This is a genomic window from Edaphobacter lichenicola (assembly GCF_014201315.1).
Classification (GTDB): domain Bacteria; phylum Acidobacteriota; class Terriglobia; order Terriglobales; family Acidobacteriaceae; genus Edaphobacter; species Edaphobacter lichenicola_B.
Genome location: NZ_JACHDY010000002.1, coordinates 457,430 through 688,115, shown reverse-complemented (window position 1 = coordinate 688,115; position 230,686 = coordinate 457,430). Strand labels below are relative to the sequence as shown.

Genomic DNA, 230,686 nt, shown 5'->3' with positions numbered 1-230,686 from the left:
GATACAAACGAACATGTGGAAACCGAATCAGACTGGAAGCAACACTCCCTCGACTCCTGAACCGGTGCGTCCGTCGACTCCAGCGACGAACTTCGAGGCGAGCCCAACCCGTCCCGCGACCGTCGGCGCTGGCAATGCGGCAGCCGCTGTACCAACGGGCGAACAGGCCACCATCGGCAAGTCTCTCATCGTCAAGGGAGAGCTGACAGGTTCTGAGTCTCTTTACATCGATGGCAAAGTCGAAGGCGCAATCAACCTACCCGGCAACCGCGTCACCGTAGGCCGCAACGGCCAGGTCGCGGCGAACATCGTGGCACGCGAGATCGTTGTGCTGGGTAAGGTCCGCGGCAACTGCCAGGCCAGCGACCGCGTTGATATTCGCAGCGAAGGCTCGCTCACCGGCGACGTCATCGCAGCGCGTATCTCGATTGAAGATGGCGCGTTCTTCAAGGGCGGCATCGACATTCGCAAGCCCGGCGGAACCGATCTGAAGGGTGGCAGCGCTACCCCAGCTTCGACCGAGCCGGTCGCCGTAGAGGCGTAACGCTTCGTTGACATCGTACCTTATCGAGTTGAGCGGTCCCTGCTAATCACAGGGATCGTTTTGCTTTTTATTGGAATAGCCGAAGCGGAAGATTGCGAACAACTGTAAATATCGAAGCCGCAGCAAGCGCGGCATACACAGCCTCCTGCGGAACAGGCAGCCCGCGGTAGACTCCGCGCCGCACAAAGCGCCAATACCAATAAAAACCATAAGCTGCGGCGACAGGGAGCAGGAGCATCGCGAGGCCGTTCAGGTGCATCGCCTCGTCGAAGCGACCTTGGAGCAGCGCGGCAAGAGCACGTGTAGCTCCGCACCCCGGACACTTCAGGTGAAAAGCCTCATAGATAGGACATCGTGGATAGAAGCTGTTCTGAGCAGGGGGAAAGCGCCGCAGAACCCCGTCGACCGCCCCGACGATCGCCGGCGGCGCAGCTGTGCGCACAATTGCTGCGACACGGCCGCTACGAATCAACCAGATCATCGCGGCAGGTTCTGGTATCGAAGCGTTTGTTTCAGCTGGTTGATCTCATTGAGTTTGTACTGAAAGTAGATGCCGCCGAAGAAGAAGGTCATAACAGGGTTCAGACGCAACCCAAGCGGTTCCGTGCTATTGAAGTGCTGTTCCAGCGTATCCCGCAGCGTAAAGCGGGCGACGAGGCGGGCGACCCAGGAGGCAATCCCGATGAAGCCTCCGACGAAGCTCTGGTGCGGCTGCTGATGGTGGCTCATCGAGATAACAACCCCCCACGACCCGCCAAAGTTGAGCACGATCAGCACCGTAGCGATGATGTAAAACATCAGGGCTTTGCTCGCCGGCTGCACCTTGTTTGCCCATGCGGCGATCACCAGGTTCCACACCACAACGAAGAGCGTGCAAGTTAGAAAGCCCAGCAGCAGCTCAAGCACCCAGTTCAAATTAGGTGGGTCTGGATATGCGTTGCCTGTCTGCGAATACGCGACAGCAGCGGCGTAGGCGGACGTCGTCGGCACTCCAGCCGAGCCGAGGATCTGCGCAACCGGAACCCAGTCCGGCATCGTGTCGCTCTTGGCCATGTCCGTCGGCAGAACGTTTCCCGAGGCGACGTAGCGCTGAAGATCTTCGAGGGTATACGGTCCATACATCTGCCCATTGCGTGAAACCTGGTAGGTCATGCAAAGCTCCTGAGTGTCGGGGACTGCAACGTAGCTGCAGCCTCGATGAAATCACGGAGAGGCGCTTCCGCACAATCACTTTCGGAGATCTGCCTCGATGACGCCAATTCTGTCCCCTAAGAATGCAGATATGAGAGTCTTGCAGTGTGGATCGAGCGACTCTGATCGTCAACGCGTCGGCGGGCAGAAGAAAGGATCTGCAAACGCTGGTCCCTGCCCTGGTGCAGGCGCTTGAACGGGCAGGTGTGCAGGCAAATGCAGCTTTGACTGCGGCCGCCGGGGAGGCACAATCCATCTCGGCAGACGCTGCGGCCAGCGGACGCGATGCAGTCTTCGCCTGTGGTGGCGACGGCACCGTGCACGAGGTTCTGCAGGGTCTCGTGGGCACTAAAACCGCGCTAGGAGTCGTACCTCTCGGCACGGCAAACGTCTTTGCGCGAAATCTGGGGCTGGCCCTCGATCCCGTAAAAGCCCTGCAACAGCAACTCAGCTTTGAGCCTCGTGCGATCTCGGTTGGCGAGGTACGCTACACCGCCAGCGGATCCGAACGGAAGAAATACTTCATCGTCATGGCGGGAGCCGGTCCGGACGGTGCGCTCGTCTATCGACTTCTTGCAGGAAAACGATCGAGACTGGGCCGGAGCGCCTACTATGCCCACTCGCTACGGCTCTTTCTGATGCGGAACTTTCCAGCGTTTCGTGTGGAGTATCGAAGCAGTGAGTCTTCCGAGTGGGTGGAACAGCGCGGAGTCAGCGTGATGTGCTCCCGCGTCCCGAACCTTGGAGGCATCTTCAGGCGTCTGGCAACGGAAACTTTCGCAGCCGACAACAAACTTCTTCTCTCTATTGCGAAACCGCCGGCCAGAATCGGCTTACCGGCCTGGTTCGCCTTCAGCCACCTTGCACTCAATGCAAGAAATCCATGGCTGGAACAGGTTCGAGTCTCCGAGTTCCGCTGCACACCACTCGAGCAGAATCATCGCATTCACGCCGAACTCGACGGCGAATGGATCGGATATCTGCCAATGTCAGTACGTCTTTTGCCGCAGGCGGTTTCGCTGTTAATGCCGAAAGATCACAAAGCAGAAGGGAAGCAATAAGTCCTGAAGCAATAAGTCCCAGAACAGAGTTGCTTCGCGTACTAATTTAGAACTCGTCGTTACCGGTGGGACGAAAACGGTAGCCGATCCAGGGCTCCGTGATGATGTACGCAGGCTCCTCTGCTAGTTCGATCTTCTTCCGCAACTGACCAATGTTGACGCGCAGATACTCTGGCTGGTCGGCGTTCGTTCCCCACACCGCGTGGAGCAGCGCCCGATGCGTAAGGACCTGTCCAGGATGCTGCGCCAGGAATACGAGAAGATCGAACTGCTTCGGCGTCAGATGCGTGTCTTGCCCGCGAACCACCACACGATGCTGTGGAATATCGATATAAAAATCGCCTGCCGAGATAATCTGCGGAGCCTCGGACTCGGCAGCCGAACTGCGGCGGAGTTGTGCACGGACGCGAGCCTGCAGTTCCTGAATGCTGAATGGCTTCGTCACATAGTCGTCAGCACCTGCATCGAGCGCTTCAATCTTCATAGCCTCTTGGTTGCGGACCGAAAGAACAATGATCGGAACCGTGGATACGGCGCGAATCTCACGGCAAAGCTCAATCCCATTCATCTCCGGCATCGAGACATCGGTGACGACGAGGTCTGGCTTCCACTCATGCACAGCCTCCATTCCTTCGACGCCGTTCGCAGCGATGCGCAAGGAATAGCCTTGAGTAGACAGCGCCGTACGAAGGACGCGAGTGATCTGAGCTTCGTCATCAACGATAAGAATCTTTGCATGTTGCTGGTCCTGCAGGTTCTGTTTCATTCGCGCTCCGCATGTTGTGTCACGATGTGAACATCCACATTTGGCGACTCTTTGAGAAAGTGTTGAATCGCCCAGTAATAAAGGTATTTGCGAAAGCCGTGAACGGCGGTGCGGCCGAAGACAATATGGGTGATGCGCTTCTCGCGGACGAAGCTGGCCGCAGCATGCGCGATGCTCTTCCCCTTGACGGTGAACACCTGCGCGTCGAGATTGCGTGCGAACTGAATATTGGCTGCAAGCGTAGCCTTCTCGTCTTCAGGCAGGTCTTCATCGGTGGCGACATGCAGAACAAACAGCTCGCCTCCGACACCTTCCGCTACACGCGCCCCCCGCGCGATCAGCATCTGCGACGAGCTGTTGGAGCTGATGCACACAGCAACGCGCTCGCGTACAGCCCAGTGTGCCTCAATACGTTTCGCGTCCATATATGCGGTCAACGTACGATCAACCGCCTTGGTCACATGCTGCAGCGCGAGTTCGCGGAGCGCAATCAGGTTGCCGCGACGGAAGAAGTTTGCCAGGGCCTTCTCCGCACGAGCCGTTCCATAGATATCTCCGCGCCGCATCCTTGTTTGAAGAGCCTCGGGCGTTAGATCGGCCATGACGATCTCGTCCGCGCGCTGCACCAGCCAGTCAGGGACGGTTTCGCGGATCATCACGCCAGTGACGCTCTGCACCGTCGGAGCGACGCTCTCGATGTGCTGTACGTTCATCGTAGCCAGCACGTCGATATTAGCGGCCAGGACTTCGAGCACATCTTCATAGCGCTTGCGATGTCTGCTGCCTTCGATATTGGTATGCGCCAACTCGTCGATCAGAACAATCTGCGGTCGCCGGGTGAGGATGCCATCGAGGTCCATCTCTTCGAAGACCACGCCCTTGTACTCGATTCTTCTACGCGGAATCTGCTCCAGTTGATCGGCCAACTCCGCTGTACGTGGTCTGCCATGCGTCTCGACCACCCCGATGACAATGTCTTCACCCCGCTGATGCCGCCGGATCGCCTCGCTCAACATGCTGTAGGTCTTGCCGACGCCCGGCGCATAGCCAAGGAAAAGTTTAAAGGTCCCCCGCATTTTCTCCGGCGCGACCTTCTCCAGCCATTCTTCCGGACTCTTCAGGGCCGGATTCGAGTTGTCACGAGTGCCCATAAGGATAAGATAAGGTAGTGCAGCGCAAGCTTATACGCAGTATCGTGCGGTACAGTATCTCCACAGCGAGCGCAGCTGTCATTGTAGCCGTCTACTTTCTTCGTCTGCATGTCAACGAGACGACGGTAGCCCTGACGTTCCTGATTGGCATCCTTCTCGTAGCCGCAAACTGGGGCCTCCGACATTCAATCTACCTGTCCATCCTTTCGGCCGCAGCCTTCAACTTCTTCTTCCTTCCGCCGGTTCTCACCTTCACGGTTGGGGACGGCCGCAACTGGGTCGCCCTCTTCGCCTTTCTCGTGACCGGCATTGTCGCCAGCCAGCTCGCCGAGCGCGCACGCCGCGAAGCAAAGATCTCGCGGCGCCGCCAGCGCGAAGCAGAGCGCCTGTACGAGTTCAGCCAGCAGATGCTGGTCACCGGCAACGTGATCGATCTCCTCAACGTCCTGCCGCAGATGATCGCCGTAACCTTCAACCTCGCGGGAGCCGCTATCTATCTGCGTGAAAAAGATCGCATCTATCGCTCCAGTCCGGACTACATGGACGTAACCGCGTCCGAGCTGCGGGATGCAGCCTTCACCCGCGATCATCGTTATGACCAAGAACGCGCCGTCACACTCGTCCCCATCCTCCTCGGAACGCGCCCCATCGGTGCGGTCGGAATCACGGGCAACAGGACCTCTCCCGAGGCGCTCGACGCAGTCTGTGGCCTGGCGGCTATCGCGATCGAACGCGCCGGTGCCGTCGAAACCCTGACCCGGGTCCAGGCCTCCCGCGAAAGCGAGCGCCTGCGCAACGCGCTGTTGGATTCTGTGGCGCACGAACTCCGAACGCCTCTCACCTCCATCACAGCCGCAGTCACGACCTTGCGCTGCGAGTCTTCCCTCGATGCCGAGCAAAGCGGAGAGATGTTGCAGGTCATCGAAGAAGAGGCCGCGCGACTGGACCGGCTCGTCGGTCAGGCCATGGAGATGGCGGAGCTGGATGCGAACGACATCAAACTCGATCTGCGCATGCACTCCATGCGAGAGGCGGTCGATCTTGCCCTCGAGGCTGTTCAGGGGCCGCTCAAGAATCATCCTCTCGAACTCCGCCTCCCCGACACCCTTCCTCCAGTTCAGATGGACCTCGAGCGCATCGCCAAAGTGCTGCAGCACCTGTTGGAGAACGCCGCAAAATACTCCACCGAGGGAAGTCCAATCTTCGTCAGCGCCGAGGTCTCCCGAGGCCAGCTCGTTACCAGCGTCGCCGACCGTGGCGCAGGGGTCGACGATCTGGAAAAGATGATGATCTTCGACAAGTTCTACCGCGGCCAGGGGCAACGATATCGCGTGCAGGGAACAGGCATGGGGCTAGCCATCGCGAAGGCGATCGTCGAAGCCCACGGCGGCTCCATCGAGGTGACCAGTCAACCCACGCAAGGCTCAGTCTTCTCCTTCTACCTCCCGCTGAACCTCTCGGGCCGTTAAGACTACAGCTTTGGCAGTTGGGTCACATTCCAGCCGCCACCCAGCGCTTTGATCAAAAGCACGCTCGCATCCATCTGCCTGCGCATAATGTCGATGTCGTTGCGCTCGTTATTCAGCTCAGTAGTCTGAGCCGTCACTACCTGCAAATAAGTGTCCAGCCCGCCAACGTATCTATTGTTAAATATCTGCGCAGCAGACTGCGCCGCCATCGTGGCCTGGTGTTGATGCCCCGCCTCCTGGTTCAGAACGCGCAGCGCGACCAGATTGTCTTCGACCTGTTGAAACGCCGTCAAAGTAGTCTGCCGGTAGTTCGCAACAGTCTCGTCATAGCTCGCATTGGCCTGTTCGGAGACCGAAGCTCTCCGGCCCGCGTCGAACAACGTCTGCGACAGCGTAGGCCCAAGCGACCACAGCAGGCTCGCCGGATCGAAGAGGTTCGCAAACGAGGTTCCCTCCACTCCCACCGAGCCGCTCAACGAAATCGTAGGATAAAACGCAGCTCGCGCAATGCCGATGCGGTCGTTCGCTTCGGCAACGCGGCGTTCTGCCGCAGCAATATCCGGGCGCCGTTCCAGCAGCTCCGAAGGCAGCCCCGGCGGAATCGCCGGCGGTCGCGCATCGAGAGGAGCGTTCGGCAATGCAAACGACGCAGGCGGCTTGCCAAGCAAAATCGCGATCGCGTGCTCAAACTGCGCCCGTTGCAACGTAATATCACGCGACAGTACCCTTGCCGCCTCAAGCTGTGTCTGCGCCTGGTCGACGTCCGACTTCGGAGCGACGCCTCCCTCAAAACGATTCTTCGTGATCCGGTAGGCCTCTTCGAAGTCCTTCACGGTATCGTTCAGCAGCTTCTCCTGGGCATCGGCGCTGCGGGCCTCAAAGTAATCGACTGCAAGCTCAGCCTCTAGGCTCAACATCACCGTCTGTCGATCTCCCGCGCTCGCCTGTGCCTCCTCACGAGCAGCGCTCACGGTGCGTCGAACACGCCCCCAAACATCAATCTCGTAGTTCAAATCAACAGGAAGTTGAACTACGCCAACGCCATTTCCCTGGGCGTTGTTCGCATTGAAGTAAGGCTGATTGGACGATTCCCGTTCACCGCCGCCAGACGGTGCCACGCCAACGGTCGGATACAGCGACGCATGATTGAAGCGAATCAAGGCTCGGGCCTCGCGAAAACGAGCATCCGCTGCCTTGAGACTCTGGTTATTCTCCGCCACCTGCGGCTCGAGAACATTTAGTTCCGCATCGCCGAAGATCGCCCACCATTCTCCGCGCTGCGCCGCATCGGCCGGCTGCGCCATCTGCCAGTTCGAGTTCTCCTTGTAAGCGTCCGGGCCTGCTCCCTTATAGTCAGGCGCCATTGGAACCGACGGCTTCACATACTTCGGCCCAACCATGCATCCGCTAAGCAAAAACACAGCGGCACAGGCCAGAGCGCTGGGTCGTAGCGTCACTGCGCCCCCTCTTTCTTCTGCATCTGTGTTGCGTTCTCATTCATCTGGCTCTTCACCTGCACCTCCTGGCCGCTCGCCAGCGAGTCGGAAGGATCGAGGATCACAGCATCGTTCGGCGTCAACCCTGAGGCAATCTCAACGTTCGCGCCCAGGTCTTTGCTGATCGTCACCGGCACCAGCTGAACTCGCCCATCGCGAACAACTCCCACCTGCAGGCCCTGTGCCCGGAACAACAGCGTGTTCGACGGAATCATCAAATTCGAAGCACGCTGCGGCACCTTGAAGTGAACAAAGACATAAGCGCCCGGCAGCAGTTCGCCCTTAGGATTGTCGACATCCACTTCGACGTTCAGCGTACGTGTTGCCGAGTCGATCGCGTTCGAATTGCGCGCAACGGTGCCCTCGAACTCCCGTCCCGGATACTCGTCCAAAGTCAAAGTAGCCTTACCCCCGGCCTTGATTGAGGTCGAGTAGGCCTCAGGAACCGAGACGAACACGCGTATCTTTTGAATCGCGGCAAGATGAAATAGCTCCTTGGGAGTCGTATTCTCACCAGCCTGGATCAATCCACCGATATCGATATTGCGCGCTGTCACGATTCCATCGAAGGGTGCGTAAATTTTCTCGAACGATTGCAACTGCTGCAGTCTGCGCACGGCCGCAGTCGAGGCATCCACCGCCGCCTTCTTCGCCGCGGCATCGCTCACCGCAACATCAGTCTCCTGCTTCGATACCGAGTTGGTCGTCAGAAGATTCTGATAGCGTGCCGAGGTCGTATTCGCCAGGTTCAGGTTGGCCTCTGCGCTCTTCAGATCGGCCTGCGCCACCTGAAGCTGCTCATCCAACTCCGGCGTCTCGATGACCGCCATCAACTGTCCTTTGCGAACATGCGCGCCAATGTCGAAGTACCAGTTCTTCAGGTAGCCGCTTGTTCGGGCATAGATCGGCGTGTCCACATACGCCTGTGTGTTTCCTGGCAGCGCCAATCCGGAGGACAGCACCGAGCTGGCAGGATGGATTACCTTGACAGACGGAATCGATGCAGCTTTCGTGTCCGTCTCGAGCGTGCTCTCCGTCCGGCGACGCGCGTCAATCCCGAAGATAACAACCAGAGCCACGATCACCGCGATGACCGCCACTCCAATCCACGTCCCTCTTGTTAGTCCGGGCTCCGGGACCTCCGGGACCGCTGCTGGGGGCTCGCCGGAGAGTGTGGTCTCATCCTCATTCATCCTGGTCTCCACCTTTGTTCCGCTCGTCATGCGTTCTCCTTCATGCCTATCAAGTTCTTTCAGTCGCCCGCAGTCAATTGGTGCTCGCGGCTTTCGTCGCTAACAGTATTTTTCTTATCCGAGCTATGCAGCAACGCAAAGACGGCGGGAACGAAGATAAGTGTCGCAACCGTAGCGCAGCACAGTCCGCCGATCACCGCTCTACCTAGCGGCGCATTCTGTTCTCCGCCTTCTCCCGCGCCCAGCGCCATCGGAATCATGCCGATAATCATCGCCAGGGCCGTCATCATCACAGGCCGGAACCGGGTCGCTCCCGCTTCAATCGCAGCTTCGATCGCATTCCCATGATGCAACAGGCGTTCTTTCGCAAACGATACCACCAGAATACTGTTCGCCGTCGCAACGCCCATACACATAATCGCGCCCATCAGCGCCGGAACACTCAACGTCGTTCTCGTCGTGAACAGAAAGAGCACAATACCCGCCAGCGCTGCCGGCAGAGCCGTAATGATGATGAACGGATCGAGCCACGACTGGAAGTTCACAACGATCAACAGGTAGACCAGCACAATCGCAAACGCCAGTCCGGCGAGCAGTCCAATGTAAGAGCTGTTCATCGTCTCAATCTGTCCGCGCACTCTCACAAAGCTGCCGCGCACCAGCGATTTCTCATTTCTCGCAACAATTCTATTGATGTCTCTGCCCACCGAACCAAGGTCGCGCCCCTGAACGTTTCCATAGATATCGAGCGTGCGCCGTACGTTGTAGTGCGTCACCACTTCCATCTCGCTGCTGCGCTTAATCGTCGCGACGTCGGTCAGAATCTCCGGCTGCTTTGCCGTCGGAGACGAGATCGGAATATTCTCGAGCGAACTCAAAGAGCTGATCTGATATTGCGGTGTCTGCTCCACGATGTTGTACGTGTTGCCATTGTTCCAGTTCAGATAAAACATCGGATTCAGCTGGGTACTGCCGCCGAGTATGTTCAGCAAACTGCTGCCCACATCACGTTCCGAGTAGCCGCCCTGCGCCGCTTTCGTGCGATCTACGTCGACGTTCAGCACAGGATAGTCATCAGGCTGCTGGATCCGAAGATCGACAAGGCCTGGGACCTGGCGCAGTTCGCTCAAGACCTGGTTCGCAACCTTTCGGTTAGCCGCGATATCCGAACCCTCGAACTGAATGTCGATCGGGGCAGGCAGGCCGAAGTTCAGAATCTGCGTAACAATATCCGACGGGAGAAAGTAGAACGTAACTCCGGGGAAGGCACGCGGGAGATCCCTGCGCAGTGCTTCGACATAATTGGCAGTCGGATGGTGGTCTTCCTTCAGCGAGACAAGAATATCCGCATCTCCCGCACCGATTAACCCTGAAGTTGCGTGCTGAGTGTTCAGTGTGCTGTACGGCAGGCCAATATTGTCGAGGATGTTGTCCATCTCTCCTGCTGGCACGGTCTTCCGAATGTCTTGTTCGATCAGATCGCACAGCTTGGCAGTCTCCTCGATACGTATGCCGCTCTTGCCGCGAACGTGAAGGATGAACGACCCATTGTCTGTGCTCGGAAAGAAGTTCTGTCCAAGGAACGGCAGTAGTGCGAAGGCACACAGGCAAAGCAGCAAAAAGATAGGAACGAAGTAGACTCGCGCCGCTACGAGCCGGCCAAGCAGATCTTGATAACTTGTGCGCAGCTTCTCAAAGACGCGCTCAAATCCCCTCTGGAACCGCGCAAGAATGTTATTCGAAGGTACGGCATGGTGATCATGCGCCTTCAGCAGGTACATTGCCAGCGTCGGAACCAGCGTGCGAGAGAGGACATACGAAGCCAGCATGGCGAAGACCACAGCCTCTGCCAACGGCACAAAGAGGTAACGCGCAACCCCGCTCAAAAAGAACATCGGCAAAAACACAATGCAGATACACAGCGTCGATACCAGCGCCGGCACAGAGATCTGCGCCGCACCTTCCAGAATCGCGTCATGCAGTTCTCTGCCTTCCTCCAAGTAGCGTTCGATATTTTCAATTGTCACCGTCGCATCGTCCACCAGGATTCCGACCGCCAGCGCCAGTCCACCCAGCGTCATGATGTTGATCGTCTCTCCCAGCAGACCCAGCACAATAATCGAGGTCAGGATCGACAACGGAATCGAGACCGCAATGATAATGGTGCTGCGCCAGCTTCCGAGGAACAGAAGAATCATCAACCCCGTCAGCACCGCTGCAATCACAGCCTCACGGATCACCCCCTGCACCGATCCGCGAACGAAGACAGACTGATCCCCGATCGGCGTAATCTTCAACTCCGGCGGCACCGTCAACTTCACCCTTGGAATTAAATTTCGCACGCCGCTCACCACGGTTAACGTCGATGCGGTCCCCGACTTCAGAATCACCATCAGCGCCCCGCGGCGCCCGTCCTGCCGCACAATATTCGTCTGCGGAATGCTCCCGTCCGCCACAGACGCAACGTCATGCAGATAGATCGTCGTCCCATTCACCTGCTTGATCGGCAGGTTGCTGATCCCTTCCAGCGTCACAGGCGACGAGTTGATGTGAATGTCATACTCATCCTGGCCAATCTTCGCCGTCCCGCCCGGCTGCACCACGTTCTGTTGTCCTACGGCGTTCAATACATCAACCGGCGACAGCCCCTTGGCCTGCAGCAGCTTCGGATCGATATTCAACATGATCGACCGCTGCTTGCCTCCATAAATATTCGGGATCACAACGCCCGGCACCGAGATGAGCTGCGGACGAACAAAATTCGCCCCAAGGTCATTCAGCTGCTGTTCGCTCAGTCCCGCGCCCGACAGCCCCAGCTGTACGATCGGCACGCTCGACGCGCTGAAGTTGATAATTTGCGGCGGCAGAATCCCCGGAGGAAGGCTCCTCAGCTGGTATTCGGAAGCCGCCGAAACCTGCGAGTTCGCCGTATCCAGGCTCGCACCCGGCTGCAGATAGATCTTCACAATCACCTGCCCCGCAAACGTGGTCGACTCGATATGCTGAATGTTGTCCACCAGCACCGTCAGCGCCTTCTCATACGGAGTCGTCAGCCGGCCCTCAAGCTCCTCCGGATTCAATCCCGTGTACTGCCACGCAACTGACACCACCGGAATATTAATGTTCGGAAAGATGTCGGTCGGCGTGCTCGAGATGACCACAGGCGCAGCGATCAGAATCAGGATCGCAAGCACGATGAAGGTATACGGTCGGCTCAGAGCTACTTTTACAATCCACATGCGACAAACCCTCTTCCGCTTCGGGCAAATCTTCCTATAGAGTAAGACATTCTTACCCGTGTGAAGGTCTCAACAGTTATTTCCGAGAGCTGCCATCGGAAAAACCGATATCCTCAAACCAGGGGATCTACCTGCATGGAACTGAGACATCTGCGTTATCTCTGCGCCGTCGCCGAGCACGGCACCTTCAGTGAAGCCGGTCGCCGCCTCCACGTCTCCCAGTCCGCCATCAGCGAGCAGATCGCCGATCTCGAGCGCGAAGTCGGCGGCCCGCTTCTCAATCGCAACTCAGGCCGAACCCGCCTCACGCCCCAAGGCCAGCTCTTCCTCGCCGAGGCGCGTAAAACCCTCGCGGCCGCCGACCGCGCCATCGAAATCACGCAGCGATCCCTCATCGGCCAGGTCGGCTCTCTCAACATCGGCTTCTTCCTCTGGGGCGCCGGCGGCTTCTTCGCCCGCATCATTCGCGACTACCGCAAGCTCCACCCCGACATCAAGCTCTCGCTCTACGAGATGCGCACGCCCGAGCAGATGGATGCCCTCCTCACCGGAAAGATCGACATCGCCTTCGCCCGCCCCCTCGAGCCGCCCTTCGATCAAACCCTCCGCGCCGAGCTCCTCTATCGCGACCCCGTCGTCGTCGTCCTTCCCCGCGACCATCCTCTCGCGGGCAAACCCATCTCGATCCAATCTCTCATCTCCGAACGCTTCGTCCTTTGCGATCGACAGATGACTCCCGCACTCTTCGATGGCATCGTCGCTCTCTGTTCCTCTGCGGGTTTCTCGCCCAGCATCGTCAACACCGCCGCCACATGGTCCAGCGTCCTCACTCTGGTCGAATCCGGCGAAGGCGTCGCCCTCGTCCCCTCGGGAGTCCGTTACCTCCGCCCTCCCGGAGTCGTCATCTCCCCGCTTGTGCCGCAAAATCTCCACATGGGGCTCTCCGTCGCCTGGAACCCGCAGAACGAAGACCCCATCCAGCAGAACTTCCTCCACCTGGTTCGCGAGAACAAAGACCGCATCCAGCGTACCCACGGCCTCTAGCGGATCGTCTTCTGCGGCATTTTTAGTGTCTAATGCTGTCCATGATCAGACCCTGCTTCCTAGTCATAGACCGGGAGTTTCCCGGCAGCATCTCAACCCGCAAGCTGGTCATCGAAACCGCGAAGTTCAACGTCCTGACCGCCTACAGCGGCGGTGAGGCCCTCGAGGTCTTCGCTCGTTTTCCAGCTGTCAGCGGTGTGGTCCTCGACGGCGGCCTCGACGACGTGTCCTGCGAAGAAGTCGCCGACAAAATCAAACTACTTCAACCAAAAGTTCCCATCATCGTCATAACCACCCCCGGCTTCAAGGGCTGTCCCTCATCCGACTATCAACTCGAATCCTTCGACCCGGCAAAGCTGCTGGAGATCCTTCGCAGTCTGAAGCCAGAGGCCTCAGCAGCGATCGAAAAGCGCAACGAACAACTCAGCCGCGAAACTCTCTCATAGCTCAACCAAACAAAAAAGCCCTCCCCTCCGCAGTCTTTCGCGAAGAGGAGGGCCGTCTTTGTTCTCTGCTTACTTACCCGCTTCGACGTCGATCGTAAACTGAACGTCATCGCTCAGCGTAGGCGCGCCAAACTTCGAACCAAAGTTGAAGTCGCTGCGCTTCAGCGTTCCGGTTGCCGAGAAGCCCGTCACCAACTTACCGCCCTGACCCTTCTGCGGAGGCGTCGGGCCATCCACATCGAGCGTCACGCTCTTGGTCACGCCGGTCAGCGTCAAATCGCCCACAACCTGCAGTTTGCCGTTCGCGCTCGTTACCGCGGTCGACTTGAACGTCATCGTCGGGAACTTCTCGACGCCGAAAAAATCGGGCGACTTCAGGTGAGCGTCCCGCTGCTCGTTGTTCGTCGAAACCGTCTTGGTAGTGATCGTAGCCTCGACGCTCGACTTGCTGGGGTTCTTCTCATCCCACACAACCGTTCCATTCACGCCGCTGATCGAGCCGCGCACGGTGCTTACCTGCAGGTGTTTGATCGAAAAGTTCACCTGCGAGTGGTTAGGGTCAATGGTCCAGGTCGATGCCGACTGGGCGAACGCGCTGACTCCGGTCAGGAGCAGTGCAGAGAGGGCTGCGGTAAAGATGCGGCGGTTCATAGGGTGTTCTCCTTGGTAGGTCTGCTGTGAGATGTCTTTGTCATAGTGACCGGCTCAGAAATATGTGCTGGCCACCGTTACATTTGTGCAAAAACTTGTAGGCCCGTTCTACAACGGGAAAGTTGTTAGGCGAGATCGAACAACAGTATCTCGCTATTCGCCTTTCCCTGCGCGCTTACTTCAAGCGTCTCTTCGTTGTCGACAGCAACAGCATCGCCCGTCTCCAGCGTTTTGCCGTTCACCGTCACCTCTCCCTGGATCACATGCAGCCACGCATGGCGCTTGCTCCCCAGCGGATAGGTAATCCGTTTGCCCGGCGTCAACTCCGCAACCGACACGCTCGTGTCCTGGTTGATCGTCGCCGCACCGGCCGTCGGTGTAGGCGAAGCCAGCAGCTTGAAGCGGTCCAGCTTCTCCTCCGCCTCAAACTTCAACTGCTCATAGCTAGGCTTCGTGCCACGGCTCTTCGGCTCAATCCAGATCTGCAGAAAGTGAACCGGCTCCGTCTCCGAACCGTTGAACTCGCTATGCACCACGCCGCTGCCGGCCGACATCTTCTGAATCTCATTCGGTCCCAGCACCTCCACGTGGCCCATGCTGTCCTTGTGGGCAAGCTGGCCCTTCAGCACATAGCTCAGAATCTCCATATCGCGGTGCGCATGCGCTCCAAACCCACGCCCCTCCGCCACGCGATCCTCATTGATCACGCGCAGCGAGCGGTATCCCATATGCTCCGAGTCGTGATAGTTGGCGAACGAAAACGTGTGATGCGAATCCAGCCATCCGTGGTCTGCGTGGCCTCTCTCGTTACTCTTCCGAACAGTCAACATGACATTTCCTTTCCGTCTCTTCACCGGCTCATTCCTTAGGGCCGTGTGTCCTGCTTCAAAGTCTTGTTGCGTCAAGCGGTCTTGCACTTCTGCGTGGGAACCGCCATCTTCGCCGCGAGCCCCATCTTCTTCAACCCCTCGTACATCGTCCTTCGCTCGGCCTCGCTCAACCCCGCAGCGACAAACTCGAGATCCTTCTCATGCCGCGCATAGATCTCCTCGATGAATCCCTTGCCTTCATCCGTCAGCTCCACATAGCGGGTGCGCCGGTCCGAGGCACAGCTCTTGCGCAGCACCAGTCCGCGTTTCTCCAGCCGATCGATCGCCGAAGTCATCGAAGCACTCGCCAGCAGAACCTTCTCGCCGATCACAGAGATCGTCAGCGACCCCTTGTGCAGCAGTACCTCCAGCACCATGAAGTCGCTAAGGATCAACCCCTGCGCAGTAAAGGAGCCCTCGATAAAATCCCCGATCGAGCGATAAGCCCGAGCCAGAACCAGCCAGAGCCGAGGGGCCGAAACTATATTCTGCTCATCTATCATCTCCGGCTCCTCAACTCCTACGACATAAGATATCTCGACACCGAGATAAGATTCAAAACCTGGTCTTCGCTCCTTATCCTTCCTCTTATCAGCATATTAGCGTTTCACAGGCTGCGAGCCTTAGCTTCGCAGAGGATAATTGGGCGGACCAATCGACGTTTTTCCCCGTGCCGATGGAGTGGCTATAGGAAGGTTCTTCGGGGTGGCCCTTGGAATCCCGTCAGTCAGGTCCTAAGTTCAGTGAGAGACCGGTGATCTGTGGGTGGCAGTCAGGCAGCCTCCTGAACACCGCCCGAGGGAGACTTTTCGTTGCTGATGCTTCTATCGTTTCTGTCGCTGCTTGCTTTGCCCGTACCCCTGTTGATCTTTTTGTCGGCGATGTTCCTGCTATCGGTGCTATCCCCCCTACCTTGGTCTGCTCTTCTGTTGTCCTTCCACAGCGCAGCCGAGGATCCTGTCCTTCTTCATCTTGCTTCCTTTCGTCCCGCTCATGCCTCCGTCTATCGCCTCTGCCTGGCCCTCGCGATCCTCGTGACGATTCCGGTCCCGACGATCAAAAGGGAGCGCAATGGATTGTTGATGTCCTGCTTACTGGCGCTCGCCTTGCTCTTTTCTCTCTCGGTCATCCCGTCTTCAAGTTCAGGAAATCTCTCGCCGCGCATCCGCGGAACGGTAGACGACCGGGAAGGCTCAACCATCCAGGGTGCCAAAGTTGTCGTCGTCAATCAGAGGACCGAAGCTGTCTTCAGAACACGAACCGGCAGCGATGGAAGCTACGAGTTTCGTAAACTCCCCAACGGGATCTATTCTCTGAGTGTCCAGGTCCCCGGCTTCCAGACCTTCACGGCCTACGGAATCCACCTCGCTCAGGATTCCGACTACGCCCGGCAAATCGATATGCTGCACGCCTGCAGGACCCGCGCGATCCGGGCTCCGGCAAGAGCTCCGGCAGAGAACGCCCTGACCGTCGGATCGCTCCTCTGGTTGCAGCCTTGAGCTTCTTGCAGCCTTGAGCTGATTACAGCCGCGAGCTTGTTACAGCTTTGACCGGCCACTCAAACCTGTTGCCGCCCAAGCTGGCGGCCAACATCTTTCATTCGCTCCATCTCATCGGCAGCATCCGAGACCAGTGCGGGCACCGGAGTGATTCCAGCCGCGAGTAAAGCCTCCTCCACAAACGTCTGTGCCTCCGTCCTTCTTGCGGCAATACCCTCCGCGTTAAACGTCCAGCACTCCTTCCCCTTCATCTGGCTCGAATCAAGCCCGGACAGCACTGCAACCAGACTGTTCAGCTCCTCTGTCCCGGACCTTTCGCCCTCCAATCCAACCACAACGGTCTCGGCCCACAGCAGATCTGCCTCCCGCAGCGTCCCATAGCCCTTGTGCCCCACCTCGACCGCGCCCGGCGTCCTCAGACGTCGCAACCGAATACCCGCCTCCGCCTCAACCGCACCCACCCCGACCGCCAGCGCCAACTGCTCCGTGCGCTCCGTATCCGCTTGAAAGATCACCAGTACATGACTCATATCCCAAAATCTCCTTCCCATCATGAGACCCAAAGAAAACCACAACCGCTCCGTCACCCTGAACCCGAAAAAGACGGCTCAGACGGGTGCCGGTCAAAAATAAAGTTCAAAAACTTGGCGCATTTTTCACCCCAGAAAAAGTGACGGCTAAAACACCACCTTAGCCACGCAATTCACCACAACATCACCACGATTTACCATCGAAAAACACCACGAAAAACGCAAAAACCCCTGCAAAAAGCGCCCTTCACCACGCAGCAATTTTTTTTGCCGCAAATTCCCAAAATCACCCTTCGCGGGTGAGCGGTTTCCGCGCAAAGTAGTAAAGCGAAAAAGCCAGCAGAGCAAACATCACCACGCTGACCGGGTCATGGTGCAGAGGATTATGCTCGCTGAACCGGGGAATCGAGCGGTCCGTAGCCGCTTCGTAAAGTTTTACGCAAACCCCCAGCAATCCAACGATTCCACCAGCCGCAATCAGCCCCGAAGCATAAAGAGAACCGGGAGAAACCTCAGATTCAAGAGTGACATCGCGAGCAGTAATGGCGTTGAAGACAGGAACCCCGCCATCATCCGCATGTGCAGGATTCGTAGGGTCAAAGTCAGGATGTTGAGCCAGCCACGTATCGCGATCCGAGTGCCAAAGGGCCAAAGAAGCGTCATGCTCAAGCCGAGCCTTCTCCGCCGCATGGCGAAGCATCGCGCGATCCACCATCCAGCGCATCACACCACCCACAAAGATCGCCAGCGTAGTAGCAACGCTGAGATAAGCCCCTACCGCGAAGGTCAGTGACCGGACGCCAAGAAGCTCAACAACGACCACAATGGCAACACCCAGCAAGACCAGTGCCCAGGGCAGCTTGCGGCTCAGAATGCCATTGATAACAGTCGCCATCAGACGGCCTTGCGGTGCTGCCGCCTTTTCGCTGCCGATACCCTGAATCCACTGGACTTCGATCTGACCCGTCACGGGGTTGTAGAGATACTTGCCATCATCAAGCGTCGTGGACCCGATGGCGTTGAGAAGCACATATTGCTTCGCATTCGAGATCTGTTCTACGGCTCGGTCTCCATGGGCAAATGCAATGTGGTCGCGGGTGAATTGGCCGTTGTTCTGAACGCCGTCAGGAAGTTTGTCGAGAGAAAAGACGATTGGTTTGGGGAGACGCTGAAAGGTCTCAAGGCCTTTGTTCATCGCGTTGAGCGTAGCGCCAATCGAAAAGATCGAGACGATGACGCCGATCATAATGGCGATCTGTTGCTTCCACGGCGTTGCGCCGATGAGGTAACCGGTCTTGAGGTCTTGCGAGGTATCGCCTGCGTTGGAGGCGGCGATGCAAACAACGCCGCCAATCGTAATCGCAAGTGCTCCGAAGGCGGGGGCCGTCCATCCTTTGACGAGGAAGATGGCGGCAGTGGCCATGAGGGTTGCGATGGTCATGCCGGAGACGGGCGAGGCGGAGGAGCCGACGATGCCGACGATGCGCGCGCTGACGGTGACGAAGAGGAAGCCGAAGACGACGACGAGCAGAGCAGCCGCGATGTTGGCGAGAGCGCCCACCTGGGCACCGGGGATGGGCTTGAACTGAAGAAAGAGAAACATCAGCAGGATAAGGAGCAACGAGCCACCAAAGACGACGATAGGAGGGAGATCGTGTTCCGTGCGAGAGGGCAGTGCAGCGGCAGCTTTACCTGAGCCGGTCTTTTTGAAGCCCTGAGTGAGTGCTCCCACGATAGTGGGGAGGGTGCGCAAGAGCGTTATGAGACCGGCGGCTGCGACGGCGCCTGCTCCCATGGGGCGGACGTAGGTTCGCCAGAGATCGGATGGCGACATCTGCGTAATGAGAACGGTGCCGGGATAGAGTGGCGTGGAGAGATGCGAGCCAAAGAAGTAGATGGCAGGCATGAGAACCAGCCACGAGAAGACACCACCTGCGAGCATGATGGCCGCGACGCGAATGCCAATGATGTAGCCGACGCCGAGATACTCCGGGGTACAGTCGGCGCGGATGGCAGAGCCTTTGAGGAGATGTTGCGTGCCGAGATCGGGCTGATAGTCCGGCTGGCTGGGCCAGAGGGCGAAGAGGTTGTCGTTCTGGAAGAGAGTGTAGAGACCGCCGAGGCCAAGACCAAGGAAGACACGAGAGGCGAATGAGCCGCCGCGTTCCCCGGCGATCAAGACGTCGGCGCAGGCTGTTCCTTCGGGATAGATCAGGTTGTCGTGCTCTTCGACGATGAGCTGGCGGCGAAGGGGGATCATGAAGAGAACGCCGAGCCATCCTCCGAAGAGAGCGAGCGCGAAGATGCGGGATGCTTCGAGATCAAAGCCGAGGAAGATGAGTGCCGGAAGTGTGAAGATGACACCGGACGCGATGGATTGGCCCGCATTGCCAGTGCTTTGAACGATGTTGTTCTCGAGGATGCTGGCTTTTCCGAACGCTCGCAGGATGGAGATGGAAAGGACCGAGATGGGGATGGACGCGGCGACCGTGAGACCAGCACGGAGACCTACATAGACAGTGACCGCACCGAAAAGGACACCGAAGATTGCGCCGAGGATGAGTGCGCGTGCGGAGAGCTCGGGGCGGGTTTCAGTGGTAGGGACGAAGGGTTTGAAGGCTGGTTTGGTCGGTGTGGATGTTGCCATGGTGGTGCGTCTCCCGCTTGGTCGAGCTGTGTTTCGGCTTCGATGGAGTGTATCAGCGGGGATGTGGTGGTTGACTACTGGCTTTGCAGGATTCGTCTGTTGAGTTTTGAAGTGTCTTTTGAAGAGTCTGTAGTTACCGGAACTGCGATTCACGGATGTTCATTGGTTAGTCGATGAGACGACCTGTTAAACGCCAATTGAGAAGCGAGGTACTTGTCCGAGATATCGACTTCACGGACAAGTGGCTACGACAGGTAAGCTTAGTCCGAGGCTAATACTCCAAGCGTGGCTGATCGCATTCAAACGTTGTCGGACCATCCGACGACGGCTATCAGTCTCCTCCGGACCCGGAGCCGGGTGATGAGGCTTGGCACAAGCTGACATGGATACTCTACCCGCTGATGGTAGTTGCCATCTTCAGCCACGGGCCTACTCGTCACGGCGGAATGGTCCGAACTTGGAAACTCGCAAACACGCCTTTGTCTCGTGATCGAGAGTTTTCTGTTTGAATTACCGATCATGTGCCTCCGCATTAGAAGGAACCGAGAGTGATCGAGGTAGTCACTTGGGAAGCACAATCTTATACAACACACCGCAACCGGCGGTTCCGTTTGTCTTACACGGATGAGTGCTATTGCTGGAATGCCCCCCATACAGGGTTGCGCCGTAGATATCTCCATTGGGCAGTTGGATGAGCCCGGTAGAGGGCGAGAGGCCGTCCTTTCCCGCAAAGGAATGCAGAGTGGTTTCAGTTCCATTCGCGGTGATCTGAAAGACCACACCGAATCCATCAAGTCCTTCGGTAGAGCCGTGGACTCCCCCGGCCTGGGTTGCGCCGTAGATCGTATCACCGAGGACCAGGGGTATTCCCTGTGGTCCAGCGCCATCCGAACCAACAAAGGAGTGGATCACAGAAAAGCTGCCGGAGGTGTCGTATTCGTACGCCACACCGCAACCAAAGTTGGCGAAGGCGCCCGCGTCATAGAGGGCGCAGGTGCTGAGGTCTCCTCCTTGAAGCGCAAAGCCGTAAATGTTTCCGTTGCCATCGAGCGCGATGCTGTTGGGTGCAGCTCCATCGGTCCCGCCAGTGAAGTAGTGGAGCGGGGTAAAGGTGCCATCGGGTCTCAACTGAAACAGGACTCCATAACCGGGGTTATCGGAGTTTCCGGTATCATCCGGGCCGCCGTCCACCGTGGTGCCATAGAGATTCCCCACCGCATCGACCGCTAGAGATGCCAGAGGATCGGAACCGGTTTCGGTTGGATTATTGAAGTGAAAGAGGACAGTTGTAACTCCCCTGGGATCGATCTTGAAGATCTCCCCGCAACCGTTACCAGGAGCGCAGCCGCCGCCTGTCGTCACGCCGTAGAGGTTTCCGTTCTTGTCGATCGTCAGGCCGCCGTACGGCTCCCCTTCGGAGGCGGAAAAAACGTGGACTACTTCTCCTGTACCCGATGGAAGAATCTTGTAGATCGCTCCAACGGTTGAGTTCGTTTGTATTTTAAGCAACATTTCGCCGTACAGATCTCCAGCAGTGTCGCGCACCAAGCCGGAGGTTGGGAAGTTGGGCTTACCATCAAGCGATCCGAAGGTGAATTTTGGAACCAAGAAGCCATGAGCCCAATCGAATATCACGCCGCAGCCCGACGGAACGCACACGTTTCCGCCCTCGTTGGCGACTCCGAGGACATGACTGTAACCATCGGCAAGCAGGTTCCCGATGGGTGAAGCACCATCGGCGAGGCCGTTAAATTTGTATTGAACGTGTAAGTCGTCCTGTGCGCTGAGGGTGGGAGGCGTTAGAAGGACTGACCCTGTCACCAGCGCCATAGTGACTAAATGGAGACGAAAGCTTGCTAGCGAGGCAAACCTTCCGGTGCCTGTGTTGTTCTTCATGATGTCATCCTCGGGGGATTTCGAATTTCGCACGCGGCAAGGGGGGAGATGATCCGCTCGGAAACGATAGCATGAAACTTTTCAGCGAGTGCAACAAAATCCCGATCACTTGCGTTTGAATCCCCCGACAGCTTTGTGTCTCTTGACTACGGTGACATCGAGCTGTGCTGACGCAATATCAAATCGGCCCGCTGCCGGTTTCCTTTTCCACCTGAGGTTTCCGCGGGGCTGTCAGTTTATAGCGCAGTAGAGCTGCGAGGGCGCAAGCGATAAGGAAGAGCATGGGGCCGGTGAAGAGGAAGCGATCGGTGATCCATCTGCTGTCGAGCAGGCCGGAGGTCTGTCCATAGAGAGGGCCGAAGAAGCGTTCGATGCGGCCGACTGACCGGTGTGTGTCGAAGACGCTTGAGGTCTGGGACTTCCAGGTGGCGAAGCGGATGAGAAAGGCGACGGTGACGGGAAGCCAAGCCCACAGGATCGGGGGCACGGCGTCCGGTTCCAGGGTTAGTCCAGTAGACGGGGAAGGAGCGATGGAGCGGGAGAGATCTCCAAGCGTCTTGCCAAGCTTGCCGAAGGGGATGAGGCCCAGGACGAATCCGGTGCCGGCGAAGATGGGTAGAAAGTAACTCAGTACATAGCCAACGCGGTTCAGGGCGGTCCAGTGCATCGTGGTAGCCAGTTGCCATACTGGCGTCGTGACAACCCATGAGAATCGGATCGCGGCGATTGCGACCAGGAGGTATAGAAAGAGGCATTTGGCGCACCAGGTGGCGACTTTCAACATGGCCTAGATGTAGCACAGGCGCATCTTTTGTGGTGCAGAATTGTTGACGGCTGGTGTGGCTAAGGGGCTATACTGCGTGAAATGGCGCGGTCCGACGGACCTGGAGCGCCGGCGAGTGAGGTGAGTCTTCAGCGATTGCTTGAATGACAATGCGCTCGGGATTGGTTCCGGGGGGCCCCCCGGTGCTCCGCCTGGCGGCGGGGTAGAAGGGCACGCGAACTCTCGCTGGTGGCGAGGGCCTGGACGGGTGGTTCGGGCTGCTCTGGATGATCTGGTTACTACGTTGTATCCGACCGATTGCAGGGCTTGTGGTGAGCCTCTGCTGACAGCTGGGCTGTCTCCTGTATGTGACAGATGTGTAGAGGGAGTTGAGGCGCAGTCGATGACGCTCTGCGTGCGCTGTGGCGAGGCGCTCGACATGGAGGGCGTGCGGTTTGCGGGGCAGTTTCCTGTGGAGGGGCTGGTGTGTTCGCCGTGCAGGATGGTGCCGCCGGAGTTCGAGCGGGCTGTGGCCTATGCGGTGTATCAGGATGAGCTACGGGAGATGATTCACCTGCTGAAGTACGAGCGGATGCGTTCGGTGGCGAAGCTGCTGGGCAGGTTCCTGGCGCGGGCGATTGAGATGCTGGAGGGAGAGGCTGGTGGTGAACTGCTGGTTGTTGCGGTGCCTTTGTTTCCCTCCAAGGAGCGCGAGCGGGGCTACAACCAGGCGGTGTTGATGGCTGATGCTGCCCTTGGGGAGTTGAAGAGGACTCGTCCGCAGTGGAAGCTGCGTTCGGCGCATGAGGTGATTCGCCGGGTGAAGGATACGCGAAGCCAGTTTGAGCTGACTCCGAAGGGGCGGCGGCGAAATCTGCAGGGCGCGTTCAAGGTGGACGATCGTGCGGCGCTGGCTGGACGCGAAGTTTTGTTGATCGATGACATTTATACGACTGGGGCTACGGCTCGCGCTTGTGCGCAGGTTTTGCGGCGGGCCGGGGCTGGCAAGGTCTGGGTAGCGACGGCGTCGCGGGCCCAGGCGGAGATGGTTGCTTCCTGGGATTCCAAGGATGCGGTTTCGGCGGATGCAAGGTCTGGTGTTGCGGGTTCTGGTGTTGCCGTCTGGGATGCCGGTTAGTGGAGTTGGAGTGGCAGAGGAGCTTGGCGCGGAGTGCTAACAGTAGCTGGAACCGGAGGGCTTTGAGATGCAATCGGGGAAGATGCGGAAGCAGGGGCTGAGTGGAAAACGACACGCGGGGCACGGCGGCGGGCATGGGACTGGGCACGCTTCCGGGCGGGTTACGACGGAGCGCGAGGTTCGGGTTGGCGTGTTTCGCCAGCCGGCGATGCAGACCCCGGTGCTGGTGCTGAATGCTTCGTACGAGCCGATCAACATCTGCGGGGCGCGGCGTGCGCTGGTGCTGGTGTTGAAGGGCGTTGCCAGGACCGAGGAGGAGCAGGGTGCGGTGCTGCATGCGGCGCGGATGCGGGTGGCGATGCCGAGCGTGATCCGGCTGCTGGAGTACCGCCGGATTCCGCACCAGACACGGGCGCTGAGTCGCAAGAATATTCTTCTTCGTGACCGAAACTCGTGCCAGTACTGCAGCGTCATCCTGACCGCGGGGGAGTTGACGCTGGATCATGTCATACCGCGGTCGCGTGGCGGGCTTTCGACCTGGGAGAATCTGGTCGCCTGCTGCCACAACTGCAACCGGCGCAAGGGCAACCAGATGCTGCATGAGCTGACGGACATGAAGCTGCAGCGGGAACCACGGCCGTTTTCTTTGCATACCTCACGGCACATCATGCGCATGATCGGAAGCGCGGACGCGGCCTGGCGGAAGTATCTCTACTTTGAGGCTGAGCCAGCGGCTTAGCTGCGGCTGGTGTTGGGTACCCCCCTCCCCCCTGGGGTATTTTGGGCGTAAAATATCTGGAATCAATAGTTTGCAGGGAGTATATGCCTGCAAAGTATTGATTCCAGATTGGTTGTGGCTAAAATACTTTAAATCAATGATTTATGGCGATTTGGTGCTGAAAGACGAAAGCCCCGGCGGATGTCCGCGGGGCTTTTCTGTTCTCTGGTTCTATTCTAGCGGTTTGGGGGTAACTCATGCGCCAGGTGGATGTTGTTGGTTTGTAATGGCTTAGGTGGTTTTGGGGCTTGACAGTTTTTTGGGGGAGCGTGTCCTGCCGGACGGGCCCACTGCGCGTGTGGCGGTCACTTCGTGACTTGTATACCGCTTCGCTCGGCGCTCCCGCTGGTCGCGAGATGAATTTTGCGCCGACCAAACGGGAGGCCCTGTGCTGCTCATGCTGCCCTGACCGGTAGACGCGTCACGAAGTGACCGCCGCACGCGCAGGGCGCCCGTCCGGCAGGACCGTGTCTCTTTACTCCTGAGCGTCGGGCCAATCGAGCCGATTTCCAGCACTGCCGGGACGGGGCACCCGGGCGGAGTAAGGCACTGCTTTGCACTTGTGCGCTCCATCCAATTTGATCAACTCTTCGTCCGAGTCGCTTACACCTATGGTTCTCAAACAGGTCAAACATATCGATTGAAGATTGCCATCCGCCATTCGCCGATGGGGGAAAAATGGTTCAGTTTTTTTATCCATCGCGTGTGTGTCTCCTAGCCAGAGAACGCGATGCGCCGTGGTTCAGATTCCGTCGTATTCGAATTAAGCCGCTCTTTTCTTGGATAATTTACGAATTAACCGGAGAGACATCTCCTCGACGCAGATTCACATCCAAGCGGTTTTCGCGTTTGACGTGGAGGGCTGGCAAAGGCAGAGCAAAGACGAAATACAGGGATCTTGACGGGTACCGCAGCATGAATCGGTTCGCTGCAACTGAGAGCTGTGGCCGGAATCCGCTGCATCGCGCGATGAAACTGCGCGACTCCGGTCGAGATGACGAGTCTTAGGTGAGAGGGCGAGATTTAACGGAGCGATTTGCAGGGGCGACGGCAGCTTCGAACTTCGGATGAGTTCTGGGTGTATCCCTATCTGGGGGCTGCAAGTTGAAACGGGGATGTGATAGTTTCAGCGGCAGGAGATCGAATGTCTTACATCGAGAGTTATCAGTGCGACGTTTGCGGCGACAAGAAGGGTGAGGGTGGGGACTGGTGGCTGGCCTGGGTTGACTGCTTTCCGGGAGAGAAGCCGGAGGAGGATCAGCCCCTGATTAAACTGACGCGGTGGCAGCATCACCATGCGCACTCGGCCGGGGTAAAGCACCTGTGCGGGGCGCGGTGTGCGGGGACGCTGATGGATCGGTGGATGACCCAGCAGCATGCTGACCCGGATGCTCACTGCGAGACGTAGGAGGCCGGTTCTGGTCCTGCCGGACGGGCCCACTGCGCTTGCCACCCCACGAACGAAGACCTGTTCGTGGGGACCCCGATTCGGGCGGTCACTTCGTGACGTGTATACCGGTCAGGGCAGGATGAGCGGCATAGGGCCTCCCGTTGGTCGGCACGGAGTTCAGCTTGCGACCAACGGGAGCGCCACGCGAAGCTCTAAAAAGGCGTGCGAACGCCCGCCGCCCGCGCAGGGCGTCTTCGTTTTGATGACTTTTGGGTTGCTTATTGGGCGAGGGGCTGGTAGTTGGAGTTGGTGGTGGTGACCTGGAGTTTTTTGGCGGTGGCGTTGAGGACAGACTGCTGGACGTAGTTGGTGGAGTCGGGCAGGCTGGCGAAGCGGACGGCGAGGGTGACGACGTCCTTGGGCTCGTCCATGTAGGTGTTGACGTTCAGTGCGCTGATCTTTTTTTCTGCGGAGTTGAAGGAGATGGTCATCTGGTCGCCGGGCTGCGCGTAGTCCTTGAAGACGATCTGCGCGAGGCCTGAAGCGTCACCGGGGATGAGAGAGACTTTGTGTTCCTGGAAGGCCTGCTGCATGCGCTCGGGATTGGGCGGCACGTACATGGCGAGCAGGGCTTTGACCTGTCCCATGTAGTCCTTTATCTCTTCTTTCTTCTTCGCGATGATTCTCTGTTTGAAGCGGCCGCCGCTGGAGGCCTGCGGCGGGGCAGGATTGATGGGGGTCTTCTGAACCTTGCCGTCGGGGCCGTACTGGCAGGCGGACTGGGTGCCGGGCCTGTCGTTGTCGTTGAGGGTGAGTTGGGTGGTCTCGATCCACTGGTACTTATGCAGCTTCTGCTGGTTTTCTGCGGCTGATTGTTTGAGCGCGGCGATCTTCGCCTGTTTGTCGCCCTCTCCTGCCTGACCGCTTGCACTGGGGGTCGCAACGATAAGACAGACGAGCAACGCTGCGAGGGTGAGCGCGTGGTGTATGTGGGGATGCGAGGAAGAGTTTGGTCGGTTCATCAAGAACTCCTGTGTCCTGCCGACGGGCCCACTGCGCGTAGGGCGGTCACTTCGTGACGCGTATACCGGTCTTGATGGATTACGTGCATGGGGCCTCCCGTTGGTCGGCACAGAATCCGGCTTGCGACCAACGGGTGCGTCTCTTACGAGTTACTTGGTGGCGGTCTTCTTGACGTGGGGGATGCGGGTGACTGAGCCGTCGGGCATGACGATGTACTTGTCGCCGGTGGCGTCCTCGATGTAGGCGTTCTTGCTGCCGGGAACGAGGGTGACCTCGCGGGCGTCGGTCTGGCCGGGTGCGGTGAGGACGAAGTGTTTGCCGTCGCCTTCATCGACTACGGGCGATTTGGTGGGGAGCGGTGCGGGGGCGACCATGGCCGTTGGTGCGGGGCCGGGTGTGGGCGCTGGCGCGGCGGAGCTGGTGGGGGGTGCGCCGGTGTAGGCGGTCATCTGACCGGTCTGGCGGAAGTGGACGTACTCGGGGCCTTTGATGCCGTTGACGCACTGCTGGTAGGCATCGACGCCGACGGTCTGACTGGTGGCGGTGGTGCTGGCGACGTCCTGACTGTTGCGGTTGGTGCGCTGGGTGGCGCCTGTGGCGGCGGCGGTCTGAGCGCCGTTATTGTTGCCACCCCACCAGCCGTAGTTGTTCTTGCGGGAGATGGCGCTGGTGGCCGCGCCGGTGATTCCGGTGATGCCGCCCTGGGCCATCTTGTCCTTGTCCTGGCCGTGCTCGCGGTCGTGGAGGGTTTTTTGCTCGTCGGTGAGCTGGCTGGAGGCCTGCTGGCGGCACTGGGTGAGCTGGTCCTGGGTGATGGGCATCATGTCCATGGTGATGCCGTCGGCGGGGCCGGCTGCGGGAGCTGGCGCGGGTGCCGGAGCTGTCTGGGCGAAGGCGTAGCCCAAGGAGAGGGTGGCGATGCAGGTGGTTTTGAGAAGGAATTTGACTGGCACGGTGGCCTCCCGGTGTGCGATCGTTCCCGACGATCAGACGCTGCAGGGGCCCGTGAATCCTTAGGAAACGGGAACACCGTGATAGTAAACTCGGCGCGGTTAGTGGGCAAGCGAATCTTCGGTAACTTTGATGAATTCTTGTGGGAAGACTCGGGTCCTGCCGGACGGGCCCACTGCTGCCCGCGCAGGGCGCTCGTCCGGCAGGACTATGGTTTGGGATTGGCGGGCGGATTGGCTGGGGGCTGGGTGGTGTCCTTCTTGTCGGTGATGTCCTCGCCGTTGTAGATGATGCGCGCGGTGGCGTGGTACTGCTTGTAGTCGGTGTATTTGACGATGTTGCGCATGTGGACGTCCTGCGAGAGGGCGCCCTCCTGGGCGACGAAGTGGAGGTTGCCTTCGGCCTTGGTGTAGGTGGGGAACCAGTACTTGCCGTCGATCTGCTCGTAGTAGGTGGTGAAGGGCGGGGAGAGATCTTCGTGGCCCTTGCGCTTGTCCTGGGGGACGGTGATGCCGTTGACGAGGACGATCTGGAAGTCCTGCTGGTCGACCCAGACCTTGCCCTGGAAGTAGCGCTTGCCTTTTTCGAAGGTCTTGGGGGCGGCGGAGAAGACGTAGGTGTCGAGCTCGTCGATGTGTTGGCGGCCGAGGTAGGTGATGTCGTACTTGGGCAGGTCTTCGGTGGTGAGGATGAAGGGGAGACGGTGCTCGATCTCGTCGAAGTCGGCGGGGGTCATCTGGACGCGGTCGAGGGTGTTCTGGGGGGCGAAGACGACGTGCTCGGCGCGCTTGCCGTCCTTGTCGAAGGTGATGTCGGTGACCTGCTGGTACTCGCCGTCGACGCGGTTGGTGTCTTCGGCGAGGGTGTCGACGCGGACGGTCTGGCGGAAGGTGTAGTTCTGGCGGGCGAGGCTGAAGAGGGTCTCGCGGGCGGCGAACTTGTCGATGATCTGCTGGGGCGTCATGTTGGCGGGGGGCGCGGGGTTGAGGGGGCCGAAGCCTGCGGCGTCCTGGGGTGGGGCCGACACGGGGGCGGCTCCGTCTGGATTTGCGACAGCGGCGATGGCCACGGTGGGCGGGGCCGATAGCAGGAGGGATAAGACGCTTGCAGAAACAAGACGGAGGGTCGCGGAGGCAGAAACGCGGCTGGGCTTCATTGGGAGAACTCCATGGGCGGGGCGGTCTCTGTGTGTTGCCCTGCACGCTACTAAGAATAGACGCGATTTGGGGAGGTTTGGTGATGTGGCCTGGAGCAAGGGAGATGGGCGGGTTGATTGTGCTGCGCTGGGTGGAGCTTTCGCTAGCGGGCGGGGGCTTGTGGGCGCTGTGGTGCCGGATGCAGGTTGGGGTGGCGGAGGGCAGGCGGGAGCGGCGGGAGCAGGAGGAGCTGCGCGCCTATGCGGGGCTGGATGTTCGGCTGGGGGCGGATGCGGAGCTGCCTGAGCTGGCGGTGCGGGTGAGCCGGTTGATGGCGGAGAAGAGCGTCTTTCGCAGAACGGCGGTGCTGGTTCGGGATGCGGGGAGAGTGCTTTCGGTTGCGGCGAGCGCGGGGATGGAGGAGACGACGGTGGAGTCGTTGAATGCCTGGGCGGAGGGTGTTGTGGAGGCGGAGCGCAGGGGTGGAATCGGCACGCGACGGGGGGAGGGTGGCCTGGGCAGACGGGTGAAGAACAATGCGTTTGCGGTGGTTTTTGGGATGGGGCTGGGAAGTGGAATGGGAGCGGGAAGCGGGACGGGAAGAGGACAGAATACTCGGTTTGGGGAGGAGGCGCGCGGGGCGATCGTGATTCCGCTGTGGACTACCAGCGGGAGGATGATGGGGGCGCTGGCGGTAGGGGCGGACGGGTTGCTGAGCGTGCGGCAGAGGGAGTTGGAAGAGGCGCTGTGGCCGCTCGAGGCGCTCGGGGTGAAGGTGGCTCGGGCGATGGAGAACGCTGTGCTGGCAGAGAAGCTGATGCGGGCGGAGAGGCTTGCGGGGCTGGGAATGCTGGCCGGGGGGATGGCGCATGCGCTGAGTAATCCGCTGACGGCTGTGCTGGGGTTTGCGGAGCTGATTGCGGGGTCGACCGGCGAGGCGCGGGTGAAGACGGATGCGGAGATCATCGTGCGGGAGGCGCTGAGGATGCGGCAGACGGTGGAGACGCTGCTGGAGTTCTGGAAGCCGGTGGGGCAGGGCGATGAGCTGGTCGATCTGACGGAGCTGGTGCGTGAGTTGGCGGCGGCGTGTGGAGAGAAGCTTGAGGGCAGGGGGATTCGGCTGGTGGTGCAGGCCGATGGCGAGATGCCCGAGGTGCGGGGGAACCGGCACAGGCTGCGGCAGTTGCTGGAGCACCTGCTGAATAATGCGGCGCAGGCGCTGGCTGGGGTGCGGGGGGTGAAGACTAGTGAAGAGATGGTGATCCGGATGTCTTTGAGTTGTTCGGGGAGTTATTCGGGGAGTTATTCGGGGAATACTGCGGGAGATGATTCGGGCGATGCGTCAGAGGGTCTGGATGGGCGGAGGGTGCATTTGATTGTGAGCGATACGGGGCCGGGTTTTCGTGAGCCGGGGAGGATCTTCGATCCGATTTACACGATGCAGGAGGCGGGCGATGGTGCGGGGATGGGGCTGAGTCTCTGTTACTCGATTGTGCAGGAGCATGGCGGGGAGATCAGCGCGTTCAACATGCATCCGCATGGGGCGGCGGTGGCGGTGGAGATGCCGGTGAGGATGGCGGCGGAAAAAAAATCTGTGGTGGCGGAGGAGGGTGTTCGTCGCGCCGCTGTTGGGGGATAGACCGTTTTGCCGGTGGTTTTTTGTGGTGCAGAACATGGTGGGATGCGTGGTGGACGTGGTGGCGGTGTGGTGTTTTGCGTGGTGAATTTTGTGGTCGAAAAAAGTGCCACGTCTTCTGGATTTATTTTTTGGCGGAGTGCGAGAATTTTGGTGGGGATTTTCTTCCGTGGTTCCCCTTTCGGTTAGATCTTTGAGTTGCCGCGTTAGACTGGCGCGATGAAGAAGCGCGCGATTCGGGCGGGTGTTCTGGCATTGTCGGTGGTTGGGATTTGGGGCTGGGCCGGTGGCAGGATGTTGGCGCAGGGGTTTGGTCCTGACTCCGATTCTCTGTTGGGTGGTGCGGCGGGAAGACGACCTATGACGTTTGCGGATCTGCAGCGGATTAAGCGGGTGAGCGATCCGCAGGTTTCTCCGTCGGGCAGGTGGGTGATGTTTTCGGCGACCGATGTTGATCTGGAGAAGAACACGAAGGTGAATCATCTCTGGGTGGTGCCGATGGCGGCTCCCGTTGGGGACGGCGCAGGAAAGGCAGATTCCTCCCCCAATTCGACTACGCTCAGGGTGCAGAATGACAAACAAAAAAGCGGGGCCGATGGGAAGTTGAAGGACGGGGCCGATGGGCCGGTAAAAGGTGGGCGCGAGCGGCAGGTGACTTTCTGGAAGGACGGCGAGTCGGGGGGACGGTTCTCGCCGGATGGGAGGCAGGTTGCGTTTGTGGCGACCGACAGCGCGACGGGGTTGTCGCAGATCTTTCTGGCGACGTGGGATGATGCTGCGGGGACGCTGGGGACGCCGAAGCGGCTGACGAATGTGAGCACGGAGGCGGATGGGGTGGTGTGGTCGCCCAACTCGCAGAGGATCTTGTTTGCGTCGCGGGTGTATCCGGAGTGCAGTGACGAGGCGGCGTGGCTGGATGAAGATCGCTGCAATAAGAGGAGGGAGGATGCGGCGGCGGCGAACCCGGTGAAGGCGCAGGTGTTTGAACATCTGCTGTATCGGCACTGGAATAGTTACCTTGGGCCGAAGCGGAGCCATGTGCTGGTGGTGTCGGCGGCGGATGGAAACGCTGTTCGTGACCTGACTCCGCGGCGGGATATTGGAGATGCGGAATCGCCGACGTTTACGCTGGGCGGCCCGGTGGGGTATGCGTGGGCTCCGGGCTCGGAGGAGATCGCATATGTAACCAATGTTGATCTTGTTCCAGCGGCGAGCACGAATAACGATGTGTTTACGCTGCTGCTGGATGATGCGGGTGCGCGGCCGCGCAAGGTTTCGACTTCGATGGGAAGCGATGATGCGCCGGCTTACTCGCCCGATGGGAAGTACCTTGCGTTTCGTTCGCAGGCGCGGGCGACGTATGAGAGCGACCGGTTTCGGCTGATGCTGTTCGATCGGCTGGCCGGAACGACGAAGGAGCTGTTGCCGAAGCTGGACCGTTGGGTGGATGAGTTTGTGTGGAACCCGGTGAATCCGGAGATCTGTTTTACGACGGCGGATCATGGGGGAGAGCGCATCTTCTGCACTTATCCGAATGTGGGTGATTCCCTTTTTGCGCTGCCGGGAAAGGGCGAGTACGGAGAGCTGCAGTTTGCGGCTCTGAAGGACGTTGGCTATGAGCTGGTGGCGACGAAGATGACGGTGGAGTCTCCGTCTGCGGTGGTGGCGCTGATTCGTGGGGATGTGAAGGAGTTTGCGGATAGGGAGATTGCAAGTGTCTCAAGCCAGATTACGACTACGGAGGTTCGGCTGACGCATTTGAACGATGATCTGGAGCAGCATCTGGATCTGCCGAAGATGACGAGCTTTACGTTCAGCGGTGCGGAGGGTGCGCCGGTGCAGGGTTTTATGATTCCGCCGCCGAAGTTCGATGTTGCGAAGAAGTATCCTTTGAAGTTTTTGATTCATGGCGGGCCGCAGGGGGCGTGGGGCGATGCGTGGAGTTATCGGTGGAACGCGGAGCTGATGGCGGCGAGCGGATACGTGGTGGTGATGGTGAATCCGCGCGGGTCGACGGGGTATGGGCAGGCGTTTATCGATGGCGTGAATGGGGACTGGGGCGGGAAGGCTTACGTCGATCTGATGAAGGGTCTGGACTATGCAGAGTCGAAGTTTTCGTTTATCGATAAGACGCGGGAGTGTGCGCTGGGTGCGAGCTACGGCGGGTTTATGGCGAATTGGATTCTGACGCATACGGATCGTTTTGCGTGCATCGTGACGCATGATGGGATGTTCAATCCGGCGAGTGCGTACGGGACGACGGAGGAGCTTTGGTTTAATGAGTGGGAGTTTCGGCGGATTGGTGAGGTGGCTCCGGGACAGCCGTGGAGGTATGCGGCGGGGCCGATTGCGAATGACCCTTTCAGAAAGTGGTCGCCGATGCTTTCGATTCAAAATGCGAAGACGCCTACGCTGGTGGTTCATTCGCAGAGGGACTATCGGCTGGATGTGTCGGAGGGATTTCAGTTATTTACTGCGCTCGAGCGGCTGAATGTGCCGAGCAAGATGCTTTATTTTCCGGATGAGGGGCACTGGGTGTTGAAGCCGCAGAACTCGAAGCTGTGGTATGAGACGGTGGGGGATTGGTGCGACAAGTGGACGAAGACGAATCTGTATGCGCCTGTTGCTGCTCCTGCTAAGGGAGGGGCGAAGGGGAAGGTGGCGGCTCGTGTGGCTGCTCCGGTGGTCTTGGCTACGCCTCCCGTGGCTACGATTGCTGCGCCTGCGGATGCGGATGCTGCGTCTGATGCGGATCTACCGCAGCGAGCTGTGGGCGCGGAGGACTTTACGGTTGCGATCGGCGCTCCGCAGGATGAGGTGAAGTTGGGGTCGGATGCGAAGGTGACGATTGCGCTGAGGAATGTTTCAGACCACCAGGTTGCGTTTGCGCATCGGCCGGGGGCGAACAATCCGGAGTTTTCATACCGGATCGAGGTGAAGGATGCGAAGGGGCATGCGGTGGCGTTGACTGCGTATGGGCGGGAGGCGTTGCAGCATCAGCAGGAGGAGACGCGCATGGTGGAGTATGTGCAGCCGGGGAAGGCGGCGGTGCAGACGGCGCATCTGGAGAAGCTGGTGAATATGAATCGGCCGGGGCGGTATACGGTGCAGGTGTTTCGCAAGGATGCGAAGAGTGGGACGGTGGTGCGGTCGAATGAGCTGACGATGAATATTGTGCCTTGATGCTTGGATTGTGAACTGCAACAACTGTCCTGCCGGACTAGCGCCCTGCGCGGGCGGCGGTCACTTCGTGACTTGTATACCGGTCAGGGCGGGTCGTCCGTGTGTGGCCTCCCGTTGGTCGGCGTGGGATCTGCTCTCTAATTATTTGGGTGAGAATGGGTTTGAGGGGATTCGCGATGGCGTTTGTGCGACCGAAGAAGCGGGAGCCGGTGGGTGAGGCGGGGTTGTTCGAGTATGCGGTGGGGGCGCTGGCGCGACGGATGCGGACGGTGCGGGATCTGCGACGGTTGATGAAGGCTCGCGCGGAGGAGGGGGAGGCTGGGGAGCGGGCGATGGATGCGGTGATCGTGCGGCTGAAGGAGCTGAACTACCTGAGCGATACGCGGTTTGCCGAGGACTATACGCGGGTGCGGAAGGAGAATGAGAAGTTCGGGAAGAGGCGCGTGCAGCAGGATTTGATGATGAAGGGGGTGGAGAAGGAGCTGGTGGCTTCGACGCTGGAGTCGGCGTATGAGGATGTGGATGAGGTGGCGCTGGCGCGGCAGTATATTGCGCGGAAGCGGATGAAGAAGCCTGGTGGGGAGAGTGTGCAGAAGGAGGCGGTTCGGACGATGAATCGGCTGATGCGGGCTGGGTTTTCTTCGAATGCGATCTTTAAGGTGCTGCGGGCTTGGGATCTGCCGGAGGAGGCGCTGGCTGGGGTGGAGGAGGAGATGGATTGAAAAGCTGTGTCCTGCCGGACGGGCCCACTGCGCGTGGGGCGGTCACTTCGTGACGCGTATACCGCTTCGCTTGGCGCTCCCGTTGGTCGCGAACGAAGATGATTCCGAACAACGGGAGGACCACGCGAAGCTCTAAAAAGGCGTGCAAACGCCCGCGTTCCGCGTAGGAGCGCCCGTCCGGCAGGATCTATCTTTCCGGAATCAGTAGTCGCCGCGGAAGCTGTGGATGAGGCGGCGGTCGCGCTTGCTGGGGCGCTTGGACGGGGCGGCGGCGTAGGCGATGGGGCCGAGGAGCTTGCGCTCTTCGGCGGCTTTGCGGCGAGCCTCTTTGCTGGATTCGGTCTCGCGGTAGAGGGTTTGGGCTACGGCTGCGGAGCCGCGCTGCTGGCTTAGGGCGAGGACTTCGACTTCGAACTCGCCTGCTTCGTTTTTGATGCGGAGCATGTCGCCGAGGCGGACCTCGCGGGAGGGCTTGGCGGAGAGGTTGTTCGAGGTGATGCGGTTCATGTCGCAGGCTTTGGAGGCTTGCTCGCGGGTCTTGAAGAAGCGGGCGGCCCAGAGCCACTTGTCGATGCGGGTGCCGGTCATGGATCTATTTTCTTCTACTTCTGCAGGCAGGTGTTAGATGGCGCGGAGCATGCGCACGGGGAGATAGAAGAGGGCGGCGATGAGCTCGAAGGTGCCGCCGACCACGATGCCGACTAGGCGGAAGGGCAGGAGGATCAGCCAGATCAGCGGGTAGAGCAGGATGGCTGCGAGGGCAAGCGGCCAGCAGACGATCATGAGGATCAAAAAGAGTAGAAGGTTGAGCATGGGTGTTTCTCTCCTGAGGAAGGAACGCAGGTTGGGCGGGAAAAGTTCCGTTGGGTGGATGATAGGAGGATGGCGGAGAGCGGGCTCGAGCGGGTGGTGGGGGTGGACTGGTCGGGCGATAAGGGGCCGGGGCAGCGGAGGAAGATTTGGGCGGGGGTTTGGACGGCTTCCTCTACGGGCGGCAAGGTGACGCTGGAGTGTGGGCGGACGAGGGAGGAGTTGGTGGCGTGGCTGGTGGAGATGAGCCGCGAGACGCCGCGGATGGTGGTGGGGTTTGATTTTTCGTTTAGCTATCCGGCGTGGTTTTTGCGGGAGCTGGGGATTGGGTCGGCGCCGGAGTTCTGGGAGCTGGTGGCGGGCGGGCGCGGGGAGGAGTGGCTGCATCGGGATTGTGAGGATGGGCGGTTCTGGGGGCGGGTGGGGCCGATGCGGCATGGGAAGAAGCCGGCGGAGTTTTGCGGGGAGCATGCGCACAGGATGTTGCGGAGGGCGGAGACGGTGTTGAAGGTGAGGGCGGAGATGACGGACCCGCTGCAGGTGGCGAAGATTGCGGGGATCGCGCCGAAGTCGGTGTTTCAGATTGGCGGGGCGGGGGCGGTGGGGACGGCTTCGCTGCGGGGGATGCCTGGGTTGATGGTGTTGCGGGCGGCAGGGTTTCGGATTTGGCCGTATGACGAGCCGGATGTGAAGCGGGCGCCGCTGGTGGTGGAGATCTATACGCGGCTTATGACGGGGGCGGTGACGAAGAGTTCGGAGGTGGCGCGGACGGCTTATCTTGCGAAGAAGCGGCGGGAGAGTGCACTGTATGCGGGGTTGTCGCGGGGGGTGGTGGCGAAGGCGCGGGCTTCGGAGGATGCGTTCGATGCGCTGGTGAGTGCGATGGTGATGGTGGAGCATCGCGGGGAGTTTGCGGGGTTGAGGAAGACGGAGGATGAGGTTTTTCGGATGGAGGGGCAGACCTGGGTGCCGGGGTTGGTGGGTTCGCGTTAGGGCTTGTGGGGGAGAGCGGTTCGCGCGTGGCGCGAATGCCCACATCTCAGAGTCGAGATATGGGTCACCCGGCCGGGGTTGGTGATCGTACACTGAAAGCCCGGGACTAAAAGGGTGGACTCATGAGAGCAAATCTGCTGACGCTTGCTGTCGTTATCTTTACGCTTGGTCTGCTTTTGACCCATGCGCAGGAGGTGGTTTGGAGCACGGCGAAGGTGATTGGAGCGGTGATCGCTGGGGTATCGTTTCCGTTGTTCGTGCTGGCTCGGTGGCAGCTGGGTAGTTCGTTTTCGGTGAAGGCGAAGGCTGGCCGACTGGTAACGACGGGGCTGTATTCGCGGATTCGCAATCCGATTTATCTGTTTGGGGGATTGTTCACGGTGGGGCTGTCGCTCTTCTTTTCGGTGTGGGGACCGCTGGTGGTGGCTTTGGTGATTGTGCCGGTGCAGGTCGTCAGGGTTCGCAGGGAAGAACGGGTTTTGGCTGGGGCGTTTGGGGAGGAGTACGCGCGTTACAAGAGCAGGACGTGGTTTTGAGCCGCTTCGCTCGCTGGTAGACTTTAAGGTCTATGGACAGTCGTTCGGGAAATCAGATTCGGGAAGATTTTTTGCGGTTTTTTGAGGGCAAGGGGCATCGGCGGGTGCACTCTTCTTCGCTGGTGCCGGTGAACGATCCTACGCTGCTGTTTACCAACGCGGGGATGAATCAGTTTAAGGATGTTTTTCTTGGGAACGAGAGGCGGGACTATACGCGGGCGGTGAGTTCGCAGAAGTGTGTGCGGGCGGGGGGGAAGCATAACGATCTCGAGAACGTTGGGTTTACGCGGCGGCACCATACTTTTTTTGAGATGCTGGGGAATTTTTCCTTTGGGGACTACTTCAAGAAGGATGCGATTGCTTATGCGTGGGAGCTGCTGACTTCGAATCACGATCATTGCTTTGGGATCGATCCTTCGCGGCTTTACGTGACGATCTTTGAGGGGGATGCGAAGGTTCCGCGGGATGATGAGGCGGAGAAGTTCTGGATTGAGATTGGGGTGCCGAAGGAGAGGATCTTTGGGATGGGGGCCAAGGATAACTTCTGGCAGATGGGCGATACGGGGCCTTGTGGGCCTTGTAGCGAGATCTTTTACGACATGGGAGTTGAGGCTGCGGAGGAGGCGGGAGTTGATAAGCCGTTTCCGTTGGATGATCAGCGGTATGTCGAAGTGTGGAATCTGGTGTTCATGCAGTTTGATCGGTCGAGCGATGGGACGCTGACTCCCCTGCCTAAGCCTTCGATTGATACGGGGATGGGGTTGGAGCGGATTGCGGCGGTGCTTCAGGGAGTGCTGTCGAACTTTGAGACGGATCTGTTTACTCCTCTGATAAGCCGGGCGGAGAAGCTTGTCGAGTATGACGATAGGAGCATCGGTTCAATAAACGCCTTCATGAATGTTCAAGAGGTTGAAGCCTATCAGAGACGCTCCGAGGCTTCGTTGCGGATCATCGCTGATCATGCGCGGGCGGCTACGTTTTTGATCTCGGATGGCGTGAATCCTGCGAATGAGGGACGCGGATATGTGCTGCGGAAGATTCTGCGGCGTGGGATTCGGCACGGACGGCTGCTGGGGCAGGAGAAGCCGTTTATGCATGAGATGGTGTTTGCGGTTCGGGATGAGATGCAGGTGGCCTATCCGGAGTTGAAGGAGACAGCGGAGCGGGTTGCGAAGGTGGTGTTGGCGGAGGAGCAGCAGTTTGCTCGTGTGATGGAGACAGGTTCAAAAAAATGGGATGCTCTCATTGACGAGCATCGAGAGGCGCAACGAGTTCGGTTTATCCAATTTGTTCAAAGTCTCGAACTTAAGCATCATCGTCCTCTCCTAACTTTTGCCAAAGAACCGGCAGCCAATAGGACGGGATCGCAGGGTCCATTCATCGATCAGTATCTCGAAGGAATAACAATTGCGAATATTGGAAGGGAGCTTCCCCAAGAGGATGCGAAACAGGCGATAGGTTTTCTTCACGTCATAAAAGGAGAGCCTATTAGTGGTTTGAAAGCATTTCATATTTTCGAAACTTTCGGAATGCCGCTGGATTTCATGGTCGATGCAGCGCGGGATGCTGGCATCGCCTTCGACATGGAAGGTTTTGAGCGCGCGAAAGCAGAGGAGCAGCAGCGGGCCCGGGCTTCTTGGAAGGGTGGGTCGCAGAAGTCGGCGGCGCCGGTTTATCGGGAGTTGGCGAAGACGGAGTTTGAAGGGTACTCGACGCTGCGGGTGGATGGGGCGAAGGTGTTGGCGCTGGTCGCCAGTGGCATTGGCGTTCCGGAGCTGAAGGCCGGGGAGCTGGGTGAGGTGGTGCTGGATGCTACGAGTTTCTATGCGGACTCGGGTGGGCAGGTTGGGGATGTGGGGTGGTTGTATTCGGGGGATCACAACCTGGTGGTGGCTGAGGTGAGTGGCGCGACCAAGCCGGTGCAGGGAGTGTTTGCGCATAAGGTGAGGGCGAATCAGACGATTGCGGTGGGCGATAGGGTGGACACGGTTGTCGATGCGGCGACGCGGGTGGCTACGACGCGGAATCATACGGGGACGCATCTGCTGCATGCGGCGCTGCGGGAGGTGCTGGGCAAGCATGTGAAGCAGGCGGGGTCGCTGAACGATGCGACGCGGCTGCGGTTTGATTTTTCGCACTTCGCGGGGGTGGCTGAGGAGGAGTTGCGCGAGGTTGAGGAGATTGTGAACCGGCAGGTGATGGCGAACTCGAAGGTGGAGACGCTGGTGGATGTGCCGATTGATGTGGCGGTGAATGAGCTGGGGGCGATGGCGCTGTTTGGCGAGAAGTATGGCGAGAAGGTGCGGGTGGTGACGATCGGTGGACCCGGTGGCTTTTCGACGGAGCTTTGTGGGGGGATTCATACCGGGGCTACGGGGGAGATTGGGTTGGTCAAGATTGTGGGCGAGGGGTCGGTGTCTTCGGGGGTGAGGCGCGTGGAGGCGGTGAGTGGGACGGGTGCGCTCGATGAGTTCAGGCGCGATTTTGATGTGGCTCGCGTGGTGGGGGCTTTTGTGGGTTCGGGGTCGGGTTCTTCTGTTGAGAGCTTGACGCCGGCGGAGGCGCTGCGGGCGCGGATTACGGCTCAGGAAGAGGAGATGAAGAAGCTAAGGCGGGAGCTGGATGCGGTGCGGATGAAGTCGGCCTCGGCTTCTCTCTCCGACGCTGGCGCGTCTGCTGTGGAGGTGAAGGGTGTGAAGGTGCTGGCGCAGAGGGTGGATGGCGTGGAGAAGGCTCAGATGCGGGAGCTGGTGGATTCGCTGCGTATCAAGTTGGGGAGTGGCGTGGTGGTGTTGGGCGCTGCTGTGGATGGGAAGGTTTCTTTGATTGTGGGGGTGACGAAGGATCTTACGGCGCGGGTGCAGGCGGGGAAGATTGTTGGGCAGCTTGCGGCTCAGGTTGGAGGTAAGGGTGGGGGGCGGCCTGATCTGGCGGAGGCTGGTGGGAGTGATGTCGGTTCGCTCGATTCTGCGTTGCAGGGGGCGGCGGAGGTTGTGGGCGGGTTGCTTGGTTAGGTGCTAGGTGTCCTGCCGGACGGGCCTCCTGCGCGGAGGGCGATCACTTCGTGATGGGTATACCCCTTCGGTTGGCGCTCCCGTTGGTCGCGAGGGAAGATGATTCCGACCAACGGGAGGACCACGCGAAGCTTTAAAAAGGCGTGTGAACGCCCTAGTGGCCGCGGAAGATTTGTATCAGGAGCCAGAGGTTTAGTCCGGCTATCAGGAATGCTACGGCGTAGCTCAGGAGCCTGGTTCGCGAGTGATTGACAAAGGGTCCCATCTTCGCTGGGTTGCTGGTGAAGGCTACCAGGGGGAAGACGGCGAAGCTCAACTGCATGCTTAGGATGACCTGGCTGAGGACCAGCAGGTTCGCGGTGCCGCGTTCGCCGTAGAAGTAGGTGACGACGATGGTGGGGATGATCGCGAGAGAGCGGGTGATGAGCCGGCGGAGCCAGGGAGCGAGGCGAATGTGGAGGAAGCCCTCCATGACGATCTGGCCGGCGAGGGTTCCGGTGATGGTGGAGTTTTGACCGGAGGCGAGCAGGGCGAGGGCGAACATGGTGCTGGCTCCGGCGAAGCCCAGCATTGGGGTGAGGAGCTTGTAGGCGTCGCCTATCTCGGCGACCTCGTAGTGGCCTGCGCGATGGAAGACGGCGGCGGCGAGGATGAGGATTGCGGCGTTGACGAAGAGGGCGAGCATGAGGGCGGTGGCGGAGTCGATGTTGGCGAAGCGGATGGCTTCACGTTTGCCCTGCTCGGTGCGCGGGTAGTTTCGCGTCTGGACGATGGAGGAGTGGAGATAAAGGTTGTGCGGCATGACGGTGGCGCCGAGGATTCCGATGGCGATGTAGAGCATATCGGGGTTGGTGATGATGCTCTTAGAGGGGATGACGAGGTTGCGGGCGATGGGGAGCCACTCGGGATGGGAGAGCAGGACTTCGACGCCGAAGAGAGCGGCGATGGTGCCGATGAGGGTGATGACGAGTGCTTCGAGATAGCGGAAGCCGCGGTTTTGAAGGAGCAGGATGAGCAGGACGTCGGTGCCGGTGATGAGGACGCCGAGCATAAGGGGAATGTGGAAGAGGAGTTGGAGGGCGATGGCGGAGCCGATGACTTCGGCGAGGTCGCAGGCGCCGATGGCGATCTCGGCGAAGAGCCAGAGAAGGATGTTGGTGGGGCGGCTGTAGGTCTCGCGGCAGGACTGGGCTAGGTCGCGTTCGGTGGCGATGCCCAGCTTGAGAGCGAGGCTTTGGAGGAGGATCGCCATCAGGTTGGAGAGCATGATGACGAAGAGGAGGGTGTATCCGTATTTGGAGCCGCCGGCGAGGTCGGTTGCCCAGTTGCCGGGGTCCATGTAGCCGACCGAGATCAGGAAGCCGGGGCCGAGAAAGCCGAAGAGGCGCCGCCAGAAGCCGGGCGACTGCGTGAGGCGCACCGAGGAGAATGCCTCCGGCAGGGACGGACGCAGTTCGCGATTGATTTCCTGGAGGGTCGGCATAGGCGGCATGGGTACGTGCAGTCTTATATGCAGTATGCCACATTTAGTTAACCGAGGTTATGTTTTTTTACGTCGCCTTGGTTCATCTGCCGCGCCTGATCCTGCGCTGGGACGTACCCAGACCCTGATGGCGGCGGATTGGCCGAGGGTCACGGAGCCGTTGGGGGTCTTGATCTGCATGGTGTTGTCGTAGTTGCGTCTCTGGACGCGGACGGCGACCTTGGGTCCTATTCCGAGCTCGTGAAGAAACTCGAGCAGGCCGGAGTCTCGTTCGTAGAGACTTGCGACGACGTAGTCAGTGTTCTCGGTGGCTTCGGAGAGTGCGACGAGGCCTCGGCGCTTGATCTGCGCGGGGGTCTCGGGGAGGACCTTGTTGCCGTGGGGGCAGTCGCCGGCTTCGCCGAGTTTTTCGATGAGTTTGGCTTCGAATGCGGGGGAGATGGCGTGTTCGAGGCGTTCGGCCTCGGTGTGGATCTGATGCCACTCCATGCCGAACATCTCGGAGAGCATGCGTTCGACGAGATGATGACGGAGGGCGGTGCGGTGGGCGGCCTCTCGTCCTTTCGTGGTGAGTTTGAGGGCCCCTTCGCGGCCAGCCTCGATGTAGCCGTCTTCGCGGAGGCGTTTTACGGCTTTGGTGACGGCGGGTGCGGAGACCTCCAGCCACTGGGCGAGCAGGGCGGCGATGACGGTGTGGCCTTCGCTCTCGGCTTCAATAATTGCCTTGAGGTAGTCTTCTTTCGAGACTGTGATTTCCTGCGACATGATTGCAAGTTAACCATGGTAAAGCGGATTTGTCATCGGGCGAGATGATTTTGGGATGGGGAAGAGCGGCAACGGCTGGTGCTTGGGTTGGAAGGTTCGAACCGTATGGGTAGGTTGAAGGTGTCGGGATCCTTCACTCCGTTCAGGATGACGACAACTGCAAAGGCAAAGGCAAATACGGGGGTCTTGACGGATACCGCAGCATGAATCGGTTCGCTGCAACTGAGAGCTGTGGCCGCAATCCCTGCGCTGTTCACGGTGAGGCTGCGAACAGCTTCGGTCGAGATGACGATTCTTGTGGCGGGAAGAGCGGCAACGGTTGGAGCGTTTGTGTTGGAAGGTGGTTATTTCGATGCTTCCTCGTCTTCGAGAAGCTGTCTTGCTTCTTCGAGGTTGAGGAGGTTGCCGTCTATGACGATTTCGTAGACGCCTGCGTTATCCGGTACCGAGAAGACGCTCTGGACGGTGTGGCCGCGTTTGCGAATCGCTTCGACAAGAAGATCGATGTCTACCATGGGAGTGAGTTTACCGCAGGATGGCTTGCTGTGATCAGGCTGGAATAGTGACTTGATGCGGGTTAGGCGCAATGGGTTGGGGTGGCTTGGGGGGTGGCTGGGGGGGAGTACCGGGGGGAGTACCGGGCTTCTTTTCACATGCGTTGCGGGGTGGGGTCTCTTAAACTTAGGCAGTCTGTCGGTTTTTGAAAAAGACTATGGGACTGGGGAAGACAATTTTCAGTTCGAGGTGGGTCGCGGGTTGGGCGGTGGTGTTGAGCTGCGCGATGGTGCAGGTTCTGCCTGCGTGGGCGGCGCGGCAGCGGCACGTGGAGTTGAGTCTTTGGGAGCAGGCGGAGCGGGGGCGGCAGACGCTGGAGGCGATGCCGGCGGGGACGCGGACCAGGGCAGATTATGCGCGGGCGATGGATGGTTTTCGTGCGGTGTACCACGAGGCGCCGGGCGATAGGCGCGCTCCTGACAGCGTGAACGCGGTGGCGGAGCTGCTGGCTGAGCAGGGGCGCGGGCTGCATGATGCGAAGAGTCTGAAGGCGGCGGTGGGGCAGTATGAGTTTTTGCGGACGCAGTATCCGGGCAGTTCGTTGAGGGTTGGGGCGCTGCTGGCGGAGGGGCAGATCTATGAGAACGATCTGCAGGATGCGGCGGCGGCGCGGGAGAGATATGCGCTGCTGGTGAAGCAGTATCCGCGGAGTGAGCTGGCGGAGGAGGCTCGGGCTGGGCTGGCTTCGCTGGATCAGGGGGTAGGGCGTAGGGATCAGGGTGTAGCGTCGGCTGGGGCTCCGGGCTCTTCTGGGTCTTCGATTGCTCCGGTTGCGGCTCCGGTTACGCGGGAGGGTGGAGCTGGCGGGATGCTGGCGACGGCGGGTGCGTCTGATGGGCGCGATGCTAAGGTCTCGGGCGTTGGTTCTGGTGCAGGTCCTGGTGTTGGTTCTGGGGGACAGGGGGTAGTTGGGGAGAGGCAGGGGGTTGCGACGCCGGGGGATGAGGCGATTGATGCTGCTTCGGGTTTGGCTTTGGGCTCGACTTCGGGATCCGACGCGGGAGGGCAGAGTGGCGCGCCAATGCATGTGGCGAAAGCGGGGCGGCGGGGGCACATGGCGCAGGTGACGGGGATTCGTCACTGGTCGACGCCGAACTATACGCGGGTGGCGATCGACCTGGGCGACGATGTGACGTATGAGGCGGCGCGGGTGCCGAATCCGGATCGCATCTACTTTGATCTGCATGGAACGCGGCTGGCGCAGGAGCTGGTGGGCAAGAGCTTCGCTGTGACCGACGATGGTTTTCTGAAGAGGATTCGGGTGGCACAGTTTTCAAACGACATGACGCGCGTGGTGCTGGATGTGAATGATGTGACGGAGTACTCGGCGTTTCTGCTGCCGAATCCTTATCGTTTAATTATTGATATCCATGGTGGGAGTAAGGCGGAGTCGGGTGCGCCGGCGGTGAGTGTGCCGATGCAGAGGCCGGCGGCTCCTGCGCCGTCGGTTCCGAATACGACGGCGGTGAAGTCGGGGAGTTCGTTTGATGTGGCGGCGGTGAGTGCGCAGCCGGGGAGGGTGGAGGCGACGACACAGCCTACGTCGCAGCCGATCTCGGCGGTGGTGTCGGACAGGGCTCAGCCGGACAGGACTCAGCCGGACAGGGCCCAGGGTTCAGGGCTTAGGTTTCAGGGGGGTGATGGTGCCTCGGCGGGTGCGGCAGCGGGAGTGGCGGCGAGCTCTGCTGAGGTGACGGTGCCTGTGCCGAGCACGAGGAAGCTGCGGCACGGCAAAGGTGCGAAGGATGCCGATGCGGTGCCGGCGCGGGCGGCGGTGCCTACGGCGGATGGCGAGACCTCGATGGTGCGGGCGCTGGGGTTGAAGGTTGGGCGGATCGTGATCGATGCCGGGCATGGGGGGCATGACTCGGGGACGCTGGGCGTGGATGGGATTGAAGAGAAGGACGTGGTGCTGGATGTGGCGCTGCGGCTGGGGAAGCTGCTGCATGAGCGGCTGGGATCGGAGATTATCTATACGCGGTCGGATGACACGTTTATTCCGCTCGAGACCAGGACGGCGATTGCGAATAAGGCGCAGGCGGATCTGTTTCTTTCGATCCATGCGAACTCGTCGGCGGATGCGAGTGCGCGTGGGGTGGAGACTTACTATTTGAACTTCACCTCGTCGCCGGATGCGCTGGAGACGGCGGCGCGTGAGAATGCGGTGTCGGATCAGTCGATCCATCAGCTGAGCGATCTGGTGAAGAAGATTGCGCTGAAGGACAAGATTGCGGAGTCGCGGGAGTTTGCGGGGGATGTGGAGCAGAGTCTGTATGGCGGGCTGCAGAAGGGCAATGCAGGGCTGAAGGATCGTGGGGTGAAGAAGGCTCCGTTTGTGGTGCTGATCGGGGCGAATATGCCTTCGATTCTGGCGGAGATCTCGTTTGTGACGAATGCGAAGGATTCGCGGCAGCTGCAGCAGCCGGAGTATCGGGAGCGGGTGGCGGAGAGTTTGTATAAAGGTGTCGCGCGGTATGCGGGTGGGTTGAGTGGGGCGAAGGCGCCGACGGAGCGGGCCAGCGGGAATTGATTTTTTGGGTGCGGTGGCGGTGAGGCAAGATCCTCCGCGGTGCTGCGGAGTGACCAATAAATTCGCTGCGTAAGGCGATCAAAAAACACGATGAGGCTGTGAACCGCTTGGTCGAGATGACGGTGTTTTCGTCGGGCAGGAGCGGCAACGGTTGGAGTGTTTGGGTTGGAAGGTTCGCGCGGTATGGGTGGGTGGAATGTGTCGGGATCCTTCACTTCGTTCAGGATGACGGCGAAGAGCAGACAACAGCAACAGCAAAGGCGAATACGGGGGTCTCTCCACTGCGTCGCGCGATGAAACTGCGCGACTCCGGTCGAGATGACGGTGTTTGTTGGGGCGAGCGAGAAGCGGATTCCTCCGCTGCGCTACGGAATGACAAACAAAAGACCACGGCTGTTAAGTAGCTAAAGGGCACACTCTTAAATAAGAGGAAGATCCTTCGTAATTAAAGAGAAAGATTCGCCAGCGCGGTGGGTGCGCGATTCTTAGATTCTTCCAATCTGGATGATCCGGGGATGGCAGCGCGTTTGCTTCTGGTTCGTCGCGGAGATTTTTCCGTTCGAAGATGCGCAGGTTGTCTCGTTGATTTCGATGCGGAGACTGCGCTCTTCCGTGAGGAGGTCCATGAGGCCTGAGACGCAGAAGATTCAACCGCAGTACGGGAGTGCCTTTCACTGTATCGGGACCGAGTGCGAGGACTCCTGTTGTCATGGCATGAGCGTTCTGGTGGACAGGAAGACTTATGAGGGATACCAGGCGTTTCCGGAGGAGACTCTGGGGGCGCTGGTGAAGCAGTATGTCTCGATTCTTCCGGTGGGCGCTACGGATGCTCTGTATGCGCGGATTACGCCGAACGCCTCGGGCCGGTGTCCTTTTCTTTCGGCGGAGCAGCTTTGTGGCGTGCAGAAGGAGTATGGTTCGGCGCTGTTGTCTGCTACTTGTTCGACGTATCCTCGCGCGTTGAACAGTGTGGAGAATGAGCTTGAGGTTTCGCTGTATCTCTCGTGCCCGCAGGCGGCTCGGCAGGTGCTGCTGGATGCGGACTCGACACGGGCAGTGGGGGAGGCTTCGTCGGATCGCTTTCGGACGGACCAGAGTTCGCGGCTGGCTACCGGGGCGGGCGCGATTCATAAGCCGATACGCTACTTCTGGGAGGTTCGGGATCTGGTGGTGGCGATGATTCATGATCGCCGACGCCCGATGTGGCAGCGGCTGTTTCTGCTTGGGATGCTTTCGAAACGGTTGAACGAAGTGACTACGGCGCGGGATGACGAGGCTGTGCCGGAGGTGCTGGCCAGCTATTGGGAGATCGTGGAGAATGGGGCGCTCTGCGACAAGCTGGAGATGGTGCCGGCGCAGCCCGCGGTGCAGCTGGATGTGGTGCTTCGGCTGATCGATCAGAGGATTCGTGCGGGGTCGTGCGGGCAGCGATTTCTGGAGTGCTTTGACGAGTTTCTGCAGGGTATTGGGTACTCCGCGGGATCGACTGCTGCGAGCGATGCGTTCAACTATGTGGAGGCTGAGTCGCGGTACTGTGCGCCGTTCTTTGCGGAGCATCCGCATATTCTGGAGAACTATCTTCTGAATTATGTTTACCGGACGCTGTTTCCATTTGGCCGGGAGGCGAGCGCGCATATTACTCCGCAGGGAATCTTCGGGGAGTTTCTGTTGATGGTGACGCAGTATGCGCTGGTGTACGGTCTGCTGGCTGGGATGGCGGGTCATGCGCGGGAGGCGTTTGGGGAAGAGCATGTCGTCAGGCTGGTGCAGTCTTTCTCGAGGACGGTGGAGCATAGTCCCAGATATTTAAAGGAGATTAATGCATTGATCGAGAGCAGAGGGTTGGGAGATCCGCAGGGGATTGCGACGCTGCTGAAGTTTTCCTAGGACGTTTTCTTAGGACGATGATGGGTTGATTGTCTTCGGGTTGCGGCGGTTAGCTCGGATTGTCGGCGGCCTGAGACGTGGGTGTGTAGCTCTAGGCTTACGTTCGCGCGCTGGTGTAGTCTGACCAACGTATGGGTTTTCTTTCTCGGATGCGGGTTATGTCGACGGCCGTGTTGGGGCTGGTGGTGATGGGTGCCTCTGTGATTTCGCTGGAGGGGCAGACGCCGAAGGTGATGTTGGCCGAGCCTCCGACGCCGCTGCTGCCGGAGTTGCTGCGGGGAGGGCCGGACCATGACGCGGGGATGGGTGCTCCTTCGTGGAGCGGAGCCGATGCGCCGGTGCTGGTGGAGGATGGGATTCGCCGGTATGAGCGGGGAGGGCCGCAGAGCCCGGTGGCCCACGGAACTGTGTCGGGTGGAACGGTGATTGTGTATCAGTTTGAGGATGCGACTGGTGCGGCAGCGGCGTACGACTATCTGCGGAAGAGCGGTTCTACCGTAGTGCGGAGTGGGGTCTCGGTGGTGGTGGCAAACTTGAAGCTCTATCCCGAGTCAGCTGAGGCGGTGCTGCGGACGGTGGAGGTGGGGCTGCCGAAGGTGGGAGGGCCGAAGGGGATGTCTCCGCTGCTGCCGACTTACTTGCCGGGGAAGGGTTTGGAGAAGGGCTCGGAGCGGTATGCTCTGGGGCCGGTGGGCTATCAGGCGACGGGCGGGGTGCTTCCGGCGGAGATGATTGGCTTCGATAAAGCAGCCGAGGTGGTGACGGCGAAGTATGAGGGAAAAGGTACGCTGACGATGCTGCTCTACCCGACGCCGCAGATCGCGGGCGACCACGGACGACAGATCGAGGCGGAGATGAACCGGGAAGGTTCCGGAGCCGGGACGGTGAAGCTGAGGCGTGAGGGGCCGCTGGTGCTGCTGACGACGGGGGCCTGGAGCGGGGCAGAGGCACAGAGGCTGGTGGAGGGGATCCATCTGCGGAGTGAGGTGACCTGGAACAGGGCGGTGCCGCCGGAGTTCCATGCGGAGATCAGGAAGACGGTGAGTCTGCTGACCAGCATCCTGGTGTTCTGCGGACTGGGGGCTCTGGCGGCTGTGATTCTGGCGCTGTTTCTGGGTGGCGGACGGGCGGCGATCAGGGTACTTCAGGGTAAGCCGGCGGCGACGGAGCCGGAGTTTCTTCGGATTGATTTGAGCGGAAGTGCGGCTCGGATTCATACGGAGGGGTCCGGGGTTGAGCACGGGGGATGATCGGAGGGCTCGCCGATCTGCACTGGGGATGGTGCAGGGGAGGAGCTAAGCGGCTGATAGGAATGCGGTTTAGATTTTGGTGAGGGCGGTAAAAGCGAAACTTAGGCGAATACGAGGGCCCCTGTTGGCAGGTTAGTAACCCCCGTAACCATTGAGGAATAAGGACTTACAGTAGTTGAGTTTTGGCCTTGACACGTCATATCGCCAAACTTAGTATTTCGCCAGAAAGTTCTGATGGCTTTGCCTCCGTTGGAACTATTCTCCCTAAAGAAGAGGCCACCTCGTTGCCGGGTGGCCTCTTCGCTTTTCCGGAGGGGATTTTCGTGGGTTCTCTTGCGAGAGAGTTGGTTACCAAAGTGGGATGCTGTGGTGAGGGAATCGGTTGTGGTGTCGGCGTTGTGTGACGGTCGAGAGTGTTGCTGCCGATGAAGATCTCAGGGAACGTAAGGCTCTTCGAAGGAAGAGGCGGTCTATGTCTGAGGGTCTACATCCGGTTCTTCAAGTAGCAATCGCTCTGGTGGCGCTCGCGATACTGGTGTGGCCGGCCGACATGGCGGACTCTGAAGGAGAAGACTTTGACGGTGTTGGTCGCCGTGACCTTTGAGCTTTGATCTGTGACGCGTGTTCCCTGGTCTTTGCTTAGGGAGTGGGGAACGATAGCTCCATCGAGACGTCTGCGCGGGCGTACGGAGACGGCACTACGCGGTCTGGTGGGAGCCGTTTGAAGCCGACGGCTTCGTAGAGGTGAATGGCTGGAGTTAGCTTGTGGTTGGTTTCGAGATAGAGCCGGGTTGCTCCTGAGGTCCTTGCTTCGTCGACGACGGCCTGGAGGAGTCGGCGTCCGATTCCGGTTCCCTGGCATGCTTGGGTTACGGCCATCTTGGCTACTTCGAACTCTCCGGGCTTCATCGCGACCAGAGCACAGCAGCCGACGGTCTCGCCGTTTTGAATGGCGAAGAAGATGCGGCCGCCGCGATCGAGGATGGTTGCCTGTGGGTCGGAGAGGGAGTACACGTCCTTGGGCTCGAGGACGAACTCGCGGGTGATCCACTCTTCGTTGAGGGTGCGAAAGGCGATCTCGTCTCCCGGTTCGAACTCTCGGATCTTGAACTCCAGGGCTGTCTGGTTCATGGGGCCTCCACTGAATTCTGCGATGCAGGTGGCGCTGCGACTTCGCCGTCTGGCGCGAAGGGCGCCTGCACTGACGACGCCTCCTGAATTCAACGCTACGAGGAGTCTTGCGGGATGTCCAATAGCTGAAAGGTCGCGATCTATATGATTGAGATATGAATGACCAGATTGAACTGCGGCATCTGCGCTACTTTTTGGCGGTCGCTGAGACGCTTCACTTCAGCAAGGCGGCGAGGCGTCTGGGGATGGCGCAGCCTCCGTTGAGCCAGCAGATCAAACGGTTGGAACAGATGCTTGGTCATGCTCTGTTTGAGCGGACGACACGTGGCGTGAAGCTGACGGCTGCTGGGCATCTGCTTGCGCGACGGGCGCGGAGCACGATGGAGAAGGTGGACGAGGACCTTGCCCAGGTTCGGCGGTTGGGGCGCGGCGAAGAGGGGACGCTGACGGTGGGTTTCAGCGGCTCGGTGATGTTTACGGAGCTGCCGGCGGCGATTCGGAGCTTTCGACGCCGTTATCCGAAGGTGGAGCTACGCCTGCGGGAGCTGGTGACGTCTGCGCAGATTGCCGCTCTGTTGAATGGGCAGATCGATCTTGCGTTTCTGCGGGATGGAGATCCGACGGAGGGGATTCGCATCACTACGTTGTTGAAAGAAAAGTACGTGGCTGTGTTGCCGGAGGCGCATCCGCTGGCTGGTCGAAAGACGCTCGGGGTGAAGGCGCTGGAGGGCGAACCATTCATTATGTTTGCGCGGCGTATGGGGCCGCTGGCCTATGACCGGACGATCGCATGTTGCGAACGGAGCGGGTTTCGTCCGAACATCGTTCAGGATGCGCCGCAGTGGCTGACGCTGGTGCGCCTTGTGGCAGCAGGGCTTGGGGTGACGCTGGCGCCGGCTTGTGTTGCGAGGGTTGCGATGCCGGGAGCGGTGTATCGAGAGGTGAAGGGTGCGTGCCGGACGTCGATTGATCTTGGTGTGAAGGCGGGTGCGGAGAGCGTCCTTGCGAGGAACTTCATCGAGATTGCGAATCAACATCTGGCCGGTTGATCTCCAGCGTTGGTTGCTTTTTTGGCAAGGGCTAGTTCCCAAACGAACGGAAGATTTGGCGGATGGCCACGAAGCCGATAGAATAGAAGGACAGGCCGATGTAGCTCAGTTGGTAGAGCAACTGATTCGTAATCAGTAGGTCAGCGGTTCAACTCCGCTCATCGGCTCCATTCAAACTCTCCCTCAAAATAAAGTGCTTAGAAGGAGCCTTCGGTCTACCGGTGCGGACCTCGTGTGTGCCTGCTGGAGTAGCGCTGGCAGGCGGATCTGAGCGCTGCTGGAGATTTGCATTGTGCTGAGGCTGAGGGTTCGCGCGTCTCTCAGAACGGCGGGTCGACTTTGCTTGTAACTCTGGGAGTGCCGTTGCATAGGCTCTATCTCTGAGTTGGTTCGAGGTTTTGAGGTTGCGTTCGGCAGCTGAAAACATGCAGCGATACTTGAATCAATGCTATAAACACTGCACCTTAGCTTTGTCCGCGGGATAGTTCCTGCGAGTACGCTAGCCGGATTCGACGGATCGAGTTTTTGGCGGTAATTCTTCGGGTTGTGGGTCCCCCTCTGTATCTCAATTCAATTAGGACAGCTTCTAAATCAGCTCTATCAACGAGGAGACGAAGTCATGATGCTTAAGTGGACCACTCAGAATTTAGTCAAAAATGGAAATGGATCTGGACTATGCGGGGCTTATCCGGACTGGGCGATGCATCCATCATGGATTGCGGGAGTGGAAGGGTTGGACGCCTACAACCGGTGGGTCTGCGAGGTTCTGATACCGATCGTGTTTCAGTGGATTGAAGAGCATTACAAGGAGGTGTACCAAGGCATATCGGATGAGAATAAAGATGATGTCGGCGTCGTGGTGGCATCGGCCTTCGAGATCGTGAAGACGATGTCGAGTTATAAGAATGGGTTGGAGAAAGCCAAAGAGTTTGAGGAGGCGAAAGAGACGGGAGCGGTGGATCTTAAGACCATCAATCCTGTGTGGGCCGACATCGCGCGGAAGGTGCGAGAGGATACGAAGAAGATCTTTGACCACAAAGAAGATGTTCTGAAGGGCACGATTCGCTGATTTGGCCGCGGTTCCAACGGCGAATTCTTTAGACGGTTGAGGTAGCTGGCGCGATGTTGGTCGATTCTTCGCCCATGGCGACGCGGACCAGGGTGACGACGGTGATGTCGTCGTCCTGGCCAAAACGTACCGCGGCTTCGGCGGCGCGGGCGGCGTTGGGGAGTGTTGCGAAGAGTTCGCGTATCCGCTCAAAGCCGTAGAGTTCGCCTGTCTTGTTGCGCGCTTCGAGTAGTCCGTCGGTGTAGAGCGCGAGGTGATCGTTAACCTGCAGGCGCAGGTGGCTTTCTTCGTATGCGACGGCGGGGAACAAGCCGAGAGGGAACGAGCCGGGGATAGCTAACTCACGATCGTTGAGATAGGGAGGGGGATGTCCGGCGCTGGCCAGGACACAGTTGCCGTGTGGATCGATACGGAGGGCAATGCAGGTGGCAAAGCCGCCATGCAGGCGACCACACAATCGCCGGTTTAACTTGGTCAACAGTTGAGCGGGGCTTTGGGTGTTTTCAACCAGGACGCGCACCAGCCCGACGATGAGTGAGACCGCGATGGCAGCTTTGAGGCCTTTGCCGCTGACATCGCCAAGGATGACAAGGGTGAAGTCGCCATCGAGGGGGATGATCTGGAAGAAGTCTCCGCCGACTTCCAGTGCGGGGCAATAGGCACTGGTGACGGCGAAGCCAGGAATTGAGGGGAATGTTTCGGGGATGAGCACCTGCTGGAGTTCGCGGGCGCTGCTCATCTCGTGCTCAAGAAGGCTGCGGCGGCGGTGGTCTTCCATGGAGGTGCGATAGACGGCGTAGAGCAGAGCGACGAGCAGGAAGATTCCGGCGAGGGTGGGCACCGATACGGCATTGCCATAGAGGTGAAAGAGGGGTGTGCGCAGTTTGTCGGCGAGGGTCCAGTGGGTAAAGCGCTGTCCCTGAGGAGCTAGCCCCTGGACGACCTGGATCATGCCCCAGAGAAATGCGGCGATGACGAGCAGCCGGCGAGCCAGATCCAATCGACGGCGTTGTTTGACGGCGAGAGCGACGAGTGCAAGCGGCACCGCGGCGGTGATGAAGTAGATCCCTGTGAGGACTGCGTCCGCTATCTGAATGAGCCAGAACCAACTCACGCTCGCATCCAACAGCGACAGAAGACCATCGGAGATACTGGCTGCCAGGCTGACAACGGCGAAGCGACGGACAAGCCGGATGAGGGACGGGTTGTCGTCGAGGTGCAGAAGCCAGAGCAGCAGGAACCAGAGAGAGATGTCGCGAATCGAGGAGACGGGCGGTCCCAGTGCGTTGGACAGGCCCACTGTCCAGGGGATGCGCATTCCGTAGAGGATCAGCCGGATGAGCGGGCTCAGGGCAAATCCGGTCATCCACAAGAGAGTTCGCTGCTGCCGATCTCGGAGCCAGGAGAAGAGACAGAGCACGCCAGTGATTCCGTAGAGCAGGAATTCTGCAAAAGAAAATTGATTGGCTCGGAGCCACTGATAGTCCAGCGAGGTTTTGTAGGCGGCGAGGGATTCGGGATAACCGACAATAGGGGACCCTTCGAAACCGCCGGATTGTCCGGAGTCCTCGGAGGTAAGAGGAGCCTTCCAGACGCGGATGGCGAGTGTGCCGCGAAGTTGGCTTTCATGCTCCGGTCCGGACTTAGGGGTTCCTGGGTTGAGAGGGTAGAGGACGGGTGCGTCGGTGGATCGATACCAGATGGGGTAGGGAGGGAACTTTCCGCTGCGGCCGATGGAGCTGCCGTTCCAGAAGATCTCGTACACATCGTCCAGGTGCGGCACGAGGAGGGCGAAGCTGCTTTGATCTCCTGGCGCCGAGTTGAGCGACAGGTGCAGGCGGTACCAGGCATAGCCGGTGTAACTGGGGTGTCCCTGCTCGCCCCAGGGCTTCTCTGCCGTGAGTTGTTCCCAATGGGAGTCGTCGAAGGTGGGTGAGGCCCAGTTGGGGTCGTCGCCCAGATGGAACTGCCAGGGACCGTCGAGCGGTGCGACGGCCCTGCCTAGACCCTTGATCGCGATAGCGGATGCCGAGGATGGCGGCACAACGGATGCCTGGCCGAGCGCGAGTGTCGGAAGAGATACGACGAGGGAGGAGACGTAAAGCAGGAGTGCGGGCAGGCAGCACGAATGCGATAGACGCCAGGCAGGCCGAAGCATGTGGCCAGCATACGCTGGGTTTCCTGCTGTGGGATATCGAAGCGGTCTCTGCAGATTCTTGCGCTGTCTCGAGGCTAGTTTTCCGGGTTGCGGTCGGGCCTGAAATTGGGCTTGATTTTTATTACATATTGCGATATAAATATTGCGATTTGTAATTGACATGAAACTCAGCGATAAAATCCGTTATCTGCGTGAGGTCGAGGGTAGTCTGCGCGGCCTCAATCGGGCCATGACGCAGCAAGAGCTGGTTCGTGCAATTCAACAGGAGAACGGCACGGGCAAAAAAGCGGCCAAAAGCGCGGGCAAGGGAACAATCAGTCAGTCGTATCTGTCGCAGATTGAAAGTGGAGCGCGCCCGCACCTGACGAATACGACGCGGCTGCTGCTGGCGAAGTTCTTCAAGGTTCATCCTGGCTATCTGGTCGATGATCCCGAGGGATATCACTCGGAGTTGATCTCCGACCTGCGAACGGCGGAAGACAAGCTCGACCTCTGGCTGGTCGGCGGTGTCGAACGCTTCCGTCGTGATCCTGCGCTGTGCCAGGCTCTGCTGACACTGGCAAACCATAGTGATTCACGGCGTTGCTTCCTTCTGATTGAGAGCATTCTCGAGACGCCTGCGCTGCTCGATCGCCTGTTTCAGGTTCTTCGTCCTGACGATTCCTGGTTGAAGTCTTCAGTAACTCAGCCGGCTGCAAAGAAAGCAGCGAAACGGAGCACCAAATAATATGGACTCCTTCTATCTCATCTGTTTCTGTGTCGGCCTGGTGCTTAGCCTGATCTCGGTCGTCGGGGGCTTCGCCCATCTGCATATTGGCCGGTTTCACATCGGCCATATGGCTCATGGTCATGCGGCGCACGGGGCGCATCGTGGATCTGTAGGATCTCATGAATCTGGATTGTCTGCGGTGAATGGCTTCACCATCACGGTGTTTCTCTGCTGGTTTGGTGGCGCCGGATATCTGCTGCACCACTCCAGCATCTTCGGCGGTGTGCTGATTTTGCTGATCGCATTGATAAGCGGCGTTGTTGGAGCCACGCTCATCTGGGCTGTTCTGTTCAAACTGCTTCTTCCTCGCGAGCGTGTTCTGACGCCGGAAGAGACGGAGATGGCGGGCGTACTCGCCGAGGTGAGCGACTCCATTCGTGACGGAGATGGTATTGGCGAAATTATCTTTTCGCAGGCCGGGGCTCGTCGTGCGGCTGCTGCCCGGAGCGAAGACGGGAGCGCCATCGAGCGCGGAACGGAGGTTGTTGTAGTTCGTTATGCCCGCGGCGTTGCTTACGTCCGCCGATGGGACGAACTCGCGAACGGACTGCAGGACGCGTTGTAGTTTTCCTGGTCGTAGTTTCCTGATTGTAGTTTTTTGATCGTAGTTTCCTGATACAGGCGGCCTCACTTGCCGAGGCACTCCGCCCGCTCAACTTTCTCTTGAGGCAAGCACATCACACGCTCTCTCGTCCGTCCGGGACAAAGGAACGATATGCCGAACTCGGTCGTTATTATTGTTGGCCTGGTAGTTCTCGCCACACTCGCATTAGCCCTTCTGATGGCTAAGATGTTTCGCAAAGCTGGTCCTAACGAAGCGATTATTGTCTATGGATTCCGTGGGCCGCGCGTTATCAAGGGCGGCGGCGCGGTGATCTTTCCAGTCGTGGAAAACTCTCGCCAGCTTTCGCTGGAGCTGATGAGCTTTGATGTTGCGCCGCAGCAGGATCTCTACACCAAGCAGGGCGTCGCGGTGACTGTGGAGGCGGTTGCGCAGATTAAAGTCCGTTCGGACAAAGAGTCGATCCTTACTGCGGCGGAGCAGTTTCTGACGAAGTCTCCTGATCAACGCGAGGGCCTCATTCGGCTGGTGATGGAGGGCCATCTGCGCGGCATTATTGGTCAGCTTACCGTTGAGCAGATTGTGAAAGAGCCTGAGATGGTGGCCGAACGGATGCGCTCCACCTGTATGGATGACATGAGCAAGATGGGGCTTGAGGTGATCTCTTTTACGATTCGCGAGGTGCGCGATAAGAACGAGTACATCACGAACATGGGCCGTCCCGATGTGGCTCGGATTCGGCGCGATGCCGAGATTGCAGCGGCAGAGGCTGAGCGCGATACGGCGATTCGCCGCGCCATCGCACTGCGCGAGGCAGCAGTCGCCAAGGCCTCGGCCGATCAGGATCGCGTGATCGCAGAGACGGCATCGCTTGCAAAACAGGCTGAAGCTCAACGTGACCTTGATATCCAGAAGGCGCAGTTCATGGAGCAGAGCCGTCGCCAGGAGGCTCAGGCGGATAAGGCGTACGAACTCCAGACCAACGTCATGCAACAGAAGGTAGTTGCCGAGCAGGTCCGCGTGCAACAGGTTGAGAAGCAGGAGCAGGTAAAGGTGCAGGAGGCTGAAATTCTGCGTCATGAAAAGGAGCTGATTGCGACGGTTCTCAAGGGCTCGGAGATCGAGCGTCAGCGCATCGAAAATATCGCTCAGGCCGATAAGGCTCGCATCATGATGGAGGCGGAGGGTCGCGCGGCAGCTACGAAGCTGCAGGGCGAGGCGGAGGCCAACATCATCTTCCAGAAGGGCGACGCAGAGGCGAAGGCCATGAACGTCAAGGCCGCAGCTTATCAGGAGTGGACGCAGGCCGCAGTCGTCGACAAGCTGATTACCAATATGGCCGATGTTGTTCGCGCGATGGCCGAGCCTCTCAGCAAGGTCGACAAGATCACGATTGTCTCGACTGGAAACGATGGGGCAACAGGAGCCAACAAGATTACGGGGGAGATGACGAAGATCGCCGCCCAGGTTCCTGCGCTCTTCGAGGCCCTCTCCGGGATGAATCTTCACGATCTGATGTCGAACGTCAAAGCGATGAAGCCTCGCGATGACGGCAATAGTCCACAGGCCTGAACTATCAGTCGACGCGGAGGACGCTCTCCGCGCCGTACGCACTACCGCAGTAAAGGAGGACTCCCATGGCACTGCTTGAGCGTGTAGGAACACTCTTACGAGCCAACATCAACGACCTTATCGAGAAGGCGGAAGATCCTGAGAAGCTGGCAAAACAACTCGTGCTTGATATGGAGAACCAGCTTCTCCAGGTTAAGACACAGGTTGCTATCGCCATCGCCGATCAGCACCTTCTTCAGAAAAAACTGAAGGAGCACGAGGATGCTATGAACCAGTGGAATCGGAAGGCCGAGCTCGCGGTGCAGAAGCAGCAGGATGATCTGGCGCGCGCCGCGCTTGAACGCAGCCTGAGCAACCAGCAGATGACGGCAAACTTTGGACAGCAGCTTGAGGACCAGAAAGCTGAGACGGAGACTCTTCGCAACGCCTTCAATCGGTTGCAGCAGAAGCTGTCCGAGACGCGCTCGGCCTGCGAGTTATTGATCGCTCAGCAACGTCGCGCCCGCACGGTAGGCAAGGCGAACGCTGCCCGCACGATCGCTGCCTCGCACCAGAGATCGACCGCCATGAACCGGCTGCGCTCGAGCATTCAGCGCGACGAAGCCGACAACTTCGCCAGCCACATGGTTCTTGAATCTCAATCTCTTGAAGACCGGCTCAACACCTTGGAGAGAGAGGATCAGATTGAGCGCCTGCTCGAAGATCTCAAGAGCAGACAACCGCGCTTGAGTTGAAGGGATTGCGAATTTTTCCGAGTGTGAATTTGCCTTGAAGATCGGCGAACCCATTTTGGTACGAGTTATCCACGGCTATTTGAGGAGGTTAGGAGCTTTGGTCTTGATTGGCGCGGGTTTCGAAGGCATACTCCAGAGAGAGAGTTCGCAGGATGAACTTGTAAGACGGTGCCAACTGAGACACCACTGTGACCCGATATAGCCGTCAAGACGTAATCCGGATCCTTCACTTGCAGGCACGCCAGCTAACGGCGTGGGAGCGAGCGGGATTGATCTCTCCCAACAACGACTACTCTTTTGATGCGCTGGGGCAGCTGCGCAGGCTGCGCGATCTGCAGGCGACGACAAAGATCTCGGCGAAAAATATACGAGCATCGGTGGAGGCCATGCAGCGGCTGGGTGGAGTGCGGAACCCGCTGCTGGAGGCGAGCTTTGTGCGGCGTGGATCGCGGCTGAGCTTTCGGCATGGCGGCGCGCTGATGGATCCGCTGACGCAGCAGCTTGCCTTTGACTTTGAGATGGGGCCGGCGCGTCAGCTTCGTGTCGTGGGCACGGGAGATGCTGCTCTGCGGCAGGCGGCAGAGATTCAGGAGATGTTTTTGCGGGCGGTGCAGCTGGAGGAAAATCCGGCTACGATCCAGGAGGCTGCCGAGATCTATGCGGCGATTCTGGTGATGCGTCCGCAGCATGCGCCGGCGTTGATCAATCTTGGGACGATCCATTACAACCTGCGGCGGTTTGAGGAGGCGGAAGGACTCTATCGGCAGGCGACGGTGGCCGACCCGGAGTATGCGCTTGCGTTCTTCGATCTGGGCAATGTGCTGGACGAGATGCAGCGGCTGGCTGAGGCGACGACCGCTTATCAGAAGGCGGTTGCGCTGGTTCCGCAGTATGCGGATGCACACTACAACCTGGCGCTGGCGTATGAGCGACAGGGGCAGCGTCGACGGGCGTTGCGGCACTGGCTGGCGTATGTGCGGCTCGATCCGGTGGGACCGTGGGCCAATCATGCCAGAGAACAGGCTCGGAAGATTTTGAATACCGAGAAGCTCTCGATCGTCACCCGGCGTGGGCTGCTGGTGAAGGTCGCGGGATAGCTCCTCTTTCGTCTTTCGTAGGAGACTTGACGACATCTTCTTTGGCAGCCGGGTGGGTGAATGGCTATTCAGTCGACGGTTCAAAGTGCTAGACTCGCCTTTTGAATACGGGTTGAGGTGAGTGGATGTCGCAACAGGTTGGACCGATGGCGTTGACGCAGTTGGGGGATGACGAGCAACTTTTTCGCGATACGATACGGCGCTTTGCGGTGGAGCAGATCGGTCCGCTGGTGCGCGGCATGGATGAGTCGCAGCAGATGGATGCCGGGCTTATCCGAAGACTCTTTGAGCTTGGGTTGATGGGGATCGAGATTCCCGAGGAGTACGGCGGGGCGGGTGGAACGTTTTTCAATGCGATTCTTGCGGTCGAGGAGATCTCTGCGGTCGATCCGTCGGTTGGGGTGATGGTCGATGTGCAGAACACGCTGTGCATCAATGCGCTGGTGCGATGGGCGAATGAAGAGCAGAAGAAAAAATATCTGACGCGCCTTGCGACAGACACGATCGGATCGTATGCGCTCAGCGAAGCGTCGTCTGGCTCCGATGCCTTTGCGTTGCAGACGCGGGCGGTGAAGCGTGGGGACGATTATGTTCTCAACGGACAGAAGCTGTGGATCACGAATGCGAAAGAGGCAGGGCTGTTTATTGTCTTTGCGACGATCGATCCGGCGGCCGGATACAAGGGGATTACGGCGTTTTTGGTTGAGAAGGACGCGGCCGGATTTACGCTTGGGAAGAAGGAAGACAAGCTTGGTATTCGCGCGTCGAGTACGTGCGAACTCATCTTTAACGACTGCGTTGTGCCTGCGGCGCAGGTGCTGGGCGAGCCGGGTAAGGGATACAAGATCGCCATCGAGACGCTGAACGAAGGTCGCATCGGGATTGGCTCGCAGATGTTGGGGCTGGCCGAGGGCGCGTGGGGCCATGCGGCGAAGTGGGCGAAGGAGCGCAAGCAGTTCGGCAAGACGCTGGTGGAGTTTCAGGCGATGCAGTTTCAGCTGGCCGAGATGGCGACGGAGATCGAGGCGGCGAGATTGATGGTCTATAACGCAGCTCGGCTGAAGGATGCGAAGCGCGAGTTTCTGAAGGAGGCGGCGATGTGCAAGTACTTCACGTCGCAGGTGGCGGAGCGCGTTGCCAGTCTCGCGGTCGAGGTCTACGGGGGATCGGGTTTTGTGAAGGACTACCCTGTCGAGAAGCTGTACCGCGATGCCAAGATCGGCAAGATCTATGAAGGTACGTCGTTCATGCAGCTGGCGACCATTGCTAAGTTGACGCTGGGCAAGGTTTAGCGTCTCCACGCGGACTCCGCCTCTGGTCGAACAGGCTCCAATGCTCTACACTAGAGGGAGAGCATTGGTATGACCACTTCATTGCAATCCGAAAAACGTGCCCCACTGGCCTTTTTGGGGATAGCCTGCGCTGTGGGCGTTTCGACGATGTACTACAACCAGCCGCTTCTGCTGGAGATGGGCCGCTCCTACGGGGTTTCGGCTGGTCATGTGGGCTTCGTCGCGGTGGCGACCCAGGTGGGTTACGCGTGTGGCTTGCTGTCCTTTGTTCCGCTGGGCGATGTGCTGGAGCGCCGCGCGTTGATGATGAAGATGTATGGCGCGGAGGCGATTGCGCTTCTGCTCGTTGCGGTTGCCCCCGGACTAACCTGGCTGATTGCTGCGAGTGTGTTGATTGGACTCTTTGCGTCGGTCACTCACGTTGCGCTTCCGATTGCGCCCGATCTGGTTTCGCATGAAAAGCGCGGCCGGGCTATCGGTACGGTGATGACCGGGCTGCTGCTGGGTATTCTGCTGGCCCGCACCTTTGCTGGTTGGGTGAGCGGCATCCATGGCTGGCGCTGGGTCTTTGTGGTGGCGGCGGTGGTGAATGCGGCATTTGTTCCGCTGATGGGGAGGGTGATGCCGAAGCTGCCCCCGAAGCAGCAGTTGCGCTATGCCGATGCGATGAGGTCGCTCTGGACGCTCTTTCGTACGCAGCCTCTGCTGAGAGAATCTTCGGTTGTCGGCGCGCTTGTCTTTGCGTCGTTCAGCTGCTTCTGGACGACGCTGGCTTTCGTGCTGCATAGCCATTACGGGCTAGGTGCGGGGGTCGCCGGCACCTTCGGGGTGGTCGGGGCGGCGGGAGCATTGGTCGCACCACTGGCGGGGAGGCTCTCCGACAGGCACGGGTCGCGATGGGTGATCTCGCTTGGGATGGGGCTGCTGACGTCTTCCTACGTTCTGTTGTGGGTGGAAGAGCCGGTCAGGCTGCCGATGACGGTCCACATCATCGCGCTGGCGGTCGGAGTGCTGGTGCTCGATATCGGGGCGCAGATGATACAGGTGGCGAACCAGACGCGGATCCTGGGGCTGGTGCCCTCTGCACGCAGCCGGATCAATACGGTCTATATGACGGTGTATTTCAGCGGGGCGGCGGTGGGGTCGGCACTGGCGACGGTCGCGTGGGAGCACTGGAAGTGGAACGGAGTCTGTTGCCTGGCGATCGGCTTTATCGCGCTGGCGGGGCTGCGGCATGCGGCCGGAAGCCGCGATGCTGGAGCAGATCACCACCGGATCACGGAAGAAGATCTTTTGCTCGAGGCTTAGAAACTGTCCTGCCGGACGGGCCTCCTTCCCTCCGCGCAGGAGGCCCGTCCGGCAGGACAGTTTCCGGACAGATTCTTAGGGAGGGGTAGGGGGGTTGGGGCCGCAGACGCCTGGTGCGGATGGTGGGCGAGGCGGGGATCGAACCCACAACCCCGAGCTTAGAAGGCTCGTGCTCTATCCAATTGAGCTACTCGCCCGCGTGCGTCTATATCGATTGTATCGGGGATGGCGGGCCTTCGGGTTTGGAAAATTGGAGGCTAGCCCAGGGCAAGATCCTTGCTGCGCAACAGTGCAACGACAGCGTCCAGAGCCGAGGCCCAGTTCTGTTCTGCGGCTTGGGGGTCGTGGCCGATGGCCTTTACGTACAGGCTGACCGCGAAACCTTCCTGCGGACCGGCGAGATCGACGAGTGCAGGACGGATGACGCAGTCGAGCATGGCGTAGGGCTGATCCAGCGGAGAGGAGTGACGTGTCAAACGATGCACCCTCTGCTCCATCTGGTGGTAGGAGGCGAAGAGAGAGCGCTCGCGCCAGAGGATGTCGATGTAGCTGCCGAAGCCTGTCGGGGCGTCGTCGGAGGTTACGTCAAGGTTCGCTCGAAGATCGTCGAGCTCCTCTGCTTCGAGCGGCCATGCATCGCACTTCGCGGTGAAGACAGCGGCGCGTGGAGCGTTGAGAGCGCGCAGAGCATGCATCAGCGAGGGATGCTGCTCGACTTCGGGGAGATGGTCGAGGTCGTAGGGGTTCTCGCGGAGATCGATGAATCGGCGATTGCCGGAGGGATCGGATGGGTCAGACCAGGGAACTACGAGCACAGGATCGTCTGAAGAACATTCGGCGGACCAGTCAGAGAGCATTACGACTATCTTATGCGTTGGCGAGCAGGAAGCGCAGCAGGGTGTGCTCGGCCCAGTAGCCATCGTAGCCGGTGTCGGCGTCGGGCTGCGCAAGAAAGGCGCAGTGGCCGCCGTGATGGGTCGTGATCAGCTGGATATTCAGATTCGCATCGAGTCTGCTGCAACTCTCATCGGTGATGCGGACGAAGGGATCGTCCAGCGCATGAAGGATGAGTGTCGGCACGACGATCTTGTCGATGACGCGGGCGGCAGCGGCGCGGTAGTAATAGTCTTCCGCTCCGGTGAACCCTGAATAGAAGGCGGTGATGCGGTCGTCCAACTCGCGCAGAGAACCTATTCCAGTGGCGAGATTGGGATCGTAGACATGAGGAAACAGCGCGACCTTGCGGCGATAGCGGCTTAGGAGAGCGCGCAGGAACTTCAGCTCGTAGACCCGATTGTACGGGCGATGCAGAGCGTCAGCTGATGGGCCAAGATCGAGCGCGGGCGATACGCCGATGACGGAGTGCAGCTGTGGTGGAGCAGCAGAGCCAAGCTCGCCGGCAAGCTTGAGGACGAGATTTCCGCCCATCGAATAGCCGATCAAGGACATCGACCGCAGCCCGTATTGTGCTACGAAGAAGTTCATTACGGCGAGTACGTCGTTGGAGAGACCCGAGTGATAGAGCGTCGGCGTGAGCGCCTCGGTGCCTCCGCAGTTACGCATATTCATGCGGATGATGTTGCATCCGGCTCGCCAGAGCTTGTTCGAGTTGCCGATGACATACTGTGAGTTGGAGGAGCCTTCCAGCCCGTGGACGAGGATGGCTGTTGGGCGGGAGGAGCGAACGTCCTCGGGCTGCCAGTGACAGTGGCAGAGAACCTGGCTTGCGATCTGGCTGGGTGTGGCTGGCGAAACCTCGACGAGCGTTGCCTCAGGCGCGGGCAGACTGTTGAGTCGCGGCAGGTAGTTGCCCATGATCGTCTGCAGATGTCCGTTGATGATGAAACGCCGAGGTTGAAACTCTACGGCGTGGCTTTCGACGCTCTCGATCTCCGCTGTCGGCATCATTGCTTCTCCGCCAGCGCCTGGATGCGGGCAAGAAATTGCGTGGCGTTGAGTGCTCCGGTTGGCTCGTCCTCGTGCTTGAAGTAGACATAGACATCGCGCTGCTGGGCGAGAGTTGCGAAACGTTGCGCGAAGGCGTCAAGCTCAATTGGCGAATAGCCGCTGCTTCGCCGCAGCCGGTAGCAGGTGTAGTCCTGCGCGGTGTGGACCTCTGGCGTTAGCAGGTCGTCGCTCTCGGCGATGCAGACCGCTGCGTTGTGTTCGCGCAAGACCGCATAGATCTTCTCGTCGAACCAGGACTCGTGGCGGAATTCAAAGGCGATCGGCGGGGCGCTGTTTTCGCGAAGGGCGGAGAGAAAAAGGAAGGTGCTGAGAAGTTCGGCGTCAGCCTTGAAGTTAGGGGGAAGCTGGAAGAGCAGAAGGCCAAGTTTGCCCGCCTGACGAACTGGTTCAAGGGCTGCCACAAACTGAGCGACAAGTTCTTCACAGTTGCGCAGTCGCTTGAGGTGGGTGATGCGTTGTGGCGCCTTGAAGCTGAAGCGAAACTCTGGAGGGGTCGAAGCGAGCCAACTCTCGAGTATCTTCGCCGTCGGCAGGGCACGGAAGGTGTAGTTGACCTCTACCGAGGTGAGTTGTGAGGCGTAGAACTCTAGAAACTTTTTTGCCGGCGTGCCCGCAGGATAGAACTCCGGCTTCCAGGTGGGGTAGGCCCAACCTGATGTCCCGGCGTAGAGGCGCGCCAAGGACTTTGGAGCGGCGGCCGGGACGGGCGTTGAGGAAACTTTAGGAACGCGGGGCAAGGTTAATCCGCAGTTTGAAGATTTGAGAAGTTTGGGGCGGCTAGTGGGTTTCGAACCCACGACATCCGCTGCCACAGAGCGGCGTTCTGCCACTGAACTATAGCCGCCGTATACTGGAATTATAGCACTGGCCGCCTGCGGGACAATCTCGGTTGGGGCGGGGGAGGGTCCGATGCCGTTTACCGCGAAGCCCGAGGTCCTGTCCCCTCGCCTGAAACGTGGTGGAAAAGCCTTTGATGACGAGAATCTGGATCTGCTTTCGCATGTTTTAGACGATTTCATCAGAATTCCCGGCACCTCGATCCGCTTCGGTCTGGACGGGATTGTGGGCTTCATTCCCGGCATCGGAGATTTGATCGGCGGGATCGCCTCTTGCATCATCATCATCGCGGCGTGGGTGCGTGGTGTATCGTATGCCACCGTGGCGCGCATGGTGGCCAACGTTGCGATCGAGGTTGTGGTGGGCTCGATCCCGGTTCTCGGCGATATGTTCGACATCGCGTGGCGTGCGAATCGACGGAACTACGCTCTTCTAGTCGGCAGCGTAGATGAGCCGCGCAAACATACGCTGCAGAGCTGGCTCTTTCTTGGAGTGCTCTGTCTTGTGTTGGCTGGGCTGGTCATTCTGCCGCTTCTTTTGCTCACGTGGGTCTTTGACGGTCTCTTCCACGCGCTCTTCGGTACAAGTAGCCACGGCATGTTTCGAACACTGTGATCGCGAGAGTCGGCTCGATGCGATAAACTAAACATAGTCGGGGCGTAGCGCAGTCTGGTAGCGCATCTGGTTTGGGACCAGAGGGTCGGGGGTTCGAATCCCTCCGCCCCGACCATCTCAACAATAATTATTTCTATAACTTATATGGCATTCTCAGCGATGGATACCGCAGGGAATACCTCTTTGCTACACTTTGCAACTATGGAAGTGAATCTCACCAAACGGATCGAGACTCCGGATGGAAGGCGATATGTCCCAGTCAGCCGCTAACGGGCGCGTAAAACCAAATTGGGTGCTGGTAAATGGAAGGCCCGAAAAGTACGAAGCCGGAATCTACTATTTGGACTGGCGCGAGAATGGGAAGCACCAGTGTCTCTTGCCGAAGGCCGGCCTCCAGCAGACTCGACATCAAATTTGATGAAAGCTTGCACTGCCTTGCGGAGCTCGGGATGGCTGCCACCACTCAGGAGCTTGGGTTGGCCAGCCGGCGTGGGCAGCACGCTGATTTAATGTACCTTCGAGTGGGAGTCTGGATACTCGCTGGGGTGCAAGTAGAGGTCAGGCAACTCGGTCATGGAAGCGGAATCACAGCAGAGATGACCCCGAGAGTACCGATAGGGACACGCCTGGCAGGACCCAGCGCTGCTCCACAGGAGATGTACGTCAGCAACGCTGAGCACAGGAACTCATGACGAATTCGATCCTGGAAATAATTGAGGGTACCCGTTTTGAGTGGATCTTTGCACTTTCCTTTATTACCTAACGTCAAGAGAAGCGCAGCAGCATACAGGTCACGTTGTCTTCCGCCCCGCCTTCGTGGGCTATCGCGATCAGTCCACGACAGATTTCTTCCAGGTTTGAGTACATATATATATGGTGCGCGAGCTTGTTTGCATCGGCATAACGGGTCAGACCGTCAGTTGTGAGCAGGATTATATCGTCTGGTTCCAGATCGAGAACGAAGAAGTCAGGCTCTACGCTCGGAAGCACTCCCACCGCCCGTGTGATGAATTGCCGTAGTCGCTGAGATGCTTCATCGCTTATGATCGTCCGTCCGCGGCGCATCTGTTCTGCCACGTAAGAGTGGTCTTCCGTGATTTGTACACAGTCGCCATCTCTGAGGAAGTACGCGCGGCTATCGCCAACATTACCAAGAACAAGCCTATTTCGGAGTATGGATGCCGCGACTAGGGTAGTTCCCATACCTCGGAGCTTGTGGTTTTGTTGGGCCATGTTCCACACTGTCTCGTTGGCGCTGGCGATAGCGGAACGGAGTCGGTCTTCGATCTCCATTTCCTGATTGCTTAGCTCGTTATAGGTTTTGAGTGTGAGCTCCACCGCTTTATAACTTGCAATTTCGCCGGCTGCCAACCCTCCCATCCCATCACAAACCACAAAGATATTTGTCTTTGAGTCGTATCCGAAGCTATCTTCATTGTTCAATCGCCTGTAGCCCACATCTGAGAGTGCCGCCACTTCCATTCGTAATTCCATCATTGGCACGGTTAAATGATTCGACTGAAGGCCACGCTGTTGCGCATCTGCCTTTCTACTCCGCTGATCGTTCATTGCTGGTTACCTATTTGCGTCCACTCGCCGAGCACCTTAGGCGATATGGCCGACTCTACGGGTTTGTAGTGCAGCTGTTTTGCGACAGTAAACTGAGCCCGCGCCTGTTGGCAATGATTCGGCGCGAGGCCGATCATTCGGAGACGTCAGGAGCGCCTGCGTGAGAAATGATGCTCCCAGATAGAAATGAGCTGCACCAGCATAGTGGGTTCCGCCGCCCTGCAAATATACTTCGATTGCGTCGTCGGCGTGCGAGAAATGCGATGCGTAAAAGTCCGCTACCCCTTGCGTCAGATTGTCTTCCATCTCTTCGGAATCTTGTTGTGTATTCGCAGGCGCTGCTTTCTGATCGTAAACATCTTCAACTTTTCGTGCATTTGCCTGCGACGATTTCAGTAACTGCTGCGCATTTTTCCCACCTTGCTTTTGCTCATGCGGGGCGGGATTCGGCGACATCTTGGTCTTCCCTCGATCGTCGCTCGTCTGGGGAGGTGGCGTCGCCTTGCTCAGGGTTTGCGGCTGAACGGGAACGAGCGGCTGAGGCGGAGGAACGGGCTTCGCGTTTGCAGCTTGTGCTTCCGCCGCTTGCAGTTCTCGCAAGCGATCCTGAGGCTGGCCTGGTCCATTTTGCTTGATGAGTATCGCAAACTGATACTTCTGCTCTGCCCCCTTCAAGTCACCGCTGTGAGCCAAGGCCTCTGCCTGCTTCATCATATCGTGGTAGATGCTAATGTTTGTTAGCAGCTTGTTGATAGCGTTCTGGAGAGGAGGGGACTGAACGTGTTTTGCTTCGGATTGCGCTACATCGAAGTCGCCGCGCAAATAGGCTGCGCGAGCAGACTTGAAAGCTTCGTAGCTAATCAGATCAACCGGAGTCCCTCCGTTGCTTGCGATCCGCGCGAGCTGTGTCAGATCCTGTGCTTCAGCCTTGTTGGGTCCGAAAGTGATCTTCCCGAGATCGCGCAGTGCGCCAGCATAGTCCTTTTGCTGTATTTCGGTGCGACCCGTGTCAAGGTCTTTCTGAAATTGTACGAGCGCTTTGTTGGCATCCTCTTTTGCTCGAGCGCACTTCTTCTCGTACTTCTTGCTATCAAGGGCAGCCGCTTGGCAAATATAGTTGGCCTCGGCCAGAAGGTCACCGGAATTCTTCGCGATGCTGGCAAGATCCCGGAGCTGGTCGGCGCTCTTGTCCTGATTCGAGGTCTGCGCCATCATCGCCGTTGCGGTCAGAAGTACTATTCCACCCCATTTCAGCTTCATGGTTGTTCTCCCATCAGCACTTGCTTCACACTTGGCGATCCCATATCAGCAGAACATAGGTGCTTGCTCGAGGACACGCTGCATTCCACGGTCCGCCGTTTGTTGTTGTCGGGGCCAGTAAGTGTAACCTCGTAAATTCCACTGTCTACTGCATCTAATCGCAGCGGAGTAGTGGAGTCTCTGTCAGGCAGAGCGATACTGTTACCAGATTTGTCTTGGACACTCACCACCTTTTGCCCAAGGTGAGGCGTTTATCTCCAAATCTGTCGAAATTGCAACGCTCGCTGCAGGTGCGGATGCTGCCGCACCGACGACCACAGGCTTGGGCAGAGCAGGCGTTCCATGCCGGAGATGTGAGACTTTCCCAACTGCAAGTGAGGCGACGGCTATCGTAACGCCCATGGCATACAGTCCAACTTTGCCGCGCTTCGCAGGAATGCCGCTGGCTGAAGCTGCCTGCTTCGCGCGCAGAGGAGTCCCACACTCAACCTTCAGCCGTTTCCAATCATTACGGATATCCAGAGCTACGTACGGAAAGGCGCATTCCACCTCTCTCAAAGCTTCTTCAGCTCGCTTGGAGGAGTTGTTCCTCAGTTGCTGCTGCGCGGTATGAATAGCTCCTCGAAGCAATTGTGTTGCTTTCTGTCCACGTTTTGTTTCGCATGTTTTTCTGGCAGCAGCGAGCACGACGTTTCCGGGATATTGTTTTTCCAGATCGTCCAGCGAACGCAAACAGTGGTCAAATTTGTTTGCCGCCATTGCAGCATCGCAGGCGGTGACGGCTCCTTCGACAGCTGCCCGAATCTCCTCATTCTTTGCCTTAGCGGTGAGTTCATCCCGCTTCGCGGGAAGCTCCGGGGTCAGATCTCGGCGAATACTCGGAGTCTCGACCAATTGTGTTTTTAGCACGGCCTCCGAAAACTGGAGAGTCAGGCCATTTTCGCCTTCCGTCTTGTCGGTCAGTTGCTGCGGTATTTGAAGCAGTTTCGTCGAGTCGGCGCCATCGTTCGCATTTGCGAGCAGCCCAAGCTTGCTGGCCGACGTTGTAACTTCCTGCTCAATATCGACCTCTGGCTTCGTGTCTCCAACTTCGGATTGAGGTTTAAGTGGCGATCCGTCCGCAGACAGCGTCTCCATTACGCGGGTTGCGTAATCCTCTGTTGGACCAGAATCCTCCTGATCGAGCGGCTCCTGCATGTTCGACTTCGTGAGATCCGGAGGCTGCTGTGGCTGCCCCTCCTTCTGCCGGGTCATAGCGAAACTGAGTAGGCTCGCAACTTCAGGGTGCACAGGATCGGTCTCGGCTGCGACGCGCAGATACGAGATCGCCTCCGTGTAGCGCTGCCTGTCGCTCTCCTCCCGGGCACTTCGCAATAGTTCGCCCAAGCGCAGTTGTTGCTTGTGCCGCTTCAGTTCGCGCAGCAAATCTGAGTATGCATTCTGCAGCTCGGTGTTGCGGCTATCGATTTGTAAAGCCTGTTGTAGCAGAATTTTCGTGCGCGTCACGGGCGTCTCAGTTGTCGGGCAGAGAAGGGAACTGTTCTCGTCATGATATTCCGAGATCAATTCGGAGTGAAGCTCTCAACTCAACGATGCAGGTCCAGCTATAAAGGGCGAGGCATCTGGCGAATTGTCTCCTAATTGTAAAAACACCGTCAGGATCCAAAACTTCTGTTGGCATGTTACTTGGAGTCGAGTAACTTAAGTTGATTCGTAAATTGTGTCAGCTTATCCACTTCCGGTTCCCAGAGGTTCCTTCGAACATGAGATTGGTCACATTTTTTCTGCTGTCCCACCCAACCCCACCCCTCGGGCCACCGAATTCCTCTAAAGGGATTAGACCTGACCTGATTCCTTAGCAAAGTCAAAATCCCTATTCTTTCGCGTTGCCTTTCCAAGGCGAAATGGGGTTTTCCTTGCCGAAATTCATGTAAAAGAAATGAATTTGTAACCTATTCGATGTCTAACTTCCCTCCCGTTGAGTGCTGCTGACTAGTTCATAGATCTTTTAATCACACTATATCTTCGGTTGTTACAAATACTCGGATGTTTTGAATGTGGCCGAGAGGAATCTTTATCGCACGAAGGTAGTACTACCTTCGTACCGTTTACAGCACACATACGAAGCCCTATGTTCCTCGAAGGTCGATTGTTCCAACTTTGTTTCTAACTAGTCGTTCGTCTTACCGGGAGGCACTTCTTGAACTTGCTCTTGCAGAACTTTGGATCTCTGCTTTTCTCCGTACTTCCATTCCGAAAGGCTCACTCAATGGAGGTCGGTTCGGTTGGCGTATCGCATAATAGTCGACGCAAGTGGATGACACTGCCCCATGCGGCACTGATCGTCCTTTGTGCATTCGGCGGCATGGCCATTGCCCAAACCCGTCAATTCGTCATCACGAACAACTGTGCCGAAACCGTATGGGTCGCTGGTGCAGGCAATCCCATCCCTGTCTTCAACGGCTCGTCAGGAGGTATGGAGCTTCCTGCCGGCGCGACCGTCACTACGTCACTGCCGACTCCTTGGGTCGGTGGCCGCTTTTGGGGACGTCGTCAGTGCAACTTTGACGCCAACGGAAAGGGCTCCTGCCAGACGGGCGACTGCGGCGGTCTTCAATGCCAGCACGCTGGAGCGGGCAACACAAGCCTCGCCGAGTTCACCCTTACCGGCTCCGCGACTGGAGCAGACAACTACGACATCAGCCTGGTCGATGGCTTTGACTTTCCCCTTTCCGTTCAACTCAACGATCCCAACCCTACCCATTCGATCAACGCTGCGTGCCAGGTGGATCTGCGCAGCTCCTGCCCTGCTGGCCAGCAGATGCTCAATAGTGCTGGACAGGTCGTCGGGTGCAAGAGTCTCTGCAGCAAGTTTGGAACGGCGAACTACTGCTGCGCGGGACCCTATGCCTCGCCGCAGGCCTGCAACAATGTGAATTGGGATACAAACTACCGCGGAGCCGTGCTCAAACAGTCCTGTCCCTCGGTGTACGGTTATGCCTTTGACGACCCATCCAGCGACTTCAATGTAGTTCCTTTGCCCTCTTCGGGCTATCAGATCACGTTCTGTCCTGCGAAGACTGTTCCCAACTCAGATCCTGCGACTGTTCCTACCTTTACCATCACTTCCCAGCAACCGAACCAGACTGTAACGCCCGGTGGCTCCGTCGCGTATAACCTGAATGTAACTGCAAGCAGTACATTTACTGGCACCGTCAAGCTCTCCGCCGCGCATCTGCCGGGTAACTGCACCTGGACCACAGTGGGCAAGGTGTCCTGCAGCAACAAGGGATCCTCTGCCTCTTTCAGCGCGTCAAGCGTCAGTTTGCCACCGGGAGCAACCGTCCCCGTCATCCTGACTGTCAATACAACGACGACTCCAGCTCCGATGTTGAGCACAGGAAATATCGAGGTCATTGGCCAGAGTGGCGCGCTCGAAAACGTCTGGGAGGGTTCGTTGACGGTTGCCAATCCCACAGCTCCCGACTATGTCTTTAGCATTACGCCAACATCTGCGCAGACCGTTCTGCCCGGAACGTCGGTGGTCTACACTGTCACGGCCACTCCAGTGAACGGCTTCACCGGCGTCGTCTCGATGAGCACCTCCGGTTTTCCTGCGACCTCCAAAGCACCCACGTTGCCACAGTTCACTTTTACCGGTGATCCTACACCGCAGTCGGCGACTATCACGATCGCCACCTCTGCCTCTGCCACAAAGCGAGCCTACTTTCCTTTATTCACCAGCTTTAGCGCAAATAGCCTCCACGACGCTCAGGTCGCTCTAACAGTCTCATCCACAGTCCCCAGCCCGGATTTCACCGTCTCTGTGACTCCTGCAATGAGCGCGCTTCAAGCGGGGAACAGCGCGTCCTTCACGCTTGCAACAACACCCGAGAACGGCTTTAGCTCTACGGTCGCTCTCAGTGCTTCCAGCCTGCCAGTTGGGGTGACGGCGACGTTTACGCCTGACTCGATTTCCGGAGCGGCAACCTCATCGCTAACGCTCGCCACCAGCGCCTCGACGTTGCCCGGAACCTATACTATTCCGGTCACCGCAACCTCTGGCCCGCTGAGCCATACCACGAACATCCCTCTCACGGTCAACGCGGCCGGCGTCCAGTTCACCGATCTGGACATCGGCGATCCGGGAACCGCTGGCACCTTCAGCGCAAACGGAGGCACCTTCACGGTAGGCGGCAGCGGCAGCGACATCTTCGGCACCGCCGACCAGTTCAACTACGCCTACCAGTCGGCAACCGGCGACTTCACCGTCATCGCGCACGTTGCTGCTCAGACCGATACAGACGTGTGGGCCAAGTCAGGCGTCATGATTCGCTCTACCACTGCAGACAATGCAGCCTTCGCCGCGGTCTTTGCTACCCCAGGGCACGGTGTCGCCATGGTCGTTCGCGCGGCCGATGGAGGAGGCACCACAGACCTGGGACAAGCACAACAAAACGTCCCTGTGTGGGTCAAACTCCAGCGCTCGGGTAATACGTTCTCTGGCTATGCGTCACCGGATGGTGTCAGTTGGACGCTCATCTCTACCAGGGATGTCGGTATGACCGGATCTGTCACCGCCGGGCTCGCCGTCACCTCGAAACGGGAGTCAACACTCAATATCTCAACCTTCGATGGCGTCACCATTCGATAGGGAAGAGAGATTGACGAATCTTACATGACCGATTCCTTATCTAGTCCTGTGCGTGGCCGGAATCATGGCCACACACAGGATGCGATCTGCGATTGATGACAGCAACTCACTGCGTACGATGAGTGCCTATCTTGTCGCGGAGCCACTAAGAATTGACCTCCCCCCTACGATTGACGTGATGAAACCCGTCGATTGTTTGTCCCTCAACGTTGAATGTAGTCACTGAAAGGCACTGTAATGAAAAGAGCATCTCTTGTCTTATTAATGTTGTTGTCTCTGGGAGTAGGTGCGGCGTTGGCTGGACCCTGTCCTGCGCAGTTCCCAACATCGCGCGGCGACGGCACAGTCGCTGGTGTAGCCGTTGCGGGCGGAACGCAGTATTACTTCAAAGATGCTCTGCTCAATGGCTTCGATTGCTTCGAGCAGTTGAGCTCCTGGTTTCCTTCCTATATCACCTCATCGAACGCGATGAATCCTGCCAAAGAGACCGTCGATATGGCTTATACGACGGAAGGCACGGCGACCTTCTCGAACGTGGTGGTACCGACCGCCGGCACCTACACTTTGACGATGCGCTATGCATTCGCCACCGGCCTTTTCCCAGGAGTTTTGAATAGGCCAGAGGGCATCCTGGTAAACGGCATCGTCATGACTTCCGACCTGAACTTCCCGGTCACCGGTGACTTCGATACCTTTAGTACTGTAAGCATTGCGGTCCCCTTGAATGCAGGCCAGAACACCGTTCAAGTCTTTAACGTGGCCACTCAAAGTGTCTCGCGCCTTGACTCGATGACCGTCACCGCGGGCGGAAGCAATAGTTGCAGCGTCCTGCCTCTGGCGCCGGGCGGACTTAGCGTGGCGGAAGACTCCAACAATGCCATTGCACTGACCTGGAACGCCAGCGCGGCTCCCTCCGGCTGCACGGTTGGATATTACAATGTGTTCCGCGGTGCCACGTCAGGGTTCATCCCATCGGTCGCCAACCAGATCGCAACCGTAGTGTCCGGAACGAAATATGAAGATACGACGGGAATGTGTCAGACGCCTTACTACTATGTCGTGCAGGCGGTAGATTTGGCGGGGCTATCGGTTACGTCAACCCAGGCCAGCGCCTCAATCAGCCAATGTCCGACGGTAAGCAGCGCCCAGATCAACGCAGGCGGTCCGGCAGTCGCTCCCTTTATTTCGGACGTAGACTTTGCAGGCGGTTCGATTCTTAGCCACAAGAACGTCATCGATCTCAGTGGTGTTACGAACGCTGCGCCGATGACCGTGTATCAGGACGCCCGCCAGGGGAACTTTACCTACACGCTTGCTGGCTTTGTCCCTGGATCGAGCCATACGGTGAGGCTGCATTTTGCCGAAACCTACTTCTCCACTGTCGGCTCCCGCACCTTCAATATCAGCATCAATGGAACGCAGGTGATGACAAATTTTGACATCTTCGCCGCGGCGGGCGCCAAGAACAAGGCAGTGATACAGGAGCTCACGGCAAACGCGGACTCCAACGGCACTTTCGTAGTTACGTTCACCTCGGTCGTCAACAGCTCTCTGTTGAGCGCGATCGAAATTAACTAGCATGCAGGATAGATAGAAGTCAGCCAGATCGCGGCTTAGTCGCGATCTGGCTGATGATTCCAACTCGCTGCGACAGCAACTCATGTGCCTCGATCTATGTGGCGACGCTGATTGCTCGGATTTCCGGGATCGACTACACTCACCTAAGCAATACCCACTCCCCGCTAGAGGTAATCATGCAACCATCATCCTGGACCACACCCGAGTTCGAAGAAATCTCCCTCAACTGCGAAATCAACTCCTACGCGCCGGTCGAACTGTAAGTCTACTGAGTGTGCGTATTAAAGTATTGGGGCCGCCGCAAGTGGCGGCCTTCCTCAATGGAATTGCGCCTGCTAAAAACTGTTCTGCTCTGCAACGTGACCCATCGCATCAGGCCCGAACCCAGTCACAACTTGCTGTTACGCTGACGTGAATATCTGGTTTCTGATTGACGCATCGCCGGATTTTCGGGAGCAATTAAATCGCATATTCGAAATCCACCCCGATCCCGCCAGGGGATTGCGCAACACACCTGTAGAAGATGTCATTCGTACCAGCGCAGATCTTGACCATGTCCCGGTTTGCTATGTGCGTGAATTTACTCCTGTCCGCATCTACGTATCCGGAGCAGCCGCAGCATTCTGCATTTGAACAGTTTTTTTCAGATGCTTGATCGCTGTTCTCGACCGGTTCGGTTCTTCTAGTGGATGGAATCTTCTGGAAGGCCTCAAGCAAGTCTTTGTTAGGAGGCGTGCACTCCAATTTGTCTTACCTTGCAGTTTTCCCAATTATGTAACTAAAAAAGGCTGATGAACTTAGGAATATTCAGAGCCCGAAACCCCATCGGCGCGCTCGGTGGGAACTGCATGAAGCACTGGTTGCCATGACGCAAAAGCATCCAGATCCCGACCGGAGATGGTTCTATCGCATCCCTCTCACACTATTCCTTGCGTGGTGGGTTGTTTGACTTTGAATCTGCGATCTGGTCTTACATCCGGAGATAAGTAGTCATGAATTTGCTACAAATAAGATTGCAAATTGCGAAAGATAAATGCGACTAACTGGAGAGTCATTCATCTAATCCCATTTTCTGAGAGTGCATTAGTGACAATCTTTTGACAAGTTTCTTAGAAAATCCTTGTAGTAGCATGCTAGATTACTTTCACGTTATAAAATTTATGATTCGATAAGTGAATCGACCCGACGAAGGAGACAATAAAAGAGCACGTGCGGCAGACTCGAATTGTCGCTCGGCTTGAAACAGGCATACGCACTCTGCGTTAAAAAACCTTTTCCACGAAAGTTTTACCTCCCCCTCCCTCCCCGTTAATTCCTGAACAACCGTAGAGAATCTTGGCTTCCACCTTCCCTTCGTACGGCAGAACTGTACCAAGTTGAAGACCTCTTACTGGCCCCGATTGAGTTGAACTCAATCGAAAGACGTAACACGCTTCATTTGGGAGATAGTGCAGTGCAATATTTATCGCTCCAGCGCTAGCTTTCCAGCAGCCTATTTATTCGCTCGATGTTAGGACAGGCAGCCCCGGAGTCTAACAGCACCCTCGTTGTTAATGATCCGCTACCAAAATAGCTACTACTCAGAGTAAGAGTGGAAAGGATGTAGAGAGCATCATCTATCGAATGATCGGCTTAGTACCTTATGAAGATACTCTGCACATTTTCGCTCTGTTTTGTCGCCGCCCCTCTTGTAGCCCAGGTCAGCACAGGTGAACTTCGTCTCAAGGTCACCGATTCGACCGGACTTGGCCTTAAGGCCACTGTCGCTCTCTCCAGCGAAGCCAACCAATATTTCAGTGAACTCACCACTGACGCCGACGGCTCGGCCAAAATCAAAACTCTGGCGTACGGCGTCTACAGGTTGGACATCGAAAAACAAGGCTTTTCCCCCATCTCAAACACGTTGGAGATAAGGTCTGCGATCCCGGTCGAACGCACTCTCCACCTATCCATCGCTCCAATCAACACCGTCATCCGCGTGAGCGATACGGGCATCCTCCTCGATCCCAATCGACCATCATCCATCATGCAGATCGGTTCTGCGGAGATTGAGGATCGTGTCGCTTCGCTTCCTGGGCGCTCCGTGCAGGACCTTGTCAACTCGCAACCCGGCTGGCTCTATGAAGGAAACGCCGTCCTGCATCCTCGCGGATCGGAGTACCAGACCCAGCTCGTAGTCGATGGCGTTCCTCTTACCGACAACCGCTCCCCAGGATTCGGTCCTGAGATTGAAGCCGATGACCTCGACTCTGTCAGCATCTATACGGCCGGTATTCCCGCCGAGTACGGAAGAAAGTTAGGCGGCGTCGTCGAACTCAACACACGCCGCAAAGCTCAGGCCGGTCTGCACGGCCAACTGGTCCTTGGTGGTGGCAGCTACGACACGCTCCAGTCCTTTGGACAACTGCAGGACACCTGGGGTAAGAATACGTTATCGGCAAGCGCCTCCGGCAGCGGTACGAGTCACTACCTCAACCCAGTGGTACCGGAGAACTTCACCAACAACGGCACTACGGCAGATTTCGCCCTCATGTACGAGCGCGACTTCACGCCTAGCGACCGCCTTACGGCGGGCGTCCGTCACGAGCTCTCGCGTTTCGAGATCCCCAACGAATTCCTGCAGGAACTGGCCGGTCAGATCCAGAACGGCGATAACTTCGAGACCATCGGCACCGTCAGCTACCAGCACATCTTTTCGCCCAACCTGCTGACCAACCTTGTCGGGATGGTCCGCGATAACGCAAACGATCTCTACTCCAATCCGTTGTCGACGCCAATCATCGCATTTCAGAAAAACAGCTTTCGCGAGCGCTACTTCAAGGGGGCGGCCTCGTTTCACCACGGAATTCAGGAGTTCAAGGCCGGCATCGAGTCCGACACGGCCTTCCTCCACGAAAATTTCAACTACTTCATCACCGATCCAAGCCAATTCCACGACAGCACCCCGATCGCGTTACCGCCCTTTATCCAAAGCAGGCCCGACCTTGAACAAGGCGCCTTCGTCGAAGATCTCATTCGCCTTGGAAGATGGACTGTCAGTGCGGGCATTCGTTGGGATCACTACCAGCTACTGCTCAACCAGAACGCCTTCAGCCCACGCTTTTCCGTCGGTCGCTATTTGCCTTCGTTCAGTACCGTCCTGCATTTTTCTTTCGATCGCGTCTTCCAGACGCCCTCTAACGAGAACATCCTTATCTCCAGCTCCGGTTACATCCAGTCCTTAAATCCACAGGTCTTGAAGCTGCCGGTTAAACCGTCTATCGGCAATTACTACGAGGGCGGTTCGAGCACTTCACTCGCGGAGAAGCTGCGGGTCGATGCCAACTTTTACCGTCGGGACGTGCGCAAGTACGCAGACGATGATCAGCTCCTGAATACCGGCGTCAGTTACCCTATCGCCTTCGATAAAGCTGTTATCTACGGAGCGGAAGGCAAACTCAGTTTGGTGCGCGTGGGCAAGCTCAGCGGCTACCTCAGCTACTCGTACATGGTCGGCAACGTCTGGTTTCCGGTCACTGGCGGGCTCTTCCTCGGCGACGACGTTGGCGCCGCTCTCAGCCAACTGAGCGGCCATTTCCCAGATTCGCAGGATCAACGCAACACCGTCCGGACGCGCTTCCAATATCAATTTACGCCGCGCATCTGGTTGGCCACGGGACTTCTCTCGGGTGCTGGCCTTCCCTTCGAGTTTGAAGGCGAGCAGTCTGATGCCCTCGCTCAGTACGGGCCCGCCGTGGTTAGCCGGCTCAACTTCGAGCGTGGCCGTGTCGCCCCCTCTTTGTCCATCCAAGCCTCTCTCGGAGTAGATATTTACAAAAGCGAAAGAATCAATTCACGCTTTCAGGTCGACGGTGACAATCTGAACAACCGTCTCAACATCATCGACTTCGGCGGTCTCTTCTCCGGCAATGCCATTGGGCCTGCACGAAGCTTCTCCCTTCGCCTTAACACCAGCTTTTAGCTACCACGACAGAAGGGATCTTCTGCCGGCTAGCCTTTAATGGCGCTCAATCGAAGACCGTCACACGCTTCATCCGGAGGATAATTTTGCAAATTCCATCGCTCGCAGGCGCTCTCTTTCTCAATCTTATTGGTCTACTCTGCGTTTCTACGGCGCATGCCCAAACTGACATCACCACTTGGCAAGTTGACACCAAGCACACAGGCGTGAACGCGAATGAGACCATTCTCACCCCTTCGTTCGTTCACACCAGTGGCAACCTCATCCCTCTTTTTTCCGAGAAAGTGGACGGACAAGTCTTCGCGCAACCGCTTTATCTAAGCGGTACGACGAGCAGCAAGCTTCCCGGAGGCTGGGCGGATGGTCAGACTCACAATAATGTCGTCTTCGTTGTCACGGAGAATGCGACGCTGTACGCTTTCGACGCTGATCAAGACCCAAAGTACGTGAAGGGCCATGGGACCTCCAATCCAATCTGGAGCTTGCATCTCGTTCCGACGGGTAACACGACGGCCGTGCCCATTCCGCAGATAGACACCAACTCCGCGCCGGACATTAGGCCTCTCTTTGGCGATACGGCAACACCGGTAATTGACTCAACGCAGGGAATCATTTATGTGGTGTCTGCACTGAAGGACACCGCAACTCTTCCGGCCTCACATCCTTACGAACAACTGCTTTGGGCTATCGATGTGAAATCTGGGCAACCTGTGAACGGCGGCCCTGTTGTGATCAACCCTCAGTTCAACGGTTCCTTTCCCGGAGACCGTAACACACCTTGCAGTCAGACGAGCCAAGTTCCTAATACGCCGAACAATACCGGTTGCGAAAACGACAATGAGCCGGCTGCTCCTGCTGGAACCATCCCCTTTTATCCTCTCCATTCGCACCTTCGCTCGGCGCTAACGCTGGACAATTTCAGTGGCCATAACACCTTGTATCTCGCCTACGCATCGCACAGCGATGGACAGCCGTATTCTGGCTTCGTCGTTGGATACAACGCGACCACTTTGCAGCAAACGACGGAGTTTACGACAACCCCGGATAACACCTTTGAGGCGGGAATCTGGATGGGGGGCGCTAGTCCTGCTATCGATCCTGCATTGAATAAGATGTATGTCATCACCGGCAATGGCGGTAACTGGGACAACAAAGATTCCAATAATAAGCCATTGCCCCCCATGGGTACGGATAGTCAGGGCAATGTGTTTTCGCAGGGAACCAATTGGCCAATGAGCGTGCTCGCCTTCGATATAACTCCAGCTGGCACGGTATCATACCGTGCTCAAAATGAGTTGCGGGTTCCCTTTGCTGATACCAGTGTATGGTTTACCCCCGCACAATGGGACTCATTCAATAATGGAGATCAGGACCTCGGTGCAGGCGGCGCGCTGCTCTTCGACACACCCGCTCCGGATGGCAGTACAAAGCAGTTACTGATCGGCGGGGGCAAAGCCGGCGTCATGTACGTCCTGGATCGTACGAATCTCGGCGGTATAGACACGTCGCAGGGTAGCACGCTCAGCAGTAGTCTTGGAGTTGACTTTCAGGATAAAAATGTTGTGCAAGAGATTGTCTTTCCAAGCGGAACAGGCTTCTTCAATACGCCCTCCTTTTTTAATAACCGCATCTATTTTTCGGGAGGCACCTCCGGCGCTCGATCACGTGCAGTTGGCTTTAACCAAACCACGAATACCTACGTTTCCAGCATAGAGGACGCTTCACCAGAGGGTCCTGTTGACAAGAATGCCGGAGTATTTATCTCTGCAAACGGTACGAGCAATGGCGTGGTATGGCAGGCCAGCAACGGAATACGTGCCTGGGATGCAAGCAACTTAGCCCAGGGTGCTATCTTCTCGCAAACTAACATCAACACAGACGATGGGTCGCAAAATACCTGCGTTACGCCAACATTTTCGCTGCCGATTGTGTCGGGCGGAAAGGTGTATTTCACCTGCTATCAAAATCCCACCACGACCGGAAGCGTCACGATCAACGGAACTACTACATCGTTCGTGCAGCCATCGGACAATAAGCCAGGATATCTCTTCGTTTACGGCTCAGCCCCGGTTGCGCCAGGTGCTCCGACACAAGTGCCGCTGAATGTCTCTGCGCAGGCTGATTCTGAATCGCAGATTACAGTGACCTGGACTGACCCGGATAGCGGTCAGCCGACTGCGCACACCGGTTTTAATGTTTTTCGCGCAACCTGTGCCACCTGTACTGCTATTCAGATCGCCAGGAACACAGCCAACTTAGATTTTATTGATAGCGGCCTCGAGACCGGTGCGAACGGCCAACCGTTTACGGCAAACTTGAGCCCGAATACGACTTATTTCTATACAGTCGTTGCAACCAATTCAGCTGGCTCTTCAAACGTGAGCAATATTGCTTCTGCGACCACCTTCCAGCAATATTCCGAATCTGGGCTGGTTGCATACTGGCCGATGGACGAGGGGCTTCAGCAGACAGAAAATGCGACTAGCTCGGCGGATTTCACCGGAAACGGCCACACTGCGGTGAAGGACCTTAGCCAGGGGTCGAATGAGATTGAATCTAGCCCCAGCGGCTATGTTGGAGGATCCTGGAATTATCACGGGACCACAGTCATCGACCGGCTCGTCGTAAAAAGTAGTTCTGATCTGCAGTTCACCGCGAGCCAGAGCTATAGCCTCATCGCTTGGGTCAACCCGACAGCGGTGCAGGGCTTCGGCGGCCCGTCAGGCAACGGTCTTGACGGTGCTTCGATCGTCGTGAAGTCAAGAGACCAGGGTAACGAATACGGTCTTTGGATCAACGCCAACGGACAGTGGGAGGCACGCAGTGGTACTCCGGGTGCTACTGGGACAATCATAACGGGCACAGCGGCAGCGGCCGGAGTTTGGACACAGGTGGCGCTCGTACAAGACGGCCCCAACAACAAGCGATACCTTTATGTAAACGGTCAGCTTGCCGGGCAGGGAACAGCGAAAGACGCCAACGGAGGCGGAGACCTATGGTTCGGCCAACAAAATCTTTTTCCAAACAGCCCCACTGACCAGACTTCTACCGACGGATTCCAAGGCTTCATCGACGAGGTTCGTATTTACAATACCGCCGTTACTCCGGCGCAACTCTTGAATGAGTTTTCGGATCCTGTCTACCAGGCTACTTCTGTTCAGACTCACGCGGGGACGCCGGTAGGCATTTCGCTCTACCCGTTTGGACCGACTGGGTCCCCTTCTACTGAGGCGCGTGTCGCTCCAAACCAGACCTACACGCTTCAACTAAACTTCGCCCAGCCACTTTCAGTGAAACCCGCAGCCGTACTCAACGCTCAGCCTGGGTCGACTCAGCAGGTGCAGGGAAGCGTAAGTTCGGTCACACTCGACTCAACTGGATCCGTCGTTACCGTAACACTTGCGAATGTGGCAAACGCTCAGGCGCTGCAGTTGCATTTGACCGGCCTCACCAGTGAGGCATCGCAGAATGCAACCTACGATCTTCCTTTCAATGTTCTTGAGGGAGATGTCAATGGTGATCACGTAGTCGACTCGGCCGATGCGAACGCCATCACGACTCTGATCGCGAACAATAGCAATAATCCGATCACCACGATCACCTCAGCCAACGCACAATTCGATCTAAACCTCGATGGAATTGTGAATGCAGCGGACGCAACAAAGGCAAACAGCTTGGTCGGACAAAGCCTGCCAGTGCAGACGGATGCGAATGTAGCGTTGTTCAAACACACTAGCCCCTCGAGCTCCAATGGGGGCAACATAGCCGCAAACGCGGTAGATAGCAACTTGACCACCAGATGGGAGACGCAGCAGGGAGTGGATCCTCAGTCACTCGTCATCGATCTGAATAACGCTGCAAATATCCACACCATTGTTCTGGACTGGGAGAATGCTGCTGGAGCCAACTATGTGCTCCAGACAAGCAACGATCCCTCGGTAATTCCAGAAGCGGCCACCCCTGACTGCAGCGCAGCCAACACCAAATGGACGACCGTCGTGACCGTTACGGGCAATACAAACGGCGGCATCAAAACGTACAGTGGCTTGAACGCGAATGGCCGCTTTGTTCGAATGTGCGGCACGAAACGGACGACAACCTTTGGCTATTCGTTGTTTGACTTCGAGGTCATCGGGTCCTTTGGTGCTGCAACCCAAACACCGCCAGCCATCACAAGTGCTACGACTGCGGCAGCGACGGAAGGACAACCCTTTAGCTATACCATCACCTCTAACCAGGCGGGTACCACCTTCAGTACCAGTCCCCTGCCTGCCGGCCTGAGCTTCGATGGCGTCAATACGATCTCCGGTACGCCCACAGTCACCGGTAGCTATCCCATCACATTGACTGCAACCAACTCCACCGGTCAGTTAAGCACGGCAACACTAACGCTGACTGTCAACGCTCCTACACCAGTCATCACAAGTGCTACGACTGCGGCGGCGACGGAAGGACAGACTTTCAGCTATACCATCACCTCTAATCAGGCGAGTACCACCTTCAGTACCAGCCCTCTGCCTACCGGCCTGAGCCTTACTGGCGCAGTCATTTCGGGTACGCCAACGGTGACCGGTAGCTTCCCCATCACATTGTCGGCCACCAACTCCACCGGTCAGACAGGCACGGCAACATTGAGCCTGACCATCAGCAACGCCGTTCCGGTCTTGCCGGCTGCACCCACCAACCTGACACCGACTGCGGTCTCGTCAAGCCAGATGAACCTGAGTTGGATGGCAAGCACCACACAGGGAGTTACGTACTCCGTCTTCCGGAGTACCACCTCTGGCTTTACTCCCACGGCGGCCAATCAGATCGCACAAGGTCTGACAACCACCACCGATTCAGACACGGGTCTCACCGCCTCTACGACATACTTTTATGTGGTAGAAGCAGTCAACGGTGCCGGCTCTACATCATCGCTGCAGGCCTCAACACAGACGCTAGCCGCTTCTGGAGTAACCGAAGTCATTGCAATCAATGCGGGCAGTGCCACAGGAGTGCCCGACTCCGCCAACAACGTAACCTTCGTCGCTGATACGGACTTCACCGGTGGCAATGATGATGCTACAAACCATGCCATCACCATACCCACTGCGATCGCAAGTATCACTGCGCCCGCTGCGGTGTATGCAGATGCTCATCAAGGCGGTGTCACTTACACCATACCCAACCTGTCAGCAGGCAACACCTACACTGTGGTATTGCACTTTGCTGAACTGTTCTTTACTGCACCAAACTCTCGCCTGTTCAACGTGTCAATCAACGGAGCACAGGTGCTGACGAACTTTGATATCTTTGCGTCTGCCGGAAACGCTAGCTTCACGGCGGCTGTCGAGACCATTCCCAACATTACTCCTGTGAACGGTCAGATCGTCATCGCATTTACCAATGGCACGAACGACCAGCCTATGGTGAACGGCATTGAGATTCAGACAGGAGGGCCGGCCATACCGTCCGCCCCAACAGCCCTGACAGCCTCAACCGGCTCGTCAAACACAGTCAATCTGAGTTGGAGAGCGAGCGTCAGTTCGGGAGTCACATACACGGTCCTCAAGAGCACCACCGCGGGCTTCGTACCGTCCGCGGCTACCCAGATCGCAAATAACCTTACAACGACTAGCTTCTCCGATACGAGTCTCACCCCTTCGACCATGTACTACTACGTAGTCGAAGCGGTGAACGGCGCCGGAATGCTTTCACCGCCTTCGCAGCAGGTTTCCACATCAACTGCAGCTGTGTCTATGGATGTGATTGCGATCAATGCCGGCAGCTCGAAGGTAGTGGGCAGCTTCATCGGCGATACCGACTTTGTCGGCGGCAACAATGATGCTCCAGGCCATGCCATCACCATACCAGCTGCGACCGCAAGTATAGCTGCACCGGCTGCGGTGTATGCGGATGCTCACCAGGGAGGCGTTACTTACACTATCCCCAACCTGTCGGCCACTAGAACCTACACGGTGGTCCTCCACTTCGCCGAACTTTTCTTCACGACGGCGAACTCTCGACAGTTCAATGTATCGATCAATGGAACTCAGGTGCTGACAAACTTTGATATCTTTGCGGCTGCTGGAAATGCCAACTTCACCGCGGTCGTTCAGAGCTTCGCCAACATCACACCCGTCAACGGTCAGATTGTCATTGCTTTCTCCAACGGTGCGCACGACCAGCCGATGGTGAACGGCATTGAGATCAAATAACCGCTAACCACGAGACAGGTTAGATTTCCGCCTGTCGTCTTTCGAGGGTCTGCTGAAGCACTCCGTGCAGACCCTCGAACTAACTTTGTAGAAAAGCTCAACGTTTGAAAAGGAATCGATGTTCTCTCTCTATACTCGGTCGCGATATCAGGGGCTTTTACCAGCCTCTGCCTTGATGCTCTCCCTATCTCTGGCAAGCGGGAGTCTGGTCGCCCAGACGATTTCCAGCAGTAATGAAGGAGCCGGGGCACCTGTCGGCGTTACGAAAGCTTCAATGGCCGTGATCGATTCGTATGTGGATTATTTGAAAGCGTTCGAGCTTGCAGAGACTGGTAGTAAATCGGCGGCGTTTCAGTTGTTGGCGGATAGCTTGCGCCAGCAACCTCATAACTTAGAGGCTTCGCGTTTGGCTTTTCGCCTGCTCACTGAACAGCGCGCCAATACTGCGTTAAGGCTTCGAGGCCATACAGGAGTGATGACGTCAGCTAGTTACAGTCACGATGGGACCAGGATACTTACCACATCGACGGACCACACAGCTCGAGTTTGGGACTCACGCACCGGACTCCAACTGATTCCATCGTTGGATCACGATGATGAGGTGGTCTCAGGAGTTTTCAGTCGTGACGGAAAAAAAATCGCGACAGGTACGGACGGTGGCAAGATCGTGATTTGGGATGCCAACACTGGCAAAAGACTAGTCTCATCCATGGAACTGTTCGGTTCTGCATGGTCTGTGAGCTTCAGCCCAGATGGAAAGACTATTGCCGCGGCATCAGAAGCGGGGAAAGCCCGTACATGGGATGCCGCAACCGGCAAGCCTCTGTCTCCTCTCATCGAGTACCACGAGTCTGCCTATCAGGTCAGCTTTAGCAGTGATGGAAAATTGATCTTGATAGCAAATGGAGACAACTATGCCGATCTCCGCGATCCAAGTACAGGAGTACGCACCTCGAGACTGCGCCGTAACAATGATATTTACAGCGCTCAGTTCAGCCCTGATGACAAGAGGATTGTTACGGCGTGTGCGGACTCTACGGCAGAGATATGGGACGCGCAGAGCGGGACTCCAACAGGTGTTGTCATGAGTCATGGATTTGGGGTAGCATCTGCAGAATTTAATAGCGATGCTTCGCTCGTCGTCACTGCATCGAAAGACCACACTGCACGAATATGGAATGCAAACAGCGGTAAGTTGATGGTCGCTCCTCTGCAGCATCCAGCTCCTGTTGGTCGGGCATCATTCAGTCTCGATAGTAGGCTAGTCGCAACGGTTGCTGGAGATAAGGCGGTGAGACTTTGGGATACACTCTCGGGCGATCAAGTTCTGCTTCCGATCGTTATACCGACAGGATCTCCCTACTTCTCATTTAGCCCAGACGGAATATCTCTGTTGATCGCTGGCGGCTCGTCAGGCTGGGTTCTCGATCTACCTCCAAACGACGAGGCCCCCTCCTGGCTTGCTGATCTTCTCGACTTTGCATCCATACTGAATAACTTTGATCAAGCCAAGAAACCAGATCTTGTCAGGATGGAAGTTATCCGGACTCGACTGAGCAGCTCGAAGGCCAGCGATCAATGGACACTCTTTGGCAAATGGTACTTTGCGGATATAACTCAGCGACCCATTTCGCCATGGAGCCATGTGACTCTTGAGAGTTATGTCAACTTACTGATCGCAAAGGGCGATCGTTCCTCGCTCGAATACGCTAAAGCTCTCTCGCGTCCCTTTCCGAGTTGGTTAGCTAAAGTGAATTCGTCGCTTGTAAAACTCCCACCCGAACAGCCTTAGTCGTCCGTCGAAGCGCGCAGCCAGATCTATGGACCGGCGCAGGTTTGTGCCTGGGCGCGGCTCTGAACAGCGTTTGCTCTTGAACCTTCGTGCAGAAGTGTCGACACCAATTGACATCACCGTACAACCGACCAGGAACGAAACAGTCCTTGACCATCACCATTCCACGCCAGACGTGCCTCGTCGCCGCACACCTCCCCGTGAAGCGGCGAGTCTGCATCTCTCGCCTCAAACCTAGAAAAGGAAAGCATCATGTCTTCGACCTCCCTTGAACTTCGGCCTCTCGAACTCCTGCCCCGCGATCTACTCCGTCCCCTCGGCGCTTTTGAAGAGCTCTTCTGCCTCTTCGACCAGCACTTTCCTACCAACGGTGCACTTGCGGCCCAAATCTCCGGTCACACAACCGTCCAGCAGTGGCACGACGCGCTCGACGCCGTACAGCTGCGCCACCCGCTGCTCTCTGTCTGCATCGACACCACCTTCAACCGCGTCCCTCATTTCGCCGCGTCACCGGCCAGCGCATCCCCCTCCGCGTAGTTACATCGCCCAATGCCCGGTGGCAGCGGGAGATTGCCGAAGAAGTAACCGAACCTTTCACGCCCGATCAGGCTCCTCTCTTCCGTGCTGTACTGCTCCATCAGGAGACGCACTGATCTTCATCCTCTCCTCTCATCACGCGGTCTGCGACGGCTCCTCCCGCATCTTTCTCCTGCGAGACATCCTCCTCGCTCTCAGCGGACAGGCCCTCGAGGTTCTGCCACTAGCGCCCTCTCGCGAAACTCTCTTCGGAGCGCAACAGCGCACCTCCACCGAGCCCGGCCTGCCATCCTTCGCTGCTCAGCGTCCCCCTGCCGCATGTGGAAGGAGTTGTTCTTACGCCAGAACAGACCACTGCACTCCAGCGCCGCGCTCGCGAGGAAGGCGTCACCATCCACGCCGTTATCTCCGCTGCGCTCATCATCGCAGGCAGAGCCATCGATGAAAGCTGGCGCAATAACCCCCTCCGCATCATGTCTGCCGCTGAGATCCGCGACATTCTCGGTCTTAAAGATCAATGCATGGTCTCCTTCGGCGGCGGTGAGATCTCCATCTCGCAAGGCGATTCGATGACATTCTGGGAGCTCGCACGGTTTGCGAACATGGCCTCTCTGCCGTCAAGAGCACAGAAAATATATCCAGGATGATCGAACTCCAATCTACAGCTGTCTCCTCGAACCTCACCGTCGAACAGGCGTTTCAACTCAAGCGAAACGCGTTCAACGCACAGGTCATGCTCACCAACCTCGGCCGTCTCCCATTCGACAGCACCTTCGGTCCCCTGAAACTCGAGACCCTCTGGGCACCATGTGCACTCCGTGGCATCGAAGGAGAGCAGACCCTTGGAGCAGTCAGCCTCAACGGCTCGCTGCACCTCACGCACACCAGCTCCGCGCCAATCCCCGGCTTGCTAGCGGGTGTGGAAGAGGTACTCTGCAAAGTCTGCGCGGTCTAACCCAATTCCCAAACATGGCATCGGGAGCAGATTCAAGCCGCTCCGCCTCGCGAGAATGCTCACGGGCGAGTTTTTCGAGCGTCAAGATATATGTGCGAGGGTGCGGGCTGATCTGCTGCTCGAAATTCAAGAAGCAGTGCTCGCGATGACGGAGCGCATTGATTCACTACTGCAATTCAGCAGTAGCGGACGGAGCATCCCGCTTGTCTATGCGTGCGTTTCCTCGGAAAATGCAGAATGTTTCATACCCAAAGATCGTTGATCGAGCAGAATTTTGTGAGTCAAAGAATCGCTTTTTACGAGTCCTCCCTTTCGCCTAAGTGATTCACAATGTGCACGCGCCAGCCAAGGAACGATCAAGCGTCGACGCAGTAATCAGGTCACCACCATGCGCATGCGTGGATACATACTTCCCAACCGCCTTAGCAACATCCGCGTGAGACGTCTTGCTCCTACGAACCACTGCTGTATCCATCAGTTCCGCAATCAGCAACTGTTGCACCTCATCCAACTGCGGCCGGATTACCTTCAACAAAATCGACCGGCGCATGCTCTGTTGCTTTGCCTGCGCGATACCAGAAAACCCCAAGGAATCACCGCCTTTCCGATTCCACTTGACCTAGCACGCTGTGTGTTACGCGCAAAAGGAATATAGGGGGGATGCGAAGTGTTTCTCACCACAGGATGTTGAAGAGGCTCGTCTCCGGCTTGTCCATGATGTCGAATCGAACGAGGTGATTGGCTTGATCCCTTATTTAGGTCCTGAGTTTATTGCAGCAATCCTGAAGCGTGAAAGCCTTCGAATCCGCCTGCAAATCAACAGCAGAAGTGCCAATTCATCCGGTACTGTCTGGCGACGACCGTCTCGATGAAGCCTCTAGTATTCGAGCTTCAAAGAAAACTGAATCTGACGGGAGTTGCCATTCGTTCGATTGATCTGGCCAAAGCCCGACCCAAGGAGTGTGTTCGACGGAAGCCCCATGTTCACGATGTTGAATATGTTGAAAAACTCAGCCCTGAACTGCAAGTTGGTGAGTTCAGCTCCAGATCGTCTTCTTCCGATCGGCGTGTCTTTGACCAAAGAAAAGTCATAATCGTAATAGGCCGGCCCACGAAAGGTATTCCGTCCGAGAGTGCCGAAGCGCCCACTATTTGGACCCGTTCCTCCCGGGATGTTAATTGGTATTGAAAAAAAAGAAGTGTTATCGCTTCCACGCCCGAAGTAGTCCTCTCTCTTGGGCCTCGCAGTGGATAACGATGGCTTTGCGATCTGATCGGGCCTGTCCGCATTGGCCGAGCCTGCACCCGTTTGCTGAACTCCCGTATAAACGGTAAAAGGTGTACCGCCAGACAGCGATGAAATACTGATCAACTGCCAGCCGCGAGTAAGTTTACCGCTCACGTGATTCAACGGGTGGATCGCATAAACCGGAAGAGACTGCGTGAGACTCAGTGAGAATGAATTCGTCGTATCGAATACTGACGGACCGCGTTCCGGGTGAGTATCGAAAGGATTCTGAGGCGCTGCCTGCGATGTTGCTCCCACGGTACTGGTGGCTGAGGTCCCGCCAACGCTACTGGCATCGTCGATCGACTTCGACCAGGTGTAGTTCGCTTGGAAGGCAGGTCCACCATGCGGAGTTTGACCCTGTCCGGAGACCTGTAGAGCGTTGTACGAGGAGTGCGAAGTCGCCGTCATCTCGCCTTCGGTTCCGAACCCGCCTACAGCCTGGCCGGCAGCATTGAATTTCGTATATGGAGCAAACGCTGCTGTAGCGCCAGGATAGGCGTTGGGAAATGCGACGCGCGGAAGCTTATAAGCGGTTGTGCCGACATAAGCGGCAGAGAGCGTCACTTGTCCTAGGGACTGTTCCAGGCCAAGGGACCACGTGCCGAGACCCGCGTTCCCAAAGTTCCTGCTGATCGCTCCTACGTTGAGCGGAGTTGTCTCTCCTTCGGAAGCATCTGCAATTCCTTGCTCGAGACGATCGATATCAACTTCTGTGTTGGCGGGGACATCGTTGGGCCGTCGATTGGCAAAGATGTCGGTACCGTCCGGCGTATAGACGCGGGGTAACTGCGCAGGAGTGAACTGAAATCCATAGGGGATAAAGGCTGTCGGTCCGGCCGTCACACGAGGGTAGAACACGAACGGCAGATTCCCCGTTATCATGTTGTCTTGCCAGATATTGGGGGGAATCGTGGTCAAAGCCGCGCCGGCATGGAGTACCAGGGTCGGGCGCAAGCGATAGTCAGCTTGCAGACGTGGCGCCCAATTGTTCATTCGCGTCCGGTACCTGGGTTCAGGATTAATCAAGAAAACCTGGCCTCCGCCAGGAGATGGGTAGAATCCGGAAGTACGGTGAGCCCGATCCGATATCGGCGTGTAGAGCTCGAAGCGCAGTCCATAGCCGATCGTGAGGCGGCTTGTGGTTTTCCAGGTATCTTGCGCGTAAGCTGCGATTGCCGTCCGGTTTATCGCAGTGGCACCAATATTTTGGCCGTTCGAGAAATAAGTAGGTGCAACAGCTCGTGTATACGCGAACACGCTTCCGGTAAGGAACGCTGACAGGGTATCAGGCAGAGGGTCTCCAATATTGATAGTGTGAGAACCGCTTGCCGATGTGATTTTACCTGCGGAGTACGCTGTTCCTCCGCCAAAGTCATATTCCCCGTTTGGGCTGGTTCCGAAATAGCCGGAGTCACGGTTCAGTCGAATCTCCGCACCAAGCTTGACCGTATGGGAGTGGCGCGAGAACGTTACATTCTCTCGAGCCTGGAATAAGTTTCCGTAGTCTCTGGAAACGGAACCGCCTGGGGCATTGAACGGCTCGAAGAGAGCGTCGTTGAATTTGACGGCTGGGTCAGTTGTATTGGAGGTTGGGAAAGAGGGTGTCGTTCGAATAGCACTGAGTGATGATTCGAACATGAGACTCGGCGATGCAGTGTGTATCCATGTCAACACGCCATTACGCTGGTGATCGACATATTCCACCCCGAAGCTCGGATCTATAACCGTTTGATCTGGATTCGTCGTTGGGCCGCTGAGATTGTCGAGAGAGAATCGCGCCATCCAGTGGTCCTTGGCGCCGCTCTGAAAATCAAGCCTGCCGGAAAACTGATCCGCGTCCGTATTCACTTTGGATGAAGTTGCGTATGTGTTCGCGCCAAATGTTCCAGCTGGATAATTAGGCAGCGGATATCGCGCCAGTATCTGGCTGATCGAGGAGTTCACCGGAACAAAGAGCGTGTCCCCTGGGAATGCCGTTGTATCCATGCCTGATCGCTGTTCTGCGGTTGGAACAGAAAGAACCTGGGTCGTTCCTAGGACTTGGCGGAAGCCTTGGTACTCGATGAAATAGAAGAACTGCTTACCGTTGCCGAGCCAACGGGAAATTGGAACAGGACCTCCATTTGTAAATCCAAACTCATTTCTTCTGAAAGGTGGAATGCGTCCCGGGCTTACCGGGGAAGGATGATCGAAATAGTTGCGAGCGTCGAGCGCGGAGTTTCGCAGAAACTCGAAAAACGATCCGTGCAGGTCGCTTGTTCCGGATCGAGTCAGGATGTCTGTATAGCCAGATGCGCCACGACCTATTTCAGCCGGCATGACGCCCGACGACGATTTCAGGTCAAGGATCGCGTCTACGTTGAAATTAGTGAACGTCCCGCCACCCACTTCGGGGTCACTGATGTCCGCCCCATCCAGCGAGAAAGTTGCCTCCACACCTCGCTGGCCGTTGATCGCGAACTGCTGGGTAAAATTTGAGGCTCCGTTGGTATCACTAGACGTTCCAGCAGCTAGTAGCAGAATTTGGCTAAAGTCCCTTTTATTGAGCGGGATTTCACTCACTCCCTTATTCGTGAGTTGATCGGTGTCAACTACTCTTCCAATCTCCGTGTTGACCATTTCCACTGAGCCGTCGCGGCCCAGCTTGAGCGTTACATCTACAGCCGCTGATGGGATAGAGACTTGGGTCGCGCTGCGGTAGAAGTTCCCAGCGGCACGAACAGTCACTGAGTAGAGGCCGGCATTTAGGTTTTGGAACGAAAAAGCCCCTTCTGTATTTACAGCTGCGGAATAGTGATTCGTACCCGAGTCGAGCAGCACCGTTCCCTCGTTTGCGGGCAGGAACCCGTCCGTGCGCAGCACGCCGTTCCAATTTGAGGTTGGCGCCTGCGCCCAAACAACAAACGAGAGAGCGTTATTACAAGGAAAAAGCATTCTCAAAACGACACAAAGCGAGAAAATGATGCCGATTCTGTATGAGCTGTTGGCTGACATGGGGAATCTCGTGACCACTTTCGTTCCGCGGAATCAGAAAGGATGACTCTATTCACTACGGCACAACGTCATAAGAGCTAACGGGTAGCAACCAATTCGTTGCTGGATAGATAACTCCTTTTGAAGGACTTACCCTAGGTAGCCACGTGATCAAAAAGGAATGTATGATACCCCAAATCCTAGTTGTCAATATGGAATAATGAGGGGTTGATGTTGGTCCCCGGCTCTATGCCGTCGCCGGTGGGTTCTGCGTCCCTGCTTTTGCGCAGCAACGCGTCGAGGTGGACGCAGCGCCGTCGCCAAACCCGAAAAGCAGGAAGAGAATCAGCAGAACTCACGATGCCATTGTTGCCACAATCCGAAAAAGAGGCTGGGCACAGTCTCGTGCCAGATACCAGTGCTGTCCGCGATCAGCTGAAACGGCTCCTTGCACACCCGCTATTCGCAAACAGCAAGCGCTATCCCGTGTTTCTGGCGTACACGGTCGAGCAAACGCTGCTTGGCAATGCGGGCGAATTAAAGGAACGGACGATAGGTGTGGAGGCCTTTGGACGTGAGCCAAACTACGATGTAAACCTTGATCCAGTAGTCCGTACGACAGCGGCCGAAGTCCGGAAGAGGTTGATCCAGTACTACTACAATACGGATCATTTCGGAGAGCTGATAGTCGAACTTTCGGTAGGCTCATACGTTCCCTTGTTCCGGGATCCAACGGTCTCCGTGAACCTCGAATCCGGATCGTTGGTCTCGCAGAGAAACGGGGCGACGCCTCAGGACTCTCCCATAACCGAGTCTAAATCTGCCGAGGCAGCCCTACCTCCTCCAGTGCTGGCCAGGCATCGATGGATATCTATCGCAACATTATTGTTGTTGGCCCTTTTCGCAGGATTCGGAATGGGCCGTATACAAATCCCTCGGAAGCCGTCGAACCTCGAACGCTTTTGGGAACCGGTGACAGCGGCTTCAGGCAAGGTCACATACTGCCTAGGGCAACCGATAGATGCGGTCGATCGAGAGCGAACAACGCCAAACGGAATGCCACTCTATGGCCGGCTCGATGTCTCGGACGTGATCACGTTGGCGCGATCTATCGTTCCCCTTGTCCCAAAGGGCGGCGATTTTCGCGTTGTTTCCGATTCAGAAATCGGCTATACCCAGCTACGCGAAGGTCCCGTCGTGCTCATTGGTGCCTTCGATAACGTTTGGACCATGCGGATTACCCAAAATCTACCTTTCGGATTCGAGTACGATTCGCAGGTGCGAAGGCTCGTGGACCGCAAGAGTCCCGAGAAGAGGTTTTGGACCCTCCAATGGCAGGTGCCTTACACAAAGTTGGCAAAGGACTATGCCATCATCGCCAGGATTCATGACAGGGTGACGGGCCAGCCAGTCATTATCATTGCGGGGATTCTAGGGGAAGGCACCGAAGCTGCCAGCGAGGTCGTCTTTAAGCCTGCGTACCTCGATGAGATGTTGAAGCAGGCGCCTAAGAACTGGGACCAACTCAACCTGGAAGCGGTGATAGAAACGAATGTCATCGAAGGCCACGCAGGCCCTCCCACCGTTCTCGCTGTCGAGACCTGGCGGTAGGTCACTATCCTCTTCATCGACAGCGCTATGGCTCCATGGTCGGCTGCGGCCGATCCCTCGAGGCGTGTCTCACTGATTTAGCCGTATGATACATGCCCAAAGACGGTCGTCCGCTTCGGTAGTAACTTCAAGCAAAATAGACAGTTATTGGAAAGCGCCATGCTCCTACCCGTTGGAGCTTTTACACCACCTTATTCGTATTAGATTCTGCAAACGTAGCCCTTCTCGCACTGCCGCGATTTCTTCTGGCTTTGATTCTCGCCAGCGCAGCGTCGCCGGGGCGACCTGGAGACACGATGCAGAGATGCAACTCGCAACTTCCCCTTTTGATTGTTACGACAGCCTTCCTGGGGGTCGTCATCGGAGTCGGCATCGCGCCGGCTCAGGAAACGAACCGGCCTTGGATGGATTCACACCTGTCTCCAGGGGAGCGCTCAGAGCTGGTTCTGAAACAACTTACTCTTGATGAAAAGTTGGCTCTGGTGCATGGCAACGGTATGTCAGGCGAGTCGCAGTGGCGGATGCCTCTAACCCCTCTCACCAATGGCGGCGCTGGTTACACTCAAGGTGTCGAGCGCCTGGGTATTCCTCCCCTGATCATCTCGGATGCCGGCTACGGCGTGAGAGCCAGTGGCGCGAATGGAAGATACTCGACGGCGATGCCTTCCAATCTCGGTGCAGCTTCGAGCTGGGATCCAGAGTCCGCCTGCCAATTCGGCGAAGTGATCGGCGGCGAACTTCGGGCTCAAGGTTTCGATGTGACTCTCGGAGGCGGCGTGAATCTCACCCGCGAACCCCGAAACGGGCGGACCTTCGAGTACGCAGGCGAAGATCCGCTTCTGGCCGGCACTCTCGTTGGAAATATGATGAAGTGCGAGCAGGGTCAACACGTCATCGGCGATATCAAGCACTACTCAGTCAACGACCAGGAGACTGGACGGTTCGTTGTGAATGCTGTCATCTCGAAACGCGTGATGCAGGAGTCCGATCTGTTGGCCTTTCACATTGCGATCTCTATCGCCAATCCGGGTGCCGTGATGTGCTCTTATAACCGAATCAATGGAGACTTCGGTTGTGAAAATTCCTACACGCTGCAGGATGTTCTCAAGAAGGATTGGGGATTCAAAGGCTTCGTGATCTCGGATTGGGGTGGCACGCACAGTACGGAGAAGGCGTCCTCTGCCGGACTCGATCAAGAGCAGCCTATGGCCGACTATTTCGGGCTGAAGTTAAAGGAGGCGGTAGACGCAGGGAGAGTACCTCTGTCCGAGATCGATGACCATGCTCGCAGGGTCTTGTACGCAGAGTTTTTAGCTGGAATCGTCGATGATCCTCCGCATAAGAGTGTGGTAAACGTAGAAAAAGGGCTTGAGGTTGCGCAGCGTATCGAAGAAAAGAGCATAGTTCTCCTAAAGAACAACCAGGCCGTGCTCCCAATCATTCCGTCCAAGGTCCACAGCATTGCAATGATCGGCGGCCACGCGGACGTAGGAATGATCTCCGGTGGTGGTTCTGCACAAGTTGACCCGCCGGGCGGCAATGCCATTATGCCCCCTGGTAAAGGCGGAACGCATTGGCAGGACCATATCTGGTTTCCGACTTCCCCCTTACAGGCGCTGCGAGCGAAGTTGCCGAACACAACGATTGAATTTAATCCGGGAACGGATCTGCAGTCAGCGGCATCTTTCGCAAAGACCGCGGATGTGGCGATTGTCTTCGCATATCAGTGGGAGTCCGAAGGTATGGACCTGCCGAATCTTTCGCTTCCGGACAACCAAGATGCGCTGATTGAGCAGATAGCGGCCGCCAATCCGCATACTATCGTTGTTCTTGAAACGGGGACTGCTGTTACGATGCCTTGGCTCGACAAGGTGGCCGGGGTTGTTGAGGTTTGGTATGCAGGCAGCGCCGGACACAAGGCGTTAGCAAACATCCTTCTCGGGGACGTCAATCCGTCTGGCAAGCTGGCGATGACCTTCCCAAAGGGAGAGGCGGATCTTCCTCGCCCTTTAGTCGTGTCCCTTCCTCCGAATGACGAAGGACAAGGACATTTTGCTGTGAACTCCGAAACGCGCGTCTCCAGCTATGCCGTCCACTACGACGAAGGTTCAGAGGTCGGCTACAAGTGGTACGAAGCCCAGCATAAGCAACCTTTGTTTCCGTTCGGTTTTGGCCTTTCGTACACGTCCTACGCGTATTCCGGCCTAAGCGTCGATTCATCCGCGAAAACAGTCCGCTTCACAGTCAAAAACACGGGCAAAAGGACAGGGACTGAGATCGCGGAAGTCTACGCCACACTTCCCAAAGAAGCTGATGAATCGTTCAAACGCCTGGTCGGTTGGAAGCGCGTCACTCTTGCGCCTGGCGAGTCACAGGATGTCACCGTAGCCATCGATCCACGGCAACTGCAGATCTTCGACGAATCGGAGAACACGTGGAAGATGACTAGTGGCGAATATGGCATCCTGGTTGGACCATCTTCAGAGAGCACCCCTTTGAAGGCAAACCTTCGGATCCATTGAGATCGATCGCTCGTTGAATTCACTCGGCGATGAACCTATGAGAACCGCAATGTATCGATTCCGCACCTTTGATGCTCGCGTGCACTGCTCTGTCACTGGCGTGGCCACCTACGGGCCAAGTCAGGACGAAACCAATTTCTCGGTGCCAAGGCCGAACAGATAACCTGCGCTAACGGTCACTATCAGCCAAGTTGAAGCTCGAAAGATAAGGGAGACCTCGCAAATGAACAACGTATCAACTCTGGGGCAGACGGGCAGCGCAGTTCAAGCTGACCGGACCAGCACCGGGAAAGAACACTTTGAAGTGCTGGATGGATTGAGAGGGAGTGCGGCCATCTTGATCGTTATCTTTCACGTCTTCAACTACTCATTCGGCTGGGACACTCCTCTGAGCCTGATGCACCACGCCTACCTGGCAGTCGATTTCTTCTTCGGGCTCTCCGGTTTTGTCGTCGCCTATGCCTACGATGACCGATGGACTCGAATGTCTACCCTCCAATTCTTTCGCATCCGGCTCATTCGGCTTCATCCGCTGGTGCTGGTCGGCGCAACCTTTGGCCTTCTCGGCTATCTTCTCGATCCCTTCGGGAAGGGGATAAACCACACCTCAACGCCGATGTTACTGCTGGCCTATGTGACCTCACTTCTCTTGTTGCCTTCTCCGCCAGTTGGGGGCCGACAGAACGAAAGCCAGGCACTCAATGGGCCAGCGTGGTCCCTCATGCAGGAGTATCTCGGAAATATCGCGTACGCTCTGATTCTTCGCCGTCTGCGTGCGCTCACGCTTGGAATCATCTTCGGAGTTTCCGGGCTGCTGCTCCTATGGGTCGGGAATATGAAAGGCTCACTGGATGGGGGCTGGGGATACCCGGATATCTGGATGGCACCCCTTCGGTTGACCGTCTCTTTTGTGATGGGCCTTTGGCTGTACCGTATTCAGGGTCGCATCCGCCGTCCCAAAATTGGACTCCTGGTTCTTTCGATTCTTCTTGTGGTCATCTTTCAGGCGCCGAAGTTCCCCAACGCAGGCGGGCTTTCCTTCAATGGTCTCTACGATGCTGCGTGCGTGCTGTTCTTATTCCCGCTCATCATTATCTGTGGCGCGCACTCTGATGCTGGTGCGGGCATGATGAGGTTGTGCAAGTTCAGCGGCAGGCTCTCTTATCCTCTCTACATCACGCATATCCCATTCGTATATATCATTGCGAACTTCGCCCATACGAGACATCCAGCCAAGTCCGTGCTATTGACTTATATCTTCCTGCTTCTGCCATTCGTGATCGCTTTGGCATGGCTAGTTCTTAAGTATTTCGATGAGCCTGTTCGTGCGTGGCTGACCCGCCGCTACGGCATAAAGCGGGCAGCAGCATAATGCCCGACATAATCGCAGCAGAGAAGCCGATTTATTTTCAAAAACGGAGGACGGAAATCATGATGTTGAAGAGGTATTCTGCAATCGCTCTTTTTTTTGTCGCATTCTCTGGTGTCATTTCCGCCGGGGCACAGACAAGTCCCTTCAGTGCTGAGGCCAAGCAGAAGGCCGAGTCTCTCCTGAAGCAAATGACTCTCGACGAGAAGGTCCGTTAACTCAATGAGTCGTCCGGTTTGGTGGCGCCTGGCATCGCTAAAGAGAAACCAGATGATCTGATTGCCAAAGGCGGGGAGGCTCGATTCTTTGGCAGATGGACGTCATGGAGATCAATCGCCTTCAGCATATCGCCGTCGAAAAGTCGCGTCTTCATATGCCAATCATCTTTGGTTTTGACGTGATTCATGGATATAGAACCGTCTTTCCAGTACCGCTGGCGATGGCATCTTCGTGGGATCCATCGGTCGAGGAGCAGGCACAACATCTGGCGGCACAGGATGCACGCGCTGCCGGGATTGATTGGACTTTTACGCCGATGGTCGATATTGCGCGTGACGCTCGGTGGGGTCGCATCGTGGAAGGTGCCGGAGAGGATCCAGTTCTTGGTTCCGCAATGGCTCAAGCACAGGTCCGCGGATTCCAAGGCTCGAAGCTTGGACAGGACAGCGTACTGGTGACCGTAAAGCATTTTGCCGGTTACGGTGCAGCCGACGGCGGCCGTGACTATGACTCTTCCTATGTGCCGGAGGAGTTGCTTCGCAATGTTTACCTGGTTCCTTTTCATGCAGCGGTTCAGGCTGGGGCTGGCGGAATTATGAGTGCTATATGGACCTGAACGACGTGCCGGCGAGTGGCAATCATTGGCTCCTGACCGATGTTCTCCGGAAGGATTGGGGGTTCCAAGGCATTGTGCTTTCGGATGCATTTGCAGTCGGAAACCTCGTTACCCATGGTTACGCGAGCGATGGCGAAGATGCGGCCTACAAGGCGATCACCGCGGGCCTAAACATGGATATGGCGAGTCTCACCTACTCACACAATCTTGCAAAGGTAGTGAAAGAGGGCAAAGTAAGTGAAGCCTACATCGACCAGATGGTGTTGCCGATTCTGGAGGCGAAGTTTGATCTAGGACTCTTCGACCATCCCTACGTCGACGAAGCTAGTGTCGATACGGTCCTGAACCGACCCGAAGGTATCGCGCTCGAGCGCAAACTGGCAGGGCGTTCCATGGTGCTGCTTCGCAATGAGAACCGAACTCTTCCCCTGTCGAAGGATCTGAAAAAGGTTGCCGTTATTGGCCCTCTCGCAGATGCTTCCCATGACATCGAGGGCGGATGGACGGTGGAGGGTCTATTCGGAAAGGGGTCCAAGAGTCATCCGGTTACTGTGCTTGCCGGTATCAGGAATAGGCTGGTGGTGCCGATGCGCAAATCACGCTTGTCGCCGGGCCTCAGCCGTCGAAGGTCTATACCGGTATGTTGGAGCAGTTTACAGGTACGAAGCCTTCACCTCCACCTACTCCTCAAGAAACCGCCGAATGGATTGCCAAGGCCAAGGCAGCGGCCGCCGACGCTGACCTCGTCGTGGCCGTGATGGGTGAAACGGCGAATATGAGCGGTGAAGCGGCTTCTCGAGCTAGCCTCAATCTGCCAGGAATCCAGGAGCAGATGTTAGAAAGCCGCTGTTGGTGTTGGCAAGCCGGTGGTGCTCGTGCTTGAAAATGGCCGCCCACTCGATATTCACTGGGCCTCTGAACACGTGCCGGCAATACTCGAGGCCTGGTACCTATCGCGCTGCGGATGGCACTCCCCAGCTTTTTGATTCTTCAATTCCGCTGGAGGCCAAGGTCGAACGTCGCCCTGTGCAGTTCCACCGCCAACTGCAATCCCTTGCACTGGACCTCCGTCTCGTTATGGCCCGCCAGTGGTTCGCGCTCATTGCCGATGTGGCGGATTATCGCACCGTCTTCACAACGGCCTATCCGATCGCAAAGCCGGATCCCACGCAGAGCAAAGAGGTCGAAGTCTGCTCTCATCCCGAGGTCTGGGAGACCTATCAGGCACTGGCTGGCCGTGCCATGGACGGCGGCGCGCTGCTCGAATACCTGTTAACCGATCCTGTGCATCACGCCTACGATGGCGTCGCCGGCATCGCATTCGGGGACCAGGGCGCTCTCGACATCGAGCACAGCGATTCATCGCGTGGGCCGGCAGATTTCTCACCGCGCCGGCGTCGTCCACAGACGATGCGTGGGTGCCCGATCACCTCGATTATCAATTTGCGGCATCGGCTCCCCTGCCTGACGGAACCGAGAAAGTCTACGTCGCCAACGACTACTCATCAGGCCAACTTGATTGGTACAGCCTCGATCTGGATGCAAGCATCAAGATGTTGGGCAGTGTTCCCGGCTCTGAGACGACCGGCTTTCTACCCGACAAGCCGTTCACCACCATTCCAATCCCTGTCTCCTTTTCAGGAATGCCCAACACGCGCTGGTGGACATTCGAAGATCACGCGACCAACTTCGGCGACATCGACGCCAGCACGACGGATCTGGCAAAGCTGCTCTTCATTGAGCTCGCTCTCGTGGACTCGAATGACTGGTTCGTGGTACCGTGCACGTTGCCCTCAGGTTCGCTGGCCCAGGTCCGCGGCATGGCTGTAACAAACGTCTTCGGCGAGCGCCTCTGGATTCAGGCAGCCGATCAGGGTGTGGATGAGGCATGGGGTCGCTGGAGCATGTTCACCATCAACATCCTCAACGCTCCCGCAGACAGCAGCTCGGCCGACACGACGCTTCTCATGCTGCCAACCCTGGCCTCGGCACAATACGGCCCACCGCAGGAAGAGGTGTTCCTGGTTCGTGATGAGGTCGCCAACATGGCGTGGGGGGTAGAAAAGACGGTGCCGCTGGCAAGCGGCATCAGCCGCCCCGGAAGCGAGGTTGCAAAGCAAACTTTCAACTACCTGCAGTCGCTGATTCCCGGAAGCGGAACGCCGCCGGCGCTGGCTGCCGCCGTTCGATACCAGGCCATGAACTCGGTGCCGGAAAACTGGATTCCCTTTATCCCAGTTCATGTGCCCAACAACAACCGGCAGATCCAGTTGCAGCGTGCAGCCATGCCGCGCATTCTGGTGGGCGATTTCAACCCGGCGCAGAAAGTGCAGCCGCTCACGTCGCTTTTGCGCGCTGGTCTTGACCTCATCCCGGCTCAGACGTATTTTCTGCACGAGGAAGAGGTCCCGCGAGCTGGCGCCCGCCTCACCCAGTACTACGCACGCGCGCGCTGGACGCAGGGCCAGGTGTACACGTGGTTGTGCGCGCAGAAGCAAACTGGTCGTGGAGAGGCTGCGAGCGGTCTCGCATTCGATCGCCTGGTCGACCAGAACCAGGCGGAGGGCTGACGAGATGATCGTCGTAGAGGGATGGACGATGAGAGGAAGATCTTCGAACCCTCCTTGGTAAGGACACACAAAGAAACAAGAACCCAATCACTGAGCCTGGATAAGGGTGATGTGTCTTCCGGCATCGTGCTGATCGGTTATTAGGACGACCTTTCCTGCTTGTGCGACAGCGAGGCCAGAATATACCGGAGGCACTTCTCTGAGCATTGTGTACAAGGATGTCACCTTTGTATCGGGGTTGAAGATGCGAATTGCGCTGGATGAGGAACCGCGGTCCAGATAGAAGATTCCCCTGGACGTAACCTGCCAGTATCCCCAATAAGCTGCAGATGGCTGCGCCAGAATTTGTGTCTCCGCTCCACCCGACGGTGGCACCCGCCAAATGCCATCCTCGTTGCCGCGCGTGTAATAAAGCCATTTGCCATCAGGCGACTCCTGCGGGACGATTCCGTCTCCAGTGGTCACAGGTTGCGGATCCCCTCCTACTGCCGAAACACGCCAGAGCTGCCATCGGTCGCCGCGGTTGGAGCGGAAGTAAATGGACTGATCGTCGTGCGACCATCGCGGAGTAATATCGTTCGCATCACCAAAGGTGAGCTGCTTTGGACGTCCGCCCGCAGCGGCGACGCAGAAGATGTGCGAGTGGCCTCCAGGGCGCGAGTCGAAGAGAATCTTGTTGCCGTGATTCGACCAGGAAGGGCTGCCGGTGAGCGGACCGGCCATGAAAGTCAGTTGACGAAGTTGGTCGCCCGCTCGCGAAGCGATCCATATCTCTTGGTTCCCCGAGCGTCTGGACTGGAAGGCGAAGAAGCTTCCGTCAGGCGAAAGAGATGGAGCTGAGTCCTGCTGGGTCGAGGTCAGAACGGCGTCTGACTGAACCGAACTCTCTTTGCCGGAAGTTTGCTGGAGACGCAGGATGCTCCAGATGGCGGAGCCCTGGGTGTAGGCAAGATCTCCTGGCTTCGGTCCAACCGCCGGTTGATAGGCATCCTCGGTGCCCACGGGCAGACGCTCCGGTGTCTTATCTTTCAGCCCGATCTTCCAAAGCCCGTACTTACCCCCGCGGTTGGAAGAGAAAATGATGGAGGAGCTATCCGCAGTCCAGGTGAGACTGTCGATGTTCATGTGATCGTGCGTCAGCTGGTGCAACTCGCCAGTCGCCGTGGACATGAAATATATGTCCCGGACGGCGGTTTCGCTTGCCCGCGTAAAAGCAATCCATCTGCCGTCGGGCGAATACGCCGGATTCAGATCTCCCTCCCAACCTGCGGGCGGCGTCGTGATGGACCTGGTGTTGAAGGTTTGCAGATCGAGCAGAAAAATAGAGGAGTCTGGAGCGGTACCGGAATGGTCCGGATAGATCAGCGACTTGCCCGAGGGAGCCCACGAAAGCGCACCTTGCTCCCAGTGGCTGGGCTGTTGCGGGATTAATAGTTTACGGGGAAGCGCCAGCGACTTGACGTTTGCAACCGAGAGACTGAGGCCCTCGGTCGATCTCGCGAGATAAGCAATCTGCCTCCCGTCCGGTGACCAGGTCGGACTGAACTGCTCGTCTGTATCGGAGGTGAGTTGCTTTACCTCTTCCGTACCAATGGTCTTGATATAAATCCGTCGAGAAGCGGTGTCCTCGGAGATCCAAACGAATGCAATTTGCTTTCCGTCTGGCGAGAACGCGGGTTGGATCTGTTCCCCGGCGTAAGAGGTTAATTGGATTGTCCGAAAGGAGACGGAAGCCCCGGTCAGTCTAGTTCTACTTTTTTGGTAGGACCACATTGCAAAAAGGGAGCCAAAGATCAGCCCCGCCGCGACGGTCCACCCAACAATCCGGCGCCGCTGCTGACTGGAAGCTTGGGAGGGGTGAACCGGGGCAGGTTCGGTAGTCGGGATGGGGGAACCTTGGATCGTGGGTGCGTCGTCGTGAACTTCCACGGCCAGCTCAGAGACGGGAGCTACCAGTCTGTAGCCAACTTTTGGGATCGTTTGGATGAAGTGGGGAGTATGAGGATCATCCTCTGTGATTCGCCGCAGAATGGAGATACATCGAGTGAGGACGTCGTCACCGACAAAGGTGTCGGGCCAGACTGTGGAGATCAGTTCCTCTTTGGAGACGACCCTGCCCTGCTGAGCAGAAAGTGTAAGCAGCACTTTCATCACTTTGGGCTCGATGTGGCGTACTAGTTCATCCCTTGTCAGTGAGTTGAGCTCTACCTGAACAGTCCATTCCCCCACCCTAAAATCTGCCCGGCGTTCTTCCACCCTGATTCCGCTTTCCTTCAAATTGCTCATTTAAAAATGGTTACCGCCCATCAGAAAACCCTCAGATAAGCATCACGCTCTCTTCAGGATCATCGCTCCGCCACCTGCGTAGGGTTCGCAACGTTCATTGTTGTCTTAAAGGAAGCCAAAGTGACTCAACTCAAAAGATCGTACAGTTTTGTTAGATTCGTTAATGATGGTTCGGGTAGCAACCCAATCCAGTCGGCTGCAGGTAAGGCCGTTCAATCGCTCTATAAGATTGTATTTGCCATGGTATTGGGCCTGCTGGCCTTCTGCCTGCCGGCAATCGCACAGGTCACATCGGGCACGATTCTCGGCTCCGTTCAGGATACATCGGGAGCCATCATCCCTGGCGCCAAGGTGACTGCAACCGCACGCAACCTGGGAGTTACACGCACGGTTACCTCCAGCGAGAACGGAACGTTCTCCCTCTCCAACCTGCCAGGAGCCACTTACCATCTGACGGTTACGGCCAAGGGGTTTGAGACGCTTGAAAAAGACGGCATCATCCTCAGCTCAGCCGACAAGCTGAATGCCGGTGCGTTTGTCTTGCGGGTCGGCGCCGAAGCTACCAGCGTCACAGTGACCGCAGACACTGGCCAACTTCAAATCCAGGCAAATTCTGGCGAGAGATCAGACCTCATTACCGGAAAGCAGCTTAACGACATTGCCCTCAACGGCCGCAACGTCCTCGACATCATTCGCGTCGTTCCGGGCGTCTCTGGGGTTGGATCCTTCGGCGCCTCAGGGACAGGCGGTCTCACCTCATACAGCGTCAATGGAACCCGGCAGAATCAGCATGACTTCACGGTGGATGGCGCTTCGAACGTCGATACCGGTGACAACGGCGGCACCCAGGTGACCATCAACACGGACGCCATCGCCGAAGTAAAGGTTCTCACCTCAAACTACCAGGCTGAGTTCGGCAAGGCAGGCGGCGGATCGTTTGTAGTCACCTCGCGCGGTGGAACCAACGACTTTCACGGCAACGCCCACTACTTCCACCGTAACGAAGGCTTGAACGCCAACGACTGGGTCAGCGATCACAACGGTACGCCGAAACAGCTTTACCGCTACAACACCTTCGGCTATCAGATCGGCGGACCGATCCTGAAGGACAAGCTCTTCTTCTTCTTCTCGAACGAGTTCTACCGTCAGCTCGTCCCGGGAAGCCTTGACCAGTATCGTACCCCGAGTCAGCTTGAACGCCAGGGCGACTTTTCGCAGAGCGTCGACAGTAGCGGCAACCCGATCCAGATCTTCAACCCGGCCACTGGAACGCAGTTTGCAGGAAACAAGATCACACAGGCGGCTCTAACGCCATCGCAGCAGGCTAGTTTCGCCCAGGTGCAGAAGATCCTGGCTCTCTATCCGACGCCAAACGTTCTCAATAACAACACCTACAACCGGCAGGATCCTCTCTCCTCAACGCATCCCCGTACCGAGTACATCGGCCGCGTAGACTACCAGATCTCTCCCTCCGAGCGTATATTCGCTCGCTACATCAACAATCAGGATACGCAGACCGGACCGATGGGCTCCTTCGGAATCCAGTGCCTCGGGTCGCTGCAGATCGCCGGTGGTTGCACCGATAAGCAACCAGGCTGGAACCTGTCGGTGGATCTTACCAGCACCTTGAAGCCTACTTTGCTCAACGAACTCACCGTGGGGCCGAGCGTCTATCGGTCCAGCATCACGGGTGTGAACGGCAACATCACGGTTGGCGCGAACGACATCAACCTCCCTCTGCTGTTTCCGGTCTCCGGAGGAACTTCGATTCCAGACTTTGGTTTCAGCGGCAACGGTCAGAACTATCCATTCACTTACTTCGGTTCGACGCCGTGGCATCAGGCAACGACGACGATCACAGCCAATGACAATCTGACATGGAGCCTGCACAGCCATACGGTAAAGTTCGGCGCCTTCTACCAGCGTGCTCGCAAAGACCAGATCAGCTACGGCAACTCCAACGGCCAGTTCAGTTTCAGTAACAACTGCACAGGCTCGCTGGGTTGCCTCAACTCCAGTGCCTCCAACAGCGGATCTCCCTTTGCTAGTGCCCTGCTTGGCTCGTTCTCCAGCTTCGACCAATCCAGCTCACGCCCCACTGGTTACTTCCGCTATAACCAGGTGGAGTTTTACGCACAGGACACCTGGCAGGTCTCGCCTCGCCTCACGCTCGACTATGGAGTCCGCTTCGTCTACATCCCACCGCAGTACGATGCTAAGAATCAGATCGCGCTCTTTACCCCATCAGCCTACGATCCATCCCAGGCAGTCTCGATCGACACCGGTGGCAACATCATTCCCAACTCTGGCAACCGACTCAATGGCATAACCTACGCTGCCAATGGAACGCTGCCGAAGGGCGGATGGAACAGCCGCGGCATCATGTTCGAGCCTCGTCTTGGAGCCTCTTACGACATCTTCGGCGATAACAAGGGTGTTCTGCGTGGGGGCTTCGGCATCTCGCACGATCGCGAACAGGGCAACCTGATCTTCAACACCGTCTTCGGCAACCCTGCTCTCGTCACTACCCCGACCGTCCCCTTCAGCACCATCCCGGAGATACCAACTGCTGCCCAGTCAAACTCCGGTGTGCTCAGCGGGATCTATGGCGCAGACGTGTCCGGTCAAGTTCCGACCGTGTACAGCTATAGCCTTGGCATTCAGCGCGAGATCCTCCATGAAACCACGCTCGATGTGGCTTATGTAGGGACACAAGGTCGTCACCTCGTCACAGCTCGTGACATCAACACCAACCCCTACGGCACAACCTTCAGCCGTGCCGCACAGGATCCAAGCCAGTTTCCCGGTGGCATCGTTCCGGCCGTCGAACCCAACCTTCCCCCCGAGTACGCCGCAGCCGGATATTCCTTCAGTGGACGTTACGCCTACACGCAGAACTTTCTCTCTCCGTATAAAGGTTACGGCCAGATGGAGTACTACAAGTTCGACGGCACCTCGAACTACAACTCGCTACAGGTCTCCGTGCAGCGGCGTTTTGCCCGCGGTCTCACCTTCGGTGGCGTCTACACCTGGTCCAAAACTCTTACCACCTCCAGCGCCGACGAGAGCTTCGTCGATCCTTTCAATCCGCGTAAATACAGCTACGGCGTCGCCAGCTACGACCGTCCCAACATCGGCGCGATCAACTACGTCTATGATCTTCCGAGCCTCGCCCAGCGCTTCAATGGACCTCACTGGCTCGGCTATATTACTGACGGCTACCAACTCTCCGGCCTCGCCAACATAATGAGCGGCCAGCCGGTTCGGAACGCGCTCTTCTCGCCTGCAAACCAGATCACCGGCGGCTCGCAGTACAGCAAAACACCCCCTCTGTTTGTAGGCGTGGATCACCAGGGCAATCTCATTCTGCCAACCATCGGCCAGCCGAACCTCGGAGCACCCGGCAGCCTGCGTCAAGGCGGCATGGTTACCTGGGACTCCTCCATCTTCAAAAACTTTCCCATCGGAGAGTCAGGCAAAGGACGTTCAATCCAGCTCCGCGGAGAGTTCTTCAACGTCCTCAACCATCCAAACATCCTGACACGCGACTACAACGCAAACCTCACGCTGCCAACCTACAACGGAAACGGAACTTTCACGCCGCTCTCCATCGCAAAGGACACCAACTGGGGTCAGCCCACCGCAGCCTTTGGTGCCGCCGGCCCCGGTGGTCCGCGCGTTATCCAGCTCGCCGCTAAGGTCTACTTCTAACGCAGCTTGCACCAGCCGGGCTATCGCCAAGCGCGATACGCCCGGCTTTTTTTATCCTGTTCACCGAGGAAATATTGTGCCCGCTCTCTCGCTTCGCCGTGTCACTACGCTTCTGCTTGCCGTAGCCTGCCCGCTGTCCGCACAAACCGTGCGCTCCTATCAGTCAACACCCGATCTCTCAAGCGCTCTTGAAGCACAGCCCGCTCTCGCCTTCACGGCCAAGAGCAGCGCATCACCACTTACGATCACCGTAAACGACAGCGAACGTTTTCAGACGATGGACGGCTTCGGCGCCTCCATGACGGAAGGCTCCGCATGGCTATTGCACGATCGAATGTCACCAGCTATGAGCCGCGATGTAATGACGAAGCTCTTCGACCCCTCCAGTGGCATCGGCCTCAGCTTCCTGCGCCTGCCCATCGGCTCGACCGATCTTTCGCTCAACCACTACAGCTATGACGACATGCCTGCAGGCCAACAGGACCCCGAACTGCGGCACTTCTCCACAGAGCATGAGAAAGACTATGTCTTCCCTGTGATGCGCGAGGCGCTGAAGCTCAATCCAGCCATCACAGTGATGGCGACGCCGTGGAGTCCACCCGCATGGATGAAGACGCACGATTCCATGGTCGGCGGCTCTCTTCGCGAAGACGACATGTCAGCGTATGCCGAGTACATCGTCCGGTCGCTCCAATCGTTTAAGAAAGCAAATATTCCGGTGAAGTACCTAACCGTACAGAACGAACCGCTGCATGAGACCGAAGACTTTCCCGGAACTCTCATGCTGGCGGACCAGCAGAAGCGCCTCATCGGCCGCTACCTCGGACCGGATCTCCGTCACGTCGGCCTGCAGACGCAGTTGCTCGCCTACGATCACAACTGGGACCATCCGGAGTATCCGATCGAAGTGCTCTCAGACTCTGCGGCAGCTCCGTTCATGGCTGGATCCGCACTGCACTGCTATGGAGGCGAGCCGAGTGGCCAGAGCGTCGTTCACGATCGGTTTCCAGACAAGGGTATCTGGATGACGGAGTGCTCCGGCGGCACGTGGCAGAAAAAAGCTCCGCTGGAAGTTACAGCTCATCTACTAATCGACTCTACCCGCAACTGGGCCAAGGCAGTGGCGCTTTGGGGTATCGTGCTTGATACAGACCACAACCCACACGCCGGCGGCTGCGGGACGTGCCGGGGATTGGTGACGCTCGATACGAAGCAGATGAGCGTCTCCTACACCGGTGACTTTTACGCGTTGGCGCAGGCAAGCAAGTTCGTCCATCCAGGAGCAACTCGGATCAACTCGACATCCTTCAAAAACGAGGGCCTGGAGAGCGTAGCCTTTCAAGATCTGGACGGATCGATCGTATTGTTGGTCCTGAACGATCGAAGCGACACAGCAAAGTTCGACGTGAACTGGAACGCAAAAACCTTCCACGCTGCTCTGCCACCAGGAGCGCTCGCAACCTACATCTGGTCTCCGAAACAGTAGCTCTTTCGGCCTGCAGCGTCGTGCGGCTGTCCACGTACCCTATCTCCTTGACGCGATCCGTATGCTCGAAACGACAGACCTGGTGCTGACTATGCCCGTTCGGATAGCCAGAGCCCGTTCTAGTCTGCTTGACTTGCCACGCGTGAAAGCGCCGAAAGAGATCCCGCCGATACGGTACTCGAGGTCTGGCACCCGTGCTTCGACAGCGATCTGCTACACACCTGGCTTCGAGAGACGGTGCGTCAGATCTTTTGCCCCGCGCCTCACTAGTACGTGAGGCGCAATATGTCTTCTTGTCATTGATCGTCAGATGACGAAAAGCGCGTCTCCAAGGACCTATGATCTGTTTGCTATTTTCCCGGATACTTGATCAAAAGCGGCGCGTGCCCGCTCTATCTCTTCAAGGTGTCGCTCTGCCCACATCCACACTTTGCAAAAGGCTGCGCCTAAGCTGAGACCCAATTCTGTGAGCTTGTACTCGACTCTCGGAGGAACGACCGGGTGCACTGTGCGTGAGATCAGTCCTTCGCGTTCCATCAAACGGAGGGTTTGCGTGAGCATTTTGTAGCTGATTCCCGGCACCAGTTCGCTGAGCCGCGTGAAACGTAGCTCTCCTCGTTCAGTAAGCACTTCGAGGATCAGCATCGTCCATTTGTCGGCAACACGACCGATCAGTTCGTTGACCAACGCCTCCACGCGAGGGTCAGTGAGCTCTGTATGGAGCCTATAGCTGGCTTCTCTTAAGCGGACTCTTGCAGTTTGGAATCGACGTGGTGTCACAGTACGTCCGTGGCAAGCGCGTTCCTAGCCCTGCGACCACCCTTTATTACGGACTGAACAGCGCCTACGCCGTGAGTCAAATCCTGTATGCGGCGCTGACCCTGTTTGCCATCCGGCACGGTGTTGTTGCGATAGCCAATCGTCCGGGCTATTGCCGGGATCGAAGCAGGCAAATCAGAGATTCGCCCAAGCCTCAGCAACGTTCTTTATGTGCTGAGTCGGCTAGCTCCTGGACTTCCATTCGGACAAATGGCGAAGATGGTGCAGACTGCGGGTTGATCTCCTCTACGAGCGGATTTGCCCTGCTCCTCACGACTAAGTGAGTACCGATATATCGCCAGATCGCTCGCCGAGAGGTTTGCTTGCGACTCTAGTCTTCGAATCCCTCCGCCCCGGCCATTACTCTTGCTATCGTGCGAGCACGCGCTTCAGTCCATCAACTAATCTCTCATTGTCTGCTTCGGAACGAACTGCGGCTCGCAGGTGCCCTGCCGCAAGTCCTTCAAAGTTTGTGCAGGAACGAAGCACGATCTGGTGTTCGACGAGCATCCTCTCCCAAATGAGCGGTGCGTCCATCTCTTTTGCAAATCGTAACAGAAGGAAATTAGTGCTCGAGGGATAGGTGATGATCTTCAAGCGAGCGAGTTCCTGCTCCAGCCAGGTTCGTCGCAGGGAGTTCTTTCTGCGAGTTTCCTCCGCATAGGCGTCGTCCTGCAAAGCAGCGCAGACCGCACTCGAGGCTAAAGTTGTAACTGGCCATGGCGCAAGCCTGCGATTCAGATCTTCTATCGTAGAAGTACTGCTGACGGCGTAGGCGACGCGTAATCCGGGAATCGCGAAAAATTTTGTAACCGAATGGAACACAATTAAATTCTCTTGTTCGACGGCAGCTTGTGTCAGGGACTCTGCTGGAACGTAGTCCATGAAAGCCTCGTCGATCAGCACCTTGATTCGGTGCTCTGCGGCCATCTCTATGAAGCGTTGCATCCTCTCCGCTTCGCAAAGCACTCCGGAAGGATTCTGCGGATTCGCCAGCAGAATTGCGTCGCACCCCTCTTCCAGCACAGCCTGCAACAGGGAGTCCAGGGCGTACGAGAAGCCATTTTCCTGGGAGAGGCAGTATGGAACGACCTCGACGCCTTCGTTCGCGAGCGTTCGCCGATACTCGCTGAACGAGGGCACAGGCAGAAGACAACGCGCAATCCTGAACGAACGCAGGGTGGCTTCGAGCAGCGGTACGAAGCCATTGGCGACGGCGATGTTTTCTGACAAGATCTTCGAGGTTTCCGCCAGCGTCTTCTTGAGTTCGGCGAGTTCAAGGTCAGGATATGCTGCCAGAGTGGCGGGGTCTGCTAAGGCTCGATTCAGGGCCGCGAGCGCGGAAACAGGGGGGCCCGCCGGGTTGATGTTGGCGCTGAAATCAACAAGTTGCTCGACCGGAACTCCATATCGCGCAGCGATCAGACGGAGTTGCCCACCGTGTACTGGCAAGAAATCCTGCGGAGGATTCTTCATCTTCGTCCTCTGCGCAGTAACAGTGCGACAACTGCTCCGACGGCAGAGACGACTGCGACTATCCTGATTGCCTGTCTTGCCTTGAGCGCATTGGGCGGCGGAAAATCCGCTCCGAGGAGAAACGCTGCCATTGGTTCACCAGCGTAGTAATTTTTCCCTCCCAGCCGAACATGCAGCGCACCTGCCATGGCGCTCTCTGGTTGTCCAGCATTCGGACTCTTGTGTTTCATGCCGTCACGCCACCATGTCTCAAGCGCTGCCGCAGGACTCGCATCTTCTATAACAGCTGCTGCAGCTATACCCAGAGCTGTCAATCGAGAAGGTAGAAAATTGGCGACATCATCCAGCCGCGCTGCGATCTTTCCAAAGTAAAAATATCTATCATCTGCATGGCCGATCATCGAATCGAGAGTGTTGATCGCCTTGTAGGCCATAGCAAGCGGAACCCCTCCGATAGCCATGTAAAAGAGCGGTGCGACGACGCCATCCGAACTACTCTCTGCAACGGTCTCGATGACAGCGCGGCTGATCTCGTGCTGATCGAGTGCCTGCGTATCGCGACCGACGATTCGTGCCAGCCTCTGTCGCGCCAGAATGTTGTCGCCTTCCTCCATAGCATCGACGACAGCAGAAGCTTCCTTGTGCAGACTGCGAGATGCAAGGCACGTCCATGCGAGCAGCATCTCCACCACGAATCCCAGCCGCCGGTCCCTTTTATGCGCCAAGGCAAGGGTCTTTGCCGTAGCTAGATACGCTGCAACGACTATGCCAAAGGTCAGCATTCCGCCGGCGGCAAGCTCTGCTGCGGGAGTCTGCCCAGGACTCCGCAGAATTCGCTCTCCCCTTTCTATGCCTTTGCCGATCAATCGAACGGGATGAGGGAACCATTCAGGATCGCCGGCTGCCCAGTCGAACAAATATGCTGCTGCGAGAACACGTCGACGGCTCATCGCGCCATACCTGCACGTCGACGCTGCGGGGATGCGTCTTCCGGAAGAGGGATCTCGTAAGACAGACCCGCCCAGTCGAAGATCGCTTTCATATCAAGCGAACTCTCTACCTCACGCGCCAGTCTATTCAAGGAGTCTTCCCGAAGTTGTTTCCATGGATTCATGTTCGTCGGTGCGGAGAGCTTGTGAAACCCGCGAGCGGCGCTGAGAAACTGATGACGGAAGCTGTCATCGTCGAAGATTCCGTGGAGATAGGTGCCGAAGACGCGTGTGTCAGCGCTGACGCAGCCATCTCTGCTTCTGCTGGAGGAGCCGTTCTCAGAGGAGAGAGTCGAGAAGTGCTTTGCTCCAGCCTCATAGTCTGTGCGTCCAATGTGAATTTCATATCCTGCGAGCCGGCTGTCAGTAATGGGTTGCCCGAAGAGAACCGCAACCTCTACCTCGCCTTTCGCATTTCGGGTCACCTTCTCGGTATGCATGACGGTGCTGATCGGCAGCAAGCCAAGACCCGCAACCGATCCCTCGCGCTCCATCCCGTACGGATCGTTGATTGCCTTGCCGAGCATCTGCATGCCACCGCAGATACCTGCAACAAGACCTGCCTGTGCATACTTTTTTATGGCGACATCCAAACCGGAGCGCTCCATCCAAAGGAGGTCATCTACGGTCTGTTTACTGCCAGGCAGGATGACTACATCAGCGTGTGCGATTGCCTCTGCTGTGCGACTGAACAGAAGAGAGACAGATGGTTCCGCCCGCAAAGAATCGAAGTCCGTGAAGTTCGAAAAAGAGGGCGGAGCAATCACAGCGATCCGCAAAGCGCGATCAGTCGATCGGTCTACAATCTGTTCTCCGGTCCACTGAGTTTGAGCCGACACCGACAGACCCAGGCTGTCTTCTTCTTGGAGCACAAGAGAAGTCAGATAGGGAACTACGCCGAGACATGGCTTCTTCACACGCTCTTCCATCATTTGTATGCCGGGTTCTAAGAGGTTTGCATCTCCTCGGAATTTATTGATGACGAAACCACAAACTCGCCGCCGCTCGTCGGGCTCCAGCAGTTCCAGCGTCCCCAGCAGTGACGCGAAGACCCCTCCGCGATCTATATCCCCAACTAGCAGACAGTTGGCATCGGCCATCTCCGCCATTCGCATATTCGCAATGTCATGCTGTTTAAGATTGATCTCCGCGGGCGATCCGGCGCCCTCCAGAATGATCACGTCGTACTGAGAGGCCAGCGAGTCATAGCTCTCGCGTACCACTGGCAGCAACTCTTCTATGCGCCGTCGATGATAGTCCACTGCCGTGACACGTCCCCAGATCCTGCCGCGCACAACCACTTGGGAAGACTGATCGTCAGACGGCTTGATCAAAATTGGATTCATGTGGACCGACGCGGCAACTCCGGCGGCCTCCGCCTGCAACGCCTGCGCCCGTCCGATCTCGAGACCTTCAATAGTCGCTGCGGAGTTCAACGACATATTCTGCGATTTGAATGGAGCAACGCGATAGCCGTGTTGCGCGAAGATGCGGCATAGAGCAGCAGTCAACAACGACTTGCCGACATGAGAGCCGGTACCCAGAACCATGATTGCTCGCGCTCTCACGACGCCGGCCGTCCTTGGTCCCATCGGCTGTCGTATTCATCCAACGAGAGCACACTCTTCAGAGGCGTTCTCGTCTCCCAGCCAGCGCGCTCCAAATCCGGGTCTGTCGCAAACGCGTCGACGTATCCCAGGCACAGATAAGCCACCGGGGTGATATGGCCGGGAATCTTCAGAGCCTCGCGCAGCAAAGTCGGTTCGAGGATACTCACCCAGCCCACACCGATGCCCTCGGCTCTTGCAGCGAGCCACAGATTTTGAATCGCGCAGACGGCTGAGTAGATTGCGGTCTCCGGCATCGTTCGCCGCCCCAACTGGTGCCCCTGGCTGCTCTGCGAATCACACACGATGCACAGATTCTGCGGCGCTTCGAGTATGCCTTCGAGCTTCATTCCCGCATAGCTCTGTTGCTTTTCTCCTTCGTAGCTCGCCAGCGCCTGCTTGTTGGCATCGAGAAAGATCTGGTGGACCTTTTGGCGCACGGCGAGTTCGCGTACGACGATGAATCGCCACGGCTGCATCAGGCCGACAGAAGGTGCGTTGTGTGCGGCTTCCAGCAGCCGATGGAGCAGTTCGTTTGGAATCGGCTCCGGTAGAAAGCCACGGCGCACATCTCTCCGCTCGCGAATAGCCCGGTAGACGGCATTTCGCTCACTCTCGTCGAAGCCCGTAGCCTTCGTCATTTCCATGCCCTTGACCACTTCGGGCCCGCGGTGTCGCCGCGGCGCAACCGTGCATCAACTCCTGCCTTTACTTCAATGAGTCTGCCGAAGAGCCAGATCACGTCGGAGAGGCGATTGAGGTACGAGAGTATCTCAGGCTTGAACTCCACACCACTGTTCGCAAGTCGAACCGCGTTTCGCTCTGCGCGCCGGCAAACCGTGCGAGCAACTTCGTAAGCGGCAGACTCGGTGTGCGCACCGGGCAAAGACCAGTCGGAGAGGATGCCTTCAGTCGCCTCAATCTGATGAACCAGATTGGTCAGCATATCAACGTCGTCTGCCAGAACGGATGGCGGGCTCTTCTTGCTCTCCGGCGGAGTAGCCAGCGCGGACCCTACTCGAAACAGCGTGCGTTGAATGGTTTCGGTCCAGTCATGGATCTCTTTATTCGTGCAGATGCTTCGGGCGAAGCCCAGAGTCGAGTTCAGCTCGTCGACCGTCCCGTAAGCTTCAACGCGTAGGTCAGCCTTCGAGATGCGAATTCCGCCGGCCAGTCCCGTCTGGCCGCCATCTCCTCGTTTTGTTGCGATGCTCATAGTCTTTCCCCTTGTCCTTCTTGAACTTCGTCACATGGCTCCAGCGACTCTTCCACGCGAATACGAATGACCTTGCGAAGAGCAGTTCTCTCGTAGCGCAGGATCATGTCGCTATCAAGAAAATCCGTGACCTGTGGAGGGCGATCAGAGAACAATTGCTCTTCATCAAAGAACCATGGGGCGGTTGCACCAAGTTCCGCGATGCTCCGGGCATAGATCACCACGGCAGGAATGCGATCTACTCCCGCCTGCAACAGATGGTAGGCGCGATGATAGCCATCGCGCAAAAACCACCGTCCGCGAAACTCAGCTACTTCGAAGAAAGGGCTGCCGCCATAAAGCGAAAGTGGCAAAGCTCCGCCCCCGCTCGTCTTCTGTGTAAATCGTAGCTGCAGGTCAGGATTGCTCGAGTGCAGGCCAATATCCAAGCGGTCGGTACCGCTGACGTTATGAACCAGAACATGCTCGGTGCTGCGTTGTGAGCCTACCGCGAGTGAGATCAATCCGGGCCAATCGCCTTGCACTGGTATGGTCGAAGCTTGCTGCGACAGACTAAAGATCAATCTGCGTTGAAATGCAAGCAGAAGGCGCAGGTCAACCACGCCCAGCATCCAGTCAAGCCCCTGATACTCCAAGTGCAGGTCTTCGTGTTGCGTTGCCATCGCGAGCAAAGGTTGAATGTCTCGTGTCTCTTGCTCGAGCAGGGCGGTGGCACTCGTGTAACGATCACGTTCGGCTAATCTCGTGCTTGCTTGTCTAATTCGTGCAGCCAACTCCGTCGAATCGAAGCCTGCGGCGTCGTCGCGGTAGGAGTATTCATCCAAACCCCAGGCGATCAACTCATGTACGTCAACCTTACGCGAAGTCATGAGCGCGCTCCGATGCTCTGCGTCTGGAGCGATGGTGCAACAGTATGCCGAACGATCGCACAGTAAGTTTTGGTCTGTCTCCAGGCATCGTCTTGACTGCAGTTGTTCAGCGCGCACAGCACGGTTCTCAGCACTCCCGCGTGCGTTACGACCGCGATGTTTTTCTTCGCCGTCTGCACAGACAAGAACTCCACTTCCGTCAACACGCGTTGTTCAAAGTGTCTAAAGGCTTCGCCGTCAGGTGCCGGCAGCATCGGATATTCCGCTATCCATCGACGAGCATAAACTGCATCCCGCTGCTCAATCTCCTGCCAGCTAAGCCCCTCCCATGTTCCGAAGCTGATCTCGCGCAGTGCCGGACGCGCATGGCATCCGACTCCGAACGCCTCGGCGATTGCGTTGGCGGTCGCCACGGCACGGCGCAGATCGCTCGTGTAAACGATGTCGATACTCTCCTGGCGAAGTCTGTCGATCAACTCGGAGATCTGTTCACGACCACGCGCATTAACCTCAGGGTCAGAGTGGCCGCAGAAGGTTCCTGCCATATCTGTCTCTGCATGACGAACGAAGAGTATCTCGCTCATGCGATCCATACCCCGCAGAAGTAAACCGCGATTTCGGTGATTTGGTTGGTTGCACCGAAGCAATCTCCAGTCACGCCATCGATCCTTCGATAGTAGAACCAACCACTCAATATCACCACAACGAGAGAGACAAGAAGAGGCTGCACGGAGGCACTTCGAAGAGCGAAGATCACTATCCCGGCAGCAACGAGTGAACCGAACAACAGCGAAGGGAGCGATGTGAGCCGAGCGATGCGCGCACCTTGTCCCTCCTGTTCGCGAGCGGGAGGGAGAAAATAACTGAGCGGAAGGGAACTCCATCGGCAGAGCACATGGGCCGAGATGACGTATGCGGCAAAGTGCTCCATCGGTATCGAAGACAGCAGTAGATAACGCGCCAGCAACGACAGGACAAGAGCGGTTGCACCGTAACTTCCAATCCTGCTGTCTCGCAGGATGGCCAACACCCGATCCTTCGTCCAGCCACCACCGAACCCGTCCGCGGTATCCGCAAGGCCGTCTTCATGCAGGAAGCCGGTAATCAGCACGAGGTAAGTCAGCGCGACCAGCGCGACAAGTTGGCGAGTCAAGTGCGTTATCAGCAGCTTTTGCAGTAGCACAGCTCCTGCACCGACGATCAATCCAACCAGCGGAAAGAATTTGACGGCGCGCGAGAGGGAATCGGACTCGAACGCAATCGCAGGCATGGGGATTCGCGTGAGAAATTGAAAGGCGACCACGAGCTCTTCACCAAGCCTGCGAATCTGTCCTGCTACGGTCAATCTTTGGCCTCGCTCACACCAGCAGATTCGAACGTCGCCATCTGGTTGTAGAGGCACATCGCGGACTCGAGGATCGGCATAGCGAGGACTGCGCCCGTGCCTTCCCCGAGGCGCATATTCAACGCGAGAATCGGCCTCAACTCCAGGTAGTCGAGCAGCGCCTGGTGCCCGGGTTCTTCGGATTGATGCCCAGCAAAAAGATAGCCGCGCACCTGCGGCACTAACGCAAAGGCAAGCGCAGCCGCAGCCGTCGAGATGAAGCCGTCAACGACTACCGCGATTCCATGTCGCGCTGCTCCGAGTATGAAACCAGTCATCGCGGCGATCTCCAACCCGCCGACGATACGGAGCACATCAACTGGATCAGGCAAAATGTCACCTGCCGCTTCTCCGAAGTACTTCTGCAAAACCGCTTCGATGATTCGGCGCTTGTGCTGCAAAGCCTCGGTGTTCAGGCCGGTCCCTTTGCCGGTAGTGAGCTCAACCGGTTTCCGGGTAAGGAGAGACGTGATGGCGCTCGCCGCCGTGGTATTTCCAATGCCCATCTCTCCAACAGCAACCAGGCTGTGCCCCTTCGCCTTCGAATCGTCAGCAAGGTCCAGTCCAACACCAAGAGCTTCCGTCAGTTCATCGCTGCTCATCGCTGGCTCCTGGATCATATTGCGCGTTCCCTTACGCACTTTGCGGTGCAGCAGATCGTCGATCTGATCGAAGTCCGCATCAACACCCACATCGACTACATTCATCTCGACGCCATGAAGCTTCGCGAGCACATTGATAGCCGCGCCATTAGCAAGGAAATTAAGCACCATCTGTCGCGTCACTTCGCTTGGATACGCGCTGACGCCTTCAGCAGTAATTCCATGATCGGCTGCAAAGATATAAACAGCCTTTCGTAGCGGCTCCGCATACTCACGCTGTCGAATCGACACCAACTGCGCCGCAAGGTCTTCCAGCCGGCCAAGGCTGCCCAGCGGCTTGGTCAATACATCCAGATGCGCTCGTGCTTTTGCAAGCCACAGCTCGCTGGGTGGCTCGATGGTCGACATGATGTTAGAGTCGCTCACCGCGCCGCCGTCTGCAGTGTGCGCGCTCGTCGAATTGCAGCGACAAGATCTCTCGCGATTGTGGGATTCGCCCGCAAGTGCAGATGAACATAGCTGGCCAGCACACTGCCCTGCCTAAACCCCTCGAGCTCCTCTTTGCCGGACATCGAGTACTGCACGCGATAAGTTGTTGCCACCTCTCCCCGTGAAACAAGACACGAATAGTGAAAGCTGTGCCCACGAACTGTGGTTCCTTTCACGCCCAACAGACAGTCTTCCGTGAACTCAACAGTGACGTATCCGAACTGCACGAGCTTGTCTGTCATCTGCATCGACAGCGGCAGCACGCCAGCCATCGCGTACGTCTCCCCATCCTGGGTGCTGAGGCTCCTGGACAGATAGATCATCCCACCGCACTCCGCATAGACCGGCCTTCCCGAAGCAGCGAAGGCACGAATATCCTTGAGCATCCCACGATTGCTGCTCAACTTTTCTGCATGAAGTTCGGGATATCCTCCCCCCAGATACAGCCCGTCCAGTCCGGTTGGAAGACACCTGTCGTGCAGTGGGCTAAACCAAACGATCTCGGCTCCCTGTTCGCGCAGCAGGTCCAGATTGTCCTCGTAGTAGAACGAGAAAGCGTGATCGGACGGTACGCCGATTCGCACGCCTTCTTCAGATTGAGAACGCCTTCCGCCGAAATCCTGATCCTCGTTCAGATCCAAACCACACTCCAACTCAAGCAAACGATCCAGATCGAAGAACTTTTCCGCGAGCGCAGCCAGTGTGTCGATCGCAGCATCATCACCAATCGCAGATTCCGCCGCACCCTGCAAGCCAAGATGTCGCTCAGGGATCGCAATCGTCTGATCACGCGGCAGCCAACCCAGAATCTTCGTTCTGCAGGTGGTCTCAATCGCCGCCCGCAGCATCTCGTAGTGCCGTTCCGTCGCAACGCGATTCAGAATCACACCCGCAAGCTGCAACTCCGGATCGAACATCTCAAAGCCGAGCACCACCGCCGCGATGCTTCGCGCAGTCTTTGCCGCATCGACAACCAGCACCACCGGCAGCTTCAGTAGCTTGGAAATCTCCGCGGTGCTGCCCGCTTCGGTGTTCCCACTCTTCCCATCGAACAACCCCATCATGCCTTCAACGACCAGAACATCCGTGCCCCGCGCTGTATCTCGCAGAACGCTGCGGTTCGCCTCTTCGCTCAGCATCCACGTGTCAAGATTGCGAGCCTTTCGCCCGCATATTCGAGTGTGGTGTCCGGTGTCCAGAAAGTCGGGCCCACATTTGAGCGGCTGCACTGCAAGCCCGCGCCGTCGCAGGCCCGCCATAATCGCAAGCGCAACCGTCGTCTTCCCCACGCCGCTCGCGGTACCCGAAATCAGCAGCCCTCTCACAGAGTCACCTCGAGGTGTCCCTTCAGGGCAAGCGGCAGTCCAGCTACCATCAACACCACATCATCGGCGACTCTCGCCACCCTCTGATTGATCTCGCCCAGCAGATCACGATAGCGTCGCCCTAACGGATACGCGGGAACCACTCCGCTACCCACCTCGTTCGAAACCAGCACAACCGAGCAACTAGCCGACCGCAACGCCTCGCACAATGCCTCGACGCGCCGATCCACAGCACCCTGATCATCACCTTCGGCCTCAAGAAGATTCGCCGCAAAGATCGTCAGGCAATCCACCACCATCACATCGCAGCTGAATCCACGCTGCGTCAATACCTGAACCAACTCCAGCGGCTCCTCCACGGTAGTCCACTCCGCTGGCCGCTCTTCGCGATGCCGGTCGATCTTCCTCTGCATCTCGTCGTCCGAAGCCTTCGCCGTCGCCACAAAGATCACGCGGCTCTCCCGCTCTGCGAGCTGCTGCGCATAACGGCTTTTGCCGCTGCGCACGCCGCCAAGAACGAGTGTCACGGAACTCTGGCGCATCTCCTGCATCGTTAGCTCCTTGCCCGGCATCTTTCGAAGCGATCGAACAGAGCGGGAATGAATTTAGGCAGCGCTCGGGCAGACCTCTGTTGCGGTCAGCGAGAATGCTCTCCAGCTCTCCCAGCGAAGCTGAATCAAGCCTGGTCGGCCACCGGCAGGTCTCCTGACTTACGCCTCATCGAGCTTTGACTTACCTTCCCAGGACAAATCCCCAGTGGCTTAGTACCAATCGTCAAAACTCTCGGCGCTTACAGTTACGGGGTAGCGACGGAGTCACACCGTCTTCCCAACACCAGTGTAGAAAAAGACTATCCCGGTCACCCCGCCGGGTCAAATCTTTACAGCTCCGCAACCCCAGTGAGACTTTCGCTCTTACCAACGATTCTCCTCGCCGCAACCCGAGCATCCCGAATTAGATCGGGCACGCCCACGCCACGATATCCGTTGCCAAGCAGCGATAGTCCATCGAGCACACTCGCTCGTGCATCGAGCCTCTTCATCCGTTCCAGATGCCCGACGGCATACTGCGGGAGGCTTCGAGGCCAGCGTCGAACCACAGTCACCTGCGGCTCCGGCAACGGCCCCAGAATCCTCGCCAGCTCCATCCGCGCCACTGCGGCAGTCTCGTCGTTACCGCATCGCATCAGCCGTTCGGCAGCTTTGCATCCAAAAAAGGCTCGCACTAACCGCCCGCCCTGCGGCACCCGGTCTTCAAACTTCTGATCGACAAAGGTCGCCGCAAGCAGCAGGCTATCGGAGCCTGGCGGCACCAGAAAGCCAAACCCAGGCGGAACGGGAAACTTCGCGGCATCAGGAAATCCAAATGCCACCACCACCGCGGAGCTTGCCTCCATCGCCATCAACGGAGCCATCTCCGCGTCCACCGGCTCCAGCAGAGAGCAAGCAACATCAATAGGAGCAGCCATCATCACGGCATCGAACCGTTCCACGCCGCGAGCTGTTCCCACCAGCCACCCTTCGTCGCCGTACGACACAAATCGCACCTCCGCGGCCAGCCGAATCCAATCTTCAGGAATCGTCGCGATCATACGATCCACCAGCGTTCCCATGCCGCTGCGCAGTGTAGTAAAGACCGAGTGTTTCTTCACCCCCGCATCACGCGCCTGCAGTGCGGCAATCAGACTGCCGTGCTCTCGCTCCATCGCGACAAAGGGAGCCATCACCGCCTGTACGCTCAACTTCGTTACATCGCCGCCAAACACACCGCTCAGCAAAGGCGCACCGATCTTCGTCAGCACCTCTTGCCCAAAGTGCCGCCGAACAAACTCCGCAACGCTTTCGTCCTCGTCAGGAGCCTCCGCCCGCAACTCCTCCGCTCGACCCAGCTCTTCGTGATAAGCCAGCTTCGCCCCCGCGCTAAACAGCTCCGAAGCACCCAACGAATCTAGATCGACCGGCACCATCATCCGCATACCATCCGGCATCGCCTGCAGCTTCTTGTCGACCAGCACATAAGTCTTGCGCGTTGCGTCATTTGAGGGCATCACTTCAGCGCCCAATCCAAGCTCTTCTGCCAGCTCACGCGCCCACGGCTTCTCCGTCACCCACGCATCGGGCCCGCACTCAATGACGAACTCACCTTCATGCACCGTCTCGATGATTCCACCCAGCCGCGTCGAGGCTTCGAACAACACCACCTGCAGCGATGCGCCGTTGCGAGCCTGCCGCGCCAGCTCATACGCCGCCGCCAGTCCTGCGACTCCGCCGCCAACGATTGCAACGCGCTTCATCTTCTCTCCAATGAAAACATCTGCTAATAAAAAGAGCGGAGAACAGAGCCTCCGCCGTCGGCCCTCAAGACAGCCTATACCTACGCCGGAACCATCACCTCATCGACGGTCGCCTTATATTTGCCGGTGACCACGTCCACCAGCGCCTCCACCAGCACCGGGGAGTCGTTCAGGCTCTCCGCCCGCCACAACTTCAGCCCCAGCTCGCTGGCCGTCTGACGAAAAGCAATGTCGATGTCGTACAGAATCTCCACGTGATCACACAGAAACCCCACCGGTTGCATCACCACGCCCACGTGCCCTTCGGCTTGGATCGCTTTGAGTGTGTCCTCCACTGTCGGTCCAATCCACGGCCCCCCACTCATGCCCTGGCTTTGAAAAGCGAAGTACCAATCGTTCTCGCGAAAACCGACTGCCGACATCCGCTCCGCCACCATCTGTGCGGTGCGTTTGGCCTCCACCGGATAAGGGTCCGGCGAATCCTGCACAGGAGTTCCTGGCCTCGCTCCCGCAATCGAAGCTTCACCAGTCATGATCGTTCGGCACGGCACGCTGTGCGCTGTAAACAACACAGGCACTCGCTGCCCCGACTCAGCGCAGGCCTCCGCCCACATCGGCCGCAGCTTCTCGGCAAACGCCTCCGCCAGCAGCGGACTGTCCGCCCATCCAGCGACAAACTCAACCTCAATACCCGTCGCCGCAGAGAGCACAGCCTTTCGGTAAAGTCCCACGCTTGTACGAGAGTTCTGCGGAGCCAGACACACGGCCTTGATCCGCGTCACTCCATCCCGCCGCATCTCCGCGACAGTGTCTGCAATATAAGGATGCCAGTTGCGCATGCCGACATATACCTTGCCCGCGCCCAGCACATGCTCCAGCATATGTGCTTGCACCATCGTCCACTTCGTCAGCGGCGGAGGCTCCAGCCCAGGCGCCTCCTGCAGCCCGATCTGCGCATACCGATGCTGCAGCTCTTTCACAACCTCCTGCGGCATTGCTCGCCCACCGGTCACCTTGCTCAGATACTCGGCCATCTCGCCCAGCATGTCCGGCGTCCCATGAGCCAACAGCAATACTGCGCTTTTAGCAGTCTCAGAACTCATCGTTGTGTCACTCCCAGCGCGCTCAGCTCCTTGACCCACTCCACCACGAGGATCACATTTTCGACCGGCGTCCCAGGCACAATGCCATGGCCCAGATTAAAGATGTGTCCGGGCCGTCCATTCGCAGCTGTCAGAATCTCTCGCACCTGCTCCTTCAAAACATCCTCCTTCGCAAACAGTGCAATCGGATCAAGATTGCCCTGCACCGCGCAGCCCGCGCCGACCGCTTTCCATCCCGCATCCAGCGGCGTTCGCCAATCCAGCCCAATCACATCCGCTCCCGTCTCACTCATCGCCGGCAGCAGGGAAGCGGTCTCCACGCCAAAGTAGATCACCGGCACTCCAAGCGTCTTGATGCGCTCGACCAGCTCCGTCGTCCATCCCAGGCAGTACTGCCGATAGTCCCGAACGCTCAGCTTTCCCACCCAGCTATCGAAGACCTGGATCACATCCGCGCCCGCCTCCACCTGCTGCTGCGCATAAGCAACTAAAACAGTAACAATCTTCTCCATCAGCAGCGACCACGCCGCTCCATCGGAGTACATCATCTTCTTCGTCTCGATGTAGTTGCGGTCACCACCGCCCTGCTTGCCGCCCTCAATCATGTACCCAGCCAGCGTCCACGGAGCCCCGCAGAACCCAATGATTCCCAGCTCATCCCCATCGGCACGCGGAGCAGCAAAGTGCGTCGCGACCTGCTCGATCGCCCGCGCAACGTACTGCAGCTCCTCCACGCGATCGGTCCGCAGCGCCTTCACATGCTCCAGCGTCCGCACCGGCGTATGAACCACCGGCCCTTCGCCTGCAACAAACTCGAAGTCCAGCCCCATCGGCGTAAACGGCAGAAGCAGATCAGCAAAGATGATCGCAGCATCCACACCCAGCCGCTCAGCAGCCGTAATCGTCACCTCGGCCGCAATCTCCGGCGTACGGCAGATCTCCAGCAGCGAATGGTGCTTCCGCACGGCCATATACTCCGGCATGTACCGCCCTGCCTGCCGCAAGAACCACACCGGCGTTCTGTCGACTGGCCGACGCAGACACGCCCGCACAAAGCGGCTGCCGCCCGAACCCGCCTCAATAGAAGTCACTGCCGCACTTTCCACAATCGCATCACTCAAAAGGCCCATCCTCTATAACCTTTTAAGCCTAGCACCCATGACTCGCCGCGCGAACTCGCATCAGCCGCGGCTGTTCATGACGCCGAAGAAAATCCCGTCAGTTTAGCGTCGAGTATCGCCCCAAAAAGCCTGGGCTCAGGCCTCAAGCCGGAACGTAAACTCTTCAATCACAGGGTTTGTCAGCACCTCACGCGCAATACGCTCCACCTCGGCCTGCGCGGCGCTCTGTTCCAATCCATTCTCCAGAGTCAGCAGAAAATACTTCCCCTGCCGTACATCGGCAACGCCGCGATATTCCATTCGCCGCAATGCATCTGCAACTGTCTGCCCCTGGGCATCCAGCACCGTTCGTTTCAGCGTGACATAGACATGAGCCTTCATCTTGTCTGATTATAGACAAGGTGCAGCTTTCGCCCTCAATCGAGGTCACGAACCCTCCGCCAGCCAAGCTCGGCCACAGAAACACAACGCCGACCGCCGCCTAAATTTTTATTGGACAAGAGAAGAGATCCCAGCCTTTATGACGAACTACTTGGAACTCCCCGTAGGGCCAAACTGCCCCGAGGTCATCAACGCAGTCATCGAGATTCCCTATGAGGGTGTCAATAAATACGAGTACGACAAAGATCTCCACGTCTTCCGCCTCGACCGCAACCTCTACTCCCCCGTCCACTACCCCGGCGACTACGGCTTCATCCCCAGCACCCTCGGCGACGACGGCGACCCCCTCGACTGCCTCGTCCTCGTCGACACCCCCAGCTTCTCCGGCTGCGTCATGCAGGTCCGCCCCATCGGCGTCCTCGAGATGCTCGACCAGGGGCTCGGCGACGAGAAGGTCCTCTGTGTCGGACAGGACAATCCACGCTACAAAGACGTCTGGAACTTCTCCGAGATCTACCCCCACATGCTCAAGGAGATCACGCACTTCTTCGCCATCTACAAGGACCTCGAAGGCAAGCGCGTCGAAGTCAAAGGCTGGCGCGACGCCTCCTTCGCCCGCAACAAGGTCCTCGAAGCCCAGCAGCGCTTCATCGACAACAAGACCAACCCCATCCCCAAGCCAGTCCCCAAAAAATAGCGAGCCCAGATCCCGACCAACGGGAGGGTCCAAGCCCCTAATCCTGCCGAGACCGGTACACAAGTCACGAAGTGACCGCACGAACCGGGGTGGCCTAGCGAAGTGGGCCCGTCCGGCAGGACAAGCCCTTCAGCGCCGAACCTCAGCGCGCCAAACGGCCCTTCCGCACCATCCGCGCCGCCAGATAAACCACCGGCCCCGCCGCCGCCACAATCGCCGCAAACTCCAGCGCCGGCAGCCCAGCCACGCGTTCCCCCCTCGCCGCCCAAAGCGCAAACCCGATCAGCACCGCCGGCCCAACCCCCATCCCCACCGCACCCCAAACCCCACCCGGCACCTTGAACGGCCTCGCCAACCCAGGCTCCTTCACCCGCAGCACCACCAGCGCCACAAACTCCAGCATCAGCGCCGCCCCATACAGCACCAGGTCAATCGAGATCAGCCGCTCAAACGACAACCGCAGCGCCAGCGCCCACCCCACCGAACACACCGCCAAACTCACCCACGGCACGCCCCACCTGTTCTTCCGCTCCATCACCTCCGGTAGCACCCCCTCCTCGGCCAGCGCATACGGCACTCGCGTATAGCTCATCATCAGCGCATTGAACATCCCCCCACCATTGATCATCCCGCCCAGCACCACGCACACCGCCAACCACGGCCCCGCCAGCTCCCTCGCCGCATCCACCCACGCCCCCGTAGAAAACCGCGCCGCCGGAATCCCCGCCAGCCCCACCGCCGCCAGCGGCAGCACATACGTCAGCGCCACCAGCCCCGTCGCCAACAGCATCGCCCGCGGATAGTTCCTCTGCGGCTCCTCCACCTCCTGCGCCACCGTCGACGCGTTATCCCACCCCATATAGTTCCACAGCGTCACCGACACCGCCCCGGCCCAATCCGCCCGAGCCAGGCCCCCGCCCACCCCCGAACCACCCATCCCCGCCATCGCATGCCCACCACCCATCAGCCCCTTCCACAACCCCACCGCCGTCAGTACCACAAACGGCGACAGCAGCACGCAAAACAGTCCCACCGACCCCTCGCCCACCGCCCGCGCGCCCAGCAGATTCCACGCCATGCACACCACCACCACACCCAGCGCCCACGCCGTCCCGCGATACCCCGCCGTCCACGCCGGTTCCACCCTCCCCATATACAGCACAAAGATCGTCGGGTAGATCGCCATATCGAACACGCTCGCCGCCAGGCTCAGCCACGCCTCCTGAAACCCCCAGAACTCCCCCATCGCCCGCCGCACCCACCGGTAGTACCCACCCTCCTCCGGGATCGCCGCCGCCAGCTCCCCCACCATCAAACTCGTCGGCAGACTCCACACCACCGGAATCACCAGCAGCAGCAGTAGCGCCCGCCCATACCCCGCCATGCCGATCACGTCTTCCAGCCCATACGGCCCACCCGCCACCATAAAGTAAGTCGCGGCAATCAACGGCAGCAGCCGCATCTTCCCCCTGCCCGCCCCCGCTCGTCCCAAACCCACCCGCCCCAGCGCCATTCAGTCTTTATATAGTCAATCCCGCACACCGCGAAGCCGAAGCCATCACGCACCCCTTCCGCTAACTAGCTGAATCGCAATCCGCGAGCAGCTAACTCGCGCAGCGAGCTGTCTTGCTATAATTGCCAAAGCCGGGCATCGCGTATACGTGATGCTCACCGCAACACAGACGGAGAGTTGGCCGAGTGGCTGAAGGCGGCGGTTTGCTAAACCGTTATAGGGCGAAAGCTCTATCGGGGGTTCGAATCCCCCATTCTCCGCCATTATCTTGTTTTAGGACACCCGAGCACATCCTAGGGAATTATCACAACCTCAGCAAATGCTGGGGTTTCGTGCTTTTACCCCCGACGCTTCTTTTCTCGACAACTCCGCATAGCCTTTCCTGTTAGACTGCGTCGTACAAACGCACTTCAAGAGAATTTGCTGGAGGCTCCCCTGAATTCTTCGTGTTCCATGCGCAAGGGCCCATTCCTCTTCGGAGTATTTCTCCTCACTTTTTCACTGCTTACATTTCAGATCATCCAAACGCGAATCCTTTCAGTGATCGCTTGGTACTACATGGCTTTTTTTGCGATCAGCGTAGCCATGCTGGGCATGACCGTCGGCGCGGTCTGGGTCTATCTGCGCCGCGAGCGATTTGAATCCGGCTCGCTGTCCATTACCCTGACCAACTTCGCCCTCGCAACGGCAGTGGCTATGCCTGCATCGGTCATGGTGCAGTTTTGCCTCATCACCATTACTTCGCTTTCGCTCACCACCGTCGTTTCGTGGAGTCTGCTTCTGATCTTCATGGCCATCCCCTACGCCTTCTCGGGAGTTGTGGTCAGTCTGGCGTTGACCCGCAGCCCATTCCCCACGGGACAGGTCTACGGAGTCGACCTCTTGGGCGCTTCGTTCGGCTGCATGGGAGTCATTCTGCTCCTGAATCTTCTGGATGGCCCGACCGCTGTGATCGCATCCGGCGCCGTATGCGGTCTGTCCGCTATAGCATTCGCCGCCAGCGCCCCCTCCGAAGATCGGCAACGGTTGGAATCAAGGTCCTGGTGGCGTCGTCCAATTCCCATCACAATCGCGCTCATGGTGTTCGCGATACTCAATTCAATGGCGCCTGTCGGCATGCGTCCCATTCTGGTGAAAAACAACTTTGAGACCTACGCCCTGGGCGTATACGAGAAATGGAACTCCTATTCCCGAATCGTCGCCAGCTCTCCAACGCTGCACTTCCCCGACATGTGGAGCGTCTCCCCTGCCCTTTCGGGGAATATGCGTATTATGCAGGCGGAACTGAATATCGATGGCGCGGCAAGCACCCCCATGTCCCACTATGATGGAACGCCAGACTCCATCTCTTTCCTGCAATACGATCTGACTAGCCTGGCTTACCGCCTTCCTGGTATCCGCAAATCTGCGGTCATTGGAGTTGGCGGCGGCCGCGACCTGATGACGGCTCACTTTTTTGGGGTTCCCGACATCACAGGAGTCGAGCTCAATCCCATCTTCATCAATCTCCTTACAAAGAATCCGTTCTATAAGAACTTCAGCAATGTGACTGCTGTGCCGAATCTGAAACTCCATGTCGACGATGCCCGCAGCTGGTTCGCAAGCACAAACGAAAAATTCGATCTCGTACAGATGAGCATGATCGACACCTGGGCGGCAACCGGAGCCGGCGCCTTCAGCCTCAGCGAAAACGGACTCTACACGCTTGAGGGTTGGCACGCCTTCTTCGGAACACTCAACGATGACGGCATCTTTACCGTGAGTCGCTGGTACAGCCCCGGCAATATTGACGAAACCGGAAGGATGATCGGGCTGGCGACAGCCATCCTCCTCGACTCCGGTGTCAAGGATGCCCGCCCGCAGATGTTCGTCGCCAGCGCCGGCAAAATCGCCACCCTTGTGGTATCGAAGAAGCCCTTCACTCCGGAGCAGCTGCGTATATTGCATCAGACAGTGCGCAGCCTCGGCTTCGACGTAGTACTGGCGCCTGACCAGCCACCGCAGTCTCCGCTTCTGCGCGCAATCACGGAGAGCCAAGATCGCGCCTCCTTGGATCACGTAATGGATGGAACCTTTCTGGACCTCAGCGTGGCCACCGATAACCGGCCGTTTTTCTTCAACCAGCTCCGTTTCCTCAGTATCCCGCGCGCAGCACAACGTTTCTTCCGCAAGACTCTCGGCGTTGGCGTCGTACTCGGCAATCTGACGGCGTCAGCGGTACTCATCATGATTCTGTTTATCTCGATCCTGGCGGTCATCGCCACCATCCTGGTGCCTCTCAGAGATGCGGCCAGGGCATGTCCATTACCCCTCGCCGTTGCCGGTAGCCTTTATTTTTCGCTAATTGGCATGGGCTTCATGCTGGCCGAGATCGCCCTGCTGCAGCGGTTCAGCATCTATCTCGGCCATCCCATCTACTCTTTAAGTGTGTGCCTGTTCAGCCTCATTCTGGCCTCCGGCCTGGGCAGCCTGACATCAGACAGGCTGAAGCTGGACTCACGAGGCAAATTGCAGACATGGGCCATTCTTGTCGTCGCCTACCTGGTGGCCATGGGCAAGATTCTACCCATCATCTTTCAGCACACCACCGGTCAGGACCGTCTGGTGCGGATAGCAATTTCGGTGGCCATCATCATGCCGCTCGGCTTTCTGCTCGGCTTTGCCTTTCCCACAGGCATGCGACTGGTCGAAGCAGTAGACCGGCAACCAACCCCGTGGTTTTGGGGAATCAATGGCGCAACCGGCGTTCTGGCATCGGTGTTGGGTGTGATGTTCAGTATGGCGCTGGGCATTCATGTGACCATGCTTTTATCCGCACTCTGTTATCTCGCGCTCATCCCGGCAGCCTTTGCTCTGTTACGAATGAGACAGCGAATCGTGTCAAGGGTTGCTGTTGCTGAGTTCGAAGGCGAGCTCCCCCGCGGCGTTTAACAAGATCCCCAGCCAGGTGCCCCACCCTTAGCTCACAAACAAACAACAAATCTCGGGTGCCCCATCCTTCGCGCTCTTTGCGAAGAGTGGGATGTAAACTGCCAGTACCGCCATGCCCACCGGCCTCAAACGCTTCCAGCAAACCACAACTCCACTCCGGCGCCACGGCTTTGTCCGTACCGCAAAGTTAGGTAGAAACGACAAACCCCTCACACATGGCGAGGGGTCGGCCGATTCTCTTCACCGTTTACGCGAAGGCTTCGCCAATCATCTCTTCGCTCTTCTTCCAGAGCGCAACAGCGTTTTGTGGATCGACCGCGTAGCCGCGCACTCCTTCGTCAAGCAGGCCCAGCCTTGCGTCATCTGCGACGACATCACTCACGTGGCAGTTCTCGCAATACCGTCCTCCTACCTCTTCGGCGGGTGCAACGACAGCTGCCCATACTGAGGTGGCGGCTCCCTGGGGAACTGTTTTGAACTCGAACGGCCCTTTGCCCGCCGCGGCGGCCTGTTCATTGATCTGATTGATCATCTGTTCCATGTGGGCCTGTTCCATGTGGCGGGCGAGCTCGGTCTGTATGCCTCCCGGATGTACAGCCGTCGCGCGGACCCCACGCTCTCGATGCCGCTGATCGAAAGCAACTGCGAAGAGGATGTTCGCGGTCTTCGAGCGCCCATAAGCCACGAAGGGTTCGTACGGCGTCGTCGCAAAGTTGGGATCGTTCAGGTCCACATTGCTGAAGCGGTGCCCTGAGGAAGAGAGGTTGACCAGGCGTCCGCCGTCCTTGATCAGCTTCGCGATGCGGTTCACAAAGACGAAGTGGCCCAGGTGATTGGTCCCGAATTGCGTCTCGAAACCATCCTCTGTCTTGCCCAACGGAGTCGCCATGACACCGGCATTTGCGATGACCACATCGAACAAACGGCCATCAGCAACCAGCTTGTCCGCAGCGGCGCGCACGCTCTTCAGGCTGGCAAGGTCGAGCTCGACCACCTCGAAACTCGCGCCCGTCTCCGCCGCGGCCTTACTCACCTCCGATGTCGCCCGCTGCGCCTTCTCCAGATCACGCGCCGCGCCCACAACATCTGCGCCATGCGCCACCAGCGCGCGGGCCGTCTCTACGCCGATACCCGCCGATACCCCCGTCACCAGAATCCGCTTGCCCTTCAGGTTGACCCCTTCGAGGACCTCTTCCGTCGTTGACTTTGCTCCAAATTTCACTGCCATGCTGCACTCTCCGATCACAAATCTTTTGACACCGGCCATCGGCCTGGAATAAAACGGAGTCAATCTCCGTTATGCTTATGAGATTACCGGAGAGCCCCTCCGGTTTCAGAAAGATCGATGAAAAAGTCAGCCGTAAAGAAAACTGCCCGCAAGCCCCGAGCCGACGCGCAACGCAACCGTCAGCGGATTCTCGAAGTCGCGAAGCAGGTTTTCACGCGCCGGGGCGCGGAGGCCAGCATGGACGAGATCGCCAGGCGCGCCAGGATCGGCCCGGGAACGCTCTACCGTCACTTTCCTACGCGCGATGACCTGCTGGCCGCTGTCTATATCAGCGAAGTCGAGAAGCTGGCCGAGGCCCAGAGAAAGTTCTCCGCCGAGCTGCCTCCGGTCGAGGCACTGCGGGCGTGGATGCTGGTCTTCATCGACTACATCGCTGCGAAAAGAATTATTGCCCCAGCGTTGAACGCAATGGCCGGCGGCCCTTCGCAGGTATATCAGCAGACCACCCGCGTCATGGAAGAGGCTGCCAATGCGCTGGCGAGCCGCGCCGTCGCCAGCAGAGATCTTCGGCCAGATGTCGATCCAATGGACATGCTGCGCGCCATCTATGGGATCTCCAGCGCGGGCAGCACAGACGATTGGCCTGAAAAGGCGCGGCGATTCGTGGGCATCCTCATTCAGGGCTCCCGGCCTTAAAACGGGAAACCCTCAAAAATAAATCCCAAAACCCTGTCACATATTTCAACCCCAAAAATGTGACTGCTAAAACTCCACATCAGCCACGCAAAACACCACATCCACACCACCAAAACACCACGTCAAAACACCCATTTTTCTCAAAAACCCCAGCAAAACACACAAGCCCCTCGCAGATATTTTTTCTACCAGAAAGTACTGGCTACAATCTGTGGAGGACCTGCTTCCCCGTCTATGAGGTCAGTTTTGATCAGAATCTCCATGTTTTTGTGAGACCAGTCAGATGGGGCTCGCCGCGCAAGCTCCGCGATGGAAGCGGGATCTGTCGCAAATTCACCTGCGGACTGAGTGCCGTAGGGTGTAAGACCAGCCGCGATGACGACTATCTCCTTCGTTCGAGGGTCAAGCATGCGGACTACGACGCCGTAATCCTCTTTCATATCCGAAAACTGGGTCAGGTGACTGAGGTCGCCTATCTTCGCTTCAGGATGTTCGCGGTCTGTAATCCATGTCCCAGTTTTCGATTCGCCAACATCGAAATGGAATCGCAGAGGGTTCGTGAGCAGGATGGTCCAGTCATTGTTGAAGGCTCCAATCAGCACGGAAGGGCCTTGTTGAAGGTCAGCGAACGAAGTCATCGACTCTGCATGGATTTTGAACTGTCTGCCATGCGTTTTAAGCAAAGCCGCAATGTTCGTCATAGCAATGGAATCTCCTAGTACCGTGACGGCGATTTCTCTAGGATATCCCTCTTTCCCGAGCTCCATCGGTCCGGCGATCGAACTCCGAAGATGGTTGGGTTGAACCTCGGCATACTTCGGTCGGATCTGCCCTATCGAAATCAGGACTGGATTGGTTGAGGCAAGCACAGGCTCCCAGAACTGATCGATCGGTGTAGGTGGTGGATGCTCGACGCGGTGTATAACGGCCCATCTTCCCAGACCGGCGCAAAGAAGCAGAAGAACAGCGACCAAAGTCACAGTGCTGAGCCTGCGTTGATGTTGAGCGGTTTGAGGAAGAGGTTCAATCTCTTTCTCTACACCAGGAACCGCAACTTCTGGAGCCACGCTCAGAACCTGATCGACTATGGCGTCCGGCGGAAGATGACTTACAGGAACCGAGTGGAAACGCGGCACATAGGAGCCCACGGGCAACTCAATACGCAGCCCAGAGTCCTCCGCAGCTCCCTGATAGTAGAGCGCCAGTCGCTTGCGGACCTCTCCGGCAGTCATTCGCACAACAGGGTCGAGGTTCGTATCGTAAGTTGGATTACGCTCGAAGACTTCGATCCCGATCGATCGCTCTTTCAACTCCTGACGGCCGGAGAGAGTCTCCTCCACCGCGTAGCGCAGGAAGGACTGACAGCGCTTGCTTGTCTGAAAGTGATGACTCGAAAGAACTCGTTCCAACTCTTCACGGACAACCGAGGCATCTGGCTTGGTCTGTTGGGGAGTGACGGTGTCCAGCAACGGTTCCTGAACAATGGAACTCGGTGGCTCGGCAAAGCTTTTCATGCCAACCTTCTTATCTGGACCCGTTTAATACTCATTTATTCTTGTGGGGGGTATGCTACGTACCCATAGAGCCAATTGTCCAGAACTATTTCCTTTCAGCAGTAGTCCGGCCTCTCCGGAACTCTCCCCTCTCTACCTCCAAAAACCCCAATGAAATTACGGTATCGTACTTGCCCTCGCCCATCCTAGCGACGAGGATTCGCTGGTCCAGAGATCTGGGCATGTGGCGTTCCCAAAGCGCCGCGGAGAGTGAAGGGGATATCAATGATAAAGGGATGGGCTGTTATTTTTCGGAGGATCTTCCTGGGCTTAGGGCTGCTATTTTCTCTGGCCGTCATTACAGCACAGGCGCAACAGACCACAGGCGACATCCTCGGCACCGTCATGGACGAGACTGGTGCAGTGGTTCCCGACGCCCTGGTCACCATCGTAAGTCTTGCCACCCACGAGACCCACGTCGTAAAGAGCAGCAGCAGTGGAGACTTCGTCGCCAACCTGCTCAATCCGGGTAACTACTCCATCAGTGCCACCGCGACCGGTTTCAAGAGCTATGCCGTTCCATCCATTACGCTCTCGGCGGGCGACCGTATTCGCGTCAATGTGCAACTCACGATTGGCGCCGCTACTGAGACGGTCACGGTCGAAGCTCAAGCCTCCGAACTGCACACCGATAGCTCCGTTCTCTCCCACACCATCGATGCGAAGCAGACTCAGGACCTGCCGCTGAACGGACGCAACTTCGTCCAGCTTGTTCAGCTTGCCCCCGGCGTCAACGAAGGTCCTCCGGACAGCCTCACCAACGGCAGCAAGCTTGACGATCGCCGGCAGTCGGCCTCCTTATCCGTCAACGGACAGTCCGACGTGCTCAACAATGAGATGATCGACGGCGCGGACAATAACGAGCGCCTCATCGGAACCGTCGCTGTCCGTCCCTCGCTCGAAGCCATCGCTGAGATCAGTGTCCAGACCAACACGTATACGGCTGAGGTCGGCCGCACTGGCGGAGGCATCATCAATATCATCACCAAGTCCGGGTCCAACCAGTTCCATGGCTCTGCCTTCGAGTTCTTTCGCAACGACATCTTCGACGCCTCTACCTTCAACTTCGGCAATAAGCTGCCCAAGAACGAACTCCGTCAGAACCAGTTCGGCGGCAGTCTTGGCGGACCCATCTTCCGAGACAAGACCTTCTTCTTCGGCGACTACGAAGGCTATCGCCAGATCGCCGGGACAGCGCCTCAGTCCCTGATCGTTCCCACGCTTTATGAGAAGCAGCACCCCGGAGACTTCTCCGACACTGGCGGCCCCGTCATCGCCCCTGCAGACTTCGATAAAGCCGGGATCGCCTACTTCGGACTCTTCCCGGCCCCTAACAACGGCCCGAACACCTATACGTCCGGCTATAAGAACACGCAGTACAGCCATGACTTCGACGCACGTATCGATCACCTCTTCAACCCCAAGAACACCTTCTACGCCCGCTTCGCCTACAACAACGTCTCCACCAACTCGCCCGGTCCCTTCCCAGACGCGACCATCGCCGGCATCACGATCAATCCCAGCTTCATCGGCAATGGCCTCGGCTCCGCCAAGGATCTCGCCTACACTGGTTCGCTCAACTACGTCCACATCTTCAACACCAATCTGCTGCTCGAACTCAAAGCTGCCTACACTCGTGTCGACAATCAGAGTTTCCCCAACGCGGACGGCACTAACCCGAATGAAGCCATCGGCCAGCCTAACGTCAACACTCCCATCAGCGATTCAACCGGACTTGCGCCGATCGTGGTCGTCACCGGTGCGAGTCTTGGCGGCGTCCTCTTCCAGCCTTTGAAAGATCAGGACAACACCTTCCAATATCTCGGCACCCTCACCTACACCCACGGCGATCACAACTTCAAGATCGGCGGCAATTTCATACGTCGTCAGCTCACCTCCTTCCAGAGCAGCTACCCGGAGGGTCTCTGGATCTTCCTCGACTACCCAGGCCTGATCCAGGGCAACTATCTCAACACCCAGCGGTCGCTGCAGCTCGTCGTTCCTCACCTCCGCGTCTCGGAGACCGGCGTTTACATTCAGGATGACTGGCATGCCTCGAAGACCCTCACCATCAATGCGGGCCTGCGTTACGACCACTTCACCCCTTACACAGAGATCAATAACAACATCTCCACCTTCAACCCCGCGAACGGCGCGCTGCAGGTAGCCGGCGTCGACGGCGTCTCGAACACCGCAGGTATCCAGGCAGACTGGCATGGTCTTGCCCCGCGCCTCGGCTTCGCCCTCACCCTTGCCAAAAATCTGGTCGTTCGCGGTGGTTACGGTATCGGCTACGTCCCGATGAACACCACTTCGAACGCTAACCTCAAGAATCCACCTTTTGTTTCGACCGTAAGCTCCTGCGGCTTCTTCAGCTGCGGACCGAACTTCACCAAGTTCATCGATGGCTTCCCGGTGCCTGTGCCGACCAATATCAACAATCCCGGTTCTTCGATTCCAGATGCCGTCAGCCCGCACTTCCGCACCAGCTACCTGCAGCAGTTCAACCTGACGGTTCAGAAGGAGGCAGCAGGCAACGTGTATACGGTCAGCTACGTCGGCCTCCTCGGACGTCAACTCGCTCAACTTCTGCCGGACCTGAACGCCCCGCCGCCGAACACATGCGGAGCCGATGCCACTTGCTACACCCCGCTTCGGCCCTATGTCTCGAAGCTCCCCAACGTCGGTGTCATCGGCTACTTCCAGACCGGCGGCGTCTCCTCCTACCACTCCCTTCAGACCTCGGTCGAGCGTCGCTTGAGTCATGGACTCACCATGAACATCAACTACACGCTCGCTCACAGCCTCGATAACTCCACCGGCCTCAGTGAAGAGGGTGCTGGCGGGTACGGCAGTGTTCCCAACCTAGTCGACACTCTCGACTACGGCAACAGCGCGCTCGATATACGCAATCGTTTCGCCGGCACCATCAACTATGAGCTGCCCTTCGGCAAAACGGCTTCAGGCCTTAGAGCTCTTGGCCTCAAGGGCTGGCAGCTCAATACCATCGGCGTCTGGAACACCGGAACTCCCTTCAGCATCACCAACTCCAGCGACGTCAGCAACACCAACCCCGGCGCCAACAACGCCGATCGACCCGACCGCATTGGCAGCCCTCGTGTCTCCACCCCCACCGTCAACGAATTTTTCAACCCTGCTGCCTTTGCGGCACAAGCTGCCGGCACCGTCGGCAACGAGCGTCGCAACGCACTCTATGGGCCACACTACCGACACCTGGATCTGTCTCTCTTCAAGACCTTCCCAATCGGCGATCGCTATCATCTCGAGTTCCGAGCCGAGTCCTTCAACATCCTTAACATGGCTAACTTCGCTACCCCGAACGCATCACTCGGCGGCTCCAACTTCGGTCAGATCACATCCATGAGCACTGCCTACGCCCCTCGCCAGTACCAATTTGCGCTGAAACTTACCTTCTAACCAAGCCATCCGGAGAGACAAAACCAATGAAGATCAGCACGAAGGAAGAAGTATGTCCTCCAGAGACTACGACGGGCATAGCTCGCCGCTCAGTCCTCAAATCACTCGCACTGGCGGCCGGCGCAGTCGGCATGGGAGTACCGGCCGCTCATGCCGTTGGCAACACCAGGTCCAGACGCTCCCCGCTGGCCAAAGACCCTGTCATCGCTGACGCAACCAAGCCCATCGTCGAAACGGATCTGGGCAAGATTCGCGGCTACATCCGCAACGGTATCTTCACCTTCAAAGGCGTTCCCTACGGCGACGACACCGGCGGCTCTGCCCGTTTCATGCCTCCTAAGAAAGCCAAACCGTGGACCAACCTCCGCAGCTCCATGCACTACGGCAGCTGCTGCCCGCAGCCGGACAGCCACGGCTGGAAGCACGACGAAGAAGCCTGGATGTTCGCCTGGGACGACGGCACTCCCGGCGAGGACTGCCTCTGCCTCAACGTCTGGACTCCCGGTATCAACGACAACAAGAAGCGCCCCGTCATGGTCTGGCTCCACGGCGGAGGCTATACCGCCGGCTCCGCCCAGGAGCTCAAGTCCTACGACGGTGAAAACCTCGCCCGCAGAGGCGACATCGTTATGGTCTCGATTAATCATCGCCTCAACGTCTTCGGTCATCTCGACCTCTCTGCCTACGGCCCCCAATATGCCGAATCCGGCAACGTCGGCATGCTCGACATCGTCCTCGCGCTCGAGTGGGTGCGTGACAACATCGCCCGCTTTGGCGGCGACCCCGGTTGCGTCACTGTATTCGGCCAGTCCGGTGGCGGTGGCAAAGTCTGCACCCTCACCTGCATGCCCTCCGCCGAAGGCCTCTTCCACCGCGCCATCGTCCAGAGCGGCTCACTCGGCCACTCTCGCAACCCCGAGGACGCAGCCCGCACTACAGACGCCTTCCTCAAACAACTCAACCTCGACAAGTCTTCCATCGCCAAGCTCAACGACATCCCCTGGCGCGAGATCGAAGCCGCAGCCGTCATCGCGACCATGCCCACAGCTCCGCCCACTCTCATCAACTTTCGCCACATCGGCAACCTGCTCGGCTGGGCTCCGGTCCTCGATGGCAAAGTCGTCACCGAAAACGCCTTCGGTCCCAAAACCCCCGACCGCGCAAAAAAAATCCCCCTCCTCGTCGGCACCAACCTCAACGAGTTCGTCACGGCCATGGACCATCCCGAGTACTGGCAGTGGACTGACGCCGACCTCCAATCTCACGTTCAGAAAGTCATGCCTCAGCAAGCCGATGCCGCCATCAAAGCGGTCAAGGAGCTCTACCCCGACGCCAAGCCCTTCCAGCAATGGTCGATCATCGCCTCTTCCTCGGTTCGCGGAGCAGCCATTGATCAGGCGATGAGCAAAGCCGCAGCCGGCGGCGCTCCTGCCTACCTCTACTACTTCACCTGGCAGCCGCCCATTCTCGACGGAAGACCCATGGCCTTCCACTGCGCCGAGATGTCCTTCACCTTCGACAACATCCAACGCTGCGAAAACATGACCGGAGGCGGTCCCGAAGCTCAGGCTCTAGCCGACAAAGTGAGCGGCGCATGGATCAACTTCGCGCGCACGGGAGATCCGAACCACCCCGGCCTCCCCAAATGGCCCGAGTTTACTGCCGAAAACAAGTCCACCATGGTCTTCGACAACACGTGCGTAGCCCGCAACAACCTGGATGACAACCTGCAAAAAATCGTAAGCGAGGTTTAGGAGACCAATGAATATTCAGCACACGTTCGTCCCATTTAAGCGAGCCAGCATCCTGCTCGCAACGGCATTCCTTTTTCTGCCTTGCACGATGAAGTCTCAAACGGTCAACACCGAATCCGGCCCCGTCACCGGCGCCACCGCCGATGGAGTTATCTCCTACAAAGGCATTCCGTACGCAGCCCCGCCAGTCGGAGAGCTGCGCTGGCGTGCCCCGCAGCCTCCTGCCAAATGGTCTGCTCCACTCCCTGCCACAGCCTACGGCCACGACTGCATGCAGCTGCCCTTCCCCAGTGACGCCGCACCCCTCGGCACCCCGCCCGCGGAAGACTGCCTGGTCATCAATGTCTGGGCCCCGGCCAATCATTCCGCAAAAAAACTCCCCGTTATGTTTTGGATCTACGGCGGCGGCTGGGTCAACGGCGGAAGCTCGCCCGCAGTCTACGACGGCAGCCAGTTCGCCAGCGGCGGCGCCGTCCTGGTCAGCTTCAACTATCGCCTCGGGCGCCTCGGCTTCTTCGCCCATCCCGCCCTCACGAAAGAACATCCCGACGAAGCCCTCGGCAACTATGGCTACATGGATCAGATCGCTGCTCTCAAGTGGGTCCAACGCAACATCGCCGCCTTCGGTGGAGATCCCGGCAACGTGACCATCTTCGGAGAGTCCGCGGGTGGCTTCTCCGTCCATATGCTCATGACGACCAAGCTCTCCGACGGCCTCTTCCAGCGAGCCATCGTAGAGTCCGGAGGTGGCCGCAATGGTCTTAACACTCCCTACCTCCACACCGTCTCCCCCAGCGGTCGCCCCTCGGCCGAGAGCATCGGCCTCGCCTTCGCAAAGAAGAACGGCATCGAAGGCGAAGACGCCGCAGCTCTCGAAAAACTGCGCGCCCTGCCTGCCGAAGCCATCGTCGACAACATGAACATGGCCAACATGAACGCTGAGGCAGCCACCTACTCCGGCCCCGTCATCGACGGCACCATCATGCGCGGCGAGGTCGGCGCCATGTACGCCGCCGGTATGCAGCACTCTGTCCCCATCATCGTCGGCGCCAACAGCATGGACATTGGCTTCTCCCCCGCAAAAAATAAGCAGGAGCTCTTTGCCTTCTTCGGTCCAAACGCGAAGGCCGCCCAGCAGACCTACGATCCCGACGGCACAGCCAACTTCCAGGCCCTTGTCTTCGCAGTCGGCGGAGACCAGTTCATGATCGAGCCGGCCCGCTTCATCGCCCGCAAGGTCGCCGATGCCGGACAACCCGCCTACGAGTTTCGCTTCTCCTACGTAGCCGGCTCCATGCGCAAAGAGTGGCTCGGCGCTCCTCACGCCAGCGAAATCCCCTACGTCTTCGACACCGTCAAGCCACGCTACGAGAAGGACCTCACCGATTCAGACGAAAAAATCGCCCGCAACACCAACGCCTACTGGATCAACTTCGCCAAAACCGGCAACCCCAACGGCCCTGGCCTTCCCAAATGGCCCGCTTACCAAACCAAAACCGATCAACTCATGAACTTCACCAACGACGGCCCGAAGGGAATGGCTGATCCTTGGAAAGCTCGTCTTGACCTTGCAGAACCGACAAGCAAGTAGCGACTCTGCAACTTGAGAACCTCAGATCCGGCTTGGGTGAAGCATAGGCGTAAACTAGGCCTGCAAAAATCCTTGCCGGATCGTCCCCCTCACCTGTTCAGAGCCTAAAATTCGGATGTAGATTTAACACCATCGTCTATCAACACTATTTCTACAAAGGATGACATGAACAAATTGCGAGGCTACCTTTCATCCGGCGCACTCATTGCGTCGGCCTGTCTACTATCGGCCATCTCCGGCGTTGTCGCTGCACAAACTACTCCTCTCACCAATCAGGAGGCGCACCGCCGCGCCGAGGCCCTGTTGAAGCAGATGACGATGGAAGAGAAAGTCGGCCAGTTGAACCAGGCTGCGGGCATCGTGATCCCAGGACTGGCAACCGAAAAGCCGGACGCCGCTATTGCCAAAGGACAGGTAGGCTCGGTGCTCTGGCAGTTCGATGTGAAAGAGCTCAACCGCATGCAGCATGTGGCCGTGGAGAAGTCTCGGCTCCACATTCCCCTGCTCGTCGGCTTCGATGTCATCCACGGCTACAGGACAATCTTTCCAGTGCCGCTCGCCATGGCCTCGTCATGGGACCCGGCTGTTGAAGAAGCAGCCCAGCATCAGGCCGCGAAGGACTCTCGCGCTGCAGGAATCCAGTGGACCTTCACTCCCATGGTCGACATAGCGCGCGATGCCCGTTGGGGCCGCATCGTCGAAGGCGCGGGCGAGGATCCCTACCTGGGGTCGGCGATGGCGGCCGCGCAGGTGCGTGGTTTTCAGGGTGACTCCATTGGTCCCGATAGTGTTCTGGCCTGCGTCAAGCACTTTGCCGGCTACGGCGCGGCCGAAGGTGGGCGCGACTACGATTCGTCCAACATTCCCGAGTCCCTCTTCCGCAACGTCTACCTCGTTCCCTTCCATGCAGCAGAAAAGGCTGGAGCAGCGTCCTTCATGAGCGCTTATATGGATCTGAACGATGTGCCTGCCACCGGAAATCGCTGGTTGCTGCACGACGTTCTGCGCCAGGAGTGGGGCTTCAAGGGCTTTGTCGTCTCCGATGCGATCGCTGTGGGCAATCTCCAGACGCACGGTTACGCGCGCGATCCAGAAGATGCTGCATACAAAGCGTTCACAGCAGGCGTGAACATGGACATGGCCAGCCTGACCTACATTCACAACCTGCCAAAGCTGGTGGCCTCCGGCAAGGTGACCGAGGCGGAACTCGACACGGCAGTCATGCCCATTCTCGAAGCCAAGTATCGGTTGGGGCTCTTCGACAATCCCTATGTGGACGAGTCGAAGGTCGACGCTCAACTCAGCAGCCCCGAAGGCCTCGCGCTCGAACGCAAGTTGGCTGCCCGTTCGATGGTGCTGCTCAAGAACGACAACCACACCCTGCCGCTGAGCAAGAATCTGAAAAAAGTAGCAGTGATCGGATCCCTGGCCGACTCAACCAAGGATATTGAAGGCGGATGGACGGTGGAGGGCCTCTTCGGCGGCCCCGGCAAAAGCCATCCGGTGACAGTGCTGGCCGCTCTGAAGGACAGACTGGGCGCAAACATCAACTATGTCCCAGGTGTGGCGCCCGCACGGGAATACCCCTCAATGTTTGATGCCATGACGGGCGCAAAGAAACTGCCGCCGCCAACCGACGCAGAAGTAACGGATTGGATCGCCAGGGCCAAAGCCGCCGCGGCTGACTCCGACGTGGTGGTTGCAGTGCTCGGCGAGTTGGCTTCCATGAGCGGTGAAGCTGCCTCGCGCGCCACGCTCGATCTACCCGGTATGCAGCAGCAGATGCTGGAGGCCGTGGCCGCTACCGGAAAGCCAGTCGTGTTGGTATTGGAAAACGGACGCCCACTCGATATCCGTTGGGCTGCCGACCATGTCCCAGCGATTCTTGAAGCCTGGTATCCAGGCACAGAGGGCGGCGACGCCGTGGCCGACGTACTGTTCGGCGATGTCAACCCCGGTGGCAAGCTGCCGGTATCCTGGCCCCGGACCGCCGGACAGGAGCCTCTCTACTACAACCACAACCTCACCCACGAGCCGGAGGACCGCCCCAGCTTTACCTCGCGCTATTGGGATCTCACCACCAGGCCTCTTTATCCGTTCGGCTACGGACTCAGTTACTCGACCTTCAAGTTTGCCAATCTGCGTCTGAGCAAAGATCGCATCAACGCGGAACAGACCACGGAAGTCGAGGTCGACGTCACCAACACCAGCACGGTCGCCGGTGACAGCGTAGCTCAGATCTATATTCACCAACAAGCCGGATCGGCATCGCGACCCGTGCGCGAGCTCAAAGGCTTCCGCCGGATTACGTTGCGGCCCGGCGAGACCCAGACGCTCAAGTTCTCGCTAGGCAAAGAGGAACTGCAGTTCTGGAGCCCGCAAACCAAGCTCTGGGATGTGGAGCCGGGTACCTTCGATGTCTGGGCTGGCGAAGACTCAACCGCGAGCCTGCATGCAGAGTTAATAGTTACCAAATAAGGAATATCGCATCGCTTTGCGACCGCGGGGTATCTTCAGAGGTATCCCGCGGAAGCAATGTTAAATAAGTGGCTTTTGGTGCGGTATGAACCCCAATGCCCCAAACTATAAATTCAAACCCCAGCGCATTTAGCTGGGGTTTATGTTTTTCTACCGTCTAACTCAGAAGAGGAACGCACCCTCCGCATCGCGCGAATCATCAAGTTCGGATTACAGGACGAGGACATGCCGGCCATGAATACCTCTCGGATCGAGACATGATCACTCGCTACCTTGGCTGAACGGAACGATCAAACAGCCAAACCCCTTTCCACGCACCGCCTTTACGAACGGAGAACATCAATGAAGAACCTGCCTGTGTCCCTTTTCCTTTTTGCTTCACTGTCATGCGCCATGCCCGCTTACGCGCAGCATCAGAGCTTCAACATCACCCCGGAGTCCAGCGAGGTGAGTTTTACGCTCGCCGGCTCGGCACACGAGACGCATGGGACATTTCACGTGCAGAACGGATCGATCGGTTTTGACCGAAGCTCTCCGAAGATGTCGGGTTCAGTCGTCGTGGCTGCAGGAAGCGGCAAGACTGGGAACGACTCCCGCGACAAAAAGATGACGACCGAGGTATTCGAGGCGTCTCGTTTCTCCGAGGTGACTTTTTCTCCACAGAGTTATCAAGGCACAGTCGCTCCCTCAGGAGACTCGACCGTACAGGTGATGGGCACCTTCACGCTTCACGGCACGCCTCATGAGCTGACCGTCCCCATGCAGATTCACATCGAGGGCACTCATTGCACTGCGAAGACTCATTTTTCGGTCCCCTACGTCAAATGGGGCCTAAAAGATCCAAGCGTCTTCATCCTCAAAGTCGCAAAAGAGGCAGACGTTGATCTGACGTTGGTCGGAAACTTGTCGAATTGAACTCGACGTATTAAACAAAGGGGCAAACTATCACCAGGCAGCTTCACAACTGGCCCTGCAGCGCAGCAAGCCACACGACTCTTCGCATTAAATCTCAAGAGAGTTATCTGTAATCGTCTGTTCACATCCCGAACCACGAACTTAAAGTTTGCTGAAATCAACTTTAAAGAAGCCTTAATATCAACAAAAAATGAAAACTCGAGCCATTCGGGCCTCATATTCACCAGCGCCCGATTCCCCCACAACTCAAACCGAGCTCGCCCTCATACATCGTGCCGAACAAACTTAGAAAGATGAAGATGCCGATAATCCCCCAAAGTCTCGTATCCACCTCTCAAGAGATGAGCGAGAGCGAAGGATTCGGCTTGCAAGTCTGCTTTGTGTTCTTGTTGGAGTTTTCATGATTGCCGGGTCAGGCCTATTGTTTTGGCTTGCAAATCGAAACTGACCCCCTACCAAAGTCCCCCTTGTAGTTCACAATAAAAACGGAAGCAATTCAGAAGGACTCCCCATGCGCTCTCTCGTGTTAGCTCTCCTTGCGATCTCTGCTCTCGGTCTTGTCTCCTTCCAGGCTGCGTCGGCGCGGCAGCCCCAGGACCATCTCGCCAGCAACATGGTACTCATCATTCGTCACTCGGAGAAGCCCGAGACCGGCAACGGTCTAACCGCGCAGGGCGAAGAGCGCGCCCACCTCTACGTAAAGTACTTCCAGCCCTTTCAGGATCAGCTCCCGCCGATCGAAATCGACAGCCTCTACGCCGGAGCCGACTCCAAGAGCAGCATCCGGCCCACGCTCACCCTCGAGCCGCTCAGCAAAGCCATCAGCCTCCCCATCAACTCCTCCATCAGCTCAAAGGACTCCACGGCGCTCGTCGCCGAACTCAGATCTCATCCGCACGGCCACTCCCCCCTCATCGCCTGGCGTCACGGCGAGATGCCCGCGCTCCTCACCGCCTTCGGAGCATCGCCAGACAAACTCCTGCCCAACGGCCGGTGGCCCGACGACGTCTACGATTGGGTCGTAGTCCTGACGATGGGCCCAGACGGTCAGCTCGTATCGCAAAAACTGATCCACGAACAACTGACCGTAAATCCCGCCGCTAAGTAGTCACGAGGCGAAGGGTACGTTGAATCAGACGTTGAATCAGACCAGGTAGCCCGACACAGTCACGAACAGCGTACCCGTTGAGCCTGCCGGGCTGTACCCTGTGACGGAGATAGATGTTCCCGGGTCAACGTAAAGGCGCACCGCCTGCAGAGCGACATAAAAGTCATAGCCATTAGAGCTCTGAGCGTACGCAAAGGTCAGTGGAACGAACAAAGTGACATTCACGCCCCCGCAGATGTAGTTCACCAAGGCCTCGAGTTGGCTCCCCGCCGGAGTCACATCCAGCTGAACACTCAGCGTCTCTACTACCAGGTGACTCCCGGCTGGCACCGCGACCGAGGGTGACCCGGTGGCTCCAAAAGGACTGGCCGGCAGCCCTGGTGCGGAAGTAACGGCATTGATCACATCAACCTTCTCCATGAACGCCCTCCAAAGACAGGAACTGTGTTCTGGGCCCGGTCGCACTACCATACCAAAACTCACCGAAGCCTCTCCTGAAGCGGGAAGCCCCCAAAATAAATCCCAGATCTCTGTCACTTTTTTGGCGACCGGAAGAGTGACTGCCAAAACACCACATCCACCACGCAAAACACCACAACTTCACCACCAAAACACCACGTCAAAACACCCGATTTCTCAAAAACCCCCAGCAAAAACGCACAAACCCCCGCGCAAAAAAAATACTCCACTCCGCCACCCAGCCGAACACCAAACCCGACCCCCAGATTCAAATCCGGAGGTGGCGCCGACCCGATCATCCCCGCAACCAGACTGTAAACTGTCCTAAGGACCCTACTTATGACAGCAACTCCAATGCTCGGCAAACCGGTGGCCGACGCCATCGTGACCAAAGTAAAAGCAGATGTCGTTGATCTAAAAGAGCGCTACGGAATGACCCCTCAACTAAGGGTGATCCAGGTAGGAAGAGACGCAGCCTCTGAAGTCTATTTGCAGAACAAAATAAAGAGCTTCGCCAAAATCGGCATCGCAGTAAAGCCCCATACCTTCGACTCCACCGTCAGCGTTGCAGAGCTTGAAGACACAATCAGCGCCTTGAGTGAAGACAAATCCGTTCACGGAATCATGATCGGTCTACCGCTTCCAACTCACATCGAAAATTCTACCGGCGCTGCAAGAGGCAAATTCGATATCTTCGACCGCATCCATCAATTCAAAGACGTCGATGGTGTATCGCGACATTCAACAGCAGAGCTATATCGAGGACAACTCGAGCGCCTGACGTTCCTTCCCTCAACCGCTCTGGCTGTAAGTCGAATGCTGAAGTTCTACGGTGTAGAAACGACAGGAAAACGAGTCGTAGTCGCAGGCAGGAATGACATCACCGGCAAGCCGATTCATCATATGTTGGGAGGCCGAATGGGAAACGCAACGGTCTCATGGTGTCATCGGTTTACCCCGAAGGAGACGCACGACGATCTGACGAGAGCGGCAGATATTGTCATTACCTGCGTCGGCAGCCCTCGATATCAATTGAAAGCGGATGTTCTTCGCCGCGGATCCACAGTGATCGACGTAGGCACCCGAGTCGACAAGGATGGCAATTTGATTGGAGATGTAGACTTCGACGGCGTGAAGCACGTCGCAGCCTTCTTGACGCCCGTACCCAGAGGCGTCGGACCCGTTACAGTCGCCTCTCTGATGGAAAACGTCGTCAGGGCTACGAGGTTTTGCGCTGGGGAAGATGTTCGCGGATATCAACTCTAGACCATCAGCTCTAGGCCAATCCGATGCAAGTCTCAATATAATGGCGTCTCATGCGCTGCATTCAGACTGTCCTCTTCGTATTTTTCGTATCTTCTTTGCTTTGCGCCCAGGAACTGGCCACTCGATCTTGGAGCGGGACGCTACAGAACAACGCCGGTGCATCGATCCATGGCGCAACGATCCGCCTGCTTGCGAAACAAGGCGAACTCAACTCAAAGACATCGGCAGACGGCAGCTTCCAATTTCCCAATCTAGCCCCCGGCGACTATAAGCTCGAGGTAACGGTCAACGGAGTCGTTCACCGCTCCGTGGAGTCACTCACACTCAAGGCAGACTCGCCGCCAGCAGTAGTAGCCCTCTCCGCCGATGGCACCGTCTCGGTTGCATTTCGTGCGGAGGACACTGCGAAGACCGGCGGAGAGAAGCTCTCCAGTCAAACCGTCAGCGCAATTCCATTGAACAAACGCGACTTCAGCCAGTTACTGCTGCTCGCGGCTGGAACGATGACCGACGCGAATGGTCAGACAAACTTCACCCAGCAGTTCGCCATCAACGGACAGCGAGGCGTCGAGGCAGTCTTCGCCATGGACGGCGCAGACACGAGCGACCCCGAGATGGGAGGTGCGACGTTCAGCAACTTCAACGTCGATGCCGTCCAGGAGATCCAATCGACCTCAGGCTGGATGCCCGCCGAGATCGGCCGCGGCGCCGCGGGCTTTACGAACATCACGACACGCTCCGGAAGCAGTGGCTTTCACGGTTCCGTCTTCGAGTTCCTGCGCAACTCTGCGCTCGATGCACGCAACTACTTCGATCATCCCTCCATCGCCGAACCGGGCCGAATCCCACCGTTTCGACGCAATGAATTCGGCTTCACCAACGGCGGCCCGGTCATCCTGCCCCATCTCTACGATGGAAGCGGTAAGACCTTCTACTTCGGGCAGTATCAAGGTTTTCGACAGGTTCTTGGAACGACGCAGGTCCTCCCAGTGCCCACGGCCTCCGAGCGGCTTGGCATCGACACGACCGCGTTTCCAGGAGACACACTGGTCATTACGCCCACTCCGGAGATCGCGAAGATTCTCTCTCGCTATCCGTTGCCGAATAACCCGACAGGCTCCTACGGCGCCAACACCTACGCGGTGTCCTCCAAAGTAGTCACGAACGCCAACCAGTTCTCCGTGCGTATCGACCAGGTGCTCTCCCCGAACAAACACCTCACTGCAAGATTCAACTTCAACAATCTCTTCGGCCCCACCACCAACCCCGACCAGACCACCATTGATCCCAGCTTCGGTGTTGTGTACGTCGATCATCAGCGCAACGGAGTCCTTACCTACAACCAGACGGTCTCCCCTCGCTTCTCCTTCGAGAGTTCCATTAGCGCAACTCGAACGACGCCCCAGTTTCCAACACCGAACCGCACCGACCCCGCGGTCAAGTTTAACGACGGCCTCTTTGAAGCCTTCAACTCGGCGGCTGGCTCAGTCATCTCTGCATACGGCAACCTCTTTCAGGCTAGACAGAACTTCGTAATCACCATCGGACGTCACCTTATCAAGGCTGGTGGAGAGTTCCGTGCCAATCGCGATACGACCTACTTCGGCACCAGCCCAAACGGCGAATACGACTTCGGTGGAGGGACGGCATACTCCCCTGTAAACATCACCTCGCAGAGCGGCGCTCATACCATCCACGTCGGCGATCCTCTTCCAGATACTCTAAGCGGGCTGCTCACCGGGAGCGCTTTCGTCTACACCACGGCGGTCCCGTCCCCGTATGTCTCGGGCGGCGATCACATCGGCCCCGCAGCAATCTCACGTAACGGCGGAGCGATCTATGCTCAGGACACCTTCAAGATCTCCGACAGGGTCGTCCTCGATTATGGCATTCGCTACGAGATCTACTCTCCCATCACCGAACGTGCTCACCGCACCTCGGGCTTCCTCATCAACGGTTCGGAGCAGCAATATCTCGTCAATCCGCAGCCCGGATACCACTTTGACTGGGGCGGGATTGCTCCTCGCGTTCAAGTCGACTGGAGGGTCACGAACATGCTTCATCTTCACGCCGGCGGCGGCATCACAACAATTCCGCCCAACATCTGGCAAGACAACTTTCTAACCGGCGCTGTCCCCTTCGTGATCTATCCCCACATTACTGCCGCTGTCGGAGCGCCAATTTTATATGGATTTCAGATCACCTCGGCGCAGCTACCCACCTTCTACACTCCCACCGGACAGAACATCTTCGCCAGCGGTATGACCAACACTGTCCCATCGAACACCGTTCTCGACGTGGAGCGCTACCAGAGAGATCTCGCTGCACTCTCGCCTGGCGCTCAGTTCACGCCGCTGAACCTGACAGGAATCGACCGCCACTTCGGCAACGGTTATCTGCAAACGTGGACACTCGGCGCCGAACGCCAGTTCGGTAAGCTTACCGCGGACGCCGCCTATGTCGGCACTGCATCGGTCAAGCTGCCGCGCACCGCCTTTCCCAACAGCTACTCTGGAGCCACTCCGGGATTCGCTCCTCATACCCAGTTTGACGGATCAGGCAACGCGATTGGCGGCTTCGGTACGGAACAGCTCATCACCAATAACGCTCACTCCACCTATCATTCGTTGCAAACATCGCTTACAGGGACACCCTTTCAGGGCGGCCCTGGCATGCAGCTAAGCTACACCTGGTCAAAGTCGATTGATGACACGAGCGGGGTCACGGCAAATGGAAACACCACTGGCGCGATCTCTAATCCGTATCCACAAAATCCGTTTAATACCCAGGCAGAAAAGGGTCCTTCCAGCTTCGACGTTACGCACGGATTCACCATGAGTCTTGCTCAGGATCTGCAGTTGGAGAAGATTGAGCTGCTGCAACCGATCAACCGAAAAGTCACCGCAGGGTGGGAGTTGCTGAGCATCTCCACGATCAGCAGTGGCCAGCCCTTCACGGTCTACTCCGGCGTACAGCAGACAGGCGCCGGCTCCAACGGAGTAGACCGGCCCAACCAGATCGCGAAGCCGCAACTCTCCACCGCCAGAAAGGTTCGCGAAGACTATTTTGGACAGGGAGCAAACAACGCCAGCTTCTTCTCAATTCCAATCAACGAGCCAGGCGGCACCGGGCCGAATCAGGGATTCTTCGGCTCTCTCGGTAGAAACACCTTTCGCGGGCCGGCCTACTACGACTTTGATTTCTCGCTTATCAAAGACACTCCTGTCGGAAGGCGCGCGGGAGGTTCCGAACTCTTCGACGTACAGTTCCGGTCAGAGTTCTTCAACCTGTTCAACATCGTGGATATGGGTTTGCCGGCGAACACGATCAAAGGATCGGGCTTCGGCGTAATTAGCAAAACCGCAGGCACCTCGCGGCAGATTCAATTCTCCGTCAAGATACTTTTCTGAGCCGCTCATACAGGTAAGGACGTGTCAGAAGATGCGTCCTTCGTCGACCGAGAGCCCTCCCGTTTGGCAGTTCAAGGTAGATAGCCATCGGTATCAACCCACTTTGAGGGTGGCTTCTCGCTGCCCATAAAGTCGTACAGATATATCAATAGGTCTCCTGTACGGTTGCTGTCGGCATGTTGATTTCAAAGTTACTTGCGACGCCGTCAGGCAAGATATCCCAGAATTTTCCCGTCTGATTTCGGCTCCCTGTCCCGATGTCAGCACTGCATTTATTTATTCATCCTTGTGTTCTCTCATTCTTTAGGAGTGTGTCTTTTGAAGCGATTCGGACTTGTGCGCGTGGTTCTCTCTCTTGGCGTGTTTTTCTTCGGCATTCATGAAGCCTCTGCGCTCAATGTGACGCTGAGCGGCGATGCGCATGTGAACTCCACCCATGCATCGATCAACTACGGACGCTCTCCAATCTGTATGTGGGCAACGGGAGCACGACTTTTCTCCAGTTCGATCTGACTACGCTGCCTGCAGGGACGACTTCGGCGCAGGTCTCTCGCGCGACACTCACCGTCTTTGTGAACCGAGTCAATGCTGCCGGTTCGGTGACGGTTTCGCCGGTGACTGCGGCCTAAGGTGAGTACAGCGTCACCTCGGCGACCGCGCCGGCGACTGGAAGCTCGATAGACAGCTTCCCGGTATCGGTGGCGGGACAGTTTGTCTCCATCGATGTGACGGCCCAGGTGCAAGCGTGGCTGCGTACGCCGGGAAGCAACAACGGTTTGGCTCTGACCTCCGCCACTGCCAACGCTCTCTTCGACAGCAAAGAGAATGATGAGACGGGGCATTCGGCTCAACTGGATGTAACCCTCGTATCCTCGGGACCGCAAGGGCTCCCAGGTGCCACGGGAGCGCAAGGGCTTCAGGGGCCACAGGGTATTCCGGGCACTCCCGGAGTACAAGGAGTTGCAGGGCCTCAGGGTGTTGCAGGGGTACAGGGACCCGTTGGCCCTGCGGGTCCAATAGGGCCCGCAGGTTCGATCGGGACCTCAGGAGCCACAGGCGCAACCGGACCTGCCGGCCCGACAGGTGCAACAGGAGCTGCCGGAACAGGCGTGAACTACCGCAATGCCTACGTTGCGGGAACAACTTACGCCGCCAATGATGCAGTCACCTTCAACGGTTCGACCTATATCTCGCTCCAGAGCAACAACACGGGAAATAGTCCGGCCGCGAAGCCGGCATTTTGGTCGGTCTTTGCTGCTGCCGGCGCAACCGGGCCACAGGGAATTCAAGGTGTAACCGGCACCGTGGGTCCGCAGGGGCCACAGGGAATTCAAGGGATTGCGGGAGCGTCTGGTCCTGCTGGACCTGTCGGCGCTCTAGGCCCCCAGGGACTGACTGGTGCTACAGGACCGCAGGGAACAACAGGGCCAGTCGGTCCCATAGGCGCGACCGGACCGGCCGGAGCTACCGGTGCAATCGGTCCTGTCGGCGCAACCGGCTCTGCAGGCGCGATTGGCGCAACCGGTCCAGCCGGACCTGTGGGTATGGTTTGGAAGGGCGCCTGGGTAGGCACGCAAAGCTATGCCGTCAACAATGCCGTCAGCTATAACGGCGCCACCTATATCGCAATTGCAGCCAGCACCAATGTGGTTCCTACAAATACGACTGCGTGGAACATCGTAGCCGCCGCAGGAGCAAATGGAGCAAATGGAGCAAATGGAGCAACCGGCGCGACCGGAGCAACGGGAGCAAATGGAGCACCGGGCCCAGCTGGTCCCACCGGCCCGACCGGTGCCACCGGAGCAACGGGTGCAGCCGGTTCAGGCGGCGCCTTGTTGAAGGATAAAAACGGCGCGAGCCAGGGTTATCTGATCAGTTACGACAACTACTTTCACTACACGGTGGAGCACTCCGGCTATATCTATCAGGTCGGCGTCGACGGAACTTTTCCCACAGCGCAGATCTGGTGGACCGGCTCCAACTGTACTGGGACACCTTATTACAACGATGGAGGTAGTGGAGGAGCCCAGATGCTCGCGAAAAATCTGGTGTACTCGGCGAAGACCAACGAGTTGTATACCCTCTCCAACCCAAATTCGCTCGGTATCAGCACATCGGTTTTGATTTCGGCAGGGAGCATCGAAAACCCCACCTGCTACAACTACTCGCCAGCCGTGTCCACAGGGGGCTGGGCTCTGACCCCTACTACACCTGCAACAGTTGGCTCCACCGCCACGGGTAACCCGCTCACCGTGCCCGCCCCGTTCCAGCTGCCATAAAGAGCACGCAACCTCGATAGTCGCTTTTTGAACGTGGGTTACAACAACGCACTATGCCGGAATGATGGAAACGAGCCTGATGCAATCACATGGAATTCGACTGAAACTTCGCTGGCTGGCAAAGGGATTAGCACTTGTGAGCCTGCTGCCCCTTATGGCCGGCGCGCAAACTCCTCCAAGCGGTATCCAGGCGACCGCTGCGTCTCGGGCCCTTCCCGCGCAAATTGCCTTCGACGCCGCTGGCAATCTCTATATCGCCGAGCTGAACAATCACATCATCCGCGAGGTGAACCTGGCTGGCATCGTCACGACAGTTGCTGGGGCAGGGGAGCAGGGCTTCTCCGGAGACGGAGGAGCGGCCACCAGTGCGTCGCTCGACTCACCTGCGGGCGTAGCTGTTGACGCTGCCGGCAACCTCTATATCGCCGACACCCACAACCACCGCATTCGCAAGGTGAGTGGCGGCGCGATAACGACTATCGCAGGAACAGGCATAGCCGGTTTCTCCGGAGATGGCGGCTCCGCCCTCTCGGCGACACTCCATAGTCCGACAGCGCTCGCTATGGATTTGAACGGCAATCTCTATATAGCGGATACCGACAACTACCGCGTCCGCAAGATCGCCGGCTCAGCGATCTCGACCGTCGCAGGCAGCGGCGAACAGTTCTTTTCAGGAGATGGCGCAGCCGCAACCGGGGCAGGACTCGACTCTCCGAATGGCGTAGCCGTCGATGCGGCAGGCAACATCTACATCGGTGACACGCGCAATCAGCGCATACGCGTCGTCAACCCCTTAGTACTATCTCGACGCTAGCCGGGAATGGCAGCAAGTCTTATACAGGAGATGGAGGAGCAGCCGTTGCTGCTTCGCTCGCACGTCCACGAGGCTTGAGCGTCGATGCACAGGGCAACATTTACGTGGCAGATAGCGACAACAACAGCATCCGCCTGATCGCAAACACAGGCACCATTACGACCGTCGCCGGAAACGGCTCGCAGGGGTTCGCAGGTGACGGAGGCGCGGCCACAAACGCAACACTCGATACGCCGCGAGCCCCTGCGGTGCAGGCTCTCGGGGTCTTTGCGCTGTCGGACACCAACAACAATCTGATTCGTGCCGTGGCGTCAAATGGAATCATCAACACAATCACTGGGGCAAGTTCAGGAACAGGCAGTGGCCAGGGATCAGGCGGAGAGACCCTTAGCCTGAGCGGATCGTCCTCGATCGCCTATGGCAGCAGCGTCACGCTGACTGTGATCTTCAGCAATGCCGGAAAGATCGCAACCGGTCAGGTCAATTTGGTAGATACGACCAGCGGTTCGTCGACGATTGCATCCGCGCCCCTGCTCAACAACGTCGCCACTATCAACCTTTCGACGCTGTCAGCCGGAACTCATAATCTCGCGGTGGCCTTTGCTGGTGATAGCCAGAACGCCGCGATCACAAGCAGCGCCTTTGCGCTTACGGTTACTCCTCTACCGGTCACGGCGAGCATCGCTGGCCTGTCGGTGGAGTATGGACAAACCATTCCGGCTATCACAGGAACACTGAATGGCGTTCTCCCGCAGGACGCGAACAACGTAACCTCTGTCTTCACTCCGACCGCTACTGCAACCTCGACAGTCGGCCAATACCCGGTCACGGTCTCCCTCACAGGGTCCGCGGCAATCGACTACACCGTCACGCTCGCCTCCGGCACGGGCAGTATCACAATCGAAAAAGCTGCCAGCAGCGTCACGCTGACCTCATCCAACCTCACGCCGTTTCTCGGGGCGCCCATCACCCTCACAGCCCAGGCGATCTCCTCCACCACGGGCACGCCCACCGGAACCGTCAGCTTCTACGACGGCACGACTCTCCTCACCGCAGCCCCGATCACTCAGGGAGCGGCCACCTACACGTACACAGGCCTGGCTGCTGGGGGCGCTCATAACCTCACCGCCGTCTACAGTGGAGATCCCAACTTCACCACCAGTACCTCCACAGCGGTAGTCGAGACCGTGGGCGCCACACCGGACTTTACTCTGACCTCGACCGGAGCCGTGACGCAATCCGTCATTGCCGGGAAGTCCGCAACCTACACCTTCGCACTGCAATCCCAGGGCGGAACCTTTACTTCTCCCATCACGTTGACGGCTTCGGGTCTGCCGGCCGGCGCGACGGCTGTCTTCACACCAGCCACGATCGCTCCCGGAGCCGGCTCGGCCACTGCCAGTCTGACGATTCAAACTGCGACGCAAAATGCCGCAAACACACCACCGTTTTCCCCTGTGCGGGCACCACTACTTCCTCTCAGCGCAGCGGTGTTTTTGCTGCCGCTGCTGCGGAACAAGCACCTCCGCGCGAGGTTCGGCAGGATGCCACGCACGCTGTTCAGTGCGTTCTTTCTGCTCATCGCAGGCGCAGCCCTTCTCGGCTTGACCGGCTGCGGCAGTGGCGACCACGACCCAACGAAGACTTACACCATAACCGTTACGGCATCCGCCGCCGGAGCCGCCAACACGACTTTGCAACACATGGCCACGGTCACGCTGAATATTCAATAGGGCCGCGAAGGTTTCCAAGCGTGCACGAAGATCTATTTCGTCTTAGCAGTGTTGCCGCGGCAGTAACCAAGGTCTCCGATAACCCGATCGCACGAGTCCCGCAGTCACGGCAGGGTTTAGCCTAGCCTCATACTCGTGTTGAGCCAGACATTCCTTCCCATCCGGCGGCTCCTCCTGGTTCCATCAGGCAGGCTCCGGAGATGTGGGCGTTATACTTGTGCGACGATTCCGCCAATGATAAAGGTGAGGCGAGCTGATGGCGCGATGGAACTTTCGTTCGCATAAATTCCTGCCGATCATCCAGCGCTACGGCTTTGCGGTGATTTCCGTTATCCTCGCCGTTCTGCCAGGGCTTCTACTGCAACACTATAAGTTTCACGATGTCGAGCTTCCGCTTTTACTCTTTGCGATTGCTCTCACCGCATGGCATGCCGGAGTGGGACCGGCTGTGTTGTCGGTCATCCTCTCGAGCCTGTGCTTCGATTACTTCTTCGCTCCACCTCTCTACGCTCTTTCCATAACTCCCGCTGACATCCCGGCAATATTGGTCCTGATCTCCTTTGCCCTGTTGATCGTCCGTTTCAGCGCCGTAAGACACCGCATCGAGAGTCAGCTCCTTCAGGCTCGAGACAACCTCCAGGCGGAGGTAGTCGAGCGAACCCAACAGGCCAGCCTGCTGAATCTTACCCATGACACGATCTTCGTGCGCGACATGAGCGACGTCATCACTTACTGGAACAGGGGAGCCGAAGAACTATATGGCTGGGCACCCTACGAGGCGGTTGGAAAACGTTCCAGGGATCTCCTGCGGACCGTCTTCACCACGCCAAGCGACGCCATCAGCGCAGAGCTATTAGAAACAGGGCGCTGGGAGGGCGAACTGAGACATGGAAAGGCCGACGGAACTGAGGTGGTGGTAGCGAGCCGATGGTCGCTGCGGCGCAACGAGAACAACCAACCTGTCGCCATTCTGGAAACAAACAACGACATCACAGACCGTAAACGTCGAGAAGAAGAGATTCGCAGCCTCAATAGCGAGCTTGAAAAACGGTCCACCGATCTCGAAGCCAGCAATAGGGAGTTGGAAGCTTTTGCCTACTCCGTCTCCCACGATCTACGGGCACCTCTCCGCCATATGGTCGGATACGCGGAGTTGCTCCAGAAAAACTCCTCTGGCACCTTGGACGACAAGGGGTCGCGGTACATGCGGATGATTCTCGAGGCCGCCAAGCGGATGGGCAACCTGATCGACGATCTGCTGGCGTTTTCACGAATAGGGCGCGTCGAAACGCAAAAAACACAGGTAAACCTCGAACATCTGGTGAAGGAAGCTCTCAGCGAAGTACGTCAGGAGACAAACGGTCGTAGTATTGTCTGGAAAATCGACACCCTTCCGGTCTGTTATGGTGACCGCTCCATGCTCAAGCTCGTTCTCGTCAACCTTCTCTCCAACGCGGTGAAGTTCACGCGCCCTCAGCCGAAGGCCGAGATTGAAGTCGGATGTGTCGATGGAAACAAAAATGAGGTCGTAGTATTCGTGAGAGACAACGGTGCAGGCTTTGATATGAAGTATGTAGACAAGTTGTTCGGGGTGTTTCAACGCCTGCATCACGTGGACGTGTTTGAAGGTACTGGTATAGGGCTAGCTACTGTTCAGCGCATCATCCATCGTCATGGCGGCAAAGTCCGGGCGGAGGGCGTAGTCGATCAAGGCGCGACCTTCTACTTCTCAATTCCTAAAATCTAAATCAGGAAGAAAATATGGAAAGACTGGGACGTATTTTGATGGTGGAAGACGACTCCAAGGATGTCGAGCTGACTTTGACGGCGCTCGAGGACTACAACCTCGCCAATGAGGTCGTCGTTGCAAGAGATGGCGAAGAAGCCTTGGATTTCCTCTATTGCCGAGGCAAATTCTCAACGCGCTCTCACGACAATCCGGCCGTGATACTGCTGGATCTGAAGCTGCCCAAGGTCGATGGATTGGAGGTGTTGAAGCAGGTAAAGTCCGATGAAAATTTGAAGTTTATTCCTGTCGTAGTGCTCACCTCCTCCAAGGAAGAAAAGGATCTGGTGACCAGCTATAAGCTCGGCGTGAACGCCTACGTTGTAAAGCCAGTCGACTTTCATCAGTTCGTCAATGCCATCAAAGAACTTGGCGCCTTCTGGGCGGTCATCAATGTTCCCCCACCAGCGAGCGTAAATAAGTGAGCACGAGTCACCGTCTGCGGATTCTTTCGCTCGAAGACGATCCCAACGACACGGAACTGATCCACGCGACACTTGAGGCAGAAGGTATTGACTGCGAAGTGGCACGGGTCGACACTGAAACTGCGTTTCACACGTCGCTGGAAAAAGGTGAAATTGATCTAATCCTGGCCGACTACAAACTCCCCTCTTTTGACGGCCTTTCAGCCTTGAAACTCGCGGCGAGCATCTGCCCGGAGGTGCCATTCCTCTTTGTCTCCGGCACGCTCGGGGAAGAGGTGGCCATTGAAGCGCTGAAGGTTGGCGCCACAGACTATGTTCTCAAGACCAGGCTGTCGAGGCTGGCACCGTCCGTGCGCCGCGCCCTGCGGGAAGCCAGTGGAAGAGCCGAACGCAGGCAGGCAGAGAAAGCGCTAAGCCGGAGCGAGGCATTTCTGGCTGAAGCACAGCGTTTAAGCCGCACGGGCAGCTTCGGATGGAGCGTGCCGACCAGAGAAGTCTTTTGGTCCGCTGAAACCTACCGGGTTTTCGGATGCTCTCCAGAGGCCACGCCCACGGTCGAACTGGTACTTGAGCGGACTCACCCGGATGATCGGCAAAGACTTCAACAAGTCTTCGAACACGCCTCAGTACATGGAGGAGACTTCGATATCGAGCATCGGCTGGTAATGGACGACGGCTCCATAAAGTATCTTCGCGTAGTCGCACGGATCGTAAGAGGCGATGCTCCTGATGACCTGCAAGTCGTTGGGGCGGTCACCGACGTAACGGAGGCCAAGCGGGCAGAAGAGGCTCGGCGACGCAGCGAAGGCTACTTGGAAGACGCGCAGAGATTAACTCGCACAGGCAGTTGGGCCTATGACGTCGCCGTCGGACGGGGTATCCACTGGTCACAGGAGAACTTTCGCTTGTTGGGTTTTGATCCAGAACAGGGTGTACCTCCACACGACAAGTTCCTTCAGCGCATTCATCCCGAAGACCGGGCGAACTACAGCAGAGCCTTCGACAAGGCGATCACTCATCGACAGTCGAATCTCGACCTCGAGTACCGAGTCGTTCTCCCCGACGGAGAAACCCGGTACGTCCACTCGATAGGCCATCCAGTCTTCGACAAATCCGGCAACTTCTGCCAGTACGTCGGTACGGCGATGGATGTGACCGAACAGCACAACGCGAGAGCAGCCCTGGAGACGGCCTTTCAGGAGATACAAACGCTCAAGGATCAGCTCTACAAAGAGAACATCGCCCTGCGCGAAGAGATCGTGCAAACCTCGATGTTCGAGGAGATCGTGGGCGAGTCGCCTGCTCTGCAGGCCGTGCTCGTCCGCGTCACCAAAGTCGCGCCAACCGATTCCACCGTCCTGATCACCGGCGAAACAGGAACCGGAAAGGAGTTGATTGCTCGCGCAATTCACAAACGATCCCAGCGCACAGCTCGCGCCTTCGTCAGTGTCAACTGCGCCGCCATTCCTACCTCATTGATCTCATCCGAGCTCTTCGGCCACGAGAAGGGCGCGTTCACAGGTGCCACGCAACGCCGTCTCGGCCGCTTCGAGTTAGCCGAGGGAGGTACTCTCTTTCTCGACGAAGTCGGCGAGCTTCCACCCGAGACGCAGACTACTCTGCTGCGCGTCTTGCAGGAACGCGAGTTTGAGCGTGTCGGCGGCACCAAGGTGATCAGTGCGAACGTGCGCGTGATTGTTGCAACCAATCGCGACCTCCAGGCCTCGATCGACGCCGGCACCTTTCGTGACGATCTTTACTATCGCTTCAACGTATTTCCGATCGAGATGCCATCTCTTCGGCAACGAAGAGAAGACATCCCCCTCCTGGTCGAATATTTCATCGCCCGCTACTCAGCGAAGACAGGCAAAAAGATTCGAAGTATCGAGAAGTCCACGCTTGACCGGCTTCGGCTTTACGCGTGGCCCGGCAACATTCGCGAGCTGCAAAACGTGGTCGAGCGATCCGTCATTCTTTGTGAATCCGAGACCTTTACTGTGGACGAAAGCTGGCTCTCCGGAGGAGTTGATCAACCCGATCGAGCCGGGCAAACCCTTCTCAAAATCCCGCCCTCTCAGGAGAAGAAGGCAATCGAGGACGCGCTCGCCGAGGCACAGGGTCGAGTGTCGGGCCCGTCTGGAGCCGCAGCCAGACTTGGAGTTCCTCCCTCAACCCTCGACTCCAAGATCAAGACGCTCAATATAAACAAACACCGCTTCTTCAAGACAAATTAGCCGCCGGATCTCTCCCCTAAAATTCACGAAATTCGTGAATTCCCGAAATCTGTGAATTTTCCACCAAAAAATCCATTCACTATCAGCAACTTGCAAATGGCCACGCAGTTGCTCTTGAAACGCCCAAATGTTCAAGATTCGAAGATTCGAGGACAAAGGAATCGTGACCTTCGCACTCAGTGGCCGAATCGAGGAGGAGCATTTACCGGGGTTGCAGGGACTCTTCGAAGCCGAGTCTGCGGCCAATTCGACAACCATCGCCCTCGATCTAGTGGATGTCAGGCTGGTAGACCGGCAAGCCATCAAGTTCCTGGCCACATGCGAGGCCCAGGGGATCCTTCTGAAAAACTGCCCATCGTACGTCCGTGAGTGGATTGAAACAGGAAGGGGTATGAGCCATGAATCAAAGCATTGAACAGACCACGACTGGGACGGCCACCCAAGCCGTCTCCGCATCTGATGTAACTCCGTTCGTAAATAAGATGCCCGCGGATCTGCCCCAGCGCGCCAGTGGAGGAGTTTTTCGCTTTGTTCGTCGAATTCTTGACGAGAGCATCATCTTGCCCGGCTTTCGTACCCAAGGGGGCACATCTTTGACTATCGAACAGTCTCTCTCCGGATTCCTCGAAAACTTCTCCCCAGCCGGGCCACGATGTCAGATCTGGGTGACGGGAAAGCCGCAGTCTTTAACCCCCGCGATTCTCGAGCAGATCAATTTGATTGCGCGTGAGGCCCTGGCCAACGCGTTCCTGCACTCTGACGCGACGCAGATCGAAGCTGAAGTCGAATACTCGACACGCGGACTGCGACTGATCGTGCGCGACAATGGGCGAGGAATGGACCGCATTGTGCGTCAGGGAAAGGACTCGCACTGGGGCCTCTCTGGAATGCGTGAGAGAGCCAAATCAATCGGCGCGCAGCTCAGAATATGGAGCAGGTCCGGAGCCGGCACGGAGGTCGAAATTTATGTGCCGGGTCACATCGTCGCCAGCGCCTGTGCCTGAAAAATCGAAGTCGCAATACTGATCGGCGATCACTTTAAAATTTACCCTCTAACATAGGCCGTCGTAGGTTCTCCGCCTCCTCTGTCGCCTCCAGGTTTGTACCTCCCATCGGGTTATCTCCCGCTAACCCTAACGCGGTTTTTCAGTGAAGCCATTCGCGGAAAAAATGTATTCAGAAATCAACCCTCCGCGGCCGTGGAAATCTGTTCGCTAAGATCAGCGGCAGGGTAGACCAACTGGCCGAATGTGACGTTGTAATCGGGAAGAAAGACCACCTTCAGTTGTTGATTTACCTCCGGATCACTATTGATCACCTCGGCGACTGAGGTGATCAGCTTGATGATCAACTTCGCCATGAAGTATCCAGGAGCAGCTTTTCCGCCGAACAGGAAGGTGCGAGCCGCAATCTCCAGTCTGGGATTCTTCTTCAAGCGGTGATACTGCGTCAGGATGTAAAGAACGTTCAGATGCTGCCGCTTGTACTCATGAATCCGCTTCACCTGGGCGTCGAACATCGACTTCGGATCGACGGCGATTCCGGTCGTGTCGGCGATGTACTGTGTCAATCGAACCTTGACGGCGTACTGTACATTGCGCCACTCCGCGCGGAAGGCGGAGTCTTCGGCATAGCGCTCCAGCTGCGAAATCTGATCGAGATCCCCAATCCAATCCTGCCCAATCTTGCTGATCATCAGCTCAGTCTGTTCAGGATTGCTAACCGCCAGCCAGCGTCGCGGCGTCACACCGTTGGTTACGTTCATGAACTTCTCAGGCCACAGCTCATAGAAGTCGTGAAGCACATCGCTCTTCAGCAGCTCGGTATGCAATCGAGCAACGCCGTTGATATGCTCGCTTCCAACGCAGGCAAGGTGAGCCATGCCACGTACCTCTCCCCGTGCTCGTCGATCAGAGACATGCGAGCCACGCGATCTTCATCGTTCGGAAACCGCTCGTGCAGAGCACTCAGAAAGCGCGCATTGATCTCATAAATTATCTCGAGGTGTCGAGGCAGCAACGAGCCAAACATCAGCAGCGGCCAGCGCTCGAGCGCCTCTGGCAGAAGAGTGTGATCGGTGTAGTTAAAGGTATGCGAGGTAATCTCCCACGCCTTACCCCATCGCAGGAACTCCCAGCGTTGCCAGTGAGTCGAGATAGCACGCTGCAAGTCGGCCCAGTCCGCGAACTCTAAATAATTTACGAAAAAGAATTCATGCGACATTCACGAACGATCAGTGATGGCTCCGACCGCTTCGTTCGTCTTGTCACTAGACGATAAGCAAAATCATGGAACTCATGCGATCCAGGCCAGTTCAAAGTTTTCCATTCGACTGGCACCTCGAGGCTCGATCATGAGCCTGTGGATTTGCATCGAATATACTAAGTGCTGGCATGAGCGAAGAAAATCTCAAACAACGGCTTGCATATTTTCAGCAAAGGCTGGAAGAGGCCAAGCGAAGGCATTCCGCCAAAGAGCCGCACCCCCGAACCTTCGATGCCGGGTACACCACCGAAACCTTCAAGACCTGGGCCGAGTCAATCGCAGTTATAAACGAGCGCCTTGCAACCATCAACGATCAGCTGAAGGCGGAGGTCCGAAAGGCGAATTCGTCTCAAAAAGACCTTTGAAAAAAGGCGATCTCTAAAGGGAAACACACCCGCAAGTCGACACCGGCGGTAAGTTCCAAGTGGCCCGGGCAACTCCTCCGAGCGTTTCCCCATCTGAACAACAAAACACTGCTTTACCTTCTCGTAAGGAGATCACTATGGCCGATCAAGCCGCTGCAACACCTCCCCATCGCCCAAAGATGGATGGATCATCTGATTCGATTTGTTTGAACTGTTTAGCGACTGTTGTTTCAAAGCATGAACAGGAAGCCGATAAGTCCAACGTCGAATCGCACCACATCTGCGCTCCTTACTTCTCAGGCAGACGGACCCCCGTCCTGCAGCAGTCGGCCTGAATCAGAGACGTCGCTTACCAACATCTGTAACTTAAATTTATTTCAAAGCAGCGATATCCCGCGCGGGTATCTCCTCGATCGTGTCTACCCGCTGGCCCGTCACAAAGCTTCTGCCTCGCTTTTCCGGACCAAACCAGAAGATCAGAAGCAGCGAAACGATCACCAGCGTCTCAAAAGAACATAACGCCCAGGGATAGCCAAATCTGCTCCGCAGCAGGTTCTGCAGCGGCAGCACCGGCGAAGCAAACAATACACCGAGTTGATACACAAACCCGGGAAACAGCCCGCGAATCGCATCCGGAGCCAACTCGTTCAAGTGCGCCGGAATCACGCCAAACGCCCCCTGCACGCCGCTCTGCATCAGGTAAGATCCAACCACAATCGCCAGCACCGAGCCGCCAAACGCCCACATCGGCATCGCCAGCAGACACACTCCAAGCGCAGCCATCACGGCATACCGCCGCCCAATTCTCTCCGACATCGCCCCCACTACAACGGCCCCGATGATCGCCCCAACGTTGTAGATCACCGGAATCCCAAATGTAGCTTTCATTCCCAGTACGGTGACACCGTTCATCCATGGCAGCGTCTTCAGGAAGTCGGGATAAAGATCCTGAGTCCCGTGAGAGAGGCACGTGATCGCCGCCATCAACAGCAAAAGGTATCCGAAGACGCCTAAATGCTGAAACAGCGTTCCAAATATCTTTCCGAGAGATGGCGTTCGGTGCAACCGCCACGCTGCCGATTCAGGCGCCACCGCAGCCAGCACAACAATAACAAGTGTGACCCCAACCCCGACGAAGAACATCGTCTGCCAGCCGAACCTCGGCGCGATCGTCTGCATTCCGATCGCTGCCATGAGATACCCAAAGGGATAACCGCCCTGCATCAGGCCAGAGAGAACGCCGCGCCTGTGCCGGGGCGCGCTCTCCATCGCATAGGAGGCGCCAATGCCCCAATAACCACCCATCCCGAGACCGTATAACAGCCTCATCGCCATAAATATCCAATAGGTCGGCGCAAGCCCGCTCAGTACGGTAACCGCAGAGAAGTACAGAACGCATGCAATCAGCGGCTTCTTACGTCCAAACCTGTCAGCCAGGGCTCCAAAGAACAGCGCTCCAATCGGTCGCATGGCCAGCGTCAGTGTCATGCTCCACACAATCGCGGCCTTCCCCACGTGAAATTTTCCCATTAGCTCCGATATCAGAAAGACGACGACAAAAAAATCGAAGGCGTCGAGAATCCAACCCAGGATGCCTGCTGCCACGGCAAACCTCCATCCTGGAGCGCCGGTCTCGGAGCTTGCAGCAGCTGCTTCGATCTCTTCAAAGCGCATAAAAAGCGGTCTCTCTTCCGGCGAGCTTGGCGATGGGCAATCGGCAACGTATCCAGAACAGACCAATCGTCAAAAGACGAACAGCGTATCTGATCCCTTGCAGAAATACTATCGTGGCGCGGATCACTCAGCACGATGACATTCAGAGGTCATATTCCCCGCGATAGAGTCCGACGAAAAAGTAACCCCCCGGCCTCCCGCCTCCCACCAGATATAGCTTCCGGCCGCGTATCGCGCTCCCGACCCCGAAGTCACATTTGCAAAGATCAGCGAATGCCCAGCGACGGGAACAATCGCAAGGCTGTTACCTGCTCCGTTTATATATTCAACCGAAAAGACTCCAGCAGGCAGTCCCATCTTGCTTCCCTGGGCGTCACACCGGTACTTCATCATGCTCCGCGACATCGGCTCCGAGCCGCTCAGGTGGATCGTCACGTCAGTCGCTCTCGCAAAAGCGCTGCAGGCAAGAACAGCCACACCAGCTAGAACCTTCTTCAATGATGCACTCATAACGTATCTCCTCGTCTCAACCTCGAAGATGCAAACATCATATCCTCAAAGTTTGTGGCTCTCGATATCCGCGCACGCGCCTTCTATAACCACCTGAGTTGGCATTTGTAGTAGGTCATTCAAGGAAACGCTTCACGCGTAGAGGAATCTAATCTCACTGACGAAAGAGAGATCGGCCGAAGGGATAGAGACCTGCGGAGGTGATGTCTCCCGTCACCTCTCGCAGGCATCACCAGCCCGAACAACTCAACTGGCTGGAACTCAAGATCAATCTGTTCGTGCACCCTGTAGTGATGGCCGGCACAAAATCGTTTCAATCATTCCTGAACTATTTCCATGAACGCTTCGAAAGATAGCCGAATCGATAGGCTTCCGATCGACTGAGACAAGCCTTTTAGCAGGAATGCCCACGACAACTGGCTCCTCCCCCACGTAAGCGCGAAGCTCCGATCTAAACAGGATGAGATCTGCAGCGCGCACTCTGGGCAGTCATCCGTGAAATCGTGTGTCACGGACTTTTCTAGTTCATCCTGCTCGCGCCCAGGCGGCTTATGTAAAAAGTCTTGAACGACTGCTTCGCGCGATGGACCAACACCCTGAGATACTCCCGGGTTATGCCGAATTCAGCGCACACCTCATCTTTATCGCGCTCATCCAGCAGCACCGATTGCAGCAACTGCCGATCCCGGTCGGTCAACTCCTTCAAAATCTGACGAACGATTCGCTGCGCATCCTTCGTCTCCAGAAGACTCAGAGCGCTCGGCTCGTGGTTCACCAGGGTTGCCACCGTATCGTTGTTGAGGAAGGACTCGGTCTTATTCCTGGACCGGTAGTACTCCAGCAACACATGGTTACAAACTGAATTGACAAATGCCCCCAGGCGATCCGGCTCCCTCAGGCCATCGGCCGAGCGAACCAGAACCAACACCCGCACAAAAGTCTCCTGTCTGACGTCTTCGATTGCTTCTCTGGAGTTCAGTCGCGAACGCAGCTTAAGGTGGATCAGCTCCCCGAAATACCTGACAAAGTGCTCCTCAGTGCGGGCGTCTCCAGATCGGAGTCTCTCAAGATACGCCGCGTCGAACGCAAAAAATTGCAAGCTCTATCCCCCCAGGCGGCTGTACTTGCGCCCAAGTTTACACCGTGGGACGAACTTGTTACGAACCTCTAGGGTAATCGTGAGTTCTGATCTTTCGGTACCCTAATACACCGCTAAATCGGCTGTCTGTACCGCGTGCGGCTGGTACCTCGCCAGAGGGGAATCAAGGCAGAGAAGCAACGACAAATAGAACAAGAGTCTCGCCTGAAAGGCGCGACACCTGGATAGTGACCGACAGGTGACGATCGTTTCAGAAGGCCCAAAAGAATAAGACGACTGCAAACCGGAACAATGCCCCTCTCCGCCGAAACTCCGCACGGGTATGCCCTATCGACAAAGCGGGTACTGCGTTCCCTCTGCGGCTGGTAGGATAATCCTCTCAAGAGGAGGTTCGCCTATGTCCGCCACATCCACACTGACCCCGCCCGAATCCACTGCCCGCCAACTTCGAGAGGTCCATCACTGGGTAAACGGCGAAACCATGGTGGGAGTCTCCGGACGGTTTGGGGATGTCTACAACCCCGCCACCGGTAAGGTCCAGGCGAAGGTAGCCCTCGCAACCAGCGCGGAAGTGGACCGGGCCGTAGCCGCCGCCGCAGCAGCATTTCCAGCATGGTCGGCGCAACCGGTGCTTCGGAGAGCTCGCGTACTCTTTCGCTTTCGTGAAATCTTCGAGCGCCGTCTCGACGAGGTGGCCGCCTTACTTACCAGCGAGCACGGCAAGGTCTTCTCCGATGCGAAAGGCGAGGCAACCCGCGGCCTCGAAGTCGTCGAGTTTGCCACCGGCATCCCCCATCTACTCAAAGGTGAGTTCACCGAACAGGTAGGCTCTGACATCGATAGCTGGTCCATGCGCCAACCCCTCGGCGTCGTAGCCGGCATCACCCCCTTCAACTTCCCGGCCATGGTGCCCATGTGGATGTTCCCCATCGCCCTCGCATGCGGCAACACCTTCGTTCTCAAGCCGAGCGAGCGCGACCCCAGCGCATCGCTGCTCCTGGCCGAGATGCTCAAAGAAGCCGGCCTGCCCGGCGGAGTCTTCAACGTTGTCCACGGCGACAAGACCGCTGTCGACGCGCTCCTCGCCCACCCAACCGTACAGGCGATAAGCTTCGTAGGCTCCACCCCAATCGCCGAGTACGTCTACCGCGAAGCAACCAGCCACGGCAAACGCGTACAGGCTCTCGGCGGCGCCAAGAATCACATGATCGTCATGCCCGACGCGGACCTCGATCAAGCCGCCGATGCGCTCGTCGGCGCAGCCTACGGATCCGCAGGCGAGCGTTGCATGGCCATCTCAGTCGCCGTCACAGTAGGCAACGCCACCGCCGAAAAATTGATAGACAAAATCGAGCATCGCATCGAAGGCCTGCAGATGGGCGACGGCATGAAGCCAGGCGCAGAACTTGGCCCTCTCGTTACAAAGGCTCATCTCGAACGAGTCACCGGCTATCTGCAGCAAGGTCAATCCGAGGGTGCAGAACTACGAGTCGATGGACGCAACAACGCTCTCACCAAAGGGGAGGGCTTCTTCCTTGGCGCCTGCCTGTTCGATCATGTCAAGCCGGAGATGAAGATCTATCGCGAGGAGATCTTCGGTCCCGTGCTGGGCATCGTACGAGCCAGCGACTTTGAAACAGCGCTGAAGCTGGTCAACGAGCACGAGTACGGCAACGGCACCTCCATCTTCACGCGTGATGGCGACACTGCACGAGACTTCGCGCACAGAGTCCAGGCCGGCATGGTAGGGGTCAATGTGCCTATTCCCGTGCCAATGGCATTCCACAGCTTCGGCGGATGGAAGCGTTCTCTCTTCGGCGATCACGCCGTCTACGGACCCGAAGGCGTGCGTTTCTACACGAGACTGAAGACCATCACCTCACGCTGGCCCACAGGCATTCGAAAAGGAGTAGACACCTCCATGCCAACGCTAGGCTAGCCGATCTCCGACCAACGGGAGGACCAGGCGAAGCGGTATACGAGTCACGAAGTGACCGCCCCACGCGTAGTGGGCCGGTCCGGCAGGACGCAGGACACGATCACGCACCCAAAGCAGCATCTGCAATAGCAAGATGCTTATCCAGAACTGAAATCCCAAAATCGATCTGCTCCTTCGTCACAATCAGAGGAGGAGCAATCACAAAGTGCGAGACCCAAGCCTGAATCGTGACACCGTCCGCAAGTATCTTCGCAGCGATCTGGTCCACCAGGAGCGGCTTTCCAGAAACCTTATCTGAATAAGTATTGAAAGGCTCCTTGGTGGTTCGATCCTTTACCAGGTCAACCGCCCAGAAGAGTCCTTTCCCGCGAACGTCCCCAATACTGGGATGTTTCGCCTTCAACTCCTTGAGCTTGTCTTCAACATAAGGCGCAAGCTCACGCGCCCGCTCCACAAGTCCAAGACGCTGCATCTCATGAATCGTGGCGACCGCAGGAGCTAGCGTGAGCGGATGCGCCTCATACGTATGACCATGGGCGAAGTAATGATCCTGAAAAAAGTCAGCGATCTTCTCCGTCGTCGCGCAAAGTCCCAGCGGCACATAAGCCGAAGTAATCCCCTTCGCCGTAACCAGAATGTCCGGAACGACTCCCCAGTGATTCATGGCGAACCACTCACCAGTGCGCCCCCACCCCGTCATCACCTCGTCCGCGATCAGCAAAACGCCATATTCATCGCAGATCCGGCGAAGCTTCGGCATGTACTCTTCTGGCGGAACAATCACGCCATTCGTCCCAACGATAGGCTCCACCAGAACCGCAGCCACATCCGACTCATTCCGGATCATATGTTCGATGTAGTCCGCGCACGCAATCCCGCACCCCGGATAGGTGTGCTTGATCGGGCATTTGTAACAGTGAACCTCAGGCGCGAAGAGAATGCCCGGTCCCTTGCCGCCCGGCTCCATCGCCCACCGCCGCGGATCGCCGGTAGCAGCGATAGAACCGGCAGTAGAGCCGTGATAAGAGCGATAGCGCGCAATGATCTTCGTCTTTCCGGTGTACATGCGCGCAATCTTGAACGCCGCCTCGTTAGCCTCTGTCCCGGAGGTAGTAAAGAAAAATTTGCTGATGCCCTTAGGCAAAACTTCAAGCAGAAGCTGAGACAGCTCCGCACGTGCCGTGGTGGCATAACCAGGCATCGCGTAGCTCAGCTCCTGGGCCTGCCGCGCAATCGCATCAATAACAGCCTGATTCTTGTGGCCGAGATTCGAGCACATCAACTGCGACGAAAAGTCCAGATACCGCTTACCCGCACCGTCGACGATGTAGCAGCCCTCGGCGTCCATGATGTGCATCGGGTTCCAGCCCTTTTGAAATCGCCAGGTGCCGTAGTTATGCTGCCGCGTAATATCCACCACCTGCTGGCTCGTAAGGGGTGCTGATCTATTGGAGCTCTTAGGCTCAACGACATCAATCGGACTCATGAGTGCCATCCTATTCCTGAGACGTTATCTGTGTCACGGCACCCTGCATCGGCAAAGACGCCGTTCGGTATCCCAGCATAAGCAGATAGTAGCTGGACGCCGCAACAAGAAAGCCGACGAACCACGCGTAGTCATAGAGAAATCGCAAAGAGGGAACAGCAAGCCCGATCAATGCAACAGTCACCCCGGCGACCAGCGCGACAATCGCTCTTGGATTAATCCCGCGTGTGTACTCATAGGGGCCTCCGCGGCGATACAGCGACACCGTATCCAGCCGAGTCCCACGAATCAGAAAATAATCCGCGACCATGATCCCGGCAACCGGTCCCAGCAATCCCGAGTATCCGATGAGCCACCCAAAGATGTAGTTGCCAAAGCTGCTCATCAGCTTCCACGGCATCATCGCCAGACCCAGGAAGCCAGTGATCAACCCACCGGTGCGGAAGCTGATCAGCCCCGGCGCCAGGTTTGAAAAGTCGTTTGACGGCGAAACCACATTCGCGCCGATGTTCACATTCAGTGTCGCAATCAAAAGAGCAACCAGGGCCAGCAAAGCCGCAAAGGGCTGATGAAATCGCCCCAACAAAGTGATGGGCGACCAGACCGGCTCTCCAAAGATAGTGACAGAGGCCGAAGTGCACGCGATCCCGATAAACGAGTAAAGCGCCATCGCAACCGGCAGACCGAACGCCTGTCCCACGATCTGCGAATCCTGAGACTTCGCATAACGAGTAAAGTCCGGGATATTCAGCGACAGTGTCGCCCAGTACCCCACCATCGCGGTCAACGAAGGAAAAAAGAAACGAAGAAAACTCCCCGTGGTATGGAAGCGGCTCGGTGCCGAAAGCATCGGCCCAAAGCCGCCAGCCTTATGCAGCATCCAGAAGAGCAGCGTCAGCGACATCACCAGCATGAAAGGCGCAGAGAAGCTCTGCAAAAATCGTATCGATTCGACGCCGCGCCACACGACATACATATTCAGCAACCAGAACCCAAGAAAACTCGCCCACAGCACCAAAGGCATCTGCGCAGTCTGTGGCCAAAGCACTCCGAGCATCGCCGCAATCGCCTGCCCTCCAAGCCACGACTGAATCCCAAACCATCCGCAAGCCACAATCGCCCGCAGGATCGCCGGAAGGTTAGCTCCCCGCGTCCCAAAGCTTGCGCGAACAAACACAGGGAAGGGAATCCCGTACTTCGCGCCCGCGTGCGCATTCAGAAGCATCGGCACCAGCACGATCAGGTTTCCCAGAAGGATCGTCAGAATCGCCTGCTTCCAGTTCATGCCGCCCGCGATCAGCGACGACGCAAGCATATACGTCGTCACCTCCATCGACATGGAGAACCACAGCGCAATGTAGTTATAGGTACCCCACGTACGTTGCGCAGCGGTAGTAGGTGCGAGATCAGCGTTATAGAGGCGCGAGTCATGTTCCGCCGCGAGATCAGCGGCGGATTGATCGAGAACTCGTGTCGAAATCGTATTTACTGCCACGCCCCTCCTCTCGCTTCACGCCGCAGATACTGGCCACGGCCTACCGCCGCCACATAACATCCTCCATCGGCAACAAGCTCCCCACGCGAGTACACCTGCCGCGCATTTCCCTTCACCTTCCACCCTTCAAACATCGAAAAATCACAGCGCATGTTGTGGGTTGCTGCCGAGATAACGTGTTCAGCCTCAGGATCCCACAGCACAATATCCGCATCCGATCCAGCAGCAATCGTCCCTTTCTTCGGATACATCCCGAAGATGCGCGCCGGCGCGGTCGACGTAATCTCGACGAAACGCTGCAGCGAAATCTTCCCAGCATTCACGCCGAAGTGATAAAGCAACTGCATGCGATTCTCCACGCCCGGCCCACCATTGGGAATCTTGCTGAAGTCATCTTTGCCCAGCTGCTTCTGATCCGCAAAGCAGAACGGGCAGTGATCGGTCGAAACCACCTGCAGATTGTCCGTCGCAAGCCCATCCCAAAGCTTCGGCTGATTCTTCTTCTCCCGCAGTGGAGGAGTAAAAACATACTTCGCCTCTTCAAAACTCTTCCCGGGCATCTGGTCTTCGATCGACAACAGCAGATACTGCGGACAAGTCTCTGCAAACGCCGGAACTCCGCGATCACGCGCCTCGCGAACCTGGTTCAGCGCATCTTCGCTCGAGAGATGAACGATGTACACCGGCACTCCAGCCATCTCGGCCAGCGCAATCGAGCGGTTCACCGCCTCCGCCTCAGCCTTCGTAGGTCGCGTCAGCGCGTGATAAACCGGAGCAGTCTTTCCCTCCGCAAGCGCCTGCTGCACGATCACATCGATCGCACTCCCATTCTCCGCATGCATACACACCAGCGCGCCATTCTTCGCCGTCTGCTGCAACGCCTTGAAGATCGTCCCGTCGTCCACCATCAGCACATTCGGGTAAGCCATAAAGAGCTTGAAGCTGGCGACACCCTCCCGCACCATGTCGTCCATATCGTGCAGCCCCTGTTTGCCATTATCGGAGCCAAGATCGGTCACAATCATGTGCAGCCCGTAGTCGATACAGGCCTTGCCGTCGGCCTTCCCCATCCAGATGTCCAGCGCGTCCCGCATCCGCGTCCCTTTCGCCTGAATCGCAAAGTCGACGATCGTAGTCGTCCCACCAATCGCCGCCGCACGCGTGCCGGTCAGAAAGTCATCCGCAGAGACCGTCCCCCCAAACGGCATATCCATATGCGTATGCGCGTCGATGCCGCCCGGCAAAACAAAGAGTCCCGCAGCGTCCACAACCGTATGCCCCGCAGGATCGATGCCAGCTCGCACCTCCAACACCGTGCTGCCATCAACTAACACATCTGCTTTTTCGGAGCCGTCGGCCGTAACAACGATGCCGTTCTGAATCAGAGTTCCCATACGTTGCTCCAGACTTCAATGCTGTAGTTCACGACACGAGAGGATGCTCCATCTCCAAAAACACATCGCATCAGGTATTCGTACTCATCACTTCACCCGTCCCCGACGTGATCAGGCCCTTGGCAACCCGCTCCTCCCAGCTCTCGAACGGAAGATCCTTGTCGATGCGCTCCATCGTGATGCAGTTCTCAACCGGGCAAACCAGCGAACAAAGATTGCAGCCCACGCAATGGTGTTCGTCTACCCGCGGAATACGCTCAAGCGGAGTAATCGCATTAGTCCTGCCTGAAGTTCCCGCGTCAAGCTTCGGAATCGGCGTAGTCGAAATTCGCCGCGCCGATTCAGCCTCAACCATCCCCGGTGTCAGCGTCGTATCCGGCGCAGGCGAGGTTCGATCAAGATGGATGCATTGATGCGCGCCATCCCAGCACGCGGTATAGCAAAGCTGGCACCCGATACAAAGATCCTCGTGAATGCGAGCAACGATCTGGTAGTTGAGATTAAGCTGCTTCCATTCGCGAACATTCGGAAGCGACAATCCGCGAAAGTCTTCAATCGTAGCGAAGCCCTTCTCCGCCATCCAGTTCAGCAGCCCGTCCTGCATATCCTCGACGATCCTGTAGCCGTAGTGCATCGCAGCCGTACACACCTGCACCGTGCTGCAGCCCAACAGAATAAACTCCGCTGCATCGCGCCAGCTTCCAATCCCGCCGATCCCTGACAGCGGAAGCATACTCGCTGTATCTGCCTGTATCTGCTGAACCATATTGAGCGCAATCGGCTTCACCGCAGGCCCACAGTAGCCGCCATGCGAACTCTTGCCGTCGACATTCGGACTAGGCTGAAAGGTATCCAGATCAATCCCCGTAATCGAGTTAATCGTATTGATAGCCGAGAGTGCATCGGCGCCACCGCGCTTTGCAGCTCGCGCAGGCACACGGATATCCGAGATGTTCGGAGTCAGCTTAACAATCACAGGCGTGCGAGCCTTCTCCTTCACCCATCCCGTAATCTGTTCGCAGTACTCCGGCACCTGTCCCACCGCGGATCCCATCCCACGTTCGCTCATTCCATGTGGACATCCAAAGTTAAGCTCCAGCCCATCAGCCCCGGCATCCTCCGCGCGCTGCACAATGTCATGCCAGCTCTCGCGTTTGCTCTCAACCATCAGCGAAGCGATCACCACATGCTTCGGATACCGCCGCTTCACCTCCGCGATCTCCTGTAGGTTCACCTCGATCGGGCGATCCGATATGAGCTCGATATTATTGAAGCCCATCATCCGCCGCCCCTCCCAATCGATCGACGAGTAGCGCGAGCTCACATTCGTAATCGGCTCGCCAATCGTCTTCCACACCGCTCCCCCCCAACCCGCATCAAAGGCGCGCATGATCTGCTCGCCGCAGTTCGTCGGCGGCGCAGACGCCAGCCAGAATGGATTGAGGCACTCAATACCGCAGAAAGTGCTCGCAAGCGTCGGTTTAGACTTTGACATGTTGCACCCCCAACCATCCAGCGATTCCGATTCCCGCGCGCTTCCCGTCCGCCACCGCGTCCACAACCTCGCGCCCGCCGTTCGTACAATCTCCCCCAGCAAAAAACTTAGGCTGAGAGGTCTGCCCCGTCGCCCGATCGATCACAATCCGGCCGCGCTCCAGCTGAATCTTCCCGAACCCACTCGAAGGCCCAGAGAGAAAATCCGCATGCGTAGCCTGTCCAATCGACAACACGATCAGGTCGGCCTCGAGGACAAACGCCGAATCCTTCTCAGGCACAATCGAACCATCCTCGGTCGCCGCAAGTCTCGTCAGCTCGAGTCCCTTCACGGCTCCATCCCCGCGAATCCCCGTCGGCTGAACGTGCCAGAGGAACTTCACCCCCTCGTGCTTCGCGTGTTCATATTCGAATGCGAACGCCGACATCTGCTCCTGCCCTCGCCTGTAAAGAATATGAACCTCACGCGCACCAAGCCGCACCGAAGCGATGGCCGCATCGATAGCAGTATTCCCCGCTCCCACCACCACCACGCGCTTCGGCACTGTCGTCAGCGCACCGGACTTATACCCGGCGATGAGATCCAGAGCATTCGTCACTCCCGCAAGTTGCTCTCCTGCAACTCCGAGCTGATGAATCGCTCCCAGCCCAATCCCTAGAAAAACCGCATCGTGCGTCCGCTCCAGCTCCGCAAGCCCCGCTGCGTCCACTTTCGTCTCGAAGTGAAACTCCACTCCCAGCTGCGAAAGCATCTCAATCTCCCGCAGACTCTCCACCAGAGGAAGCTTATACTCGGCGATCCCATACGTATTCAAACCACCAGGCAACGGATGCGCGTCATACAGATCGGCACGAATGCCACGCCTTCGCAGCTCAGCAGCACAAGCAAGCGAAGCAGGCCCAGCACCGATCAGCGCAACCGACAGCCCCGTCTCCGGCCCAGGCTCAAACGGCAGCGGAGCCCCGCTCTCATAGAGAGTATCCATCGCGAAGCGCTGAAGCCGTGCAATCTGAATCGGTTGTTTGTTGTACCGATGCATCACGCAGGCGCCTTCACAGAGCACTTCCACAGGACACGCGCGAGAGCAGCTCGCACCCAGAATATTCGCATCCAGAATCGTTCGCGCCGACCCAGAGAGATTCCCGCTGGCAATCTTCTTAATGAAGCTCGGCACATCGATGTGCGTCGGGCAAGCAATCGTACACGGCGCATCGAAGCAATAGAGACAGCGATTAGCCTCAGGCACAGCAGCCTGTCTGTCGAAGGGCGGATGCAGATCGCCAAAACGCTCTACCACCTCTGGAGCGGCTGAAACCTGCTCAGGAAAGGGAACGCGCTCGCTCATCAGAGTCCAGTCGCCTCACCAGTCTCGTTGCGATCAAGCCGATCGAAGAACACATTCCAATCGCCGCGCACCACGAGGTCTGCGGAGTCATCGAAACGCTCATCAAATGGAAGCAGTTGCATCATGGAAGACAACATGACCCTCCTTGCGCTGCGTATCTCCTGTCAGGAGTGACTATTATGCACTATCTCAACGAACTCCTCGCCAGTCAAAGAGAAGTCCAACCTGAAATCACAGTTCCCGGCCGCTGCTCTCCCCTTCGCTCAACCACTTCATCGTCTTCCTTGCAAGCCGGTCAAAGGCCTGCACGGCCAGCATCAAATCTTCGACCCTCGTGTCTTCCGCCTTGTTATGGCTCAGCCCGGCAAGCGACTGAGCAAACATCATCACCGTCGGAATCCCCGCCCGCGCAACCTCCGCAGCGTCATGCAACGGCCCCGAAGGCAGCCGATGCGACACGCCCGCCGTCTCGCGGACAGCTTCCTCGCAAAACGCAATGAGCTGCGCATCAAACGGTATCGGCTCAATACTCCAGATCCTCGACCAATCAACCGTGCATCCCTCTTCCTTCCCAAAGCGTTCACTCGCAGCGCGAGCCTCGGCGAACATCGAGGCAAGCACCCCCGCGTCGAGATCGCGCATATCAAGCGTCGCCTCGCAGCGTCCCACCACGGCCGTCACAATTCCCGGAAAAGTCTTCACACTTCCCATCGTCGCAACCGCGTCTGGATGTCTTCGGGCGATCGGGCGAATCTCAAGCGCCAGCTTCGCCGCAGCGGCCAGCGCATCTCGCCTCGCGCCCATCGGAGTGGATCCCGAATGAGCCTCCTGTCCATGGAACGTAATCGCATGCCGCTCCACGCCCTTGGTCCCAAGCACAACTCCCAACGGCAGCCCCATCCCTTCGAGCACGGGCCCCTGCTCGATATGCAACTCCAGATAAGCCGCTGCGCCGCCGCGTTCTTTCGCCGCCTCTCCAACCTGTTCCACGTTGACCCCGCAACTCCGAAGTGCATCCTCCAGCCGAACTCCATCGCGATCCGTACGTCCGCGATCAGCCTCAATCGTGTGGGTCCCCGCAAACGCCGACGAGCCAAAGAGACTCCGTCCAAAACGCGCCCCCTCTTCATCTGCCCAGTCAACCAGCCGAATCGTGATCGGCGGTTCGCCATCGAAATCCTCCGCCAGGCTGCGCAACTCCTCAAATCCAGCCAGGACTCCCAGACACCCATCCAGCCAACCGCCGTTCGGAACCGAGTCGACATGACTCCCCAGAACAAGTGCTCGGTCTGTACGGCCCCGAAGCGTCGTCCACGAGTTTCCCGCAGCATCATAATGATGCTCGAACGGCAGCCCCTTCAGCTTGCTCTGAAACCACGCCCGCGCCTCCAGCCAGACTGGAGTCCACGCCACCCGCTGGGCACCATTGGCATCCGCCGTCAGGGTACGAAGTTCTTTAAGGTCGGAGATCACTCGCAACGGATCAACGGGCACGCATCGTCTCCTGAAAAAGTAAGTCCTAAAAAAATAAGGTTATACCCAAAACGCAGGCTGCAACTTTCATCAAAAACATGGACGTCAGTCTGGCACGGTTCTCGTTCTAACGAAGGCAAATCTCCGCCAGCAGGTAAACTGTTCGCACCGCCGCGCCAGTCGAACTCACCCCGCTCATGGAGATGCGCAGTTCATGCAGAATAGACGTTGTCTAAACCCTCTGGTCGTCCTCTTCGCAATCCTGTTTTCTTCCACAGCACTCCACGCAGCGCAAAACGACGAACAAACACGCTGGAAGCAAGAAGCAGCAAACGTCACCATCACCCGCGACGACTGGGGCATCGCGCACATCCACGGCAAGACCGACGCCGACGTCGTCTTCGGCATGGAGTACGCCCAGGCCGAAGACGACTTCAATCGCATCGAGACCAACTACATCAACGCCATGGGCCGCCTCGCCGAAGCCGAAGGCGAATCCCGCATCTATCAGGACCTCCGCATGAAGCTCTTCATCGACCCGGTGGCGCTGAAGAAGCAATACACCGCCAGCCCCGCATGGCTCCGCACCCTCATGGACGCCTTCGCCGACGGCCTCAACTTCTACCTCTACCAACACCCCGACGTAAAGCCGCGAGTCATCCACCACTTCGAACCCTGGATGGCGCTCTCTTTCACCGAAGGCAGCATAGGCGGCGATATCGAACGCATCGACCTGTCGCAGCTCGAAGCCTTCTACTCTCATCCCGCCGCAATCCACGCATCCAACCCCACCTCTCCGCGCGACGAAGCCGCCTACATCCACGACAGCGATCCCCCCGAGCCCACCGGCTCCAACGGCATGGCCATCGCGCCTTCAAACACCGCCGACCACCACGCCCTCCTGCTCATCAACCCCCACACCTCCTTCTTCTTCCGCTCCGAACTGCAAATAACCAGCGACAACAATCTCGACGCCTACGGAGCTGTAACCTGGGGCCAGTTCTTCATCTATCAGGGCTTCAACCAGCGAGTCGGCTGGATGCACACCTCGAGCGGTGTAGACGCAGTCGACGAGTATCTCGAAACCGTCGACAAGAAGGGCGACCACTTCACCTACAAATACGGCAACCAGCAACGCCCCATCACAGCCGAGCAGATCACCGTCCCCTACAAGACCGACCACGGCATGGCCGAAAAGAAGTTCACCATCTACCGCACCCATCACGGCCCTATCGTCCGCGAAGAGTCCAGCCGCGAAGGCAATGCCAACTGGATCAGCATCCGTCTCATGCAGGAGCCCATCAAAGCCCTCACCCAGTCCTACCTCCGCACCAAAGCCACCAACTACAAAGCCTTCCGCCAGACCCTCGAACTCAAAGCCAACTCCTCCAACAACACCATCTTCGCCGACGCCGACGGCGACATCGCCTACTTCCACGGCAACTTCATCCCCCGCCGCGACCCCACCTTCGACTTCACCAAACCAGTTGACGGCAGCAATCCCGCCACCGACTGGAAGGGCCTCCTCACCGTCGATGAACTCCCTCAGCTCCTCAACCCAAACAGCGGCTGGCTCTACAACAGCAACAACTGGCCCTGGTCCGGAGCGGGCGCCAGCAGCCTCCGCAAGCAGAACTATCCCGCCTACGTCGAAACCGGCACCGAAACCGCCCGCGGCCTACACGCCATCCGCGTCCTCGAGAACAAAAAAGACTTCACCCTCGTCTCCCTCATCGCCGCTGCCTACGACAGCTACCTCCCCTGGTTCGACAGACCACTCCCCGCGCTCCTCAAAGCCTGGGACGAAGCCCCGCGCTCCAATCTCCTCCGCGCGAAGCTGACCGAACAGATCGCAACCCTGCGCACCTGGGACCGCCGCTGGGCCGTCAACTCCATCCCCACCTCTCTAGCCGTCTTCTGGGGTGAAGACATTCGCCGCCACACCCTCGCCGACGCCAAACAAGCAGGCATTCCCGTCGAAGAGTACATCGCCACCAGAACCACCGCCGCCGAGCTTCTCCAATCCCTCGCAACCGCCTCCGACAGACTCACTGCCGACTTCGGAACCTGGAAGACCCCCTGGGGAGAGATCAATCGCTTCCAACGCCTCACCGGTGATGGCGTCGCGACTGGGAAAATCGCCCAGCCCTTCAACGACGCCCAGCCAAGCATCCCCGTCGCCTTCACCTCGTCGCTCTGGGGCTCCCTCGCCTCCTTCGGAGCCCGCCCCTACCCAGGCACAAAGAAGTGGTACGGAACCAGCGGCAACAGCTTCGTAGCCGTAGTCGAGTTCGGAGACAAAGTCCGCGCCAAGGCCCTCACCGCAGGCGGCGAGAGCGGCGACACCACATCTCCCCACTTCAACGATCAGGCCACTCGCTACAGCACCGGCGACCTCCGCAACGTCTACTTCTACCCCTCAGACCTCAAGGACCACACCGCACGTCAGTACCATCCCGGCAGTTAGTCTTCGCGTCCGGCCCCGGCTGATTGGTCCTACCCAATCGAATCAAAGTCGATCGCCAGATCGGTAGCAAGAATCGGCAGCAGGATAGGTCAGGAAATTGCCCACACACGCTGAGACCACCATTTCAAGCCACGCAAGCGAGCGCCCACGTCCAGTCGTGTAGAATCCTCCAGACCACATCATGATTAAGCTCGCTAAAATTCCAAATCTCACAGAGCTTACCTACCGCAGCATCAAGCAGAGCGTGCTGAACGGGACCCTCGGCGAACTATCCCGGCTCACCGAAGAGTCCCTCGCCACGCAGCTCGGTATCAGCAAGTCCCCCGTCCGCGAAGCGCTCAATCGACTGGAAGCCGAAGGCCTCGTTCGCATTGAAGCCCGCCGCGGCGCCTACGTCCGCCAGTTCTCCGCCAAAGAGATCCGCGATCTCTACGAACTCCGCGAACTCCTCGAGGTCCACGCCATCGAGGCAGCGACCATCACCCCCAAGTTGCTCACCGATCTCGCCGCCAGCATCAACCGCACCAAAAAGTTCCTCAAGAACGGCAACAAGCTCGAGCACATCGAAGAGGACATGCGGTTTCACAGCCTCATCACCGCCGCCACCGGCAACCAGGAGCTCTGCCGCGTCCTCGAAAACGTGCAGCAAAAAACTCTCCTCTGCCGCTCCAAATCCTATGAGCTCTCAGCGACCACAGCGCCCGTAGCACACACCAGGATCTACCAGGCCCTCAAGAAAGACTCCAAGCGCGAAGCCCGCCTGGCCATGCGCGATCACATCGTCTTCGTTCGCGAGCGCCTTCTGGCCACCTTCAAGACCCCAAACTGAGCCTCCCCGCACATCCCTGGAAACCACGTTTCAGCACCCTCCAGGCCGCCAGCTCCGCCTCTCCAAAAGCCTTGCGCCCCCCGGCCATTAAAGGAGTAACCAGGTAAAAGGAGTAACCAGCCAGAGTCCCGCAGCCCTCATAAAATCGTCCGACCACTCTCGAAATCAACCTCACCGCGCCTATCGAAATACAGCCCGAAAGCGACATTAACTCACGCATTGGTAAAGAGTTCCTCCGTTGCTGGGAGAGCGATCTTCCACTCCTGGAAAACTGGTATGACCAGCAGGCGGCAAGTGTCTTCCCCGGCTCCTCCGAGTCACCTCCACGCCAAAAACTTTCTTGACAAGCAATAGGCCGATCCCGCAGAATCCTCAGCCGGGGAAGATTGACGACATTTCCTCTACTCAAACGTTTGAAGTAAATGCAATACGAGCAACATTTGCCCGGATACGGCGACTTCCATCCAACAACAGCGGTAAGCAAAGCATTTTCATTGTGTTGAAGCAGTCTCACAAGAACTCTGCCAACACAAGCAGCAGAACGTTAGATCGACTTAAACGTTTTACAAACCGAGTACGAAGGGCAGGACAATATGATCTACGATTCAACGACCCAGATAAGCCGCCTAGGCCAGTGCGGACGCAGAATATCTCGAGGATGGAGCAAGCCGGCATATCTGCTGGCACTTCTGGTCCTCTTCACCTCAGCCGCCTTCGCGCAGCTGACCACAGCCGACATCCTTGGCACTGTCACTGACGCCACCGGCGCCGTCGTTCCCAACGCCACCATCGTCCTCACCAACAACGGGACCAACGAGAAGCGCACCACTGTCTCCAATAGCTCAGGCGACTACACCTTCACCCTCCTGCCCGTCGGCCACTACTCCGTCTCGGTCAAAGCCGCAGGCTTCCAGGCCTCCATCGTCAAGGACCTGTCCGTAGAAGCAGGCGACCGCGCCCGCAACGACGTCCACCTGCTCACAGGTTCAGAGAACACCGTCGTCGAAGTCACGGCATCCACCCCGCTCCTCCAGGCCGACAGCGCAACCGTCAGCTCCACTGTGACGGCAAAGGCCGTGCAGGATCTGCCTCTCAACGGACGTAACTTCGTTCAGCTCGTAGACCTCGTCCCAGGCGCCAACCCCGGAGCCGGTAACGGACTCTCGAGCGGTGGCCGTCCAGACGATCGCCGCAACAACGCCGCCGGCCTCTCCGTCAACGGACAGGACGACACCCTCAACAACTGGGTCGTTGACGGTGTCGACGACAACGAACGCATCATCGGCACCATCGGCATCAAGCCCAACGTCGAAGGCATTCAGGAGATCACGGTCCAGACCAACAGCTATGCTGCAGAGGCCGGACGTACCGCTGGCGGCGTCATCAACATCGTCACCCGCTCTGGAACGAACGCCTTCCACGGATCGGTCTACGAGTACTTCCGCAACGACATCTTCGACGCCCGCCAGGTATTCCAGACAACCGGAAAAAAACCGGAACTGCGTCAGAACCAGTACGGCGCCAGCATCGGCGGACCAATCTTCCGTGACCGAACCTTCTTCTACTTTGACTACGAAGGTTTCCGCCAGGTCTCCGGCGTCACTTACACCGGCACCGTACCGACCATTGAAGAGTACAACGCCATTAACAGTCTGAACGGTCTCACCCCTCAGTCGCTGCTCACGAACCGCAATGGCACTCTCCAGGCGTATCAGGGGGCGGTCACAGGAACACCTGTTCCCATTAACCCGATCGCGTTGAACTACCTCAAGCTGTTCCCGGCACCAACCAGCAGCGGTCTCTCCAGCAACTACACCATCAGCCCAGCCAAAACACAGAACTCTAACACCTACGACGCTCGAATCGACCATAGGTTCAACGACAAGAATCTTCTCTTCGGTCGCTGGTCTTATAACAAGGTCACCGGCTTTACCCCCCCGAACTTTGGAACGGTAAACGGTGTCCAGATCAGCGGAGGCCGGTACAACTTCGATGGTCCTGCAACAGACTTCGCCACCCAGTTTGCCTTCGGTTTCACGCACACCTTTACACCGTCTCTCCTGCTCGATCTTCGTGCAGGCTACACCCGTATCAACAACCTCTCTCTACCACTCAACTATGGAACCGGAATCGACACAAAGATCGGCTTCCCGGCCAGCCAGACCAGCTTCAGCCCCTTTGCTGACTCTCTCACCCCCGTCTCCATCGGCCCCTTCGGCGACATCGGTGACGGCGCATACGTTCCCCTGCAGGACATCGACAACACCTTCCAGTACTCCGGTACCCTCAGCTGGATCAAGGGCAACCACAACATCAAAGCAGGTCTCGGGCTCACCCGCCGGCAGGCTCGCAACGTACAGAGTGCCTCTGCTGTCGGCGCCTACGGCTTCAATCTGACCACAGACAGCAACTCCGACCAGCTGACGCAGCAGAATAACCAGATCGCGTCAGCTCTTCTCGGCGCCTTCAACAACCAGACCCGTAACTTCAACATCAACCCTCCGGACTACCGAAGCTGGGAGCCAAGTGGCTTCGCACAGGATAGCTGGAAGGTCAATCCGAAGCTGACGGTGCTCCTGGGCCTCCGCTACGATGTCTTCACTCCCTTCACTGAAGCGCACAACCATATCTCCAACTTCGACTACCCTGAGGCCCTCACTCTAACTCCAACAACGGTTTCACAGGCTTTGAAGATCGCCGGCGTAAACGGGGTCAACGATAAGGTCAATATCCCGACCGACCACGGTGACGTTGCTCCACGCGTTGGTTTCTCATACTCCGCGAGACCCTCCACAGTAATTCGGGGCGGCTTCGGAATCAGCTACTTCCCCGGCAACTACACCTCCAACGCAGACCTGAAGAACGCTCCGTTCACCTCGGTCTTCAGCCCCTCCTGCCAGTCAACACTCGCTGTTCAGATCGAAACGTTCCAAAATAACGGCGTTCTGCCCCCGGGCCAGAACCTAGACTGCGCAGGCACTAAATTCAATACAAATGGAAACCTTAGCCAGGGAATCGTGCCCCCTTCGGCCCCAACTGCAGCCCAGCTAGCCGATCTGTCCACGATCCCCGGTCTTGGCTTCGTAGCGGAAGCTCCGAAGTTCAAAAATGCCATGATTATGCAGTACAACCTGCAGGTCCAGCAGCAGTTCGGCTCTAACGTCGTAACCATCGGTTACGTCGGCAACCTGGGTCGCCATCTGCCGGAATCCATCAACAACATCAATCAGCCGTTGCCCTATAATCCGCTGGCTACGCTGGGAACCCCAGCCAACCCCAACAACGGAGCACGTACTACCGCCACGCTGCTTCCCAATCTCGGAGGCTTCAGCTATATCGACAGCGGCGGTATCTCGAACTACAACGGCCTGCAGACCTCCTTCCAGCGTCGCTTTACCAAGGGGCTGGCATTCGATGCGAACTACACCTGGTCCAAGGCGCTTAGCGACATCACTGGTTTCTCCCAGCAGGGTAGCAGCCAGGGTTGGAGCAATGCGCTTCCTACCAACATCCGGGCAACCGAGTACGCGAATGCGGAACTGGACATTCAAAACCGCTTCGCTCTCTCCCTTAACTACGAGCTCCAATACGGAAAGAACTTCACCGGCGCCAAGAAGCTTGCCCTCTCCGGCTGGGCGATCAACACAATCACCGAGTGGCAGAGTGGAAAGCCCTTCACCATCATCAGCAGTGGAAACGGAGCAGACAATCCGGTCGAGAGCGACGGGAAGACGCACGGCTTCAACAACCGTGCCGTTCCCCAAAACAGCGGAGGCAACGACCGTCCTAACACGATTGGCGATCCCCGTGGCTCGAAGTCGATTCACAACTTCTTCAACACCAAGGCGTTCGCTCCTCAGCCCCTCGGAACCATTGGGAACACCCAGCGCAACTCGCTGTTTGGACCCAACTACCGTCACGTAGACCTCTCCCTCTTCAAAACCTTTGCCATCACGGAACGGGTCGGACTTCAGTTCCGTGCGGAGAGCTACAACATCTCCAACACGCCGAACTTCTATCTGAACAACAACCAGCCAGGCGATCAGTTCGGTAACACAAACTTCGGCAAGATCTCGCAAGCCGATCCCAACTACACCCCACGGCAGTACCAGTTTGCCCTCAAGGCGCTCTTCTAACCCAACGCAACCCAACGACCCGTCGGCGAAGAGAAACCCTCTTCGCCGACGGGTAACTTTTGCCCCCACCCGAAAATAAATCTCAAAAACCTGTCACATTTTTAGCACCACAAAAAACACCATCCAAAACACCACATCTACCACGCAAAACACCACAACCACACCAGCAAAACACCACGTCTCCGACCACGCTTTCCCCCAAAACCTCTTCTAAATCCGAGCTTTAACCCTCCAAATTTTTTCTCGCGAACTTCGTTCAAAAAATAATCCGCACGGAGACCACCTGACATGAATCGCCGAAGTTTTCTCGCCCAAACCTCCGCATGGGCCGCAGCCGCTGCGCTCCCCAGGCTCTCCGCAGCCTCCATCCTCCCCTCCCTCGACGCCTCCGCAGAGCAAACCTCAGCCGCGGGCGAAGTCAAATTCCCCAAAGACTTCCTCTGGGGTACCGCCACCGCCGCCTATCAGGTCGAAGGTGCCTGGAATGTTGACGGTAGAGGCGAAACCGTCTGGGACCGCTTCAGCCACTCCCCCGGCAACGTCAAGGGCGCTTACACCGGCGACGTCGCCTGCGACGAGTACCATCGCTACCCCGGCGACATCGCCCTCATGAAGCAGATGAACATGCGCAGCTACCGCTACTCCATCGCCTGGTCGCGCATCCAGCCCACCGGCGAAGGAGCCGTGAATCAGAAGGGCATTGACTACTACAAGCGCCTCACCGACGCCGTCCTGGCCGCCGGAATGCGCCCTCTCGTCACCCTCTACCACTGGGATCTCCCCCAACCCCTCGAAGACAAAGGTGGCTGGCCCAACCGCGACACCGCCGCCCGCTTCGCCGACTACGCCGAGATCGCCGTCAAGGCCCTCGGCGACCGCATCCAGACCTGGGCCATCTTCAACGAGCCCTGGGTCTTCACCTACCTCGGCTACGGAAGCGGCGTCCACGCCCCCGGCAAACAAGACTTCGACCTCTTCCTCAAAGCCTCTCACACCGTAAACCTCGCGCAGGGAGACGCCTTCCGCGCCATCAAGGCCATCTCCCCGAAATCGAAGGTCGGCAGCGCCTTCAGCATGTCGTCCACGACTCCCGCAACCTCCTCGCCGGAAGACGCAGCCGCAGCCAAACGCTTCGACGCCTTCAACAACGTCTGGTTCCTCGAAACCGCCCTCCGCGGCCGCTATCCCGAAGCCTTCGTCCACGGGGTCCCTCTCGAGGCCATGGGCGTTCAAAGCGGCGACGACAAGCGCATGACCGCACCGCTCGACTACATTGGCGTCAACTACTACTTCCGCCAGGTAGTCGCCAATCTCAAAATCCCGGCCCCTACCAATCCCTCCTACGACGCCATGGGCTTCGATCACTACAACGGAAAAGAAGGCTCCCTCACCGACTTCGGCTGGGAGGTCTATCCACGCGGCATGTACGAGATCGTGCAGCGCATCTCGCAGGACTACAAGCTCCCTATCGAGATCACCGAAAATGGCTGCTCCTACGGCGACTATCCCGATGCCAGCGGCCGTGTCGCCGACGTACGCCGCATTCACTACTATCGCGAGCATCTCCGCGAACTCGCCCGCGCCATTCACGAGGGAGCCGACGTCCGCGGCTACCACTCATGGTCCATCCTCGACAACTTCGAGTGGTCCGAGGGGTACACCCAACGCTTCGGCATGGTCTTCGTGGACTTCCCCACCCAGCGCCGCTTCATGAAGGACTCAGGGAAGTGGTACTCCAGAGTCGCCGCCACCAACACCATCGAAGCCACCGCCGCGACGACCTAACCAGCAACGAACGTGGCGCAGAGGTAAGCGATAATACCTCTGTGCCTCCGTTCGATCTTTCTCCCTCAGAAGAGTACAAGCAACGCCAGCAAGCCCGCGAGCAGCAGGTCGCGCACTTCGAAAAACTGCATCGACGCTTTGGAAATCTCCGCCTCCTCGTAGTCATCGCGACCCTGATCGCCGCCTGGCTCTCTCTCCACAACGACGTCTTCTCCCCCTGGTGGCTGCTGGCAGGTCCCGCAGCATTCCTCGCGCTAGCTGTCCTCCACGCAAGAGTGCTACGCCGTCGAGCCTGCGCCGGACGCGCCGTAGACTTCTACCGCAAGGGCCTTGCCCGCATCGAAGACCGCTGGAGCCAGATGGGCACGGGCCAGACGAGCGAACGCATCGACACCCACGCCAGCCTCTACGCCACCGATCTCGACCTCTTCGGCCCCGGCAGTCTCTTCGAACTCCTCTCGCTCGCCCGCACCCGCATGGGCGAAGACACCCTCGCCACGTGGCTCCTCTCTCCATCCCCCGTCGCCGACCTCAAGCAACGCCACGCCGCGCTCACCGAACTTCGCACCCGCCTCGACCTCCGCGAAGACATAGCCATCCTTGGCGAAGATCTCAAGGTCGGCATCCACGCCGAGGCTCTCACGCATTGGGCCGAAGCGCCCAATCAGCTCAAACACCCGGCTCTCCGCTGGCTCTCTCTCCTCCTCTCTCTCGCATCGATAGCCTCGGCCGTCTTCTGGGTCGAGCGCGGAGAAAAAACTCCCTTCTTCCTCGTCCTCATCCTCGCAACCATCCTCACCGCCGCAATTCGCAGGCAAACCGCCGCAGTCCTTCAATCCACCGAGCACGCCCTCAAAGATCTCCAACTCCTTTCATCCCTCCTCGCCCGTCTCGAACGCGAGCACTTCGAATCCCCCCGCTTGCAGAGCCTCAAGCAGCAGCTCTCCTCGCACCACCTCGCCGGCTCACACGCCATAGCCCGCCTGCGCACCATCGTGGACTACATCAACGCCCTCGAAAACCCCATCCTGCGCGCCCTCAACGTGCCACTCCTCTATGGTGTCCAGGTCGCCTACGCAGCCGAGGCCTGGCGCAGCGCCCACGGAACCGCAGTGCGCTTCTGGCTCGCGGCAATCGGCGAAGCCGAAGCGCTCCTCTCCCTCTCCGCCTACACCTACGAGCATCCCGCCGACCCCTTCCCCGAGTTCGTCGCAAGTCTCGAACACATCCCAGCTCCCCCCTGCTTCATCGCCGAACAACTCGGTCACCCACTCATCGCCGCAGCAAAGTGCGTTCGCAACGACGTCAGCGTCTGCGGCGAAACCCGCGTCCTGCTCATCAGCGGCTCCAACATGTCCGGCAAGAGCACGCTCATGCGCGCCGTCGGCATCAACACCGTCCTCGCGATGGCTGGCGCCCCCGTCCGTGCCGCAAGATTGCAACTCACTCCGCTACAAATAGGCGCCAGCATCCTCATCAACGATTCGCTCCAGGAGGGCAGCTCCCGCTTCTACGCCGAGATCACGCGTCTCCGCCAGATCTGCGACCTCGCCGAAAAGAATCCCCCGGTCCTCTTCCTCCTCGACGAGCTTCTTCAGGGTACAAACTCGAAAGACCGCCTCATCGGAGCCGAAGGCGTAGTACGCGCACTCCTCGACAGCGGCGCCATCGGCCTCATCAGCACTCACGATCTAGCGCTCACCACCATCGGCGAGCAGCGCGACCCCCGCCTTCACAACGTGCATCTCCAGGACGAGATCGAGAACGGAAAAATGAGCTTCGACTTCAAGTTGCAGCAGGGTGTCGTCACCAAAAGCAACGGCATCGAGCTCATGCGCCTGATCGGGCTAAAGGTTTGACTCGCAACTTCCACCGACCGAAGGGAGGACCAAAGCCGCCATATCCACCCAGAAAAGGTATACAAGTCACGAAGTGACCGCCTCCCGCGCAGGGAGCCCCGTCCGGCAGGACACAAGCAGCAAGCCCGTCCGGCAGGACAAACGCAGTGAAGATTTGTAGAGCGTCGAACGCACCGCGTTGACGAACTGAACGCCCATTCAGTATCCTTCTCGCGTCGGAGCAATCCTCTTTTCCCGAAGCGATCCTTTAAAGTGTCAAGCCAAAGAGTCAAACCAACGATGCACAGAATAAGGTAGAGATGACATGCGCATACTGACGTACATTCGGCAGGTCCTCGACGCCGAAGAGAGCGTGCACATCGCGAACAACGCCGTCGCGCTCGAAAACAGCAAGCTCGTCATGGACACCATGGACGAGTACGGCGTCGAAGAGGCTCTGCGCCTCCGCGAGAGCGGCATCGAAGCCGAGATCGTCGCCGTCGCCGTAGGCCCCGCCCGCGTGCAGGATGCCCTCCGCACCGCCCTCGCCATCGGCGCCGATCGCGCCATCCACGTCGAAACTGACATCCGCCTCGACGCCATCGCCCTCAGCAAAGTCCTCGCCCAGCTCGCCACGCAGGAACAGGCAACCCTCATCCTCTCCGGCGGCCAGCAGGCCGACTGGGACTCGCACGCCCTCGCCGCCGCCACCGCCGAGCGCCTCCACTGGCCGCAGGTCACCTGGACCAGCGCCCTCGAACTCAAAGGCACCACCCTCACCGGCAAGCACGACGCCGACGAAGGCAGCGAGTCCTTCACGCTCGAGCTTCCCGCCGTCGTCACCACCCAGCAGGGGCTCAATGAGCCGCGCTATCCCACGCTCCCCAACATCATGAAGTCGAAGAAGAAAGAGCTGCGCAAAGAGTCCCTCGACCAGTTCGACGTAATGCCAAAGCTCAAGTTCGTCAGCGCCGAGATTCAGGTCAAAAACCGCCTCAACAAAATCCTCGATGGCAAAGACGCCCCCGCTGCCGCCGCGCAACTCGTAGATCTTCTCCGCAACGAAGCAAGGGTGATCGCATGATTCTCGTCGTCGTGGAGTATGCCAACGGCAAAGTAAGCAAGAGCACCTGGGAGATGATCACCGCCGCACGCGAATCAGGCCGCGAAGCCCCCGTCACCGCGTTAGTTCTTGGCAGCAACATAGCACCCATCGCCGCTGAAGTAGCCAAAGCCGTCGATCAGGTTCTAGTCGCCGATCTACCCGCGCTCGCCCAGTACGACCCTGAGCTCTGGTCCGCCGCTGTCGCGCAGATCGCCACCGAAGGCGAAGCCTCTCTCGTCCTCATCGGCGGCAGCCGCAGCGGTCGCGAGTACAGCCCACGCGTAGCCATCAAACTTGACGCGCCTCTGCTCGAAGACGTCATCACCCTCAAAGCCACCGGTGAAACCATCACCTCCCAGCGTTACACCTTCCTGGCCCGCGTCACCGAGACCATCGAAACCACCGCGCCCATCGCCGTAGTCGCCGTCAAACCCGGCGTCTTCAATCCCGCAACTCCACGAGCCGAAGCAGGAGAGCAGTTCGACGTAGACCTCAACCTCCCCACGCCGCGCCTCAAGGTCACCGGCAAAACCGCCGAGCGCAGCTCCCGCATCTCGCTCGCCGAAGCCGAGATCGTCGTCTCCGGCGGCCGCGGCGTCGGCAGCGCCGAAGGCTTCACCCAATACGTCGAAGCCCTCGCCGATCAGCTCGGCGCCGCAGTCGGAGCCACCCGCGCCATCGTTGATGCAGGCTGGCGCCCCTACTCCGAACAAGTCGGCCAGACCGGAAAAACCGTACAGCCCAAGACCTACATCGCCATCGGCATCTCCGGCGCGGTCCAACACCTCTCTGGAATGAACAAGAGCAAAACCATCGTCGCCATCAACCGCGACGCCGAAGCCCCCATCTTCAAAATCGCCGACTACGGCATCATCGGCGACGTAACCCAGCTAGTCCCCGCCATCCTCATCGAACTCAAAAAATAACTGTTCAAAGAGGCAGCGCGGGATGGCGATCCATCAACACGAGGAGTTATCTCAGGAATCAACGTTTTTGCATCTAGGTACCCCAAGGCTCTAGCCTTGGGTCTCTCAATTCGCCGCTAACGTGGGGCTTTAGCCCCTGGGGTATGTCTTCCTCATTCGCGATTCGTAGAAACGCATGGAAAGACCAACGGCTCATTAGAAAGACTCAATTCAGACCGTCATCACAAGCACTAGACTAGCGGCTCAAGCCCAATGCTTCCATTCCCCCAGCAGATCGCCTTCCTCCTCTTCGCCGCCGCCACCCTCACGTTGGGCCTGTGGGGCTTCTATCGCCTCTACCTCCGCATTCATCGCGGCACGCGCGACCCCGAACTCCGCTTCAACCATCTCCCCCGCCGCCTCGTCTACGCCCTCATCACCACGCTCACCCAGCAGCGCACCTTCAAGAAGCGCCCCACCATCGGCCTCTTCCACTCCTTCATCTTCTACGGCTTCGTCTTCTACGGCCTCGTCAACTTAGTCGACGCCGCCGAAGGCTACCTTCCTTTCCTGACAATTAACGGCCTTTCTTCAAATCGCATCGGTGCGCTCTATGCCATCATCATCGTAGTCGCAACCTATAGCTTCCTCGCCGACCTCCTGAGCTTCCTCGTCCTCCTCGGCGTCATCGCGCTGGTCATCCGCCGCTTCGCCCTCCCCAGCCGCACCGACTTCCGCTTCAACCCGCGCACCCTCCTCCACAAAGACGTCAAGCATCAAAAGATCACCCGCGACTCCCTCATCGTCTCCGCCTTCATCCTCTTTCACGTCGGCAGCCGAGCCATCGGAGCCGGAGCGAAGATCGCCGCCGAAGGTCCGGATCCGCTCCAGCCCTTTGCCACTCTGCTCTCCCACCTCTTCACCCCCGCCAACGCCGAAGCCTTCCGCATCTTCGGCTACTGGGGAGCCCTCGGTAGTGTTCTGGCCTTCCTCGCCTACTTCCCCTACACCAAACACATCCACATCTTCATGGCTCCGGCAAAGTACCTCGTTGCCCGCGAACCCTCCTCCGGCGTCCTGCCTCTAGCAGCCCTCAACCTCGAAACCGAAGCCGAGACAGAAACCGAGACCAATCCCCAAACCATCGGCGCCGCCAAGCTCGAAGATCTAGCCTGGCCCCGCCTCCTCGACGCCTACGCCTGCATCCAGTGCAACCGCTGCCAGGACGTCTGCCCCGCCACCGCCACCGGCAAATCCCTCTCTCCCGCCGCGCTCGAGATCAACAAGCGCATGGAGCTCAACGACCTCGCCGCCCAGCGAAGCCCCTTCGCCTTCACCTCCGCGCCCTTCGAAAAAAACTCCCCCAGCCCGCGTCCGCTCCTCCAGTTCGCGCTCTCGCCCGAAGCTGCATGGGCCTGCACCACCTGCGGAGCCTGCATGGAGGTCTGCCCCACCCAAAACGAGCAGATGCTCGACATCATCGACATCCGGCGCAACCAGGTCATGATCGAAGGCGAGTTCCCCAGCCAGCTCCAATCCGCCTTCCGCGGCATGGAGCGAGCCCAAAATCCCTGGGGCATCAACCACGAGCAGCGCCTCGCCTGGGCCGACGGCCTCAACGTCAAAACCACCGACGAAAACCCCACCCCCGACGTCCTCTACTGGGTAGGCTGCGCCGCCAGCTACGACCCCCAGGCCCAGAAGACCGCCCGCGCCTTCGTCGAGCTCCTCATCCACGCCGAGGTCAACTTCGCCGTCCTCGGCAAAAAAGAGTGCTGCACCGGAGACAGCGCCCGCCGCGCCGGCAACGAGTACCTCTACCGCCAGCTGGCCGACAAAAACGTCTCCACCCTCAACACCATCCAGCCCAAACTCATCGTAGCCAGCTGCCCACACTGCATGAACTCCATCGGCCACGAGTACAAGCAGATCGGCGGCGACTACAAGGTCCTCCACCACACCGAGTACCTTGAGACACTCGTAGCCACAAAGAAACTCACCGCCACGCCCAGCGACGCGACCATCACCTATCACGACCCCTGCTACCTCGGCCGCCACAACGGAGTCTACGAAGCCCCCCGCAACCTCCTCAACATCCTCTCGAACTCCACCCCCGAACTCCCCCGCAACCGCGAAAACTCCTTCTGCTGCGGAGCCGGCGGAGCCCAGTTCTGGAAAGAGGAGGAAGAAGGGAACCAGCGCATCTCCGACAACCGCTTCCGCGAAGCCCAGAAGACCCTCGCCCCCGCCGCAGGAGAAAAGATCCTCGCCGTAGGCTGTCCCTTCTGCAAGAGCATGCTCGGCAGCACCCCCACCAAAGCCGACTCCGAAGACATCGCGATCAAAGACGTAGCCGAGCTCCTCCTCGAAGGCGTCCGCCGCAGCAAAGGTCTCACCGCCGCGCCGATCCCGCAGCCCGCAGCATCAGCCGCACCCCAACCCAACCTCGAACCTGTGACTGCCACGCCAGCGCAGCCTCCTGCAGTCGAAACCCTCCCAACCGAAGCTCCTCCAGCCGCCACCCCCGCCGAGCCTCCCGTCGAACGCAGAAAGTGGCAACCCAAATCAGCCGCGCCGACTCAGCCCGCGCAGAATCCCCCCATCGCGGCTCAACTCACAGAACAGGCTTCTGCAACAGAAGCCATTCGAACTTCTCCCGCGCCAGAACGTAAAAAGTGGCAGCCCAAGTCAGCAGGTACTCTACCCGAGCAGATCGGTCCGGGCACGTTCTCCGAAGTTACCCCTATCGCGCAAACCACCCCCGCACGTGCAGCCGCGCCAGTTTCCGCAACCAGTCCAAATCCTGAAGCCATAGCACCCGAACGCAAAAAGTGGCAGCCAAAATCCGCCACTCCGACGCCTGCCTCGGAACCGATCCCTACGGTGTCTACCGAAACGGCAACGTCGCCCGCGTCAACCGATGCACCCACGCGCAAAAAGTGGAACCCAAAGAAGCCCAGCTAATCTACCCCGCTTTCACCCACTCCGCCACCCTCCGCAGCATCTCCTTCGCCTGCGGCAAAAACGGAAACTCATTCGCCGAAGCCGCGAACCCATGGTTCATCCCCTCCGCAAACACATGGGTCACATCCACCCCATCAGTCACCATCCGCCGAGCGTAAGCCTGCCCCTCATCCCGAAGCACGTCATACTCCGCCGTCACCACAAAAGCCCTTGGCAACCCCGCCAGCGAACCCGCCAGCAGCGGCGACACCCGAAAGTCCGCCGCCTCACTCTTGTCATTCAAATAGTGATCCCAAAACCAGATCATCCCCTTCCGCGTCAGTCCATACCCCTCGGCATTCTCCAGGTACGAGGCCGTCGGCGGATCATAGTAATCCGCAGCCGGGTAAAGCAGAATCTGCCCCGCCAGTCCTCCCCTCCCGCGATCCCGCAGCAGCAAAGCCACCACCGTAGCCAGTGTCCCCCCGGCGCTATCGCCCCCCACCATCACCCGCGAACCGTCCCCACCCAGCTCCCCGGCATGATCCAGCACCCACTCCGTCACGGCCAGGCAATCCTCCAGCCCCGCCGGAAACTTATGCTCCGGAGCCAGCCTGAAGTTCACCGACACCACCACCACTCCAGCCTCCTTCGCCAGCGCCCGGCAGTAGGGATCATGTGTCTCAACCGTCCCCGCCACCCACCCACCACCATGAAAGAACACCACCACCGGAGACACCCCACCCCCTTCCGGCGTAAAAACCCGCACACCAATCTCGCGCCCCGCCCCAGCGATCGCCCGAGCAGCGATCTCACCAACAGCAATCATCCGATTCGCCACCCTCACATCGGCATACTCCGCCATTGGCACAAACCGCGCCATCATCTCCGCTCTCTCTGACCGAGCCTCCTCCGGCGTCTGCTGCTCAATCGGCGGCCGACCCAGCGCCTGCCCCGCATCCAAAATCATCCGTAGCTTTTCATCCAGTGGCATAGAGCCATCTTATCGCCGCCCCGCGTGATAATGTCCTGCCGGACGGGCCCGCTACGCGCGAAGCGGTCACTTCGTGACGTGTATACCGGTGTCTTGGCAGAGCAAACAGCGCAGGTCCTCCCGTTGGTCGGAAAGGAAGATAGCTCGCGACCAACGGGAGCGCCAACCGAAGGGGTATACAAGTCACGAAGTGACCGCCGCCCGCGCAGGGCGCACTTTAAAAGAAATTAAAGAAAGCAAGAATCCAGCCGATAGAGCCAGCAAGGCCTAGTTCTGGTAGGTCAGCAGCTCCAGTTTCACCGGATCCAACCCGGAGTTGACCATCCGTAGCTGCCTCGCAGCACCAAGAGACAGATCGATCACCCTGCCCGGAAACAGCGCCCCCCGGTCAGTGATCGTCACCACAACCGACCGCTGGTTACGCAGATCGGTCACCTTCACCTTGCTGCCGAACGGAAGCGTCTTGTGCGCCGCCGTCATCTCGTTCATGTCGAAGATCCGTCCACTGGCCGTCCGGCGTCCCTGCCATACCTCGCCATACCAGCTCGCCAGCCCGCTCTTAATCCGCGTCAAAACCGTCCGCCGGGGGACCGTTACCGTGTTCACGATCTCTGATGTGGTGACATCATGCATCACCGGGACGGGGTCCGTAGCTCGAGCCAATGCCGGAGTAGCGTTATCCGTCGCAAAGGCTGACAGAACGACCATCGCCGCCAGAGTAACAGCGGTCCGAGCCCTTCCTGTCATGATTGCCGTACGTTCGTTTCCGGGTCTCTGTTCCATCCCTTAAGTATAAGAAAAGCAAGACTTAAAGGGTATTTTAAATGCACAAAAATGGGGCCCGGTTCACCACACCCAGGCGCCCTTGTCAACACTTTTCGGGGTTGCCTGATCGCCCTAAAAAAAGTGAAAAACGGTCCCATTTTGGCAACTCAACGTTACAAAGGGGTTAACCCCAGCAATCCAGAGGGGGATCGTTCCTCCCCGATACACCCTCCTTTGTAATTTTTTTGCCCCCACGCCTATTTGCTCTTCTGCTGTTGCCGGTAGTACCGGCGCGCCTTCTCCCGGTTGCCGCAGTCCTTCATGTCACACCAGCGTCTGCGTCTCCCTCGGCTCTCGTCGAGAAAGAGCCATCCGCAAAGGCCGCCTCCACAGATACCGATCCGAGCCAACCTCCGGGAACAGAACAAAGACAACGCCTCGCCCGCCAGGATCGACCGCAGCTCCATCGACGCGAACTGCGGATCAGGCCGCCAATGGAGTCCTGCCCCCTCACTCACAACCATCGGTTTCGGCGCGTTCGCCTCTTCGCGAATAGCCACCAGATCGTGTTCCGCAACCGGATCTCCCAGGGCAAGCGTCAGCCCGACATGGTAGATCTCCTCTCGAAGCTCCCAAATCTCATCGATAGGCGACGGAGAATCCACCAGTTCGCCGTACAACTCAGGCTCGATCAACCCAACCTGAACCGTCCATCGGACAAACGACTCCCAGTCCGGAAGCAGTTCCTCAGGCTGTTCGGCCAGGTGTTCGGCCACCGTATTGCAAAAGTCGAGCGCAAGGTGGCCCCCCACGTGGGAGGCGACAGGCTTCCGAAGTGCAGCCCTGACAGCAACATCGCTCTGGTGATCCGTCATTGGCGAATCCCGCTCTCTATCGACCGTCTACATGAACGCGAGATCTTTATACCACCCAACCGGTTAGACAGCCAAGTCGTGTAACAACAAAAAGTTACGCCCTCAGAGTCGCGAGCCGTCTTTCTTCGCGACCAACGGGAGCGCCAACCGAAGGGGTATACCAGTCACGAAGGGACCGCCGCCCGCGCAGGCGCACTTTAAAGAAGGCCCGATCAAAAACGACCTTTTTCAAAAGGAGTTCCGCTGGTCGCGAAGACCAAAACTCTGTCAAGCCCAAAAACGCATAACGCAATTAGATTCAGTACATTGCGCTTGGCGTATCAGTTACGTGCCAGGCGCTATAATGGATACATAGACAAAGAAAGCCCCGGCTCTTGAGCCCGGGGGCTTCTTTATTTCCGAGATAACTAACTGATAACAAGTATTTTAGGAACAAACCATCTGTTTTCTATACTTTGCAGACACTACCCCTCTGCAAGCTACTGAATAGAAGGACTTTACCGCCAAGATACCCCCGGGGGGGGAGGGGGGTACCCAGGTGGCATAGAGTCCGGGGATTCAGCAGGAAGGAGCTATACAAAGACCAGGCACTGCGGCCGCGACAGGGGGAAGCTCTTCCCCGAATCCGTCAGCTTACCCGTCTTCCCATCGCGTGCCAGCACCGAGATAGTGTCAGACTCCTGATTGGCGATCAGCAGCCACCGGCCACTCGGATCAAGCGTCAGGTGACGCGGAACCTTCCCCCCGCACGGTATCCGGTCCACCACAGTCAGCTTGCCATCGGAGGGCGAGATGGCAAAGGTGACCACAATATCGTCGAAGCGGTCGGTCGCATAGGCAAACCGGCCCTCTCGGTCGATCGTAATATCGTCTCCGTTGGTCGCGCCCTGGAAATCGGCAGGCTTCATCACGATCTCCTGCACGGTCTCGAGCGCTCCGCGCTCCGAGTCCCACCGCAGCACCACCACCGAGGACGTCATCTCGGTGACGCAGTACGCAACCCTGCCGTTCGGATGAAACCGCAGCGCCCGCGGTCCCGCTCCCGGGGCCGACCGCCACGCCGCCGGCTCATTCGCAACAAGCTTCGCCGTAGACGCATCCAACCGATAGAGGTGAATCGTATCCAGCCCCAGGTCGTTGACCAGCAGGAACCGGTTATCCGGCGACACCGTCACCCGATGGGCGTGCGGAGCCTCCTGCCGCTCCTTGTTCGGTCCCTGTCCGCTGTACTGAAAGAACGAAACCGCGGGGCTCAACGCACCGCCGGCTCCAACCGCGAACGAAGCCGCGCTGCCCCCGCCATAGTTCGCCGCAAACGCAGCCTTGCCCGTCCGATCGAAGGCGACATGACAGGTTCCTCCTCCGCCGGAGGCCACCTGACTGACCTTGGACAACCGCGTCCTGGTCCGGTCCAGTGTAAAAGTCGACACCGCGCCGCCGTCCTTGCCCTCGAACTTATCCAGCTCATTGGCCACGAGGACGGTCTTCCCGTCAGGAGCCAGCGCCAGAAACGTAGGATTCTCCGCCTCAGCCGCAAGGCCAAGCGCCGTCAGATCTCCCGTCGACGCCGCAAAGGAGTACGAATAGATACCCTTGCTCGAGCCAGACGTTTGAGTCCCGACCAGCAGTCGCCCACCATCCTTTCCTGCCGCAAACCCAGCCCTACCCACCACCGACAAAGCTGCCGAACCGAAGATAAATCTACGTCGATTAAGCCGATTAATCTGTCTCAAATCACCGCTCCTTCTTCCTCTCATCCACAATAGCGCGATTTGCAGATAGTCTGTTTCCTACGGCGTCGTGTCCTTTCACCCTCAACAGCCAGACAGCCGCCTCCAAGGGAAGCCAGCAAAAGTGCCTAAAGGCTCGAACTCCTCCTTCAACTCGCTCTTCCATCTCCTCCGCGGCCGAATCATCGTCTCCTGTCAGGCCGCAGAAGGCGATCCGCTGGACGATCTCGACACCCTCACCCGAATAGCAACCTCGGTCCTGCGCGGCGGAGCAGGCGGTCTCCGCGCCGAAGGCACAACGCGCATCGCCGCCTTCCGCGCCCTCACGCAGCTCCCCATCATAGGGATCATCAAGACCTGCGACGCCAACGGAGACGTCTACATCACCCCCGACTTCCGCTCCGCTAAGGCCGTCGTTGACGCCGGAGCCGACATCGTCGCCCTCGACTGCACCGCCCGTCGCCTCACCGCCCCCGAACCCTGGACTGAACTCATCCCCCGCACCCATACCGAGCTGCGTCGGCCAGTCCTCGCCGACATCGCCTCCCTGGAAGATGCCCTCGCCGCCGAGCGCGCCGGAGCCGATGCCGTCGCCACCACCCTCTACGGCTACACTACCGAAACAGCCGGGATCCGCTCTCCGTCCTGGCCCTTGCTCCAATCCCTGCTGGCACACTTGACAGTCCCCGTGCTCCTGGAAGGCCACATCACCCACCCCACGGAGGCCCTCCAGGCGCTGGACATGGGGGCCACCGCCGTTGTCATCGGCTCCGCCATCACCCGCCCCGAAACCATCACGAATCGTTTTGTCCAAGTGACCAGGCAAACGGACATTCAACCTTCAAGCAAGTAATCCGTCGAATCAGTATAGTCATCTAGACATTTAAAAGCAGTTTGTACATGAACAGGGGATTGAAATGGCGCTTGGAGTCGCGGGAGAAAGCTCGATCACCACGGTCGAGACAAGCAGCAGAAACTACACCGTTCCACTAATGCTGATGGTCTCTTTGTACTTTGGCATCGGCTTCATCACCGCGCTGAACGACATCCTGGTTCCGCACTTCAAAGATCTCTTCCATCTCACCAACGTCACGGCGCTGCTGGTTCAGTTCTGCTTCTTCGGAGCATATTTCGTTATGTCTCTGCCTTCGGGATGGATCGTTGGCAGGATCGGCTACAAATCAGGTATTGTCGTCGCACTGTCCGTGATGGGGCTTGGCCTGCTTCTCTTTCTTCCCGCCTCGGTCATCATCTTCTATCCCCTCTTTCTCTTCGCTCTGTTCGTCGTCGGTAGCGGACTTGCGCTTCTCCAGGTAGCCATTAATCCCTACGTTGGTGCATTGGGACCTCCGGAGACTGCGGCTTCCCGGCTAAATCTGGCTGGCTTCTTCAACTCGATTGCTACAACTTCCGCTCCCCGAGTTGGCGCCGCCTTTATCTTCATAGCTGCCGGTGCCTCGACGGCGCAACTCGCCCACTCTGTGCGGAAGCCCTACCTCATTCTCGCAGCCTGCGCCTTTGCTATGGCAGTTATCACAGCCTTCGTGCAGTTACCCGACGTCATTGAAAAAGACGGTTCCAAATCCAGTACTGATGGCAGCGCATGGAGCTTCAGCCATCTAAGGCTAGGTGCGCTCGCGATCTTCTTCTATGTGGGAGCCGAGGTTGCCATTGGAAGCATCATGATCACCTATCTTGGCCAGCCATCGATGGGGGGCTTGAGCCACGAGGTCGCCGCGCGATACGTCTCCTATTATTGGGGGCTATCCCTGATAGGCCGCTTCGTGGGTTACTTCGCGATGCGCTGGATTCGAGCTCAAAGGGCACTTGCTGTCGTCTCGCTGATTGCCGCTGTCCTCATCACCCTCACGGTCGCAGCACACGGACACATTGCAATGTGGGCGGTAGTCTTTTGCGGCCTGTGTAACTCGGTCATGTGGCCTTGCATCTTCCCGCTGGCGGTAAAGGGTTTGGGAAGATTCACGAGCCAGGGCTCCGGAATTCTAATCACCATGGTCGTTGGTGGAGCAGTCATCCCTGAGGTTCAGGGCTTTCTTGCCGATACGCTCGGCTACCAGCACAGCTTCGCAATTGTTCTACTCTGCTACGCTTACATCTTCTTCTTCGCGATCAGAGGGCACCGACATCAAGAGTTATCGGGTGCAATGGACTCTCTAAATCCCGCAGTTATTCAATAGTCGTAGTTGGGACCCGGATGGAAGCCCGATAACGGTCACCGCGGTATCGAGAGCACGCAACCTCGATTGGCGTCTCTTCGGTCGTCATAATTGTCCGCGAGATGGAAAGGATGCTCGCCTTTTTGGGGATTGTAAGTAAGTCAGATTCTTCGCGAGTTGCGGGCAGTGCCTCGATCACCTCATCGGCCCACGCGACACGCACACCGAACGTCTCGCGAAGCACAAAGTAGAGAGACTGCCTGGCGAAGTTGATCTTCTCAAGACCTGGAAATTGCTTTAATGGAATGTGTGATATTTCAAGCGCCATCGGAATCCCATCGGCCAAACGTAGTCGTCGCAGCCGCATCACAACTTCACCTGTCTCGACCTTCAATTGCTCCGCGAGTTCTGCTGTAGCCTTTACGACCGTTTGCTCGATTAGTTTTGAACTCGGGACCATACCGAGATGCTTCATATCCTCGGTAAAGCCACGCAGATGCATGATGTTCTTCTCAAGTTTAGGTCGGGTGACAAATGTGCCGCGTCCCTTCTGGCTGATGGCGAAACCGCTGGTCTTCAACCCATGTAGCGCTTGCCGTGCCGTCATTCGGCTCACCTGGTAGATTCGCGCCAGTTCCTCCTCGGAAGCCAGCGGGTCCCCCGTTGAAAGTTCTCCCGAGTGAATCTTTTCCATTAGTGCCCGCTGAATCTGGTAATACAGCGGTATGAAACCGCTTTTATCCAGAGGACGTATTGTTGAAACAGGCTGACTTTGAGGCTTCGGCACTCTATCTCCTGAGACGTTCCGACATCCGCGTCCGAATGCTCACAAAAATGCGAGATGACGGTTTCAGCCAGCATCTTGCAGACACACAATGTCGAATTAATTCGCGTCCCTTGTCTTTTTAGTCCTATCCCGGTTCTGTTGTCTATACACATCTTGTCAAAAACGGATAGCAGTAAGTGGTCGATCCATCGAGCGGTTTTGCCTGCGCAAGAATGAGTAACTCAGCTCAAGCAATCATCGATCTTCCTGACAAGAAGGTTTGTATGACCCCGGCCGACGGTGATAATACGGTGATATTGGCCGCGCGACCGACTTCCAGGCTGCCCCAACTGTCATCGATGCCCATTAGTCGAGAAGGGTTTCGCGAGGCGGCGGCGACAGCTGTCTCCAGGTTTGCGCCGGTAAAGTGGATGAGGTTCTGTACTCCGCGGTCAAGAGTCAATACGCTGCCCGCAAGAGTGCCATCGGAGGTGCAACGCCCGTCATGCACCTCCACCTTCATATCGCCCAGCATGTAAGTCCCATCCGGCATTCCGGTGGCACTCATGCCATCGGTCACCAGAATGATGCGGTCCCTCTCCTTGGCTTTGAAGAAGAGCCGGACCATCAAGGGGTCTACATGAATGCCGTCACAGATGATCTCGGCAAACAGAGAATGCTTATCCAGCACATAGGCCGCTAGTCCAGGCTCTCGATGATCGATAGCCCGCATTGCATTGAACGTATGGGTTGCGGAACGCGCTCCAGCTACAAAGCCCGCCTCCGCCTCGCATACCCTGGCGTCGCTGTGTCCCATGCTGCAACGAACTCCCAGGGCAGTTGCGTGCGCGATCAGTTCAGTCGCTCCGGGCAACTCAGGAGCAATCGTCATAAGGCGAATCTGGCCCTCTGCTGCCTGCCAGAAACGGTCGAACAGTGAGACAGAGGGCACTTCCAGCAGAGCCTCCGTATGTACGCCACGTTTTAAATGTGAGAGAAACGGCCCTTCGAGATGTATCCCCAACGGGGTAGCACCATGGTCGGCAGTCTCCGCCCACCGTCTGATCTCAGTCGCGAGTCCCGTCAAAGAGCGTAGAGTCTCATCCGTCGGAGACGTCACTGTAGTTGGAAAGTATGCTCCTACACCGCGGCTCGAAAGGTAGGCCCCAATCGCTTTTAGCGCCTTCGAGTCGGCTTCCATGACGTCGTGTCCAGCGCAACCATGAATATGTATGTCAACATACGTTGGCACCAGGGTGGCCTCACGAAAGCTATATGTGGCCTGGACCCGTTCGGAAGCGGCGGCGTTCAGACTCTCTATCTGGCTGATGCGACCATCTTCTATTGTTACTAGCGGGTACTCAACCACCAAGTCCGAATTTATGAGTCTCCGCGCCGCTATCGTACTAATCATTGCTGCCCTTTCGTCGGCTCCACGCTGAACGCAAGCTCTAGTTAACCATGTTCTGAACCTTCGCGCGGACCTTGTGAAGGCGATAAGCCGTGGATACCATTGTTCGTAAACAGGCACTATCTTCAATACTGCAAATCCAGTATAGTCGTACATACAAGTCCAACGATGGAAGATTTCATTCCTTCAGGCGAAGTATCTCTCCATGATGCGCGGTCAGCATAAGCTTGATTCAAGATGCTCCTGCGACTTCATCGAGTGCACATTTACCGTCTTCAACGGGTCAGTTGCTCCGGAGATCTGCCCGCCAATCGTCAACGCAGCTAAAAAGCCATTGGATACCAAAAGCAAATGACAGAACCGACGCTCATTCCGCAGGAGCTTGTGACATTTCCTCACGCCATGCTGCGCGAGATCTACGAGCAACCCCAGGCTCTCGCCGCGACTATCGAGCAATATGTGCCGGGCGGCGTCTCAACAGCAGAGACGTTTCAACCGGTGGTCGATGCTATCGGAGGGCGAGAGCGGCTGGTTATTGCCGCCAGTGGATCTAGCCGGCACGCGGGTCTTGCCGGTGAAATCATGCTTGAAGATCTGGCTGGGATCTCTGTCGACGTCGAATACGCCAGTGAATATACCTATCGCTCAACGCATACGCTGCATAACCCAGGCGTTGTCGTTATCTCTCAGTCCGGGGAGACGGCCGATACACTAGCCGCTCTCCGAGAAGCCCATGCCCGGGGACTTGCCACCGTCGCAATCACCAATAATGCTCGTTCCAGCATGGCAACCGAGGCGAGCGCCTCAATGCCAACTTTCGCTGGTGTTGAGAAGGCCATTCCGGCAACGAAAAGCTTTACCACGCAGCTCGCTGTACTCTATTCTCTCGCTCTTCACCTGGCGCGCGTTCGTGGTCGTATGACGCTCCAGGCTGCCGAGGCGCACGGCCGCGAGCTTCAGGAGATTCCCCGTCTCCTTCAAACCGCATTGCCGGAATGGCAGAGACAGATTGATGCGTTGACTCCTCAATTGGCAAGCTCTCGTACGCTGCTTTACCTCGGTCGTGGTGCTCACTATGCGATCGCCCGGGAAGGTGCGCTCAAGCTTAAGGAGTCCGCATATTTAAATGCTGAAGGATATCCCTCTGGCGAACTGAAACATGGCCCCAATGCTCTCGTGAGCAAGGACTCTCCGCTCATCATGATTGCTACGGCCGACTCTGGCGATCCCGACTCTCTGCTGCGCTACTCCAAGGTCCTACAGCTGATGAAGGATATGCGGACACAAGGTGCAGGAATTATCGCCCTAGCGACCGAAGGCGATCAGGAGGTCCCTCAGTACAGCGACTCCTGCCTCTTTATTCCTGCCAGCAACGATCTACTCTCGACCATTCTAGAGGTCGTTCCATTTCAACTGCTTGCCTACTCCCTGGCGATCAGCCGCGGCATCGATGTCGATCGGCCCAGAAACCTGGTCAAGGCCGTCATAGAGGAGTAATTCTCGGACAAACTTCCGCTTCAATCCACCTTGGCAGTCCCACGTCCATCGGAAATATAATCTCTAGCTCTATACTCTCGACCTTCGCCCTATATGGCGACGCCGAACTGTCTCTATATATAAATCCATCTTAACTACTACATAAGGGTCGTTTAGTTGGTCTGCAAGCAAGCCCTCTGCCATTCCATCTCTATTGAATCTCCTGACTACACCCAGCGAGAGTAGGGCCAAACAAGCCGTTGCCGTGGTGCAACTTTCGTGTAATAGGTAGTGCTCACTCAGGAGGTTACGGTGGGTACTAAAGTTTGGTCGAAGTAACGAACCAAGGGGACCCTATGAAGCGCTTGTCTCACCGTTCGCCTTGTTTTTCTGTCTCGGTGTTTATGGGCATTTGCCGCGCACGAGTTTTCTTTCCCCTCGTGTTGATGTCAATTCTTTCCTCTGCGGCCTTTGGAACAACGCCTAACCCAACGCCAACTGTCACGACACTGGCAATCTCAGCGCCTTCGGTCCCCTATAAGACACCAATTACTTTGACCGCAACCGTTACAGCGGGAAACTCGCCAATCAGTGCCGGCCTGGTGCTTTTTTGCGAGGCGACAGCAAAGTTTTGCGAAAATAACTCCGCTTTGGGTATTGCGCAGCTGACCTTCCCCGCGGCAACCGCGTCCGTAAAGATTGGCAGCGGACCGATTGGAAACCACAGTTACAAGGCGGTGTTCAGAGCGAATAATACTTATGCCACTAGTGAGTCGAATACAGTCACCTATGCAGTCACGGGGACTTATGCTTCGACCTTAACATTGACCTCTACAGGGTCCATCGGAAACTACAGTCTCACAGGAACGGTTGCAGGTTTTGGCTCGCTAAATACGGGCCCCAGCGGTAGTATTTCGTTTCTAGACACCAGCACAAGTAACAGCCTGCTTGGTAGTGAGAACCTGACCGTATCTACGCTCTCGACAACCTTTCTTCAAAATAAGCCATTTGCAATAGGTGGAAATGGAACAACCCTGCGGTCTGTGGCAATTGCGTCGGCCTATCTCGATACGGACAACAACCTGGATGTCGTAACAGGAGATGCTGCGCAGACGATCTCTGTACTTCTTGGAAACGGGGATGGAACCTTCCAGCCGAAGGTAAACTATGCCGGCTGTATCGTAGGGAAAGCTCTCCAGATTCTCCTTGCCGATTTCAATCGAGACGGTGTCACTGACATTGCCCTTGGTTGCTCCGATGGCGCGAATGGTGGTCTCGTGATCATCCTAGGGAGCGGGGGCGGTGTATTTCAGGCGCCAGTTTATTATCCAACCGGCGATGTCGCGAGCATTGCAGTTGGAGACTTTAACGGTGATGGACTTCTGGATATCGCACTCTCCAATAAGTCACAGAAGAACGTCACAATTTTTATTGGCGATGGAAAGGGTAAGTTTGCCCCTGAGGCGGTGACTCTTCTTACTCCTGATCTCGCCCATGGCGTGGTTGTTGCGGACTTCAACATGGACGGCCACGACGATGTGGCCTATGCGGTCAATACTTCGACACCCGGCAGTTCGCTGTCGGACCTCTATCTTGCCCTTGGGAATGGAGACGGCACATTTCAGGTGCCAACATCTTCAGTGGCGACCGAGATAGGGGAGTTCCTCACCGCTGGGGATACAAACGCCGACGACTTCCCCGATATCGTCTCCAGTTCAATTACTCGTCCAGGCAGCGGGAATAGCAACATTGGCAACAGTCTCTTCGTCCTTCTTGGAGACGGAAAGGGAGGTTTTACGACTACGCCCTACGTCTCTGACATCCCATCAGACCCCCACCTTGCTGATGTGAATGGAGATGGGATCCCTGACATCATTGCAGGAGGTAGTACCGGCGCTCTCGTCTATCAGGGCAATGGCGATGGAACCTTTCAGAATTATCAGGAGCCTGGCATAGGTGGCTTCGCGCTCACATACGCCGTAAATGCAGGAGACTATAACAACGACGGCAATGCAGATCTCATCGGAACCGATGCTGACACACCTCGGGCAGCTGTTTCGTTGAGTCAGGTCCAGCAGACATCTGTGGCCTCTGCCCTCACTCAGGTCGCTGTCTTTCCACTTGGTAGTGGCGTTCATCAAGTAGATGCGAGTTACTCTGGCGACTCTATTTACATAGGCAGCGTCTCAGCCACTGTCCCACTTACTGCCGCACCCGTAAATACGACACTTGCTCTGACGGCGTCTGCAACTTCAGCTATTTTGCCTGGGCAGGCTATCGTGTTGACTGCTGTCCTGTCCCCCTACACAGTCGGGCCGCCAACCACGACGACTAACAATGAGCCAGTGAAATTTTTCACCGGGACTACTCTTCTCGGCTCTGGAAGCCTAGTGAACGGAGTCGCCACGCTAACGGCAACTATGTTGCCAGTGGGAGCCGATACCCTCACTGCCGTATTCGCTGGAGACTCAAACTACAACCCCAGCAATTCTAATTCGGTTACGGCCACAGTTTCTAATGTCCTGCTAAGCTCGTCGCTCAATCCTTCAATTTATCTGCAATCTGTTACCTTCACTGGAACTGTAGCTACTGGAAAGACCGGCACAATAACCTTCTTCGACGGTACAACGAGCATCGGAAGCGGCATCATATCTGGCACAACAGCGACATTCACAACCTCTAGCCTCTCAGTGGGCGCCCATAATATCACCGCACAGTATGGCTCTAACAATTCCCCTGTCCTTGTTCAGGTAGTTAATAAGGCGACACCAACCGTAAACGTTATAACCTCTGGGTCTAGCAGTTATGGCGACACAGTTACAATCACAGCTTCGGTTCCAAGTGACGCGACTGGCACGATTGCCTTTACAAGCGGAACCCTCTCTCTTGGCTTGGGAACTATCACCGGTGGCACGGTATCAGTAACTACGACCCTGCTGTCGCCGCCAAGCGATCTCATCACCGCCACTTACAGCGGAGATGGCAACTACAACTCGGCCGTGGGAACTACTACCCAGACTGTAGCTAAAGACAGCCCCACGTCGACCTTGACATCTTCAGTCAATCCCTCGTTACCCGGAGGGGCAGTTACCTTTACAGATACGTTGTCGGCAAACGTTGCTGGTACGGTCTCATTTGCGAGTGGCTCGACCCTCCTGGGGAGTTCAACACTGGCGAATGGTGTCGCCACATTCACGACCTCAACGCTTCCTCTTGGCAATAACGTCATCATCGCGACATACGGTGGCGATGGAAATAACAATGCTTCCAGCTCTACCTTGACTCAAGTCGTTGCGAAGTTAAGTCCATCGGTGACAGTTACCACCTCCGGTTCGAGCATCTATGGCCATTCCGTCACAATTACGGCGTCTGTGCCGACCGGTCCGACTGGCACGATCACGCTCACTAGTGGTGGTGTGACGTTGGGATCAGGCGCTGTTACGTCAACTTCTGGGACAGTCACGATTTCGACCACGATATTGCCGGTAGGCAACGATCTGATAACGGCAAACTACAGTGGAGACAATGTTAACAACCCCGCGACAGGTTCAACGACTCAGACGGTAACAAAGGCGTCCCCCACTGAGACACTCTCGTCGTCGCTCAATCCGTCTGCAGCGAATCAGTCGGTAGTCTTTACTGCGTCTGTTCCGTCAACTGCTACCGGCACCGTGACCTTCTTGTTCGGTTCGACCATTTTGGGAACAGCACCCCTGACTAACGGGGTGGCAACGATAAGCAGCACAACGCTGCCAATAGGTTCCGACACGATTACTGCCACCTACAATGGCGATACGAATAACACCACAGCGACGGCAACTCTGACCCAGATTGTGAATAAGGCGACACCGACGGTGATTGTTACTACCTCAGGCTCCAGCACTGTTGGAAGTCCTGTCACGATCACAGCGACGGTCCCCCCTGGTACAACCGGCACAATAACGGTCACCAGTGGCGGCACGACCTTGGGATCTGGGACAGTAAATCCGACGACCGGAACTGTAACCGTCACCACGACGACGCTTCCGGTAGGCAGTGATCCGATCACCGCCTCCTACGGTGGCGATACGAATGACAACCCAGCCACCGGCACTACCACGCAAACGGTGACCAAGGCCACTCCGATCGTAACTCTAACCTCCTCGGCGAACCCATCTGCGGTGAATCAGTCTGTGACCTTTACTGCTTCGCTTCCATCTGGCGTAACCGGCACGGTGACCTTTACCAGTGGTTCAACTGTTCTCGGCACTTCAACAATAACGGGTGGAGATGCAACCATCTCCACATCTACCCTGCCGACAGGAAGCGACACGATTACTGCTACCTACAACGGAGATACCAATAACAACTCCGCAACGGCTAGCCTCACACAATCCGTCGGAAAAAATACGCCGCCCGTGACGGTGACCACCTCTGGATCCAGCACCTATGGTGGTTCGGTCACGATCACAACGACTGTTCCCCCTGGTACAACCGGAACAATCACGGTCACTAGCGGCGGCACGACGTTGGGATCTGGCACAGTAAATCCGACGACTGGAACCGTAACAATCACTACAACGACGCTTCCGGTAGGCAGTGATCCGATCACAGCCTCCTACGGTGGCGATGCGAACGACAATCCCGCAACCGGCTCAACTACCCAAATTGTGGCAAAAGCAACTCCTTCAGTAAATCTGACATCTTCCACGAACCCGTCTGCTTTCAATCAAGCTGTAACGTTCACAGCCACGCTTCCGACCGGCGTAACGGGTACAGTGACCTTCACCAGCGGTTCAACTTTCCTCGGCACCTCAACAATAACGAGTGGAACTGCAACCATCTCCACCTCTACCTTGCCGACAGGAAGCGACGCGATCACCGCCACCTACAACGGAGATACCAATAACAACTCCGCAACCGCTAGCCTCACACAATCCGTCGGGAAAAATACGCCGATCCTGCCTCCGCCTGTTGTGTCGTCGTCTAACCTACCCGTCGATACACCCGAGACTATTACCGAGACAGTCCCAACCGGCGTTACTGGTACAGTTACTTTCTCGAACGGTACGATTCCATTAGGATCAGCGACCATTGTGAATGGCGTTGCAACTCTTACAGTTCCATCGCTTCCACTCGGAGTTGATTCCATTACTGCGGCCACCTCCGGAGACGCGAATAATAATCCCGCTACGTCACCACCTACTCTCGTAACAGTAGGAAAAACAGCCACTATAGTAACCCTGACATCGTCGACTAATCCATCGGCAGTTAGTCAGTCTATAACCTTCTCTGCCGTCGTACATCCTGGGGCAACTGGTTTGGTGACCTTCCTCGACGGTTCGACCACTCTGGGCACTGGAGTAGTCAATACTTCAGGAGTAGCGACTTTTTCCACATCCGCATTGACGATTGGGTCTCACCCCATCACTGCATCTTATGGGGGCGATTCGAGCTATAGTCCATCTATCTCCTCGGTGTTAGCACAGGTCATCAGTAAGATCCCAACCGTCATCACTATCACTGAAAGTACGCCTGCCCAACTCATCGCGACTGGAATTACCTTCACCGCCAACGTTACCGCTTCGAGCCCAAATGCTACAGGAACGGTAACGTTTATGGATGGCCCAACCATACTGGGAACAGCTATTCTCACGTCGAATGGGGGTGTCGCTGTGTCGCTTAGCACCAATGCTAATGCGGCTCTCCTTACTTCCAAGCTGGCTACGGGCTCACATCAGATCATAGCGGTCTATTCGGGAGACAGTTCCTTTGCACCCAGTACGTCAGCTCCCGCGAACGACGTCGTGGAAGATTTCACGAACACAAACAGTGGCCCCGCCAGCCAGAACATCTTCCCAGGAGCGACTACAAGCTATAACTTCAGCCTTGCTCCCGTTAGTGTTACAACCTTTCTCAACGATGTGACATTAACGGTCACAGGATTACCGCCAGGTTCAACCTATACCCTCACTCCATCCTCGGTAGCTGCTGGCAGCGGAGTCACTGGAGTTGTTCTCAGTGTTCAAACCAGCAACTCTCTCCGTGCACAGGACCATCCCCTCCAAGGCATGCCTCACAAAAGAAACGAACTGCCGATCGCTGTTGGGATGCTTGGACTTCTAGGACTCGGAACAATCCGAAAGTTGCGAAAGAAGATGCCTCGTACTTTGATGCTCGCCCTACTAGCGCTCGGCTCTCTTCTACCAATCGCTGCACTTAGTGGCTGCGCAGGTGGGTATTTCACTCTTACTCCCACAACCTACACTGTCACGGTAACCGGTGTCGAAGGTACCGTCCAACATGCCGCAACCGCCACTTTGATCGTTCAGTAGGAGAGGAATGATGCATCTTCGAAGCGTCCTGCTTCTAATACTTCTATCCGTCTTGTCCGGGGTTCTGCATGCCCAGGCCATATCAATGGGTGGAATCAACGACGACATACCGCGATTCGCGGTAGGTGCCAACTATAACTACTTCCACGCGAACGCTCCCCCGGGCCAGTGCGGTTGCTTCTCGCTCAACGGAGGCAGTGGAACGATACTTATAAACGTGACCCCCGTATGGGCCGCAGTAGCCGATATCGCGGTCGCCCACGCTAACAACGTTGATAACACTTCTCAAAACATTACCATAGTTAACTATCTCTTTGGTGCGCGGTACACTCGTCGAAATTCAAGCCGTTTCGTCCCTTATGGCGAAGTACTGTTTGGCGGAGCGAAAGAGGATGTCAATTTTCAATTCACGATCAACCGCAACTCGTTTGGGTTAGCTGCAGGAGGAGGCGTAAGCACTCGACTTAAGCGAAGACTGGGCTTGACCATTGCTGAATTTGACTATGTCTACACGCAGATTCCCAACGCCGCGAACGACCGTCAAAACAATATCAGAATTAGTACAGGTGTCACCTATAACTTCGGCCGATAGCTTGAATCGACGAGCAGACCCTAATGTCGGTTCTAAAATGGAACCGCTTTTCTCAACCCCAAGGTCTCGACGGTGAAATCTAATAGGGTGTCCCCGGTTGGCTCCAGCGCTAGCTCTTTTCTATCCAGCTTCGGACATTTATAAAACGCAACGCATACACAGCGGAGCCCGCTACCAGGATCAGCCCGGCTGTTCGCATCTCTCGCAGGAAGTTCGGTCGCGAAAAGAGAATGAAGACAAATCCACCCAGCGCCAGCAACACGGGCAGGGGGTACAGTGGCATCCGAAATCCTCGCGTCTTGCGCTCGCAGCGGTGCTTTGGTAGCAGCGTGGCCGTTCCCTGCAGCAGAAATTGAAACAAGATGCGAATCACTACAAGAGTCGTGATGACTTCCTGCAGCCTGAAGATGCAACACATAAGTGTTATGCCGCCGAGGGTCAAAAGGGAGTGCACTGGGACTCGATGTTTCGGATGTACAGCTCCAAACCATGAGGGGAAGTTACCGTCCCGTGCAGCAGCAAAAGGAATTCGCGAATATCCGAGCAATAACGCAAACACGGATGCAAGCGCTGCGAGGGCGATTAGCAGAACAATTACTCCAGCGGCGGCGTGCCCGTACAGCTTCTCCATGAAGACTGCCATCGTGAACATGCGAGCATGGCTGTCGGTGTTCTGTGCCATCTCTCGCCATGGGAGTACGCCAAGAACGCTTATGTTCATCAGCAGATAGAGCGTCGCGACAACGCCGATTGAGCCCAGCACGGCACGTGGAATAGTCCTTTCGGGATCGCGGACCTCAGCACCCAGGAAGCATACCCCGTAGTAGCCCCAATAATCGTAGGCAGAGATCAACATTCCAGCGCCGAGGCCGGCGAAGAATGCATGGTTGATGCGAAAGGCACCAGCCGGGAAGTCGAAGGCCAGATGAGGGCTGAAGTGGGTCAATCCAACCACAATCAGCAAGACAAGCGTGAGACCTACGGCAACTCCAAGCCAGCGTGCGATTCGACCGATAGCGAAGATGCTGCGGCGCAGAACGATCACAGCGGCTGCGCACGCGCTCATCGCAATCAGTGTCTGTCCGCTCAGTACCACCGGAACACCGAGAAGCGACGTGGAGGCGAACGGGTGGCTGGCGTTCGGAAGAAAAAAAGAGAGGTATTGTGCGAATCCTATACACCCGGAGGCGATCGAGAGGGGGGCGCTGATCAGGACCTGCCAGGCGTAGAGAAAGGAAAATGCCCGCCCCCAGGTCTTCTCTCCGTAGAGGTGTTTTAGGTAGGCGTAGGAGCCGCCGGCCTCAGGGTAGGCGGTGCCTAGTTCGCTCCAGATCAGGCCGTCGCAGAGGGAGAGGAGGGCGCCCATCAGCCAGCCGAGCATTGCCTGCGGTCCGCCCATGACTCCCACGATCAGGGGCAGCGTGACGAACGGACCGACACCGACCATGTCGATAACGTTCAGGCTCAGCGCAGCGCCGGTTGAGAGGCCGCGATGGAGCGCATTGGGTGTGGGCTCGGAGTTCATCCGGCGCTGGCCACGATCCGTTTGCCGAAGAGGGCTGTCCCGACGCGGACGCAGGTGCTGCCCTCTTCGATGGCTACCTGGAAGTCGTTCGACATTCCCATGGATAGCTGCGTGAGCTTTGGGAAGCTGGTGAGCGATTGGTCTCTCAGCTTGCGGAGGTCGCGGAAGTAGGGCCGCGCGAGTTCGGCGTCCTCGGACCACGGTGGAACCGTCATCAGTCCTACGGCTTCTACCGACTCGAGCGGCTCCATTGCGGCGAGGAGAGCGGGTAGTTCGGCTGGGTCGAGGCCGTGTTTGGACTCCTCGTGGCTCAGCTTCACCTCGACCAGGATCGGCAGCTTCTTTCCCAGTGCTTTGGCGGCTGCGTCGAGCCGTTGTGCGATCTTTAGCGAGTCGACGGCGTCGATGGCCTGGAATAGCTCGGCTGCGCGGGTGGTTTTGTTGGATTGGAGGGGGCCGATGAGGTGGAACTCGGCGTCGTTCAGTGCGGCGAGGTGCTGGGATTTTTCCTGAAACTCCTGTACCCGGTTCTCGCCGAAGAGGCGTTGGCCGGCGGCGTAGGCCTCGAGGATGACCTCGACCGGGTGGACCTTGCTGACTGCCATCAGGGCTACTTCGCTGTCGGAGCGGTTGGCTCGGCGGCAGGCTTCGTGGATCTGTTGCTGAAGGTGTTCGAGGTTTCCGGCGATGGACATGCTCTTTGCATCTTATCGTTTAGCTTCCTAATAGATTGCGCGGAGACGGAAACGAACTATGTGGACCATCTTTTTGCTGATTGGCTCGAATATCTTTATGACCTTTGCCTGGTATGGGCACCTGAAGTTCAAGGAGGTGCCGTTGTGGAAGGTGATTGTGGTGAGCTGGGGCATCGCCTTCTTTGAGTACTGCCTGCAGGTGCCGGCCAACCGGATCGGGTCGAAGAGCTTCAGTCCGGATCAGCTCAAGGTGATTCAGGAGGTGATTACGCTGACGGTGTTCGGCGTGTTTTCGACCTTTTACTTCGGCGACAAGCTGCATTGGAACCACTTTGCGGCGTTCGGCTGCCTGATCGCCGGTGCGTTTTTTATGTTTCACAAGTTTTAACGCGGAAGTGCGCCCTGCGCGGGCGGCGGTCACTTCGCGACTCGTATACCCCTTCGGTTGGTCCTCCCGTTGGTCGGGAAGGAAGATGGTTCGCGACCATCGGGAGCGCCTGGCGAAGCGATTACACATCACGAAGTGATCGCCCCGCGCGCAGCGGGCCCGTCCGGCAGGACACGTACCGAGAAGCTGCCAGATCCCGGCATGACCCCTCCCCCCTCCCCCCCATATTACAAAGGCGTAACTTCTTTAGATGGAGAGGTTTACAGAGGGGGTATTACTCGTAAAACATTCCATTCAAAGGACTTACTTGCAGAATACTGTTTCTAAACGGGTTATGCCGAAAAAGGCAAATGCAGGGACCCTTCCCCCTCGGCCCAGGGTCAGGATGACAACCTTATTTTGCCTCTGTACTCAGTATAGAGAGTTGGGTCTAACTCATACGCCACGGCTATCTCCAAGAATAGAAATGAGTTAGATGGTTTGGGGGCTTGACAGACAGTTTTTGGGTGAAATTTGGGGGCGAGTCACACAGGAAGTACGGGGGTCTCTCCACTGCGGCGGCAAAGTGCGCCGCCTTCGGTCGAGATGACGTACGTTTTTGTTGGGTCAAGGAGAACAAGGCGAACAGGCAAAAAGAATGGTAATGATAGCCGGTGGTGATGGTGTTTTGCTGGTTATCTGGTGGTGTGTTGTGTGGTGGGATTTTTTTGCGTTGGGACTAGTGAGGGCTACTTGTCGGGTTCTTCGAAGAGGGAAGGGGTTTCCGCGAAGAGCTCTTCGAGGAAACTGTCGCGGTCGTTGGTGAAGCGGCGGACGATTTGAAGGGGTGCGGTGTCTTCGTAGGAGATCTCGTGGAGATGGCCGTCGTCGAAGGAGAAGATCTGGGCGCCGGGATAGCCGAGCAGGACGGGGGAGTGGGTGGAGATGAGGAACTGGGCGTCTTTGTAGCGGCGCAGGGTGTCGTGGATGAGGATGAGGAAGGATAGTTGGCGCTGCGGGGAGAGGGCGGCTTCGGGTTCGTCGAGGAGGAAGAAGCCGTTGCGGGTGAACTTGTGCTCGAGGAGGGTGAAGAAGGTTTCGCCGTGAGAGCGGGTGTGAAGGCTCTGTCCTCCGTACGAGCGTAGGATCGGTGGGCCGAATCCCTCTTTGTCGAGTTCATCAATGTGTGTCGCGGTATTAAAGAAGCTCTCCGCTCGGAGAAAGAAGCCTGCTCCGGTGCGCTTGTCGAAGGAGAGGCGGAGTGCTCGCACGAGGCTGTCTGTGGAGTGGTTGTGTTCTGTGGTGTCGTGGCGGATGCTGCGGTTGCCGCCCTCGGGGCCGAAGCCGTAGTGGGCGGCGATGGCTTCGAGGAGGGTGGATTTTCCGGTTCCGTTCTCTCCGGCGAAGAAGGCGATGCGTGAGTGGATTGATATCTCAGGCAGGGAGGCGATGGCGGGGACAGAGAAGGGGTAGGCGGTCCAGTCTTCCACTCGTTCGCGCAGGAGGATGATCTTTTTGAGCATGGGGTTGGATCGGGACTCTGAACCTCCAGCATACTGTCTGGCCTGAAGGAGGGTGTTGCACAAAAACGTGAGGGCGACGGAATCTACTGCGCGTTCCTATCCTGTCGACTCTCGCCAGCCGATAACCGTGGAAGAGATTCGATGTTTACCGCCCCGAAGTTACGCCGGTGTTATTCCACCAGGTCCAGACCTGGAACTATAACCAAGGAGCGCAGCAGAAGAAGACCAACGCGGAGCCGAAGACCTAAGTCGCTATCGGGCGTCGCTTACGCTGTTGGGGTGACGCGCGGCCAGTCCGGGTGTACTATTCACCCGTCGAATAGCCATGTAATCCCTTTCCCCGCAGTGGGACTTGTAGCAGATCGGAGCCTGCCTTGTTGAGAAAGATGTTTGCACTCGCCGCGACTGCTGACCCGGTAGGCGCCTGCCAGGAACGATGGCAGGAGTTCAAAGGTGTCCTGTTTCCGGCGGACAGCACAGCAATCGGCAAGTGTATGTTCTGTGGCCGCAAGATGGCCAAACAGAGGATGCATCGAGGTGCGGCAGGTTGGTTCTGCGATGAAGAAGAAGCTGACCAGTTCTACCGGGATGGCGTGATCTAGTTGGCGCGATTTGCGGGAGCCTGCCGTGTTGAGAGCCATGTCCATCCGAGATCCTTCGACACTCCGGGACGAAAGGCGACCTCAGCGTCTAGAGCCGCAATGCAACCAAGCCTCTTGCGGCACGGCTGAAGCCGCGCCCTTGAGCAAAACAGACTTTTGAGCAGCCTCGTGAGCCACTTGCTCAGGATGATGGCCTCGTGGGGTGCTCAGGGATTGTTACGGATCCGAAAAAGCAGATTCCTCCACCCCATTACGGAATGACAAGCAAGCCATGCGGAACGGCATGAGAATCAGGCTTCAAAAATATGTTGGTTGGGGAGTTTTAGTCGGCGACCATTAGTTCGCCTGGAACGATGGGGCGGGTGCGGGGGAGAGCGCCTCGGTAGGCGGCGAAGCCCAGGAGGAGGAGAGAGCAGACGAAGATGGCTAGTTTGGTGAGGCTGGCTGCGCGGGTTTCGGGGAGGGTCTTCCAGAAGGCGAGGAGAAGCGCCTGCGAGATGGTGACGGCCCAGACGGAGCCGTAGAAGTAGCGGCGCTCTGTGCCTTCGCCTTTGGTGGAGGGCCGGACGCGCGGCAGTACGCCTATCGTGCCTAAGAGCAGGATGGTTCCGCAGAGAGGGAAGTAAGCGTAGTGGTAGATCTGCTGCATGTACCAGTGGCCGGTGGCTGCAGCGAGGAGGAGTCCGCTCAGGTTGAGGAGGGCGAAGGTGAGGACGGCGCTCCAGGCGAAGGTGTAGCAGACGCGGCGATAGAGGGGGTTGGGTTTGTCCTCGTCGAAGCGGAGGATGTAGGGGCGCGGCTCGGAGCCGGGGAGGCTGCCGCGGAGGGCGGCGATGCCGGTGCCGATCAGGACGGCGATGAGCCATGCGAGGTTGCCGCGTCCGAAGCCGTGGGCGAAGAGGGAGAAGGTCAGCGGGCCGGGGGCGAGGAAGAAGACCCAGATCCAGATGGGCCAGTGGGCGAGCCGGTAGAGTGCGGTGTTGCGTTCGCGTATCTTTCGCTGCTGAGCATATTCGACCTTGCCGCTGTATTGCATAGGGCTGAGTTTCGCAGGGGGTTTGGGGGCGGGTCAATTCCCGGTTGATGGTTTATCTGCCGTGTTCTTCGAGGTACTTTTCGACCTCGAGGGCGGCCATGCAGCCGGAGCCGGCGGCGGTGATGGCCTGGCGGTAGCGGCGGTCCTGAATGTCTCCGCAGGCGAAGACGCCGGGGATGATCTCGCCGTTGAGGGTGGTGAAGACGTTGTTGCGCGTCTGGATGTAGCCCTCTGGATCGAGGTCGATCATACCGCGGAAGGCTTCGGCGTTGGGGATGTGGCCGATGGCGAGGAACATGAAGGCGACGGGCAGAACATACTGCTCGCCGGAGAGCTGGTTTTTGACGCGGAGGCCCTTGACGTCCTTCTCGTCTACGCCGAGGACCTCTTCGACGACGGTGCTGGAGAGGAAGCGGATGTTGGGGTGAGCCATGGCGCGGTCGAGCATGATCTTGGAGGCGCGGAACTTCTCGCTGCGGTTGAGGATGGTGACCTTGGAGGCGAAGCGGGTGAGGAAGAGAGCCTCTTCCATGGCGGTGTCGCCGCCGCCGATGACGGCGATCTCTTTGCCTGAGGCGAAGAAGCCGTCGCAGGTGGCGCAGGAGGTGACGCCGTGGCCGATGAGGGCCTGCTCGGAGGGGAGATTCAGCCAGCGGGCGCTGGCACCGGAGGCGATGATGAGGGTGCGGGTGTGGATGGTCTCCTTGCCGAGGTTGAGGGCGAAGGGACGTTTGGTGAGGTCGATGGAGCTGAGGTGGGCGAGGCGGAGTTCGGCTCCGAAGCGGATGGACTGCTTCTTCATGTTCTCGATGAGCTCGGGGCCCTGGACGCCCTCGGGCCAGCCGGGAAAGTTTTCAACCAGGGTGGTGATGGAGAGCTGGCCGCCGGGCTCGTGTCCTTCGAGGACGAGCGGCTTGAGGTTGGCGCGCGCGGTGTAGATGGCAGCGGTGAGTCCGGCGCAGCCTGAACCGAGGATGACAGTGTCGTGCGTTATGTTTTCGGGCATATAAGCTCCACTAGTGTAAATGCGCCACGGACGGAAAAGATGCAAAGCGGGGTTTTTGGCGGGATTAGTGAAACAATTGAGACTATGGCAAACCTGACCCTTGTGTATGGAATGAGGCTGTTACCTGCGGATGAGATCGCATCGGTGGGCGAGGCGCCCGTAACCCTGAAGAACGGCAACGAGGCACATGTGACGCTGCATGTGCTGGAGGGCAGCCGGGAGGAGATCGAGGCGCAACTGCGGATGAGCATCGACGCGTTCTTCGACTTCTACCCGGAGATCTAACTGCGGGGTGGCGCAGTGTCCGAAAACAGGACACCCGTTCGTAACGTGACTCTCCTGACGAAGAACAGGGAGAGGGCGGAGGGACGGGATGGTCTGCATGGCTGGAATGCTGCGAGTTTTTTTTCGGCTGCGCGCCCTTGCGGTGGCTGCGCTGCTGGCGGCTTCGATGGCCTGGGGTGAGACGGCGTCCTCTGCAGGATCGCAGACCGTTACAGATGTGCTGCACGAGATGTCGGACCGGGCAGGCGTCATCTTCATGGGGCAGGTGCTGGCGGTGCGTCTTCCCGGCGGTGCCGGGCCGGCGTCGGGGATCGTCGAGGTCGACTTTCGCGTCGATCGGGCGATTCTTGGGTGCAGAGCCGGCGAACCTTATGTTTTGCGGGAGTGGGGCGGACTTTGGGCCGGCGGCGGTCAGCGATATCGCGTGGGGCAGCGCTTGTTGATGCTGCTGCATGCTCCGAGCGCGGGTGGGATGAGTTCGCCGGTTGGGGGACTTGATGGAGCGATCCCGATTCGCCAGAGCGCGGCGGCGGGTCCAGTGGTGGCGGGTTCAGGGACGACGGGTGCCGTGGCGGAGAATGCCGTAGCGGAGAGTGCCGTAGCGGAGAGTGCGGGGGGTCCGCCTTCGTTGCCGTTTGTCGACCTTCGCTGGCTGGGCGCGAGGTTGCGGCGGACGGTCTCTTACCGCAGCGAGCCGGTTGAGCACGCGAATACCTTCTCTCAGCTGGGTACGACCGAGCGGCAGGCCGGGCAGGTGGTCGCGGCGGGATCGGGCGCCAGCGAGGTGTCGATGGTTCTGCCGCTGGGGTACACCAGTGCGGCGGATGCGTCGGTCCCCGCGCAGCAGGCCTCGGTGGATGCGGTGCTGGGGCTGTTGACCTCGTGGCAGAAGGCGCAGCATGTCACGCCCTGACGCCAGCTCACGAACTAGATCCGGGATACGACTGCAAGCGCTTTGCACACTGGCGATCTTCTGGTTCGCGAGTGCGGCGACGGTTTGGGCCGGAGGGCCGCGCTGGGTGACTGGGCCACCGTACTTTACGACGTCCGGGGTTCCTGTGGTCTGGTACACGAAGCAGCCGCTTTATTTCACGGACCCCGGCGATTTGAGCTCGAGTGTGAACCACGCGGCTGCGGATGCTCTTGTGGCTGCTGCGGCGGGGGTGTGGAATGTTCCGACGGCGAGCCTGGTGCTGGCGCAGGGCGGTGCTCTGGATGAGCATGTGAGCGGAGCCAATGCTTTTCTTGGGGCGAATGGGCCGATCTTTCCGGCGGATGTCGAGAGCGGCAACTACCTGGCCAAGCAGATTGCCGTGATCTACGACAGTGATGGTTCGATCACGGATCTTTTGCTGGGCAATGGAGCGAGCGACCCTTCGGGATGTCGGCAGAATGGAGTGACCGAGAGCGTCGATTCGATTGTGCCGACTGGATTCATTCAGCACGCGATTCTCATCCTCAATGGCCGGTGCACCGGGCCTGCTCCTCAGCAGCAGATGCAGTTGCAGTATCAGTTGATGCGGGCGTTTGGCCGCGTGCTTGGCCTGGGGTGGTCGCAGACCAATGACAACGTCTTTACCGACAGCCCGCAACCTACTGCCAACCAGGCGCTGTACTGGCCGGTGATGCATCCGATCGATATCATCTGCGGCCCATACACCTACCAGTGCATGCCGCAGCCGTTTACCTTGCGGCCGGATGACCTGTCGGCCCTGGCGGAACTTTACTTTATCGCTCAAGGGCAGGCGGGTCCGGGGAAGATGGATAGCCTGCTGAATGCGAATGAGCTTAACGGTCATCTGAACTTTCCCGGCGTAGAGGGGATGCAGGGGGTGAACGTAGTCGTACGTCGTTGGGCGCAGTTCACCTTGCCGTCGAAGATCGAAGACTGGTATGTCGCCTCTGGAGTCTCGGGTTCGTTCTATCGTCAATCGAATGGCAACCCGGTCACGGGTAAGGATTCGTCGATGGCAGGGAGTCAGGGGACCCAGGACTCCTGGTACCAGGGGTATACCTTGATTCAACGAATACCGATGCTTCCCGGCAGCTGGCAGCAACTGATTCTAGAGACCGAACCTGTCAATCCGCTGTATACGGGGCAATACGCGGTGGGACCTTACATCGCCAATACCGTGGCGCCCTCTGGCTCGGACCCGGTGCTTACTGAAGGACTCTACGGCAGCTACACGCAAGCGTATTTTGATTGGGCGACCGACAATCCAGTGACCGCCTGCAACTCTGGCGCGGACGGAACGGAGGCTGCACCCGCGGCAGTGCCGGCGCAGGGATGGTGGCAGGATCAGCTTTGCGGGTATGGGCACTCTGCCTGGTCTTCGCTCTCGGTCAAAGCCAATCGCTCGTTGACCGTTGAGGTGACGGCGGAGGATGAGCAGGGGTTCGCAAGCAGCGTAAAGGCGATGCCGGTGATTGGCGTATGGAACGCGACCGATGCGCTGGGCTCTCTGCCTGGGGTTGCCGGTACGGAAGAGGCCTTCAACGGCGAGAGTAACGGCATGACCACACTGGGGACCTCCTTTACGCAACCGGATCAGTTACGAATAGCGATCGCCGATCAGCGCGGAGACGGACGGCCTGACTTCAACTATAGAGCTCGCGTGCTCTACGCAGACTCGTTGAGCCCGGCCACGGTCAGTGCGGCGGGAGGGACGGTCACAATCACCGGGATGGGCTTTCGCACGGGGAATACGGTCACGGTGAATGGGGTTGCGGCCACGGTTTCGAGCTGGACTGCAAACACGATTGTGGCTACGGCGCCTTCGATTCATGCTCTGGGCTCGACGACCGCGCTGGTGGCTGATGTGGTGGTGACGGATCTGTCAACCGGGGGGACGACGGTGATGACGCAGGCGCTGAGCTATTCTGCGCCGGTGCCTGTGCTCAGCCTGGTGAGTGCGCCGTCGGGCCAGGTGGAGGTTGGGGTGAGTGCTGCGACGCCGTTTGTGGTGAGGGTGCTGGACGGCGATGGGGCGACTCCAGTGATGGGCGAGGCTGTCACGTTTACTGCGACCGTCGGCACGGTGCAGTTCGCCGCTTGTGGCGCGGCCAGTTGCACCGTCTACACGGACGCGAACGGCATGGCATCGACGCTGGTGACTCCGCTGAGCGCGGGTGCGATTACGCTGCAGGCGGCCGGAGTCGATGGCACGGCGGTTGCTTCCTTCACGGCGGCGGCGCGGGTGCAGACGGCGACCGCGGTGCAGGCGATGGAGTACATTGCGGCGGCCGCAACCTTTGCATGGACGCCACAGATCAGCGTGAGCGATAACTTTGCCTCGACGGCAGGGGTGGCGGTTGGCTGGCAGACGACTTCGGGTGCGGTCTCGGTGGCGCCGGCCAGCTCTGCGGTGAACTCGCAGGGGATCGCGCAGACAGTTGCGACGGCTGGTCCGTTGACGGCGGGTGCTGAGGCGACGCTGTCTGGCTGCGCGTGGACGAACGTCTGTGCTTCGTTTACTACGGTGGGCGTGGACCTTGCGGACCTGCGCGTGATCGTGGTGAGCGGAGCCAATCAGAGTGTCTCGGCGAATGGAACGATCGCGCCGGTGGTTCTGCAGGTTACGGATACGGCGTCTCATCTTGTTGGGGGCGCGGTGGTTCAGATCTTTGAGACTGTGAACGCCTGGCAACCGGCGTGTCCGGGCCGGGGCCGTTGTCCGATCGCGCCTGTGCTTGCCTCCTCGCAGTCTTCTGCTGTCTCGGACGCGAATGGTTTGTTGACGGTTGTTCCGCAGCAGATCGTGGGCATCGCCGAGACGACGAACCTCGCTGCGGGTGTGGGTACACAGGGCTTTCTTTCGCTTGCCTTGCAGAAGCAGCCTTGATTTTTTCTTCCCCCCGCTTTTCTGTAACTCCTTTTGTGGGAAGATCGTCGAAGGAAGCAGGAAATTCTGGAAACGCCGAACGGCTCAATTCGGCATCAGATAAGGGACATATCACACCGAGGAGCCTGAACGATGGCGGTATCAGCAGCAACAGGAAGCGGACCTGCACGAAAGCGAGTCGTGATTGTGGGTGGTGGCTTTGGCGGGGTCAATGCGGTGACGGCTCTGGGCAAACTTCCGGTCGACGTTACTCTGGTGGACCGCAGAAACTATCATCTGTTTCAGCCTCTGCTGTACCAGGTGGCGTTGGCGGTGCTCTCTCCGGCAGACATTGCGCAGCCGATTCGCTCGCTCGTGCGAGATCATCCGAATGTCGATGTGCTGATGGATGAGGCTGTCGGCTTTGATCTGGTACAGCGTCGTGTTTTTCTGAAGACTGGCGTGCAGCTTGAGTACGACTACCTGATTCTTGCGACGGGCTCGACGCACTCTTACTTCGGCAGGGACGACTGGGCCAAGCTTGCGCCGGGACTGAAGACGGTCGAAGATGCGACGGAGATTCGCCGGCGGGTGCTGCTGGCCTTTGAGCTGGCGGAGCGGCAGATGATGGAGAAGGGAACACATCCAGCTTTGAACTTCGTGATCATCGGCGGCGGCCCGACCGGGGTGGAACTTGCCGGCGCTATCAGCGACATTGCGCAGCTTTACATGACGCGGGATTTTCGTCACATCGATCCTTCGATGGCGCAGGTTCTTATTCTTGAGGGCGGACCGCATATTCTTACGGCCTATCCGGAAGATCTGCAGCAGAAGGCTCTGCAGCAGCTTGCCGAGCTAAAGGTGAAGGTGCGCACGGGCGCTCACGTCAGCGATGTGCAGCCCGGCTATGTGATGGTCGGCGAAGAACGCATCGACGCGGTGGTGACGCTGTGGGCGGCGGGAGTGCAGGCCTCGCCGCTGGGCAAGATGCTGGGCGTTGAGACCGACAAGCGCGGTGCGGTGTTTGTGGATGGGCATCTGAATCCGCCGGGGCATCCGGAGATCTTTATCTGTGGCGATCTGGCTCACTTCGAGCAGGACGGCAAGCAGGTGCCCGGTGTGGCGCAGCCCGCGATGCAGATGGGCCGTTATGCCGCCCAGCGTATCGGCCGGCTGGTGGCCGCAGACCTGGGCAGCGATGGAAGCGGCAGGGACGAGCAGTTTCGCTACTTCGATAAAGGGGATATGGCTACGATCGGGCGCAAGGCGGCGGTGGCCAATATCGAATGGCCATTCAAGGCCCACTGGAGCGGCTTTCCGGCGTGGATGACTTGGCTGGTGGTTCATATCTTCTTTCTCATCGGCTTTCGCAATCGGCTTAGCGTCTTCCGGCAGTGGGCGTGGACGTATCTGACGTTCAGCGATGGTGCGAGGCTGATCACGGGCTCGCAGGAGCTGCCGGGGTGGAACTCGCAGGAGGACCTTGTTGGCGTTACTGCGAAGCCGCTGGATATGAACTCGCCTAAGACCTGAGCGGGCTGCGGAAATGGAAAGAGCCGCGCGGTGGCGGCTCTTTTCGGTAAAGGTGGAGTCGTTGTTATTTTGCGGAGTCTTGGATCTCTTTCCACTCGGCGGCGGACAGCTTTACATCGGCTGCGGCTACGTTCTCTTCGAGATGCTGTACCGAAGTCGTGCCTGGGATGGGTAGCATGACCGGGGAACGGTGGAGCAGCCATGCCAGTGAAAGCTGCGAGACCGTCGCGTGGTGTCGCTTTGCGGCGGCGTCGAGCTTGCCGCCGGGCTGAGCGAGTTTGCCCGCCGCTACTGGGAACCAGGGGATGAAGGCGAGCTTGTGTTTGGTGCAGTACTCGACGACGTCTTCGTGCTGACGATCGCCAATGTTGTACTGGTTCTGCACGCTGACGATCTCAACGACCTTGCGAGCCTGGTCGATCTCGTGAGGCTTTACTTCGCTCAGGCCGATGTGGCGGATCTTGCCCTGCTCCTGGAGTTTTTTGATTGCGCCGAGGGACTCTTCGACGGGCACCTTCGGGTCGATGCGGTGCAGTTGCCAGAGGTCGATGCGGTCGACTTTCAACCTGCGCAGGCTCATTTCAACCTGCTGGGTCAGATACTCGGGACGTCCTACCGGCAGCCACTGGTTCGGTCCCTGCCTGGTCAAGCCGCCTTTGGTTGCGATGACGACGCCCTTCGCGTAGGGAGACAATGCTTCTCCGATAAGCTGCTCGCTCACTTCAGGGCCGTAGGCATCTGCGGTGTCGATGAAGTTGATGCCGAGCTCGACGGCGTGTCGCAGGACTTTTTTTGCGCCTTCGACATCTTTGGGCGCGCCCCAGATTCCGTCGCCGGTGATGCGCATCGCGCCGTATCCCATGCGGTGGACCGGGAGGTCTCCGCCGATCGAAAACGTTCCGCTTGCTTTCGCGTTTACTGTTGAAGTAGCCATACCCTATCGGATGCTGGGTACAGGGCAAAGGTGCATGGTCTCGCCCTCTGCGAGAATTTTTATCTTTCCTTTAATGCCCAACCGTTCCCCTTCTGCTTCGAGCCTTTGCAGGGGCTCCTCCATCGGCTCCCGCCCCAAACGGAAGGTGCCGTAGTGCATCGGCACCATTTGCTCTGCGCCCAGTTCAACGAAGCCGCGTACTGCCTCCTCCGGGCTGGTGTGAACCGAGCGGTAGGTGTCGGGAAAGTAGGCGCCGATGGGAAGGAGGGCGACTTTGGGTTTAAGTTTTGCGCCGATCTCGCTGAATCCATCGAAGTAGGCGGTGTCGCCGGAGTGATAGACGGACTGGCCGCCGCCTTCGACGACGTATCCGCCGTAGCCGCGGTGGGTGTCGCGAAACATCCTCGCTCCCCAATGCTTGCAGGGAGTCATCGTAACTTTGAGGCCCTGCACCTCGATCAGCTCCCACCATGCCAGGCCGTGGATTTTGGAGAAGCCTAGTCGTTCGACCAGATCCTCGACGCCGCGGGGCACTACGACCTCGGGGGTCTGGCCAGTCAGCCTGCGTGTTGCGCGAATGACGCGGCGGAGGGATGCCATATCGAGATGGTCCATGTGCGCGTGCGTTAGAAGGACGATGTCGATGGGGGGGAGCTCCTCGACCATGACGCCGGGATGCCGTTGCCGGCGGAGTACGATCAGGCGCTTTGAAAAGACCGGATCAACGAGCAGCTTTCGTCCGTGAACCTGCAGGAGAAAGGAGGAGTGCCCGATGAAGGTGACTCCAAGCTCGTCTGGTTTTACCAACTGAACTGGCCGGGGAGTTCCCGTCATCGGCTGCTCGTGGCTCTCGCGCACTAACCGCCAGAGCTGCTCCATCTTTCTCACCGCAAACGGCCGGCCTCGCCATGTTCTATGCATTCATCTCACCAATAAATAGATGCTCCGACGTGATGTTATGCACTATGAGCCGGTGGAAAACAAGGTTTCAGCGGCTACCTCTTCGGGCAGGCGCAGCATCTACCTTGCCAGAACGCCCGTTGTAAACGCCTCGTTATGTTGCGTCAACGAGCGAATCAAGGGCGAAGGGAGCGCCGCCATTCCTTCCGAGGGACCAACACACGATCCGGCTCACGGCACTCGCGTAGAGCGGCGCATCTGGGATCTTGTGTCGCGTTCTCCGCTCCACTCCCTGTGGAATCTTGAGGGGATTCCGGTCAGGGTGGTTGCGAAGCATACCTGGAATGCTTTCTTTGACGATAATCTCGTCGGACGTGCGGCGGAGTTAGGTTTTTACTTCCTCTTCGCGCTCTTTCCCAGTCTCGTGACTGCGACGGCGCTGCTTGGGCTCGCCGCCCGTTCCGCCTCGCATATCTACTACTCTCTGCTGGGGTATCTTTCGATCGTTCTGCCGCACGATGCGATGGGGATGGTGCTTGAGACCTTTAACCAGACGACCGCCGCTGCGACCAGCGGGAAGCTTACCTTCGGCCTGGTTGCGGCGATATGGAGCGCGTCTGTCGGGTTCTCCGCGATTCAGGATTCATTGAATGTTGTTTACCGCGTCAAAGAGACTCGATCGTATTTTGCCGCAAGGTTCTCCGCGATTGGCGTCACCATTCTGCTGATGGGTCTGGTTACACTGATGCTGGCCTCGCTGCTGGGTGCGGACTTCTTCGCTCGGCTCGCCCATCTACGGATCTACGATCACTTTGTGGCGGCGCTGGCGGCGGTTACGGTGCGAGGGCTTGGCTGGGTGCTCGCCGCTGTTCTGCTGTCGATCTTCTTTGCGGTCATCTATTACTTCGCGCCGGATGTGAAACGGAGCCAGTGGCATTGGCTTACTCCAGGTGCGGCCATCGGTATCGTAGGGTGGGCACTGGCTTCGATTGGTCTACGACTGTATGTTCATCTTTTCAATAACTATTCGGTCACCTACGGCTCGCTCGGCGCGGTGATTATTCTGCTTACGTGGTTTTATCTGACGGGCCTGATGTTGCTGCTGGGGGCTGAGATCAACAGCGAAATAGAAGCCGCCGCCGCGGCGAAGCGTCTGCTCGTGCTGGAGCAAAACGATCTCGCGGCGGCGACGGCTTCTGCGATGCAAGTGCCGGATTCAAGTGCTCCGAAGCCTGCAGCTTGATTCAAGCGGACCTTACTTCGTCGCAGGTTTCAGGATATCGTTCAGTCGATCGGGGACCGACGGGACGCGCTCCAGCGTGGGATAACGTTCGCCTTCGTGATAGTCGAGCTTGACTACCTTGTAGTAGCCAGTGTTCAAGGTGATCAGCTCGGCTGCCGGGCCGGAGTCCTTCGCATCGTGTATCGCGGCCTTGAGCACATCAGGGGTGTAGGCGCGACCGTTGACGGCGACGATCTTCATCCCTGGTCCAATGCCGCTCTTGTCGGCGACTCCACCCTTGAGGACATCGGACACATTGCCGGCCTTGTTTGCGTGCAGGCCGATGGAGTACCAGAAGTTGAAGGATTCGGACTGCTGGTCTTCGAGCGTGCTCCACGCGTTGGGCTTGTCGGTGTAGGTGAGTTTGTAGCCTCCATTTTCGAGGCCGCCGAGCGGCGCGTGGTAGGAGTTTGAATCGAGGCGAGTGCGCAGGAAGGTTGCCCAGTCGTTCGCGACGACGCTGTTGAGGCCTGCGACAACATCGTCAAAGGTATAGGGAACGACCTTGGGTGCTGTGTCTCCGCCGAGGCCGTGGAACTTCGCGACGAAATCGTCGATGGTTTTTTTGCCGTTGGTCATCTTGCGAATCGTGGTGTCGACGTCGAGCCAGACGAGTTCGCCCTCGTCGTAGTAGTCGACGCTGAGACGCCAGTTGTCCCATCCGCCACCTGTGGAGTAGAGAATCTGGGCGGCGGTTGCGGTGTCCTGAATGTCGCGCCAGGTGCGGCCGGGGCGGTTGTCGTACTCGGCGGCGATGGTGGAGAGCCGCTGCTTGTATTGCTCGGGGGTCCAGATGCCGCAGCGCGCGGCGAGGACGTCGCCGAGGTACTCAGTCAATCCTTCGTAGACCCAGAGGAGGTCGCCCTCCATCGGCTTCTGGTAGTTGCTGGTGGCGAGGCCTGCGGGGCGGCGGTACTTGCCGTTCCAGCTATGGGTGAACTCGTGCGGCAGCAGCAGGCCGTCGAGCACGAACTCGCGATCGTCGGTGAAGGTAGTTGCCATGACACGGTCGTCGCTGGACTGATGATGCTCAAGGCCGAAGTGTGCGACCTCGTCGCTAAGTGTGACGAGGAAGTGATAGGAGCCGTAGTGGCGGGACTTATAGAGAGCGCCGGTCTCGCGCACCAGCTTGTCGAAGTCGGCGATGTGCTCCTTCGAAAGGTTGAGCTGCTCGGGGCCGTCGGCGGCCATGTCGAGGTAGTGCTTCGGCGAGATCTCGGGAGCGAGGGGGATCTCGCGGAAGTAGCGGCCGGCGAGGACGGGGGAGTCGATCAGTTGCTCGAGGCTGACGGTCTTGAAGGTTGAGGTCTGGCCTGAGCCGCCATCTTTGTCCAACGCGGTTCCGAGGTTCCAGCCACCTGGCAGTTTTACGGATGGAGTGAACATGACCTGGCTTGCGTCGGTGTCGGCAGGGTAGACCAGCAGCGTGTTCCAGCTGAGGAGCGCGAGGTTTTCGCTGGTCGATCCGCCTGCGGAGAATCCCGAGAGAGCGGAGGAGGCAAGGAAGTCGATCTTCATCTCAAGCTGCGTGACGCCCTGCGGTACGGTGAGGTGATAGGCGAACATATCCACCTTGTCGCGCTCCCACTTTACGGGCTGGCCGTTGGCGGTGATGAAGAATCCGGCCATGTTTTCGATGGGGCCGGTGGGGCCGTGCTCGCCCGGAATCCACTTGGGATAGACGACGGTCAGCGGCCCGGCGGTCACCGGCATGACCTCGGTTGCGTGAAGGATCTTTCGGGGAGCGTCTGTCAGATCGACACTCAAGGTAATCGGCGCGGTCTGCGCACCTGCTACTAAAGTGCTCACCGTTGCGGCCAGAGCTGCTCCGGCACACTTCTTCCACCAACTCATCATTTGTTTCGCCTCTCCGCGCTGCTGTTGTTGTAACGGGAATAAGTCTAACGCGTCGAAATCTGAACTGCTTTTCTCTGGGGAAGGAACTTGGCGTAACAGAGGATTTTGAGGTTAGGATTGTGCACACAGGAGAACTCATGCTCTCGAAGATTTCGGTCGCTCTGGCGGCCACTGCACTTTTGTTCGCCGCGATCCGGCTTCCCGCACAACAGGCGGTTCAGCCGCTTCAATCGATGCCTTACTCGCCATCGCTCGACCTTTCCAGCCTGGACCGGAGCGCGGACCCTTGCACTGACTTTTATAAGTTCTCCTGCGGTGGGTGGGAGAAGAAGAATCCTATCCCCGCGGACCAGTCTGGCTGGAGCGTCTACGCAAAGCTCGGCAACGAGAACGAGCAGTTTCTCTGGGGGATTCTCGAGGCGGATGCGAAGGCTGCGAATCGCGACGCTGTGCAACAGAAGGTCGGCGACTACTTTGCCGCCTGCATGAATACCTCGGCGATCGATGCACTTGGCGTGAAGCCTGCGCTGCCGGGCCTGGCACGCATCGATGCCCTGAAGACACGGCCCGAGCTGGTGGCGGCGATCAGCTCGCTGCACCATGAGTATGAGGGGAGTTTTTTCTTCAACTCCGGCACGGATCAGGATGCGATTGACTCTTCGGTTGAGATCGTGGCGCTTGGAGCAGGTGGACTCGGTCTGCCCGATCGCGATTACTACCTGAAGACGGACGATAAGAGCGTGAAGCTGCGCGCGCAGTATGTTGCCTACATCCAGAAGCTGCTTACGCTGGGCGGCGAGTCTGCGGAGCAGGCAAAGTTCGACGCGGATGCGACTCTTCGCGTTGAGACGGCGCTGGCCAAAGCTTCGCTTACGAGGGTGGACCGACGCGATCCGCATAAGACGTATCACATGATGACAATTGGCGAGCTGAGCAAGATCGCGCCTGCCTTCGATTGGCCTCACTACTTTGAGATACAGGGAGCGCCCGGGGTCGCGAAGCTGAACGTCGCGCAGCCGGAGTTTATGAAAGCAGTGCAGACGGAGGTTTCGACCGAATCCGTCGAGGCGCTTCGCGGGTATCTGCGACTTCACTTTCTGACAGCCGCCGCGCCGTACCTTGCTCACCCGCTGGAGCAGGCCGACTTTGATTTTTATTCGACAACGCTGCGCGGTGTTCCTGCGATGCCGCCGCGCTGGAAGACCTGCACGCGTGGAGTGGACCGGGACCTGGGTGAAGCGCTGGGCCAGGAGTTCGTCAAACGCACGTTCTCTGCCGACACCAAAGCCAAGACGCAGCTGATGACGGAGCAGATCGAGACCGCCATGAAGCAGGAGATCGAGAACCTGGACTGGATGAGCCCCGCAACCAAACAGGAGGCTCTGCGCAAGCTGCACGTGATTCGCAATAAGATCGGATACCCGGACCAGTGGCGCGACTACACTACGCTCGAGATAAAGCCCGACGACTACGTTGGCAATGTCGTGCGCTCCTATCGCTTCGAAGACGCACGCCAATGGCACAAGCTGGGCAAGCCGGTGGACCTGAACGAGTGGGGCATGACGCCGCCGACCGTCAATGCCTACTTCAACCCGCAGATGAACGATATCAATTTTCCTGCGGGCGTTCTGCAGCCGCCGCTCTACGATACGAAGCTGGATGATGCACCGAACTATGGGAACACCGGCGCGACGATTGGCCACGAACTCACGCACGCCTTCGATGACGAGGGGCGGCAGTTCGACGACAAGGGGAATCTTCGCGACTGGTGGACGCCTGCCGATGCCAAGGGCTTTGAGGATCGCATCAACTGCATTCGCGATCAGTACGCACAGTACATCGTTGTGGACGATATTCACATCAACTCGAAGCTGACCAGCGGCGAAGACGTGGCCGACCTGGGCGGGACGCTGCTCGCTTATATTGCGTGGAAGAAACAGACAGCCGCGCAACAACTAGCGAGCGTGGACGGATTTACTTCGGATCAGCGGTTCTTTGTTGGTATGGCGCAATGGGCTTGCGAGAACGAGCGCCCGGAGGTACTGCGGGTTCGTGCGATCACCGACCCCCACTCGCCTGGGTATGCGCGCATCAACGGCGTGGTCTCGAATATGCCTGAGTTTCAGAAGGCCTTCAGTTGTAAGGCCGGCCAGCCTATGGTGCACGCGCCTACCTGCAGGGTCTGGTAGGAGCTTCCTGTCGCCGATGGCTTCGCGATGGCTAATGCGAGGCCACGGTGCGGGAATTGGCTGCCAGACAGTACACTGACCTAACCTAATGAATCTCTACGCGATCGTTCTATCAGTTATTGTCGTGACCCTGCTCACGGTTTCGCTCACGCGTCTTGGCAAGGTGAAGACCAAGGCTGACTACCTTGTGGCGGGCCGCTCGTTGCCCGCCTTCGTGCTGGTCTTTACGTTGTTGTCGAGCTGGATCGGCTCGGGGTCGCTGCTCGGTGGGGCGGAGAATGCCTATAAACACGGGTTCGCGGCGCTTTGGCAAGGCGGCGGCGGCTGGGCGGGCCTGCTGCTGATCTACTTCATCGCGCCACGCGCCAGAAAGTTCGCACAGTTCACCATTCCCGATCTGCTGGAGGCTCGGTATAACCAGGCGGCCCGGGTTCTTGGGGTCATTGCGATTCTCTTCTGCTATACCGCTGTGACCAGCTACCAGTTTGTTGGCGGCGGCGATATTCTGCACCTGATCTTTCCGGACCTGATTACCCCCGACTTTGGGAAGTACATTATTGCTGCGTTCGTCATCGTCTTTACTGCGATTGCCGGTATGGCTTCGGTCGCGTATATGGATGTTGCGATCGGCCTTCTCGCTACCTTTACGATGCTTATCGCGTTACCTATCCTCGTGCATCACGCGGGTGGTTGGTCGGCGATCCATGCAAGCCTTCCTGCCACACACTTTCAGGTGCTGGGAGACCTGACGTTTATTCAGGGGCTTGAACTGTTCCTTCCCACCTGCCTGCTGCTGCTTGGGAATCAGTCGATGTATCAGAAGTTTTTCTCTGCCAAGTCGGAGAAGGATGCCACGCGTGCGGTTGTGGGCTGGATTATCGGCACCGTCGTCCTGGAGACTGTTATCGTCGCGCTCGCGGTCACCGGCTCGAGTCTTTTTGCCAGCGGGGAGGTTCATGCGCGCCCCCGCGAGATTCTTGCTTACCTTGGGCTCCACGGTTTCTCCGGTTCGGCGCCGCTTCGCCTGCTGGGGGCGCTGCTGATGGGAGCCATCTTCGCGAAGATTATCTCCACGGCGAACAACTGGCTCTTTTCGCCGTCGACCAACCTGGTCAACGACATCTACCTCCGCTATATCAATCCGCAGGCTTCGAACACAAAGACTCTCGCCGTCTCTCGTCTGATGGTGGTTCTGCTCGGTCTGTGGGCGCTCTACCAGTCGCTCCATATCGAGTCGGTACTGAAGAAGTCGCTCTACGCCTACACAATCTATGGCGCGGCTCTGACGCCGGTCATCCTGGCCACCTTCTACTGGAGACGCGCGACGGCAGCGGGTGCGGTGGCCAGTATTGCAGTGGGCACCTTCGTTACGGTCTTCTGGGATACGGGCTTCGTCCACACGCACCTTCCGGCGGTGGTCAGCGAACGGGACGCGATTCTTCCGGCGCTGGTCGCCTCGCTGCTGTGTCTGATCGCTGTCAGCCTGTTGACGAGCCCACCGACGGAGAAGCAGCTCCAACCCTTCTCCGAGGCCTGACGGCGGTTCGTTTGCGGTCTATTAATGACGGTGATCGATACTTATTCCTAGACTTCCAGCTAAAACGCAGTTCCTTCCATCAAGCCCTGTCTCGATAGAAGAGCCAGATTCCACTCAACTTCAAATTCACCGAAAAGTGAATTTTCACACTCACTTTTTTCAGTCTGCTGCATCCTATCCCAGTACACATTTTCAACAGGAGATTTTTATGGCACTTGAGACCCTAACCTTCGACTTCAACGCAACCTTTTTCCCCCTGGGTCTGGATTTCATTGCCGCCTTTGAAGACAGCCCCCTTGATACGGCCGAACGGTACTCCACGTCCGAGTCCCTAAGCGTCGCAAAGAAAGCGCTCGACGAGGATGACGAGTTCGAGGACGATGATGACGACGAAGAGGAAGACAACGAAGAGGAGGATGAGTACGAGGATGATGACGAAGAAGATGAGGATGAAGATGAGGATGACGAGTACGAAGACGATGACGAGGATGATGAGGACGACGACGAAGAAGAAGACGAAGATGATGACGATGTAGACGAGCTTCAGGTTGGACGAAGACGTTAGCCTTGCCAGTCAAACCGGGTTCTTCTCGGACTTCTTAGCTTTGCTTCCAACTCCATCCTGCTGGTCTGCTTACCCACCTCAAGGCGTGTGGCAGTCCAGCGCCTTCCTTGATCGTTAAAGTTGCGGCCGGCATTCGGGAGCGGAGGTTAGTAGCCAGCCCCGGTTACGATGTTTTCCAACTCCTCGCCGGCCAGAAAACGTCTTACCTGCTGTGCTCCGAAGCGGAACGCTCGATGGATGAACTCGGGGGTGGAGCCGCCTACATGCGGCGTAATCATGCAGTTTGGCGCCGACCAGAGAGGGTGGCCTGCCGGGAGGGGCTCCGGGTCCGTCACGTCGAGAACTGCCCGCACCCGATGCTTTTCGAGCGCCTCCACTAAAGCGTCCGTCACCACGACGGGGCCTCGCGCGGCGTTGACGAGAAGAGCGCCGCGCTTCATCAGACCAATCTCTGTTGCTCCAATCAACCGATGCGTCTCCGGGGTGAGAGGCACGATGAGCACCACCACGTCGGCCTGCGGCAGGAGACGGCGCAACTCCGTAACGGCGAAGATCTCCGGCTCTTTGCGGGGGCTGCGAGCGACGCGCATGATCTTTACGTCGAACGGTCTCAGACGAGCCTCAATCGCCGCACCGATCGAGCCGTAACCGACGATCAGCACGGTCTTTCCGGCGAGGTCGTCTCCGAGGACCTGGTACTGTCCTACCTGGGCGCCGCCTTCGCTCAAAAATCCGTCCATTACGGAAGCCTGACCTTTCCACTCCTGACGTAGCTGCGAGTCGCGATAGCGCGGAAATCGCTTCAGGGACGTGAGAATCGCGGTCAGGACCCACTCCGAGGCCGACACGTCGTGAACTCCGCGCCCATCGCAGAGCACGATCTCTTTTGGCAGCCACGGCGCAATCCAGTCCACGCCCGCCATCATCGATTGCACGACCTTTACGCCGCGCAGATGGGAGAAGGTCTGCTGGGCATCTTTACGCGCGAAGACAAGAATCCAGAAGTCGACTTCCAGAGTCGACGATGGTTTGCGGGGAATCCGCACAATCTCTACTTCGCGCGGAAGATCTACAAGCAACTGCGGAGCAAGGTTCTCATCGACGCCGACACGCACCATTCCATCAGTGTGCCTGAAGGTCAGGCCGGAGAGAAAGACGGGCTGAGGCAAAAGACGCGGCCTTGTAGGGCGGGTGTGAGTTTGACGCTGGGCGATGCATGCCCTGTTATCCTAGGGGCACCTTCAAAAAGGCATAAGCCCCGCTGCAGGATCTCCCCTTTCGATAGATATTTGAGGAAATTATGGCTGTACTAATCGACGCCATCGACGTGAAACGCAAGATGTTCTTCGAGTTTGAAAACGTTCCGTTCTGCTGCCTGGAGGCGGAGATCTCGACTCCGACGGCTCGGGGCGGCCAGACGCTCGTTCGTCTGAGGATGCGCAACATGCTTACACGCGCAGTCTTCGATAAGACGTTCAAGGCCAGCGACAAGTTCAAGGAGCCGGATCTGCAGACGGTTGGGGCATCGTATCTCTACAGCGATGGAGATGGCTCGTACTTTCTGGACCAGGAGAGCTTTGAGACTCTCTCCCTCAGCGATGAGATGGTAGGGGACGCGCTCGACATGCTGGTGGAGGGGGTTCTGATTCAGATCGACAAATATAACGGCAACCCAATCGGGCTGCAGTTGCCGGTTCAGGTGGAACTGTCTGTCACTTACACCGAACCGGGCGTTCGCGGCGACACTTCGAGTGGAAGCGTGACCAAGCCGGCCAAACTGGAGACAGGCGTGGAGATTCGCGTACCGTTGTTCATCAAAGAAGGTGAAAAGATCAAGGTGAAC

At 57.8% G+C, this 230,686-nt stretch carries 170 protein-coding genes, 5 tRNA genes, 4 pseudogenes and 1 riboswitch (1 of these 180 only partly in view); of the genes and pseudogenes, 99 read left to right on the top strand and 80 right to left on the bottom strand.

The genetic code is table 11. From position 1 onward, the window contains the following. Positions 1–13 precede the first annotated feature (13 nt). Positions 14–544, top strand: a complete 531-nt coding sequence (locus HDF09_RS09090; protein WP_183764945.1) for a bactofilin family protein — start codon at positions 14–16, stop codon at positions 542–544. A gap of 67 nt (positions 545–611) precedes the next feature. Here the strand turns inward: HDF09_RS09090 and HDF09_RS09085 are convergent, their stop codons facing one another. Together HDF09_RS09085 and HDF09_RS09080 are read right to left on the bottom strand one after the other, a co-directional pair. After that, on the bottom strand, positions 612–1,025 hold the full coding sequence (locus HDF09_RS09085; protein ID WP_183764942.1) for a DUF2752 domain-containing protein: 414 nt from the start codon (positions 1,023–1,025) through the stop codon (positions 612–614). Further along, entirely contained in the window at positions 1,022–1,696 is a 675-nt protein-coding gene (locus tag HDF09_RS09080; protein ID WP_183764938.1) for a DUF4339 domain-containing protein, read from the bottom strand. The genes HDF09_RS09085 and HDF09_RS09080 overlap by 4 nt, the downstream gene beginning before the upstream one ends. 146 nt (positions 1,697–1,842) lie before the next feature. Between HDF09_RS09080 and HDF09_RS09075 the strand changes: the two genes are divergently transcribed. Then, positions 1,843–2,796 (top strand): diacylglycerol/lipid kinase family protein, encoded by a 954-nt coding sequence (locus HDF09_RS09075; protein WP_183764935.1) that lies wholly within the window; start codon positions 1,843–1,845, stop codon positions 2,794–2,796. A gap of 46 nt (positions 2,797–2,842) precedes the next feature. On the opposite strand, the gene HDF09_RS09070 is transcribed toward HDF09_RS09075, so the two are convergent. Together HDF09_RS09070 and HDF09_RS09065 are read right to left on the bottom strand one after the other, a co-directional pair. Next, positions 2,843–3,562, bottom strand: coding sequence for a response regulator transcription factor (locus tag HDF09_RS09070; protein WP_183764932.1), 720 nt, complete (start codon positions 3,560–3,562; stop codon positions 2,843–2,845). After that, positions 3,559–4,638: a histidine kinase gene (locus HDF09_RS09065; RefSeq protein ID WP_260181041.1), complete on the bottom strand. Its 1,080-nt coding sequence runs from the start codon at positions 4,636–4,638 to the stop codon at positions 3,559–3,561. The genes HDF09_RS09070 and HDF09_RS09065 overlap by 4 nt, the downstream gene beginning before the upstream one ends. Positions 4,639–4,730: 92 nt before the next feature. On the opposite strand from HDF09_RS09065, the gene HDF09_RS21115 reads away from it, so the two are divergent. Then, positions 4,731–6,182 carry a DUF4118 domain-containing protein gene (locus tag HDF09_RS21115; RefSeq protein ID WP_183764926.1) on the top strand — a complete coding sequence of 484 codons (1,452 nt, stop codon included), beginning with the start codon at positions 4,731–4,733 and terminating at the stop codon, positions 6,180–6,182. 2 nt (positions 6,183–6,184) lie between these two features. Here HDF09_RS21115 and HDF09_RS09055 read toward each other — a convergent pair whose 3' ends face one another. Genes HDF09_RS09055 through HDF09_RS09045 form a run of 3 tightly spaced genes read right to left on the bottom strand, consistent with a single transcriptional unit; the run spans position 6,185 to position 12,110 of the window. Then, entirely contained in the window at positions 6,185–7,639 is a 1,455-nt protein-coding gene (locus HDF09_RS09055) for an efflux transporter outer membrane subunit (RefSeq protein ID WP_183764923.1), read from the bottom strand. Then, positions 7,636–8,901 carry an efflux RND transporter periplasmic adaptor subunit gene (locus HDF09_RS09050; RefSeq protein WP_260181040.1) on the bottom strand — a complete coding sequence of 422 codons (1,266 nt, stop codon included), beginning with the start codon at positions 8,899–8,901 and terminating at the stop codon, positions 7,636–7,638. The genes HDF09_RS09055 and HDF09_RS09050 overlap by 4 nt, the downstream gene beginning before the upstream one ends. Positions 8,902–8,930: 29 nt before the next feature. Beyond that, entirely contained in the window at positions 8,931–12,110 is a 3,180-nt protein-coding gene (locus tag HDF09_RS09045; RefSeq protein ID WP_183764919.1) for an efflux RND transporter permease subunit, read from the bottom strand. A 135-nt stretch (positions 12,111–12,245) separates the two neighbouring features. On the opposite strand from HDF09_RS09045, the gene HDF09_RS09040 reads away from it, so the two are divergent. Together HDF09_RS09040 and HDF09_RS09035 are read left to right on the top strand one after the other, a co-directional pair. After that, positions 12,246–13,154 carry a LysR family transcriptional regulator gene (locus tag HDF09_RS09040; RefSeq protein WP_183764916.1) on the top strand — a complete coding sequence of 303 codons (909 nt, stop codon included), beginning with the start codon at positions 12,246–12,248 and terminating at the stop codon, positions 13,152–13,154. A gap of 41 nt (positions 13,155–13,195) precedes the next feature. Further along, the gene (locus HDF09_RS09035; RefSeq protein WP_311719104.1) at positions 13,196–13,600 is read left to right on the top strand and encodes a DNA-binding transcriptional response regulator; all 405 of its coding nucleotides are present in this window, start codon (positions 13,196–13,198) and stop codon (positions 13,598–13,600) included. A gap of 69 nt (positions 13,601–13,669) precedes the next feature. Here the strand turns inward: HDF09_RS09035 and HDF09_RS09030 are convergent, their stop codons facing one another. The 3 genes from HDF09_RS09030 to HDF09_RS09020 all read right to left on the bottom strand — a co-directional run bounded on the left by HDF09_RS09030 (position 13,670) and on the right by HDF09_RS09020 (position 15,623). Then, positions 13,670–14,251 carry a YceI family protein gene (locus HDF09_RS09030; RefSeq protein WP_183764910.1) on the bottom strand — a complete coding sequence of 194 codons (582 nt, stop codon included), beginning with the start codon at positions 14,249–14,251 and terminating at the stop codon, positions 13,670–13,672. Positions 14,252–14,376: 125 nt separating this feature from the next. Then, positions 14,377–15,081: a pirin family protein gene (locus tag HDF09_RS09025; RefSeq protein WP_183764906.1), complete on the bottom strand. Its 705-nt coding sequence runs from the start codon at positions 15,079–15,081 to the stop codon at positions 14,377–14,379. A 71-nt stretch (positions 15,082–15,152) separates the two neighbouring features. Continuing rightward, on the bottom strand, positions 15,153–15,623 hold the full coding sequence (locus HDF09_RS09020; protein ID WP_183764903.1) for a MarR family winged helix-turn-helix transcriptional regulator: 471 nt from the start codon (positions 15,621–15,623) through the stop codon (positions 15,153–15,155). A gap of 315 nt (positions 15,624–15,938) precedes the next feature. On the opposite strand from HDF09_RS09020, the gene HDF09_RS09015 reads away from it, so the two are divergent. Next, positions 15,939–16,619 carry a carboxypeptidase-like regulatory domain-containing protein gene (locus HDF09_RS09015; protein WP_183764899.1) on the top strand — a complete coding sequence of 227 codons (681 nt, stop codon included), beginning with the start codon at positions 15,939–15,941 and terminating at the stop codon, positions 16,617–16,619. Between the two features lie 59 nt (positions 16,620–16,678). Here the strand turns inward: HDF09_RS09015 and HDF09_RS09010 are convergent, their stop codons facing one another. The 4 genes from HDF09_RS09010 to HDF09_RS08995 all read right to left on the bottom strand — a co-directional run bounded on the left by HDF09_RS09010 (position 16,679) and on the right by HDF09_RS08995 (position 22,359). Next, a complete protein-coding gene (locus tag HDF09_RS09010; protein ID WP_183764896.1) occupies positions 16,679–17,149 on the bottom strand; it encodes a hypothetical protein in 471 nt (156 codons plus the stop codon). 286 nt (positions 17,150–17,435) lie between these two features. After that, complete coding sequence (locus HDF09_RS09005) at positions 17,436–19,796, bottom strand: OPT family oligopeptide transporter (protein ID WP_183764893.1); 2,361 nt, start codon at positions 19,794–19,796, stop codon at positions 17,436–17,438. Positions 19,797–20,357: 561 nt separating this feature from the next. Further along, positions 20,358–21,692 (bottom strand): choice-of-anchor tandem repeat GloVer-containing protein, encoded by a 1,335-nt coding sequence (locus tag HDF09_RS09000; RefSeq protein ID WP_183764890.1) that lies wholly within the window; start codon positions 21,690–21,692, stop codon positions 20,358–20,360. 178 nt (positions 21,693–21,870) lie between these two features. Further along, on the bottom strand, positions 21,871–22,359 hold the full coding sequence (locus HDF09_RS08995) for a hypothetical protein (RefSeq protein WP_183764886.1): 489 nt from the start codon (positions 22,357–22,359) through the stop codon (positions 21,871–21,873). 499 nt (positions 22,360–22,858) lie between these two features. Between HDF09_RS08995 and HDF09_RS08990 the strand changes: the two genes are divergently transcribed. The 3 genes from HDF09_RS08990 to HDF09_RS08980 all read left to right on the top strand — a co-directional run bounded on the left by HDF09_RS08990 (position 22,859) and on the right by HDF09_RS08980 (position 25,779). Then, complete coding sequence (locus HDF09_RS08990; RefSeq protein WP_183764882.1) at positions 22,859–23,593, top strand: ComF family protein; 735 nt, start codon at positions 22,859–22,861, stop codon at positions 23,591–23,593. Positions 23,594–23,660: 67 nt separating this feature from the next. Beyond that, positions 23,661–24,332: an HNH endonuclease gene (locus HDF09_RS08985; protein ID WP_183764878.1), complete on the top strand. Its 672-nt coding sequence runs from the start codon at positions 23,661–23,663 to the stop codon at positions 24,330–24,332. 1,183 nt (positions 24,333–25,515) lie between these two features. Further along, entirely contained in the window at positions 25,516–25,779 is a 264-nt protein-coding gene (locus tag HDF09_RS08980) for a hypothetical protein (protein WP_179639586.1), read from the top strand. 260 nt (positions 25,780–26,039) lie between these two features. On the opposite strand, the gene HDF09_RS08975 is transcribed toward HDF09_RS08980, so the two are convergent. The 3 genes from HDF09_RS08975 to HDF09_RS08965 form a co-directional block, all read right to left on the bottom strand. After that, positions 26,040–26,783: a hypothetical protein gene (locus tag HDF09_RS08975; RefSeq protein ID WP_183764875.1), complete on the bottom strand. Its 744-nt coding sequence runs from the start codon at positions 26,781–26,783 to the stop codon at positions 26,040–26,042. A gap of 150 nt (positions 26,784–26,933) precedes the next feature. Further along, complete coding sequence (locus HDF09_RS08970; protein WP_183764873.1) at positions 26,934–27,737, bottom strand: hypothetical protein; 804 nt, start codon at positions 27,735–27,737, stop codon at positions 26,934–26,936. 206 nt (positions 27,738–27,943) lie between these two features. After that, positions 27,944–28,891, bottom strand: coding sequence for an outer membrane lipoprotein-sorting protein (locus HDF09_RS08965; protein ID WP_260181039.1), 948 nt, complete (start codon positions 28,889–28,891; stop codon positions 27,944–27,946). Between the two features lie 83 nt (positions 28,892–28,974). Here HDF09_RS08965 and HDF09_RS08960 point away from each other — a divergent pair, with 83 nt between their 5' ends. From HDF09_RS08960 to HDF09_RS08950, 3 genes are all read left to right on the top strand, one after another. Further along, positions 28,975–30,510 (top strand): sensor histidine kinase, encoded by a 1,536-nt coding sequence (locus HDF09_RS08960; RefSeq protein WP_183764870.1) that lies wholly within the window; start codon positions 28,975–28,977, stop codon positions 30,508–30,510. A 216-nt stretch (positions 30,511–30,726) separates the two neighbouring features. Then, positions 30,727–33,690: an alpha/beta hydrolase family protein gene (locus tag HDF09_RS21110; protein WP_183764866.1), complete on the top strand. Its 2,964-nt coding sequence runs from the start codon at positions 30,727–30,729 to the stop codon at positions 33,688–33,690. Between the two features lie 176 nt (positions 33,691–33,866). After that, positions 33,867–34,412, top strand: coding sequence for a regulatory protein RecX (locus HDF09_RS08950; RefSeq protein ID WP_183764863.1), 546 nt, complete (start codon positions 33,867–33,869; stop codon positions 34,410–34,412). Between the two features lie 201 nt (positions 34,413–34,613). Here the strand turns inward: HDF09_RS08950 and HDF09_RS08945 are convergent, their stop codons facing one another. Next, positions 34,614–35,000, bottom strand: a complete 387-nt coding sequence (locus HDF09_RS08945) for an RNA-binding S4 domain-containing protein (protein WP_183764860.1) — start codon at positions 34,998–35,000, stop codon at positions 34,614–34,616. Between the two features lie 33 nt (positions 35,001–35,033). After that, complete coding sequence (locus HDF09_RS08940) at positions 35,034–35,225, bottom strand: hypothetical protein (protein ID WP_183764857.1); 192 nt, start codon at positions 35,223–35,225, stop codon at positions 35,034–35,036. A gap of 69 nt (positions 35,226–35,294) precedes the next feature. Here HDF09_RS08940 and HDF09_RS08935 point away from each other — a divergent pair, with 69 nt between their 5' ends. The 3 genes from HDF09_RS08935 to alaS all read left to right on the top strand — a co-directional run bounded on the left by HDF09_RS08935 (position 35,295) and on the right by alaS (position 39,765). Then, positions 35,295–36,215, top strand: a complete 921-nt coding sequence (locus tag HDF09_RS08935) for a hypothetical protein (protein ID WP_183764854.1) — start codon at positions 35,295–35,297, stop codon at positions 36,213–36,215. Between the two features lie 122 nt (positions 36,216–36,337). Next, positions 36,338–36,751, top strand: a complete 414-nt coding sequence (locus tag HDF09_RS08930; protein ID WP_183764852.1) for a methyltransferase family protein — start codon at positions 36,338–36,340, stop codon at positions 36,749–36,751. Positions 36,752–36,783: 32 nt separating this feature from the next. Next, positions 36,784–39,765: an alanine--tRNA ligase gene (gene alaS, locus HDF09_RS20735; protein ID WP_260181038.1), complete on the top strand. Its 2,982-nt coding sequence runs from the start codon at positions 36,784–36,786 to the stop codon at positions 39,763–39,765. Between the two features lie 154 nt (positions 39,766–39,919). Here alaS and HDF09_RS08915 read toward each other — a convergent pair whose 3' ends face one another. The 3 genes from HDF09_RS08915 to HDF09_RS08905 form a co-directional block, all read right to left on the bottom strand. After that, positions 39,920–41,257, bottom strand: a complete 1,338-nt coding sequence (locus HDF09_RS08915; RefSeq protein ID WP_183764849.1) for an Nramp family divalent metal transporter — start codon at positions 41,255–41,257, stop codon at positions 39,920–39,922. Positions 41,258–41,305: 48 nt separating this feature from the next. After that, complete coding sequence (locus HDF09_RS08910; protein WP_183764846.1) at positions 41,306–42,013, bottom strand: metal-dependent transcriptional regulator; 708 nt, start codon at positions 42,011–42,013, stop codon at positions 41,306–41,308. Between the two features lie 344 nt (positions 42,014–42,357). After that, positions 42,358–42,528 (bottom strand): hypothetical protein, encoded by a 171-nt coding sequence (locus HDF09_RS08905; protein WP_183764843.1) that lies wholly within the window; start codon positions 42,526–42,528, stop codon positions 42,358–42,360. Between the two features lie 197 nt (positions 42,529–42,725). On the opposite strand from HDF09_RS08905, the gene HDF09_RS08900 reads away from it, so the two are divergent. From HDF09_RS08900 to HDF09_RS08890, 3 genes are all read left to right on the top strand, one after another. Beyond that, on the top strand, positions 42,726–45,098 hold the full coding sequence (locus HDF09_RS08900) for an N-acetylmuramoyl-L-alanine amidase (protein ID WP_260181037.1): 2,373 nt from the start codon (positions 42,726–42,728) through the stop codon (positions 45,096–45,098). 624 nt (positions 45,099–45,722) lie between these two features. Continuing rightward, entirely contained in the window at positions 45,723–46,985 is a 1,263-nt protein-coding gene (gene fliB / locus HDF09_RS08895) for a flagellin lysine-N-methylase (protein ID WP_183764841.1), read from the top strand. A 158-nt stretch (positions 46,986–47,143) separates the two neighbouring features. Beyond that, complete coding sequence (locus tag HDF09_RS08890) at positions 47,144–48,235, top strand: DUF6599 family protein (RefSeq protein WP_183764839.1); 1,092 nt, start codon at positions 47,144–47,146, stop codon at positions 48,233–48,235. 639 nt (positions 48,236–48,874) lie between these two features. Here the strand turns inward: HDF09_RS08890 and HDF09_RS08885 are convergent. Then, the gene (locus tag HDF09_RS08885) at positions 48,875–49,366 is read right to left on the bottom strand and encodes a GNAT family N-acetyltransferase (RefSeq protein WP_183764836.1); all 492 of its coding nucleotides are present in this window, start codon (positions 49,364–49,366) and stop codon (positions 48,875–48,877) included. Between the two features lie 155 nt (positions 49,367–49,521). Between HDF09_RS08885 and HDF09_RS08880 the strand changes: the two genes are divergently transcribed. The 3 genes from HDF09_RS08880 to HDF09_RS08870 all read left to right on the top strand — a co-directional run bounded on the left by HDF09_RS08880 (position 49,522) and on the right by HDF09_RS08870 (position 51,484). Further along, on the top strand, positions 49,522–50,415 hold the full coding sequence (locus tag HDF09_RS08880; protein WP_183764834.1) for a LysR substrate-binding domain-containing protein: 894 nt from the start codon (positions 49,522–49,524) through the stop codon (positions 50,413–50,415). 94 nt (positions 50,416–50,509) lie between these two features. Further along, positions 50,510–50,585, top strand: a tRNA-Thr gene (locus HDF09_RS08875). A 449-nt stretch (positions 50,586–51,034) separates the two neighbouring features. Then, on the top strand, positions 51,035–51,484 hold the full coding sequence (locus HDF09_RS08870) for a hypothetical protein (protein WP_183764831.1): 450 nt from the start codon (positions 51,035–51,037) through the stop codon (positions 51,482–51,484). Between the two features lie 28 nt (positions 51,485–51,512). Here the strand turns inward: HDF09_RS08870 and HDF09_RS08865 are convergent, their stop codons facing one another. After that, complete coding sequence (locus HDF09_RS08865; protein WP_183764828.1) at positions 51,513–53,642, bottom strand: PP2C family protein-serine/threonine phosphatase; 2,130 nt, start codon at positions 53,640–53,642, stop codon at positions 51,513–51,515. Positions 53,643–53,802: 160 nt separating this feature from the next. On the opposite strand from HDF09_RS08865, the gene HDF09_RS08860 reads away from it, so the two are divergent. The 7 genes from HDF09_RS08860 to HDF09_RS08830 all read left to right on the top strand — a co-directional run bounded on the left by HDF09_RS08860 (position 53,803) and on the right by HDF09_RS08830 (position 60,976). Continuing rightward, positions 53,803–54,369: a helix-turn-helix domain-containing protein gene (locus tag HDF09_RS08860; protein WP_183764826.1), complete on the top strand. Its 567-nt coding sequence runs from the start codon at positions 53,803–53,805 to the stop codon at positions 54,367–54,369. Position 54,370: 1 nt separating this feature from the next. Further along, positions 54,371–54,976, top strand: a complete 606-nt coding sequence (locus HDF09_RS08855) for an NfeD family membrane protein (RefSeq protein WP_183764824.1) — start codon at positions 54,371–54,373, stop codon at positions 54,974–54,976. Between the two features lie 150 nt (positions 54,977–55,126). Then, positions 55,127–56,545 carry a flotillin family protein gene (locus HDF09_RS08850; protein WP_183764821.1) on the top strand — a complete coding sequence of 473 codons (1,419 nt, stop codon included), beginning with the start codon at positions 55,127–55,129 and terminating at the stop codon, positions 56,543–56,545. Positions 56,546–56,610: 65 nt separating this feature from the next. Continuing rightward, positions 56,611–57,279: a PspA/IM30 family protein gene (locus tag HDF09_RS08845; RefSeq protein ID WP_183764818.1), complete on the top strand. Its 669-nt coding sequence runs from the start codon at positions 56,611–56,613 to the stop codon at positions 57,277–57,279. Between the two features lie 230 nt (positions 57,280–57,509). Continuing rightward, entirely contained in the window at positions 57,510–58,376 is an 867-nt protein-coding gene (locus HDF09_RS08840) for a tetratricopeptide repeat protein (RefSeq protein ID WP_183764815.1), read from the top strand. A 125-nt stretch (positions 58,377–58,501) separates the two neighbouring features. Continuing rightward, on the top strand, positions 58,502–59,668 hold the full coding sequence (locus HDF09_RS08835) for an acyl-CoA dehydrogenase (protein WP_183764812.1): 1,167 nt from the start codon (positions 58,502–58,504) through the stop codon (positions 59,666–59,668). 69 nt (positions 59,669–59,737) lie between these two features. Continuing rightward, complete coding sequence (locus HDF09_RS08830; RefSeq protein WP_183764809.1) at positions 59,738–60,976, top strand: MFS transporter; 1,239 nt, start codon at positions 59,738–59,740, stop codon at positions 60,974–60,976. A 120-nt stretch (positions 60,977–61,096) separates the two neighbouring features. On the opposite strand, the gene HDF09_RS08825 is transcribed toward HDF09_RS08830, so the two are convergent. The 5 genes from HDF09_RS08825 to HDF09_RS08805 form a co-directional block, all read right to left on the bottom strand. Next, positions 61,097–61,173, bottom strand: a tRNA-Arg gene (locus HDF09_RS08825). A gap of 60 nt (positions 61,174–61,233) precedes the next feature. Then, positions 61,234–61,833 (bottom strand): hypothetical protein, encoded by a 600-nt coding sequence (locus tag HDF09_RS08820; protein WP_183764806.1) that lies wholly within the window; start codon positions 61,831–61,833, stop codon positions 61,234–61,236. A gap of 10 nt (positions 61,834–61,843) precedes the next feature. Then, positions 61,844–62,884, bottom strand: a complete 1,041-nt coding sequence (locus HDF09_RS08815) for a YheT family hydrolase (protein WP_311719084.1) — start codon at positions 62,882–62,884, stop codon at positions 61,844–61,846. Then, positions 62,881–63,681, bottom strand: a complete 801-nt coding sequence (locus tag HDF09_RS08810) for a DUF72 domain-containing protein (protein WP_221270078.1) — start codon at positions 63,679–63,681, stop codon at positions 62,881–62,883. The genes HDF09_RS08815 and HDF09_RS08810 overlap by 4 nt, the downstream gene beginning before the upstream one ends. 32 nt (positions 63,682–63,713) lie before the next feature. Next, positions 63,714–63,788 (bottom strand) — tRNA-His (locus HDF09_RS08805). 65 nt (positions 63,789–63,853) lie between these two features. On the opposite strand from HDF09_RS08805, the gene HDF09_RS08800 reads away from it, so the two are divergent. Together HDF09_RS08800 and HDF09_RS08795 are read left to right on the top strand one after the other, a co-directional pair. Further along, positions 63,854–64,396 carry a DUF4112 domain-containing protein gene (locus tag HDF09_RS08800; protein ID WP_183764803.1) on the top strand — a complete coding sequence of 181 codons (543 nt, stop codon included), beginning with the start codon at positions 63,854–63,856 and terminating at the stop codon, positions 64,394–64,396. 38 nt (positions 64,397–64,434) lie between these two features. Then, a tRNA-Pro gene (locus HDF09_RS08795) sits at positions 64,435–64,511 on the top strand. 650 nt (positions 64,512–65,161) lie between these two features. On the opposite strand, the gene HDF09_RS08790 is transcribed toward HDF09_RS08795, so the two are convergent. From HDF09_RS08790 to HDF09_RS08780, 3 genes are all read right to left on the bottom strand, one after another. After that, positions 65,162–65,965 (bottom strand): PP2C family protein-serine/threonine phosphatase, encoded by an 804-nt coding sequence (locus HDF09_RS08790; protein ID WP_260181036.1) that lies wholly within the window; start codon positions 65,963–65,965, stop codon positions 65,162–65,164. A 36-nt stretch (positions 65,966–66,001) separates the two neighbouring features. After that, positions 66,002–67,225, bottom strand: coding sequence for a hypothetical protein (locus tag HDF09_RS08785; protein WP_183764800.1), 1,224 nt, complete (start codon positions 67,223–67,225; stop codon positions 66,002–66,004). A 201-nt stretch (positions 67,226–67,426) separates the two neighbouring features. After that, the gene (locus tag HDF09_RS08780; protein WP_183764796.1) at positions 67,427–68,731 is read right to left on the bottom strand and encodes a hypothetical protein; all 1,305 of its coding nucleotides are present in this window, start codon (positions 68,729–68,731) and stop codon (positions 67,427–67,429) included. A gap of 811 nt (positions 68,732–69,542) precedes the next feature. Between HDF09_RS08780 and HDF09_RS08775 the strand changes: the two genes are divergently transcribed. The 10 genes from HDF09_RS08775 (at position 69,543) to HDF09_RS08730 (ending at position 86,902) form a co-directional block, all read left to right on the top strand. Continuing rightward, a complete protein-coding gene (locus tag HDF09_RS08775) occupies positions 69,543–71,879 on the top strand; it encodes a thaumatin family protein (protein WP_183764793.1) in 2,337 nt (778 codons plus the stop codon). Between the two features lie 237 nt (positions 71,880–72,116). After that, positions 72,117–73,457, top strand: coding sequence for a malectin domain-containing carbohydrate-binding protein (locus HDF09_RS08770; RefSeq protein WP_183764790.1), 1,341 nt, complete (start codon positions 72,117–72,119; stop codon positions 73,455–73,457). 53 nt (positions 73,458–73,510) lie between these two features. Beyond that, positions 73,511–73,720 carry a pyrroloquinoline quinone precursor peptide PqqA gene (gene pqqA / locus HDF09_RS21310; RefSeq protein WP_183764787.1) on the top strand — a complete coding sequence of 70 codons (210 nt, stop codon included), beginning with the start codon at positions 73,511–73,513 and terminating at the stop codon, positions 73,718–73,720. A 148-nt stretch (positions 73,721–73,868) separates the two neighbouring features. Further along, positions 73,869–74,090: an MBL fold metallo-hydrolase gene (locus HDF09_RS21305; RefSeq protein ID WP_183764784.1), complete on the top strand. Its 222-nt coding sequence runs from the start codon at positions 73,869–73,871 to the stop codon at positions 74,088–74,090. Positions 74,091–75,099: 1,009 nt separating this feature from the next. Continuing rightward, the gene (locus HDF09_RS08755) at positions 75,100–77,418 is read left to right on the top strand and encodes a TonB-dependent receptor (protein ID WP_183764781.1); all 2,319 of its coding nucleotides are present in this window, start codon (positions 75,100–75,102) and stop codon (positions 77,416–77,418) included. 206 nt (positions 77,419–77,624) lie between these two features. After that, positions 77,625–83,618 (top strand): malectin domain-containing carbohydrate-binding protein, encoded by a 5,994-nt coding sequence (locus tag HDF09_RS21105; protein ID WP_183764777.1) that lies wholly within the window; start codon positions 77,625–77,627, stop codon positions 83,616–83,618. A 274-nt stretch (positions 83,619–83,892) separates the two neighbouring features. Beyond that, complete coding sequence (locus HDF09_RS08745; RefSeq protein ID WP_183764773.1) at positions 83,893–85,410, top strand: WD40 repeat domain-containing protein; 1,518 nt, start codon at positions 83,893–83,895, stop codon at positions 85,408–85,410. Positions 85,411–85,662: 252 nt separating this feature from the next. Continuing rightward, positions 85,663–85,947: a hypothetical protein gene (locus tag HDF09_RS08740; RefSeq protein ID WP_183764770.1), complete on the top strand. Its 285-nt coding sequence runs from the start codon at positions 85,663–85,665 to the stop codon at positions 85,945–85,947. Between the two features lie 320 nt (positions 85,948–86,267). Continuing rightward, positions 86,268–86,594, top strand: coding sequence for a phthiocerol/phthiodiolone dimycocerosyl transferase family protein (locus HDF09_RS08735; RefSeq protein ID WP_183764766.1), 327 nt, complete (start codon positions 86,268–86,270; stop codon positions 86,592–86,594). Beyond that, positions 86,591–86,902 (top strand): hypothetical protein, encoded by a 312-nt coding sequence (locus tag HDF09_RS08730; RefSeq protein WP_183764762.1) that lies wholly within the window; start codon positions 86,591–86,593, stop codon positions 86,900–86,902. Before HDF09_RS08735 ends, HDF09_RS08730 begins: the two co-directional genes overlap by 4 nt. An 877-nt stretch (positions 86,903–87,779) precedes the next feature. On the opposite strand, the gene HDF09_RS08725 is transcribed toward HDF09_RS08730, so the two are convergent. After that, complete coding sequence (locus HDF09_RS08725; RefSeq protein ID WP_183764759.1) at positions 87,780–91,187, bottom strand: TonB-dependent receptor; 3,408 nt, start codon at positions 91,185–91,187, stop codon at positions 87,780–87,782. A gap of 348 nt (positions 91,188–91,535) precedes the next feature. Here HDF09_RS08725 and HDF09_RS08720 point away from each other — a divergent pair, with 348 nt between their 5' ends. The 9 genes and pseudogenes from HDF09_RS08720 to HDF09_RS08685 all read left to right on the top strand — a co-directional run bounded on the left by HDF09_RS08720 (position 91,536) and on the right by HDF09_RS08685 (position 100,073). Beyond that, positions 91,536–92,777, top strand: a complete 1,242-nt coding sequence (locus HDF09_RS08720) for a hypothetical protein (protein ID WP_183764756.1) — start codon at positions 91,536–91,538, stop codon at positions 92,775–92,777. 296 nt (positions 92,778–93,073) lie between these two features. Beyond that, positions 93,074–95,299: a glycoside hydrolase family 3 C-terminal domain-containing protein gene (locus HDF09_RS08715; RefSeq protein WP_183764753.1), complete on the top strand. Its 2,226-nt coding sequence runs from the start codon at positions 93,074–93,076 to the stop codon at positions 95,297–95,299. A gap of 223 nt (positions 95,300–95,522) precedes the next feature. After that, positions 95,523–96,671 carry an acyltransferase family protein gene (locus HDF09_RS08710; RefSeq protein ID WP_183764750.1) on the top strand — a complete coding sequence of 383 codons (1,149 nt, stop codon included), beginning with the start codon at positions 95,523–95,525 and terminating at the stop codon, positions 96,669–96,671. Beyond that, positions 96,671–96,886, top strand: coding sequence for a hypothetical protein (locus HDF09_RS08705; RefSeq protein WP_183764747.1), 216 nt, complete (start codon positions 96,671–96,673; stop codon positions 96,884–96,886). Before HDF09_RS08710 ends, HDF09_RS08705 begins: the two co-directional genes overlap by 1 nt. Positions 96,887–96,981: 95 nt before the next feature. Further along, positions 96,982–97,715, top strand: a pseudogene (locus HDF09_RS08700) (glycoside hydrolase family 3 protein); the annotation flags it as partial. Between the two features lie 45 nt (positions 97,716–97,760). Beyond that, positions 97,761–98,261: a glycoside hydrolase family 3 C-terminal domain-containing protein gene (locus HDF09_RS20725; RefSeq protein ID WP_311719291.1), complete on the top strand. Its 501-nt coding sequence runs from the start codon at positions 97,761–97,763 to the stop codon at positions 98,259–98,261. After that, the gene (locus HDF09_RS08690; RefSeq protein WP_221270077.1) at positions 98,144–98,386 is read left to right on the top strand and encodes a glycoside hydrolase family 3 C-terminal domain-containing protein; all 243 of its coding nucleotides are present in this window, start codon (positions 98,144–98,146) and stop codon (positions 98,384–98,386) included. Before HDF09_RS20725 ends, HDF09_RS08690 begins: the two co-directional genes overlap by 118 nt. Beyond that, complete coding sequence (locus tag HDF09_RS20720; RefSeq protein WP_311719072.1) at positions 98,370–98,489, top strand: hypothetical protein; 120 nt, start codon at positions 98,370–98,372, stop codon at positions 98,487–98,489. Before HDF09_RS08690 ends, HDF09_RS20720 begins: the two co-directional genes overlap by 17 nt. A 432-nt stretch (positions 98,490–98,921) precedes the next feature. Continuing rightward, a complete protein-coding gene (locus HDF09_RS08685) occupies positions 98,922–100,073 on the top strand; it encodes a hypothetical protein (RefSeq protein WP_183764738.1) in 1,152 nt (383 codons plus the stop codon). Positions 100,074–100,160: 87 nt separating this feature from the next. On the opposite strand, the gene HDF09_RS08680 is transcribed toward HDF09_RS08685, so the two are convergent. Further along, a complete protein-coding gene (locus tag HDF09_RS08680; RefSeq protein WP_260181035.1) occupies positions 100,161–102,359 on the bottom strand; it encodes a winged helix-turn-helix domain-containing protein in 2,199 nt (732 codons plus the stop codon). Positions 102,360–102,599: 240 nt separating this feature from the next. Here HDF09_RS08680 and HDF09_RS08675 point away from each other — a divergent pair, with 240 nt between their 5' ends. Then, complete coding sequence (locus HDF09_RS08675) at positions 102,600–106,070, top strand: TonB-dependent receptor (RefSeq protein ID WP_183764733.1); 3,471 nt, start codon at positions 102,600–102,602, stop codon at positions 106,068–106,070. Positions 106,071–106,146: 76 nt separating this feature from the next. After that, entirely contained in the window at positions 106,147–107,556 is a 1,410-nt protein-coding gene (locus HDF09_RS08670; RefSeq protein WP_183764730.1) for a glycoside hydrolase family 30 protein, read from the top strand. 336 nt (positions 107,557–107,892) lie between these two features. On the opposite strand, the gene HDF09_RS08665 is transcribed toward HDF09_RS08670, so the two are convergent. The 16 genes from HDF09_RS08665 to purS form a co-directional block, all read right to left on the bottom strand. Then, positions 107,893–108,252 carry a winged helix-turn-helix transcriptional regulator gene (locus HDF09_RS08665; protein WP_311719068.1) on the bottom strand — a complete coding sequence of 120 codons (360 nt, stop codon included), beginning with the start codon at positions 108,250–108,252 and terminating at the stop codon, positions 107,893–107,895. A 492-nt stretch (positions 108,253–108,744) separates the two neighbouring features. Further along, a complete protein-coding gene (locus HDF09_RS08660) occupies positions 108,745–109,851 on the bottom strand; it encodes a threonine-phosphate decarboxylase (RefSeq protein ID WP_183764727.1) in 1,107 nt (368 codons plus the stop codon). Beyond that, complete coding sequence (cbiB, locus tag HDF09_RS08655) at positions 109,848–110,801, bottom strand: adenosylcobinamide-phosphate synthase CbiB (protein WP_183764724.1); 954 nt, start codon at positions 110,799–110,801, stop codon at positions 109,848–109,850. Before cbiB ends, HDF09_RS08660 begins: the two co-directional genes overlap by 4 nt. After that, on the bottom strand, positions 110,798–112,390 hold the full coding sequence (locus HDF09_RS08650) for a cobyric acid synthase (RefSeq protein WP_260181033.1): 1,593 nt from the start codon (positions 112,388–112,390) through the stop codon (positions 110,798–110,800). The genes cbiB and HDF09_RS08650 overlap by 4 nt, the downstream gene beginning before the upstream one ends. 14 nt (positions 112,391–112,404) lie before the next feature. Beyond that, a complete protein-coding gene (gene bluB / locus HDF09_RS08645) occupies positions 112,405–113,094 on the bottom strand; it encodes a 5,6-dimethylbenzimidazole synthase (protein ID WP_183764718.1) in 690 nt (229 codons plus the stop codon). Continuing rightward, entirely contained in the window at positions 113,085–113,663 is a 579-nt protein-coding gene (locus HDF09_RS08640; protein WP_183764715.1) for a cob(I)yrinic acid a,c-diamide adenosyltransferase, read from the bottom strand. The genes bluB and HDF09_RS08640 overlap by 10 nt, the downstream gene beginning before the upstream one ends. Further along, on the bottom strand, positions 113,660–114,532 hold the full coding sequence (locus HDF09_RS08635) for a hypothetical protein (protein ID WP_183764712.1): 873 nt from the start codon (positions 114,530–114,532) through the stop codon (positions 113,660–113,662). Before HDF09_RS08635 ends, HDF09_RS08640 begins: the two co-directional genes overlap by 4 nt. Further along, positions 114,529–115,116, bottom strand: coding sequence for a histidine phosphatase family protein (locus HDF09_RS08630; RefSeq protein WP_260181032.1), 588 nt, complete (start codon positions 115,114–115,116; stop codon positions 114,529–114,531). The genes HDF09_RS08635 and HDF09_RS08630 overlap by 4 nt, the downstream gene beginning before the upstream one ends. Next, entirely contained in the window at positions 115,113–115,877 is a 765-nt protein-coding gene (gene cobS / locus HDF09_RS08625; RefSeq protein WP_183764706.1) for an adenosylcobinamide-GDP ribazoletransferase, read from the bottom strand. Before cobS ends, HDF09_RS08630 begins: the two co-directional genes overlap by 4 nt. Next, complete coding sequence (gene cobT, locus HDF09_RS08620) at positions 115,874–116,944, bottom strand: nicotinate-nucleotide--dimethylbenzimidazole phosphoribosyltransferase (protein WP_311719063.1); 1,071 nt, start codon at positions 116,942–116,944, stop codon at positions 115,874–115,876. The genes cobS and cobT overlap by 4 nt, the downstream gene beginning before the upstream one ends. Next, positions 116,941–118,332: a cobyrinic acid a,c-diamide synthase CobB gene (locus HDF09_RS08615; protein WP_183764702.1), complete on the bottom strand. Its 1,392-nt coding sequence runs from the start codon at positions 118,330–118,332 to the stop codon at positions 116,941–116,943. The genes cobT and HDF09_RS08615 overlap by 4 nt, the downstream gene beginning before the upstream one ends. Next, positions 118,329–118,874 carry a bifunctional adenosylcobinamide kinase/adenosylcobinamide-phosphate guanylyltransferase gene (cobU, locus tag HDF09_RS08610; protein ID WP_260181031.1) on the bottom strand — a complete coding sequence of 182 codons (546 nt, stop codon included), beginning with the start codon at positions 118,872–118,874 and terminating at the stop codon, positions 118,329–118,331. The genes HDF09_RS08615 and cobU overlap by 4 nt, the downstream gene beginning before the upstream one ends. Before the next feature lie 136 nt (positions 118,875–119,010). Next, a riboswitch (cobalamin riboswitch) is annotated at positions 119,011–119,186 on the bottom strand. Positions 119,187–119,212: 26 nt separating this feature from the next. Beyond that, positions 119,213–120,625, bottom strand: a complete 1,413-nt coding sequence (gene hemG, locus HDF09_RS08605) for a protoporphyrinogen oxidase (RefSeq protein ID WP_183764696.1) — start codon at positions 120,623–120,625, stop codon at positions 119,213–119,215. Between the two features lie 80 nt (positions 120,626–120,705). Next, the gene (locus HDF09_RS08600) at positions 120,706–121,728 is read right to left on the bottom strand and encodes a ferrochelatase (protein WP_183764693.1); all 1,023 of its coding nucleotides are present in this window, start codon (positions 121,726–121,728) and stop codon (positions 120,706–120,708) included. Then, positions 121,725–122,849: a uroporphyrinogen decarboxylase gene (gene hemE / locus HDF09_RS08595; protein ID WP_260181030.1), complete on the bottom strand. Its 1,125-nt coding sequence runs from the start codon at positions 122,847–122,849 to the stop codon at positions 121,725–121,727. The genes HDF09_RS08600 and hemE overlap by 4 nt, the downstream gene beginning before the upstream one ends. Before the next feature lie 135 nt (positions 122,850–122,984). Beyond that, entirely contained in the window at positions 122,985–123,230 is a 246-nt protein-coding gene (purS, locus tag HDF09_RS08590) for a phosphoribosylformylglycinamidine synthase subunit PurS (RefSeq protein WP_179581391.1), read from the bottom strand. A gap of 139 nt (positions 123,231–123,369) precedes the next feature. On the opposite strand from purS, the gene HDF09_RS08585 reads away from it, so the two are divergent. Beyond that, on the top strand, positions 123,370–123,927 hold the full coding sequence (locus HDF09_RS08585; protein ID WP_183764687.1) for an inorganic diphosphatase: 558 nt from the start codon (positions 123,370–123,372) through the stop codon (positions 123,925–123,927). Between the two features lie 142 nt (positions 123,928–124,069). Here the strand turns inward: HDF09_RS08585 and HDF09_RS08580 are convergent, their stop codons facing one another. Next, positions 124,070–125,440 carry an APC family permease gene (locus tag HDF09_RS08580; protein ID WP_260181029.1) on the bottom strand — a complete coding sequence of 457 codons (1,371 nt, stop codon included), beginning with the start codon at positions 125,438–125,440 and terminating at the stop codon, positions 124,070–124,072. A 171-nt stretch (positions 125,441–125,611) separates the two neighbouring features. Between HDF09_RS08580 and HDF09_RS08575 the strand changes: the two genes are divergently transcribed. Both HDF09_RS08575 and HDF09_RS08570 read left to right on the top strand, forming a co-directional pair. Continuing rightward, positions 125,612–125,703, top strand: a tRNA-Ser gene (locus HDF09_RS08575). A 295-nt stretch (positions 125,704–125,998) separates the two neighbouring features. Beyond that, the gene (locus HDF09_RS08570; RefSeq protein WP_183764684.1) at positions 125,999–128,371 is read left to right on the top strand and encodes a spermidine synthase family protein; all 2,373 of its coding nucleotides are present in this window, start codon (positions 125,999–126,001) and stop codon (positions 128,369–128,371) included. Positions 128,372–128,618: 247 nt separating this feature from the next. On the opposite strand, the gene HDF09_RS08565 is transcribed toward HDF09_RS08570, so the two are convergent. Continuing rightward, positions 128,619–129,599 carry an SDR family NAD(P)-dependent oxidoreductase gene (locus HDF09_RS08565; protein ID WP_183764681.1) on the bottom strand — a complete coding sequence of 327 codons (981 nt, stop codon included), beginning with the start codon at positions 129,597–129,599 and terminating at the stop codon, positions 128,619–128,621. A gap of 117 nt (positions 129,600–129,716) precedes the next feature. Here HDF09_RS08565 and HDF09_RS08560 point away from each other — a divergent pair, with 117 nt between their 5' ends. Then, positions 129,717–130,295, top strand: coding sequence for a TetR/AcrR family transcriptional regulator (locus tag HDF09_RS08560; protein ID WP_183764678.1), 579 nt, complete (start codon positions 129,717–129,719; stop codon positions 130,293–130,295). A gap of 185 nt (positions 130,296–130,480) precedes the next feature. Here the strand turns inward: HDF09_RS08560 and HDF09_RS08555 are convergent, their stop codons facing one another. Continuing rightward, on the bottom strand, positions 130,481–131,809 hold the full coding sequence (locus tag HDF09_RS08555) for a hypothetical protein (RefSeq protein ID WP_183764675.1): 1,329 nt from the start codon (positions 131,807–131,809) through the stop codon (positions 130,481–130,483). A 264-nt stretch (positions 131,810–132,073) separates the two neighbouring features. On the opposite strand from HDF09_RS08555, the gene HDF09_RS08550 reads away from it, so the two are divergent. From HDF09_RS08550 to HDF09_RS08525, 6 genes are all read left to right on the top strand, one after another. Further along, positions 132,074–135,286: a TonB-dependent receptor gene (locus HDF09_RS08550; protein ID WP_183764672.1), complete on the top strand. Its 3,213-nt coding sequence runs from the start codon at positions 132,074–132,076 to the stop codon at positions 135,284–135,286. Between the two features lie 26 nt (positions 135,287–135,312). Continuing rightward, positions 135,313–137,040 (top strand): carboxylesterase/lipase family protein, encoded by a 1,728-nt coding sequence (locus HDF09_RS08545; protein ID WP_183764669.1) that lies wholly within the window; start codon positions 135,313–135,315, stop codon positions 137,038–137,040. 7 nt (positions 137,041–137,047) lie between these two features. Then, positions 137,048–138,631 carry a carboxylesterase/lipase family protein gene (locus HDF09_RS08540; protein WP_260181028.1) on the top strand — a complete coding sequence of 528 codons (1,584 nt, stop codon included), beginning with the start codon at positions 137,048–137,050 and terminating at the stop codon, positions 138,629–138,631. Positions 138,632–138,796: 165 nt separating this feature from the next. Continuing rightward, the gene (gene bglX / locus HDF09_RS08535; RefSeq protein ID WP_183764665.1) at positions 138,797–141,109 is read left to right on the top strand and encodes a beta-glucosidase BglX; all 2,313 of its coding nucleotides are present in this window, start codon (positions 138,797–138,799) and stop codon (positions 141,107–141,109) included. 393 nt (positions 141,110–141,502) lie between these two features. Then, positions 141,503–142,024 carry a YceI family protein gene (locus tag HDF09_RS08530; RefSeq protein ID WP_260181027.1) on the top strand — a complete coding sequence of 174 codons (522 nt, stop codon included), beginning with the start codon at positions 141,503–141,505 and terminating at the stop codon, positions 142,022–142,024. 511 nt (positions 142,025–142,535) lie between these two features. Continuing rightward, positions 142,536–143,132, top strand: coding sequence for a hypothetical protein (locus HDF09_RS08525; protein ID WP_221270075.1), 597 nt, complete (start codon positions 142,536–142,538; stop codon positions 143,130–143,132). A 36-nt stretch (positions 143,133–143,168) separates the two neighbouring features. On the opposite strand, the gene HDF09_RS08520 is transcribed toward HDF09_RS08525, so the two are convergent. After that, positions 143,169–143,552 carry a hypothetical protein gene (locus HDF09_RS08520; protein ID WP_183764657.1) on the bottom strand — a complete coding sequence of 128 codons (384 nt, stop codon included), beginning with the start codon at positions 143,550–143,552 and terminating at the stop codon, positions 143,169–143,171. Between the two features lie 378 nt (positions 143,553–143,930). Between HDF09_RS08520 and HDF09_RS08515 the strand changes: the two genes are divergently transcribed. The 11 genes and pseudogenes from HDF09_RS08515 to HDF09_RS08460 all read left to right on the top strand — a co-directional run bounded on the left by HDF09_RS08515 (position 143,931) and on the right by HDF09_RS08460 (position 158,542). Continuing rightward, positions 143,931–144,857, top strand: a complete 927-nt coding sequence (locus HDF09_RS08515; protein ID WP_183764654.1) for a bifunctional 5,10-methylenetetrahydrofolate dehydrogenase/5,10-methenyltetrahydrofolate cyclohydrolase — start codon at positions 143,931–143,933, stop codon at positions 144,855–144,857. Positions 144,858–144,907: 50 nt separating this feature from the next. Further along, positions 144,908–148,267: a TonB-dependent receptor gene (locus HDF09_RS08510; protein ID WP_183764651.1), complete on the top strand. Its 3,360-nt coding sequence runs from the start codon at positions 144,908–144,910 to the stop codon at positions 148,265–148,267. Positions 148,268–148,740: 473 nt separating this feature from the next. Then, a complete protein-coding gene (locus tag HDF09_RS08505) occupies positions 148,741–148,896 on the top strand; it encodes a hypothetical protein (protein ID WP_183764648.1) in 156 nt (51 codons plus the stop codon). A gap of 15 nt (positions 148,897–148,911) precedes the next feature. Continuing rightward, a pseudogene (locus HDF09_RS21100) lies at positions 148,912–150,546 on the top strand (CBM96 family carbohydrate-binding protein); the annotation flags it as partial. Positions 150,547–150,625: 79 nt separating this feature from the next. Continuing rightward, complete coding sequence (locus HDF09_RS08490) at positions 150,626–151,360, top strand: NHL domain-containing protein (RefSeq protein WP_183764646.1); 735 nt, start codon at positions 150,626–150,628, stop codon at positions 151,358–151,360. After that, a complete protein-coding gene (locus tag HDF09_RS08485; RefSeq protein WP_311719290.1) occupies positions 151,348–153,093 on the top strand; it encodes an Ig-like domain repeat protein in 1,746 nt (581 codons plus the stop codon). Before HDF09_RS08490 ends, HDF09_RS08485 begins: the two co-directional genes overlap by 13 nt. 256 nt (positions 153,094–153,349) lie before the next feature. After that, complete coding sequence (locus HDF09_RS08480) at positions 153,350–154,840, top strand: ATP-binding protein (protein ID WP_183764640.1); 1,491 nt, start codon at positions 153,350–153,352, stop codon at positions 154,838–154,840. A 14-nt stretch (positions 154,841–154,854) separates the two neighbouring features. Then, a complete protein-coding gene (locus HDF09_RS08475; protein ID WP_183764637.1) occupies positions 154,855–155,304 on the top strand; it encodes a response regulator in 450 nt (149 codons plus the stop codon). Continuing rightward, complete coding sequence (locus tag HDF09_RS08470; RefSeq protein ID WP_183764633.1) at positions 155,301–157,538, top strand: sigma 54-interacting transcriptional regulator; 2,238 nt, start codon at positions 155,301–155,303, stop codon at positions 157,536–157,538. The genes HDF09_RS08475 and HDF09_RS08470 overlap by 4 nt, the downstream gene beginning before the upstream one ends. A gap of 127 nt (positions 157,539–157,665) precedes the next feature. Next, complete coding sequence (locus HDF09_RS08465) at positions 157,666–157,953, top strand: hypothetical protein (RefSeq protein ID WP_183764630.1); 288 nt, start codon at positions 157,666–157,668, stop codon at positions 157,951–157,953. Continuing rightward, a complete protein-coding gene (locus HDF09_RS08460; protein WP_183764627.1) occupies positions 157,937–158,542 on the top strand; it encodes a sensor histidine kinase in 606 nt (201 codons plus the stop codon). Before HDF09_RS08465 ends, HDF09_RS08460 begins: the two co-directional genes overlap by 17 nt. A gap of 179 nt (positions 158,543–158,721) precedes the next feature. Here HDF09_RS08460 and HDF09_RS08455 read toward each other — a convergent pair. Beyond that, positions 158,722–159,761 (bottom strand): annotated as a pseudogene (locus HDF09_RS08455) (glycogen/starch/alpha-glucan phosphorylase). Between the two features lie 170 nt (positions 159,762–159,931). On the opposite strand from HDF09_RS08455, the gene HDF09_RS08450 reads away from it, so the two are divergent. Then, entirely contained in the window at positions 159,932–160,168 is a 237-nt protein-coding gene (locus HDF09_RS08450; RefSeq protein ID WP_183764624.1) for a hypothetical protein, read from the top strand. 372 nt (positions 160,169–160,540) lie between these two features. Here HDF09_RS08450 and HDF09_RS08445 read toward each other — a convergent pair whose 3' ends face one another. The 3 genes from HDF09_RS08445 to HDF09_RS08435 form a co-directional block, all read right to left on the bottom strand. Next, the gene (locus tag HDF09_RS08445) at positions 160,541–161,842 is read right to left on the bottom strand and encodes an MFS transporter (protein WP_183764621.1); all 1,302 of its coding nucleotides are present in this window, start codon (positions 161,840–161,842) and stop codon (positions 160,541–160,543) included. Positions 161,843–161,965: 123 nt separating this feature from the next. Further along, positions 161,966–162,352 (bottom strand): MliC family protein, encoded by a 387-nt coding sequence (locus HDF09_RS08440; protein ID WP_221270074.1) that lies wholly within the window; start codon positions 162,350–162,352, stop codon positions 161,966–161,968. A 520-nt stretch (positions 162,353–162,872) separates the two neighbouring features. Beyond that, on the bottom strand, positions 162,873–163,451 hold the full coding sequence (locus HDF09_RS08435; RefSeq protein WP_183764618.1) for an RNA polymerase sigma factor: 579 nt from the start codon (positions 163,449–163,451) through the stop codon (positions 162,873–162,875). A gap of 397 nt (positions 163,452–163,848) precedes the next feature. On the opposite strand from HDF09_RS08435, the gene HDF09_RS08430 reads away from it, so the two are divergent. Then, positions 163,849–165,390: a CoA-acylating methylmalonate-semialdehyde dehydrogenase gene (locus tag HDF09_RS08430; RefSeq protein WP_183764615.1), complete on the top strand. Its 1,542-nt coding sequence runs from the start codon at positions 163,849–163,851 to the stop codon at positions 165,388–165,390. A gap of 100 nt (positions 165,391–165,490) precedes the next feature. On the opposite strand, the gene HDF09_RS08425 is transcribed toward HDF09_RS08430, so the two are convergent. The 7 genes from HDF09_RS08425 to HDF09_RS08395 all read right to left on the bottom strand — a co-directional run bounded on the left by HDF09_RS08425 (position 165,491) and on the right by HDF09_RS08395 (position 174,099). Then, positions 165,491–166,876: an aminotransferase family protein gene (locus HDF09_RS08425; protein WP_260181026.1), complete on the bottom strand. Its 1,386-nt coding sequence runs from the start codon at positions 166,874–166,876 to the stop codon at positions 165,491–165,493. Positions 166,877–166,886: 10 nt separating this feature from the next. After that, positions 166,887–168,371 carry an NCS1 family nucleobase:cation symporter-1 gene (locus HDF09_RS08420; protein WP_183764609.1) on the bottom strand — a complete coding sequence of 495 codons (1,485 nt, stop codon included), beginning with the start codon at positions 168,369–168,371 and terminating at the stop codon, positions 166,887–166,889. Continuing rightward, positions 168,362–169,765, bottom strand: a complete 1,404-nt coding sequence (gene hydA / locus HDF09_RS08415) for a dihydropyrimidinase (RefSeq protein WP_183764606.1) — start codon at positions 169,763–169,765, stop codon at positions 168,362–168,364. Before hydA ends, HDF09_RS08420 begins: the two co-directional genes overlap by 10 nt. Before the next feature lie 70 nt (positions 169,766–169,835). Then, positions 169,836–171,260 (bottom strand): NAD-dependent dihydropyrimidine dehydrogenase subunit PreA, encoded by a 1,425-nt coding sequence (gene preA / locus HDF09_RS08410; RefSeq protein ID WP_183764603.1) that lies wholly within the window; start codon positions 171,258–171,260, stop codon positions 169,836–169,838. Beyond that, entirely contained in the window at positions 171,247–172,605 is a 1,359-nt protein-coding gene (locus tag HDF09_RS08405; RefSeq protein ID WP_183764601.1) for an NAD(P)-dependent oxidoreductase, read from the bottom strand. The genes preA and HDF09_RS08405 overlap by 14 nt, the downstream gene beginning before the upstream one ends. After that, the gene (locus HDF09_RS08400) at positions 172,605–172,742 is read right to left on the bottom strand and encodes a hypothetical protein (protein WP_183764597.1); all 138 of its coding nucleotides are present in this window, start codon (positions 172,740–172,742) and stop codon (positions 172,605–172,607) included. Before HDF09_RS08400 ends, HDF09_RS08405 begins: the two co-directional genes overlap by 1 nt. A gap of 94 nt (positions 172,743–172,836) precedes the next feature. Beyond that, positions 172,837–174,099, bottom strand: coding sequence for a Zn-dependent hydrolase (locus HDF09_RS08395; protein WP_183764594.1), 1,263 nt, complete (start codon positions 174,097–174,099; stop codon positions 172,837–172,839). 193 nt (positions 174,100–174,292) lie between these two features. On the opposite strand from HDF09_RS08395, the gene HDF09_RS08390 reads away from it, so the two are divergent. The 8 genes from HDF09_RS08390 to HDF09_RS08355 all read left to right on the top strand — a co-directional run bounded on the left by HDF09_RS08390 (position 174,293) and on the right by HDF09_RS08355 (position 190,107). After that, positions 174,293–176,545, top strand: a complete 2,253-nt coding sequence (locus HDF09_RS08390; RefSeq protein ID WP_183764591.1) for an acylase — start codon at positions 174,293–174,295, stop codon at positions 176,543–176,545. 181 nt (positions 176,546–176,726) lie between these two features. Further along, positions 176,727–177,374, top strand: coding sequence for a GntR family transcriptional regulator (locus HDF09_RS08385; RefSeq protein WP_183764588.1), 648 nt, complete (start codon positions 176,727–176,729; stop codon positions 177,372–177,374). A gap of 593 nt (positions 177,375–177,967) precedes the next feature. Further along, positions 177,968–181,510, top strand: a complete 3,543-nt coding sequence (locus tag HDF09_RS08380) for a TonB-dependent receptor (protein ID WP_183764585.1) — start codon at positions 177,968–177,970, stop codon at positions 181,508–181,510. 288 nt (positions 181,511–181,798) lie between these two features. Further along, positions 181,799–183,295, top strand: a complete 1,497-nt coding sequence (locus HDF09_RS08375) for a GH1 family beta-glucosidase (RefSeq protein WP_183764581.1) — start codon at positions 181,799–181,801, stop codon at positions 183,293–183,295. A gap of 41 nt (positions 183,296–183,336) precedes the next feature. Beyond that, the gene (locus HDF09_RS08370) at positions 183,337–185,154 is read left to right on the top strand and encodes a MutS-related protein (RefSeq protein ID WP_183764578.1); all 1,818 of its coding nucleotides are present in this window, start codon (positions 183,337–183,339) and stop codon (positions 185,152–185,154) included. Between the two features lie 304 nt (positions 185,155–185,458). Next, positions 185,459–186,217 carry an electron transfer flavoprotein subunit beta/FixA family protein gene (locus tag HDF09_RS08365; protein ID WP_183764575.1) on the top strand — a complete coding sequence of 253 codons (759 nt, stop codon included), beginning with the start codon at positions 185,459–185,461 and terminating at the stop codon, positions 186,215–186,217. Beyond that, positions 186,214–187,164, top strand: coding sequence for an electron transfer flavoprotein subunit alpha/FixB family protein (locus tag HDF09_RS08360; RefSeq protein WP_183764571.1), 951 nt, complete (start codon positions 186,214–186,216; stop codon positions 187,162–187,164). The genes HDF09_RS08365 and HDF09_RS08360 overlap by 4 nt, the downstream gene beginning before the upstream one ends. Before the next feature lie 252 nt (positions 187,165–187,416). Beyond that, entirely contained in the window at positions 187,417–190,107 is a 2,691-nt protein-coding gene (locus HDF09_RS08355) for a (Fe-S)-binding protein (protein ID WP_183764566.1), read from the top strand. A gap of 1 nt (position 190,108) precedes the next feature. Here the strand turns inward: HDF09_RS08355 and HDF09_RS08350 are convergent, their stop codons facing one another. The 4 genes from HDF09_RS08350 to HDF09_RS08335 form a co-directional block, all read right to left on the bottom strand. After that, positions 190,109–191,080 (bottom strand): alpha/beta hydrolase, encoded by a 972-nt coding sequence (locus HDF09_RS08350; RefSeq protein ID WP_183764562.1) that lies wholly within the window; start codon positions 191,078–191,080, stop codon positions 190,109–190,111. Between the two features lie 267 nt (positions 191,081–191,347). Further along, on the bottom strand, positions 191,348–191,863 hold the full coding sequence (locus HDF09_RS08345; RefSeq protein ID WP_183764559.1) for a septal ring lytic transglycosylase RlpA family protein: 516 nt from the start codon (positions 191,861–191,863) through the stop codon (positions 191,348–191,350). A gap of 239 nt (positions 191,864–192,102) precedes the next feature. Beyond that, positions 192,103–192,720 (bottom strand): CGNR zinc finger domain-containing protein, encoded by a 618-nt coding sequence (locus tag HDF09_RS20490; protein WP_221270073.1) that lies wholly within the window; start codon positions 192,718–192,720, stop codon positions 192,103–192,105. Positions 192,721–193,292: 572 nt separating this feature from the next. Further along, positions 193,293–194,453 carry a lactonase family protein gene (locus tag HDF09_RS08335; RefSeq protein ID WP_260181025.1) on the bottom strand — a complete coding sequence of 387 codons (1,161 nt, stop codon included), beginning with the start codon at positions 194,451–194,453 and terminating at the stop codon, positions 193,293–193,295. A 121-nt stretch (positions 194,454–194,574) separates the two neighbouring features. Here HDF09_RS08335 and HDF09_RS08330 point away from each other — a divergent pair, with 121 nt between their 5' ends. Beyond that, a complete protein-coding gene (locus HDF09_RS08330) occupies positions 194,575–195,303 on the top strand; it encodes an N-acetylmannosamine-6-phosphate 2-epimerase (RefSeq protein WP_183764553.1) in 729 nt (242 codons plus the stop codon). A 64-nt stretch (positions 195,304–195,367) separates the two neighbouring features. Then, the gene (locus HDF09_RS08325; RefSeq protein WP_183764550.1) at positions 195,368–196,648 is read left to right on the top strand and encodes a sugar MFS transporter; all 1,281 of its coding nucleotides are present in this window, start codon (positions 195,368–195,370) and stop codon (positions 196,646–196,648) included. On the opposite strand, the gene HDF09_RS08320 is transcribed toward HDF09_RS08325, so the two are convergent. Further along, positions 196,638–197,414 carry a GntR family transcriptional regulator gene (locus tag HDF09_RS08320; RefSeq protein WP_183764547.1) on the bottom strand — a complete coding sequence of 259 codons (777 nt, stop codon included), beginning with the start codon at positions 197,412–197,414 and terminating at the stop codon, positions 196,638–196,640. The two genes, HDF09_RS08325 and HDF09_RS08320, sit on opposite strands and share 11 nt — an antisense overlap. 226 nt (positions 197,415–197,640) lie before the next feature. Further along, positions 197,641–198,807 (bottom strand): N-acetylglucosamine-6-phosphate deacetylase, encoded by a 1,167-nt coding sequence (gene nagA / locus HDF09_RS08315; protein WP_183764543.1) that lies wholly within the window; start codon positions 198,805–198,807, stop codon positions 197,641–197,643. Between the two features lie 348 nt (positions 198,808–199,155). On the opposite strand from nagA, the gene HDF09_RS08310 reads away from it, so the two are divergent. From HDF09_RS08310 to HDF09_RS08300, 4 genes and pseudogenes are all read left to right on the top strand, one after another. Beyond that, on the top strand, positions 199,156–200,301 hold the full coding sequence (locus HDF09_RS08310; RefSeq protein WP_183764540.1) for an SIS domain-containing protein: 1,146 nt from the start codon (positions 199,156–199,158) through the stop codon (positions 200,299–200,301). A 335-nt stretch (positions 200,302–200,636) separates the two neighbouring features. After that, positions 200,637–201,068: pseudogene (locus tag HDF09_RS21295) on the top strand (Ig-like domain-containing protein); the annotation flags it as partial. Between the two features lie 255 nt (positions 201,069–201,323). Further along, complete coding sequence (locus tag HDF09_RS08305; RefSeq protein ID WP_311719040.1) at positions 201,324–206,594, top strand: Ig-like domain repeat protein; 5,271 nt, start codon at positions 201,324–201,326, stop codon at positions 206,592–206,594. A 7-nt stretch (positions 206,595–206,601) separates the two neighbouring features. Further along, positions 206,602–207,186 (top strand): outer membrane beta-barrel protein, encoded by a 585-nt coding sequence (locus tag HDF09_RS08300; RefSeq protein ID WP_183764535.1) that lies wholly within the window; start codon positions 206,602–206,604, stop codon positions 207,184–207,186. Positions 207,187–207,295: 109 nt separating this feature from the next. On the opposite strand, the gene HDF09_RS08295 is transcribed toward HDF09_RS08300, so the two are convergent. Further along, positions 207,296–208,711 carry an APC family permease gene (locus HDF09_RS08295; protein WP_183764533.1) on the bottom strand — a complete coding sequence of 472 codons (1,416 nt, stop codon included), beginning with the start codon at positions 208,709–208,711 and terminating at the stop codon, positions 207,296–207,298. Further along, positions 208,708–209,406, bottom strand: coding sequence for a YggS family pyridoxal phosphate-dependent enzyme (locus HDF09_RS08290; protein WP_183764531.1), 699 nt, complete (start codon positions 209,404–209,406; stop codon positions 208,708–208,710). Before HDF09_RS08290 ends, HDF09_RS08295 begins: the two co-directional genes overlap by 4 nt. A 58-nt stretch (positions 209,407–209,464) precedes the next feature. On the opposite strand from HDF09_RS08290, the gene HDF09_RS08285 reads away from it, so the two are divergent. After that, the gene (locus tag HDF09_RS08285) at positions 209,465–209,794 is read left to right on the top strand and encodes a DMT family protein (RefSeq protein WP_183764529.1); all 330 of its coding nucleotides are present in this window, start codon (positions 209,465–209,467) and stop codon (positions 209,792–209,794) included. Positions 209,795–210,522: 728 nt separating this feature from the next. Here HDF09_RS08285 and HDF09_RS08280 read toward each other — a convergent pair. Continuing rightward, the gene (locus tag HDF09_RS08280) at positions 210,523–211,296 is read right to left on the bottom strand and encodes an AAA family ATPase (protein WP_183764527.1); all 774 of its coding nucleotides are present in this window, start codon (positions 211,294–211,296) and stop codon (positions 210,523–210,525) included. A gap of 377 nt (positions 211,297–211,673) precedes the next feature. On the opposite strand from HDF09_RS08280, the gene HDF09_RS08275 reads away from it, so the two are divergent. Continuing rightward, a complete protein-coding gene (locus HDF09_RS08275; protein ID WP_183764525.1) occupies positions 211,674–211,898 on the top strand; it encodes a hypothetical protein in 225 nt (74 codons plus the stop codon). A gap of 322 nt (positions 211,899–212,220) precedes the next feature. Here the strand turns inward: HDF09_RS08275 and HDF09_RS08270 are convergent, their stop codons facing one another. Together HDF09_RS08270 and trxB are read right to left on the bottom strand one after the other, a co-directional pair. Next, a complete protein-coding gene (locus HDF09_RS08270; RefSeq protein WP_183764523.1) occupies positions 212,221–212,934 on the bottom strand; it encodes a hypothetical protein in 714 nt (237 codons plus the stop codon). A gap of 52 nt (positions 212,935–212,986) precedes the next feature. Next, positions 212,987–213,940, bottom strand: coding sequence for a thioredoxin-disulfide reductase (gene trxB, locus HDF09_RS08265; protein ID WP_183764521.1), 954 nt, complete (start codon positions 213,938–213,940; stop codon positions 212,987–212,989). An 84-nt stretch (positions 213,941–214,024) separates the two neighbouring features. On the opposite strand from trxB, the gene HDF09_RS08260 reads away from it, so the two are divergent. The 4 genes from HDF09_RS08260 (at position 214,025) to HDF09_RS08245 (ending at position 219,579) form a co-directional block, all read left to right on the top strand. Further along, positions 214,025–214,225: an allantoinase gene (locus tag HDF09_RS08260; RefSeq protein ID WP_179586134.1), complete on the top strand. Its 201-nt coding sequence runs from the start codon at positions 214,025–214,027 to the stop codon at positions 214,223–214,225. An 88-nt stretch (positions 214,226–214,313) separates the two neighbouring features. Further along, on the top strand, positions 214,314–215,138 hold the full coding sequence (locus HDF09_RS08255) for a hypothetical protein (RefSeq protein ID WP_183764520.1): 825 nt from the start codon (positions 214,314–214,316) through the stop codon (positions 215,136–215,138). Beyond that, the gene (locus HDF09_RS08250; RefSeq protein WP_183764519.1) at positions 215,125–218,067 is read left to right on the top strand and encodes an IPT/TIG domain-containing protein; all 2,943 of its coding nucleotides are present in this window, start codon (positions 215,125–215,127) and stop codon (positions 218,065–218,067) included. The genes HDF09_RS08255 and HDF09_RS08250 overlap by 14 nt, the downstream gene beginning before the upstream one ends. Positions 218,068–218,199: 132 nt before the next feature. After that, on the top strand, positions 218,200–219,579 hold the full coding sequence (locus HDF09_RS08245) for an NAD(P)/FAD-dependent oxidoreductase (RefSeq protein WP_183764518.1): 1,380 nt from the start codon (positions 218,200–218,202) through the stop codon (positions 219,577–219,579). Positions 219,580–219,643: 64 nt separating this feature from the next. On the opposite strand, the gene HDF09_RS08240 is transcribed toward HDF09_RS08245, so the two are convergent. Together HDF09_RS08240 and HDF09_RS08235 are read right to left on the bottom strand one after the other, a co-directional pair. Further along, positions 219,644–220,513 carry an aldo/keto reductase gene (locus tag HDF09_RS08240; protein WP_183764517.1) on the bottom strand — a complete coding sequence of 290 codons (870 nt, stop codon included), beginning with the start codon at positions 220,511–220,513 and terminating at the stop codon, positions 219,644–219,646. Between the two features lie 3 nt (positions 220,514–220,516). Then, entirely contained in the window at positions 220,517–221,434 is a 918-nt protein-coding gene (locus tag HDF09_RS08235) for an MBL fold metallo-hydrolase (protein WP_260181024.1), read from the bottom strand. 19 nt (positions 221,435–221,453) lie between these two features. Between HDF09_RS08235 and HDF09_RS08230 the strand changes: the two genes are divergently transcribed. Then, the gene (locus HDF09_RS08230; protein WP_260181023.1) at positions 221,454–222,656 is read left to right on the top strand and encodes a YihY/virulence factor BrkB family protein; all 1,203 of its coding nucleotides are present in this window, start codon (positions 221,454–221,456) and stop codon (positions 222,654–222,656) included. Positions 222,657–222,668: 12 nt separating this feature from the next. Here the strand turns inward: HDF09_RS08230 and HDF09_RS08225 are convergent, their stop codons facing one another. Then, positions 222,669–224,552 (bottom strand): M61 family metallopeptidase, encoded by a 1,884-nt coding sequence (locus HDF09_RS08225; protein WP_260181022.1) that lies wholly within the window; start codon positions 224,550–224,552, stop codon positions 222,669–222,671. 137 nt (positions 224,553–224,689) lie between these two features. Between HDF09_RS08225 and HDF09_RS08220 the strand changes: the two genes are divergently transcribed. The 3 genes from HDF09_RS08220 to HDF09_RS08210 all read left to right on the top strand — a co-directional run bounded on the left by HDF09_RS08220 (position 224,690) and on the right by HDF09_RS08210 (position 228,843). Then, positions 224,690–226,741: a M13 family metallopeptidase gene (locus tag HDF09_RS08220; protein ID WP_183764516.1), complete on the top strand. Its 2,052-nt coding sequence runs from the start codon at positions 224,690–224,692 to the stop codon at positions 226,739–226,741. An 88-nt stretch (positions 226,742–226,829) separates the two neighbouring features. Continuing rightward, positions 226,830–228,278, top strand: coding sequence for a sodium:solute symporter family protein (locus tag HDF09_RS08215; RefSeq protein WP_183764515.1), 1,449 nt, complete (start codon positions 226,830–226,832; stop codon positions 228,276–228,278). Between the two features lie 208 nt (positions 228,279–228,486). Further along, the gene (locus HDF09_RS08210) at positions 228,487–228,843 is read left to right on the top strand and encodes a hypothetical protein (protein ID WP_183764514.1); all 357 of its coding nucleotides are present in this window, start codon (positions 228,487–228,489) and stop codon (positions 228,841–228,843) included. A 146-nt stretch (positions 228,844–228,989) separates the two neighbouring features. On the opposite strand, the gene HDF09_RS08205 is transcribed toward HDF09_RS08210, so the two are convergent. Beyond that, positions 228,990–230,012, bottom strand: coding sequence for a 2-hydroxyacid dehydrogenase (locus HDF09_RS08205; protein WP_260181021.1), 1,023 nt, complete (start codon positions 230,010–230,012; stop codon positions 228,990–228,992). Positions 230,013–230,143: 131 nt separating this feature from the next. Between HDF09_RS08205 and efp the strand changes: the two genes are divergently transcribed. Next, positions 230,144–230,686, top strand: partial view of an elongation factor P gene (gene efp, locus HDF09_RS08200; RefSeq protein WP_183764511.1) — the 5' portion only. Its footprint extends 33 nt past the window's final position; the window shows 543 of its 576 coding nt (coding positions 1–543); it begins with the start codon at positions 230,144–230,146; its stop codon lies off the right edge, out of view.

Bases quoted from the DNA above. Each gene is read 5' to 3' on its own strand.
- HDF09_RS08235 (WP_260181024.1), bottom strand. From the start codon at position 221,434: ATGCATAGAACATGGCGAGGCCGGCCGTTTGCGGTGAGAAAGATGGAG.
- HDF09_RS08945 (WP_183764860.1), bottom strand. From the start codon at position 35,000: ATGACCGGCACCCGCATCGACAAGTGGCTCTGGGCCGCCCGCTTCTTC.
- HDF09_RS20490 (WP_221270073.1), bottom strand. From the start codon at position 192,720: ATGACGGATCACCAGAGCGATGTTGCTGTCAGGGCTGCACTTCGGAAG.
- HDF09_RS08400 (WP_183764597.1), bottom strand. From the start codon at position 172,742: ATGTTGTCTTCCATGATGCAACTGCTTCCATTTGATGAGCGTTTCGAT.
- HDF09_RS08890 (WP_183764839.1), top strand. From the start codon at position 47,144: ATGTCGACGGCCGTGTTGGGGCTGGTGGTGATGGGTGCCTCTGTGATT.
- HDF09_RS09090 (WP_183764945.1), top strand. From the start codon at position 14: ATGTGGAAACCGAATCAGACTGGAAGCAACACTCCCTCGACTCCTGAA.
- HDF09_RS08230 (WP_260181023.1), top strand. From the start codon at position 221,454: ATGCTCCGACGTGATGTTATGCACTATGAGCCGGTGGAAAACAAGGTT.
- HDF09_RS08990 (WP_183764882.1), top strand. From the start codon at position 22,859: ATGACGCTCTGCGTGCGCTGTGGCGAGGCGCTCGACATGGAGGGCGTG.
- HDF09_RS08240 (WP_183764517.1), bottom strand. From the start codon at position 220,513: ATGGCTACTTCAACAGTAAACGCGAAAGCAAGCGGAACGTTTTCGATC.
- HDF09_RS09065 (WP_260181041.1), bottom strand. From the start codon at position 4,638: ATGCGGGGGACCTTTAAACTTTTCCTTGGCTATGCGCCGGGCGTCGGC.
- HDF09_RS09005 (WP_183764893.1), bottom strand. From the start codon at position 19,796: ATGGCAACATCCACACCGACCAAACCAGCCTTCAAACCCTTCGTCCCT.
- HDF09_RS08800 (WP_183764803.1), top strand. From the start codon at position 63,854: ATGCCGTTTACCGCGAAGCCCGAGGTCCTGTCCCCTCGCCTGAAACGT.
- HDF09_RS08880 (WP_183764834.1), top strand. From the start codon at position 49,522: ATGAATGACCAGATTGAACTGCGGCATCTGCGCTACTTTTTGGCGGTC.
- HDF09_RS09040 (WP_183764916.1), top strand. From the start codon at position 12,246: ATGGAACTGAGACATCTGCGTTATCTCTGCGCCGTCGCCGAGCACGGC.
- HDF09_RS08385 (WP_183764588.1), top strand. From the start codon at position 176,727: ATGATTAAGCTCGCTAAAATTCCAAATCTCACAGAGCTTACCTACCGC.
- HDF09_RS08310 (WP_183764540.1), top strand. From the start codon at position 199,156: ATGACAGAACCGACGCTCATTCCGCAGGAGCTTGTGACATTTCCTCAC.
- HDF09_RS08710 (WP_183764750.1), top strand. From the start codon at position 95,523: ATGAACAACGTATCAACTCTGGGGCAGACGGGCAGCGCAGTTCAAGCT.
- HDF09_RS08260 (WP_179586134.1), top strand. From the start codon at position 214,025: ATGGCAAACCTGACCCTTGTGTATGGAATGAGGCTGTTACCTGCGGAT.
- HDF09_RS08630 (WP_260181032.1), bottom strand. From the start codon at position 115,116: ATGAGCGAGATACTCTTCGTTCGTCATGCAGAGACAGATATGGCAGGA.
- HDF09_RS08325 (WP_183764550.1), top strand. From the start codon at position 195,368: ATGGCGCTTGGAGTCGCGGGAGAAAGCTCGATCACCACGGTCGAGACA.
- HDF09_RS08980 (WP_179639586.1), top strand. From the start codon at position 25,516: ATGTCTTACATCGAGAGTTATCAGTGCGACGTTTGCGGCGACAAGAAG.
- HDF09_RS09010 (WP_183764896.1), bottom strand. From the start codon at position 17,149: ATGAGTCATGTACTGGTGATCTTTCAAGCGGATACGGAGCGCACGGAG.
- purS (WP_179581391.1), bottom strand. From the start codon at position 123,230: ATGAAGGCTCATGTCTATGTCACGCTGAAACGAACGGTGCTGGATGCC.
- pqqA (WP_183764787.1), top strand. From the start codon at position 73,511: ATGATTCCAACTCGCTGCGACAGCAACTCATGTGCCTCGATCTATGTG.
- HDF09_RS08365 (WP_183764575.1), top strand. From the start codon at position 185,459: ATGCGCATACTGACGTACATTCGGCAGGTCCTCGACGCCGAAGAGAGC.
- HDF09_RS08520 (WP_183764657.1), bottom strand. From the start codon at position 143,552: ATGGAGAAGGTTGATGTGATCAATGCCGTTACTTCCGCACCAGGGCTG.
- HDF09_RS08255 (WP_183764520.1), top strand. From the start codon at position 214,314: ATGGTCTGCATGGCTGGAATGCTGCGAGTTTTTTTTCGGCTGCGCGCC.
- HDF09_RS08450 (WP_183764624.1), top strand. From the start codon at position 159,932: ATGAGCGAAGAAAATCTCAAACAACGGCTTGCATATTTTCAGCAAAGG.
- HDF09_RS08375 (WP_183764581.1), top strand. From the start codon at position 181,799: ATGAATCGCCGAAGTTTTCTCGCCCAAACCTCCGCATGGGCCGCAGCC.
- HDF09_RS08845 (WP_183764818.1), top strand. From the start codon at position 56,611: ATGGCACTGCTTGAGCGTGTAGGAACACTCTTACGAGCCAACATCAAC.
- HDF09_RS08225 (WP_260181022.1), bottom strand. From the start codon at position 224,552: ATGATGAGTTGGTGGAAGAAGTGTGCCGGAGCAGCTCTGGCCGCAACG.
- HDF09_RS09085 (WP_183764942.1), bottom strand. From the start codon at position 1,025: ATGATCTGGTTGATTCGTAGCGGCCGTGTCGCAGCAATTGTGCGCACA.
- HDF09_RS08445 (WP_183764621.1), bottom strand. From the start codon at position 161,842: ATGCGCTTTGAAGAGATCGAAGCAGCTGCTGCAAGCTCCGAGACCGGC.
- HDF09_RS08540 (WP_260181028.1), top strand. From the start codon at position 137,048: ATGAATATTCAGCACACGTTCGTCCCATTTAAGCGAGCCAGCATCCTG.
- HDF09_RS08820 (WP_183764806.1), bottom strand. From the start codon at position 61,833: ATGCTCTCTGACTGGTCCGCCGAATGTTCTTCAGACGATCCTGTGCTC.
- HDF09_RS08295 (WP_183764533.1), bottom strand. From the start codon at position 208,711: ATGAACTCCGAGCCCACACCCAATGCGCTCCATCGCGGCCTCTCAACC.
- HDF09_RS08740 (WP_183764770.1), top strand. From the start codon at position 85,663: ATGTCTTCGACCTCCCTTGAACTTCGGCCTCTCGAACTCCTGCCCCGC.
- HDF09_RS08705 (WP_183764747.1), top strand. From the start codon at position 96,671: ATGCCCGACATAATCGCAGCAGAGAAGCCGATTTATTTTCAAAAACGG.
- HDF09_RS08480 (WP_183764640.1), top strand. From the start codon at position 153,350: ATGGCGCGATGGAACTTTCGTTCGCATAAATTCCTGCCGATCATCCAG.
- HDF09_RS09050 (WP_260181040.1), bottom strand. From the start codon at position 8,901: ATGACGAGCGGAACAAAGGTGGAGACCAGGATGAATGAGGATGAGACC.
- HDF09_RS08285 (WP_183764529.1), top strand. From the start codon at position 209,465: ATGTGGACCATCTTTTTGCTGATTGGCTCGAATATCTTTATGACCTTT.
- HDF09_RS08885 (WP_183764836.1), bottom strand. From the start codon at position 49,366: ATGAACCAGACAGCCCTGGAGTTCAAGATCCGAGAGTTCGAACCGGGA.
- HDF09_RS08940 (WP_183764857.1), bottom strand. From the start codon at position 35,225: ATGCTCAACCTTCTACTCTTTTTGATCCTCATGATCGTCTGCTGGCCG.
- HDF09_RS09000 (WP_183764890.1), bottom strand. From the start codon at position 21,692: ATGAAGAACAACACAGGCACCGGAAGGTTTGCCTCGCTAGCAAGCTTT.
- fliB (WP_183764841.1), top strand. From the start codon at position 45,723: ATGAGGCCTGAGACGCAGAAGATTCAACCGCAGTACGGGAGTGCCTTT.
- HDF09_RS20725 (WP_311719291.1), top strand. From the start codon at position 97,761: ATGGTGTTGCCGATTCTGGAGGCGAAGTTTGATCTAGGACTCTTCGAC.
- HDF09_RS08600 (WP_183764693.1), bottom strand. From the start codon at position 121,728: ATGAGTTCTGAGACTGCTAAAAGCGCAGTATTGCTGTTGGCTCATGGG.
- HDF09_RS08930 (WP_183764852.1), top strand. From the start codon at position 36,338: ATGAGAGCAAATCTGCTGACGCTTGCTGTCGTTATCTTTACGCTTGGT.
- HDF09_RS21110 (WP_183764866.1), top strand. From the start codon at position 30,727: ATGAAGAAGCGCGCGATTCGGGCGGGTGTTCTGGCATTGTCGGTGGTT.
- trxB (WP_183764521.1), bottom strand. From the start codon at position 213,940: ATGCCCGAAAACATAACGCACGACACTGTCATCCTCGGTTCAGGCTGC.
- HDF09_RS09025 (WP_183764906.1), bottom strand. From the start codon at position 15,081: ATGTTGACTGTTCGGAAGAGTAACGAGAGAGGCCACGCAGACCACGGA.
- HDF09_RS09030 (WP_183764910.1), bottom strand. From the start codon at position 14,251: ATGAACCGCCGCATCTTTACCGCAGCCCTCTCTGCACTGCTCCTGACC.
- HDF09_RS08855 (WP_183764824.1), top strand. From the start codon at position 54,371: ATGGACTCCTTCTATCTCATCTGTTTCTGTGTCGGCCTGGTGCTTAGC.
- HDF09_RS08530 (WP_260181027.1), top strand. From the start codon at position 141,503: ATGCCCGCTTACGCGCAGCATCAGAGCTTCAACATCACCCCGGAGTCC.
- HDF09_RS08935 (WP_183764854.1), top strand. From the start codon at position 35,295: ATGGCGGAGAGCGGGCTCGAGCGGGTGGTGGGGGTGGACTGGTCGGGC.
- HDF09_RS08675 (WP_183764733.1), top strand. From the start codon at position 102,600: ATGGTATTGGGCCTGCTGGCCTTCTGCCTGCCGGCAATCGCACAGGTC.
- HDF09_RS09020 (WP_183764903.1), bottom strand. From the start codon at position 15,623: ATGATAGATGAGCAGAATATAGTTTCGGCCCCTCGGCTCTGGCTGGTT.
- HDF09_RS08210 (WP_183764514.1), top strand. From the start codon at position 228,487: ATGGCACTTGAGACCCTAACCTTCGACTTCAACGCAACCTTTTTCCCC.
- HDF09_RS08790 (WP_260181036.1), bottom strand. From the start codon at position 65,965: ATGAACGATCAGCGGAGTAGAAAGGCAGATGCGCAACAGCGTGGCCTT.
- HDF09_RS08345 (WP_183764559.1), bottom strand. From the start codon at position 191,863: ATGGAACAGAGACCCGGAAACGAACGTACGGCAATCATGACAGGAAGG.
- HDF09_RS08510 (WP_183764651.1), top strand. From the start codon at position 144,908: ATGCGCTGCATTCAGACTGTCCTCTTCGTATTTTTCGTATCTTCTTTG.
- HDF09_RS08465 (WP_183764630.1), top strand. From the start codon at position 157,666: ATGTTCAAGATTCGAAGATTCGAGGACAAAGGAATCGTGACCTTCGCA.
- hydA (WP_183764606.1), bottom strand. From the start codon at position 169,765: ATGGGAACTCTGATTCAGAACGGCATCGTTGTTACGGCCGACGGCTCC.
- HDF09_RS09035 (WP_311719104.1), top strand. From the start codon at position 13,196: ATGATCAGACCCTGCTTCCTAGTCATAGACCGGGAGTTTCCCGGCAGC.
- HDF09_RS08570 (WP_183764684.1), top strand. From the start codon at position 125,999: ATGGCTTTTTTTGCGATCAGCGTAGCCATGCTGGGCATGACCGTCGGC.
- HDF09_RS08515 (WP_183764654.1), top strand. From the start codon at position 143,931: ATGACAGCAACTCCAATGCTCGGCAAACCGGTGGCCGACGCCATCGTG.
- HDF09_RS08835 (WP_183764812.1), top strand. From the start codon at position 58,502: ATGTCGCAACAGGTTGGACCGATGGCGTTGACGCAGTTGGGGGATGAC.
- HDF09_RS09015 (WP_183764899.1), top strand. From the start codon at position 15,939: ATGCTTCTATCGTTTCTGTCGCTGCTTGCTTTGCCCGTACCCCTGTTG.
- HDF09_RS09070 (WP_183764932.1), bottom strand. From the start codon at position 3,562: ATGAAACAGAACCTGCAGGACCAGCAACATGCAAAGATTCTTATCGTT.
- HDF09_RS08360 (WP_183764571.1), top strand. From the start codon at position 186,214: ATGATTCTCGTCGTCGTGGAGTATGCCAACGGCAAAGTAAGCAAGAGC.
- HDF09_RS08290 (WP_183764531.1), bottom strand. From the start codon at position 209,406: ATGTCCATCGCCGGAAACCTCGAACACCTTCAGCAACAGATCCACGAA.
- HDF09_RS08770 (WP_183764790.1), top strand. From the start codon at position 72,117: ATGAAAAGAGCATCTCTTGTCTTATTAATGTTGTTGTCTCTGGGAGTA.
- HDF09_RS08550 (WP_183764672.1), top strand. From the start codon at position 132,074: ATGATAAAGGGATGGGCTGTTATTTTTCGGAGGATCTTCCTGGGCTTA.
- HDF09_RS08280 (WP_183764527.1), bottom strand. From the start codon at position 211,296: ATGCTCAAAAAGATCATCCTCCTGCGCGAACGAGTGGAAGACTGGACC.
- HDF09_RS08565 (WP_183764681.1), bottom strand. From the start codon at position 129,599: ATGGCAGTGAAATTTGGAGCAAAGTCAACGACGGAAGAGGTCCTCGAA.
- HDF09_RS08380 (WP_183764585.1), top strand. From the start codon at position 177,968: ATGATCTACGATTCAACGACCCAGATAAGCCGCCTAGGCCAGTGCGGA.
- HDF09_RS09045 (WP_183764919.1), bottom strand. From the start codon at position 12,110: ATGTGGATTGTAAAAGTAGCTCTGAGCCGACCGTATACCTTCATCGTG.
- HDF09_RS08815 (WP_311719084.1), bottom strand. From the start codon at position 62,884: ATGATGCCGACAGCGGAGATCGAGAGCGTCGAAAGCCACGCCGTAGAG.
- HDF09_RS08270 (WP_183764523.1), bottom strand. From the start codon at position 212,934: ATGCAATACAGCGGCAAGGTCGAATATGCTCAGCAGCGAAAGATACGC.
- HDF09_RS08405 (WP_183764601.1), bottom strand. From the start codon at position 172,605: ATGAGCGAGCGCGTTCCCTTTCCTGAGCAGGTTTCAGCCGCTCCAGAG.
- HDF09_RS08555 (WP_183764675.1), bottom strand. From the start codon at position 131,809: ATGAAAAGCTTTGCCGAGCCACCGAGTTCCATTGTTCAGGAACCGTTG.
- HDF09_RS08545 (WP_183764669.1), top strand. From the start codon at position 135,313: ATGAAGATCAGCACGAAGGAAGAAGTATGTCCTCCAGAGACTACGACG.
- HDF09_RS08660 (WP_183764727.1), bottom strand. From the start codon at position 109,851: ATGAAGAATCCTCCGCAGGATTTCTTGCCAGTACACGGTGGGCAACTC.
- HDF09_RS08725 (WP_183764759.1), bottom strand. From the start codon at position 91,187: ATGTCAGCCAACAGCTCATACAGAATCGGCATCATTTTCTCGCTTTGT.
- HDF09_RS08680 (WP_260181035.1), bottom strand. From the start codon at position 102,359: ATGAGCAATTTGAAGGAAAGCGGAATCAGGGTGGAAGAACGCCGGGCA.
- HDF09_RS08975 (WP_183764875.1), bottom strand. From the start codon at position 26,783: ATGAACCGACCAAACTCTTCCTCGCATCCCCACATACACCACGCGCTC.
- HDF09_RS08350 (WP_183764562.1), bottom strand. From the start codon at position 191,080: ATGCCACTGGATGAAAAGCTACGGATGATTTTGGATGCGGGGCAGGCG.
- HDF09_RS08650 (WP_260181033.1), bottom strand. From the start codon at position 112,390: ATGGTTCTGGGTACCGGCTCTCATGTCGGCAAGTCGTTGTTGACTGCT.
- cbiB (WP_183764724.1), bottom strand. From the start codon at position 110,801: ATGAGCCGTCGACGTGTTCTCGCAGCAGCATATTTGTTCGACTGGGCA.
- bluB (WP_183764718.1), bottom strand. From the start codon at position 113,094: ATGGAAATGACGAAGGCTACGGGCTTCGACGAGAGTGAGCGAAATGCC.
- HDF09_RS08830 (WP_183764809.1), top strand. From the start codon at position 59,738: ATGACCACTTCATTGCAATCCGAAAAACGTGCCCCACTGGCCTTTTTG.
- HDF09_RS08355 (WP_183764566.1), top strand. From the start codon at position 187,417: ATGCTTCCATTCCCCCAGCAGATCGCCTTCCTCCTCTTCGCCGCCGCC.
- HDF09_RS08390 (WP_183764591.1), top strand. From the start codon at position 174,293: ATGCAGAATAGACGTTGTCTAAACCCTCTGGTCGTCCTCTTCGCAATC.
- HDF09_RS08585 (WP_183764687.1), top strand. From the start codon at position 123,370: ATGACGAACTACTTGGAACTCCCCGTAGGGCCAAACTGCCCCGAGGTC.
- HDF09_RS08850 (WP_183764821.1), top strand. From the start codon at position 55,127: ATGCCGAACTCGGTCGTTATTATTGTTGGCCTGGTAGTTCTCGCCACA.
- HDF09_RS08690 (WP_221270077.1), top strand. From the start codon at position 98,144: ATGTTGGAGCAGTTTACAGGTACGAAGCCTTCACCTCCACCTACTCCT.
- cobU (WP_260181031.1), bottom strand. From the start codon at position 118,874: ATGCGCCAGAGTTCCGTGACACTCGTTCTTGGCGGCGTGCGCAGCGGC.
- HDF09_RS08440 (WP_221270074.1), bottom strand. From the start codon at position 162,352: ATGAGTGCATCATTGAAGAAGGTTCTAGCTGGTGTGGCTGTTCTTGCC.
- HDF09_RS08965 (WP_260181039.1), bottom strand. From the start codon at position 28,891: ATGAAGCCCAGCCGCGTTTCTGCCTCCGCGACCCTCCGTCTTGTTTCT.
- HDF09_RS08900 (WP_260181037.1), top strand. From the start codon at position 42,726: ATGGGACTGGGGAAGACAATTTTCAGTTCGAGGTGGGTCGCGGGTTGG.
- alaS (WP_260181038.1), top strand. From the start codon at position 36,784: ATGGACAGTCGTTCGGGAAATCAGATTCGGGAAGATTTTTTGCGGTTT.
- HDF09_RS08915 (WP_183764849.1), bottom strand. From the start codon at position 41,257: ATGCCGCCTATGCCGACCCTCCAGGAAATCAATCGCGAACTGCGTCCG.
- HDF09_RS08910 (WP_183764846.1), bottom strand. From the start codon at position 42,013: ATGTCGCAGGAAATCACAGTCTCGAAAGAAGACTACCTCAAGGCAATT.
- HDF09_RS08745 (WP_183764773.1), top strand. From the start codon at position 83,893: ATGGCCGTGATCGATTCGTATGTGGATTATTTGAAAGCGTTCGAGCTT.
- HDF09_RS08715 (WP_183764753.1), top strand. From the start codon at position 93,074: ATGCAGAGATGCAACTCGCAACTTCCCCTTTTGATTGTTACGACAGCC.
- HDF09_RS08425 (WP_260181026.1), bottom strand. From the start codon at position 166,876: ATGAGTCCGATTGATGTCGTTGAGCCTAAGAGCTCCAATAGATCAGCA.
- HDF09_RS09080 (WP_183764938.1), bottom strand. From the start codon at position 1,696: ATGACCTACCAGGTTTCACGCAATGGGCAGATGTATGGACCGTATACC.
- HDF09_RS08785 (WP_183764800.1), bottom strand. From the start codon at position 67,225: ATGAAGCTGAAATGGGGTGGAATAGTACTTCTGACCGCAACGGCGATG.
- HDF09_RS08220 (WP_183764516.1), top strand. From the start codon at position 224,690: ATGCTCTCGAAGATTTCGGTCGCTCTGGCGGCCACTGCACTTTTGTTC.
- HDF09_RS08475 (WP_183764637.1), top strand. From the start codon at position 154,855: ATGGAAAGACTGGGACGTATTTTGATGGTGGAAGACGACTCCAAGGAT.
- HDF09_RS08490 (WP_183764646.1), top strand. From the start codon at position 150,626: ATGCAATCACATGGAATTCGACTGAAACTTCGCTGGCTGGCAAAGGGA.
- HDF09_RS08730 (WP_183764762.1), top strand. From the start codon at position 86,591: ATGATCGAACTCCAATCTACAGCTGTCTCCTCGAACCTCACCGTCGAA.
- HDF09_RS08245 (WP_183764518.1), top strand. From the start codon at position 218,200: ATGGCGGTATCAGCAGCAACAGGAAGCGGACCTGCACGAAAGCGAGTC.
- HDF09_RS08775 (WP_183764793.1), top strand. From the start codon at position 69,543: ATGACACTGCCCCATGCGGCACTGATCGTCCTTTGTGCATTCGGCGGC.
- HDF09_RS08525 (WP_221270075.1), top strand. From the start codon at position 142,536: ATGCGCTCTCTCGTGTTAGCTCTCCTTGCGATCTCTGCTCTCGGTCTT.
- HDF09_RS08635 (WP_183764712.1), bottom strand. From the start codon at position 114,532: ATGACTTCGCGTAAGGTTGACGTACATGAGTTGATCGCCTGGGGTTTG.
- HDF09_RS08960 (WP_183764870.1), top strand. From the start codon at position 28,975: ATGTGGCCTGGAGCAAGGGAGATGGGCGGGTTGATTGTGCTGCGCTGG.
- HDF09_RS08865 (WP_183764828.1), bottom strand. From the start codon at position 53,642: ATGCTTCGGCCTGCCTGGCGTCTATCGCATTCGTGCTGCCTGCCCGCA.
- HDF09_RS08995 (WP_183764886.1), bottom strand. From the start codon at position 22,359: ATGCACTGGACCGCCCTGAACCGCGTTGGCTATGTACTGAGTTACTTT.
- HDF09_RS08560 (WP_183764678.1), top strand. From the start codon at position 129,717: ATGAAAAAGTCAGCCGTAAAGAAAACTGCCCGCAAGCCCCGAGCCGAC.
- HDF09_RS08640 (WP_183764715.1), bottom strand. From the start codon at position 113,663: ATGAGCATCGCAACAAAACGAGGAGATGGCGGCCAGACGGGACTGGCC.
- HDF09_RS08985 (WP_183764878.1), top strand. From the start codon at position 23,661: ATGCAATCGGGGAAGATGCGGAAGCAGGGGCTGAGTGGAAAACGACAC.
- HDF09_RS08460 (WP_183764627.1), top strand. From the start codon at position 157,937: ATGAATCAAAGCATTGAACAGACCACGACTGGGACGGCCACCCAAGCC.
- preA (WP_183764603.1), bottom strand. From the start codon at position 171,260: ATGTCAAAGTCTAAACCGACGCTTGCGAGCACTTTCTGCGGTATTGAG.
- HDF09_RS08300 (WP_183764535.1), top strand. From the start codon at position 206,602: ATGATGCATCTTCGAAGCGTCCTGCTTCTAATACTTCTATCCGTCTTG.
- nagA (WP_183764543.1), bottom strand. From the start codon at position 198,807: ATGATTAGTACGATAGCGGCGCGGAGACTCATAAATTCGGACTTGGTG.
- HDF09_RS08870 (WP_183764831.1), top strand. From the start codon at position 51,035: ATGATGCTTAAGTGGACCACTCAGAATTTAGTCAAAAATGGAAATGGA.
- HDF09_RS08950 (WP_183764863.1), top strand. From the start codon at position 33,867: ATGGCGTTTGTGCGACCGAAGAAGCGGGAGCCGGTGGGTGAGGCGGGG.
- HDF09_RS08215 (WP_183764515.1), top strand. From the start codon at position 226,830: ATGAATCTCTACGCGATCGTTCTATCAGTTATTGTCGTGACCCTGCTC.
- HDF09_RS08250 (WP_183764519.1), top strand. From the start codon at position 215,125: ATGTCACGCCCTGACGCCAGCTCACGAACTAGATCCGGGATACGACTG.
- HDF09_RS08860 (WP_183764826.1), top strand. From the start codon at position 53,803: ATGAAACTCAGCGATAAAATCCGTTATCTGCGTGAGGTCGAGGGTAGT.
- HDF09_RS08755 (WP_183764781.1), top strand. From the start codon at position 75,100: ATGAAGATACTCTGCACATTTTCGCTCTGTTTTGTCGCCGCCCCTCTT.
- HDF09_RS08905 (WP_183764843.1), bottom strand. From the start codon at position 42,528: ATGGTAGACATCGATCTTCTTGTCGAAGCGATTCGCAAACGCGGCCAC.
- HDF09_RS08580 (WP_260181029.1), bottom strand. From the start codon at position 125,440: ATGGCGCTGGGGCGGGTGGGTTTGGGACGAGCGGGGGCGGGCAGGGGG.
- hemG (WP_183764696.1), bottom strand. From the start codon at position 120,625: ATGAAGCGCGTTGCAATCGTTGGCGGCGGAGTCGCAGGACTGGCGGCG.
- HDF09_RS08430 (WP_183764615.1), top strand. From the start codon at position 163,849: ATGTCCGCCACATCCACACTGACCCCGCCCGAATCCACTGCCCGCCAA.
- bglX (WP_183764665.1), top strand. From the start codon at position 138,797: ATGAACAAATTGCGAGGCTACCTTTCATCCGGCGCACTCATTGCGTCG.